The sequence below is a fragment of the Streptomyces sp. NPDC002499 genome (assembly GCF_053595415.1).
The window spans coordinates 628,177-829,216 of record NZ_JBSFXO010000002.1 but is presented as its reverse complement, the minus strand read 5'-3'; the positions used below and the strand labels follow the sequence as shown (position 1 = coordinate 829,216).

General features: G+C 71.2%; 176 protein-coding genes and 1 riboswitch (1 of these 177 cut by a window edge). Of the genes, 90 read left to right on the top strand and 86 right to left on the bottom strand.

What is annotated here, in order from left to right; genetic code table 11:
• On the bottom strand, window positions 1-226 hold a 226-nt coding region (locus ACWD5F_RS08155; protein WP_451252256.1), incomplete at its 3' end, for a hypothetical protein.
• Between ACWD5F_RS08155 and ACWD5F_RS08150 the strand changes: the two genes are divergently transcribed.
• Window positions 225-776: an RNA polymerase sigma factor gene (locus ACWD5F_RS08150; RefSeq protein WP_451252254.1), complete on the top strand. Its 552-nt coding sequence runs from the start codon at window positions 225-227 to the stop codon at window positions 774-776. The two genes, ACWD5F_RS08155 and ACWD5F_RS08150, sit on opposite strands and share 2 nt — an antisense overlap.
• Complete coding sequence (locus ACWD5F_RS08145; RefSeq protein ID WP_451252252.1) at window positions 769-1,746, top strand: CU044_5270 family protein; 978 nt, start codon at window positions 769-771, stop codon at window positions 1,744-1,746. The genes ACWD5F_RS08150 and ACWD5F_RS08145 overlap by 8 nt, the downstream gene beginning before the upstream one ends.
• Here ACWD5F_RS08145 and ACWD5F_RS08140 read toward each other — a convergent pair whose 3' ends face one another.
• Window positions 1,747-2,595 (bottom strand): bifunctional 5,10-methylenetetrahydrofolate dehydrogenase/5,10-methenyltetrahydrofolate cyclohydrolase, encoded by an 849-nt coding sequence (locus ACWD5F_RS08140; RefSeq protein WP_451252250.1) that lies wholly within the window; start codon window positions 2,593-2,595, stop codon window positions 1,747-1,749. It lies immediately after the preceding gene.
• Between the two features lie 22 nt (window positions 2,596-2,617).
• A riboswitch (ZMP/ZTP riboswitch) is annotated at window positions 2,618-2,701 on the bottom strand.
• A 204-nt stretch (window positions 2,702-2,905) separates the two neighbouring features.
• Entirely contained in the window at window positions 2,906-3,271 is a 366-nt protein-coding gene (locus ACWD5F_RS08135; protein ID WP_451252248.1) for a nuclear transport factor 2 family protein, read from the bottom strand.
• 172 nt (window positions 3,272-3,443) lie between these two features.
• On the opposite strand from ACWD5F_RS08135, the gene ACWD5F_RS08130 reads away from it, so the two are divergent.
• Both ACWD5F_RS08130 and ACWD5F_RS08125 read left to right on the top strand, forming a co-directional pair.
• Window positions 3,444-3,737, top strand: coding sequence for a hypothetical protein (locus tag ACWD5F_RS08130; protein ID WP_123996178.1), 294 nt, complete (start codon window positions 3,444-3,446; stop codon window positions 3,735-3,737).
• 135 nt (window positions 3,738-3,872) lie between these two features.
• The gene (locus ACWD5F_RS08125; RefSeq protein ID WP_451252245.1) at window positions 3,873-5,333 is read left to right on the top strand and encodes an aldehyde dehydrogenase family protein; all 1,461 of its coding nucleotides are present in this window, start codon (window positions 3,873-3,875) and stop codon (window positions 5,331-5,333) included.
• Window positions 5,334-5,350: 17 nt separating this feature from the next.
• On the opposite strand, the gene ACWD5F_RS08120 is transcribed toward ACWD5F_RS08125, so the two are convergent.
• Both ACWD5F_RS08120 and ACWD5F_RS08115 read right to left on the bottom strand, forming a co-directional pair.
• Complete coding sequence (locus ACWD5F_RS08120) at window positions 5,351-7,132, bottom strand: ABC transporter ATP-binding protein (RefSeq protein WP_451252243.1); 1,782 nt, start codon at window positions 7,130-7,132, stop codon at window positions 5,351-5,353.
• A 52-nt stretch (window positions 7,133-7,184) separates the two neighbouring features.
• Entirely contained in the window at window positions 7,185-8,531 is a 1,347-nt protein-coding gene (locus tag ACWD5F_RS08115; protein ID WP_451252242.1) for an FAD-binding protein, read from the bottom strand.
• Window positions 8,532-8,757: 226 nt separating this feature from the next.
• On the opposite strand from ACWD5F_RS08115, the gene ACWD5F_RS08110 reads away from it, so the two are divergent.
• The 4 genes from ACWD5F_RS08110 (at window position 8,758) to ACWD5F_RS08095 (ending at window position 11,914) form a co-directional block, all read left to right on the top strand.
• A complete protein-coding gene (locus tag ACWD5F_RS08110) occupies window positions 8,758-9,843 on the top strand; it encodes an S-(hydroxymethyl)mycothiol dehydrogenase (RefSeq protein WP_123996174.1) in 1,086 nt (361 codons plus the stop codon).
• The gene (locus ACWD5F_RS08105; RefSeq protein WP_451252240.1) at window positions 9,843-10,472 is read left to right on the top strand and encodes an MBL fold metallo-hydrolase; all 630 of its coding nucleotides are present in this window, start codon (window positions 9,843-9,845) and stop codon (window positions 10,470-10,472) included. The genes ACWD5F_RS08110 and ACWD5F_RS08105 overlap by 1 nt, the downstream gene beginning before the upstream one ends.
• A 27-nt stretch (window positions 10,473-10,499) precedes the next feature.
• The gene (locus ACWD5F_RS08100) at window positions 10,500-10,874 is read left to right on the top strand and encodes a DUF4180 domain-containing protein (protein WP_451252238.1); all 375 of its coding nucleotides are present in this window, start codon (window positions 10,500-10,502) and stop codon (window positions 10,872-10,874) included.
• Window positions 10,875-10,963: 89 nt separating this feature from the next.
• Window positions 10,964-11,914 (top strand): SDR family oxidoreductase, encoded by a 951-nt coding sequence (locus ACWD5F_RS08095; protein WP_451252236.1) that lies wholly within the window; start codon window positions 10,964-10,966, stop codon window positions 11,912-11,914.
• Window positions 11,915-11,916: 2 nt separating this feature from the next.
• Here ACWD5F_RS08095 and ACWD5F_RS08090 read toward each other — a convergent pair whose 3' ends face one another.
• A complete protein-coding gene (locus ACWD5F_RS08090) occupies window positions 11,917-12,453 on the bottom strand; it encodes a hypothetical protein (protein WP_451252234.1) in 537 nt (178 codons plus the stop codon).
• Window positions 12,454-12,502: 49 nt separating this feature from the next.
• Here ACWD5F_RS08090 and ACWD5F_RS08085 point away from each other — a divergent pair, with 49 nt between their 5' ends.
• Window positions 12,503-13,294: an SDR family NAD(P)-dependent oxidoreductase gene (locus ACWD5F_RS08085; protein ID WP_451252232.1), complete on the top strand. Its 792-nt coding sequence runs from the start codon at window positions 12,503-12,505 to the stop codon at window positions 13,292-13,294.
• A gap of 161 nt (window positions 13,295-13,455) precedes the next feature.
• The gene (locus tag ACWD5F_RS08080) at window positions 13,456-14,154 is read left to right on the top strand and encodes a L,D-transpeptidase family protein (protein WP_451252230.1); all 699 of its coding nucleotides are present in this window, start codon (window positions 13,456-13,458) and stop codon (window positions 14,152-14,154) included.
• Window positions 14,155-14,185: 31 nt separating this feature from the next.
• Here the strand turns inward: ACWD5F_RS08080 and ACWD5F_RS08075 are convergent, their stop codons facing one another.
• Window positions 14,186-15,388, bottom strand: a complete 1,203-nt coding sequence (locus ACWD5F_RS08075; protein WP_451252228.1) for a Gfo/Idh/MocA family protein — start codon at window positions 15,386-15,388, stop codon at window positions 14,186-14,188.
• A gap of 175 nt (window positions 15,389-15,563) precedes the next feature.
• On the opposite strand from ACWD5F_RS08075, the gene ACWD5F_RS08070 reads away from it, so the two are divergent.
• Window positions 15,564-16,745, top strand: a complete 1,182-nt coding sequence (locus ACWD5F_RS08070; protein ID WP_451252226.1) for an ROK family protein — start codon at window positions 15,564-15,566, stop codon at window positions 16,743-16,745.
• 99 nt (window positions 16,746-16,844) lie between these two features.
• A complete protein-coding gene (locus ACWD5F_RS08065; RefSeq protein ID WP_401715477.1) occupies window positions 16,845-17,030 on the top strand; it encodes a hypothetical protein in 186 nt (61 codons plus the stop codon).
• 123 nt (window positions 17,031-17,153) lie between these two features.
• On the opposite strand, the gene ACWD5F_RS08060 is transcribed toward ACWD5F_RS08065, so the two are convergent.
• The 3 genes from ACWD5F_RS08060 to ACWD5F_RS08050 form a co-directional block, all read right to left on the bottom strand.
• Window positions 17,154-18,530, bottom strand: a complete 1,377-nt coding sequence (locus tag ACWD5F_RS08060) for a S1 family peptidase (RefSeq protein ID WP_451252223.1) — start codon at window positions 18,528-18,530, stop codon at window positions 17,154-17,156.
• A 164-nt stretch (window positions 18,531-18,694) separates the two neighbouring features.
• The gene (locus ACWD5F_RS08055; protein ID WP_451252221.1) at window positions 18,695-19,525 is read right to left on the bottom strand and encodes an SAM-dependent methyltransferase; all 831 of its coding nucleotides are present in this window, start codon (window positions 19,523-19,525) and stop codon (window positions 18,695-18,697) included.
• A 53-nt stretch (window positions 19,526-19,578) separates the two neighbouring features.
• Window positions 19,579-20,640, bottom strand: a complete 1,062-nt coding sequence (locus ACWD5F_RS08050; RefSeq protein ID WP_451252219.1) for a DUF3800 domain-containing protein — start codon at window positions 20,638-20,640, stop codon at window positions 19,579-19,581.
• A 24-nt stretch (window positions 20,641-20,664) separates the two neighbouring features.
• On the opposite strand from ACWD5F_RS08050, the gene ACWD5F_RS08045 reads away from it, so the two are divergent.
• Genes ACWD5F_RS08045 through ACWD5F_RS08035 form a run of 3 tightly spaced genes read left to right on the top strand, consistent with a single transcriptional unit; the run spans window position 20,665 to window position 23,074 of the window.
• Complete coding sequence (locus ACWD5F_RS08045) at window positions 20,665-21,843, top strand: MalY/PatB family protein (RefSeq protein ID WP_451252217.1); 1,179 nt, start codon at window positions 20,665-20,667, stop codon at window positions 21,841-21,843.
• A gap of 51 nt (window positions 21,844-21,894) precedes the next feature.
• A complete protein-coding gene (locus ACWD5F_RS08040; protein ID WP_451252215.1) occupies window positions 21,895-22,653 on the top strand; it encodes a type 1 glutamine amidotransferase domain-containing protein in 759 nt (252 codons plus the stop codon).
• Window positions 22,654-22,663: 10 nt separating this feature from the next.
• Window positions 22,664-23,074 (top strand): PPOX class F420-dependent oxidoreductase, encoded by a 411-nt coding sequence (locus tag ACWD5F_RS08035; protein WP_451252214.1) that lies wholly within the window; start codon window positions 22,664-22,666, stop codon window positions 23,072-23,074.
• 79 nt (window positions 23,075-23,153) lie between these two features.
• On the opposite strand, the gene ACWD5F_RS08030 is transcribed toward ACWD5F_RS08035, so the two are convergent.
• From ACWD5F_RS08030 to ACWD5F_RS08020, 3 genes are all read right to left on the bottom strand, one after another.
• Window positions 23,154-25,931 carry an alpha/beta hydrolase family protein gene (locus ACWD5F_RS08030; RefSeq protein WP_451252212.1) on the bottom strand — a complete coding sequence of 926 codons (2,778 nt, stop codon included), beginning with the start codon at window positions 25,929-25,931 and terminating at the stop codon, window positions 23,154-23,156.
• Between the two features lie 146 nt (window positions 25,932-26,077).
• The gene (locus ACWD5F_RS08025; protein WP_401715568.1) at window positions 26,078-26,494 is read right to left on the bottom strand and encodes a Zn-ribbon domain-containing OB-fold protein; all 417 of its coding nucleotides are present in this window, start codon (window positions 26,492-26,494) and stop codon (window positions 26,078-26,080) included.
• A gap of 140 nt (window positions 26,495-26,634) precedes the next feature.
• Window positions 26,635-27,387 carry a TetR family transcriptional regulator gene (locus ACWD5F_RS08020; RefSeq protein WP_451252210.1) on the bottom strand — a complete coding sequence of 251 codons (753 nt, stop codon included), beginning with the start codon at window positions 27,385-27,387 and terminating at the stop codon, window positions 26,635-26,637.
• 115 nt (window positions 27,388-27,502) lie between these two features.
• Between ACWD5F_RS08020 and ACWD5F_RS08015 the strand changes: the two genes are divergently transcribed.
• Window positions 27,503-28,330 carry a hypothetical protein gene (locus tag ACWD5F_RS08015; RefSeq protein ID WP_451252208.1) on the top strand — a complete coding sequence of 276 codons (828 nt, stop codon included), beginning with the start codon at window positions 27,503-27,505 and terminating at the stop codon, window positions 28,328-28,330.
• Window positions 28,331-28,405: 75 nt separating this feature from the next.
• Window positions 28,406-29,146: a peptidoglycan-binding domain-containing protein gene (locus ACWD5F_RS08010; protein ID WP_451252206.1), complete on the top strand. Its 741-nt coding sequence runs from the start codon at window positions 28,406-28,408 to the stop codon at window positions 29,144-29,146.
• Between the two features lie 299 nt (window positions 29,147-29,445).
• Here the strand turns inward: ACWD5F_RS08010 and ACWD5F_RS08005 are convergent, their stop codons facing one another.
• From ACWD5F_RS08005 to ACWD5F_RS07985, 5 genes are all read right to left on the bottom strand, one after another.
• Entirely contained in the window at window positions 29,446-29,820 is a 375-nt protein-coding gene (locus tag ACWD5F_RS08005; protein ID WP_185145950.1) for a hypothetical protein, read from the bottom strand.
• A 453-nt stretch (window positions 29,821-30,273) separates the two neighbouring features.
• Entirely contained in the window at window positions 30,274-31,197 is a 924-nt protein-coding gene (locus tag ACWD5F_RS08000) for a MurR/RpiR family transcriptional regulator (protein ID WP_185145949.1), read from the bottom strand.
• A gap of 124 nt (window positions 31,198-31,321) precedes the next feature.
• Window positions 31,322-33,013, bottom strand: a complete 1,692-nt coding sequence (locus ACWD5F_RS07995; protein ID WP_451252204.1) for an ArnT family glycosyltransferase — start codon at window positions 33,011-33,013, stop codon at window positions 31,322-31,324.
• A 94-nt stretch (window positions 33,014-33,107) separates the two neighbouring features.
• Window positions 33,108-35,039: a phosphatase PAP2 family protein gene (locus ACWD5F_RS07990; RefSeq protein ID WP_451252202.1), complete on the bottom strand. Its 1,932-nt coding sequence runs from the start codon at window positions 35,037-35,039 to the stop codon at window positions 33,108-33,110.
• A 200-nt stretch (window positions 35,040-35,239) separates the two neighbouring features.
• On the bottom strand, window positions 35,240-36,163 hold the full coding sequence (locus tag ACWD5F_RS07985) for an N-acetylglucosamine kinase (RefSeq protein ID WP_451252200.1): 924 nt from the start codon (window positions 36,161-36,163) through the stop codon (window positions 35,240-35,242).
• A 295-nt stretch (window positions 36,164-36,458) separates the two neighbouring features.
• Between ACWD5F_RS07985 and ACWD5F_RS07980 the strand changes: the two genes are divergently transcribed.
• The 10 genes from ACWD5F_RS07980 (at window position 36,459) to ACWD5F_RS07935 (ending at window position 48,641) form a co-directional block, all read left to right on the top strand.
• Window positions 36,459-37,592 carry an ROK family transcriptional regulator gene (locus tag ACWD5F_RS07980; RefSeq protein ID WP_451252198.1) on the top strand — a complete coding sequence of 378 codons (1,134 nt, stop codon included), beginning with the start codon at window positions 36,459-36,461 and terminating at the stop codon, window positions 37,590-37,592.
• Between the two features lie 277 nt (window positions 37,593-37,869).
• A complete protein-coding gene (locus ACWD5F_RS07975; protein WP_451252196.1) occupies window positions 37,870-39,192 on the top strand; it encodes an ABC transporter substrate-binding protein in 1,323 nt (440 codons plus the stop codon).
• Between the two features lie 122 nt (window positions 39,193-39,314).
• Window positions 39,315-40,226, top strand: a complete 912-nt coding sequence (locus ACWD5F_RS07970; RefSeq protein ID WP_451252194.1) for a carbohydrate ABC transporter permease — start codon at window positions 39,315-39,317, stop codon at window positions 40,224-40,226.
• Window positions 40,223-41,125 (top strand): carbohydrate ABC transporter permease, encoded by a 903-nt coding sequence (locus ACWD5F_RS07965; RefSeq protein WP_451252192.1) that lies wholly within the window; start codon window positions 40,223-40,225, stop codon window positions 41,123-41,125. Before ACWD5F_RS07970 ends, ACWD5F_RS07965 begins: the two co-directional genes overlap by 4 nt.
• Before the next feature lie 2 nt (window positions 41,126-41,127).
• On the top strand, window positions 41,128-42,846 hold the full coding sequence (locus tag ACWD5F_RS07960; RefSeq protein WP_451252190.1) for a hypothetical protein: 1,719 nt from the start codon (window positions 41,128-41,130) through the stop codon (window positions 42,844-42,846).
• A 51-nt stretch (window positions 42,847-42,897) separates the two neighbouring features.
• Window positions 42,898-44,727, top strand: coding sequence for a hypothetical protein (locus ACWD5F_RS07955; RefSeq protein WP_451252188.1), 1,830 nt, complete (start codon window positions 42,898-42,900; stop codon window positions 44,725-44,727).
• 243 nt (window positions 44,728-44,970) lie between these two features.
• Complete coding sequence (locus ACWD5F_RS07950) at window positions 44,971-45,366, top strand: YybH family protein (protein WP_451252186.1); 396 nt, start codon at window positions 44,971-44,973, stop codon at window positions 45,364-45,366.
• Between the two features lie 88 nt (window positions 45,367-45,454).
• Entirely contained in the window at window positions 45,455-46,405 is a 951-nt protein-coding gene (locus ACWD5F_RS07945) for a lysylphosphatidylglycerol synthase domain-containing protein (protein ID WP_451252184.1), read from the top strand.
• A 79-nt stretch (window positions 46,406-46,484) separates the two neighbouring features.
• A complete protein-coding gene (gene prcB / locus ACWD5F_RS07940) occupies window positions 46,485-47,339 on the top strand; it encodes a proteasome subunit beta (protein ID WP_451252182.1) in 855 nt (284 codons plus the stop codon).
• Between the two features lie 141 nt (window positions 47,340-47,480).
• Window positions 47,481-48,641 carry a HoxN/HupN/NixA family nickel/cobalt transporter gene (locus tag ACWD5F_RS07935; protein WP_451252181.1) on the top strand — a complete coding sequence of 387 codons (1,161 nt, stop codon included), beginning with the start codon at window positions 47,481-47,483 and terminating at the stop codon, window positions 48,639-48,641.
• Window positions 48,642-48,683: 42 nt separating this feature from the next.
• Here the strand turns inward: ACWD5F_RS07935 and ACWD5F_RS07930 are convergent, their stop codons facing one another.
• The 3 genes from ACWD5F_RS07930 to sthA form a co-directional block, all read right to left on the bottom strand.
• Window positions 48,684-49,646, bottom strand: a complete 963-nt coding sequence (locus ACWD5F_RS07930; protein WP_451252179.1) for a hypothetical protein — start codon at window positions 49,644-49,646, stop codon at window positions 48,684-48,686.
• 10 nt (window positions 49,647-49,656) lie between these two features.
• The gene (locus ACWD5F_RS07925; protein WP_451252177.1) at window positions 49,657-51,129 is read right to left on the bottom strand and encodes an APC family permease; all 1,473 of its coding nucleotides are present in this window, start codon (window positions 51,127-51,129) and stop codon (window positions 49,657-49,659) included.
• A gap of 311 nt (window positions 51,130-51,440) precedes the next feature.
• Window positions 51,441-52,844, bottom strand: coding sequence for a Si-specific NAD(P)(+) transhydrogenase (gene sthA / locus ACWD5F_RS07920; RefSeq protein WP_451252175.1), 1,404 nt, complete (start codon window positions 52,842-52,844; stop codon window positions 51,441-51,443).
• A 165-nt stretch (window positions 52,845-53,009) separates the two neighbouring features.
• Between sthA and ACWD5F_RS07915 the strand changes: the two genes are divergently transcribed.
• Entirely contained in the window at window positions 53,010-54,173 is a 1,164-nt protein-coding gene (locus ACWD5F_RS07915; RefSeq protein WP_451252173.1) for a sulfite oxidase, read from the top strand.
• On the opposite strand, the gene ACWD5F_RS07910 is transcribed toward ACWD5F_RS07915, so the two are convergent.
• Window positions 54,162-54,368, bottom strand: a complete 207-nt coding sequence (locus ACWD5F_RS07910; protein WP_401715432.1) for a hypothetical protein — start codon at window positions 54,366-54,368, stop codon at window positions 54,162-54,164. The genes ACWD5F_RS07915 and ACWD5F_RS07910 overlap by 12 nt on opposite strands.
• Before the next feature lie 196 nt (window positions 54,369-54,564).
• On the opposite strand from ACWD5F_RS07910, the gene ACWD5F_RS07905 reads away from it, so the two are divergent.
• Window positions 54,565-56,829, top strand: coding sequence for an MMPL family transporter (locus ACWD5F_RS07905; protein WP_451252171.1), 2,265 nt, complete (start codon window positions 54,565-54,567; stop codon window positions 56,827-56,829).
• Here the strand turns inward: ACWD5F_RS07905 and ACWD5F_RS07900 are convergent.
• Entirely contained in the window at window positions 56,801-57,910 is a 1,110-nt protein-coding gene (locus tag ACWD5F_RS07900; protein ID WP_451252169.1) for a PP2C family protein-serine/threonine phosphatase, read from the bottom strand. The genes ACWD5F_RS07905 and ACWD5F_RS07900 overlap by 29 nt on opposite strands.
• A 318-nt stretch (window positions 57,911-58,228) precedes the next feature.
• Here ACWD5F_RS07900 and ACWD5F_RS07895 point away from each other — a divergent pair, with 318 nt between their 5' ends.
• Entirely contained in the window at window positions 58,229-59,122 is an 894-nt protein-coding gene (locus ACWD5F_RS07895; RefSeq protein ID WP_451252167.1) for a GNAT family N-acetyltransferase, read from the top strand.
• 73 nt (window positions 59,123-59,195) lie between these two features.
• Here ACWD5F_RS07895 and ACWD5F_RS07890 read toward each other — a convergent pair whose 3' ends face one another.
• Window positions 59,196-60,080, bottom strand: coding sequence for a Gfo/Idh/MocA family protein (locus ACWD5F_RS07890; RefSeq protein WP_451252165.1), 885 nt, complete (start codon window positions 60,078-60,080; stop codon window positions 59,196-59,198).
• Window positions 60,081-60,313: 233 nt separating this feature from the next.
• On the opposite strand from ACWD5F_RS07890, the gene ACWD5F_RS07885 reads away from it, so the two are divergent.
• Both ACWD5F_RS07885 and ACWD5F_RS07880 read left to right on the top strand, forming a co-directional pair.
• On the top strand, window positions 60,314-61,171 hold the full coding sequence (locus ACWD5F_RS07885) for an aldo/keto reductase (RefSeq protein WP_451252163.1): 858 nt from the start codon (window positions 60,314-60,316) through the stop codon (window positions 61,169-61,171).
• A 115-nt stretch (window positions 61,172-61,286) separates the two neighbouring features.
• Window positions 61,287-63,056 carry an ABC transporter ATP-binding protein gene (locus ACWD5F_RS07880; RefSeq protein ID WP_451252161.1) on the top strand — a complete coding sequence of 590 codons (1,770 nt, stop codon included), beginning with the start codon at window positions 61,287-61,289 and terminating at the stop codon, window positions 63,054-63,056.
• A gap of 23 nt (window positions 63,057-63,079) precedes the next feature.
• Here ACWD5F_RS07880 and ACWD5F_RS07875 read toward each other — a convergent pair whose 3' ends face one another.
• Window positions 63,080-63,415 carry a hypothetical protein gene (locus ACWD5F_RS07875; protein ID WP_451252159.1) on the bottom strand — a complete coding sequence of 112 codons (336 nt, stop codon included), beginning with the start codon at window positions 63,413-63,415 and terminating at the stop codon, window positions 63,080-63,082.
• A gap of 257 nt (window positions 63,416-63,672) precedes the next feature.
• Between ACWD5F_RS07875 and ACWD5F_RS07870 the strand changes: the two genes are divergently transcribed.
• On the top strand, window positions 63,673-64,128 hold the full coding sequence (locus ACWD5F_RS07870; protein ID WP_450353363.1) for a hypothetical protein: 456 nt from the start codon (window positions 63,673-63,675) through the stop codon (window positions 64,126-64,128).
• Between the two features lie 151 nt (window positions 64,129-64,279).
• Window positions 64,280-64,495, top strand: coding sequence for a hypothetical protein (locus ACWD5F_RS07865; RefSeq protein ID WP_123996128.1), 216 nt, complete (start codon window positions 64,280-64,282; stop codon window positions 64,493-64,495).
• Window positions 64,496-64,502: 7 nt separating this feature from the next.
• On the opposite strand, the gene tgmB is transcribed toward ACWD5F_RS07865, so the two are convergent.
• The 3 genes from tgmB to ACWD5F_RS07850 all read right to left on the bottom strand — a co-directional run bounded on the left by tgmB (window position 64,503) and on the right by ACWD5F_RS07850 (window position 66,117).
• A complete protein-coding gene (gene tgmB, locus ACWD5F_RS07860) occupies window positions 64,503-65,486 on the bottom strand; it encodes an ATP-grasp ribosomal peptide maturase (protein WP_451252156.1) in 984 nt (327 codons plus the stop codon).
• A 17-nt stretch (window positions 65,487-65,503) separates the two neighbouring features.
• A complete protein-coding gene (gene tgmA / locus ACWD5F_RS07855) occupies window positions 65,504-65,695 on the bottom strand; it encodes a putative ATP-grasp-modified RiPP (protein WP_123996126.1) in 192 nt (63 codons plus the stop codon).
• Between the two features lie 131 nt (window positions 65,696-65,826).
• Window positions 65,827-66,117 carry a DUF1232 domain-containing protein gene (locus ACWD5F_RS07850; RefSeq protein ID WP_451252154.1) on the bottom strand — a complete coding sequence of 97 codons (291 nt, stop codon included), beginning with the start codon at window positions 66,115-66,117 and terminating at the stop codon, window positions 65,827-65,829.
• 229 nt (window positions 66,118-66,346) lie between these two features.
• Between ACWD5F_RS07850 and ACWD5F_RS07845 the strand changes: the two genes are divergently transcribed.
• The gene (locus ACWD5F_RS07845) at window positions 66,347-67,381 is read left to right on the top strand and encodes a hypothetical protein (protein WP_451252152.1); all 1,035 of its coding nucleotides are present in this window, start codon (window positions 66,347-66,349) and stop codon (window positions 67,379-67,381) included.
• Between the two features lie 244 nt (window positions 67,382-67,625).
• Here the strand turns inward: ACWD5F_RS07845 and ACWD5F_RS07840 are convergent, their stop codons facing one another.
• Complete coding sequence (locus ACWD5F_RS07840; RefSeq protein WP_451252150.1) at window positions 67,626-68,804, bottom strand: hypothetical protein; 1,179 nt, start codon at window positions 68,802-68,804, stop codon at window positions 67,626-67,628.
• Window positions 68,805-69,142: 338 nt separating this feature from the next.
• Between ACWD5F_RS07840 and ACWD5F_RS07835 the strand changes: the two genes are divergently transcribed.
• On the top strand, window positions 69,143-69,511 hold the full coding sequence (locus ACWD5F_RS07835) for a PadR family transcriptional regulator (RefSeq protein ID WP_451252305.1): 369 nt from the start codon (window positions 69,143-69,145) through the stop codon (window positions 69,509-69,511).
• Window positions 69,508-70,512: a hypothetical protein gene (locus ACWD5F_RS07830; protein ID WP_451252148.1), complete on the top strand. Its 1,005-nt coding sequence runs from the start codon at window positions 69,508-69,510 to the stop codon at window positions 70,510-70,512. Before ACWD5F_RS07835 ends, ACWD5F_RS07830 begins: the two co-directional genes overlap by 4 nt.
• 103 nt (window positions 70,513-70,615) lie before the next feature.
• On the opposite strand, the gene ACWD5F_RS07825 is transcribed toward ACWD5F_RS07830, so the two are convergent.
• The gene (locus ACWD5F_RS07825; RefSeq protein WP_451252146.1) at window positions 70,616-71,980 is read right to left on the bottom strand and encodes an FAD-dependent oxidoreductase; all 1,365 of its coding nucleotides are present in this window, start codon (window positions 71,978-71,980) and stop codon (window positions 70,616-70,618) included.
• 259 nt (window positions 71,981-72,239) lie between these two features.
• Here ACWD5F_RS07825 and ACWD5F_RS07820 point away from each other — a divergent pair, with 259 nt between their 5' ends.
• Window positions 72,240-72,899: an RNA polymerase sigma factor gene (locus tag ACWD5F_RS07820; RefSeq protein WP_451252144.1), complete on the top strand. Its 660-nt coding sequence runs from the start codon at window positions 72,240-72,242 to the stop codon at window positions 72,897-72,899.
• The gene (locus tag ACWD5F_RS07815; protein ID WP_451252142.1) at window positions 72,892-73,821 is read left to right on the top strand and encodes a CU044_5270 family protein; all 930 of its coding nucleotides are present in this window, start codon (window positions 72,892-72,894) and stop codon (window positions 73,819-73,821) included. The genes ACWD5F_RS07820 and ACWD5F_RS07815 overlap by 8 nt, the downstream gene beginning before the upstream one ends.
• Window positions 73,822-73,887: 66 nt before the next feature.
• Here the strand turns inward: ACWD5F_RS07815 and ACWD5F_RS07810 are convergent, their stop codons facing one another.
• The 3 genes from ACWD5F_RS07810 to ACWD5F_RS07800 all read right to left on the bottom strand — a co-directional run bounded on the left by ACWD5F_RS07810 (window position 73,888) and on the right by ACWD5F_RS07800 (window position 80,271).
• Window positions 73,888-74,739 (bottom strand): chitosanase, encoded by an 852-nt coding sequence (locus ACWD5F_RS07810; RefSeq protein ID WP_401715399.1) that lies wholly within the window; start codon window positions 74,737-74,739, stop codon window positions 73,888-73,890.
• A 135-nt stretch (window positions 74,740-74,874) separates the two neighbouring features.
• Window positions 74,875-77,622, bottom strand: a complete 2,748-nt coding sequence (locus ACWD5F_RS07805) for a SpoIIE family protein phosphatase (protein WP_451252140.1) — start codon at window positions 77,620-77,622, stop codon at window positions 74,875-74,877.
• 120 nt (window positions 77,623-77,742) lie between these two features.
• Window positions 77,743-80,271: a SpoIIE family protein phosphatase gene (locus ACWD5F_RS07800; RefSeq protein WP_451252138.1), complete on the bottom strand. Its 2,529-nt coding sequence runs from the start codon at window positions 80,269-80,271 to the stop codon at window positions 77,743-77,745.
• 535 nt (window positions 80,272-80,806) lie between these two features.
• On the opposite strand from ACWD5F_RS07800, the gene ACWD5F_RS07795 reads away from it, so the two are divergent.
• The gene (locus ACWD5F_RS07795; protein ID WP_451252136.1) at window positions 80,807-82,234 is read left to right on the top strand and encodes an alkaline phosphatase family protein; all 1,428 of its coding nucleotides are present in this window, start codon (window positions 80,807-80,809) and stop codon (window positions 82,232-82,234) included.
• 149 nt (window positions 82,235-82,383) lie between these two features.
• A complete protein-coding gene (locus ACWD5F_RS07790) occupies window positions 82,384-83,022 on the top strand; it encodes a GNAT family N-acetyltransferase (protein ID WP_451252134.1) in 639 nt (212 codons plus the stop codon).
• Between the two features lie 28 nt (window positions 83,023-83,050).
• On the opposite strand, the gene ACWD5F_RS07785 is transcribed toward ACWD5F_RS07790, so the two are convergent.
• Window positions 83,051-84,775, bottom strand: coding sequence for a dolichyl-phosphate-mannose--protein mannosyltransferase (locus tag ACWD5F_RS07785; protein ID WP_451252132.1), 1,725 nt, complete (start codon window positions 84,773-84,775; stop codon window positions 83,051-83,053).
• A gap of 33 nt (window positions 84,776-84,808) precedes the next feature.
• Window positions 84,809-85,480, bottom strand: coding sequence for a lipoprotein (locus ACWD5F_RS07780; RefSeq protein WP_451252130.1), 672 nt, complete (start codon window positions 85,478-85,480; stop codon window positions 84,809-84,811).
• Between the two features lie 80 nt (window positions 85,481-85,560).
• Here ACWD5F_RS07780 and ACWD5F_RS07775 point away from each other — a divergent pair, with 80 nt between their 5' ends.
• Together ACWD5F_RS07775 and ACWD5F_RS07770 are read left to right on the top strand one after the other, a co-directional pair.
• Window positions 85,561-86,340 (top strand): maleylpyruvate isomerase family mycothiol-dependent enzyme, encoded by a 780-nt coding sequence (locus ACWD5F_RS07775; protein ID WP_451252128.1) that lies wholly within the window; start codon window positions 85,561-85,563, stop codon window positions 86,338-86,340.
• Between the two features lie 259 nt (window positions 86,341-86,599).
• Window positions 86,600-88,570 (top strand): DUF1996 domain-containing protein, encoded by a 1,971-nt coding sequence (locus ACWD5F_RS07770; protein WP_451252126.1) that lies wholly within the window; start codon window positions 86,600-86,602, stop codon window positions 88,568-88,570.
• Between the two features lie 61 nt (window positions 88,571-88,631).
• Here the strand turns inward: ACWD5F_RS07770 and ACWD5F_RS07765 are convergent, their stop codons facing one another.
• The 3 genes from ACWD5F_RS07765 to ACWD5F_RS07755 form a co-directional block, all read right to left on the bottom strand.
• A complete protein-coding gene (locus tag ACWD5F_RS07765; protein WP_451252125.1) occupies window positions 88,632-88,913 on the bottom strand; it encodes a hypothetical protein in 282 nt (93 codons plus the stop codon).
• Window positions 88,914-88,977: 64 nt separating this feature from the next.
• Window positions 88,978-90,555 carry a glycerol-3-phosphate dehydrogenase/oxidase gene (locus ACWD5F_RS07760; protein WP_451252123.1) on the bottom strand — a complete coding sequence of 526 codons (1,578 nt, stop codon included), beginning with the start codon at window positions 90,553-90,555 and terminating at the stop codon, window positions 88,978-88,980.
• The gene (locus tag ACWD5F_RS07755; RefSeq protein ID WP_451252121.1) at window positions 90,552-91,151 is read right to left on the bottom strand and encodes a TetR/AcrR family transcriptional regulator; all 600 of its coding nucleotides are present in this window, start codon (window positions 91,149-91,151) and stop codon (window positions 90,552-90,554) included. The genes ACWD5F_RS07760 and ACWD5F_RS07755 overlap by 4 nt, the downstream gene beginning before the upstream one ends.
• 107 nt (window positions 91,152-91,258) lie before the next feature.
• On the opposite strand from ACWD5F_RS07755, the gene ACWD5F_RS07750 reads away from it, so the two are divergent.
• Window positions 91,259-92,854 carry an FAD-binding oxidoreductase gene (locus ACWD5F_RS07750; RefSeq protein ID WP_451252120.1) on the top strand — a complete coding sequence of 532 codons (1,596 nt, stop codon included), beginning with the start codon at window positions 91,259-91,261 and terminating at the stop codon, window positions 92,852-92,854.
• Between the two features lie 56 nt (window positions 92,855-92,910).
• Window positions 92,911-93,792: a YegS/Rv2252/BmrU family lipid kinase gene (locus tag ACWD5F_RS07745; RefSeq protein WP_451252118.1), complete on the top strand. Its 882-nt coding sequence runs from the start codon at window positions 92,911-92,913 to the stop codon at window positions 93,790-93,792.
• Window positions 93,793-93,816: 24 nt separating this feature from the next.
• On the opposite strand, the gene mgrA is transcribed toward ACWD5F_RS07745, so the two are convergent.
• Window positions 93,817-94,860, bottom strand: a complete 1,044-nt coding sequence (gene mgrA, locus ACWD5F_RS07740) for an L-glyceraldehyde 3-phosphate reductase (protein WP_451252116.1) — start codon at window positions 94,858-94,860, stop codon at window positions 93,817-93,819.
• Window positions 94,861-95,002: 142 nt separating this feature from the next.
• Between mgrA and ACWD5F_RS07735 the strand changes: the two genes are divergently transcribed.
• The 3 genes from ACWD5F_RS07735 (at window position 95,003) to ACWD5F_RS07725 (ending at window position 98,415) form a co-directional block, all read left to right on the top strand.
• A complete protein-coding gene (locus tag ACWD5F_RS07735) occupies window positions 95,003-95,455 on the top strand; it encodes a flavodoxin family protein (RefSeq protein WP_451252114.1) in 453 nt (150 codons plus the stop codon).
• A 52-nt stretch (window positions 95,456-95,507) separates the two neighbouring features.
• Window positions 95,508-97,175: a serine/threonine-protein kinase gene (locus tag ACWD5F_RS07730; RefSeq protein ID WP_451252113.1), complete on the top strand. Its 1,668-nt coding sequence runs from the start codon at window positions 95,508-95,510 to the stop codon at window positions 97,173-97,175.
• Between the two features lie 100 nt (window positions 97,176-97,275).
• Window positions 97,276-98,415 carry a serine hydrolase domain-containing protein gene (locus ACWD5F_RS07725; protein WP_451252111.1) on the top strand — a complete coding sequence of 380 codons (1,140 nt, stop codon included), beginning with the start codon at window positions 97,276-97,278 and terminating at the stop codon, window positions 98,413-98,415.
• An 8-nt stretch (window positions 98,416-98,423) separates the two neighbouring features.
• Here ACWD5F_RS07725 and ACWD5F_RS07720 read toward each other — a convergent pair whose 3' ends face one another.
• The 8 genes from ACWD5F_RS07720 to ACWD5F_RS07685 are packed head-to-tail and all read right to left on the bottom strand — an operon-like array spanning window position 98,424 to window position 105,831.
• A complete protein-coding gene (locus tag ACWD5F_RS07720) occupies window positions 98,424-99,086 on the bottom strand; it encodes an L-ribulose-5-phosphate 4-epimerase (RefSeq protein WP_451252109.1) in 663 nt (220 codons plus the stop codon).
• Window positions 99,086-100,723 (bottom strand): ribulokinase, encoded by a 1,638-nt coding sequence (araB, locus tag ACWD5F_RS07715; protein WP_451252107.1) that lies wholly within the window; start codon window positions 100,721-100,723, stop codon window positions 99,086-99,088. Before araB ends, ACWD5F_RS07720 begins: the two co-directional genes overlap by 1 nt.
• Window positions 100,720-101,607, bottom strand: a complete 888-nt coding sequence (locus ACWD5F_RS07710) for a sugar phosphate isomerase/epimerase family protein (RefSeq protein ID WP_451252105.1) — start codon at window positions 101,605-101,607, stop codon at window positions 100,720-100,722. Before ACWD5F_RS07710 ends, araB begins: the two co-directional genes overlap by 4 nt.
• A 25-nt stretch (window positions 101,608-101,632) precedes the next feature.
• Window positions 101,633-102,445, bottom strand: coding sequence for a sugar phosphate isomerase/epimerase family protein (locus ACWD5F_RS07705; protein WP_451252103.1), 813 nt, complete (start codon window positions 102,443-102,445; stop codon window positions 101,633-101,635).
• Window positions 102,442-103,209 carry an alpha/beta fold hydrolase gene (locus ACWD5F_RS07700; protein WP_451252101.1) on the bottom strand — a complete coding sequence of 256 codons (768 nt, stop codon included), beginning with the start codon at window positions 103,207-103,209 and terminating at the stop codon, window positions 102,442-102,444. Before ACWD5F_RS07700 ends, ACWD5F_RS07705 begins: the two co-directional genes overlap by 4 nt.
• A 17-nt stretch (window positions 103,210-103,226) precedes the next feature.
• Window positions 103,227-103,922: a ThuA domain-containing protein gene (locus ACWD5F_RS07695; RefSeq protein ID WP_451252099.1), complete on the bottom strand. Its 696-nt coding sequence runs from the start codon at window positions 103,920-103,922 to the stop codon at window positions 103,227-103,229.
• Complete coding sequence (locus ACWD5F_RS07690) at window positions 103,919-104,923, bottom strand: zinc-dependent alcohol dehydrogenase (protein ID WP_451252097.1); 1,005 nt, start codon at window positions 104,921-104,923, stop codon at window positions 103,919-103,921. The genes ACWD5F_RS07695 and ACWD5F_RS07690 overlap by 4 nt, the downstream gene beginning before the upstream one ends.
• Window positions 104,920-105,831 (bottom strand): sugar phosphate isomerase/epimerase family protein, encoded by a 912-nt coding sequence (locus tag ACWD5F_RS07685; RefSeq protein ID WP_451252095.1) that lies wholly within the window; start codon window positions 105,829-105,831, stop codon window positions 104,920-104,922. The genes ACWD5F_RS07690 and ACWD5F_RS07685 overlap by 4 nt, the downstream gene beginning before the upstream one ends.
• A 156-nt stretch (window positions 105,832-105,987) precedes the next feature.
• Here ACWD5F_RS07685 and ACWD5F_RS07680 point away from each other — a divergent pair, with 156 nt between their 5' ends.
• A complete protein-coding gene (locus ACWD5F_RS07680; protein ID WP_451252093.1) occupies window positions 105,988-106,767 on the top strand; it encodes a helix-turn-helix domain-containing protein in 780 nt (259 codons plus the stop codon).
• A 16-nt stretch (window positions 106,768-106,783) separates the two neighbouring features.
• Here the strand turns inward: ACWD5F_RS07680 and ACWD5F_RS07675 are convergent, their stop codons facing one another.
• From ACWD5F_RS07675 to ACWD5F_RS07620, 12 genes are all read right to left on the bottom strand, one after another.
• Window positions 106,784-109,096 carry a glycoside hydrolase family 3 N-terminal domain-containing protein gene (locus ACWD5F_RS07675; protein ID WP_451252091.1) on the bottom strand — a complete coding sequence of 771 codons (2,313 nt, stop codon included), beginning with the start codon at window positions 109,094-109,096 and terminating at the stop codon, window positions 106,784-106,786.
• Window positions 109,093-110,310 (bottom strand): cellulase-like family protein, encoded by a 1,218-nt coding sequence (locus ACWD5F_RS07670; protein ID WP_451252089.1) that lies wholly within the window; start codon window positions 110,308-110,310, stop codon window positions 109,093-109,095. Before ACWD5F_RS07670 ends, ACWD5F_RS07675 begins: the two co-directional genes overlap by 4 nt.
• Window positions 110,307-111,119: a creatininase family protein gene (locus tag ACWD5F_RS07665; protein WP_451252087.1), complete on the bottom strand. Its 813-nt coding sequence runs from the start codon at window positions 111,117-111,119 to the stop codon at window positions 110,307-110,309. Before ACWD5F_RS07665 ends, ACWD5F_RS07670 begins: the two co-directional genes overlap by 4 nt.
• Before the next feature lie 3 nt (window positions 111,120-111,122).
• Window positions 111,123-112,112, bottom strand: coding sequence for an aldo/keto reductase (locus tag ACWD5F_RS07660; RefSeq protein ID WP_451252085.1), 990 nt, complete (start codon window positions 112,110-112,112; stop codon window positions 111,123-111,125).
• Between the two features lie 14 nt (window positions 112,113-112,126).
• Window positions 112,127-113,359: an NAD(P)/FAD-dependent oxidoreductase gene (locus tag ACWD5F_RS07655; RefSeq protein WP_451252083.1), complete on the bottom strand. Its 1,233-nt coding sequence runs from the start codon at window positions 113,357-113,359 to the stop codon at window positions 112,127-112,129.
• A gap of 24 nt (window positions 113,360-113,383) precedes the next feature.
• The gene (locus ACWD5F_RS07650) at window positions 113,384-113,698 is read right to left on the bottom strand and encodes a MocE family 2Fe-2S type ferredoxin (protein WP_451252081.1); all 315 of its coding nucleotides are present in this window, start codon (window positions 113,696-113,698) and stop codon (window positions 113,384-113,386) included.
• 12 nt (window positions 113,699-113,710) lie between these two features.
• A complete protein-coding gene (locus ACWD5F_RS07645; protein ID WP_451252079.1) occupies window positions 113,711-114,811 on the bottom strand; it encodes a fatty acid desaturase family protein in 1,101 nt (366 codons plus the stop codon).
• A gap of 51 nt (window positions 114,812-114,862) precedes the next feature.
• On the bottom strand, window positions 114,863-117,181 hold the full coding sequence (locus ACWD5F_RS07640; RefSeq protein ID WP_451252077.1) for a hypothetical protein: 2,319 nt from the start codon (window positions 117,179-117,181) through the stop codon (window positions 114,863-114,865).
• Window positions 117,182-117,313: 132 nt separating this feature from the next.
• Window positions 117,314-118,243: a carbohydrate ABC transporter permease gene (locus ACWD5F_RS07635; protein WP_401715335.1), complete on the bottom strand. Its 930-nt coding sequence runs from the start codon at window positions 118,241-118,243 to the stop codon at window positions 117,314-117,316.
• Entirely contained in the window at window positions 118,243-119,178 is a 936-nt protein-coding gene (locus ACWD5F_RS07630) for a carbohydrate ABC transporter permease (protein ID WP_401715333.1), read from the bottom strand. Before ACWD5F_RS07630 ends, ACWD5F_RS07635 begins: the two co-directional genes overlap by 1 nt.
• A 14-nt stretch (window positions 119,179-119,192) precedes the next feature.
• A complete protein-coding gene (locus ACWD5F_RS07625) occupies window positions 119,193-120,515 on the bottom strand; it encodes an ABC transporter substrate-binding protein (RefSeq protein WP_451252075.1) in 1,323 nt (440 codons plus the stop codon).
• An 88-nt stretch (window positions 120,516-120,603) separates the two neighbouring features.
• Window positions 120,604-121,620, bottom strand: a complete 1,017-nt coding sequence (locus ACWD5F_RS07620; protein ID WP_451252073.1) for a LacI family DNA-binding transcriptional regulator — start codon at window positions 121,618-121,620, stop codon at window positions 120,604-120,606.
• A 365-nt stretch (window positions 121,621-121,985) separates the two neighbouring features.
• On the opposite strand from ACWD5F_RS07620, the gene ACWD5F_RS07615 reads away from it, so the two are divergent.
• Together ACWD5F_RS07615 and ACWD5F_RS07610 are read left to right on the top strand one after the other, a co-directional pair.
• Window positions 121,986-122,816, top strand: a complete 831-nt coding sequence (locus ACWD5F_RS07615) for a serine/threonine protein kinase (protein WP_451252071.1) — start codon at window positions 121,986-121,988, stop codon at window positions 122,814-122,816.
• Window positions 122,813-124,384, top strand: coding sequence for a protein kinase domain-containing protein (locus tag ACWD5F_RS07610; protein ID WP_451252069.1), 1,572 nt, complete (start codon window positions 122,813-122,815; stop codon window positions 124,382-124,384). The genes ACWD5F_RS07615 and ACWD5F_RS07610 overlap by 4 nt, the downstream gene beginning before the upstream one ends.
• Before the next feature lie 19 nt (window positions 124,385-124,403).
• Here the strand turns inward: ACWD5F_RS07610 and ACWD5F_RS07605 are convergent, their stop codons facing one another.
• Window positions 124,404-125,597 carry a hypothetical protein gene (locus ACWD5F_RS07605; protein WP_451252067.1) on the bottom strand — a complete coding sequence of 398 codons (1,194 nt, stop codon included), beginning with the start codon at window positions 125,595-125,597 and terminating at the stop codon, window positions 124,404-124,406.
• Window positions 125,598-125,936: 339 nt separating this feature from the next.
• Between ACWD5F_RS07605 and pgm the strand changes: the two genes are divergently transcribed.
• From pgm to ACWD5F_RS07590, 3 genes are all read left to right on the top strand, one after another.
• Window positions 125,937-127,577 carry a phosphoglucomutase (alpha-D-glucose-1,6-bisphosphate-dependent) gene (pgm, locus tag ACWD5F_RS07600; protein ID WP_451252065.1) on the top strand — a complete coding sequence of 547 codons (1,641 nt, stop codon included), beginning with the start codon at window positions 125,937-125,939 and terminating at the stop codon, window positions 127,575-127,577.
• A gap of 148 nt (window positions 127,578-127,725) precedes the next feature.
• Window positions 127,726-128,556 carry a PP2C family protein-serine/threonine phosphatase gene (locus tag ACWD5F_RS07595; RefSeq protein WP_451252063.1) on the top strand — a complete coding sequence of 277 codons (831 nt, stop codon included), beginning with the start codon at window positions 127,726-127,728 and terminating at the stop codon, window positions 128,554-128,556.
• Between the two features lie 212 nt (window positions 128,557-128,768).
• Complete coding sequence (locus ACWD5F_RS07590) at window positions 128,769-129,824, top strand: MASE1 domain-containing protein (protein WP_451252061.1); 1,056 nt, start codon at window positions 128,769-128,771, stop codon at window positions 129,822-129,824.
• On the opposite strand, the gene ACWD5F_RS07585 is transcribed toward ACWD5F_RS07590, so the two are convergent.
• Both ACWD5F_RS07585 and ACWD5F_RS07580 read right to left on the bottom strand, forming a co-directional pair.
• The gene (locus tag ACWD5F_RS07585) at window positions 129,802-130,263 is read right to left on the bottom strand and encodes a hypothetical protein (RefSeq protein WP_451252059.1); all 462 of its coding nucleotides are present in this window, start codon (window positions 130,261-130,263) and stop codon (window positions 129,802-129,804) included. The genes ACWD5F_RS07590 and ACWD5F_RS07585 overlap by 23 nt on opposite strands.
• Before the next feature lie 93 nt (window positions 130,264-130,356).
• Window positions 130,357-130,905, bottom strand: coding sequence for a class II aldolase/adducin family protein (locus ACWD5F_RS07580; protein WP_451252057.1), 549 nt, complete (start codon window positions 130,903-130,905; stop codon window positions 130,357-130,359).
• Window positions 130,906-131,373: 468 nt separating this feature from the next.
• Between ACWD5F_RS07580 and ACWD5F_RS07575 the strand changes: the two genes are divergently transcribed.
• A complete protein-coding gene (locus ACWD5F_RS07575; protein ID WP_451252055.1) occupies window positions 131,374-133,641 on the top strand; it encodes a M4 family metallopeptidase in 2,268 nt (755 codons plus the stop codon).
• 6 nt (window positions 133,642-133,647) lie between these two features.
• Here the strand turns inward: ACWD5F_RS07575 and ACWD5F_RS07570 are convergent, their stop codons facing one another.
• Genes ACWD5F_RS07570 through ACWD5F_RS07550 form a run of 5 tightly spaced genes read right to left on the bottom strand, consistent with a single transcriptional unit; the run spans window position 133,648 to window position 139,120 of the window.
• A complete protein-coding gene (locus ACWD5F_RS07570; protein ID WP_451252053.1) occupies window positions 133,648-135,135 on the bottom strand; it encodes an HAD-IA family hydrolase in 1,488 nt (495 codons plus the stop codon).
• Window positions 135,136-135,177: 42 nt separating this feature from the next.
• Window positions 135,178-136,260, bottom strand: coding sequence for an ABC transporter ATP-binding protein (locus tag ACWD5F_RS07565; protein ID WP_451252051.1), 1,083 nt, complete (start codon window positions 136,258-136,260; stop codon window positions 135,178-135,180).
• Window positions 136,261-136,263: 3 nt separating this feature from the next.
• Window positions 136,264-137,082 (bottom strand): ABC transporter permease, encoded by an 819-nt coding sequence (locus ACWD5F_RS07560; protein WP_402343434.1) that lies wholly within the window; start codon window positions 137,080-137,082, stop codon window positions 136,264-136,266.
• The gene (locus ACWD5F_RS07555; protein ID WP_401715303.1) at window positions 137,067-137,966 is read right to left on the bottom strand and encodes an ABC transporter permease; all 900 of its coding nucleotides are present in this window, start codon (window positions 137,964-137,966) and stop codon (window positions 137,067-137,069) included. Before ACWD5F_RS07555 ends, ACWD5F_RS07560 begins: the two co-directional genes overlap by 16 nt.
• Window positions 137,963-139,120 carry an ABC transporter substrate-binding protein gene (locus ACWD5F_RS07550; protein WP_401715301.1) on the bottom strand — a complete coding sequence of 386 codons (1,158 nt, stop codon included), beginning with the start codon at window positions 139,118-139,120 and terminating at the stop codon, window positions 137,963-137,965. The genes ACWD5F_RS07555 and ACWD5F_RS07550 overlap by 4 nt, the downstream gene beginning before the upstream one ends.
• A gap of 212 nt (window positions 139,121-139,332) precedes the next feature.
• Here ACWD5F_RS07550 and ACWD5F_RS07545 point away from each other — a divergent pair, with 212 nt between their 5' ends.
• Both ACWD5F_RS07545 and ACWD5F_RS07540 read left to right on the top strand, forming a co-directional pair.
• On the top strand, window positions 139,333-140,073 hold the full coding sequence (locus ACWD5F_RS07545) for a GntR family transcriptional regulator (RefSeq protein ID WP_451252048.1): 741 nt from the start codon (window positions 139,333-139,335) through the stop codon (window positions 140,071-140,073).
• Window positions 140,074-140,348: 275 nt separating this feature from the next.
• Entirely contained in the window at window positions 140,349-141,257 is a 909-nt protein-coding gene (locus ACWD5F_RS07540) for a hypothetical protein (RefSeq protein WP_451252046.1), read from the top strand.
• A 36-nt stretch (window positions 141,258-141,293) separates the two neighbouring features.
• Here the strand turns inward: ACWD5F_RS07540 and ACWD5F_RS07535 are convergent, their stop codons facing one another.
• Window positions 141,294-142,064, bottom strand: coding sequence for an SDR family NAD(P)-dependent oxidoreductase (locus ACWD5F_RS07535; RefSeq protein ID WP_451252044.1), 771 nt, complete (start codon window positions 142,062-142,064; stop codon window positions 141,294-141,296).
• Between the two features lie 147 nt (window positions 142,065-142,211).
• Here ACWD5F_RS07535 and ACWD5F_RS07530 point away from each other — a divergent pair, with 147 nt between their 5' ends.
• The 8 genes from ACWD5F_RS07530 (at window position 142,212) to ACWD5F_RS07495 (ending at window position 151,364) form a co-directional block, all read left to right on the top strand.
• Window positions 142,212-142,529: a hypothetical protein gene (locus tag ACWD5F_RS07530; protein ID WP_451252043.1), complete on the top strand. Its 318-nt coding sequence runs from the start codon at window positions 142,212-142,214 to the stop codon at window positions 142,527-142,529.
• Between the two features lie 220 nt (window positions 142,530-142,749).
• Window positions 142,750-144,333: an ABC transporter substrate-binding protein gene (locus ACWD5F_RS07525; protein ID WP_451252041.1), complete on the top strand. Its 1,584-nt coding sequence runs from the start codon at window positions 142,750-142,752 to the stop codon at window positions 144,331-144,333.
• A gap of 2 nt (window positions 144,334-144,335) precedes the next feature.
• Entirely contained in the window at window positions 144,336-145,292 is a 957-nt protein-coding gene (locus ACWD5F_RS07520) for an ABC transporter permease (RefSeq protein WP_451252039.1), read from the top strand.
• Window positions 145,289-146,179, top strand: coding sequence for an ABC transporter permease (locus tag ACWD5F_RS07515; RefSeq protein WP_451252037.1), 891 nt, complete (start codon window positions 145,289-145,291; stop codon window positions 146,177-146,179). Before ACWD5F_RS07520 ends, ACWD5F_RS07515 begins: the two co-directional genes overlap by 4 nt.
• A gap of 107 nt (window positions 146,180-146,286) precedes the next feature.
• Window positions 146,287-148,017: a dipeptide ABC transporter ATP-binding protein gene (locus tag ACWD5F_RS07510; RefSeq protein WP_451252036.1), complete on the top strand. Its 1,731-nt coding sequence runs from the start codon at window positions 146,287-146,289 to the stop codon at window positions 148,015-148,017.
• Window positions 148,014-150,020 (top strand): CocE/NonD family hydrolase, encoded by a 2,007-nt coding sequence (locus ACWD5F_RS07505; protein ID WP_451252034.1) that lies wholly within the window; start codon window positions 148,014-148,016, stop codon window positions 150,018-150,020. The genes ACWD5F_RS07510 and ACWD5F_RS07505 overlap by 4 nt, the downstream gene beginning before the upstream one ends.
• Window positions 150,017-150,658, top strand: coding sequence for a TetR/AcrR family transcriptional regulator (locus ACWD5F_RS07500; RefSeq protein WP_451252032.1), 642 nt, complete (start codon window positions 150,017-150,019; stop codon window positions 150,656-150,658). The genes ACWD5F_RS07505 and ACWD5F_RS07500 overlap by 4 nt, the downstream gene beginning before the upstream one ends.
• A gap of 28 nt (window positions 150,659-150,686) precedes the next feature.
• Window positions 150,687-151,364 (top strand): NAD-dependent epimerase/dehydratase family protein, encoded by a 678-nt coding sequence (locus ACWD5F_RS07495; protein WP_451252030.1) that lies wholly within the window; start codon window positions 150,687-150,689, stop codon window positions 151,362-151,364.
• On the opposite strand, the gene ACWD5F_RS07490 is transcribed toward ACWD5F_RS07495, so the two are convergent.
• Window positions 151,336-153,660: an FUSC family protein gene (locus ACWD5F_RS07490; protein ID WP_451252028.1), complete on the bottom strand. Its 2,325-nt coding sequence runs from the start codon at window positions 153,658-153,660 to the stop codon at window positions 151,336-151,338. The genes ACWD5F_RS07495 and ACWD5F_RS07490 overlap by 29 nt on opposite strands.
• A 181-nt stretch (window positions 153,661-153,841) precedes the next feature.
• Here ACWD5F_RS07490 and ACWD5F_RS07485 point away from each other — a divergent pair, with 181 nt between their 5' ends.
• Entirely contained in the window at window positions 153,842-155,317 is a 1,476-nt protein-coding gene (locus tag ACWD5F_RS07485; protein ID WP_451252026.1) for an MFS transporter, read from the top strand.
• Window positions 155,318-155,363: 46 nt separating this feature from the next.
• On the opposite strand, the gene ACWD5F_RS07480 is transcribed toward ACWD5F_RS07485, so the two are convergent.
• The 3 genes from ACWD5F_RS07480 to ACWD5F_RS07470 form a co-directional block, all read right to left on the bottom strand.
• Window positions 155,364-156,194 (bottom strand): MHYT domain-containing protein, encoded by an 831-nt coding sequence (locus ACWD5F_RS07480; RefSeq protein ID WP_451252024.1) that lies wholly within the window; start codon window positions 156,192-156,194, stop codon window positions 155,364-155,366.
• 157 nt (window positions 156,195-156,351) lie between these two features.
• Window positions 156,352-158,499, bottom strand: a complete 2,148-nt coding sequence (locus tag ACWD5F_RS07475) for a serine/threonine-protein kinase (RefSeq protein WP_451252022.1) — start codon at window positions 158,497-158,499, stop codon at window positions 156,352-156,354.
• 122 nt (window positions 158,500-158,621) lie between these two features.
• Window positions 158,622-159,569 carry an expansin EXLX1 family cellulose-binding protein gene (locus ACWD5F_RS07470; protein WP_451252020.1) on the bottom strand — a complete coding sequence of 316 codons (948 nt, stop codon included), beginning with the start codon at window positions 159,567-159,569 and terminating at the stop codon, window positions 158,622-158,624.
• A 275-nt stretch (window positions 159,570-159,844) separates the two neighbouring features.
• Between ACWD5F_RS07470 and ACWD5F_RS07465 the strand changes: the two genes are divergently transcribed.
• The 7 genes from ACWD5F_RS07465 (at window position 159,845) to ACWD5F_RS07435 (ending at window position 168,811) form a co-directional block, all read left to right on the top strand.
• Window positions 159,845-160,192: a DUF1330 domain-containing protein gene (locus tag ACWD5F_RS07465; protein WP_451252018.1), complete on the top strand. Its 348-nt coding sequence runs from the start codon at window positions 159,845-159,847 to the stop codon at window positions 160,190-160,192.
• A 165-nt stretch (window positions 160,193-160,357) separates the two neighbouring features.
• Window positions 160,358-160,969, top strand: coding sequence for a hypothetical protein (locus tag ACWD5F_RS07460; protein ID WP_451252016.1), 612 nt, complete (start codon window positions 160,358-160,360; stop codon window positions 160,967-160,969).
• On the top strand, window positions 160,966-161,574 hold the full coding sequence (locus ACWD5F_RS07455) for a toxin (RefSeq protein ID WP_451252014.1): 609 nt from the start codon (window positions 160,966-160,968) through the stop codon (window positions 161,572-161,574). The genes ACWD5F_RS07460 and ACWD5F_RS07455 overlap by 4 nt, the downstream gene beginning before the upstream one ends.
• The gene (locus ACWD5F_RS07450) at window positions 161,574-162,764 is read left to right on the top strand and encodes an MAB_1171c family putative transporter (protein WP_451252012.1); all 1,191 of its coding nucleotides are present in this window, start codon (window positions 161,574-161,576) and stop codon (window positions 162,762-162,764) included. The genes ACWD5F_RS07455 and ACWD5F_RS07450 overlap by 1 nt, the downstream gene beginning before the upstream one ends.
• The gene (locus ACWD5F_RS07445) at window positions 162,757-164,157 is read left to right on the top strand and encodes an FAD-dependent monooxygenase (RefSeq protein WP_451252010.1); all 1,401 of its coding nucleotides are present in this window, start codon (window positions 162,757-162,759) and stop codon (window positions 164,155-164,157) included. Before ACWD5F_RS07450 ends, ACWD5F_RS07445 begins: the two co-directional genes overlap by 8 nt.
• A gap of 230 nt (window positions 164,158-164,387) precedes the next feature.
• Window positions 164,388-165,488 carry an NAD(P)/FAD-dependent oxidoreductase gene (locus ACWD5F_RS07440; protein WP_451252008.1) on the top strand — a complete coding sequence of 367 codons (1,101 nt, stop codon included), beginning with the start codon at window positions 164,388-164,390 and terminating at the stop codon, window positions 165,486-165,488.
• 149 nt (window positions 165,489-165,637) lie between these two features.
• A complete protein-coding gene (locus ACWD5F_RS07435; RefSeq protein WP_451252006.1) occupies window positions 165,638-168,811 on the top strand; it encodes an amidohydrolase family protein in 3,174 nt (1,057 codons plus the stop codon).
• 13 nt (window positions 168,812-168,824) lie between these two features.
• Here the strand turns inward: ACWD5F_RS07435 and ACWD5F_RS07430 are convergent, their stop codons facing one another.
• The 4 genes from ACWD5F_RS07430 to ACWD5F_RS07415 form a co-directional block, all read right to left on the bottom strand.
• On the bottom strand, window positions 168,825-170,186 hold the full coding sequence (locus ACWD5F_RS07430; protein WP_451252303.1) for a lamin tail domain-containing protein: 1,362 nt from the start codon (window positions 170,184-170,186) through the stop codon (window positions 168,825-168,827).
• Window positions 170,187-170,450: 264 nt separating this feature from the next.
• On the bottom strand, window positions 170,451-171,284 hold the full coding sequence (locus tag ACWD5F_RS07425) for an SAM-dependent methyltransferase (protein WP_451252004.1): 834 nt from the start codon (window positions 171,282-171,284) through the stop codon (window positions 170,451-170,453).
• Window positions 171,281-171,574: a DUF397 domain-containing protein gene (locus ACWD5F_RS07420; RefSeq protein ID WP_451252003.1), complete on the bottom strand. Its 294-nt coding sequence runs from the start codon at window positions 171,572-171,574 to the stop codon at window positions 171,281-171,283. Before ACWD5F_RS07420 ends, ACWD5F_RS07425 begins: the two co-directional genes overlap by 4 nt.
• Window positions 171,571-172,443 carry a helix-turn-helix domain-containing protein gene (locus tag ACWD5F_RS07415; protein ID WP_451252001.1) on the bottom strand — a complete coding sequence of 291 codons (873 nt, stop codon included), beginning with the start codon at window positions 172,441-172,443 and terminating at the stop codon, window positions 171,571-171,573. Before ACWD5F_RS07415 ends, ACWD5F_RS07420 begins: the two co-directional genes overlap by 4 nt.
• A 350-nt stretch (window positions 172,444-172,793) precedes the next feature.
• Here ACWD5F_RS07415 and ACWD5F_RS07410 point away from each other — a divergent pair, with 350 nt between their 5' ends.
• Window positions 172,794-173,213, top strand: coding sequence for an ATP-binding protein (locus ACWD5F_RS07410; RefSeq protein ID WP_451251999.1), 420 nt, complete (start codon window positions 172,794-172,796; stop codon window positions 173,211-173,213).
• Between the two features lie 27 nt (window positions 173,214-173,240).
• Here the strand turns inward: ACWD5F_RS07410 and ACWD5F_RS07405 are convergent, their stop codons facing one another.
• The gene (locus ACWD5F_RS07405) at window positions 173,241-174,551 is read right to left on the bottom strand and encodes a PP2C family protein-serine/threonine phosphatase (protein ID WP_451251997.1); all 1,311 of its coding nucleotides are present in this window, start codon (window positions 174,549-174,551) and stop codon (window positions 173,241-173,243) included.
• 150 nt (window positions 174,552-174,701) lie between these two features.
• Between ACWD5F_RS07405 and ACWD5F_RS07400 the strand changes: the two genes are divergently transcribed.
• The 4 genes from ACWD5F_RS07400 (at window position 174,702) to ACWD5F_RS07385 (ending at window position 178,566) form a co-directional block, all read left to right on the top strand.
• Window positions 174,702-175,520, top strand: coding sequence for an SAM-dependent methyltransferase (locus ACWD5F_RS07400; protein WP_451251995.1), 819 nt, complete (start codon window positions 174,702-174,704; stop codon window positions 175,518-175,520).
• Window positions 175,521-175,717: 197 nt separating this feature from the next.
• Complete coding sequence (locus ACWD5F_RS07395; RefSeq protein ID WP_451251993.1) at window positions 175,718-176,992, top strand: cation:proton antiporter; 1,275 nt, start codon at window positions 175,718-175,720, stop codon at window positions 176,990-176,992.
• A 78-nt stretch (window positions 176,993-177,070) separates the two neighbouring features.
• Window positions 177,071-177,364, top strand: coding sequence for a DUF3040 domain-containing protein (locus ACWD5F_RS07390; protein WP_401715245.1), 294 nt, complete (start codon window positions 177,071-177,073; stop codon window positions 177,362-177,364).
• Between the two features lie 146 nt (window positions 177,365-177,510).
• Entirely contained in the window at window positions 177,511-178,566 is a 1,056-nt protein-coding gene (locus ACWD5F_RS07385) for an NAD(+)/NADH kinase (RefSeq protein ID WP_451251991.1), read from the top strand.
• A 10-nt stretch (window positions 178,567-178,576) separates the two neighbouring features.
• On the opposite strand, the gene ACWD5F_RS07380 is transcribed toward ACWD5F_RS07385, so the two are convergent.
• From ACWD5F_RS07380 to ACWD5F_RS07370, 3 genes are all read right to left on the bottom strand, one after another.
• Window positions 178,577-179,977, bottom strand: coding sequence for an NtaA/DmoA family FMN-dependent monooxygenase (locus ACWD5F_RS07380; RefSeq protein ID WP_451251989.1), 1,401 nt, complete (start codon window positions 179,975-179,977; stop codon window positions 178,577-178,579).
• Window positions 179,974-181,086: an LLM class flavin-dependent oxidoreductase gene (locus ACWD5F_RS07375; RefSeq protein WP_451251987.1), complete on the bottom strand. Its 1,113-nt coding sequence runs from the start codon at window positions 181,084-181,086 to the stop codon at window positions 179,974-179,976. Before ACWD5F_RS07375 ends, ACWD5F_RS07380 begins: the two co-directional genes overlap by 4 nt.
• A gap of 77 nt (window positions 181,087-181,163) precedes the next feature.
• A complete protein-coding gene (locus ACWD5F_RS07370; RefSeq protein WP_451251985.1) occupies window positions 181,164-181,280 on the bottom strand; it encodes a putative leader peptide in 117 nt (38 codons plus the stop codon).
• A gap of 127 nt (window positions 181,281-181,407) precedes the next feature.
• Between ACWD5F_RS07370 and ACWD5F_RS07365 the strand changes: the two genes are divergently transcribed.
• From ACWD5F_RS07365 to ACWD5F_RS07330, 8 genes are all read left to right on the top strand, one after another.
• Window positions 181,408-182,364, top strand: a complete 957-nt coding sequence (locus ACWD5F_RS07365; RefSeq protein ID WP_451251983.1) for a GlxA family transcriptional regulator — start codon at window positions 181,408-181,410, stop codon at window positions 182,362-182,364.
• A gap of 133 nt (window positions 182,365-182,497) precedes the next feature.
• A complete protein-coding gene (gene gap / locus ACWD5F_RS07360) occupies window positions 182,498-183,496 on the top strand; it encodes a type I glyceraldehyde-3-phosphate dehydrogenase (RefSeq protein WP_451251981.1) in 999 nt (332 codons plus the stop codon).
• Between the two features lie 269 nt (window positions 183,497-183,765).
• Window positions 183,766-186,162 (top strand): ATP-binding cassette domain-containing protein, encoded by a 2,397-nt coding sequence (locus tag ACWD5F_RS07355; RefSeq protein ID WP_451251979.1) that lies wholly within the window; start codon window positions 183,766-183,768, stop codon window positions 186,160-186,162.
• Between the two features lie 58 nt (window positions 186,163-186,220).
• Window positions 186,221-186,889 carry a Type 1 glutamine amidotransferase-like domain-containing protein gene (locus ACWD5F_RS07350; RefSeq protein WP_451251977.1) on the top strand — a complete coding sequence of 223 codons (669 nt, stop codon included), beginning with the start codon at window positions 186,221-186,223 and terminating at the stop codon, window positions 186,887-186,889.
• 45 nt (window positions 186,890-186,934) lie between these two features.
• Window positions 186,935-187,552: an HD domain-containing protein gene (locus ACWD5F_RS07345; RefSeq protein WP_451251975.1), complete on the top strand. Its 618-nt coding sequence runs from the start codon at window positions 186,935-186,937 to the stop codon at window positions 187,550-187,552.
• Between the two features lie 58 nt (window positions 187,553-187,610).
• Complete coding sequence (locus tag ACWD5F_RS07340; RefSeq protein ID WP_401715231.1) at window positions 187,611-188,105, top strand: peptidylprolyl isomerase; 495 nt, start codon at window positions 187,611-187,613, stop codon at window positions 188,103-188,105.
• Between the two features lie 119 nt (window positions 188,106-188,224).
• Window positions 188,225-189,508 carry an MFS transporter gene (locus tag ACWD5F_RS07335; protein WP_451251973.1) on the top strand — a complete coding sequence of 428 codons (1,284 nt, stop codon included), beginning with the start codon at window positions 188,225-188,227 and terminating at the stop codon, window positions 189,506-189,508.
• A 123-nt stretch (window positions 189,509-189,631) separates the two neighbouring features.
• Window positions 189,632-191,845: an outer membrane protein assembly factor BamB family protein gene (locus ACWD5F_RS07330; RefSeq protein WP_451251971.1), complete on the top strand. Its 2,214-nt coding sequence runs from the start codon at window positions 189,632-189,634 to the stop codon at window positions 191,843-191,845.
• A gap of 288 nt (window positions 191,846-192,133) precedes the next feature.
• On the opposite strand, the gene ACWD5F_RS07325 is transcribed toward ACWD5F_RS07330, so the two are convergent.
• The 3 genes from ACWD5F_RS07325 to ACWD5F_RS07315 form a co-directional block, all read right to left on the bottom strand.
• A complete protein-coding gene (locus tag ACWD5F_RS07325) occupies window positions 192,134-193,132 on the bottom strand; it encodes an NAD(P)H-dependent flavin oxidoreductase (protein WP_451251969.1) in 999 nt (332 codons plus the stop codon).
• Window positions 193,133-193,251: 119 nt separating this feature from the next.
• Window positions 193,252-193,665, bottom strand: a complete 414-nt coding sequence (locus tag ACWD5F_RS07320; RefSeq protein WP_451251967.1) for an AMP-binding protein — start codon at window positions 193,663-193,665, stop codon at window positions 193,252-193,254.
• A 155-nt stretch (window positions 193,666-193,820) separates the two neighbouring features.
• Window positions 193,821-194,978: an acyl-CoA dehydrogenase family protein gene (locus ACWD5F_RS07315; protein ID WP_451251965.1), complete on the bottom strand. Its 1,158-nt coding sequence runs from the start codon at window positions 194,976-194,978 to the stop codon at window positions 193,821-193,823.
• A gap of 123 nt (window positions 194,979-195,101) precedes the next feature.
• Between ACWD5F_RS07315 and ACWD5F_RS07310 the strand changes: the two genes are divergently transcribed.
• The 3 genes from ACWD5F_RS07310 (at window position 195,102) to ACWD5F_RS07300 (ending at window position 198,093) form a co-directional block, all read left to right on the top strand.
• Window positions 195,102-195,950: an enoyl-CoA hydratase-related protein gene (locus ACWD5F_RS07310; RefSeq protein ID WP_451251963.1), complete on the top strand. Its 849-nt coding sequence runs from the start codon at window positions 195,102-195,104 to the stop codon at window positions 195,948-195,950.
• Window positions 195,947-197,140 carry a TetR/AcrR family transcriptional regulator gene (locus ACWD5F_RS07305; protein ID WP_451251961.1) on the top strand — a complete coding sequence of 398 codons (1,194 nt, stop codon included), beginning with the start codon at window positions 195,947-195,949 and terminating at the stop codon, window positions 197,138-197,140. Before ACWD5F_RS07310 ends, ACWD5F_RS07305 begins: the two co-directional genes overlap by 4 nt.
• A gap of 215 nt (window positions 197,141-197,355) precedes the next feature.
• Window positions 197,356-198,093: a dienelactone hydrolase family protein gene (locus ACWD5F_RS07300; protein WP_451251959.1), complete on the top strand. Its 738-nt coding sequence runs from the start codon at window positions 197,356-197,358 to the stop codon at window positions 198,091-198,093.
• 100 nt (window positions 198,094-198,193) lie between these two features.
• Here the strand turns inward: ACWD5F_RS07300 and ACWD5F_RS07295 are convergent, their stop codons facing one another.
• Window positions 198,194-198,589: a YybH family protein gene (locus ACWD5F_RS07295; protein WP_451251957.1), complete on the bottom strand. Its 396-nt coding sequence runs from the start codon at window positions 198,587-198,589 to the stop codon at window positions 198,194-198,196.
• Between the two features lie 146 nt (window positions 198,590-198,735).
• Here ACWD5F_RS07295 and ACWD5F_RS07290 point away from each other — a divergent pair, with 146 nt between their 5' ends.
• The gene (locus tag ACWD5F_RS07290) at window positions 198,736-199,308 is read left to right on the top strand and encodes a hypothetical protein (protein WP_451251955.1); all 573 of its coding nucleotides are present in this window, start codon (window positions 198,736-198,738) and stop codon (window positions 199,306-199,308) included.
• A gap of 14 nt (window positions 199,309-199,322) precedes the next feature.
• On the opposite strand, the gene ACWD5F_RS07285 is transcribed toward ACWD5F_RS07290, so the two are convergent.
• Both ACWD5F_RS07285 and ACWD5F_RS07280 read right to left on the bottom strand, forming a co-directional pair.
• Window positions 199,323-199,460, bottom strand: coding sequence for a hypothetical protein (locus ACWD5F_RS07285; protein ID WP_451251953.1), 138 nt, complete (start codon window positions 199,458-199,460; stop codon window positions 199,323-199,325).
• A gap of 68 nt (window positions 199,461-199,528) precedes the next feature.
• Window positions 199,529-201,040 carry the 3' portion of a carboxylesterase/lipase family protein gene (locus tag ACWD5F_RS07280; RefSeq protein ID WP_451252301.1) on the bottom strand. 60 nt of this gene lie beyond the right edge of the window, so 1,512 of the gene's 1,572 nt are visible here — the last part of the coding sequence; the start codon falls outside the window, past its right edge; it ends in the stop codon at window positions 199,529-199,531.

The following is a 201,040-nucleotide window of genomic DNA, read 5'->3' as shown; positions in this document are numbered from 1 at the left end:
GCGCCATCACGCCGCCGATCAGGAAGAACGCGAACGACGTGACGAGATACAGCGTTCCGATGGTCTTGTGGTCCGTGGTGGTCAGCCACTTGATGCTCTTGACATGGATGTTCTTCACGCCCCGCCTGTGTCCGCTGCCGCCCCACCGGTCACACTCGGGGAACGCGAGGTGAATCACGGAATCGGGGTGTGACGTTTCGGCGAGTGCCGGACACGTACGGGACATGAGCAACGACGAGTTCTTCGCCGCTGCCTATCGCGAGCACTACTGGGCGGTCAGCCGCTATGTCGCGCGGCGACTGGACGGGCGTACCAGCGAGGTGGAGGAAGTGGTGGCGGAGGTGTTCACGGTCGCCTGGCGGCGCCGGACCGACCTGCCGGGGTCCCCCCTGCCCTGGCTGTACGGGGTGGCACGGAACTGCCTGGCGAACGCGGTACGCGGCCACGGACGCCGGCGCCGGCTGGTCGCGCGACTGGGCAACGACGAGACCGCGCACGGCCGGCAGGTCGTGGCCGGCCCCGACACCGATGCTCCGGGCGCCTGGGTGCACGAGGCGCTGGCCCGGCTCTCCGAGGCCGACCAGGAGGTACTGCGCCTGACGGCGTGGGAGGAACTGGCCGTCGACGAGGTCGCCGTCGTTCTCGGCTGCGGCCGTCGGGCCGCGGCGATGCGGCTGCACCGGGCCCGGCGCCGGCTCAGAGCCGAGATCGACCGCGCCTGCCCCGACGCCATCCGTCCCGACGCCACCCTGACCAAGGAACACGGCCATGGCTGACGACCTCGACCTCGACCTTCTGCGCCGCGCCAACCCCATGCCGGTCGACGGCCCCCACTACGGTGACGGCCCCCTCGACCACCACGCCGAGCGCCGCCTCGACCGGCTGCTGCACGAACGCCCCGTGGCGCGTCGCCGCACCCGACTCCTGTGGAGCCTCGCGGCAGTCGCCGTCGTCGCCACGACCGCGCTGACCCTGCTGCTCAGCGGCCCGAGCACCGCCCCCGCGGTCGCCGCCCCGCGCCCGCTGGTCGTCCAGGCCGACTCCACCCCCGTACCTCTGCGTCAACTGGCCGAGCTGGCCGGGGCGATCGCGACCGACGCCTCGCCCCGGCTGCGCAAGGGCACGCACGCCCAGTCCTGGAGCCTGGGCATGAGCGACGACAAGCCCCCGATCACCCTCCCGCAGGAGCGCGTCGTGCGCTGGAAGGCGGACGGCAGCCACACGGAACTCGTGGTCGCCACCGACCCGCGCCACCCCGGCCGACCCGTCCTGAGCGACGCGAACGGCGAACCGCACCTCGTCGAGGACGGCCACGTCATCAACCGCCAGACCTACCCGCCCAGTTGGAGCGACGCCCCGCCCGAGTCGCCACCTCCGCACGACCCCGAGAAGCTGCGCGCCTACCTGACGGAGGCCACGTACACGCACGGCACCATGACCACCCCGCAACTCCTTGACGCGGTCGGCGTGTTGCTCGACAACTGGACGCTCGGCGCGGCCGAGTCCACGGCGCTCGCCGAACTGCTCGCCGACGCCGAGGGACTGCGCCCTGTCGGTCAGGTGACCGACCGTCTCGGCCGACGTGGACAGGCCTACGTGTACGACGGGTCCGGCTACCGCCGCATGCTGATCATGGACCCGTCCACCGGAGTCGTCCTCGGCCTGGAGGCCGTCTACACGAAGGCCGTGCCCGAGTACGGGGTGAAGGCGGGCGCGGTCGCGGACTACAGCGCGTGGATGCGCTGATCACGCCCCGAGCTGCCGGGCGGCCGCGTCCACGGTCTGTTCGAGGAGCGTGGCGATCGTCATCGGACCGACGCCGCCCGGCACCGGAGTGATGAGGCCCGCGCGCTCCGCGGCCGAGTCGAAGTCGACGTCACCGACGTTGCCCGGGTTGTACCCGGCGTCGATCACGACGGCGCCGGGCTTGATGTCCGCCCCGCGGATCAGCCGCGGCCGGCCCACGGCGGCGACCACGATGTCCGCCTCCCGGACCACGTCCGACAGGTCCTTCGTCCGGGAGTGGCAGTACGTCACCGTCGCGTCGCGGGCGAGCAGCAGCATGCCCACCGGCTTGCCGAGGATCGCGCTGCGGCCGACGACCACGGCACGCCTGCCGGACGGGTCGACCTCGTACTCGTCGAGCAGTCGCAGGATGCCGCCGGGTGTGCAGGACACGAAGCCCGGCAGGCCGAAGCTCATCGTCGCGAAGGAGGCGAAGGTGACGCCGTCGACGTCCTTCTCGGGCGCGATCGCCTCGAACGCGGCCCGCTCGTCGATGTGTTCGCCCATCGGGTGCTGCAACAGGATGCCGTGCACACCGGGGTCGTCCGACAGGCCGCGCAGGGTGGCGATCAGTTCCTCGGTGGTCGTGGTCGCGGGCAGGGCCACGTGGCGGGACTCGATGCCGGCCTTGCGGCAGCGGTTCTGCTTCATGCGGACGTAGGTGACGGAGGCGGGGTCCTCGCCGACCAGGACGGTCGCGAGACACGGTGCGGCGCCCGTGCGGTCGGTGAGGTCGGCGGCCTTCTTGGCGGCGTCCTCGACGATGCGCCGGGCGAGGGAGGTGCCCTCCATGAGCCGGGCCTGAGACATGATCCACTCCTGGGCTGGATGACGGGATCGCCCAGGCGCACGGCAGTTGCTCTGCGAGGCCGCTCCCCGGTGGTGCTCCACCTCAGCGCCAGTCACGGCCCGGTACGAGCCTAACGTCTGCGGGTGGCACGCAGTGCGGGAGGGAGCGGACGCGGCCGGGCAGCCCGCAGGACCGACCGGAGAACGACGGCGGACACGCGCCGGCCCGCCGCGGAGCCCGGGCGTCGCCGTCTGGTCCCGCCCAGCGCGGACCGTACGGAGAAGGTCCAGGTCAGCCGCGAGCTGATCTGGACCCGCGCGGTTCTCCCGCCTACTCGTCCCATGCCTCGATCATGGTCTGTTCGGAGATCCTGCCGTCGCGCAACGTGATCATCGACTCGGACAGGACCCGCATCCCGTCCGGGTACCGGCAGGACTCGCTGAAGGCCGCGCTGTCGCCCTGGACCACGCACCTCTCCAGCTTGTGCGTCATGTCGCGGCTGTAGACGTCGCTCAGCATCCGGCCGATGGCGTCCCGGCCGTGCAGGACCGTGGGGTTGCTGGGCTGACTGTTGCGGTTGACGACGCGCAGTTCCGCGTCGTCCGCGTAGAGAGACAGAAGCGTCTCCGGTGTGTGTCCTTCGATGCCCCGGCGCAGTGTGTCGCTGTCGAACGCCGGGCGTGCCGCCGTGCCCATGGTGACCTCCCTGAAGGGCCGCGGCCCGACGGGGAAACGGGCCGCGGAGGACCTCACCTTTGAGCCTCCTCCGCCCCGGCACGCTCGGCAAGCGCAACCGCGCGCTGGGCCTGACGGGTGAGGAGCGCGCACGGGCCGTGACCGTCGGGCGCCGAGCGGCGTTGCTGAAAGCATGATCTCAACACGACGTATCGTCGCCGCCGTCGGTCTCGCCGCCGGTATCACCGGTCTCGCCGCGCCGATGGCGGGCGCGGCCGAGGCGGCCGCTCCGGACGCCGGGAAAATCAACCCCATCGCCACGCTCGACTCGCTCACCGTGAGCGACATCCCGGAGCAGCACAAGTCGGCGATCCCGCGGCCGTCCGGCCAGCTGCAGCAGCTGAACAAGCTCAACGACCTCAACCAGCTGCACCAGGTCACCGACCTCGCCGCCCCCGTGACCGGGCTGCTCGAGGGCATGGAGTAGTCGGCCGAACGTCGTACGTCCCAGTCGAGGGCCGCCCGGACCACCGGGCGGCCCTTGACATTGCCCGAGTCGAATCGCAGTCTTTCGTCAGGAATGTGAATACAGTTTCACCTGGCGAACGCAAAGGTGCGTACGATGCCCATCACCCGTGACCTGTTCATCGGCGGCAAGGACGTGCCCGCCGCCTCCGGCCGGACCGCCGAGGATGTGAATCCGTACACCGGCGAGGTGTACGCGACCGTGGCCGCCGCCGGCCCGGAGGACGTACGGCGGGCCGTGGACGCCGCCGACGCCGCCTTCGAGGAGTGGGCGGCGCTGGCGCCCTTCGCCCGGCGGGCGATCTTCCTCAAGGCGGCCGACCTGCTGGACGCCCGTGGCGAGCAGGTCGCCGAGCTGATGGCCCACGAGGCGGGCGGCACCCGGCCCTGGGCGTACTTCAACGTGGCCCTGGCCGCGAACATCCTGCGCGAGGCCGCCGCCGCGATCACCGCACCGCGCGGCGAGGTGCTCAGCGCCCAGGAGCAGGGCGCGCTCGGGCTCGCCGTGCGGGAACCGCTCGGCGTGGTGGCCGCGTTCGCGCCGTGGAACGCCCCGGTGATCCTCGGCGTACGGGCCGTCGCGGCGCCCCTCGCGGCCGGCAACACGGTCGTCGTCAAGCCCAGCGAGGACGCGCCGCTCGCCTGCGGATTCCTCGTCGCCGACGTGCTGCGCGAGGCCGGGCTGCCCGACGGCGTGCTCAACGTGGTCACCAACGCCCCTGAGGACGCGGCCGAGATCGCCGAGGCGCTCATCGCCGACGAGCGCGTGCGGGCCGTCAACTTCACCGGCTCCACCAATGTCGGCCGCATCATCGGCGAGCACGCGGCCCGTCATCTCAAGCCCGCCGTACTGGAGTTGGGCGGCAAGAACGCCGTGCTCGTCCTCGCCGACGCGGACGTGGACTACGCGGTCGACGCCGTCACCTTCAGCGTGTTCATGAACGCGGGCCAGATCTGCATGTCCGGCGACCGGATCCTCGTGCACGAGTCGCTGGCCGAGGAGTTCACCGCCAAGTTCGCCGCCAAGGTGGCCTCGTTGCAGGCCGGTGACCCGTCGGACCCGCACACCGTGGTGGGCCCGTTGGTGAGCACGTCGGCGGCGCGGCGGGTGGCCGGCCTTGTCGGGGACGCCGTGGCCAAGGGCGCGAAGGTCGTCGTCGGCGGGGGCGAGCCCGCGGAGGCCGTGCACCCGGCGACCGTGCTGAGCGAGGTGCCCAAGGACGCCGAGCTGTACTACGCGGAAGCCTTCGGGCCGGTCTGCGTGCTCGACACCTTCGCCGACGACGCCACCGCGGTGGCCGCCGCCAACGACACCGACAACGGCCTGACCTGCGGCATCATCACCGAGAACGCCACCCACGGGCTGGCCGTCGCACGCCGGATCCGGACCGGCATCGTGCACATCAACGACCAGTCCGTGGCCGACGAACCGCAGGCCCCCTTCGGCGGTGCGAAGGCTTCCGGGTACGGACGCTTCGGCGGTCGCTGGGGCATCGAGGCGTTCTCCAACACCCGCTGGGTGACCATCGCCACCCAGCAGGCGCACTACCCCTTCTAGGGATCGACGCCCAGGAATCAGCCCGCCGTCGCCAGGAACTGCGTGGCCGCCAGCTCCGCGTACAGCGGGTCGGCGGCCACCAGTTCGCGGTGGGTGCCCACGGCCCGTACCCGGCCCGCGTCCATCACCACGATCCGGTCGGCCGTCGTCACCGTCGACAGCCGGTGCGCGACGACCAACACCGTGGTCGTACGGGCGACATCGGCGACCGTGTCGCGCAGCGCGGCCTCGTTCACCGCGTCCAGCTGCGAGGTGGCCTCGTCGAGCAGCAGGAGCCGGGGGCGGCGCAGCAGGGCGCGGGCGATGGCCACGCGCTGCCTCTCGCCGCCCGAGAGCTTGGTGCCCCGGTGGCCGACGAGAGTGTCAACTCCCTTGGGCAGCTTGGCGATCAGGCCGTCCAGGCGGGTCGTCTTGAGCACCTTGGTGAGCGCGTCGCCGTCCGCCTCCGGGTTGCCCAGCAGCAGGTTGTCCCGCAGCGAGCCGGACAGCACCGGCGCGTCCTGCTCGACGTACCCGATCGCGGACCGCAGCCTCGGCAACTCCCAGTCGTCCAGGGGGAGTCCGTCGAGGGTGATCGTGCCCGACTCGGGGTCGTAGAACCGCTCGATGAGGGAGAACACCGTCGTCTTGCCCGCGCCGGACGGGCCGACGAACGCGGTCATGCCCTGGGCCGGTACGGCGAACGTCACGCCGTGGTGGACGTAGGGCAGGTCGTCGGCGTACCGGAAGCGGACGTCCGTGAAGGCGAGCGCGGCCGGTTCGGCGTCGCTGGTCGGCAACGCGGCGGGCTCGGCCGCCGGTTCGGCGGGCAGGCTCAGCGCCTCCTGGATGCGGGCGAGGGCCGCGGCGCCCGTCTGGTACTGGGTGATCGCGCCGACTACCTGCTGGATCGGCTGCATCAGATAGAAGACGTACAGCAGGAACGCGACCAGCGTGCCGACGTCGATGGCCCCCGTCGCGACCCGTGCCCCGCCCACCGCGAGCACCGTGATGAAGGCGATCTGCATCGCCAGGCCCGCCGTGTTGCCCGCCGCCGCCGTCCACTTGGCGGCCCGCACGCTCTGCCGCCACGACTCCTCGGCGGCCTCGTGCAGGGTGCGCTCCTCGCGGTCCTCGGCGCCGGACGCCTTGATCGTGCGCAGCGCGCCGAGGATCCGCTCCAGCGAGGCACCCATCACCCCGACCGCGTCCTGCGCCTGCCGGCTGGCCCGGTTGATGCGCGGGACGATCACGCCAAGGACCGTTCCCGCGCAGACGACCACGGCCAGGGTGACCCCGAGCAGCACCGGATCGACCAGGCCCATCATCACGATGGTCGCCACCAGCGTCAGCCCGCCCGTGCCCAGCCCCACCAGCGAGTCGGTGGTGACCTCGCGCAACAGGGTGGTGTCGGAGGTGATCCGGGCCATCAGGTCGCCCGGCTCGCTCCGGTCGACGGCCGTGATCCGCAACCGCAGCAGATACGACGACAGGGCGCGCCGCGCGCCGAGCACCACCGACTCGGCGGTGCGCCGCAGCACGTACGAACCCAGCGCGCCCAGCGCCGCGTTGGCCACCACGAGCGCGGACATCGCCAGCAGGGCACCGGTGATGGTGCGGTCGTGCGAGAGGTCGTCGATCAACCCCTTGGCCACCAGCGGCAGGAGCAGTCCGGTGGCGCCGGTGAGCAGCGAGAGCAGGGCGCCCGCGAGCAGCGTCCACCGGTGCGGCCGGACATAGGCGAGGAGCAGCCGCCAGGCGGGCGGGTCGGGCCGGGTCTCTACGATGCTCACTGCGCTCCTTCGACGGGCGGTGAGCATTCAGGCTACGTCGGCGGACACCTCGGCTGTCGCCCCGCCCGGTGGTAAGCGGTCACGGCCACATGCCGTACCCCCTGGTCAGGATGCGGTTCGTGTCGTGCAGGGCCTTGGCGCGGACCAAGTCCTCCCAGGCCGGGCCGTAGTGGGCCCGCCAGTCCTCGGGGGTCATCGGCAGTGCGCTGACCGGGTACAGGACTCCGCCGACGGTCCTCGCCCGGTCGTAGAGGGTTCGGTTCGCGGTGATCAACTCGCCCACTATGTCCGGGCGTTCCGGCGGTGCCGTGCGCATCAGGGAGAGCTGGCAGAGGAGTTCGCCGGGCGGGCGGCGCAGCAGCGGGGCGTGCAGGGCGCTGCCTGTGAGGGGGCGCAGCTGAACGGTTCCGCCGTCGCGCAACCCCTCCTGCGCGGTGGCCGCGAGTACCGACGGTACGAAGGAGACGGCGGCCTCCTCGGGGAGCAGCAACGTCAGCCATGGGTGCGGGCGTTGCCATTCGCCGGTGGCGCGCAGCAGGCGTTCGTCGCGGTCGAGGCGGTACAGGTACTCCGCGTAGGAGAGGTCCTCGATCTCCGCCGTGTCGTGTTCGTGGTCCAGGTCGCCGACGAACAGGCCGTCGTCGAAGGCGAGTTCGTCGACGTGTGGGGCCACCGCCTCGATCACGTACCTCCAGCCGCCGTCGAGTGCGGGCCGGGCCTCGCCCACGACATGGCTGAAGCGGGCGTCCCGGGCCAGCCGCCGCTGGTCGGCGAAGAACGTGCCGGGGGCGGGGTGGTGGAGACGGTAGCGGCGCACCACGGTCGGCGCGGGCACCAGCCGCAGCGTGGCCCGGACGATCAGCGCGCACTGGCCGAGCCCGGCCAGGACGGCGTGGAACAGCTCCGGTTCGACCTCGGGCGAACACACCACGCACTCGCCGGTGCCGGTGACCACCTCCAACTCCCGCACCCAGTCGGCGACCAGACCGAAGCGGTGGCTGGAGCCGCCGAAGCCGCCGGTGCTCAGCACCCCGCCGACGCTGCTGCCCAGGTGGTCGGGCAGCACCGGCGGCGCGAGACCCTCGGCGAGGGCGGCCCGTACGACATCCCGCCACAGGGCGCCCGCGCCGGTGACCAGCGTCCGCTCGCCGGGCACGCAGCGCACCGCGTCGAGCGGCGTCATGTCGACCACGTAACCGTCGTCCGCCTGGCTCTCGCCGTACAGGGCCTGGCCGCCGCCGCGCGCGGACACCGCGAGGCCCCGCGGGCCGGCGAAGGCGACGAGCTCGCGGACGGCGCCGGCGGACCGGGCCGCGAGGACACCGCGGGGACGGGAGTCCATGATGTGGCCGAAGTCGGCGGAGACACGGAGCAGGTCCTCGTCCTCGGCGGGCGTCGCGGGAATGATTCCGGGCGTGCTGTTCATGCCGCGCTCCTGCGGGAGTGGCTGTTCGGCTCCCGAGGGGAGAGCCGTGCTGGAATTCCGCTTGTCAACCTACGCAGACCCGGTGCGAGCAGGGACGATTCATAGCGAATTCTTGCCGGGGTCATGAAAAGCCGGCCCAACGAGGCCGTTCCTTACCGTGCCGCTCCTGATCAGTTGCACGTAGGGTCGAAAGGACGGATGTCGGTCGACGAAAGGGGTCCCCACCATGGCGCAGGAAGTACGTGGTGTGATCGCACCGGGCAAGGACGAACCGGTACGGCTGGAGACGATCGTCGTGCCCGATCCCGGCCCGGGTGAAGCGGTCGTACAGATCCAGGCCTGCGGGGTCTGTCACACCGACCTGCACTACAAGCAGGGCGGGATCAACGACGACTTCCCGTTCCTGCTCGGCCACGAGGCCTCCGGCATCGTGGAGTCCGTCGGCGAAGGCGTCACCGACGTCGCGCCCGGCGACTTCGTGATCCTCAACTGGCGAGCGGTGTGCGGGAACTGCCGGGCCTGTCTGCGCGGCCGCCCCTGGTACTGCTTCAACACGCACAACGCGAAGCAGAAGATGACCCTCACCGACGGCACCGAGCTCTCCCCGGCCCTGGGCATCGGCGCCTTCGCCGACAAGACGCTCGTCGCGGCGGGCCAGTGCACCAAGGTCGACCCGTCCGTCGCCCCGCAGGTGGCCGGGCTGCTCGGCTGCGGCGTGATGGCCGGCATCGGCGCCGCGATCAACACCGGGAACGTCGGCCGGGGCGACACGGTCGCCGTCATCGGCTGCGGCGGCGTGGGCGACGCGGCGATCGCCGGGTCGAACCTGGCCGGGGCCGCGCGGATCATCGCCGTGGACATCGACGACCGCAAACTGGAGACCGCCCGGACCATGGGCGCCACCCACACGGTCAACTCCAAGGAGACGGACCCGATCGAGGCCATCCGCGAGCTGACCGGCGGCTTCGGGGCCGACGTCGTCATCGAGGCGGTCGGTCGCCCGGAGACGTACAAGCAGGCGTTCTACGCCCGTGACCTCGCCGGAACCGTGGTGCTGGTCGGCGTACCCACGCCGGAGATGAAGCTCGAACTGCCGCTGCTGGACGTCTTCGGACGCGGCGGCGCGCTGAAGTCCTCCTGGTACGGGGACTGTCTGCCCTCCCGCGACTTCCCGCTGCTCATCGATCTCCATCTCCAAGGCCGCCTGGATCTGGGCGCGTTCGTGACCGAGACCATCGAACTGACCGACGTGGAGAAGGCCTTCGAGCGGATGCACCAAGGCGACGTGCTGCGTTCGGTGGTGGTGCTGTGATGGCCGCGCGCATCGAACACCTCGTCACCTCAGGGCAGTTCACGCTCGACGGCGGCACCTGGGACGTCGACAACAACGTGTGGATCGTCGGCGACGACCACGAGGCGATCGTCATCGACGCCGCGCACGACGCCGACGCCATCCTCGAAGCCGTCGGCGACCGGCGGCTCGTGGCCATCGTGTGCACCCACGCCCACAACGACCACATCGACGCCGCGCCCGCCCTGGCCGACCGCACGGGTGCCCCTATCTGGCTGCACCCCGACGACCTGCCGCTGTGGAAGCAGACCCACCCCGACCGGGACCCCGACGCGCACCTCGCCGACGGCCAGGTCATCGAGACCGCCGGCGCCGGCCTGAGGGTGCTCCACACCCCCGGGCACGCACCGGGCGCGGTCTGCCTCTACGACCCCGCTCTCGCGACCGTCTTCACCGGCGACACCCTCTTCCAGGGCGGCCCCGGCGCGACCGGCCGCTCCTACTCCCACTTCCCGACGATCATCGACTCCATCCGTGACCGTCTGCTCACCCTGCCGCCCGACACCAAGGTCCTCACCGGCCACGGCGACGGCACCACCATCGGCGCCGAGGCCTCGCACCTGGAGGAGTGGATCGCGCGCGGGCACTGAACCGGTGGGCCATTACGATCACCTGACATGACCACCAACACGCTCGTCACCCTGCACGGAGTGCGCGTCCTGCGCATCGCAGCCGAAGGCCCGCCGCTCGACGGTGAGCAGGCCGCGCTCGACCTGATCGGCGACGCGATGGGGCAGGAAGCCGAACTCGTGGCGGTGCCCGTCGAGCGGGTCGCGGACGAGTTCTTCCGGCTGCGGTCCGGGGTGGCGGGCGCGGTCGTGCAGAAGTTCGTGAACTACCGCCAGCGCCTGGTGATCGTCGGAGACGTGTCCCGGCACGTCTCCGCGAGCACCGCCCTGCGCGACTTCGTGCACGAGACCAACCAGGGCGGACAGGTGTGGTTCCTGGCGGACGAGGACGCGCTCGACGCGAGGTTGCGGCCGGCCGGGTGAAGACCCGCCAATAGGCGACAGAAGATGTCCGGCTTTCCCGAGATCCTCGACGTAGAAGCACACACACGACGGGAAACGGGAGGTCGGACATGTCCGCGCCGCAGAAGGACAAGGCACCGCTGACGGACAAGGCGCCGCTGAAGGACAAGGTCGCGCTGGTCGCCGGGGCGACGCGAGGCGCCGGACGCGGGATCGCCGTGGAGCTCGGCGTGGCCGGTGCCACGGTCTACGTCACCGGCCGCAGCACCCGCGAGCGCCGCTCCGAGTACGACCGCCCCGAGACCATCGAGGACACCGCCGACCTCGTCACCGAAGCCGGCGGCCACGGCATCGCCGTACCCACCGACCATCTCGACCCGGCCCAGGTCCGCACCCTCGTGGACCGCATCGCGGACGAGCAGGGCCGGCTCGACGTCCTCGTCAACGACATCTGGGGCGCCGAGAACCTCTTCGCATGGGACGCCCCCGTCTGGGAGCACGACCTCGACAAGGGACTCAAGCTGCTCCGGCTCGCGGTCGAGACGCACGCGATCACCAGCCACCACGCCCTGCCCCTCCTCCTGCGCAACCCCGGCGGACTCGTCGTCGAGGTCACCGACGGCACCGCGGAGTACAACCGCGACACCTACCGCGTCTCCTTCTTCTACGACCTCGCCAAGACGTCCGTGCTGCGCATGGCCTTCGCCCTCGGCCACGAACTCGGCCCGCGCGGCGCCACCGCCGTCGCCCTCACCCCGGGCTGGCTGCGCTCGGAGATCATGCTCGGCCACTACGGCGTCGGGGAGGACAATTGGCGTGAAGCCCTCAAAACAACCCCGCACTTCGCGATCTCCGAGACCCCGCGTTACGTCGGTCGCGCCGTCACAGCCCTGGCCACCGACCCCGAGGTGGCCCGCCGCAACGGCCAGTCCTTCTCCAGTGGCGGTCTCGCCCAGGAGTACGGCTTCACCGACCTGGACGGCAGCCGCCCGGACGCCTGGCGCTACCTCGTCGAGGTGCAGGACACGGGCAAACCGGCGGACGTGACCGGCTACCGCTGAGGTCAGGCGGCCGGGAGCTGCGGCAGCGGCCAGCGCGCGGAGTGACCAGGCCCCAGGTCCAACTCCTCGCGCACGGCCGCGTAGTAGCCCTGCCGTCCGGCCCGCTGCCGCTCCAGCAGTGCCTGCCACGCCTCGGGATCCCGCGTGCCCTCGCGCAGGAACCGCTCCATCGCCAGCACCGTGGCGACCCACGCCCGGGCCTTCTCCACCACGTCCGGACTGCCCAGCAGGAGCAGCGTCTCCCCGGCCGGGTCCCGGGCGAGCCCGGCCTCGGCGATCAGCGGTGCCGCCTCCTCGGGCGACAGGGGATGCGGATGCGGGTCGTTGCCCAGGTGCGAGGCCACGCGGTAGGTGAGCGTGACCGTCTTCTTCAGCACGCGCGCGTAGTCGCTGTAGACGGCCAGTCGCCGCTCCTCCCAACGGGCCTCCCGCTCCCGGCGGTACCGCGCCTGATCACCCCGGACGACGGCCAGATACGAACCGAGCGCGCCGATCACCACACCTATGAGCGCGGGCAGTTGCTGCATGAACGCTGACATGGGCGCACGGTATCTGCCCAGTTGATCGTTTCGGGAGTAGGTTCGGCCCATGGCTGACACGAAGCGCTTCGAGGGGTACGGAGTCCTGGTCACCGGCGCGGCCCGAGGCATCGGCGCCGCCATCTCCCGGCGGCTCGCGGGGGAGGGGGCGCGGGTCCTGATGACCGACGTCGACGGGCCCGAGGCGGCGAAGACCGCGGACGTGCTGCGCGAACAGGGGCTCACCGTCGAGGCGTTGGAGTGCGACGTGGCCGACCGTACGTCCGTGGAGGCGGCCGTCGCGCATGCCGTCGAGGCCTTCGGCTCGCTGGACGTCCTGGTCAACTGCGCGGCCCACTGCACGCCCGACCCGCCGCTCCTGGAGGACGGAACGGACGAGGCGTGGGCCAGTGACATCGACATCACCCTGACCGGCACCTACCGCTGCTGCCGCGCCGCTCTCCCGCACCTGGCCGCCTCCGGGCGCGGTGCCGTCGTCTCCATCGGCTCGGTGAACGGCATGGTGGACTTCGGCAACCAGGGCTACAGCGCGGGCAAGGCGGGCCTGGCCTCCCTGACCCGCACCCTCGCCGGGCACGCGGCTCCGCGAGGGGTGCGCGTCAACCTCGTGGTGCCGGGGACGATCCGCACCTCGGCCTGGGAGGGACGGGAGGACGAGCTGGCGGAGATCCGCCCCCTCTACCCGCTGGGCCGGATCGGCGAGCCCGACGACATCGCCTCCGCCGTCGCCTTCCTGGCCTCCCGGGACGCGTCCTGGATCACCGGCACCTCACTCGTGGTCGACGGCGGCATCACAGCGGTGAGCCCTGGTTTCACGGAGAGGCTCCGACCCCGTCCGTGACATCGGACGATGGACGATTGTCACCGTTTCGTCGCAGCGTGCCCAGCCGTACAACGAACCGGACGGGGCACCGGTCTAGGTGGATGAGATCGCAGGAATGTACTCGGTCGCAGGACCGTGAGAAGTGGTCGCAGGACCGCAAGAAGGGGAATGGGCCCACCATGGGGGACATACGCAGACGGGGCGCCGTCGCACTGGGGATCACCGGACTCGTCGTACCGCTCGGACTCGCGCTCGGCACCGCGCCCGCGCAGGCGGCCACGAACTGCACCACGCAGGCCGGGCCCTATCAGAAGAAGGTGGAGAAGTTCCTCGGCCGGCCGGTCGACGGCAAGCAGTCCACCGCCGACTGCAAGGCCATCAAGGCCTTCCAGACCAAGCACGGCATCACGCCGAACATCGGTTACGCGGGCTCCGTCACCTGGGGCGTGATGAACCTGATGAACAAGCAGAAGGCGGTCGGGAACAACCCGAACCGGGACGGCAAGTGCCCCACCAACAAGGGCCGGATCGCCTGCGTCAACCTCACCCTCCAGCTCAGCTGGATCCAGGACGGCAACAGGCTCGTCTACGGCCCGGTCCCGGTCCGCACCGGACGCAACGGCTACGAGACCCGCACCGGTCTGAAGAAGATCTACTGGCGCGACATCGACCACGTCTCGAACATCTACGACGTGCCCATGCCCTACAGCCAGTTCTTCGACGGCGGCCAGGCCTTCCACTCGGTCAACCTCAGCATGTGGAACCCGCCGGGCTCGCACGGCTGCGTCAACATGACCAAGACCACCGCCAAGAAGTACTGGTCGCTGCTGAAGAAGGGCGACGACGTCTTCGTCTACGGCCGCAAGCCGGGCACCTGATCGCAACGGGCACCCGGCTCACGGGAGTTCGTCACGCCTCGGGCGCGTCTCCGAAGTCCGGGATGTCCAGCCTGGCCCCGCCCTGCCGCGCCGAGTCGTGCGCGATGATGCCCGGCAGGGTGTAGCGGGCGGCGACCCATGCGTTCACCGAGGGCAGGGTGCCGGTGTTGACCGCGGTCACGAAGTCGTCCGCCAGGAAGTGGTGGCTGCCCTCGTGGCCGTTGTGCAGGTGGTCGAACTCCCGCGGCAGCCGCGCCCGGTCGTGCACCGGTGCCGACCCTGAGGTGAAGGCGGCCCGAAGATCCGGCGCGATGTGCTGGAGTGACGGGTCGTCAGGAGACATGGTGGGCTTGGGCTCCAGCAGTTCGCTGATGTCCTGCACCCCCTTCTTGTCCTGCCAGAAGGCCACCGTCGCGAGCTGCTCCATGCTCGCGTCGGTCCCGAAGAACCGGAAACGCGACTCCCTGATCTGCGAGGGATAGCCCACCCGCCGGAACTCGTTCGTGCGGAACGAACCGCCGCCGGCCACCTCGAACAGCGCGGTGGCGTTGGAGAAGTCGTTGCCGAACTGGCTGACCTCCTTGTCGAACACCCCGTCCCCGCGCTCGTCGACGACCCCGATCGCCGACACGCTCACCGCGTGCGTCTGCCAGGCGCCGAGCACCCCGCCGACCGAGTGCGTCGGGTACAGCAGCGGGGGATAGCTGGCGGTCGCCTTCCAGTTCTCGCCGCCGCTGTACTGGTACGCCTCGTAGAACCCCAGGTCCATGTCGTGGACGTAGTCGCCCTCGGCGTAGAAGATCCGCCCGAAGGCGCCCTCGGCGATCTGGTTGCGCGCGTGCACGGTCGCCGGGTTGTACTGGCTGGTCTCGCCCATCATGTACGTCAGTCCGGTGGTGCGGACCGTGTCGATGATCGCGGCGATCTCGTCGGTGGTGATCGCCATGGGGACCGCGGAGTACACGTGCTTGCCGGCGTTCAGGCCCTGCAGCACCAGCGGGCCGTGCGTCCAGCGCTGCGTGAAGATCGCGACCGCGTCCACGGCCTCCGACTCCAGCATCGCCTCGTACGACGGGAAGGTGCCGGCCAGCTGCTGGGCGTCGACGAGCTGCTGGGCGCGCTCGGGCAGCAGGTCGGTGACGTAGACGTCTCTGACGCCGGGATGGGCATGGAACAGGGTGGCGAACTGGCCGGAGAACTGCCCGGCGCCGACGATGCCGATCGAGAACGTCATGTGAGGCGTGTCCTTCGCTGGTCGAGAATCCTCGCGCCACTTACTTTTGTTGCGAAAGAATCATCTCGTCAAGATGTCTGCGGGAATGGGCTGACATCTTTGCTTGCGCATCCCGCGGCCCTAGGGTGTGCCTGTTGCTTCTACGGTGAAACTAATCATGGGGAGAACGACGTCCATGACCACGCATGCCGCCAGTTGGCTCCCGCTGAGCACGGGTGAGCGTTCGGTGGCGATCGAGGTGCTCGTCCACGGGCCGCTGTCGCGCACCGAACTCGCCCGCAGGCTCTGTCTGTCCGCGGGCAGCCTCACCCGGCTGACCAAGCCGCTGATCGAGTCGGGCCTGCTGATCGAGGTCGCCGAGGCCGGCGCGGGCCTCGGCTCCGGTTCCGGTTCCGCGGAGGTGCGCCAGGGTCGCCCCTCGCAGCCGCTGGACGTGGTCGCCGAGTCCCGCTCCTTCATCGGCTTCAAGATCACCGCCGACATGGTCTACGGCGTCGTCACCACCCTCAGGAGCGACATCGTCGCCCGCCACGACCGCCCGCTGGAGTCCCGCGAGCCGGAGCGGGTCGCCGACCTGCTCGCGGAGATGACCAAGGAACTCACCCACGCGCACCAGGGCCTCGCCGGCATAGGGGTCGGGGTCGGCGGCCTGGTGGCGAACCGTACGGTGGTGCGCGAGTCGCCGTTCCTGCTGTGGCGGGACGTCCCGCTGGCCGAACTGGTGCGGGAGCGCACCGGGTTGCCCGTGGTCGTCGAGAACGACGTCGCCGCACTGGTCGAGGCCGAGACCTGGTTCGGCGCCGGCCGCGGCCTGGACCGCTTCGTCGTCCTGACCATCGGCGCCGGGATCGGCTACGGGCTGGTCCAGGGCGGCAGACGGGTGCCCAACGCCGAGGAGGACCGCGGCTTCGGCCGGCACTGGATCCTCGCTCCCGACGGACCGCTCACTCCCGACGGGGAGCGCGGCAGCGCCGTGTCGCTGCTGACCATCGGCAACATCCGCTACCAGATCAACGCGGCCACCGGCCGTGACCACAGTTACGAGGAGATCCTCGCGCTGGCCGCCGCCGGCACCCCCGGGCCGGCCCGCGTGATCGGCGAGGCGGCCCGCGCGCTGGGCATCCTGGTCGCCCACATCGCCAACTTCGCGATGCCGCAGAAGATCCTGCTGGCCGGCGAGGGCGTCGGCCTCATGGATGTGGCCGGGGACACGGTCGAGGAGACCGTCCGCACCCACCGGCACCCGCTGGCGCCCCGGGTCGCGCTGGAGACGAAGGTGTCCGACTTCCACGACTGGGCCCGCGGCGCCGCCGTGCTGGCCATCCAGGTCCTGGTGCTGGGACCTGCGCAGACGTGAATTCCGGACGGACGGTGGCTGATACACGTGATCAGTAACACGGTCCGAATTGCCGGTTTATCTGCCGGTTACTCACAACGCCTTCACCCGTCGGGCCGTATGCTTCACACCATGTCCACCACTGTTGAACCCGCCTCCGATCGCTCGGCAGACGAGGTCAACGAGGAGATCCGGGCCCTGTGGCACCGGTCGGGCGGGACACTGAGTGGCGAGCAGCGCAAGGAGTACCAGCGGCTCGTGCTGGAGTGGGCCGCCGCGGCCCCGCAGCCGGCGCACGCGGCCTGACCCGCACGCCGACCGGAGCCCCCCGAGCCTCGACCGACCTCGAGCCTCGACCTCGACGACCTTGCCAGGACCACGACCTACGCGGGCACCCGATCCGACCGGACGGGTGCCCTTTCCCTTGCGTCACCCCCACATCGCCCGGTACTGGCGCTGATACGCCTTGCGGTCCTGCTCGGCGCGGATGAAGCGGGTGGCCACCAGCGCGACCAGGCTGCCCGCGATCACCAGCAGGCCGGGACCGACATTCTTGGGGTCCGTGAGCTGCGACACGAACGTCTCGCCGGTGAGGCCCGACGAGGGAGCCGAGGAACCCGGAGAGGTCGAACCGGGGGCGATCGCGCTGTGCGTCGCCGAGGCCGCCGGTGTCGGTGCCTGCGAACCGTTCTGCCCGGCCGCCTGTTTCGACACGATCATCTGGACGTTGAGCGCGGTCATCGCCTTGGTCACCGGCTGGAAGAACGTCGTACCGCCCGAGGTGCAGTCGCCGCTGCCGCCCGAGGTGATGCCCAGCGCGATGCCCTCGGAGAACATCGGGCCGCCGCTGTCCCCGGGCTCGGCGCACACATTGGTCTCGATCAGACCGGTCACCGTGCCCTCGGGGTAGTTCACCGTCGCGTTCAGCCCCGTCACCTGCCCGTCGCGCAGACCGCTGGTGCTGCCGCTGCGGAACACCCGCTCGCCGACCGACGGATCGCCCACGCCGGTGATCCGCACGCCGTTGCCGTTGCCGATGGAGACGACGTCGGCCCCCGCGCCCGCCGTGCCGCTCGCGTACTGGACCAGTGAGAAGTCACTGCCGGGGAAGTTCTGCTGGACCGTCTTGCCCACCTGCTGGGTGCCCTGGTCGTCCGCGAACCAGAGCGAGCCGGTCGGTCCGCAGTGGCCTGCGGTGAGAATGAAGTCGCTCTGCCCGTTCGTCACGTTGAAGCCCGCCGAGCAGCGACCGCCGGTCGACAGGATCGGCTGCGCGCCGTTGAGCCGGGTGGTGAAGGCGCCCTGGGTACGCTCCGTCTTCACGAAGGTGCCGATGTTTCCCGCGACCTGGGTCATCTTCGACCAGTCGGAGGAGGACACGGTGGTGTCGCCCTGCACCACCACCTGGTTGTTGCGGTAGTCCATCACCCAGGCCGTGCCGGGCACCCGGGGTGCCGAACGCAGCGTCGAGGCGGCCGACTTGAGCTCGTTCATGCTGTGGCTGACCACCTTCGCCACGACCCCGGCCCGCTCCACCTCGGCGGCCGTCTTCTCGTCGGTCACGGCGACGACCGGTTTCCCGTCGGCGCCGATCCAGTTGCCCGCCGTACGCGAGGCACCGAGCCGGGCGGCGAGTCGGGCACCCTCGTTCGTGGCGGTGTCCTTGGAACTGAACGGGACGGCGGACGTGCCGGAGGGTTCGCTCGCCATGGCGGCCTGCGTCACCATCGCTCCTCCCAGGAGGAGTCCGCCGACTGCCGCCAGCCGTGTAACCCGCCGGACGATCCGTCGTCGTGCGTGCCTCATCAATGGCTCCCGAACCCCGAACGCGCGGCCTCAACACCGCGGGGCGCTCCGGTCGTTGAGTGCCCTCTCTCCTTAACGGGTGCGGAGGCGGAGGCGTTCAGAGCGCGCATGATCTTCTCGCCCGTCCCGCGGGCCGCCCGTGCATCGCACGCGCCCGCCCCGGCTCACGGCTTGCGGCCCACCCCGCCGTACATCGCCACCTCCTGCGGCACGGCCTCCGGAGGCCCCTCCGGGCGCCAGCGCGAGCACGACACCACCCCGGGCTCCAGCAGCTCGAGGCCGTCGAAGAAGCGGGCCACGTCCTGCGGGCTGCGCTGGGTGAGGGACGGGATGCCGCGCTCGTTCCAGAACCTGACCGCCTCGTCCATGTCCGGGATCGCCGGGCTGCTGATGGTGTGTGACAGGACGAGGTGGCTGCCGGCCGGGAGAGCGTCCAGGTAGCGGCGGACGACGGCGTACGGATCCTCCTCGTCGGGCAGGAAGATGACCACCCCCAGCAGCATGAGAGCCACCGGCCGGCTGAAGTCCAGTGTCCTGGCGGCCCGTTCCAGGACCGTGTCGACGTCACGCAGGTCCGCGTCGAGGTGGTCCGTGCGGCCCTCGGGTGAACTCGTGAGCAGGGCGCGGGCGTGGGCCATGACGAGCGGGTCGTTGTCGACGTAGACGATCCTGCTGTCCGGGGCGTGCCGTTGGGCGATCTCGTGGGTGTTGTCGGCCGTGGGCAGTCCGGTGCCTATGTCGAGGAACTGGCGGATGCCCGCCTCGGTGACGAGGTGACTGACGGCGCGTCCCAGGAACTGCCGGTCGGCGTGGGCGTAGTCGTGGATGGCCGGATGCAGTTCACGGATGCGGTCGCCGGCCACCCGGTCGACCTCGTAGTAGTCGCCGCCACCGAGCCAGTAGTTCCAGATCCGGGCCGCGTGCGGGCGCAGGGTGTCGATGCGTCCGCGCAGCGTCGCGGCGGGGTCGTCCGTGGCTGGGATGTGCTCCGTCACGGGGTCAGCTCCTGGAGGGCCTGGTGGGGGGAGCGGATATGTCAAGTGGCAATCTAGACTGCCGAGTTGATGTCTGCCGAGGGAACCGCGTGGGTTGTTTTCCCGGCAACTTCCGGCGCGGTCCCGCCCTCGGTGTTCCCCGTGCCGTCACCCGCCAGCAGCGCCCAACTGCGCTCGTCCCCCCACGCCGACGCCGGGTCGACGTACGGGCGCAGCAAGGCGGTCAGTTCCGGGTCCGACCGTCGGTTCAGCACGTCCGAGGCGATCTTGCGGGCGATCCCGGCGAGGTAGTCGGCGACCTGCACGCGCGCGTCCAGGCGCGAGTGCACCAGGTGCACCTCGCCGAGTCCGACTCCGGACCGCCGCGCCGTCTCCTGGATCCAGGCGATCCGTTCCGGCGTCAGCATGTTCTGCCGGTCGTGCGTCAGCTGCACCGTGCGACCATCCGCGCTCCAGTACGCGGCCGTGCCCACGATCGCCGGCAGCAGGGGATTGAGGACGGGGACCAGAACCGGTCCGGACAGGACCCGGGCCCGATAGGCGTCGGCGCGCGGGCGGGCCGCCGCGAGCCGCTCCAGGATCCCCGCGAGGTCCGTACCGGGATGCGCGCGCCGCAGCGCCTCCACCGTCCGGAAGAAGCCGTCGACGGGTTCGCCCGGTTCCCCGTCGTTCCTGATCCGCAGCAGTCGGTTGGCCGCCTGGAGGAAATCCCGCCACCGCTCCTCGCCGAGCACCCGCGGGCCTTCGCGGAACAGGGCGAGCCCCTCGGAACCGCCGCCGAGCAGCAGGTCGGCGACCCGGTCCACGACGAAGAAGGTCTTCTCGGTGAGATGCACCTTCGCGTCCCCGTGGATCGGCCCCGCCGGCGCGAGCAGCCACTCCAGCACCGCCCGGTGTTTCTCCCGCAGCAGGTGGTTGGCCTTGTACTCCTCGGCGGGCGAGCGGATGCGGTCCCGGATCTCCTGCACGTACGCGGCGGCGGAATCCATCGGCAAGCGCACACCGGCGTGCGCGAACACGTCCGTGTTCCCGCCGGTGAGATTCTCGCCGTCCGACCCCGACTCGTCGCAGGCGATCTCCACCACCCGCGGCTCGTACGCGTCGTTCCAGGTCACACCAGGGCCCCCTATCTTGAGCGCATGACCAGGATCGCGCACCACACCACAGGTGAGGCAAACCCTTTGTGCGCCCTCACCCTCGACCGCCTCCGATGTCGTACGAGCATGAAGTGGCGCACCTACCCGCCGGACGTACTGCCCCTGTGGGTGGCCGAGATGGACGTGCCGCTCGCCGCACCCGTGGTGCGCGCGGTCACCGACGCGCTCGCGCTCGGCGACACCGGATACCCGGCCGGCACCGCCTACGCCGAGGCGCTGGCCGAGTTCGCCGAGAAGCGGTGGGGGTGGGACGGGTGCGCGGTGGAGCGCACCGCGCTCGTGCCCGACGTGATGATGGGCATCGTCGAGATGCTGCGACTGGTCACCGGGAACGGGGACCCGGTGGTGGTCAATCCGCCCGTGTATCCGCCGTTCTTCCAGTTCATCGAGCACATGGACCGACGCGTGGTCGAGGCGCCGCTCGGCCCCGACCTGCGCATCGACCTCGAGGTGCTGGAGGAGGCCTTCCGACAGGCGGTCGCGGGCGGCGGGCGGGCCGCCTACCTGCTGTGCAGCCCGCAGAACCCGACCGGCACGGTGCGCACCGCCGACGAACTGGCCGCGGTCGCCGCCCTCGCCGAGCGGTACGGGGTGCGCGTGGTCGTCGACGAGATCCACGCACCGCTGATCGCCTCCGGCGTGGACTTCGTGCCGTACCTGAGCGTGCCCGGCGCCGAGCGCGGCCTGTCGCTCATGTCCGCGTCCAAGGGCTGGAACCTGGCAGGGCTGAAGGCCGCGCTCGCCGTGGCGGGTCCGGCGGCCGCGGCCGACCTCGCCCGGCTGCCCGAAGAGGTCGGCCACGGGCCCAGCCACGTCGGCGCCATCGCCCACACCGCGGCCCTGCGGGACGGCACCGCGTGGCTCGACGCGCTGCTCGCCGGGCTCGACGAGAACCGGCGGCTGCTGACCGACCTCCTCGCCGCACACCTTCCGTCCGTCGACTGCCGTCCAGGCGAGGCCACTTACCTCGCCTGGCTCGACTGCCGCGCACTCGGCCTCGGCGCCGACCCGGCCGACGTCTTCCTGGAGCGGGGGCGGGTGGCACTGAGCCCCGGGACCCGCTTCGGCACCGGCGGGGCGGGACACGTACGCCTGAATCTGGCGACCTCGCCGGAGGTGATCGAGGAGGGCGTACGGCGCATGGCGGCGGCCCTCGGCTGAGCGCTGCCGGGGGTGTCATGCCCACGTGACGCCGGCTGCCATGATGAGCTCATGCGTGTGCTGATGCCGCTTCCCGACCACGACTTCGACGTCACCGAGGTCGCCGTGCCCTGGCGGGTGCTCACCGACGCGGGGCACGAGCTCGTCTTCGCCACCGAACGCGCCGGGACCCGGCCCGCCGCCGACCCGCGCCTGCTGACCGGCGTGATCTTCGGGCAGCTCGGTGCGGCGGAGGAACCCAAGCGGTTCTACGAACAGCTCACCCAGGCACCGGAGTTCGGCGCCACCGTGGCCTGGGCCGACGAGGATGTGACGTCGTACGACGGGCTGTTGCTGCCCGGCGGGCACGCGCCCGGCATGCGGCAGTACCTCGGCTCGGCCGAACTGCGGCGCCAGGTCGCGCGGTTCTGGGCGCTGGGCCGGCCCGTCGGCGCGATCTGCCACGGCGTCCTGGTGCTGGCCCGTACCGAGGAACCGGCCACGGGACGCAGTGTTCTGACGGACCGTCGGACGACCTGTCTGCCCAAGTACATGGAACGCGGCGCCTACTTGAGCACCGCCTGGCGGCTGGGCCGCTACTACCGCACCTACCCGGCGTACGTCGAGGACGAGGTGCGGGGCGCGCTCGGCGACCCGGGCGCGCAGTTCGTACGCGGTCCCCGGGAGCTGACCCGGCGCGGCACGGCGAGCGACGACACGCACGCCTTCGTCGTCGAGGACGGCACCTATCTGTCGGCGCGCTGGCCCGGCGACGCCTACCTCTTCTCCCGCCGCTACCTCGCACTGCTGCGTTCCACCGCCGGTGCATAGACTGCGCGCCATGGACGACTCCACGCTGGACCGGCTCGCCTCGGGCAAGTACCTGCTGGTCACCAGCTACCGCAAGAACGGCACCACGGTCGCCACCCCGGTGTGGGTGGTGCGCGACGGGGACACCCTCGGCGTGTGGACGGTGGCCGACTCCTGGAAGGTCAAGCGGATCCGGGCCCGGGGCGACATCCTCGTCGGCCCCTGCGACGTACGCGGCAATCCGACCGGCGACTCCGTGCCGGCCACCGCCGAGATCACCGACGCGGCGACCGTCGCCCACTACCGCACCCTCATCACCCGCAAATACGGCCTCATGGGCCGGTTCACGCTCCTCGGCAGCAGGCTGCGGCGTGGCCTCGACGGCACCGTCGGCATCCGCGTGCGCCTGGTCGGACCGGAGCCCGGCACCGCCGCCGAATGACGAACCGCGCGGCACTCCGGTTCCCGGCTTCGGGATTCCGGGGGAGTGCCGCGCGGCTCGTGGTCGGCGGGAGGATCGGCTACGACGCGTCGAGCACCGTGCCGTTCAGGATCACGCCGCCCTCCTGCGGTTCACCGTTGTCGTTCAGCTGCTGGAACCGGACGGACTCGGTCGGCTCCGTCACCCGGTCGGTGATCGTGGGCAGGGTCACCTCCGCGCTCAGCTCACCCGTGGGCACGTAGCCGAACAGGGAGAGGTACTGAAGCGAGGACAGGGGACGCTCCGGATCGGGCTCCTCGCCCGTGTTCTCGGCGAGCCACTGCGGATCCACGTCCTTCGTCGACAGCTCCGGGCCGTCGGTGACCGGCAGGATGCCGAACGACACCCCGAGGTCCACGTCCGCCGGCTCGGACAGCGTCATCTTCCAGCGCAACGGCTGCCCCTCGGTCACCCGGTCCGCCACCGGCGTCACGGTGACCGACGGCATGGGATCGTCGTCCTCGACCAGGACTCCGCCCCGGTGGGCGCCGATGACCGCACCCCGTACGGCCTTCACGACCACGTCGTCCTGAGTGCCGTAGGAGAAGCGCGTGTTGCCCGCCACCTTCACCGACACGTCGATGTCGTTGCCGCCGGGGTGCACCGTCACCAGTTGTTCCTTCTCCCCGCCGGTGACCGGGTCGAGGACGTAGAGACGCACCTGGCCCGAGCCGCGCCCGGACACCTGCACCGGCACCTTGTAGGTCCGGACGCCCGAGTCGCCCTCCTTGACGGTCAGACGGCCGAGGTCGACGCGCGGCAGCGCGGGCGCCGTGACCGCGGGAGTGCCGGAGCGCCAGCCCCAGGCGTCCATCAGCCAGGCCTGCCCCGAGCGTGAACGCGGTGTCAGGTCAAGGGACTTGATGTGCTTGAGGTCGAGACCGGCACGGGTGGCGGCGGTCAGCGGGACGCGTACCTCGCGGGCCCAGTAGGAGCTGGTCCGTTCGGTGCCCGGCAGCCCGTCGACCTTGACGTCACCGAGGGTGGCGCGCTTGCCGTGAGTGTCGGTGAGGGAGACGCCGAGGCGCGTGCCGGTCGAGTTGGGCGGCACGATGACGCGCAGCGACAGGTCCTTGGCGCCGCCGAGCGAGACCGGCGCGCCGGGGCGCACCTTCACGGCCGAGCCGGCCGCGGACCACTTCAGCGCGACCGCGCGGCGGCCGACCTCATGCGTCGTGTCCCACTGGGCGAAGTGCGGCGAACTCCCGTTGGTGTCCGCGCCCAGGCACGCCTTGGCGGGAGACGGGTCCACGACCGCGCACAGCTTGCCGCCGGTCACCGACATCTTGCCGTCCGGCAGGAAACCGCCGGCCCGCTTGGCGCCGACCGCGTGCGTGAGCACCCGCGCCGGGTCGGCCGACGGGGCCCGCTTGCCCGAGCCGTCGAGCAGCGGCCGTACCCGGTCGTCACCGGCGACGAACAGCCGGGCCGCCGCCGCGATGTAGGTGCTGCCCGCCTTGTGCTGCTGGTCGGCGGTCAGCCGGGTCGCGGTGCCCGGCGAGCACACCGCGTCCCGCTGGTCCGGGTCCTCGAAGAAGTCGTCCCAGGCGGGCGCCTCCGCCTGCCCGGGCGTCCACTCCGAGTTGAAGAAGTTGTGGTCGGCGCCGACCACGTACACCGCGCTGTGCAGGGCGGCGCCGCGGCTGACGCCCCGGGTGCCGTCGACGTAGACCTCGCCCTGGAGGTCGGAGACGTCACCGTCGCAGCCCGGCAGAATGGTCGCCGAGGGCACGTCCGCGACCGGGTTCTGGCCGAAGATCGTGGGTCCGATGAGGACGGTGCCGCGGATGTGCCAGCGCACCCGGCCGTGGTAGCCGTCCTGCGCGGCCGGCGGCGGGTAGAGGCTGTCCATCGCCGCGCGGTTGACACCCTCGCCGCCGCGCGAGTGGCCCACGAGCAGCACGCGCGAGAGGTCGGCCTTGGGGCCATTGCGTACGACCGCGGGTGCCGAGGCCGGGTTCGCGGCCCAGTCGGCCCAGCGGGCCAGGTGCTGGCGCACCAGCGAGGAGCGGGCCTGGGCGCCGCCGTCCTCGGCCGCCCAGTCCTGGCCGTTGATGCCGTTCGCGGAGATCGACACCGTCACATAGCCCTGGGAGGCGAGGAGTTGCTGGTCGCGCAGGTAACCCCGGTAGCTCGGGATCGGCTTGGTGCCCTGCGGGCAGGGCCAGTCGCCCTCGATGTCCTCACCGGCGTAACAGGTGGGGTGACGGCCGTGCAGGAACAGAGCGAGTGGCCGCTTGCCGGTGGCGCCCTTCGGCGCGACCACCACAGCCTGCATCTCGACCGGTTCGGGGAAGCCGGGGAGTTTCACCGGGTCGAGGTCGTACTCGCCGGTGCTCGTGCGGTAGGAGCCCGGCTTGCCCGGGTCGACGGAGTTCGCCGGGAGCCGGGCGGGCGGCGTGGCCGCCGCGGACCGCTTGCCGCTCGAGGTGTCGACGCGTCCCGCCGCGTTCAACTCCCGTCCGCCGGACCTCACCTGAAGGTCCGTCAAATCGGCTTTCGGATCGGCCTGTTGGAGATCGAGACGGAACGTGCGCCCGTCCTTGCCGGGTGCGGGATGACCGAGCAGTCGGTCCCCCGCGTAGAAGTCGACGCGTGCGTCCCCCATCGGTACCGGCTTGGTGGAACGCCACACCAGTTGCCGGTCGCCGCCCCCGCCGGCGATCCGCCAGCCCGGCGGCAGTCCGCCGTCACTGTCGGCCGTCGTCGTGATCGGTCTGGCGTCGGACGGCTGAGCCGCCTGCGCCAAGCCTGGCGATCCCCCCGCCACCGCGAGCACCGTCGCGGCGGTCACCCATATTCGCCGGGCACGGATCAAGGTTGCCCTCCTCAAGTTCACAGCTCAGGCACCCCGTTGGTCAGCGGAGGCCTCTCGCGTACCGGAGGACGGGCGGGGGCGTCTGTGGGTTGCCTGTGATCGAGGAATTGGCCGACGGGCATGGGTGCGCTCGGCGAACGGGAGGATCAGGTCCAGGCGCGGTAGGGCTCGTCGACGAGCTGGAAGACCGGCTCGCCGCGCACCGGGTCCTTCGCCGTGGACAGTCGTACCCGGTCCCCGCTGTGGATGCCGATCGGCGGGCCCATGACCCGGCCGCGGACGACGAACCCCTCGGCCATCTCGACGAGCGACACATTGCGCGCGGCCGGGGTGTTGCGGTGCACGATCGTGGAGTGGCGGACCGTGCCGGTGCCTTCGCTGCGTTCCGTCCTGAGGTCGCTGCCCTGGCAGACCGGGCACAACAGCCGGTGGTACATGGCGGTCGCGCACCAGGTGCAGCGCTGGAAGAGAACGGCGTCGGAGGCCGGTGCCGCGGTGGGATCGAGTACGCCCGCCGAGGAGCCGGCTGCCTGACGAACGACGCTCGCTGAGTGGTGGTACACGCTGGTCAACCCCCTGCGCTCGGCCGGAATGCGACGTGCGCGGTTCGCGGTGCGACCGTGCACGGATTCAGCGTATGGCACTGAGTGTCAGCGGTAAAGGCACTCGGTTCCCTCAATAAATTCGGGTTCCCCCGATGAACTCAGGCGGGAGCCGGTCGGTCCCGGTCGAGCGCCGTCTCGATCTCGCGCACGACCCGCCACATCGGAGCCCCGCGCCGGGAGACGACGACCACCACGTCCTCCGGCTGCTCCCCGACGGGCCGGACGGGCGGAACACCGACGCCGAACGCGGACTGGACGTATCCCAGCGCGTGGTCCACCGTGGCGCTCGCGTCGCCCTGGCCGTCCGAACGCAGCCAGGAACGCAGGGCGTTGTTGTGCGCCGCCACCACGGCGGCCGCGATCACGTCGGCCTGCAGCGTCCCGTCGGGCCGGCCGGCGAAACGCTCGCGCAGGTACTCGGCGAGGGCCCGCTCGTAGCGCCACACCACGGACAGCTCGTAGGCCCGCAGCCCTGGCACCTTCTTGGTGAGGCGGTAGCGCTGCACGGAGAAGGTCGGGTTCTCGGCGTACATCTTCAGCACCAGCCGGGCCGCGTCGCACACCCGCCGCACCGGCTCGTCCTCGTCCGCGCTGTCGGCGAGATACGTCGTCATGTCCGCCAGGCAGCGCTCGTGGTCGGGGAAGACCACGTCCTCCTTGGAGGGGAAGTACCGGAAGAACGAGCGCCGTCCGACGCCCGCGAGCGCCACGATGTCGTCGACGGTCGTCTGCTCGTACCCACGCTCCAGGAACAGTTGGAAGGCCGCCGCGACCAGGGCGTCCCGCATGGGCGGTCGTACACCCGGCCGCGCCTTCTCACCGCGACCCGTCGCCGCACCGCTGGAGCTCATGGACGGGAACGTAACACCCTGGCGGCACGCATGGCACTCAGTGCGCCCCTTTCGGGGAACTGAGTGCTTCGACCCGCACCCGGGTCGCCGCGTACCCCTGGCTTAGCCTCCTTGCATGCCTTCCCACAGATCCCGCCTCCTGTACGTCAGCGACCTGGCGTACCCGGCGCGCGGGCGCCGCTACTGCGACGAGGACATATTCCTGACCTCGCGCCTGCGCGAGGACTTCGACGTCGCGCTCTGCCACCCGCGGGACGCCGCCGCGCTGATGGACGCCTTCGACGCCGTCGTCGTCCGCAACAGCGGTCCGGTCCTCGGCTACCAGGCGGAGTACGACGCCTTCCGTGCGAAGGCGACCGCGAGCGGGACGCGGGTCTACAACCAGCTCACGGGCCGCGCCGACATGGCGGGTAAGCAGTACCTGCTCGACCTGAGCGCCGCCGGCCACCCGGTCATCCCCACCGTCGACCGCGTGGCGGACCTGCACCGGCTGCCCGAGACGGCCGAGTACGTGGTCAAGCCCAAGTTCGGCGCCGACTCGGTCGGCCTGTCCATCGTGCCCGCCGACCGCCTGCCCGCCCTGGTGGACGGCAGCGTCCTGGTCCAGCCGCGCGTCGACTTCGCCTACGAGGTCTCCTTCTACTTCGTCGACCACGACTTCCAGTACGCCCTCCACGCCCCGCACACCGACCGGCGCTGGGACCTGGAACCCTACGAACCCACTGACGAGGACCTGGAGTTCGCCCGCGGCTTCATCGACTGGAACACCGTCGAGCACGGCATCCAGCGGGTCGACGCCTGCCGCGCGCCGGGCGGCGAGCTGCTGCTGGTCGAGTTGGAGGACCTCAACCCGTACCTGTCCCTGGACGTCCTCGACGAGGCACGCCGGGACGGCTTCGTGGCGGCCTTCAAGGAGTCCCTGCGCGGGTTCCTCGGTCGCTGAACTCCCGGGGCGGGCGGTGCGTATCACTCCCCGAGGGACGGCGGAGGTCCCTGTCAGGGACGGAAGGAGTGCGCTGTGCCGACACCGCCCGGATCCGGGTCACCGGACGACCGCCCACCGCTGGAACCGGTTCGCGTACTGCGCCCGCGCCGCACCGACGCGCTGGCGCAGTTGCTCAAGGACATTCGCCAGGACAAGGACTACCGCGATCGTGAGGCCGTGGCCGTACGGGACCCGTACGCGTGGACCGACGAGGAGACCGAGGAACTCCCGCCTGTCGCCGACGAGTTCACGACCGGAACAGCCGCGGGACCAGCTGCCGGGCCGGCCGCACGATCCGCCGCCGGACCGGCCGCCGTGCCCCCACGCCCGCCGCGTGCCGTCGGTCGCCTCGGCTTCGGCCCGGGACACCGTCGTGCCGCCGTGGTGATCGGGGTCGGCGCGGCGGCCGTCGTCGGCTTCGGCTGCGCCCTCCTGCTCCCCGGCCGCACCGACGCTGCCACCGCGTCACCACCGCCGACCGTGTCCGCCGACCCGACCCCGGCCGCCTCGGACCCGGGCACGGGCGATCCCGACGGCGCGGGCACCCTCCGCGAGGGTGACAGCGGCGCCGCGGTGACCGACCTCCAGGAGCGCCTGCGGCACATCCCGGACGTCTACAAGGACGGCTCCACCAGCGGCAGTTACGACACCACCCTCACCGAGGCGGTGGCCCGCTTCCAGCTCTGGTACGGCATCCGGGGCGACGAGACCGGCGTCTACGGGAACGACACCCGCCAGGCCCTCGAATCGCGCACGGCGCCCGGAACCGGCTGACCCGGCCGGGGTGTTGACCCGCACGGTCTCGAACGCCGGGCAACGGGTGGGGAAAGTGCAGGTGAGCGGGTGCCGTGTGCCCGGCACCATGGGACGGGGCCGGCGTGCGAGACGCCCGGCCCGTCCTGAGCCGAAGGCACCACCCATGAACGGCACGCGCATCCCGGGCCTGATCCTGCCCGCGGTCTTCCTGCTGGCCCTCGTCGTGGGCCTGTTCTGGTACTGGCGGCACCGGGGCGACGAGTGAACGACGGGCCGTGCTGCGGAGGTCGGTGCCCCGCAGGCCGACGCGCCCGACGTCAGCGCGCCGATTCCACCAGCGCCTGAGTGACCGTCCGCACGCTGCGCGCGATGTGCTGGAGCTGCAGCACCTCCGCCGCGTACAGCTTGATCGTGTGCTCGATGACCGACTCGGGCAGGCCCAGGGCAGGCAGGTCGGCGCGGGCGGTCTGCAGGGCGGTGCGCGCGACCCGGATCTCGTGCTGGACCTGGATCTGCGCGTGCCGGGCGAGCAGGACGGGATGGCGGATCAGCGCCGGATAGCTCGCGTACCGCGCAGGCACCAGCTCGCGCAGCCACTTGGTCGCCGAGCGCTCCCAGTCGTAGCTGCCGGGCGACTTGACCTGGCACGGCCAGTCCGGGCTGACACGGGTGGTCGTCATCTGCATGGTCATCGCTCCAGGATGTGCGGCGTCGTGGAGGGTGGTCCGACGGTGACGGGCGGCCCCGGTCTAGGGGATGACCGGGGCCGCCACGGGTCCTCGCACGGGCGAGGCCCTACCGAACACCCTGGGCGCCGACGCGGGTAGGAGACGGCGGCCCCGGGTGCTCGTACAGGAGCCCGCGAGGGCAGGCGGTGCCGGCGCGACGAGAGGAGCGGCGTGCGCATGGGGCGGACCGTCGGCTTTCTGCGGGCGGATGGGGCGGCGGGGACGGGGGCGCGGACGAGTTCCGGAGTGAGCCGGAGCGCGATCCGTGAGCAGTATTTATATATGCCGTCCGCTTTGCAAGGCGCATGAAAACATTCATGCGTGATATATGGCGGATGATCCGTCTGTGCTGCGAAATGAGTGAAGTGACCGACATGGTCCCGGAGCGCACCCCGGACGGTCACGGGACCCCGGCGGTCAGTCCCTGAGGAAGAACTGGTGCTGGTCGGAGATCTGCTCGTACTCCTCGAGGCGCGCCTGGGTGCGCTCGGGGTCGGCGTCGGTCATGGCCTGGAGCAGCGCGGCGGCCATCACGCCGGGCGCGGCATAGGAGTCGAAGACCAGGCGGGAGCCGGTCGCGGTGGCGAAGGTGACGTCGGCCTCGTCGGCCACCGGACCGAGCGCCAGGTCCGTGACGAGGGCGACCAGCAGCCCGGCGCTGCGCGCGACCCGGACCGCCGTGAGGGTCTCGTGGGCGTGCCGGGGCATCGAGAACGCCAGTACCCAGGTGCCGCCCGCCTCGCGCGACTGAAGCAGCGCGTCGTACGCGACGCTGCCGCCCCGCGTCACCAGCCGCACGTCCGGGTGGATACGGCGCGCGGCGTAGGCGAAGTACTCGGCGAGCGAGGCGGAAATACGCAGGCCGAGGATGGTCAGCGGGGTCGACTCCGACAGCTTGCGGCCCATCTCGATGAGCTGGTCGGGGTCGGCGAAGTCGCGCCGCAGGTTCTCCAGGTTCTCGATCTCGGCGTCGACCGCAGACTGCAGTTCGTTGCTGCCGTTCTCCTCGGTCGCCGCGGGCCCGCCGGCCAGTGTGCCCAGCGCGATCGACTGGAGCTTCTCGCGCAGCGCCGGATAGCCGCTGAAGCCCACGGCCGCGGCGAAGCGCGTCACGGAGGGCTGGCTCACCCCGACACGTTCGGCGAGATCGGTGATGGAGAGGAACGCGGCCTCGGTGATGTGCTCGATCAGGTACTGGGCGATGCGGCGCTGGCCCGGGGAGAGCCGGGGCCGGTCGAAGAGGGTCCTGAGCTGGGAGGCCGGGGCGGCCTCGACCTCCGGTGCGGTCTTGCCCGAGGTGATGGCGGATGCCTGTGCGCGTGCCTGCTGCGGCGATGGCACCGGTGCGCCTCCTTTGTCTCCCACAGTGCCTCAACATAGCTCACACGCTGTCACCACAGGGGTTTGTAAGAAGGCATATGCCGTACGGCGGACGGATGCTCAGGTCGCGCCGCCGGACGGGGTGTCACCGCCGGTAGATCGTGATCGAATGACCGACCTCGTCGACCGCACGGCTGCTGTCGATCAGTTCGGCCAGCCGCCCGCGCGCCTTGGCCACCGACGAGTCCGACACCACCAGCAGCCCGTGCACCTCGGATTCCGGCACCTCACGCGGGTCGGCCGCGTCGATGCCGTAGTAGGACGGCACCCCGCTGCCCTTGTAGACCAGCCACACCCGTTCACCCGCGTACCGCTCGCGCAGCCGGTCGGCGAGCCGTCCCAGGTCCTGGCCCCAGTCCACGTTGGAGTCGTGCAGCCGCAGATGCGTCTTCGCCGGCCCGCCGAACGCCTCGTTGGAGTACGGCAGATAGTAGGGATACGTCCGCACCGAACTGACCGCGACGAACGCCACCAGCACCCCCGTCACCAGCGGCGCCCACCGCCACCGCACGGCGAGCACACACCCCGCCGCCACGGCCAGGAACATCGGCACGAACACCGCGTACCGCGTCCCGAAGTCCCGCGACCCCGTCATGGCCGCGGCCAGCAGCACCGCGGCGGGCACGAGCACGTACGGCGCCGAGGCCCGCAGCCGCGGCACCGCGACCAGCACGACCGCCCCGGCGGCCCACAGCGCGAGCATGCCGAGCGGTGTCTTCACCAGTAGCGCGACCGGCAGGTAGTACCAGAGCGAGCCCGTGTACACGTGCCCGAACAGGAACCCCTGCCACGGGTAGGCCTCCATACCGAACTGGAGGCGCATCCCGTCCTTGTACGACCCGGGCAGCGGCAGCAGATCCACCACCAGCCCCTTCAGCCCGTGCACGGCCGGCACCGGGTCCATGGACGACGCGCGCAGCCGTGGGTCCACCACCAGATACGACGCCCATACGACGGCTACGGCGGCCCCGGCCACGACGGCCGCACCGGCGAGCGCCCGCAGCAACGCCCTGCGCCGGTCCGCCGAACCGCCGTGCCACACCGACCACGCGGCCAGTGCCAACAGCACCGGCACGACCGGCAGCACGCTCATCTTCGTGGCCAGGCCCGCTCCGAGCGCGATTCCGGCCAACGGCACGTACAGGCGCGGGCGTTGGCGTGCGCGCCACAGCAGCCACGCGGACGTCAGCACGAACCCGGCGGCCGGCACGTCGAGCGTGGCCAGCGAGCCGTGGGCGACGATGTCGGGGGAGAAGGCGTACAGGGCGAGGGCGGCCAACCCCGCGACGGCGCCCGCCAGTTCACGGGCGAAGGCGAACACGACGAGCCCGAACAGCAGCGTCAGTACCATCACCGGCAGCCGCGACCAGAACATCAGCTGCCAGGGGTCGTTGCCCGACTCGTACAGCAGATGCCGCCCGAACTGCCCTTGGTCGCCTGCGTAGTTCGTGTCGACGTGCGGGTCGGCGACCGCGACCCCGAGCGCGATCACCAGCTTGCCGAGCGGCGGGTGTTCGGGGTTGAAGCGGATGCGGTGCTCGTGGAGGTAGTCGGCGGCCGTGCCGACGTACACCGGCTCGTCGATGGTCGGCGTCTGCTGGACCGCGGTGGTTGCCATGGCGGCGGCCATCTGCCCGAGCAGCAGGAGCACGAGCAGCGGCACCACCCATCGCCTGGCCGGGTGCCGTGCGGGCGTCGCGGCCTTCGGTTCCGGCGGGGTGGCCGCGTCGTCGAGAGTCCCGGGTTCGAGCACCGAGTGCTGTTCCTGCGCCATCATCCGCCCCGCGGTGACACCGACCGCGAGGCGGCGGGAGTGATCCGGACCCTTCTCATGGGCCCTACCTTCGCATCAGCTCCCGCCACCGAGGGCGTTACCGCTTCAGGAGTCGTACCGACAGACCGTCCGTCGTGTAGACGGGTACGGCCCGCAGCCGGTCGGAGTTCAGCTCGACGCGGTCGAATTGTCCGCGCAGGGCCGACGCGGACAGGACGCGGACCGTGCTGCCCGCGCTCGGCGGCCGGTGCGCGTCGAGCCGCAGGGACAGCACGCTGCCCCGGCCGAGGACCGCGCGCCGGGTGACCTTCAGGACGGGCGAGTGGCCCGAGCGCAGCTCCAGGTCGAGCGTGGCCGACTCCTGCGTGTACAGGCCGTGCACCTGGACCGGCTCGCCCAGGCGCAGGGTGCCGCCCGTCACGCGTACGTCGCCGTGGCCCAGGGCGTGGGAGGAGGCGGTCGCCAGGACGCCGGCGGTCACCACGGTGCCGCCCGTGTACTTGTTGTGGCCCGTCAGCGTCAGCGTCCCGGTGCCGCGCTTGGTGAGGCCGCCGTCGCCGTCGATGTCGTTGCGCCAGCTGTCCGCCGCGCCGAAGCCCCCGGCCGCCGCGTCCAGCGTGACGGTGACGTCGCAGTCGAAGGCGCCGTACCCGTCCGCCGCAGCGAACAGGTTGAGCCGCCCCCACTGCTCGAAGCCGTCCAGCAGCACGTAACCCGAGGGCAGCGCCGTCGTGCGTAGCACCTCGCGCCGCTGGGCCGCGTCCAGGTACGGCAGCCGCGTCTCAAGCAGCACCTCCGCGCCCTTCGGCACGGTCAGGGGCGTGCTGCGGCCCTTGCGGGTCAGCACGTACGTGAACTTGGGCTCCACGACACGGGCGTTGGCCTCGCGGTCCGCGTACTTGTCGGTGTCAGTGCCGGCGGAGTGGGCGTAGGTGTAGAGGGTGTTGGCCGTGGTGCCCGTCTGCGCCTCGAAGTAGGCGACGGCCTGGGCGCGGGCCGCAGCCTTCAGAGCGGCGTTCGCCGGGTCGGCGAGGGTCGCGGCGGCGAGCGCGGTGGCCATGACGCGGCCGCCGATGACGTCGACCGTGTTGTGCATGCCGGCCACGATCCGGGTGTGGCTCAGCTCGAAGGCGCGGGTCACCAGCTCCTGGAAGCGCTCGGGCACGGCGTACGCGTAGGCCAGTCCCGCCAGGTGGAAGGCGTTGGTGTGACCGCTGGGGAAGCCGCCGTCGTCCGTCGGTGAGGGACTGCGCTGGCGCAGCAGCTGCGGGGCGACGACCACCTCGGAGTCGTACACCGGGAAGCCGAGCGCGTCCGTCGTGCCCGTGTCGACGACCTCGCTGTCCTCGTTCATGCGCCACGGACGCGGGTACTGGTAGGCGTACTTGCCCGGGTTGCCGGAGGCGTACGGGCCGCGCACGGTGTCGACCAGTTCGGCGACCTTGCCGAGCGCCGAGTCGTGCGAACCGGCGCCGAGCGCGGAACCCGCGGGGGCGCCGGCGGGCACCGCGTCGCTGATCGTGGTCGCCGGTGTGCCGTCGGGGGCGCTGGTGATCGAAGTGACCGCCAGGGCACCGGACTTGTAGAGGTCGGCGAGCGGGCCCAGGGCCGCGATCATCGCGTAACTCTGGTGCTGGCGGTCGTAGACGAAGGCTTCCTTCGCCTGGGCGTCCGTGCGCGCACGGGTGATCTTCGCGCAGTAGCGCATGTTGGCGCGCAGCACCTCGGGTCGCAGCGGCGTGCCGGTGTTCCAGGCTCCGCCGGTCTTCCACACCTTCGCGAAGCCGCCGAGGATCCGCACGACCGCGTTGGTCTCGGGCGTCAGGTTCGTGACGACGTTCGTCTTGTAGTCGTCGACGAACGGGAGGGGCGCGGTCGCGGCCTTGGCGTCTGCGGCGGCCAGCCAGGTGACGAGGGTCGGCGCGGCCAGCACTCCGGCCGAGACGCCCAGCGAGCTCTTGAGGAACCCCCGCCGGTCGACGGCGAGTTGACCGATGGCGGGGGAGCGGTGCCCGACTGGTGACGGCATGCGTGTGCCTCTCTTGAGTTCTTCGGCCCTGCGGCCGGGAGGGAGATCGTGCACGGAGACGTGGTGCGCGGGACGCGTGGGAACTGCGGTTCCGGGACGTCCCGTTGGTGCCTGAGCGAAGATCTACGGCCGGGCCCTGTCCCGTCAGGGGTGGCCCGGCGACCGCGGCATGGCGGCTGTGTGAACCCGGACCGACCGGTTCACAGGATCGAGCGCCCCAGCCGCACGGCGCCCTCGACCGGGGACACCCGCAACGGCTGCGGGCGTGCTCCGGGCACGGATTCCGCGAGCGCGGCGGTGAACGCCCCGTACAGCGAGGGCTGGGCGAGGACGGTGCTGCCCGCGACCACCACGTCGTCCACCGGGACCCCGCGCGCGGCGAGGCGAGCGACGAGCGCGGCCAGCGAGCGGCCGGCCTCGGCGATCACGGTGCGGGCGAGTGCGGAGCCCGCGTCGGCGGCGGCGAACACGAAGGGTGCGCGCCGGCCCCACTCGGCGGAGACGTCGGAAGCGCTCTCCAACGCGTCGCCCAGTGCCGGGACTTCGGCGACGCCGAAGGCCTCGACCAGGCCGAGGGCGAGTGCGTCAGGTGCCTCGCCCCGGTCGTGGGCCGCCCACACGGCGCGCGCGGCCTCCCGGACGAGACCGGCGGCGCCGCCCTCGTCACCGAGCACCGCGCCCCAGCCGCCGACCTGAACGGGGCTGCCGTCGGGCAGTCGGCCCACGGCCACGGACCCGGTGCCGGCCACCAGACCGACGCCCTTGTCCAAGCCCGCGGCGGGTACGAGCAGTTCGGCGTCGCCCACGACCAGCGCGGGCGCGTCGAAGTGGAGTTGCAGGGCGGTACGGATCTGCGCGCACTGGCGCGGGGTCTCGCAGGCGTGCCCGCCCAGAGCCAGGGCGGACGGACGCGCGCCGGTGGGCAGGGCGTCCGCGACCAGGGCGGCGAGCCACGCGGCGGCGGCGACCGGATCATGCGGCCGCCAGCCGCTGCTCGTCCGGACGTGATCGGCGACCTCGGCGTCCCCCGCGAAGGCGCGGAGGTGCGTCTTGGTGCCGCCCACGTCGATACCGACCACAAGAGGGTTCGAGGGGGGTGCGTCCTGCACGGACTCCTCTTTCATCGTTCCGCCGGCCCGTGGACGGTGGACGAACCGTGCCTGGCCGAAGAGGAATTGAGAAGTTGGGAAGCCCCGGGACGGGCCTCGTGCGGATCACGGCAGGCGAGTACCGTGTACTTCGTTAGGAAGTTAACTAACGAAGTACAGTGCGTCAAGAGTCATCGCGAACTCGATCACTGGACCGACCCTCCGGGCCGCTGCGTGGCGGGGACGCGTGACGCAAGGTCGTCTGAACGCCGCGTCCCGCGACACCCGGGGAGCGCGGCCCCTGACCCATGGGGGAACTGTGGAACACGTCGTGGCGGAGACCCCCCGCCTGACCGAGAGCGCGAGCGCGGTCTTCGCGGTGCTGGCGCAGGCCGGCAGCGCGACCCGGCCCCAGCTGGCAAGTCTGGCGGGGCTGTCCAAGCCGACGGTGTCCTCCGCCGTCGCCGAACTGGAGGCCGCCCGGCTCGCCACCCACTCCGGCACCGCCTCCGGCGGCACGGGCCGCTCCGCCGCCGTATACGGTCTCGGGCCCGCCTCCGGTGCCGTGCTCGCCGTCGATCTCGGCCCCGCCCGGACCCTGGTGCGCGGCTGCGCCCTGGACGGCACCCTGCTCGCCGAGGCGACCGCCACCCGGGAGAACGCCGTCGACGCCGTACGCGAGGCGCTGGCCGCGCTGCCCGCCGGCGCCCCGCTGCGCACCATCGTCGTCGCGGTCGGTGATGTCACCGCGCCGGACGGCGCCGGTGGCCGGATGCGGCCCGCGACCGCCAAGGCCGGTCCCGTCTTCGACGCGGTGTCGGTCGCGCTGCCGCCCGGAGTGCCGGTCCACCTGGAGAACAACGTCAACTGCGCGGCCCTCGCCGAGCTGCATGAAGGCGCCGCCCTGGGCCGGCGCACCTTCGGCTATCTGCGGATCGGCGTGGGTATCGGCCTCGGCATCGTCATCGGCGGCCAGGTGCTGCGCGGGGCCAACGGCGCGGCCGGTGAGCTCGCGCGGCTGCCCTACCCGTGGGACGACGACCGTGAGCCGCGTCAGGAGGCCCTGGAGGAGTACGTCGGGGCGCACTCCCTGCTGAGACGGGCCGCGGCCGCCTGGCGGGACGCCGAGGGCCCGGTCCCGGACAGCGCCGACCGGCTCTTCGCCCTCGCCTCCGCGGGCCGGGAGACGGCCCGCGTCCTCGTCGACCGGCACGCCGCCGACGTGGGCCGGCTCGCCGCCGCCGTGGCCGCCGTACTGGACCCGGGGCTGATCGTGCTGGGCGGCAGCACCGGCGCGTATCCGCAGCTCCTGCCCGGTGTGCGGGCCGAGCTGGCCCGGCTGAGCTGGCCCACCGAGGTGGTCAGCAGCACGGTCGGGGACCGCGGCACGGTGGTCGGCGCGGCCCGGCTCGCGGTGGCCAGAGGAGTCCAAACCGTGACCGAAGCCGCGTGGGTGAAGGATTGACGGCCTCGGACTCGGTCTGCCAATGTCCGGACAAGCGCTTTCTAAGTCGGTCGGGACGCCGACTTGGGGTGAGCCTCCCAGCCCGTACACGACGTACGGCAACCGCACGAGGGCGTGCCCGTGCGGTGACGGCCAGGACGGCCGGGGATCTCTACCCCGCGTGGATGATGCGGCCGGGCGAGGCCGCGCCCCCGGAATGCGACTTTTCCAGCAAAATGCACCCGTGCCGCTCCAGTCGGCGCCGTGCTCCGTCCCTTACGACGAAATGGGATCCAAGATGACCACTGTGGGTGTGCGGCGCTCCCGCCGACTCGGCCGCGGCGGCATGCGCCGCCTGGTTCCTCTCGCTGCCGTAGCCACGGCAGGAGCCCTGTTGCTCTCCGCCTGCGGGTCGGGCTCCGGCTCGGGCGGGACCTCCAAGTCGCTGACGTTCTGGATCTCCACGGTTCCGGGGCAGGACGCGGGCTGGAAGAAGCTCGTGGCGCAGTACAAGAAGGAGCAGGGCGTCAGCGTCAAGCTCGTCAACGTCCCCTACGACGGCTACACCACGAAGCTGCACAACGCCGCGCAGGCCAACTCCCTGCCGGACGTGGCGGCCGTGCCGGCGCTGGACCCGATCTGGTCGAGCAAGCTGATCGACCTCAAGTCCATCTCCGACAACAAGACCAACAAGATCAACCAGAACTTCATCGCCAAGGACTCGTCCGGGAAGGTGCTGGCCATTCCCTCGGACATCACCGCGTCCGGGCTGTTCATCAACAAGTCGCTGTTCGAGAAGGCCGGCGTCTCCGTCCCGGCCTCGCCCGAGAAGACCTGGACCTGGACCGAGTTCATCGCGGCCGCCAACAAGGTCCGCGAGAAGACCGGCGCCAAGTACTCCCTGACGTTCGACCAGTCGCCCTCCCGACTGCGCGCCATGGTCTACGAGATGGGCGGGAAGTACGTCCACGCGGACTCCTCCGGCAAGTTCTCGGTGGACGCCGCCACCAAGAAGGCCGTGAACACCTTCGTCGGCTGGAACGACGACAAGGTCATGCCGAAGTCGGTGTGGACCAGCGGCGCCGACCCGTCGGCCATGTTCCAGAGCGGTGACGTGGTCGCCTACTGGTCCGGCGTGTGGCAGGTGGCCGCCTTCGCGGAGAGCATCAAGAAGTTCGACTGGGCGAGCGTCCCGACCCCGGCCCAGCCGGTGCAGGCCAGTGACGTCAACAGCGGCGGCCTGATGGTGGGCTTCAACAACAACGGGGCCGCGGCCACCGCCGCCGAGAAGTTCATGTCCTGGGTCTACGAGCCGAAGAACTACACCGAGCTGGTCCAGGCCTCCGGGTTCCTCCCGGTCGAGAGCGGACTGAACCCGAAGTACCCCTTCACCTCCGACGCGGCACAGGCGGCGTTCAAGCTCTACAACGAGGAGATCCCGCTCTACGCCCCGATCTCGGGCTACTTCAACAGCGCGCAGACGAACTGGGTGCTGAAGGGCAAGAGCCTCACCGAGGACCCGACCAAGACGGAGCTCGGCAAGGCGATCAACGGCCAGCAGTCGGCCGACAAGGCCCTGCAGAACATCGTGGACGGCTACAACACGGCGGTCGGCGGCTGATCGTGGGCCGGCGCCGGGCGGCGGGGATCCAGCCACCGCCGCCCGGCCCCGGGCGCCCGCACGATGCCGGGCTCATCGCGTGAGCCCACCGCAATCCAATCCACCAGCACGGAGTCAGGAAGATGACAAAACGCGCCTCGGACGTGTCCGGGAGCCCGCCCAGGCGACGCAACACCTACACCGTCGCGCCGCTCGTCCTCATCGCGGCCAACGTCGTGCTCTTCGCACTGTTCTTCGTGTGGCCGGCGGTGATCGGGCTCGTCTACTCCTTCACCAACTACACAGGCGTGGGGGCGTTCCAGTTCATCGGACTGGACAACTACCAGAACCTGTTCGGGGACTCCACCTTCTACGACGCGCTGTTCCGGACGCTGCTGTACACCGTGCTCGTCGTCCCGCTGAACTTCGTGCTCTCGCTCCTCATCGCCAACCTGGTGGTGAGCAAGCAGGCCAAGGGCGCGTCGGTCGCCCGTGTCCTCTTCTTCATCCCGTGGCTCATCTCGCCGATCGTCGTGGGTGTCCTGTGGCGGTGGCTGTTCGGTGAGAACTTCGGACTGATCAACTACGTCATCGAGAAGTTCGGCGGGAACGCGATCGCGTGGCAGTCGAACGCGGACCTGTCGCTGGGCGTGGTCGTGATGGCCGGCGCCTGGTGGGGAACGGCCTTCTCGATGCTGCTGTTCATCGCGGCGATCAAGAACGTGCCCACCTCGTACTACGAGGCGGCCTCGCTCGACGGCGCCGGTCCCTGGCGCCAGTTCATCAGCATCACGCTGCCGAGCATCGCGCCCACCTCGTTCATCGTGATCCTGCTCAACACGATCAACGCGATGAAGGAATACCCGCTGTTCGTCTCCCTCAACAACGGCGGACCCGGCACGTCGAACAACCTGCTGGTCCAGTACATCTATCAGACCGGATTCAACCGGGGCCAGATCGGCTACGCGAGCGCCGCGTCCTTCGTGCTCATGCTCATCCTGATGGCCGTCGCGATCATCCAACTGATCGCCAATCGGCGGATGGAGAACCGATGACAACCACAGACACGCCGCGTCCGGTCGACGCCGGTCCCCGACGGGCCACCGCCAAGAAGCGGTCCCGCGGTGCGCGCAGTGGTGGGCTCCGGCAGGCGGTACCCGCGACGACACTGCTGTGGATCCTGGCGGCCCTCTACGGACTGCCGGTGCTGTGGTTCGTCCTCAGCTCCTTCAAGCCGGCCGGCGACCTGTTCTCCCTTCCGCTGACCGTGCTTCCGCACAACCCCACCCTGTCGGGATACAAGGCGGCCTGGGACAGCGCCAACTTCTCCCAGTACTTCATCAACACGGCCCTCGTGTGCGTGATCACGACGATTCTCACCGTGGGAGTCAGCTGCTGCACCGGGTACGCGCTGGCCAAGTACAACAACAAGTGGCTGAAGTTCTTCTTCATCTGCATCCTGGCCACCACGATGCTGCCGTCCGAGGTCATGCTCGCCCCGGAGTTCCTGGTCGTCCGCGACCTCGGCCTCTACAACTCGTTCGGCGGCATCATCCTCCCGGCCGTGCTCACCGCGACCGGCTGCTTCATGTTCCGCCAGTTCTTCCTGACGGTCCCCGACGAACTCGTCGAGGCCGCCCGCATCGACGGCGCACGCGAACTGTCGATCTTCCTGCGGATCATGGTGCCGATCTCCCGGCCCATCATGCTGACCCTCGCCATCCTGTCCTTCCAGTGGCGCTGGAACGACTACATCTGGCCGCTGCTGATGCTGAACGACCCCAACAAGTTCACCGTGCAGATCGGCATCCAGAGCCTCGTCGGGGCGCAGAACATCAACTGGTCGGTGCTGCTCGGCGGTTCGGTCATCTCCATGATCCCGCTGATCCTCGTCTTCCTGGTGTTCCAGCGGTACGTCATGAGCGCCGACATCAACGCCGGACTGAAGGACTGACCGTGCCCACCCCGTTCGACCACGAGTTCGTCCGCGCGGCGGCCGGCGCCGCAGACCGGTCGGCCGCCCCGCTGGCGGCCGGCCCCGACGAGGAGCCGGCCGGTGTCACCCACCGCGTTCTGGCGCGCCGGGTGAAGACCCTGATCGCGGCGTACCGTTCCCCGGACTCGGCCCTGCACGGCAGCGAGCAGGCCGTCGCCGCGACGATGACCCACCTCGACGCCCTCCGGGCCGCGCAGACCGCCACCGGTCTCTTCGCCGGCGGCGACAACGTCCAGTCGCCCCCGGACTCCGCGTTCACGGTCAACGACGTGTGCGACGCGCACGTCCTCGCCGAGGGCGCGGGTCCGGAGCTGCGCAAGGTCGCCGCCGCCCTCGCGGACATCGCCGGCGCGGCGGCCGAAAGCCTCCTGGCGGGCGGGGTGCACACGCCGAACCACCGATGGGAACTGAGCGCGGCGCTGGCCCGGCTGCACCGGTCCTTCCCGGACGACCGACTCCTCGACCGCGTCGAACAGTGGCTCGCCGAGGGCGTCGACATCGACGCGGAGGGCCTGTACTCGGAGCGGAGCGCCGTCTACGCCTCCCATGTGTCCAACCCGTCGCTGCTGCTCCTGGCCGACGTCCTCGACCGCGCCGACCTGCGGGACGCCGTCGAACGCAACCTCACCGCGACCCTGGACCTCATCAGGCCGGACGGCACGGTGGAGACCGTCCACTCGCGGCGGCAGGACCAGAGGCACCGGTACCCGCTGGCGGCCTACCTGGCGCACTACCGGCTGCTCGCGATCCGCACCGGCCGGGGCGACCTCGCCCGAGCGGCGCGGTGGGCGGCGGCCGACGGCATCGACGACCCCAACCTGCTCGCCGAGACCCTCCTCACCCCCGACCTGAGCCGCCCGCTGCCGGCACCGGAGCCCGAACCCCTGCCCCGCGACCGGTACTTCACCACGACCCGCCTCGCCTCACGCGTCTCCACCACCGCGCACAGCGTCCTGTACGGCGGCTCGGACGTGCCCGAACACCGGCGCATCCGCTCGGGCCTCGCCTGCAACCCCACCTTCCTGCGCCTATTCGCCGGCGAGGCCGTCCTCGACGCGGTCCGCCTCTCCCGGGGCTTCTTCGACCTCGGCCCGTTCCGCGCCGCCCGCATGCACCAACTGGCCGACAACCGGTACCGGCTCACCGAGACCCTCTCGGCCGCCTACTACCAACCGCTCCCGCCGGACTGGCGATGCGACGACGGCGCCTACCGGCTGGCGGACGAGGGACGTTTCTCGGCCGCGATGGCCTTCGCGGACCGGCCTCGGGACGAGGTCTCCCAGACGACCCGCATCGAGGTGGATCTGCGGGAGGACGGCGCAGACCTGCGGATCGACATCAGCGGACCGCGGGTGCCCTGGGCCCTCGAACTGACCTTCCGGCCAGGGGGAGTTGTGGAGGGCGCCGTACCGATCGACGACGGACGCTGGTGCCTGACGACCGGGCCGACGACCTACCGGGCCGGCGACGACGAGATCCGCGTCGAGGTCGACGTCGAGGCGGGCGAGCCCCTCGCCGGGCCGGAGCGCGGCGACGTACTACGGTACGACCCGGGCCAGGACTACACGGTGGTGGGCGGCACCGACGCGACGACCGGGAACCGCGTCTACATCGGTGGAAACGGCCCGCAGACACTGACCCTCGCACTGCGCGCCCGCCGCCCCGCACCCGCCTCCTGACCCCGACGACCCACGCCATGGCCACCTCAGGCATGAAGGGCTGACCCACCCGTGCACCTCCTCCACCAGCGCGGTCCGCTGCACGACCTCCCCGACACCCCGGAGGCCTACGACGCCGTCCTCGCCGACGTCGTCGAGCAGGCCCTGCGCCGCATCACGCCGAACGGCAACCTCGAACACCCCGACGCGGTCGACGACATCGGGGACACCTCGCTCGGGATCACGTCGCTGCTGGCCCTGGCCAACCAGCGCCTTGACGACTCACGTCTCCCAGAGGCAGCCCTGCGCAGCCTGTACTTCCACCTCCGTGAGCGGGTGTTCACGGAGGACAACCCCGGCTACCCGAACCTGAAGGTGCGCGACTCCGGTCTCCCGTACGCCCGTTACGTACTGGAGCCGGGAGCGCACCCGATCGGAGACTGGCCGAGCACGGTGTGGGCGCTGCTCCAGGTGGTCAATGTCGTTGAGTTGGGCGACAGATTCATCCACGACGAACTCCGATATGAACTGGGCCAGTTGGCGCTCGGGTACTGGCGTTGGCTGACCGAGGCCACCTTCTTCAATCCGCAGGAGGCAGGCAACCAGGCCATCGGCTGTGTGGTCGGTGGTCTGATGCTGGCCCGCCAACTGCACGGCGACGAGGGGAAGGAGGTCCGCGAGCGCGCGCTGAGCCTCTATCACGACGAGATCCGCGCCCACCGCGTCAGCGACCGGGGCGCACTGCTCCCGCCCGAGCACGGCGGCGCCTACGACAACAACTACGGCCCGATCTCCCTCTCCTTCCTCGCCCAGGCCCACATCGTCAGCGGCGAGGACGTCTTCGCGGAGGACGGCGAAGCCCTGGCCCGCTACATCGACGCACGCCTCACCAACGGCGGCTTCGACAACGGCGGTCCGCGCTACAGCGAGCAGCACTCCGCCTTCGAGTCGGTCCTCGGCCTGCGTTACTTCGGCAGCCGCATCGGCGCGGACATCGGCCGCTACCGGGGCGACAGCCGCTGGGCCCGGCACGCGGTCAAGCCGGACGGAGGAGTGGACGGCCACTTCGCGTGGATGCTGGTCTGGCAGATCCAGGACACCACGCCCTGGCACCGCACCCCGTCGACGGAGCCGGTCCGCCATCAACTCCGCGCCGGTACCGTGTCGGTGGCCTTCGACAGCAAGATGACTCCCTCGGTGGTCGAGGCCGGCGGCACGTACTACCTGCCCGCCGCCGTCAACCGGCAGCACGGCTTCGGGCCGGTCCTCGACGGCTTCCTGTTCTGCCGCCCGATGGGCGAGGTACGGGTCCGGGACCTGATCGCCGACGGGCTCACGGCCAAGCTGGTCACCAAGCCCGTCGTCGGCCGCGACCACGTCCTGCGGCACGTCCGCTCCCTGTACGTCACCGACGGCACGGCCCTGTGGACGACGGTCGCCGTGGAACGTCTGCCCGGCACCCCGTACCTGCTGGCAGGCCTGCCCTACGCCGCGGACGACGGCGACCGGGTGCGCAGGACCGCGGAGGCGAAGGTGACGTCGGCCGGTGAACTGCGCTTGACCCACCCGGAGTCGGAGGGCGCCGACCACTTCGACGCCCGCGCGGAACTGACCCAGGAGCTGGCGGCCTTCGCGCTGGCCGCCGATCCGCGCGGCTACGGGAACCCGGACGAGGGCTGGCGGCACCTCGTGTCCTCCACGGCCCTGGAGGCGGAACCGGCCCCCGGAGCACCGGAGGACCTGCATGTGTTCGCGGTGCGCTACGGCGCCGAAGGACCGTTCGCGCCCGCCTTCGAGGTCGGCGACAACGGCCTGACCGTCCGCACCGAGGCCTTCACCGCGGTGATCGGCGACCCGGCGGGCGACGCCGACGCCGAGCCGGAGCTGAGCCTGCGCGCCTGAGCCCCCTCGACCGCCTGCCCGCGCCGCGAGTTGATCTCCGGCGCGGGCAGCGCACTGTCCGGCACGACCGGGCCGGTCCTCCGGGAGCAGGGCACGGGCGCGGGCATGGGCACGGAGATCGTCGAAAGGCAGCGGCACAGCGCCGGGTGTGACACTCGAAGAGATCGAACTGCTCGAACACATCGGGGAGTGGCGAGCCTCTGCGAGGGGAGTCGCCCCTCGTAGAGGAAAGGAGCGCCCGCCATGCCCGACGACGAGGCGCGGATCCGTGCCCTGATCATCCGGTGGGCCGACGCGGTCCACCGCGGCGACCTGGCCGGCGTACTCGCCGATCACGCGGAGGACCTCGTCATGTACGACGTGCCACCGCCGTACGAAGGGGTGTACGGGCTCGCCGCCTACAGCGCGGCGTGGCCGCCGTTCTTCGACTGGCAGGCGCAGGGTGCCTGCTTCGAGATCGACACCCTCGACGTCATGGCGGACACCGACGTCGCCTACGCCCATGCCCTGCTGCGCTGCGGCACCCCCGACGAACTCGCGCACCACCCCACCATGCGGCTGCGGCTCACCCTGGGTCTGCGCAAGGACGACGGCCGCTGGGTGGTCGCCCACGAGCACCACTCGTTCCCGCACGACTGACCGGTCATCCGCCCGGCGGTACCCCATGAAGCCTCCATGCCGGATACGGGTTAATTTGTCCGTATCTTGTTGAGACGGGGAGGGGCGCATGGCCGACAGCACGCACGCCGCCCTCGTCGAACCCGCCCGCCGACGCCTGTACTGGCAGTCGGTTCTCGCTCTCGTCCTGCTGGTCTGCGCCGCCTGTGCGGCCCTGCCGCACTGGCCCGCGGTCGTCACCGGAGCGGGTCGGCTGGCCGTAGCCGACGAGGGCTGGCTGCTGGTCGGAGCCGCTGCCGCCGCGGCCACCTGGGCGTGCGCGGCGCTGGCCCAGCAGGGCGCGGTGCGGGAGCGGTTGCCAGGAGGCCGGCTGGTGGCCGCGCAGTTCGCCGCCACCGCCGCCAACCACCTGCTGCCCGCCGGACTCGGCGCCGGCGCGGTGAACCTGCGTTTCCTCATGCGCTGCGGCCTGCCCGCCGGGCGCTCCGCCACCGCCCTCGCCGTCAAGACGACCGCGGCCGGCGCCGTCCGCTGCGCCCTGATCGCCGCACTCGCCCTGGCCTGCCCAGGAGTCCTGCGGCTGCCGCCCGTCCCCGGCTGGCTCGTGGCCCTCGTACCCGCGCTGGCCGCGGCGGTGGTCGTCCTGGCCGGCTGCCCGCTGTGGCCGCGCTGCCGCAGAGCCCTCGCGGCGGTGGTCGCCGACATCCGGGCCGTACACGCGCGACCGCACCGGGCCGCCGCCCTGTGGGGTGGTTCGCTGGCGTTCGCCGCGCTGCACTCCGTCGTCCTGATCGCCGTCACCCGGGCCGTGGGACTGCCGCTGGCCCCGGCGCGTGTGGCCCTGCTCTACCTCGCCGCCAGCAGTGCGGCCGCGCTGCTGCCCACTCCGGGCGGGCTCGGCTCCCTCGACGCGGCGCTGGCCTTCGCGCTCACGGCCACCGGGGCGCCGGTCGCCGCGGCCGCCTCCGTCGTGCTCGGCTACCGGCTGCTGACCGTGTGGCTGCCGCTGCTGCCGGGACTGGTGGTGCTCGGGGTGCTCGTCCGCCGCAAGGCGCTGTGAGCGGCCCCGCGTTTTGCGCACGCCCGCTTCAGGTAGGACTCCGTTATCGACCGGTGACCCGGCGCGGAGGGGGAGTTGGATGACACGCAGTGAGTCCGAAGGCCGCTTAGGGGAGGAGTTCTTCGTCCCCGGGAGCTCGTCGTTCGCCGAGTTCCTGGCCGCGCACCGGCCCCGACTGCTGCCCATGAGCCCGCAGTTGCCGCCCGGCGTGCGGGCAGCGCCCGGCCGGTTCCCGCACGGCACCACGGTGTTGGCCCTCGCCTACCGCGACGGCGTGATGATCGCCGGCGACCGCAGGGCCACGATGGGCAACCTCATCGCGCAGCGCGACCTGGAGAAGGTGCACCCCGCCGACGACCACACGGCCGTCGCCTTCGCCGGCACCGTCGGACTCGCCCTCGACATGATCAAGCTCTACCAGGTCGAACTCACGCACTTCGAGAAGATCGAGGGCATCCCGATGACCCTCAACGCGAAGGCGACCCGGCTCGCCGCCATGATCCGGCAGAACCTCGGCCAGGCCATGCAGGGCCTCGCCGTCGTACCGCTCCTGGTCGGCTACGACCCCTCGGCCCCCGTCGGTGGACGGGGCCGCATCTTCAGCTTCGACGTCACCGGCGGCCCCTACGAGAAGTCCGATTTCCACGCCGAGGGGTCCGGCTCGCCGTACGCCAGGGGCGCGCTGAAGAAGCTCTTCCACCCGCGCATGTCCCGACGCGAGGCGGCCCTCGCCGCGCTCCAGGCGCTGTACGACGCCGCGGACGACGACTCGGCGACCGGCGGGCCCGACGTCAACCGCCGTATCTTCCCGCTGGTGTCGGTGATCACCGAGGACGGCTTCGAGCGGCTGCCCGAGACGGAGACGGAGGAGCTCAGCCGCGAGATGGTCGACCAGCGGAGCGACCGACCGGACGGACCGAACGCGACGGCCTGACCAGCGGCTGCCTCGCATTTTCCCCGCGCATGGGAAAGGCCTGCCTCGGCCTTTACTGCACATGAGTTGCAAGTACGGGAGCATGGCACAAGGCTGCCTCCGTGCGGCCGTTCGTGTTCCACCGACGGAAAGACCCTCCCGATGACGGCCGCCCCTGGTTCCGCTCCGCCCCTCCCCGCCCCGGCCGAGGCCAAGCGCTCGGCCTGGCACCGCGTCCGTGGCTCCATGACGCGGCAGGAGTGGATCAGGGTCGGCGGGATGGCCGCCTTCGTGCTGGCGCTGCACATCATCGGCTGGTTCACGCTGATCGCGATCGTCGCCCCCGAGCACTACAGCATCGGCACCAAGTCGTTCGGCATCGGCATCGGCGTGACCGCCTACACGCTCGGCATGCGGCACGCCTTCGACGCCGACCACATCGCCGCGATCGACAACACCACCCGCAAGCTGATGGGCGAGGGACAGCGGCCGCTGTCGGTCGGCTTCTGGTTCTCGCTCGGCCACTCCAGCGTCGTCTTCGCCCTGGCCTTCCTGCTCTCCCTGGGCGTGAAGGCCGTGGCCGGTCCGGTCCGCGACGACGACTCACAACTCCACGACGTCACCGGCCTGATCGGCACGACCGTCTCCGGCGTCTTCCTCTACGTCATCGCGATCATCAACCTCGTGATCCTGGCGGGCATCTGGAAGGTCTTCCGCCGGATGCGCTCGGGCCACTTCGACGAAGCCGCCCTCGAAGAGCAGCTGAACAACCGCGGGTTCATGAACCGACTGCTCGGCCGCGTGATGAAGTCGATCACCAAGCCGTGGCAGATGTACCCGCTGGGCCTGCTCTTCGGCCTCGGCTTCGACACCGCCACCGAGATCGCCCTGCTCGTGCTGGCCGGCTCGGGCGCCGCCTCCGGACTGCCCTGGTACGCGATCCTGTGCCTGCCGGTGCTGTTCGCGGCCGGCATGTCGCTGCTCGACACCATCGACGGCTCGTTCATGAACTTCGCCTACGACTGGGCCTTCTCCAAGCCGGTCCGCAAGGTCTACTACAACCTCACCATCACCGGCCTCTCGGTCGCCGTCGCCCTCGTCATCGGGACCGTCGAACTCCTCGGCCTGCTCGCCGAGAAGCTCGACCTGCACGGCTTCTTCTGGGACTGGGTGGCCGGCCTCGACCTGAACATCATCGGCTTCGTGATCGTCGGCCTGTTCTTCGCCACCTGGGTGCTCGCCCTGCTGGTGTGGAAGTTCGGCCGCATCGAGGAGAAGTGGTCCGCGGGCCTGGCCCCGCCCGCGGAACAGCCCGCCGACTAGGGGCGATCACGGGTCGAGCAGCGACACCCCGGCGACCAGGTCTCACGAGCGCAGCCGCAGGTCCTTGCGCCACTTGACGAGCTGGTGCTCCGGATCTCCCGTGTACGACCAGGGAGTTCGGGTCGCCCGCGGCCCCACCATGCGCAGCAGCGCGACAGCGATGTCCTCGATGCCCGCGTTGCAGGCGCCGTGCGCCAGGTAGTTGAGGTCGCGCAGCTCGCCGGGCTCGATGTCCTCGCCCGTCGGGCGGCCCATGATCCAGCGCTGCCAGGTACGGCGTACGTCGTTCACCGCCCCGTCGTTGTTCCAGTGCTGACCGAGGCTCACCGAGGCCCGGTTGCCCTGGGCGGTGTCGAGGGCGTAGCGGTACTCCTCCACCCGCGCGTACTGCACCAGCACCGGCAGCCCGCAGCCCGGCGGTGCCACGCCGGCCGCGTCGCGGGCGAAGTCGTACATGAGGCCGTGCGTGCCGTGCCAGCGGGCCGAGTAGTAGTGGAGTATCTGCAGGTGGCCCTCCACGTTGTACGGGTCGCGCTGGTGCAACTCGTCCCACCAGCGCGCCAGTTCCTGCCGACGGACCCCGGCCGAGTAGAGCCGGGACACGGAGATGAGGGAGATCCACGGCGTCGGATCGTCCAGGTACGCCTCGGCCGCCTGAAGGCACGCCGTCACCGCCGCGTCGACGCGTTCGTGGTCGATCGGCACGCCCCGTCCGGCGGTGATGGCCAGGTTGAACGCCCGCGCGGTCTCCGTCGCGGCCCGCAGCAACAGGGCGTCGGCGCTGTAGGGTTCGGCGGCCAGCCAGGACTCCGCCGTCGAACTGCCGGTGCACGCCTGCGCGAGCGTCCGCACCCGGTGGCCGCGGGCGAGCCAGTCCGGGCCGGTGGCACGCAGCAGGTCCCGCACACCCTGCCAGCGGCCGATGACGATGTCGTGGCGGGCGGAACTGAGGGCGGTGTCCCCGCAGTCGGGATCGAAGTCCGGGGCGAATCGGTTGCGTGCCATCGGGTTCTCCTCAGAAGTCCGTGGAGAGACCCTCGTGGACACGGGTGCCCAACGGGGCGGAGCCGATGGGCACGTACTCGGCCTCGATGGCGCGGGTGGCGTCGAGCCGTGCGGGCCGGTAGTAGTCGCTGCCCCGTCTCCAGTACCAGAGCATCGGGACCAGGCCGACGGCGAGCCCGCCGATGCCGATCGCGATCGCCGCGGTGTCCAGCTCGCCCAGCGACTCGAAGAAGATCCAGAACATGAACAGGGCGCCGAACAGCGGCCACACCCCGCCGAGCACGAAGTCGCCCGCCGACCGCAGCAGCGTCTTGCGGTAGGCGACGACCGCGGCGAGTCCGGCGAGTCCGTAGTACACGGCGATCTGCAGACCGATCGCCGAGATCGCGTCGGAGAGGATGTCGCCCATCGAGCCGAGGGAGTTGGCCGCGATGAACATCGCGAGTGCCACCCCGCCGACCACGGTGATGGCCACCCACGGGGTGTTCCAGCGGGGATGCACCCGGCCCAGGGCGGCCGGCATCGTCCGGTCGCGGCCCATCGCGAACAGCGAGCGCGTGACCTGGATGAGCGTCGTCTCCAGCGTGGCGATGGTGGACAGCATGACGGCCACGACGAGCAGCTTGCCGCCGATGCCGGGCCAGACCTCCTGGCCGAGCACGCCCAGCACGTTCGCCTCGTTGTCCTCGATCTGCTTCGAGGACAGGATGACGTTCACCGCGATGGTGAACACCTCGAACAGCAGGAAGACGACGCCCAGGCCGATCAGGCCCGCGAGTCCCGTCGTACGACGGCTGTTGCGGGTCTCCTCGCTGAGGTTGCTGGTGACGTCCCAGCCCCAGTAGTAGAAGGCGGCGACCAGCGCGCCCGAGGCGAAGCCGGCCATTCCGTCGAAGTGGCCGAAGCCGAACCAGGACCAGTCGAAGGCGTGGGCGTGGCCCGTGTGGAAGAGGGCGAGCACGGCGAACAGTGCCAGGACGGCGAGTTCGGCACCGGACATGGCCAACTGCGCGCGGACGGTGAGCCGGGCACCGCCGAGGACCACCAGCAGCATGGCGACGAACCAGACGGCCCCGACCACCGTGGCCAGCGCGGTGTCGTCGGCGAGACCCTCGTCGAACAGGGCGAGCGTCATCGAACCGGCGGGCAGCGAACCGGCCACCATGAAGATGGTCGCCGAGACGACCAGCGCCCAGCCGCTGATGAAGCCGAGAAAAGGGTGCAGGGTGCGTCCCACCCAGGAGTAACTGGCGCCCGCGTTCACGTCGATACGGCCGAGATAGCTGAACGCCAGGGCGATGCCCATCATCGGTAAGGCGCAGTACAGCAGCGCGGCCGGACTGGCCAGACCGACGGCGCCGACGAGGACCGCGGTGCTCGCGGCGACCGAGTAGGCCGGAGCGCTGCCCGCGATGGCCATCACCACGGTGTCGAACGTACCGAGGGCATTGGGCTGAAGCCCTCTGCCCCTGTTGTTGTTCATCGTTGCGCTGCTTTCCGTCTTGCACGACGCGAGGTCGACCGGCCCCGACGGCGTAGCGGAGGTGGGGGGTGAAACCGCCCCGGACCCGCGAGGGTTGGCCTCGGGGCAGGGGCGGTGAAGTGGGGTGGCGGGTACCGCTCGGCGGTTGCGTCGCAGGGGGGTCACACCGTGTGTGCGAGCGATGATAGCCCCACGCGTCGGGCGTTCAGGATCGACCGAGCGGTACCGGACAGCAGCACGGAAACGCAACGCGGGTAGATGTGGGGGATGTTGGCGCGGGGCGGGCCGAAGGGCGGCCCGCCCCGGGCGGGTCAGTCGCCGATGTGGTCGATCTGCCGGAGTTTGTTCGTCGCGTCGAGAGCCGCCACCTTGTAGGACTCCGCCAGCGTCGGGTAGTTGAAGACGGCGTCGACCAGGTAGTCGACCGTGCCGCCGCAGCCCATCACGGCCTGGCCGATGTGGATCAGCTCGGTGGCCCCGGTGCCGAAGCAGTGCACGCCGAGCAGCGTGCGGTCCACGGGGGAGACCAGCAGCTTCAGCATGCCGTGCGAGTCGCCGATGATCTGACCGCGGGCCAGCTCCCGGTAGCGGGAGATGCCGACCTCGAACGGCACGCACTCCTCGGTGAGTTGGTCCTCGGTGCGGCCCACGAAGCTGATCTCGGGGATGGTGTAGATGCCGATCGGCTGGAGGTTCTGCATCTGCCCGACCGGTTCCCCGCAGGCGTGGTAGGCCGCCGCCCGGCCCTGTTCCATCGACGTGGCGGCCAGCGCCGGGAAGCCGATGACGTCGCCGACGGCGTAGATGTGCGGCACCTCGGTGCGGTACTGCTCGTCGACGGTGATCCGGCCGCGCTTGTCCGCGGACAGGCCCGCCTTGACGAGGTCGAGGTCGTCGGTGAGACCCTGCCGGCCCGCCGAGTACATCACCGTGTCGGCCGGGATCTTCTTGCCGCTCTCCAGCACGGTCAACGTGCCCCGCGCGTGCCGCTCCACGGCCGCGACGGTCTCGCCGAACCGGAAGGTCACGGCGAGGTCCCGCAGGTGGTACTTGAGCGACTCGATGACCTCGACGTCGCACATGTCGAGCATCCCGGCGCGCTTCTCGACCACCGTCACCTTGCTGCCGAGCGCGGCGAACATCGAGGCGTACTCCATGCCGATCACCCCGGCGCCGACGATGACCATGGAGCGCGGGACGCGTTCCACGGACAGGACGTTGTCGGAGTCCATGATGGTCTGCCCGTCGAACTCGACGCTGTCCGGGCGGGCCGGCCGGGTGCCGGTGGCGATGATGATGTTGTCCGCGCTCAACAGCCGTTCCTGGCCGTTGACTTCGCTCAGGGCGACGGTGTGGGGATCGACGAAGTGGCCGGTGCCGGCGTACAGCGCCACGTGGTTGCGGGAGAGCTGGTTGCGGATGACCTCGACCTCGCGGCTGACCACGTGCTGGGTGCGCGTGGTGAGGTCGGCGATGGTGATGTCCTCCTTGAGCCGGTAGTTCTGCCCGTAGAGGTCGCGCTGGGTGAGACCGGTCAGGTACAGCACCGCCTCGCGCAGGGTCTTGGAGGGAATGGTGCCGGTGTGGATGGAGACCCCGCCGACCATGTCGGGGCGGTCGATGACGGCGACCCGGCGGCCTAGCTTGGCCGCGGCGATGGCGGCCTTCTGGCCACCCGGTCCTGATCCGATGACGAGCATGTCGAAGTCGCGCACCTACCCGAGTCTGTCAGCCCGAAGGCCCTCTTCGAAAGGGTGAACGGGCAGCGGCCCTGTCGTGAGCCCGTCCGAAGTCCCCGGGAGCGACGTCAAGTTCCGGCCGGTGACCGCTTCCGCGCCCACGACCGGCCCCGGCGGACGACAAGGGGTGATAATGCGGACATGGGCCATCGACTCGCCGACGCGAGTGCCCCCGCCCGGCTGGCCGCCCCCGACGAGGGCATCGGCCGGGACGAACTGGCGCTCGCCACCCGCAACCACGGTCTGCCGCTGGAGGCGCTGCGCTACGACGTCACCCCGCCGGGCCTGCACTACGTACTGACCCACTACGACATCCCCTACGTCGCCGAGGACCCGCCCTGGCGGCTGACCGTCGGGGGCCGCGTCCGCCGTCCGCTGGAGCTGGACCTGGCCGCTCTGCGCGCCTACCCCGCGGTCACCACGCGCGTGACGCTGGAGTGCGCGGGCAACGGCCGGGCCCTGCTGACACCCCGCCCGGTCAGCCAGCCCTGGCTCGTCGAGGCGGTCGGCACCGCCGAGTGGACGGGCGTACCGCTCAGGCTGCTGCTGGCCGAGGCCGGCGTGGAACCCGACGCCGTCGACGTCGTGTTCACCGGCGCGGACCACGGCGTGGAGCGCGGGGTCGAACAGGATTACCAGCGGTCCCTGCCGATCGACGTCGCCACCGGCACCGAGCCGGAGGTGCTGGTCGCCTACGCGATGAACGGCGGCCCGCTGCCCCCGCAGCACGGTCACCCGCTGCGGCTGGTCGTGCCCGGCTGGTACGGCATGGCTCATGTGAAGTGGCTGCGCGAGATCGCCGTCACCGACGTGCCGTTCACGGGATTCCAGCAGACGGTCGCCTACCGGCTGCGCCAGGAGGCCGGCGACGAGGGCGAGCCGGTCACCCGGATCGCGCCCCGCGCCCTGTTGGTCCCGCCGGGATTCCCGGACTTCATGTCGCGGGCCCGTGTGGTGCGTCCGGGCACGGTGGCGTTGGAGGGCCGCGCCTGGTCGGGGCGGGCACCGGTGACGGGTGTCGACGTCAGCACGGACGCCGGACACACCTGGCGGCGGGCCGAGTTGGCGCCCGCCGACGGGCGGCGCTGGGCATGGCGGCGCTGGCACTTCACCTGGGACGCGAGCCCCGGCGAGCATGTGCTGAGCGCGCGGGCGACCGACGCCGAAGGCCGCACCCAGCCGCTCGACCAGCCCTGGAACCGCGGCGGCTTCGCCGTCAACCTCGTTCAGCGCGTACCGGTGCTGTGCGTGGAGGACGACGGGCCGGACCCGGCAGGACGGACGACGGACGCCTCACGGCAGTAGCTTCTCCAGGGCCGCCGGGCCCTCCGCCGCCAGCTTCCGCCGGGCCCATTCGAGGGTCTGCGGGGTGACGTCCTTGCCGGCGGCGAGGACGAGGTCCTCGGGCGACACCTCGGTGCCGGTGCGGGTGTGGAGCAGGTCGTCCGGGGTGACGAGGTCCTCGGGCGGCTCGGAAGGGGCGGGCTGTGACGTCGGCATGATCGGTGCTCCTCGTGGATCCGGATCGCTGCGTCGGACTCCGTGTGGGTCATCGAGTCCGTCTCTCACCCTTCAACGCTCGCACACCCCGTGGTCCCGTGTGATCGGGAAGGCCGTCCGGCCCGGGATGCCGCCGCGACCGGGCGGGCGTCTAATGGGATGACGAACGGATCGGCCGGCAGAGAAGACCGAGGCCATGGCACCCACCGCAAGCACCGGGGCGGGACAGCGGAACGCCGTCAGGAGAGGGGTCCTACGACGGCTGGGCGAATGGTGCGCCCGTCACTTCGTGATCGTCATCGTGGCCTGGCTGGTCGCCCTGGTGGCGCTGCAGTTCGTCAACCGCGCCTTCGGCGGCGACTACTCCGACAACTTCTCCCTCTCCGGCGTGCAGTCCCAGGACGGCCTGGACGTCCTGAAGAAGCACGATCCCGCGGCCGGCGGCTACAGCAGCCAGATCGTCCTGCACGACGGCAAGCAGTCGCTGACCGGGCTGAGTTCCCAGCTGTCCACCACGGTCGGCGACCTGCAGAAACTCCCGCACGTGCTGTCCGTCCAGAACCCGCTCTCCGCCCAGTCCTCGAAGGTCGGACCCCTCTCCACCGACGGGAAGACCGCCTACGTCACCGTCCGCTTCGACGTACAGCCCTCCACCCTGGGCGACGACTACCTGCACGGAGTGGACGACGCCGTGCAGCCGCTGCGGGCGGCGGGCGCGCAGGTCGAGTACGGCGGACCGCTCGGCGAGCTGGCGCGTCCGGTCGCCGACGACCGGGTCAGCGAGCTGATCGGCTTCGCCGTCGCGATCGTCGTCCTGCTGGTCGGCTTCGGCAGTGTGCTCGCTGCCGGCATCCCGCTGCTGACCGCGCTGATCAGCGCCATCGGCGGGCTCGCGTGTCTCGGTCTGCTGGCCGCCGCGTTCACCTTCGCGACCGTCTCGCCGACCCTGGCCACGATGATCGGCCTCGGCGTCGGCATCGACTACGCCCTCTTCCTGATCACCCGGCACCGGCAGAACCTCATCGACGGCGCGGATCCGGTGCACTCGGCGGGGCACGCCACCGCCACCAGCGGACGTGCCGTGCTCGTCTCCGGCTGCACGGTGATCATCGCCCTCGCCGGACTGTCCGCGTCCGGAGTGAGCTTCATCGGAAAACTCGGCCTCGCCGCGGCCGTCACGGTCGTGTCGGCGGTCATCGGCGCGCTGACCCTGGTCCCGGCCCTGCTGGGGCTGATCGGCAAGCGCATCGACCGCTACCGGGTACGCCGTCCGGTCGCCGAGACCGACGCCGAGGCGGGTTCGCAGCCGCAGGGCACCTGGCACCGCTACGCGCAGCGCGTGGAGCGGCGGCCCTGGCAGTTCCTGGCCGCCGGCGTCGCCGCGGTCGTCGTCCTCGCCATTCCCGTGTTCTCGATCCAGCTCGGCCACATCGGCGACGGCGCCGACCCCACGTCCTTCACGGACCGGCGGGCGTACGACCTGATGACCGACGCGTTCGGGCCCGGCTCCAACGGCCCGCTCACCGTCGTCATCGACCAGACCTCCGTACCGTCCGCCGACCGCTCCGGCCTCTCCGCGCAGGCGCAGAAGACCCTGAACGGCGTGGCCGGCGCCGCCACCGTCACCCCGCTCACCGCCACCAAGGACGGGGACGTCCTGATCGGCACGGTCTACTCGAAGCAGTCCCCGCAGAGCGCCTCCACCACGGACCTGACGAACCGGCTGGTCGACACCACCCTGCCCGCCGCGGTCTCCGGCACGGACGCCAAGGGATACGTCACCGGCACGACGGCCGCCCAGGTCGACTTCCGCGACATCGTCGCGAGCCGACTGCCCCTGATCATCGGCGTGGTGGTCGCCCTCGCGTTCCTGATCATCCTCGCCGTCTTCCGCGGCCTGCTCGTCGCGTTCAAGGCGGCCGTCCTCAACGTGCTGTCCATCGCCGCCTCCTACGGCGTGGTCGTGGCCGTCTTCCAGTGGGGCTGGGGCGGCCCCGCGCTCGGCGTCGAGGGCAAGGTGCCCATCGAGAGCTACGTCCCGATGATGATGTTCGCGATCATCTTCGGCCTGAGCATGGACTACGAGATCTTCCTGCTCTCCCGCGTCCACGAGGCATGGCTGCGCACCGGCGACGCCAAGGCCTCCGTCGCGCACGCGCTGGAGATCACCGCACGGGTCATCACCTGCGCGGCACTGATCATGGTGAGCGTGTTCGCCGCGTTCATCGTCAGCGACAACATCGTCGTCAAGATGCTCGGCCTGGGCCTCGCCGTCAGCGTGCTCATCGACGCCACCGTCGTACGGCTGCTCATGGTCCCGGCCGTGATGACCCTGCTGGGCCGGCACGCGTGGTGGACACCCCGGTGGCTGGACCGGATGCTGCCGCACATCGACGCCGAGGGCGACCACGAGCAGAGCGCCGAGCCGCAGGTCAGCGAGCGTCCGGTTTCCCGGGCGTGAGCACCAGCATCGTCACGTCGTCGAGAACGGCCGGCGCGTACCGTACGAGATCCGCCCACACCCGGTCGGCCAGCGCGGCCGGGTCCTCGTCGGCGAGGGCGGCGAGGCGGGCGGCCAGGGGGTAGAAGGCGCCGGAGGTGTCCCGGGTCTCGCTGACGCCGTCGGAGGCCAGGAAGAGGCTGTCGCCGGGCTCCAGGCGGAGTGTGAGCGCGTCCGACGGGGCGCCGTCGGACAGACCGAGACCGAGCGGGGTCCACGGCGCGAGCTCGATCTCGGTGGCCCGCCGGCCCCGCAGCAGCACGGGTGCCGGATGCCCGCAGGACACGATGCGCACCTCGCACGCGTCGGGGGAGAACTCCAGCAGTACGGCGGTGGCGAACAGCTCGGAGTAGTGGGCCTCGGCCGAGTCCACCACGAGCCGCCGGTCGAGCCGGGCGGCGACCGACTCCAGGTCCGGCCGGTCCAGCGCCGCCTCCCGGAACGCCCCCAGCAGCGAGGCGACGGTGGAGATCGCCGACAGACCGTGCCCGCGCACGTCGCCCATGACCGCCCGTACGCCGTGCGGCCCTTCGCGTACGTCGAAGAAGTCGCCGCCCACCAGCGTGCCGCGCTCGGCCGCCCGGTACAGGCCCGTGCAGTGGACCGGGCCGACCCGCTCCGGCACCGGCGGCACGACGGCACGCTGCGCCGCCTCGGCGACCGTGCGTTCGAGGTCCAGCTGGGCGTCGCGGTGACTGCGCACGTACGACACGAAGACGCTCAGCGCGGCGACGAAACAGATGGTCAGCAGGTCGGTCTCGCCGGGGTGGTCGAAGTGGAAGGCCGGGATGTTGAGCACCACGACCACCACGACACCGAGCACCGCGGTCGCGAGCGGACCGTACGACAGGACGGCCAGCGGCGGGATCGCGCCGAGCAGGAAGCCGATGTCCAGGGCGTGGCCGCTCACCAGGGTGGCCGCGCACACGCCCGTGATCAGGGCGACCGGCAGCACCCGCACCCAGCGCGGCGGCGGGGCGCCGCGCAGCCAGGTCCGCCGGTCCTGGTCCCGGCGCGGAGACAGGACGGGCACTCTTCCCACACCACCACGCTCCTACGCCGGGACGTCTCGCGCATGCCGACCCGCGAAAAGAGAACCTGTGAATCGGAGGCCGGCGAGGAGAGAACCCGGGAAAGAGAGCCCGGGAAAGAGAACCCGGGAAAAGAGAGCCCGCGAAAAGGGGTGGACATGTCCACGACCGGTTGCCTAGCGTGTGATCGCCACGCCAGGAGGCCCGACGGAAGGAGGCGAGTGCCGTGCAGATGACACCTATCCAGCGCTCCCTCCCCGTAGCCCCGGCGTGCTTCGGCTGAGACCGACCCGGGAGCGCTCCACGCAGTACGCATCCCGGAGGAACCCATGACCGATCTGGTCATCCGCGCGCTCGACGAGCGCGACGCCCATCTCTTCGACACCCTGCCCGACCCGCTGGAAAACCGCGCGGCCCACCGCCGGACCACCCACCGCACCGACTGGAAGCGCGTCGCCCTGCGCGACGGCGTCGTCGTCGCGCGCGCCGCCTGGTGGGGCGGACCCGACGACGCCGAGCCCCTCAACGTCAACTGGTTCGACGTGGCCGAGGGCGAGGAGGAGGCCGGCACCGAGCTGTTGCGCACGGCGCCCTGGCACGTCGAACTCGAGCTGAACCTGCCCGGCACCTGGCGCGAGGACCCACGGCTGCGCGCCGCCGCCGAGGCCCGCTTCACCGCCGTACGAGCGGCCGGGTACGAACTCCTCGTCGAACGCTTCCTGTACCGCTGGACCCCTGCGGACGGTCTTCCCGAGCGCCCCGGACGGCTCGTCTTCCGCGCCGAACCGGACGACGCCGTGTTCTTCGACGCGCTGCGCCGCATCCACTCCGTCACCCTCGACGCGCACTCTCTCAAGGCCATCGAGGAGGGCGGCCTCGACCGGGCCGCCCAGGAAGAGCTCGACTTCTTCCACTGGTGCCCGTCGCCCCGCGAGTGGTGGCAGCTGGCGCACACCCCGGAGGGCGAGTTGGCGGGCATCCACATCCCGGCCCACAACCCGTCCGGCCCGACCGTCGGCTTCATCGGCGTGCTCCCGGACCAGCGCGGCCGCGGCTACGCCTACGACCTGCTGGCGGAGTGCACGCACTTCCTGGTCGAGCAGGGCGCGGAGTTCGTCACGGCGGCGACGGACCGGGGGAACTTCCCGATGGCCGCGAACTTCGCCAAGGCCGGTTTTCCGGTGGTGAGGGAGCGGATCAACTTTGAGGTAGCGCGAGGGTAGTTGGAGGAGACGGGGGCGGGGTCCTGCCCAACTGGGCCCGGCCCCGACCCCGTTGCCGGTCGGCGGTGAACCCTCAGCCCGCGTTCGCGTTCAGCAGGGTCTCCGCCTCGGTGAGGATCTCCGTGACCCGGAGGCCGAACTCGGCGTCGCACGGGTGCGGTTGGCCGTCGGCGGCGGACGCGATCAGGGCGTCGGCGGCGCGGACCAGTGCCTCGACCGGGCCGACGGAGCTGTCCGGGAAGCGGGTCACGCCCGCCTCGCCGCGGAGTTCGACGTCGGTCCCCGTGGCGGCGGGCGGTGCCGTCAGGCTCAGGGTGAGGGTGCTCGACGCGCCGCTCGCGTGGTCGAGGACCAGCTGGACGGTGTCCCCGGGCCCCGGCGCCGCGGCGGCCACGCGCCGGGTGTCGCCCAGGATCGGCAGCAGCACGGACAGGGCGTGCGGGCCGACGTCCCACAGGGCGCCCTTCTCCCGCCGCCACGGCGTCGCGAACGGACTGTCGCCGGTGAACACATCGCCGATCCACTGCGCCCGGGCCGTGAACCAGCCGCCGGTGCCCGCCTGTTCGGCGATCCACGCCGCCGTCTCGGGGACGAAGCGGCTCGTGAAGAAGACGACCGAGGCGACCCCGGATTCCCGGACGGCCTCGACCACGGCCCGGCCCTGGTCCACCGTCGTGGCCAGCGGCTTGTCCAGCAGCAGGTGCAGTCCGGCCCGCGCCGCGCGCGCCGCCAGCTCCGCCTGCACGGCCGGCGGCAGCGCCACGGCCACCGCGTCCACGTCGGCGAACAGCGCGTCGACGTCGTCGTAGGCGCGGGTGCCGTGAAGGTCGGCCAGTTCCTTGGCGGCCTCCGGCCGGCGGCCCCACACCCCGACGAAGTCCAGGTCGGGGTGTTCCTGGAGGGCGGGGGCGTGAGCCATCCCCGCCCACGGGCCGGTACCGAGCAGTCCGATGCGCATGCCGTCGCCTTTCCACTCCGCCGCACGTTACGACGTCTGTTCGAGAGCGAGCGTCGCACACCTCTCGGCCTGGCGCGCAACCTGCCTGCCGATCAAGAGCCGCGCGCCGTGGCGGCCTCGCGGCACGCGCCGTCGATTCAGTGGTGCGGCTGCTGAATGCGTTCTCTTTCCTCTATTGGACCGCCGGCCACCCGCGGGGTGACGCTGGAGGTCCATCGGAGGAAAGAGAACCCATGCAGACCCGCCGCATCGGTGATGTCGAAGTCAGTGCCATCGGACTGGGCGGAATGCCCATGTCGATCGAGGGCCGCCCGGACGAGGCGCGCTCCCTCGCCACCGTGCACGCCGCGCTCGACGCCGGCGTCACGCTGATCGACACCGCGGACGCCTACCACCGGGACGCCCACGAGGTCGGCCACAACGAGACCCTGATCGCCAAGGCCCTCGCCTCCCACGACCGGGGCGGTGACGTGCTGGTCGCCACCAAGGGCGGCCATCTGCGCCCCGGCGACGGCAGTTGGACCCTCAACGGCAGCCCCGAGTACATCAAGGAGGCCTGCGAGGCGTCCCTGCGGCGGCTCGGCGTGGAGGCCATCGGGCTCTACCAGTTCCACCGGCCCGACCCGAAGGTGCCGTACGCGGAATCCGTCGGCGCGGTACGGGACCTGCTGGACGAGGGCAAGATCCGGATGGCGGGCATCTCGAACGCGAACCCCGACCAGATCCGGCAGGCGAACGAGATCCTCGGCGGCCGACTGGTCTCCGTGCAGAACCAGTTCTCCCCTGCCTTCCGCTCCAGCGAGCCGGAGCTGGAGCTGTGCGACGAGCTCGGCCTCGCCTTCCTGCCCTGGAGCCCGCTCGGCGGTATCACCCGGGCCGGTGAACTGGGTTCCACGTTCGGGCCGTTCGCCCGGATCGCCGAGGACCGCGGAGTGAGCCCGCAGCGCGTCTGCCTGGCCTGGCTGCTCGCCAAGTCGCCGGTGGTCGTGCCCATTCCCGGCGCCAGCCGCCCCGAGACGATCCTGGACTCGCTGGCCGCGACGGACCTCGAACTGGGCGCCGACGAACTCGCGGAGCTGGACGGCGTCTGACGCGGAGTCGGCCGGCGTCCGACCCGGACTCTCCCGGCACAGACCGGTGTAATCCCCGCGAGGGTGGGGAGAAAGCGCTTGCTCACAACCCGGCCACTGGGGTAGGACACCACGCATGGCGCCGTCATCCGAGAAACCGCTCGACCACCGCTACCGGGACGAACACCCGATCCGCACACTCGGCTACCTGTTCCGCGCCGACCGCCGCCGCCTCGCCGCGGCGGTCGGCGTCTTCACGGTCAAGCACAGCCCCATCTGGCTGTTGCCGCTGATCAGCGCGTCCATCATCGACACCGTCGTCCAGCACGGGCCGATCGGCCACCTGTGGTGGAGCACGGGGATCATCCTCTTCATCCTGCTGATCAACTACCCGCTGCACGTGCTGTACGTGCGCCTGCTGTACGGCAGCGTGCGCCGCATGGGCACCAGCCTGCGGTCGGCGCTGTGCACGCGGATGCAGCACCTGTCCATCGGCTACCACTCGCGCGTCAGCGCCGGCGTCCTGCAGGCCAAGGTCGTGCGGGACGTCGAGACGGTCGAGCAGATGGTGCAGCAGACCGCGGAGACCGGACTCGGGGCGATCACCGTGCTCACCGGCGGACTGGTCATCATCGCCGTCCGCACACCGGAGTTCGTGCCCGTCTTCCTGGTCGTCGTGCCCGCCGCCGCGATCGTCGTGGCCCGGCTGCGGGCCCGGCTGCGCACCCACAACGAGCACTTCAGGCACGAGGTCGAGACCCTGTCGACGCAGGTGACGGAGATGACCCGGCTGATCCCGGTCACGCGCGCCCACGGTCTGGAGGGCAAGGCGCTGCGCCGCATGGACGGCACCCTGAGCCGCCTGCTGACCTCCGGCAACCGCCTCGACCTCGTCAACGGCCGGTTCGGCTCGCTGGCCTGGGTCGTCCTCAACGTGGTCGGCGTGCTGGTCCTGGCCGGCGCGGCCCTGGTCTCGTACTACGGCGCCTGGGGCGTCACCGCCGGCGACGTCGTCATGCTCAGCGCGTTCCTGACCACCCTCACCAACTCGACGACCACACTGGCCGCCCTCGCGCCGGTCATCACCAAGGGCCTGGAGTCGGTGCGTTCGGTCGGTGAGGTCCTCCAGGCGCCCGAACTGGAGGACAACGAGGGCAAGGACGAGGTCACTTCACTGCGCGGCGCGGTCGCCTTCGAGGGCGTCGGTCACGTCTATGAGACCGGTGACCGGCCCGCCGTACGGGACTTCACCCTGTCCGTGGTGCCGGGGGAGACCGTCGCCCTGGTAGGCGCCTCGGGCGCGGGCAAGTCCACGGTGCTCAACCTCGTCATCGGGTTCATCCGGCCGACCTCGGGCCGACTGCTGCTCGACGGCGCCGACATGAGCACCCTCGACCTGCGGACGTATCGGCGGTTCGTGTCGGTGGTGCCGCAGGAATCGATCCTCTTCGACGGCACGATCCGGGAGAACGTCGCCTACGGGATGGACGAGGCCGACGAGGAGAGCGTGCGGGCGGCGCTGCGGGACGCCAACGCGCTGGAGTTCGTCGACCGGCTGCCGCAGGGGCTCGACACGCTGGTCGGGGATCGCGGGGCCCGGCTGTCCGGCGGGCAGCGCCAGCGGCTCGCCATCGCCCGCGCCCTCATCCGGGACCCCAAGGTGCTGATCCTGGACGAGGCGACCTCGGCGCTGGACACACGCTCGGAGGCCCTCGTCCAGGAGGCGCTGGCCCGGCTGCTGCGCGGCCGCACCACCTTCGTGGTGGCGCACCGGCTGTCCACCGTGCGGGGCGCCGACCGGATCGTGGTGATGGGGGACGGCGAGATCCTGGAGGTCGGCACACACGAGGAACTCCTGCGCGACGGCGGGGCGTACACCGCCCTGCACGGCGGACAGGTCGCCTGACGAGGACGCCCCGGGCGGTGTCGTCAGGCGGCGCTGCTCCGGGGGAACAGGTGCGGACAGACCGCGTCGTGGTCGGTGCCCAGACTCGTCCACCAGCGCTCGCAGCAGGCGGCGTCCAGCTCCTCGCGGACGATCTCGTCGGCGGCCGAGCGGGCCGGGCGGCGCGGCCCGGCGCAGGCCGTGCGCAGGTCGTGGATCAGGGTCTCGCGTACGACGGCGATCACCTGGACCACGCTCGCGGCGGCGAACAGGAAGGCGATCCACAGGGGCCCGTAGCGGAGTTCGAGGACCACGGTCCAGGCGAGTCCGCCGCTGGTGGCGAGATACAGGGCGCAGAGGAGGCGGCCGGAGCGACTCATGAGCGTTCACCGTTCGTGCAGGATTGGTTGCGCCGTGTTCAACGCCTCAGGGCGGGCGAGGAATCGGGTGGGGAGGCGGATTTGCGTCAAATCCGGTTCGGAGTAGGGAACATGTGACGCGTGGTGCCGACGGAACCCCTGGTGGCGGTGTTGGCGAGAATCCGTTGGATCTTGTCATTTCAGCCTCTGTGGGAGCGCCCCGGCGATCCATAGCGTGAGCCGCGCGCGGCTGAATGTCCATGGAGTAAGGCGCCCCGATGACCAAGTTCCTGTTGTCCCTGCACGTCCTGGCGGCCATCGTCGCCATCGGCCCCGTCACCGTCGCGGCCAGCATGTTCCCGCCGGCCGTACGCCGGGCCGGTGCCGACGCGGCCGGGGTGGGCACCGTCCGGCTGCTGCACCGCATCTGCCGCGTCTACTCCGGCCTCGGCCTCGCCGTGCCGCTCTTCGGCTTCGCCACCGCCGCTGCCATGGGGGTGCTCGGCAGCGCCTGGCTCGTGGCGTCCATCACCCTGACCACCGTCGCCGCCGGCATCCTGATCGCCTTCGTCCTGCCCCGCCAGGACGAACTCCTCGGCCAACTCGACGCCGAGCAGCCGGTGGAGCGGTCGAACACCGCGCAACTCGCCATGTTCACCGGCGTCTTCAACCTCCTGTGGGCGACCGTCACCGTCCTGATGATCGTGCGGCCGGGCTCGACGACGGGGGCCTGACCGTTCGTCACGGCAGCGCGCCGGGGCCACTCACACCGCATGTGCGGACGTCAAGTCCCCCCGGGTAATTCACACCGCGCAGTGCTGCTCCGCATACACTCGGCGACCGGGCCCAATCCTGTGGGCCCCCACAGGAGAGGCGCGTTGCCGGGTGTTCCAGGAGTCCCCCATCTACGACCGACTCGTCGCCGAGCGCGGCGACGTCCCCGCTCAGACCCGTCGCGAGGCCGAGCGCGTGAGCCGGGAACTGGAGTACGTCATGCGACCGCTGCAGTCCTTCGGCGCCACACCGCCCGCCGAGCGACCCGCCTCCCCGGGCGCAGGCTGGCAGCGGACGGCCCTGCTGCCCGGCTCGCGGCCGAACTGACCCGTACTCAACACACCCGCGTGCTCGATCCGTTGACCCGCTGATGCGGCTCGGGCCCGGGACGGGACAGCCACTCCGCTATCGTCCGCGCGATCGGCTGGCCCGTCTCCACCTCCACGAACCCGAACTGGCCCGACTGGTTGCACTCCAGGAACCACCAGGTCCCGTCGGAGTCCTCGGCGAAGTCGAAGGCCCCGTAGGACAGTCCGGCCTCCCGCAGGTACGACAGGACGGACTCCGCGATCCGCGGCGGGACGTCGGTCGCCTGCCACGGCAGGTCGGACGAGGCGAACCGGACGTCCACCTCGTCGGGATCGGCGTCCGACGCCGTCGCCTTGCGGGCCGCCAGCAGCCGGTCGTCGACCGCGGTCAGCCGGATGTCGGCCCGCTTGGCGACCCGCCGTTGCAGCAGGGTGGGCCCGTACGCGACGGCCGCGAAGTCGGTGTCCGGCGCCACCCGGCTGGTCGGCACCGCCCGGGGCGGGTCCTGCGGATGCGCCCCGGAGACCGGCTTGACGACCAGGTCCGGGTAGCGGTCCGCGAACTCCCGCGCGGCTTGCGGGAATGTCGTGATCAGGGTGGCCGGCACCGGCAGCCCGCAGCGCTGCGCGAGCCGGAGCTGCCAGGGCTTGTGACGGGCCCGGCGGGCCGCGTCCGGGTGGTTCATCCAGCGCGCCTCCGAGCCGCGCAGCATGCCGTACAGGGCCTGTGCGGACTCCTCGGTGAGCCAACTGGACGGCTGGGCCGCCCTGGTGGCGGCGGTACCCGGCCTGCGTACCCAGATCGACCGCAGCCCGCTGATGCTCACGAGGCGGTCCGCGGCCTGGAGATGGCCACGGAACGCCCCGTGCACGTACTCGGCGGACAGCGAGACTCCGCCGGTGAGATCGGCGGGGTCGAGTCGGATCACGGGGACCCCTGAGGCGTTGAGGTGCACGACCACCATGTCGGCCGTCACATCCTCTTCAGAGGTCAGGATCAGCACGGTCATCGTCGGCGGTTCCGTGTTCAGTCGTCGAAGTGCGTCTTGGACCCCGCGGTGGAGGTGGTCGTCGCGAGTTCTCTCAGGAGTGCGAAGTCGCGGGCCGCGACCCGTCCGTCGAAGAGCACGTTCAACTGCAGGCCGGTGTCGTAGACATATGGAGCTGTGGCCTCCAAGTCCACCGCCGGACGTGCGTAGTTGAGCGCGAACGGTTGCATGGTCTCTCCCTCGTCGGTCTGCGCCGACCCAGCGGTCTCATCCCCACGGCACCGCTCGGTCCGCCGACTGCCTTGCCCTTCCAGTCACTTATACGAATCGAACGAGTGATTGGTTTCCTTACTCTGAGTAATCAGAGGGACGTTTCGTGACCATTCGGCCTGCCGGGAGAGGTGCGCAGGGTGCGCAGGGCGAGCAGAAGAACGCCGATGTCGTCCAAATACACGGGGTCGGGCAACAGGTCGGTCGGTAGGGCGAAATACAGGACCGCGCCCCAGAAAACCCAACGGGGACCTGTCGGCAGCCCGGCGCGCCGCAGGTCCCGTCGGGTCCGTACCAGTCGCACCAGCAGGGTCACGGCCATGGTGAGCACGAGCACCGCGAGCACCACGGCGACGACGATCACCACTGTGGTCGATTTCACTGGTCCTCCTCGTCGGCGGGCCGCTCGGCGCGCTCTTCTCCCAGATGCCCCCATCCGGCGTTCGTACGTACTTGACGGGGGATCGGATCCGCCGGGAGCGGGGCGCCGTCATACCGGTGGCTCACCCGAGTGGCACGGTGCGGCGGCGGGACCTAGTAATGGTCACCGTAACGACGTGTTCAGCGCGTCCGAGGCGCGAGTGGCGCCACACCCTCCCATGGAGCAGAGCATGAGCAGTGGCTCTTCATCACCCCAACCGAGCGAACACTCCATATCCGAGGCGCACAGCGACCCGGTCGGTGCCCTGGTGCACGCGGCCGTGGCCGATCGCCCGCTTGAGGAGGTCGTGCGCCTGATCACCCTGCTTGAGCAGTCGCCCCAGTACGCGCGGGCCACTGTCGACGCCCTGCGTGCGGTCGGCGTGGACCGGTCCGTGGAGGACGTCACCCGTCTGGTCGCCCTGCTGACCCAACCGCCCCGCGACGCCGACAGCGCCGACGAGGCGATCCGCGCCGCGGCCGAATCCCGTCCCGTGGAGGACGTGACCCGGCTGATGGCGCTGCTGCACCAGTCGCCGCTGGAACCGCACGTCGGACAGGAGGCGGCCCGCGCCGCCGCCACCGCGCGGCCCGTCGAGGAACTGGTGGAGCTGATCGGCCGGCTCAGCGAGGAGCGCGACGCGCAGCCCGCAGCGGTCCCGTACACCGTGCCGCCGGGGGCGCCTGACGGCCCGTACACGGTCCCCGAGAGCCTCATGGTGCCGCCGGCCCCCGACGCCCCGCCCGTGGTGGCGGACGGCCGCGCACCACGCCGTATCGCGCGCGGGTCGGCCCGCCGCACCACGCACCTGGCCTGGCCGGGGCTGGTCTCCGCTGCGGCGCTCCTCCTGTGCGCGCTGCTGTGGTTCCCGCTCCACCGCGACGGCGCGTCCCTGCGCGCCTACGGCTTCGCGCTGGGCGTGTCGGCGCTGTGCGCGGTCCTGGCCGTACTGCTGACCCTCCGTCCGGTGCTGGTCCTCCTGGCACTGGCGGTGGTGGTGCCGGCGGTCCTCGCCGGAGCCCAGCTGTACGGGGGCCGCTTCCATTCGGCCCGCCTGTCCCAGGCCCTGGACCTCACCCTCGCCCCGAACTGGGCAGCCGGCCTGGCCGCCGTCTGCGCGGCCCTGGTCGCCCTCACGGCCCTGGTCGTCCGCCTCGCCTGGCAACCGCCGCCGATCGAGATGGAGAGCCGGGTCATGGCCGCGGCGAGCCGTCCGGGGGACTGACGGTCCCTGTACCGGGCCGACCGGCCGCGCCGGCTCGCGTCGGAGCTCAAGGGCGAGCCGTGGGCTCTGACTTGGGACGGCCGGCGGTGACGGAGCGCCGGGCGAGCCCGGCATCCGGTCGTGGCCCACGGCCGACGGCCCCTTCCCGCGATGGACTGCGAGGAGGGGCCGTCGGGCGCCGTTCGCGTCAGGTCGCCACGACGGATCGGCAGCCCCCGGCTCGGGCCGGACCGGTCCGGCGGCCTCAACCCGCCGACGGGTCCGGCCCGTCGGCCTTCTCGTCCCCGTCCGCCGCCTCGCTCTCCTGGCCCGTGCCGTTCTCCGACACGGCCTTTGGGCGGCGGGACTTCGCCGTTGTCCTGAAGCGTTCCAGGCCACGGGTGAGTTGCTGGAACGGGGAGGCCGCGGCTTGTTCGGGCGGCCGGGGGACGGGCGTCGCGGGCGCCGCGCCGGACTCGCGGTACGCGGTCAGCGCCTCGTGGGCGCGGTCGGCGGCCTCGCGGTACAGGTCCCGGGACTCGGTCATCGCCTCCAGCGCCTCGCTGTACATCGCCACCAGCGCGCGCTCGCGGGCGAGTTCCTCCTCCAGCGTCATCAGGCGCCAGTCCTCCCGCAGCGCGGTGAGGTACCGATCGGCACCGTCCGGCAGCGGGGGCGGCAGCGCGGTGAAGCGGGCCAGGACGTCGACCAGCTCGATCGGCCGCGAGCCGTCCAGGAAGACGCTGCGTACGGCGAAGTCGGCCGCGTCCGCGCCGGGCAGCGGCCCGTGCAGCAGGACCGCCCCGCCGCGCGGGACCTCGACGCCGAACTGCCGCAACGCCCGGTTCACGACCCGCAGTTGCTCCGGCGCGGCACGGTGCTCGACCACGCGGTGCCGCAGGCTCGGCGGCAGCAGCCGGCTCAGCGGCTGCCGGCCGTGCTCGTCCGGCGTCATGGCCTCGTGGACGACGACGTTGAGCGCCCAGCCGCCGTCCACGCAGTCGCGCAGCAGCCGCCGTATCTCCTTGTCCTCCTCCGGCAGGCGATTGACCTCCCGCAGGCGCAGCCCTCTCGCGGGCTCGCGGTCCCACTCGGCGTCCGGCTCCTCGGGCCAGAACATCGTGGCGGGGGAGGGCCACTCCAGGTCCCAGGCGCGTTCCGCTTCGGCGAGCAGCACCCACTCCTGGCCCTGCTCGGTGGCAGGGGAGAGGCTCAGTCGGGCCCGTACCGTCACCTCCCCGGCGACCCTCCAGCGGGCCTCGAAGACGTGTTCCGCCTCCGTCCGGGCCTCGGGCGGCTCCAGATGGTCGTCGATGAGCCCGTCGTTCTTGCGGCGCAGCAGGGTCTGCCGGACGACGGGTTCCGCTTCGGGCCCGCTACGACGGCCGCGGGCGAGCCAGAGGGTGGTGGGAACGGTGGGCCGGTCTGTGGCGGAGCTGGACATGAGTCCTTGTCGGGGCGGGGGCAGGTGCACCCACCAGTATCGTCCGCGCCGCTCGCGCGGGATCATCCGGGGTCGCGCGCACGGGACCCGGACGCGCGCACTCGGGGTGCGTACGGCGCACTCCAGTTCGCGGCGGTTCACTCCTGCCCCTGCCGTGTCCCGGCCGCGACAATGTCCTCCGCGAACAGGGCCCGCCCACCATCCGCTTGGGGCGGGTCCTGTTTGTACTTCTCGGGGCTTCCGCGCCCCACTTCTCAGGGGACTCCGACACGCCATCGGCCTCGCGGCTCGATATATATCGGGAGCCGATATATCCTGGCAGCATGGCATCGAAGGGCATGACCACAGCCGCCTTCTTCGTCCTGACCGCGCTGGCCGACCAGCCCCGGCACGGCTACGGGATTCTGCGGGAGGTCGAGGAACTCTCCGACGGCGCGGTGCAACTGCGCGTCGGCACCCTGTACGGCGTACTCGACCGGCTCACCGCGGACGGACTGATCGTGCTGGACCGGGAGGAGGTGCACGACGGCCGGCTCCGGCGCTACTACCGCCTCACCGACGAGGGCGCGGGGGCCCTCGACGCGGAGGCGGAGCGGATGGCGGCCGGCGCCTCCGCCGCCAAGCAGCGGATCGCCGAGGGGCGCAAGGCCCCCGGAGCCGCCGCGAACCCCACGACCGGACCCGGACTGGCGGGAGGCCTCGCATGACGACGCTGCTCGAGACGCGCTACCGCGCCGTACTGCGCCTGCTCCCCGCCTACTACCGGCGGGCCCGGGAGGAGGAGATGGTCGAGACGTATCTGTGGGACCTCGACCGGGACACCCAGGACCAGAGCCGGCCCACCCTCGGCGAGACGGCGAGCATCGTCGCCCTCGCCGTGCGCAGCCGCCTCGCCGTCTCCGGAGTGCCCCGGCGGTACGCGCTGCTCGGCTCGACCGTCCGGCACTTCGCGCTCTTCGCCGTCCTGCTGCAGGCGACCGCCGCGCTCGTCGACCGGGTGCTGGGGCTGACCTGGGCGTCGACCCACGGTCCGGGCCAGTGGGACATGTTCGTGTCGGCGTTCACCGACCAAGGGCCGCTGATCGGCGTCGTCGAGGTCGCCACCTGGGCACTGCCCCTGCTCTGGACGGTCGGCTACTTCGCCCTGCTGCACGACCGCCGGCGCCTCGCCCGTGCGTCCGTGCTGCTGGCCGCGTTGCCCACGCTGTGGCCGCTCGTCGGCCCGCTGGTCACCGACGGCGTGGTGCTGACGGAACCGTGGTTCGCCGTCGTCACCGCCCTGTTCGGCTGGCTGTCGGCGCTCGCGCTCTGCGCGGCCTACCACCGTGACGCCCCCGCCGCCGCGCTGCCGGTCGGCACTCCCGGCCTCGTCTTCGCGGGGTTCGCCGTGGTGACGGGCGCGTCCATCGTCCTGCTGCCCGGTGCCCCGGACACGGCCTGGGCGCCGGCCACCTGTTTCCTCGTCGGCGCCGCCGGCTGGCTGGTGCTGCGCAGCCGTGGCGCGGACCGAGGTCCTGCCGGGGGAGCGGTCGCTCTCGCCGCGCTCGGCCTGCTGCTCCTGGTCGTCCGGGTCGCGGCCCTGTACCCGTGGCTCGGCGTCCCACTGCCCGCGGTGTACCTGGGCGGCGCCCTGGGTCAGGTCGCCGCACTCACTCTGCTGGTCGCGGTACTCACAGCCGTGGCGCGGCGAGACCTCGTCAGGCGCTGAACGCCTGACGAGAACCGACGAACAGCCGCGGTGGGCCAGGGAGTTCACTCACCTCGGAGTTCAACTCCCCGACGGAGCCCCCCGGTCCACCGCGCGGCAGCGCCTACGCCCCGCTCGCCTTGAGCATGTCCTCGCGCTCGACCAGCTTCACGCGCTCGCGGCCCTGCGGCTCGCCCAGCGCCTTCTCCGCCGCGTCCAGGCGGTACCAGCCGTCCCACGTGGTGTAGCGGACGTTCCGCTCGGCGAGGAACGCGTCCACGGCCTCGGGAGCGGGCGTGGCCGGCTCGTGCAGCCGACCGCCGGCGAAGTCGGCCAGGAGGTTGGACACCGTCTCGTTGGCGTCGCCCTTGGTGTGGCCGATCAGACCCACCGGGCCACGCCGGATCCAGCCGGTGACGTACGTCGACTGGAGGTGCTCGCCGCTCTCCTGGATGACCCGGCCGCCCTCGTCCGGCACCGTGCCGGAGTCGATGTCCCAGGGCAGCTTGGGGAGCTTGTCGGACAGGTAGCCGACCGCGCGGTAGATCGCGGTGGTGTCCCAGTCCTTGAACTCGCCGGTGCCCTTGACGTTCCCGGTGCCGTCCAGGGCCGTGCGCTCGGTGCGCAGGCCGACGACTCTGCCGTCCTCGCCGAGGATCTCGGTGGGCGACTCGAAGAAGTGCAGGAACAGCTTGTGCGGGCGGTCGCCGACGTCGCGGATCGCCCAGTTCTCCAGGGTCTTGGCGACCATGTCGGCCTGCTTGTTGCCGCGCCGGGTCTCGATCGAGCCCTCGTCGTAGTCGATGTCCTCGGGGTCGACGATGACCTCGATATTGGGGGAGTGGTCCAGCTCCCGCAGCTCCATCGGGGAGAACTTCGCCTGCGCCGGGCCACGGCGGCCGAAGACGTGGACCTCCAGCGCCTTGTTCGCCTGGAGGCCCTCGTGGACGTTCGGCGGGATCTCGGTCGGCAGCAGCTCGTCCGCCGTCTTGGCCAGGATGCGGGCCACGTCGAGCGCCACGTTGCCGACGCCGAGGACGGCGACCTTCTCGGCCTCCAGCGGCCAGGTGCGCGGCACGTCCGGGTGGCCGTCGTACCAGGAGACGAAGTCGGCGGCGCCGTAGGAACCGTCCAGCTCGACACCCGGTATCGACAGCTCGCGGTCGGCCGTCGCGCCCGTGGAGAAGATCACGGCGTCGTAGAACGCGCGCAGGTCGTCCAGGCAGATGTCGGTCGGGTAGTCGACATTGCCGAAGAGCCGGATCTGCGGCTTGTCGAGCACCTGGTGCAGGGCCGTGATGATGCCCTTGATGCGGGGGTGGTCGGGGGCGACGCCATAGCGGATCAGGCCGAACGGGGCGGGCATCCGCTCGAAGAGGTCGATGGACACGCCGGGCTCGGCTGCCACCTCGGACTTGAGCAGGGCGTCGGCGGCGTAGATCCCGGCGGGGCCGGCTCCGACGATGGCTACCCGCAGGGGGCGCGGCATGATCAGGTTCCCTTCGAGTGGAGATAGATCGACTCGACGGAAGCCTAAACTAAGGCAAGCCTAAGTCAGTACGCGGGTCCGATCTATGGGCTCATAAGTCAAAGTTATGAGCCAGGATCGGGAACTCGAACGCGGGTATCGGCCAACAGCAGTCGACCGTGCCCGCGACCTCGAGGAATCCGATGAACCTGAAGGGCGAGCAGTGACCGCCTTGCCGAGCGCGGGAGCCCCACCCGCCCTCGGCCCGCACGACGACTCTGTGTCCGAAGTCTCCGCTGCCTCCACCGGCACGTCCGCCGATGCCTCCTCCGACGCGGCGGTCGTCGAGCGGTCCTGGGACGACCCCGACGCGTTCTCGGAGCTGTTCAACCGCTACGCCGACGACATCCACCGGTACGCGGCCAGACGGCTGGGCACCGAGGCCGCCGACGACCTGATGGCCGAGACCTTCGTGATCGCCTTCCAGCAGCGACGCCGCTACGACCTCTCGCGCCCACAGGCACGCCCCTGGCTGTACGGCATCGTCACCAACCTCGTCGGCCAGCACCGGCGCGCCGAGGCCCGCCGCCTCAAGGCCCTCTCCCGGGTCGCCGCCGCCTCCCCGGCGGAGGGCGAGCCGCTCGCCGACCGCGTGGCCGCCAGGGTGAGCGCCGAAGGATCCCGCGCCGAACTCGCGGGCGCCCTCGCGCAGTTGCCCGCCCGCCATCGGGACGTGCTGCTGCTGATCGCCTGGGGCGATCTCGACTACGCGGAGGCCGCCGAGGCCCTGGGCGTGCCGGTCGGAACCGTGCGCTCACGGCTGCACCGGGCCCGGACCAAGTTGCGCGGAGCGCTGGGCGGGACGGACCCCACAGCCCTTCACGACGAGACGGAAACGACCGAGGCGACCAAGGAGAACGGGGAGAGCGATCGTGGATGACCTCACCGCAGTGCGTGAACTGCACGCCGACGTACCCGCGTTGACCGACGAGGCCCGTTCGGCCGCCCGAGTCCGTCTCCAGCACGCCATCGTCCAGGAGGGCCGCCCGGGCGCGTTGTCCCGCCGGCTGATGCTCAGAGTCGCCGTCGCCGGGACGGCGGCTGCCGCCGTCGCGGGAGGCGTCGTCGTGGCCACCCGGCGCCACGAGGGCACGAACGCCCCGCGCATGACCACCCTCAGTGCCGCGCAACTGCTGCACCGGGCCGCGGACAAGTCCCGGGCCGACGGCAACAGGATGCCGATTCCGCGCAACGACCAGTACGTGTACACCAAGACCTACATCACCAGGACCTACCTCAAGGGTGGCCGCAACAAGACCTGGACGGACGAGAGTTGGACCTCCGTGGACGGCTCCGGGCCCTCCAGGCGCGAGGAGTACGGCAAGGTCCACCACGATCCGCCGCTGGGCGAGCACGAGGTGATGTGGCCGCCGACCGTGTACGCCAAGTTGGCGAAGTGGCCGACGGACCCGGACACGCTCCTCAAGTGGCTCCGGATGGGCCGCGGTACGAAGGCTGACATGCAGGCGTTCGTGAACGCCTGTCAGTTCTTCGTGGTGCCGCGGGTCATGCCGCCCGGTCTTGAGGCCGCCACGTTCGAGGCCGTCGCGAAGATCCCCGGCATCCGGATCGACCGTCAGGCGGTGGACGCCCTGGGCCGCAGGGGCGTCGCCGTCTCGTACCCGGAGATCGATTTCGCCTTCATCTTCGACCCGGAGACCTACGCCTACCTGGGCATGAGCCTCAAGGGGGGCGTCGGGAAGTTGGTCGACGGGAAGCTCGAGTTCTCCTTCACCTATCGCGAGATGCGCGGTCTGGAGGAGAAGGGCGTAGTCGATCGGATCGGCCAACTCCCCCAGTGAGGCGGGGGCGTTGGGCGCCCGGGACGCCGTACCGCGCGGGGGGCGGTACGGCGACCCGGAGCACGGTCAGCTGATGTGGAAGCTGTCCCCGTAGACCTTCCAGTCCAGGGGCGTGTTCAGGCACAGGTTGTTGTTGCGCAGGAAGACCCGCTGCTCGGTGTCGACCCGGGTGGTGTCGCTGTGCGCCTCCTCCTGCTGCATGGCCCACACCCGCGCGTCCAGGAAGGCGTTGAGGTACGTGACCTCGTTGCCGCCCTGGGCCGGCGGCTTGGCCTTGGTGAGGGCGCGCTTGCGTATGTTGCGGAAGCTGGTGGAGTCGGAGCCGTCGCCGTGCATGACGATGGCGTCGTAGTACGCGAACTGCCCGAGCGTGCCGAGCCCGTCCGTCTTGCCCTGCTGGACGGCCGGGTTGAAGTACACCCGGTCGCGCTCGTCGTTCTGGGCCTGCTGGAAGACGCTGTCGGCCGCCGCCGTGCGCCAGTCCTTGGTGAAGTTCGGGTCCAGACCGGAGTGCGAGTCGGTGCCGTCGACCGAGCGCAGCGCCGGGAGGTACTTGGCGAGCACGTTGCCCGGCTTGCGGGCGGCGTACAGCTCGACGAGGTCGAGCATGTCGCCGGTGCCCGAGCAGAAGCCGATGATGCCGGCCGTGTAGCCGCGGCCGTCGCCGATGTCCTCGATGTACTTGTACTGCGCCTTCCAGTCGAGCGAGGAGTTCTCGGCGCTGGAGACGAGCTTCATGGCGATCTCCTTCTTCGCCGAGTTGTCGAGCGGTGTACAGGCGGCCGCCGAGGACGCGGAGGCGGACGCGTGCGCGGGCTTGAGCAGCGGCGCCGCGACGAGCGACGCGCCGAGCACGGCGAGGAGGGTGCGGCGCGAGGTGTGCGTGGAACGGGTCGCGTCGTCCGGGGTGTTCCTCACGAAGGCTCCAAAGGGGAGTGGGGGGTGGGGAGTTGGTCGTGCGTCACACTGATAGGAAGGTTTCCTATCAGAAGAAACAGGCGTGTGACACCCACCGCGTGAAAACTTCGTAGGGAAGAACGAAAAGCGGTTCGGTCAGGGGAGCGGCTGTTCGGTCCAGATGATCTTGCCCGCCGGGGTGTAGCGGGTGCCCCAGCGCTCGGAGAGCTGGGCCACCAGGAACAGGCCGCGCCCGCCCTCGTCCGTCATCGCCGCGTACCGCAGATGGGGCGAGGTGTTGCTGCTGTCCCAGACCTCGCAGACCAGGGTGCGGTCGAACAGCATCCGCACCCGGATGGGCTCTCCGCCGTAGCGGATCGCGTTGGTGACCAGCTCGCTCAGGATGAGCTCGGTGGTGAACACCAGCTCGTCCAGGCCCCATTCGGCCAGCCGGCGGGTGACGCGGGCGCGCACCTCGCCGACCGCGGCCGGGTCGGACGGCACCTCCCACTCGGCGATCCGGTCGGCGGGCAGCGCGCGGGTGCGGGCGACCAACAGGGCGATGTCGTCGCCGGGCTTGGACGGCAGCCGTGCGTCGAGCACCGCCCGGCAGGTGTCCTCGGGGGAGGGACCGGCCTGTTCCAGTGCCTCGCGCAGCTGATCGAGACCCTCGTCGATGTCGTGCTCGCGGTCCTCGACGAGCCCGTCCGTGTAGAGCACGAGGCGGCTGCCCTCCGGCAGTTGGAGATCCGCCGTCTCGAACGGCATCCCGCCCAGGCCCAGCGGCGGACCGGCGGGCACCTCGGGGAACTCGACGCTGCCGTCGGGCCGGATCAGCGCGGGCGGCGGATGTCCGGCGCGGGCGACCGTGCAGCTCCGGGACACCGGGTCGTAGATCGCGTACAGACAGGTCGCGCCGATCACCGGTGCGCTGCCGTCCTCGGGTGTCTCGTCCTGGTCGATGCGGCCGACCATCTCGTCGAGCAGGGACAGGAGTTCGTCGGGCGGCAGGTCGAGCGCGGAGAAGTTGTGGACCGCCGTACGCAGCCGGCCCATGGTGGCCGCGGCGTGCAGCCCGTGTCCGACGACATCGCCCACCACGAGGGCGACCCGGGCGCCCGACAGGGGCAGTACGTCGAACCAGTCGCCGCCGACGCCCGCCTGGGCCGGCAGATAGCGGGTGGCGACGTCCAGGGCCGTCTGCTCGGGCAGTGTGCGCGGGAGCAGGCTGCGCTGGAGGGTGACGGCCATGCTGTGCTCGCGGGTGTAGCGGCGGGCGTTGTCGATGGAGACGGCCGCACGGGTCACCAGCTCCTCGGCGAGGGCCAGTTCGTCCGCGTCGAAGGGCTCGGGCTTCCGCGAGCGCCAGAAGCTCACCACGCCGAGCACCATCGCCCCGGCCCGCAGCGGTACGGTGATCAGCGAGTGGATGCCGTACTCCACCACCTGGGCGGCCCGCTCCAGATCCTGCTCGTGCCAGCCCGCCGCCCGCGCCAGGTCCGGCTCCAGCACGGCCTGCCCTGAACGCAGGCTGCGCGACTGCGGCGAGGTGGTGACGTACCGGATCTGCTGCTGGAGGGGGTACAGCGGCGCGTCCTTGCTGATCCCGCTGAGCGCCGTCCGGCGTACCGGGGTCACCGCCTCCGGCTGGCCGCCGCTGAGGACGGCGTCGAAGAGGTCGACCGTCGCGAAGTCCGCGAACCGGGGGACGGCCAGCTCCGCCAACTCCTGGGCGGTACGGGTGACATCGAGGCTCGTCCCGATGCCCACCCCGGCGTCGTACAGCATGTTGAGGCGCTCGCGTGCCGTCTCCGCGCGGCCGGACAGGGCGCGCAGCTCCGTGGAGTCGCGGAGCGTGGCGACCCAGCCGGGCGGGCCGCCCTTGACGTCCGTGGTCCGCTGGTTCACGGCGAGCAGGCGGTCCTTGACCAGGTGCACCTCGTCCGTGGCCAGCCGGCCGGAGGCCAGCAGGTCGGCGGTGTCGGGCGGCAGACCGAGGTCGAGGGCGGGCCTGCCGTCGGCGTCCGCGGGCAGGTCGAGCAGTCGGTGCGCCTCGTCGTTGGCGAGCAGCAGCAGGCCCTCGCCGCTGAAGATGATCACGCCCTCCCGTACGGAGTGCAGGACCGCGTCGTGATGCTCGTACATCCGGGTCATCTCGTGCGGACCCAGGCCGTGCGTCTGGCGCAGCAGCCGTCTGCTCACCAGGGCGGTGCCGCCCGTGGACAGGATGAGTGCCGCCGCGGCGGCGAGCAGGACGAGGGGGAGTTGGCGGTCGGCGGCGCCGCCCACGTTCTCGGTGGTGATGCCGGCCGACACCAGGCCGACGACCTTGCCGCCGGGCGCCTCGATCGGGACCACCGCCTGCACGAGGCGACCGATCGTCCCGTCGACCTCCTCGGTCACGGTCCGCCCGGCCAGCGCGGGCGCCAGCGTCCCGACGAACTTCTTGCCGATGCGGTCCGGCTTCGGGTGCGTGTAGCGGATGCCGTCGGTGTTCATGACGACGATGAAGTCCACGCCGGTCGCCTTGCGGGCCGCCTCCGCGCGCGGCTGAAGGATCGCCGTGGGGTCGGAACTGCTGAGCGCCTCGCGGGTGCCGGGCGCGTTGGCGAAGGACTCGGCGACGGCCACCGAGCGGTTGCGGGCCTCCTGGGTGCTGTCGTGCCGTCCCTGCAGCACCAGCGCCACCACGGCGGCGACCAGCAGCAGAAGCACGATCGCGATCTGGAGGAGGAACACCTGTCCGGCGACGCTGCGCCCGTTCAGCGCCGACCGCAGTCCCGAGAACCGCTCGCGACCGGCCCGGTCCGCGGACGCCGTCCGCCGGGCAGGCGTGTGCCGGGTACGCGTGGGGTCAGCCCGGTGGGTCGACCGGGCCTGGGAACGACCCAGAAGTCGGACCATGTGCCCATGTCTACACTGCCGGGCCGCGCGAGGCGAGAGGCGTCACAGAGGGTGACAGGGCGCGTCCGGGTTCCTGTGTGCCCGCTGTGCGCCGTGGGGTCGGCGGGGCCGGCGCGACCGTCAACGCCGGTCGCCGCGCCGGGTCGCGAGCAGCAGGGCGATGTCGTCGGGGCGGTCGGCGGTGTGCCGGGCGGCCGCGGTGAGGCGTTCGGCGACGCCTGCCAGTGAGCGGGCGCCGGCGCGGGCGGCCGAGGTGCCGGCCTTGGCCAGGGCCACCCGCAGGGCCGTGATGCCGTCGTCGATGTCGACGCCGGGCCGCTCGACGAGCCCGTCGGTGTACAGCGCGAGGATGGCGCCGGGCTCGACCTCCAGCTCCGCCACCGGGTAGTGGGCCTGCGGATCGACCCCGAGCACGACCCCGCCGGGCAGGTCCACCACCTCGGTGTGACCGTCGGGGCGGCGCAGCAGCGGCGGCGGATGCCCCGCGCGGGCCGCCAGCGCACGACCCGAGGCCGGGTCGAGCCGGATGTAGCAGCAGCTCGCGAACTGCCCGGGATCGAGGTCGATGAGCAGGTGGTTCGTGCCGCTCAGCACCTCGTCCGGCGGTCGGTCGCCGAGCGCGAACGCCCGTACCGCGGTGCGCAGTTGACCCATCGTGGCCGCCGCCTGCACGCCGTGCCCCTGCACGTCGCCGATGACCAGGGCGAGCCCGTCCCCGGCCTCCACGACGTCGTACCAGTCCCCGCCGACCTCCATGCCCTGGGTGCCGGGCAGATAGCGTCCGCTGGTCTCCACGTCCGGGTGGACCGACAGCTTGCGCGGCAGCAGAGCCTGCTGAAGACCGCGCGCGAGGGCCGCCTCGCTCTCGTAGCGCTGGGCCTTCTCCATGGCGTGGGCGATCAGTCCGGCCAGCGCGGTCAGGACCGTGCGTTCCTCGGTGCTGAAGCTGCGCGGGCGGTCGAAGCCGAGGATGCAGGAGCCGACCGGGCGCCCGGAGGCGATCAGAGGCAGGAAGGCGCGGGCTCCCTCGGCCGCGTCCAGCGCGATCCCGGGATAGGCGGCCGTCAGCTGCTGCATCGAGTCGAAGAAGAGCGGCCGGCCGCTGGTCAGCGTCTCGACACCGGGCAGCCGGGCATCGAGCCCGACCCCCTCGAAGGGAGCGAGGAACCCCTTGGGGAAGCCGGTCTCCCAGGACAGGTAAAGGTGCCGGTCCTGAAGGAGGTAGAGGGCGAGCCGGCCACCGCCGAACGCGGGCAGCAGCTCCCGCATGACCACGGCCGACACCTGCCGCGCCGTGACCGCCTCGGTGAGCGCGATGGCCAGGACGATGGGCCGGTACAGCGGGGCCAGTGACGGCATGCCCGACCGGGACGCGTCAGCCGGTACGTCCGCGTCGGCCGCGGTGGTCGCCACCCGGTTCGCCGGACGGAACGTGCAGGTCAGCATGGATGCGCCGGCATGCACGGAGACGTCGAGCCAGGCGCCTTCGTACGAGGCCGTGGTGCCGTCCGCGTCCTCGCCGCCCCTGTCGTCGGCCGGGCGCTCGACGTGGAAGCGGACCGGGTCCGGGGAGAGCAGGGCGCTGCGCAGATGGTCCTCGCAGGCGGGCTGGTTCAGCCAGGGCACCGCCTCCCACAGCGGCCGGCCCAGCAGTTCGCCCTGCGACCGGTGCAGCAGGTGTCCGGCGCGCGGATTGGCGTAGTGGACCAGACCGAGCCGGTCCAGGCCGAGCACGCCCTCGGGCAGCAGGTCGGCTGCTGCGTCGGCGGCCGGCCCGGGCCCGGGTTCGACGACCAGACCTCGGACGGGACGGGGGTCCGAGGGGGTGCCGGGGGCGGCGGAGTACGGGTTCCACAGCTCGACCAGCCGGAGCGGGCCGGCCTTGGGCTGGGTGTAGAGGGGCAGGGCAGGAGGCTTGCCGGCGGCCGTGTCCAGCAGCGCGGCCATGATCCGCTCGGCGTCGGACCCGGCCACCGCGTCCGCGAGCGCCGCCGCCGAGGCCGAGATCTCGTCCTTCGGGCCGCCCAGCAGCCCCGGCAGCCGCTCGTCCACGGTCACGACGTCCGCCACCGGGTCCCAGGCGAAGGCCCCGGCCCGCCCCGCCGGCCGGTTCGCGCCCGGCGGCCGGATACAGACCGGCTCACCGTCCCAGGCGACCGCCGGGCCGCCCTCGTCGTCGAGGCCCCGCAGCTCCTCGCCCAGTTCCTCGGCCAGGCCCACCATGCGGTCGCGGTGGCGCAGCAGCTCGGTGGCGTCGGCGGCGGAGGGGCGCAGCACGGTCAGGACGCCGAAGGTGGTCGCGCCCGCCGTGATGGGCACGTACAGCGAGCCGAACTGGAAGGGCAGGCTGGCCGCGAACTGGGGGTAGCGGCGCATCGTCTCCGTGGCGTTCGGGAGGACCACCTGGACGCCCAGCCGATAGGCGTCCGCCACGGGGAAGGCCCGGTCCACGTGCATCCGCCACCAGGCGCGGAACAGCGGCCCCGGCAGCCCCGAGAGCACGGCCAGGCGCAGCAGGCCGGGCGTGCCGGAACGCAGATAGACGCCGCCCGAGTGCCCGCCGGCCGCGCCGATCGCCTCCGTCGAGGCGTCGATCAGCAGCGCGGCCAGCTGCCCGGGCGTCCTTATGTCCTCCGCGCTCCCAGTCATCAGCCCTGCCTCGTCCGTGCCCGCCGAGCGGGCGACACAGCAAGAATGCGCCACGACGGGGGCGCGGCGCACCTGGGCGGTACGGATTCGATGCTCGCGGCGCAAGTGACGCACGGTTTTGGCGGGGTGCGCGGAGTGTCCGGGCGACCGCGCCGAGTGTCCGGGCGGCACGCGCAGCCGCCCTCGACGTGAGTCCGACTCCGGCCGAGGCGACCCGAAAACCGAGGACCTCCGCGACCGCGGCCGAAAAGCGATGCCCTCCGCGAGCCGCCGACTGCCTTGCCTCCGAAGGGACTTGGCGGAGCCGTCGATCCATGCAGCCGCCATTCTTTTCCCAACGGGCGGCAACGGCCGTGCAACCGGGCGATATCCCAGGTCATGGCTTGGCCAACCCCTTCCCGCACGTTGTCCACAAGTTCACCACCCACCCCTGATGCCCCCCGCCGAGCCGGGCGGAGAGTGATCGGCGGTCCGCTCCACGGGCGGACCGAAGCCCTCACTCCGCAGAGCCGATCCCGCTCAAGAAGGGGCAATCATGGCCGAGTTGACACGCCGTAGACTCCTGGGTTCCGCCGCGGGCGCGCTGGGCGGCGCCGCTGCGCTCTCCCTCCTCCCGCCGAGCGTCCAGAAAGCCGTCGCGGCCGAGCCGCCCAGACACGGCTCGCTGCGCGACATCGAGCACGTCGTCATGCTGATGCAGGAGAACCGGTCCTTCGACCACTACTTCGGCACCCTGTCCGGCGTCCGCGGCTTCGCCGACCCGCACGCCCTCAAGCTCGACAACGGGCGCAACGTCTTCTACCAGCCGGACACCGTGAACCCGAAGGGCTACCTGCTGCCCTTCCACCTGGACACCCACACGTCCAGCGCCCAGGCCATCCCGTCCACCAGCCACGCCTGGTCGGTCCAGCACCAGGCCTGGAACAACGGCAAGATGGACCAGTGGCTGCCGGCCCACCGCAAGGCCGACGGCGTCAACGGCCCCTACGTCATGGGCTATTACACGCGCGAGGACATCCCGTTCCAGTTCGCGCTCGCCGAGACCTTCACCATCTGCGACAACTACTTCTGCTCGGTGTTCGGGCCGACCTGGCCCAACCGCCTGATGTGGATGACCGGTTCGATCGACCCGGGCGGCATGCAGGGCGGCCCGATCATCAGCAACGTGGCGCCGACGCCGTACCGCTGGACCACCTACGCGGAACGCCTCCAGAACGCCGGCATCAGCTGGAAGGTGTACCAGGAGGAGGACGACTACGGGACCAACATGCTGGAGCAGTTCGCCTCGTTCAAGAACGCCCAGCCCGGCTCCGACCTGTACGAGCGGGGCGTACGCCCGCAGCCGCACGGCACCTTCGAGGACGACGCCCGCAACGACCGGCTGCCGACGGTGTCGTGGATCTGCCCCACGAGCTACCAGTCGGAGCACCCCGACTACCTCCCGGCCGCCGGCGCCGACTACGTGGCGTCGAAGATCGAGGCGATCGCGTCCAACCCCAAGGTGTGGCGCAAGACCGCCTTCATCCTCAACTACGACGAGAACGACGGCCTGTTCGACCACGTGGCCCCGCCGACCCCGCCCGCGGGCACCAAGGACGAGTTCATCCAGGGGCTGCCGATCGGTGGTGGCTTCCGCGTGCCCGCCATCATCATCTCGCCCTGGACCGTGGGTGGTTGGGTCGCCTCGGAGGCCTTCGACCACACCTCGGCGCTGCAGTTCCTGGAGCGGTTCACCGGCGTCGAGGAGCCGAACGTCAGCGACTGGCGGCGGGAGACCTTCGGCGACTTCACCACCGCCTTCCGTTTCCGCGACGCCCGCCCGCGTTCGCCCCGGCTCCCGCACGACACGGCGGAGCAGCTGGAGAAGGCGCAGGAGGAGGTGGCCACGCTGCCCAAGCCGACGCTGCCCGGCGCGGACCAGAGGTTCCCGCACCAGGAGCGGGGCCGCCGCCCGCACGTCTGACGGACGACTGGACGGACTGGACGTTCGGTTGATCGGACGACCGGAGGCCCGGGCGCACTTGCCCGGGCCTCCGCCGTCGCCCCTGCCGCGCCTCTCGTCGTAGCTCCCGGAGTCTTGTGGGAGCGCTCCCAAGTCGGCACGATACTGCGATGACCCCGACTTCGGACAGCCGCCCCGCCATCCGCCTCTACCGGCCCGAGGACCGCGAGGCCCTCGACGACATCTGCGTGCGCACCGCGCACCTCGGCCAGGACTGCCGGCCCTTCTACGAGGACCCCGACATCTTCCCGGCCATCTTCGCCGCGCCGTACCCCCATCTGGATCCCGACCTGTCCTTCGTCCTGGACGACGGCGCGGGGAACGCGGTCGGCTACATCGTCGGTACGGCCGACACTCACCGGTTCGTCGCTGAATTCCGCGCCAAATGGCTGCCGTTGGTCGCCGACCGCTATCCGCGGCACCCCGGCCCGCCGGCCACCCCCGACGCGGCGATGGTCGCGCTGCTGCACGACCCCGAGCGGATGATCGTCCCCGAAGTCGCCGCCTATCCCGCCCACTTGCACATCGACCTGCTTCCCGACTGGCAGGGTCAGGGGCATGGCCGGGCGCTGATGCGTACCTTGCTGCGCGCCCTGGCGGACCGGGGTGTCCCGGCCATCCACCTCTGCATGGTCACCGCCAACACCCCGGCCAGGGCCTTCTACGACCGCCTCGGCTTCCACGAGATCGCGGTGCCGGATCCCGGTCCTGTCACCTATCTCGGGCGTACGACAGGGGAGTTGGGGTGAGCGTCGGGGCGGCTTCGCCGGCCGGGCGTCAGATCCAGGTGTCCAGCCACATCCGGGCCTGCCAGTCCGGGTACGGGATCGTCATGCCGGTGTAGATCGGGAAGAAGTAGATGAAGTTCCAGACGATCAGCAGCACCAGCACGCCCGCGCCGACCGCGCCCACGGTCCGCCGCCGCTGGTCCGCACCGGGCGGCCCCAGCATGGCGCCCACCATCATCGCGACGGCCAGGCACAGGAACGGCACGAACACGACGGCGTAGAAGGAGAAGATCGTACGGTCCTGGTAGTTGAACCACGGCAGGTAGCCGCCGGCCACCCCGCACAGCACGGCTCCCGCGCGCCAGTCGCGGCGCAGGGCCCAGCGGAAGAGCAGATAGAGGATCGCGCAGCACCCCGCCCACCACAGCAGCGGAGTGCCCAGGGCGAGGATCTCCTGTGAGCAGCCGGCGGTGGCGTGGCAGCCGTCCTGGGCCTTGGGGGACTCGTAGTAGAAGGACACGGGCCGGCCCTGGACCAGCCAGCTCCACGGGTTCGACTTGTAGCGGTGCCAGGCGTGCAGGTCGATGTTGAACTGGTAGACGGCGTGCTCGTAGTGCCACAGGCTGCGAAGCGGTGCCGGGATCCACGACCACAGGCCGCCGCGGCCGTCCGCCCAGTGCCGGTCGTAGCCCTTGTCGGACAGGAACCAGCCGGTCCAGGTCGCCAGATACGTCAGTACGGCGACCGGCACGAGGGACAGCGTCGACCAGCCGAGGTCCTTGCGCAGGACCGCGCGGTAGGGGTGGTGCGCGCCCGCGACGCGGCGGGAGGCGACGTCCCAGAGCACGGTCAGGGCGACGAAGAAGACCAGGAAGTACAGGCCGTTCCACTTGCTCGCGGCGGCGAGGCCGAGGAAGAAGGCGGCCGCCAGTCGCCACGGACGCAGGCCCGTGCCCGCGTGCGCGCCGGTGTGCGCGTCCGGGCGGGCGAAGCCGTCCGGACCCACCGGGAGGGCGGCGGCGAGCCGGGCCCGGGCCTTGTCGCGGTCGACGAGGAGACAGCCGAAGGCCGCCAGCGCGAAGAACATGACGACCAGGTCCAGCAGGGCGGTGCGGCTCATCACCAGGTGCAGGCCGTCCACCGTCATCAGCGCGCCGGCCAGACAGCCCAGGGCCGTCGAGCGGAACAGACGGCGGCCTATTCGGCACAGCATGAGCACCGACAGCGTGCCCAGGAGGGCCGTCATGAACCGCCAGCCGGACGGCTCCAGGCCGAACAGCCACTCCCCGAGGCCGATCACCCACTTCCCCATCGGCGGGTGCGCGACGAAGCTGCCCGCGTCGGAGAGCGGGATGACCTGCGGGTGCGCCAGGATCTGCGGGTCGGCGATCTTGCGGTCGGGCCAGGTGCCCTCGTAGCCGAGCCGGAGCATCGACCACGAGTCCTTGGCGTAGTACGTCTCGTCGAAGATGAGGTCGTGCGGCGAACCCAACCGCCAGAACCGGAGGATCCCGGCGACGACGGCGACGAGGACCGGGCCCACCCAGCCGACGGACCGGGCCGCGAGACCGGCGAGCCGCTGGCTCAGTCCGACCGACTCCCAGCGGCGGGTGCCCGGCTCAGGGAAGGGCGGGACCAGCCGCTCGCGGGTGTCGACGGGGTGGGGGAGCGGTGCGTACCCGAACCGGCGCAGCCGCCGCTCCCAGGCACTCGACTCGCCCTCCGTCGGAGCCTGTTGGACTGCCTGTTCCCGCGTCGGGGTGTCACTCGTCACCGGATCATCGTAGGGAAGGGGCCGCGGCCGGGCTCAGGCGGTGCGCAGGGTCTGCTTCGCCAGCTCGAACGCCGGGAGCATGTCCTCGTGCTCCTCGGTGTCCAGGCCGCCCAGGTGCAGGACGACCGGTCCGCTCGCGGTCGTGACGGCGAGCGCGCGTTCCTTCTTCGTCTCCTCCAGGAGCTTGCTCGTGAACAGGTACTCCACCTCGACGCCGTCGAGGCCGCCGCTCTTGAACGTCGTGTACGTCGGCTTGCTCGTGTTGTCCTCGGCCGCCACGAAGGCCTCCAGCACGGTACGCGCGTCGTCCTTGCCGGGCTTTCCGGTCCAGACGCGCAGGAAGCCGATGTGGCCCGCCGGCTTGGCGTCCACCTCGCAGGCGCCGGTGACCGGGCCCTGATGCAGCAGCGCGTCGGCGAGCTCCTCGGCGAGGTCGCTCCCGTCCCCGGCCGTCTCGGCGTCGATGGCCTTCGCCTTCCAGTCCGCCGCGATGTCGAAGGTGACCGGGAGTTCACAGGCCGAGCCCGGCTTGCCGATCGTGCCGCCGCTCTCGGCGACCTTCCCGCTCTTCCCGCCCGCAGCCGCCGTCGCCGACGCGCTCGCGCTCGGCCCGTCGTCGGACCCCTCCGCGCACCCCGTCAACACCGCGGTCAGCAACGCCACATGGGCCAGCCCGCGTCGTGTGTTCCCCGCCCCCACCAGCATGTTCGCCCTCTCCTCGTCGATTCGGCCGGGACACAGTATCCGAGGTGCGGCGACGGGCCCGGATGACCCATGATGTCCGGGTGAGTTCGCTGACGTTCGACCGCTATTGCCATGAGATCGGCTACCAGACCGATCTGCTCGCCGGGCATGTGAAAGGCGCGGACGGGACCGCTCCGATCGCCTCCTGCCCCGGCTGGGACCTCGACAGACTGCTGCGCCACGTGGGCGGCGACCACCGCTGGGCGGAGGAGGTGGTCCGCACGCGAGCCGACGGGCCGATCCCCGACGAGGGGGTCAACGACCCTGCCGCGTATGCCGACATCGACGGCGCCGCCCTCGGCCCCTGGCTCTCCGACGGCGCCGCGGCGCTCGCGGCGAGCCTGCGTGCCGCGGGGCCGCGGGTCCAGGTGTGGACACCCGCCGAGGACCGGTTCACGACGGCGTTCTGGGCCCGGCGCATGGCCCACGAGACCGTCGTGCACCGGGCCGACGCGGCGCTGGCGACCGGGGCGGAGTTCCGCCTCGACGACGACCTCGCGGCCGACGGGATCGAGGAGTGGCTGGAGTTCTCGACCGTCTCCGAGGCGTACGAGTCACGGCCGGACACCCCTGAACTGCTCGGCGCAGGCCGCTCGCTGCGCTTCCACGCCATCGGCGCGGGCCAGTGGTTCGTCGACCTCGAGGGCGACCGGCCCACCTGGCGCATCGGGTACGGCGAGGCAGCCGTGAGCCTGCGCGGCTCCGTGACCGACCTGCTCCTGTTCCTCTACCGACGTCCCGCGCCCAGTGTGGAAGTACGGGGCGAAACGGACCTGTTGGACCTGTGGTTGACCAGAACTGGTTTCTGGCTCGAGGTTTAGCCGTCGGATCCTCGTGATCACGCGTCTGAACAGGGTCGCTTTCGATTCTCCTGTGGTCTGTGAGTCACTGGGCTCGAACGCTTCCTAAGAGATTCCGATGAATTTCCGATGCGGTTGAACGCGCCTGTCGTCTCATGCGTATGGGACCGGGGGAAGCCATGCCCGACCGGACCCGAGGCGCAGGAGAACTTCCGTGGGACGCAACACGCGCAGACGACCAACAGGCGCGCGCCGCGCAACCTTTGCAGCAGTGGCGCTGATGTTGGGAGGAGGAGGCCTCGTCGCGGCCAACGTGTACGCGTCGGCCACCGAGAGCGGCGGGGACTCGTCGCAGCACACGGACAGCGCCCCGGGTGGCGTCACGGTGGACTGCCCCGATGTGGGTGATCAGTTGACCGATGTGCCCGAGGAGGCGCAGCCCAAGGTCGACGAGGACCTCGCCGCGATGGACGGCCAGATAGCCGAGGCCTACCAGCGGATGCAGGACGGAGGCTCCGACGACGTCCTCGCCTCTCTCAAGGAGAAGCGGTCCGCGACGATCGAGGACATCTCCAACACGATCGATCAGGCGGGGGAGCGGCCGCAGGGCCTGGACGACCTCGCCGAGTGCACCTGGCGCAAGACCGACGACCAGAGCGGCCAGGACCAGGCCCAGGACCAAGGTCAGGACCAGGGCCAGGATCAGGGTCAGGACCAAGGCCAGGATCAGGGTGACGGCCAGGACCAGGGCGGCCAGCCGGCCGGCAACGGCCCGGTCGCCGAGGACTACGCGGACATCAACTCCGTCCAGCCCAACTCGCCCGCGCCGGACCTGAACTCGTTCGTCTCCAAGGGCACCTTCACCACCAGCTGCGGGGTCAACGAGAACGGCCTGCGCAACTCGGACAACGTGATCGTGGCCCCGGGTGTCTCCAACGGCGCCCACCACTTCCACGACTACGTCGGCAACCAGTCCAACACCGCCTTCGCGAGCGACGACGACCTCGCCAACGCCGACACCACCTGCGAGAACCCGGGTGACAAGTCGACGTACTACTGGCCGGTCATCCGCCTGCAGAACGGCACGCAGGAGAAGGACGCGGGCGCGCCCGGCGGCGGCACCGAGGGCAACTCGGGCCAGATCGTCACGCCCAAGCAGGTCACGCTGACGTTCATCGGCAACCAGCGCAGCGAGGTCACGGCGATGCCCCGCCTGCTGCGCATCATCACCGGCGACGCGAAGGCGTTCGTCAACGGCACGGCCAACGCCAACGCCTCCTGGAGCTGCACCGGCTTCGAGGACCGGCAGCTGAAGGACAAGTACCCGCTCTGCCCCCAGGGCAGTGACGTGGTCCGCACCTTCCGCTTCCAGAGCTGCTGGGACGGCCGCAACATCGACAGCGCCAACCACCGCACCCACGTGGCGTTCGAGGACTCCTCCGGCAACTGCCCGGCCGGCTTCAAGGCCATCCCGCAGCTGGTGCAGCGGATCGTCTACGACGTCGACGCGCCGAGCCTCCAGGACGGCGGGAAGACCACTCCGCTGTTCGCGCTGGACTCCTTCCCCGAGAACCTCCACAAGCCGGTCACCGACCACGGCGACTTCATCAACGTCTTCTCCGACAAGCTGATGGGCGAGGCCGTCGACTGCATCAACGGCGGCCGCCAGTGCGGTGCCGGCACCGGTGAGGACCCGGGCGGGGACAACGGCGGCGACGACGGTGGCGACAACGGCGGGAACCCGCCGGCGACCGAGCAGCCGAGCCAGCAGCCCTCGGAGCAGCCGTCCGAGGAGCCCACGCAGAAGCCCACCGAGAAGCCGACCGACCAGCCCACCGAGGAGCCGACGACGGCCCAGCCGACGGAGAACCCGGGCGAGAACCCGTCGGAGTCGCCGCGCGAGACCCGCGGCAGCGGCAACGGGAACAACGGCGACGACAACGGCAACGGCTCCGACGACCAGAACAACGACGAGCCCACCGTCTCCAGCACCGAGGAGCCGCAGGTCCTCGCGTCCGCGTCGAAGAGCGCCGAGGCTCCCGCGGTGGGCCAGGACAGCTCCACCCCGCCCGCCCAGAACGTGGGCGGCAACGACCCGGTGGCGGAAGGCGGCAGCCAGTCGCAGGCGGTCGGAGGCGGTGACCTCGCCGAGACGGGCACGAACCTGTGGCCCGCCGCGGGCGGCACGGTCCTCCTGATCGGCGGTCTGGTCCTGCTCACCCGCACCAGGCGCCGCTACCCGAGCGCGTAGCCACACACGAAGGCGCCCGGACCGCACGAACGACGTGCGGTCCGGGCGCCTTCGTACGCCGTCATTCCTCCGGTTTCGGATGCCGCGTCGCCGACTTGACGTCCGCCTCGACGTCGTTGCGCGCCAGCCCCTCGTCCTTCGCGTACTGCGTGACGGCGGCTTGGACCTCGCGCGCCAGATCGCGCCAGGCCCGCCAGGCCGTCTCGTACGTGTCCGTCTGCTGCCCGCTCCAGCCCTCCGGCTGGGTCGGCGGCCCGTAGGAGTCCCGCAGCTCCTCGACCCGGACGTGCGCCTGATCGGCGGCGCGTTGCTTCTCCACCAGCTCGTCGAAGGTATGTGTCACGGAATCAGACGATAAGGAACTGTACGTCCTTTCGCGCGACGGACACGGCTGTCCGGACCGGCGCTCAGCCGCTCCGGGTCACGACCTCGCCCAGCAGTTCGCGCACGACGTCCAGGGCCGCGACCCGGTCGGCGGGCACCAGACCGATGCGGGTACGGCGGTCGAGCAGATCGGCCTCGTCCAGGACCCCTTCGTGGCGTACGGCCCACACGACCTCTGCGGCGGTGACGGGATGGTCCGGCAGCACACGCTCACCGAGCCGGGGGTCGCGCTCGGCGAGCGCCTGGACCGCCAAGGCCTCGGTGCCGTACCGCCGGACCAGTCGTCGGGGTGCCGGGAGCGCGTCCAGCGTGCGCGGTGAGGCGGCGCCGACCAGGGGGAGCGAGGCGGTGGGGGAGGGACCCGCCGCGAGGCCGCGGGTGCGGACGGCGGCGTCCACGGCGTCCTGCGCCATGCGCCGGTAGGTGGTGAGCTTGCCGCCGACCACGGTGACGACACCCTCCGGTGAGGTGAGCACCGCGTGCCGGCGGGAGATGTCGGAGGTCCTGGCCGTCGTACCGGAGTGGGCGTCGGGCGTGGTGTCCAGCAGGGGGCGCAGTCCGGCGAACGCGCCCACCACGTCGGCGCGGTGGACCGGGGTGTCGAGGACCGAGCCGAGGACGTCGAGCAGGAAGCCGATGTCCGTCTCGGGGACCTCGGGCACGTCCGGGATGTCGCTGTCGACGGGTTCGTCGGTGAGGCCGACGTAGACCCGGCCGTCGCCCTGGGGCAGGACGAGGACGAAGCGGTTGGTCTCGCCGGGGACGGGGATGTGCAGCCCGGCCGGGAGCGGGCCGAGATGCTCGGCGCGCAGGACGAGGTGGGTGCCGCGGGAGGGGCGGATGCGGATGCCGTCCACCAGGCCGCCGGCCCACACGCCGGCGGCGTTGACGACCGCGCGGGCCCTGATCTCGCCCTCCTCGCCGGTGAGTTCGTCGCGTACGCGGGCGCCGGAGCCGGTGGGCTCCAGGGCCCGGACGCGGGTGAGGATCCGGGCGCCGTGCGCGGCGGCGGTCCGGGCGAGGGCGGTGACCAGACGGGCGTCGTCGGTGAGTCGGCCGTCCCAGGACAGCAGGCCGCCGCGGACGGTGTCGGCGCGGAGGGCGGGGGCCAGGTGGCGGGTCTCCAGGGCGGAGAGGCGGCGCGGGGCGGGCAGGGTGGCGCGGGAGGTGCGGGCGGCCAGGCGCAGGGTGTCGCCGGCGCGGAAGCCGGCCCAGGCCAGGGCGGCCTGGCCGCGCGAGACCAGGGGCGTCAGCGGCAGCACGAACGGCTGGGCGCGGACCAGGTGGGGCGCGGTGCGTTCCATCAGCACCCCACGCTCGACCGCGCTCTCGTGGGCGACGTCGAGCTGGCCCGAGGCGAGGTAGCGCAGCCCGCCGTGGATGAGCTTGCTGCTCCAGCGGGAGGTGCCGAAGGCCAGGTCGTGCGCGTCGATCGCGGCGACCGTCAGGCCACGGGCCGCCGCGTCCAGGGCGACCCCGGCGCCGGTCGCGCCGAGGCCCACGACGAGGACGTCGACGACGGGACCGCCCACGGTGTCGGCGAGGTCGCGCGAGCGCCGGGCGGCGGACAGGGACGAACCGGCGGCGGGGCCGTGGGTCATGGCGTGAGGGTCCTCTCCAGGATGTCCCGCAGCTCCGTGAGGAAGGCGGCGGAGGACAGGTCGGCGTCGTCCTCGTCGGTCATGGTCCGCAGGGACAAGGTGAAGGACTGCACGATCAACAGCAGCGACCGGGCCTGCCGTTCAAGGTGTGCGGTACGGACCGAACCGTCGGCGTGCCCTTCCTTGAGGCCGTCGGCGAGCAGTTCCAGCAGGGCGTTCTGACTGGCTCCGCGGCGGTCCAGGACGTACGGCAGGAGCAGTTCGGGATCGACGTCGACGATCTTGCGGAAGAGCGGGTGGGCGCGGAACGTCTCAACTCCGGCGACGAGTCCTTCCACGAGCCGCCCGCGCGCGTCCGTGTCCGGACGGTGTTCGGGGATGGCCTCGGTGGCCACCCCGACCCACTCGCGGGTCATCAAGTCGCCGACCAGGGAGCGCACATCGGGCCAGCGCCTGTACAGCGTCATCCGGGAGACGCCCGCGCGGCGGGCCACGTCCGTGAGCGTGGTGCGGCGGACCCCGACGGCCAGGACGCAGTCGCGGACCGCGTCGAGCACCACGTCGCCGTCCGACTGGTTGTGACGAATAGGCGTCATGTGTCACAGTGTAACGCCTCGGGACCCCGTGGGGTCGCGGAGGAACGGAAGTCGGGGAACGGAACCGGAGCGCGAGCGCTCGACATCGACCGGTGAGGACGACAGCGATGGACATGCTGTGGAGCGGCTGGGGCGACCCGGACCGGGCAACTCCGTTGCCCGACACGGTGATCGGGCTGCTGCGCGATCTGCTCGGCGTGAAACCGGGCGACACGGCACCGGTCGACCTGGCCGACATCGCCGTCCCCGAGCCGGAGTTGGAGCCCGCCGCCCTCAACGCCCTGAACGCCGCGGTCGGCGGTCAGGAGCACGTCCGCACGGACGCGGAGACCCGCATCCGGCACACGCGCGGCAAGTCCACGCCCGACCTGCTGCGGATCCGGGAGGGCGAGGTCGACGACATCCCGGCCGCCGTACTGCTCCCGGCGGACCACGACGAGGTGCTCGCCGTGCTGCGGGCGTGTGCCCGACTCGGCCTCGCGATTGTGCCGTTCGGCGGCGGTACGTCCGTCGTCGGCGGCCTCGCCCCCGGCCGCCGGGGCGCCTTCGTCGCCCTCGACCTGCGCCGGATGGACCGACTGGTCACCGTCGACCCGTTCTCCCGCACCGCCACCCTGCAAGCAGGCCTGCGCGCACCACGAGCCGAGGCGCTGCTCGCCGAACACGGCTTCACCCTCGGCCACTTCCCGCAGTCCTACGAGTGGGCGACCATCGGCGGCTTCGCCGCCACCCGCTCCAGCGGCCAGGCCTCCGCCGGCTACGGCCGCTTCGACGAGATGGTCCTGGGCCTCACCCTCGCCACCCCCGAGGGCACCGTCGACACCGGCCGCGCCCCGCGCTCGGCCGCCGGACCCGACCTGCGTCAACTGTTCCTCGGCTCGGAGGGCGCGTTCGGCGTCATCACCTCCGTCACGGTCCGGGTCCGCCCGGTCCCGCAGGTCCGCGTCTACGAGGGCTGGCGCTTCGCCTCCTTCGAGGAGGGCGGCACGGCCCTGCGCCGGCTCGCCCAGGACGGGCCGCGCCCCACGGTGCTGCGCCTGTCCGACGAGACCGAGACGCTGATCGGCCTCGCCCAGCCCGAGGCGATCGGCTCCGCCGAGGCACCCCCGGCCGGCGGCTGCGTGGCGATCGCGGGCTACGAGGGGACGGCCGAGGACACCACCTTGCGCAGGGAGCATGCCGCGGCCGTCCTGCGCGAGAGCGGCGGCACGCCCCTCGGCACCGAACCCGGCGAGCGCTGGGCGCACGGTCGCTACTCGGCCCCGTACCTCCGCGACTCGCTCCTCGACGCGGGCGCCTTCGCCGAGACGCTGGAGACGGCGGCCTTCTGGTCCCGCATCCCCGGCCTGTACGCGGCCGTCCGCGACGCCCTCACCGCCACACTCACCGAGGCGGGCACCCCGCCCCTGGTCATGTGCCACATCTCGCACGTCTACGAGAACGGCGCCTCGCTGTACTTCACCGTGGTCTCGGCGCGGGGCGAGGACCCCGTGTCGGTCTGGACCCTGGCCAAGCACGCGGCCAACGAGGCGATCCTCGCCGCGGGCGGCACCATCACCCACCACCACGGCGTGGGCACCGACCACCGCGACTGGTACGTGCGGGAGGCGGGCGCGTTGGCCGTCGAGGCGCTGGGCGCCGTGAAACGGTGCGTGGACCCGGCCGGGGTGCTCAATCCCGGCGTCCTGCTGCCCCTCGACTGAGCTGACCCACACACCCACCGCCGAACCGACACCCCGTCCGCCCCGGAGGCGCACCGATGCGACAGTTCACCGCCGTCGTCAACCCCACCGCGGGCGGCTCCGCCTCGGCCGCCGCGCTGCTCGGCGTGGCCCGGCTGCTCCGCGAGGCGGGGGCCGAGCTGGAGACCGAGTACAGCCGCAGCCTGGACCACGCCAAGGAACTCGCCAGGGAGGCCGGCGGTCGGGGCCGGGTGGTGCTCGCCGTCGGCGGGGACGGCATCGCCGGCGGCATCGGGGGAGCGCTCAGCGGAACGGACGCCGTGCTCGGCCTCGTCCCTGCGGGCCGCGGCAACGACTTCGCCAGAGCACTCGAACTCCCCACGGAGGCAAGCGAGTTGGCGCAGGTACTGCTCCACGGCGAGCCGCGCCCGGTGGACACCGTCGAGGTCGAGTCGGCCGTCCACGACCGCACCGTCGTGCTCGGCAGCGTGTACGCAGGAGTGGACGCGCTCGCCAACCGCCATGCGAACCACGCCAGACTGCTGCGCGGTGCCGCCTCCTACTACGCCGGCGGACTGCGCGCCGTCACCACCTGGCGCCCGGCCCACTACCGCGTGACCGTCGACGGCGAGGAACACCCGCACACCGGCTACACCGTGGTCGCCGCCAACTCCGGCTACTACGGCTCCGGACGCCACATCGCCCCCGACGCGCGCGTGGACGACGGTCTCCTGGACATCGTCATGATCCGCGAGGCACCCCGGCGGCTGTTCTTCGCCCTGATGAACGAACTCAAGACGGGCGCCCACGTCCGACGGCCCGAGGTGACGATCCTGCGCGGCCGGGAGATCCGCATCGAGGCCGACCGCGAGGTGCCCTACGGCGCGGACGGGGAGGTCGAGGCCGTCCTCCCCGTCACCGTCAGGGTCCTGCCGGGAGCACTGCGCGTGCTGTCCTGACCGAACCCGTGCCGGGCGCGGTGGTCAGCCGAGGCTGCCGGTCCGGGCGTCGCGCCACAGGTCGACGCCGCCGTCGGTGGCGTACTTGTCGATCTCGGCCAGCTCGTCGGCGCTGAAGTCGAGATTCTCCAGCGCGGCGACGTTCTGCTCCACCTGCTCGGGGCGCGAGGCGCCGATCACCAGCGAGGTGACCCGCTCGTCGCGCAGCGCCCAGGCCAGCGCCATCTGGGCCAGGGACTGGCCGCGCCGGGCCGCGATGTCGTTGAGCGCGCGCAGCCGGTGCAGGTTGTCCTCCGACAGCCAGGACGTGTCGAACGACGTGCCCGCCGCGGCGCGCGAGTCTTCGGGAACGCCGTCCAGGTAGCGGCCGGTCAGCAGGCCCTGGGCGAGCGCGGTGAAGCCGATGACCCCGAACCCCTCCTCCCGGGCGACGTCCAGCAGACCGTCCGTCTCGATCCAGCGGTTGAGCATGTTGTACGAGGGCTGGTGGATCAGGAGCGGAGTGCCGAGGTCCTTGAGGATCGCGGCGGCCTCGCGGGTGCGCTCGGCGTCGTAGGAGGAGATGCCGACATAGAGGGCCTTGCCCTGGCGCACCGCCGTGTCCAGCGCGCCCATCGTCTCCTCCAGCGGAGTCGTGGCGTCGAGGCGGTGCGAGTAGAAGATGTCGACGTAGTCCAGGCCCATCCGCTGGAGCGACTGGTCCAGCGAGGCGAGGACGTACTTGCGGGAGCCGCCGCCCTGGCCGTAGGGGCCGGGCCACATGTCCCAGCCGGCCTTGGTGGAGATCACCAGCTCGTCCCGGTACGGCGCGAGGTCCTGCTTCATCAGGCGGCCGAAGTTGATCTCTGCGGAGCCGTAGGGCGGGCCGTAGTTGTTCGCGAGGTCGTGGTGGGTGATCCCGAAGTCGAACGCGCGCAGGGCGATCTCGCGCTGCCGCTCGAAGGGGCGGTCGTCCCCGAAGTTGTGCCAGTAACCGAGGGAGAGCAGCGGAAGGTCGAGGCCGGAGCGGCCCGTCCGCCGGTAGCGCATGGTGCCGTCGTAGCGCTCGGGATTCGCGAGGTGGTTCATGACGTTCACTCTGCTCGCGCACGATTCTGAAGTCCAACAACTCCCTTTCATCGCATTCAGCGGTGTCGTTTCTTAATGAGATACGGCCTCTGGGAGATGCCGCTTCTTCAGGGGAGGCGCCCCCTGACCTAGGGTGCGGAACGTGCCCACCTTGCTGATCGTCCATCACACACCCTCGCCCACCTGCCAGGCCCTGCTGGAGGCCGTCGTCTCCGGGGCGACCGCGCCCGAGATCGAGGGCGTCGACGTCGTACGCCGGCCGGCCCTGTCGGCCACCGCCTCCGACGTCCTGGCGGCCGACGCGTACCTGCTGGGCACGCCCGCGAACATCGGCTACATGTCCGGCGCCCTCAAGCACTTCTTCGACCAGATCTACTACCCGTGCCTGGACGCCACGCAGGGCCGCCCCTTCGGCTATTACGTGCACGGCGGGAGCGACGTCACGGGGGCGGTGCGCGCGATCGACGCGATCACGACCGGGCTCGGCTGGCGGCGCGCGGCCCAGCCCGTGACCGTGACCGGGACGCCGGAGAAGTCCGATGTCGAGGCGTGCTGGGAGCTGGGCGCCACCCTCGCGGCCGGGCTGACGAGCTGAGAGGGAAGGGTGCCCTCCGCTGCCCGACACGTCGTCCTTTATGCTCCTCGCCATGAACGAGGGGGACAGCGGCAGACGGGTCGTCGACGGGCGTTTCGAGCTGGAGTCACGGCTCGGTGGCGGCGGAATGGGCACGGTGTGGCGCGCCCGCGACCTGCTCCTGCACCGGAGCGTGGCCGTCAAGGAGGTCCGGCCCGCAGACCCGGATCTCGCCGAGTACGACCCGCCCTCGGCGCGGATGCTCCGGGAACGGGTGCTGCGCGAGGCGCGGGCCCTGGCCCGGGTCCAGCATCCGAACGTCGTGACGATCCACCACATCGTCGACGGCGGCGAGGGCACCTACCCGTGGCTCGTCATGGAACTGGTCGAGGGCGGCTCCCTCGCCGACCGCCTGGCCCGCGGCCCGATGGCCCCGGCCGACGCCGCCCGCCTCGGCCGCGGTGTCCTCGAAGCCCTGAACGCCGCACACGCGACGGGCGTCCAACACCGTGACGTGAAGCCCGCCAACGTCCTCCTGCGCACCGACGGCCGGCCCGTCCTCACCGACTTCGGCATCGCCGCGATCCGGGAGTCCACCGCGCTCACGGCCACCGGTTCGATCATCGGCACCCCCGACTACATGGCCCCGGAACGCGTCACCGGCGAGGCGGGCGGCCCCGCGGCCGACCTCTGGTCGCTGGCGATGATGCTGTACGTCGCCGTCGAGGGCCACCACCCGCTGCGCCGCGGCACGACGCTGGCCACGCTGGCCGCGGTCCTCCACGAGGACGTGCCGCCGCCGAAGCGGGCCGGGTCCCTGACGTCCGTACTGACCGCGGTGTTGGTACGTGATCCCGCTGCGCGGCCCGACGCGGCGACCGTCGACCGGATGCTGGCCGCTGCCGCGGAGGCCGTCCCGGAGCCGGTCACCTCGTACCCCCTGGCGCCTCCGCAGGACGCGATACCCGACCCGACTCCCCAGGACGCGATACCCGCCCCGCCTCCGCCGCCTGCCCAAACGGTTGTGCCGGGCCGCTCCGCAGGTAACCGACGCGCCGTGATCGCCTCCGCCGTGGCGGGTGTCGTGCTGGTCGGCGGGCTGACCTGGGTGACGCAGTTCGGGGGCGACCGCGATGACGGGTCGGGCTCCCTGGGGGCGGGGCCGACGGGGAAGACCGGCTCGGCGTCCACGCCTGGGTCCCTCGGTTCCGGCTCCGTGTCCGACCCTGCCTCTCCCTCTTCCGACAAGGGGACGCCGGTCCCGAAGGCCTCGTCGAAGCTGTCCAAGGGCATGCTCACGCCCAGCGGCATTCGTACCGCGCTCAAGGCCATCGAGAAGAAGTCGGGACGGGACACTTTCGGTGACCTCTCCGTCTATCAGGACTACGTGTCGGTGAAGGCGATGGTCCCCGGTAGCCGGACCAAGTACGACATCTACGAGTACCGCCCGCCCTCGGGAGTCCGGACGGGCATCAGCAACGGCAGCCTGATGGGCGAAAGCGAGCCCGTGAGCGTGGACAACTACAACTGGGACGCGCTGCCCAGCCTCCTTGCCTTCGCGGAGAAGAAGTTGAACGTCGACAATCCGGAATCCGCCTATCTGCTCCTGAGCACACCGAGTGCCACCTTCAACACCCCCGCCTACATCAACATCTACCTCAGCGGTGACTACAGCGTGAGCGGACATCTGCAGGCCGACACCCAGGGCAGGGCCGTGAAGGTGTATCCCGCCGAAGACTGACCGGTACCGGCATTCCGCCGTATGCAGCAGCACAAGAGGCCTCCCCGTCGGTCGAGGGAAAGGCTGGGCCTGCCCCGCCACCCCGTCCCCGGGAGAACCCATGCCCCTCCGGATGCTCGCCTGTGCCGTCGTCGCCTGCGTGACCGCACTCGGCCCCGCCACCACCGCTACCGCCGCGACACACGGCGACGACCTCCAGCGTCAGGCCGACCGGTTCGTCGAGTCCCCGGGCGGACCGCCCGGCCTCATCGCCGTTCTCCAGAAGGACGGGGAGACCCGCGTCGTGCGGGCGGGTGTCGCCGACCTCGCCACGGACCGCAAGCCCCAGCCCGACGACCACATGCGCATCGCCAGCACCGCGAAGGCGTTCAGCGCGGCCGTCGCCCTCAGCCTCGTCGACCGGCATGCCCTGCACCTCGACGACACCCTGGGGCGACGGCTTCCGCAACTGCCCAAGGCCTGGCACCGGGTCACCCTGCGACAACTGCTGAACCACACCAGCGGCCTGCCGGACTTCTCGCGCAGCGAGGCGTTCCTGAAGATCGTCACCGCCGACCCGCGCCACCACTTCGACTCCCGCCGGCTGCTCGACTTCGTGGCCGATCAGCCGCTGGGGTTCAAGCCGGGAAGCCGGTACGTGTACTCCAACTCCGACAACATCGCCGTGGCCCTGATGGCGGAGGCCGTGACCGGGACACCGTACGAGAAGCTGCTGCGGACGCTGGTCTACCGGCCGTTGGGACTGCGGGACACCAGCCTGCCGCAGGGGTACCGGATGCCCGAGCCCTACCTGCACGGCTATGACGTGGCGCCGCCCTCGCCGGTGGAGGACGTCAGCGAGGTCCTCAGCGCGTCCGGCGTGTGGGCGTCCGGCGGGATCATCTCCACGCCGGCCGACATGACCCGCTTCATCCGCGGTTACGCCGGAGGGGCACTTTACGAGCGGTCAAGTGTGCTGGGGCAGCAGCGGAGTTGGATCGCCGGCGCGTCCGAGCCCGCCGGTCCCGGTGCCAACATGGCCGGTCTGGGCATCTTCCGCTACGCCACCCGGTGCGGTGTCGTGCTGGGGCACACCGGCAACTTCCCCGGCTACACCCAGCTGATCGCGGCCACGCCGGACGGGCGCCGGTCCCTCACCTTCTCCGTCACCTCGCAGATCAACCAGGCCCAGGCGCCTGAGCAGTTGAAGCGGCTGCGGGCCATCGAGGAGAACTTCGTCTGCGCCCTGAAGAACGCGTAGGAGGGTACTCAGGCGTCCCCTTGGCCGTAGTGGTTCCGGTAGCGGTCGTGCAGGGCGTCCACCGTCTGTGCCGTGAGGGTCGCGGACTCCCCGAGCTGCCGGGACAGATGCACGGTGCGTGCCACGTCCTCGCACATGACGGCGGCCTTCACGGCGGCACGCGGGCTGTCGCCGATGGCGAAGACCCCGTGATTGCGCATGAGGACGGCGGGGGACCGGTGCCCGCGCAGGGTCTCCACGACGCCGCGGCCGATGGCGTCGTCGCCGATCGGCGCCAGCGGGCCGACCGGGATCTCGCCGCCGAACTCGTCCGCCATGGCGGTGAGTACGCACGGGACGGGCTCACCGCGGGCCGCCCACGCGGTCGCGTAGGTGGAGTGGGTGTGCACGACTCCGCGCACCTCGGGCAGTGCGCGGTAGACGTAGCCGTGCGAGGCGGCGTCGCTGGACGGGCGGAGCGTGCCCGTCACGGCGACGCCGTTCAGGTCGCACAACACCAGATCCTCCGGCCGCAGTTCGTCGTACGGGACGCCGCTCGGCTTGATGAGCATCAGGTCCGGCGCGACCCGGGCCGACACGTTGCCGGACGTCCAGGCGACCAGTCCGTTGTCGACGAGGGTCCGGTGCAGGGCGTGCAGTTCCGCGCGCGCCTCGGCTATGGCATCGGGCATCAGGGACTCCTCGTCTTCAGCGCGTGCAGTCGGTGCAGGACGTCGTTGCCCCCGCGACCGAAGTGGTCGTGCAAGCGCACGTACTCCTCGTACAGCTGCTGGTAGACCCGCTGATGCTCCGGGATCGGCAGGTAGGCGGCATGGTGACGGCGGCCCATGGCGGCGGACGCGGTGCGCACCTCGGGATGGATACCGGCGGCCACCGCCGCGTGGACGGCCGCACCGAGCGCGGGCGCCTGCGCGGAGTCGACCACGCTGATCGACAGCCCGGTCACGTCCGCGTAGATCTGCATCAGCAGCGGGTTCCTGACCAGGCCTCCGGCGGCGACGAACTCCGTGACGGGCAGGCCCGCGGCCCCGAAGGCGTCCAGGATCACGCGGGTGCCGAACGCGGTCGACTCCAGCAGCGCCCGGTAGACGTCCACCGCCGTGGTCGACAGCGTCATGCCGAGCAGCACTCCGGACAGTTCGTGGTCGACCAGCACCGACCGGTTGCCGCCCATCCAGTCCAGGGCCAACAGCCCGTGCTCGCCCACCCGTTGCCGCGCGGCGAGCTCACTGAGCACGTCGTGCACATCACGGCCCGGTTCGCGGTAGCGCTCGGGTACGGCGTTGTCGACCCACCAGGCGAAGATGTCGCCGACCCCGCTCTGCCCGGCCTCGTAGCCGAAGGACCCGGCGACGATGCCGCCGTCCACCACCCCGCAGGCACCGGGGACCTCGCGCAGCACGTCGGAGTTCATCATGTGGCAGGTGGACGTGCCCATGATGGCCAGCAGTTGACCGTTCCCGTAGGTCTGGGCGGCGGCCGCGGTGACGTGCGCGTCCACGTTGCCCGCAGCGACGGGCGTGCCCTCGGGCAGCCCGGTCCACGAGGCGGCCCGCGCGCTCAGTCCGCCCGCGCTGCTGCCGAGCGCGGTGAGCGGATGGTCGACGCGGGTGCGGTACACGTCGGCGAACCGCGGGTCCAGGGCAGCGAGATAGCCCTCGTCCGGGTAACTCCCGTCCTGGTAAAGGCCCTTGTAACCGGCGGTGCACGGGTTCCGGCTCTCCCGCCCGGTCAGCTGCCACACGATCCAGTCCGCCGCCTCGATCCACCGTTCGGTGGCCGCCCACACCTCGGGGTCCTCGTCGAGGATCTGGAGCGCTTTCGCGAGCTGCCACTCGGCGGAGATCCTGCCGCCGTACCTGGACAGCCACGGCTGCTTCGACGTGTGCGCGAGTGCGGTGATCCGTTCGGCCTGTGCCTGGGCCGCGTGGTGCTTCCACAACTTCGGCCAGGCGTGCGGGCGTTCGGCGAATCCGTCCAGGACGCACAGAGGCGTTCCGTCGGCGAGCACGGGCAGCGGGGTGCTGGCGGTGAAGTCGGTGCCCACCCCGGCCACGCTCGCCGGGTCGATCCCGGCCCGCGCGACCGCCTCGGGCACCGCCTCGCGCAGGACCGACAGCCAGTCCCGCGGATCCTGCAACGCCCACAGGGGCGGCAGTTCGGCGCCCGACCCGGGCAGCGCGCGGTCGATCACGCCATTCCCGTACGGATGCTCCACACAGGCCAGTTCGGCGCCGTCGGCGGCACTCACCACGAGTACCCGCGCGGACAGGGTGCCGAAGTCGATCCCCAGGACATGCGCGGTCATGACCGGCCCTCCCGCCACTCACGCAGGAACCGCAGGCCGTCCACGGCGAGCGCGTCCTGGGACTCCGCCAGCGGGCGCCAGATGGAGGCGGCGGTGGCGATCGACGCGTTGTCCGCGGTGAACGACTCGATGCCGACCATGCCCCGATAGGAGATCTCGCCGAGGCAGTCCCGGATCAGTGGCCAGTCCTGCAGATCGTGGCCCGGCGCGCCCCGGTCGTTCCCGCAGACCTGTAGGTGCAGCAGCCGGTCGCCGGCCACGCGGAAGGCCGCGCGCAGGTCCCGCTCCTCGATGTTCATGTGGTAAGTGTCCAGGTTGAGACCCACATTGCCGGGCAGATCCTCGATCAGTTCCCGCACTTGTGCCGCCGTGTTGAGCAGACTCGTCTCGTAGCGGTTGAGCGGTTCCACGGCCAGCGCGATGCCCTGCCGCCCCGCGTACTCGGCGCATTCGGCGAGGCTCGCGCGCAGCTCCCGCAGGGTCGCCGCGCGCTCCTGCGGGGACATCCGCCACGTGCGGCCCACCGACGTGTACATCGGGCCGATGACCATCGCCGCGCCGACTCCCGCCGCAGCGTCCACCGCGGCGCGGACATAGCGCTTGGTCGCGTCGATCGTGGCCGGGTCGGCCGCCGCCAGTTCACGCCCGGGCCCGAACACCGCGCCCACCACACAGTGCAGCCCGAGCTCCGACAACAGCGCCGAGGTCCGGGCGGGGTCCCAGTCACCGACGTTCTCCAGCGGCAGCTCCACGGCGTCGAACCCCCAGCCGGCGATCTTGGGCAGGGTGCCCTTGAGTAGCTCGTCCGTCAGCGGTGAGTGCCACACGAACGTGTTCACCGCGATGGGCAGGTCGACCATGGGCGCCTTTCGCACGTCGCTCATGCGCATCCTTCGAACAGGGAGGAGGTCACCTGATCACCGATTCCAGTACGTCCCGCACATACGCCCCGTTGCGGGCCACGGCCCGGTCGGGGTCCGCCTCGGCCTCGGGCGACTCGTCCTCCAGCACGATCCAGCCCGCGAAGTCCGTGTCCGCCAGGAACCTCGCGACCGCCGGGATGTCGATGATCCCCTCGCCGGTCCGGGCCCAGGACCCGTCCGCGTGCATGTCCTTGACGTGGACGTGGTCGACACGGTCCCGGTACCGGCGCACGACCTCCAGCGGATCCATACCGCCCTTGGCGAGGTGCCCAAGGTCGGGCGTGAACCCGATCCGCTCCGGCAGCTGAGCCAGCAGATACGCGTAGTCGGCGTCGGTGCGGAACACGGACCCGGCGGGGGAGTTGGGGTGGAACGTGCAGTGCACGCCCGCGGCTTCGGCCCGCGCGGAAACCGCGTCCACGCAGGACAGCAAGTTGTCCTGACGGGCGCGCAGTTGAGCCCGGTCCGCTCCCGGGAACTGACACAGGTTGATGACCGCGCCGTCGATTCCGGCGACCGTCTCGATCACCTTGTCCGCCTCGGCGGCTTCCTCCGCCGTCTCGCGGGGTCCGCTCCACTCCTCGACCAGACAGAGCGCTGCCAACTGCACGCCGTGGTCGGCCAGTTGCGACCGCAGGTCGGACGCGGTCCAGTCCTCGCCGAGCATCACCACCTCGGGTTCGAACCCGGCGAACCCGGCTTTCGCGCTCACCGAGATCATGTGGTCCAGTCGGCCCCGGTAGGCGTCGACGGTCATCTGCCAGCTGTAGGTCTGGCAGGCGAAGCGGATGTCGGTCACAGCGGCCGTTCCTCTCCCAGAAGCCATTCCTCGACGATCGTGTTGAAGCGGTCCAGCTGTTCCCAGTGGTGGGTGTGGCCGGCGCCGGAGAAGATCTCCAGGGTCGCGCCGGGGACGGCTTCGGCGAGCTCGCGGGTCAGCCGGGGCGGGACGAACAGGTCGGCGTCCCCCGCGGTCACCAGGGTCGGCACCCGGATGCCGCCGAGCCGGTCCAGCGCGTCGTGGCTCACGCAGGCGGCGGCCTGGGCACCGAACGCGGAGCAGGACATCCGGCCGGGCGCGGTCCGCTCGGCCAGCAACTCGTCCTCGTGCGCCGCGAACCATCCCGGCGTCCAGATCAGCCACTGCAACAACGCGGTCGCGGCCTCCGGGCGGTCCCAGATCAGCGGGAGCGTCCGGAAGATCTCCGCGGTGTGCGGATCGCAGCGGGCCCAACTGGCCACCAGCACCAGCCGCGACACCAACTCCGGGTGGCGCAGCGCCAGTTCTTGGGCGATCGCCCCGCCCATCGATATCCCGACGACCCGTACCGGCCCCAGGCCCAGCCCCTTGATGAGGTCCGCGTAATCGTCGGCCATCGCGGCCGTGGTGTACGGGCCGGGCGGGGCCGGTGACTTGCCAGCGCCCCGGTTGTCGGCGGCCAGGCACCGGAAACTCCGTGACCAGGCCGCGGTGTGCGGCTCCCACGCGGTGCCGGGCGCGCCCAACCCCATGATCAGGACCAGGGGTTCACCCACGCCGTGTTCGGTGTACGCCAGTTCCACTTGTGGGCTCCTCCCTCTCAACCCAGGCACCAGCGCGTGGCGTTGACGAGCAGCCGTCGGAACGCCTCCAGCGCGAAGTCGTCCGGGTGGCCGAGGCTGGTGTAGAAGACCCGGCCCCGCGGGCGCTCCCGTACCCACGCGACGGCGCCGGCGGTGGGCGCGTCCTCCGGAGCGATCGGTTCGCCGTGGAGCAGGGGCCGGCAGTCCGGCTGGGTGCGCACGCGGTACAGCCAGGACCGGGAGGTGAACCGGTCCGGGAGGCCGGCGAGGACGGGATGTTCGCCGGGTACGCGGGTGACCGTGGTGCGCGAGGAGTGGCCGTGATGACTCACCCAGGGCGAGCCGAGCACGTCCCGGCCGAAGCCCTCGTTCCAGGGTGCCCACGGTGAGTCGTCAGAGTAGTGGAAGGCGTGCGTGGAGGTGCGCAGGCCCAGTACGTTCCCGCCGCGCCGTACGTAGTCCGTCAGTTGGGCCATCTGCTCGTCGGGCAGGACGCGGAAGCGGGTGTAGATCACCAGCAGGTCGGCGTCGGCCAGTACACCGAGGTCGCCGAACGTGGAGGCGGGGAACTCCGGATAGTCGTCGAGCACGTCCGGGACGAGGAAGTGGAGCTTCGCGTCGGGCAGTTCGGCCCGCACGTCGTCGGCGTAGGTCTTCATGGTGCGGTGGGACTCGTACTCGCCCTCACCGGCGAGGATGACGATCGTGCTCATCGCAGGCCCTCCGGTCCGTGCGGGAGCAGGAACACCTTGCCGCACTCCCCGGTGTCCTGGAGATCCATCGCGGCGGACACCTCGTCGAGCGGGAACCGCGCGGTGACCACGGTGTCCAGCACCTCGGCCGCGGCGCGCACGGTCGTCCACATCCGATCGGCGTACCGCTGGTGGTTCCAGTGCCAGCAGCCGAAGACGTCGGCGCCGATCGGTACGAGCGGTGGCAGTACGACCTCGCCGCCCCAGGCCACGACGGACAGGCGGCCACGGGGGCGCAGCGCGCGGGCCGCGAGGCTCGCGGCTCCCGGGGCGCCGCTGGTCTCGACGGCGGCGTCCACCTCGGCCAACTCGCCCGGGTCGAGGGCACGCGGGTCGAGGACCTCGACGGCGCCGAGGTCCGCCGCCAGCTTCTTTCGGTACTCCTGGGTCTCCAGCGCCAGCACCCGCGCCCCGCGCACCCTCGCGTGGACGATCGCGCCCAGCCCCACCGGGCCGCAGCCGGAGACGAGCACGGTGTCCGAGGCGCCGGTGTTCATCCTGGTGTGCGCGGTGAACCCGGGACCCAGTCCACACACGGTGAGCGCGGCTCGGTGCAGTGGGATGTCGTCCGGTACCGGGAGCAGCAGCCAGTCCGGCTTCAAAACGTACTCGGCGTAGGTGGCGGTGCCGTAGCCGTTCCCGCTCTCGGCGAGTACGTCCCGTCCGCTCCGGCAGTGGATGTGTTCGCCCGCCGTGCACAGCGAGCAGGTGCCGCATCCGTTCTGCGGCATGACCACCACCCGGTCGCCCGCCCGCACCCGGGTGGAGGTGCCGGCGTCCTCGACGATCCCGGCGGCCTCGTGCCCCAGCGCATCGCCGAGGTTTCCGGCCCGACGGTCCTTGAACTCGGTGCACATGGGCGCGATCAGGATCTTGACGACCACGAGGTCGCGGTGCGCGTGCGGGCGTTCCCGCTCGACGAGTTCGACCCGGCCCGGTGCGGTGATCGCCGCCGCCTTCATCGGGTCGCTCCGCTCACGCGGGCCCGGTCGGCGAGCGCGCGGACGAAGGGCACGGCGGTGGCGGCGTCGCGTTCGGTGGTCGGGCAGAAGCAGATGTCGACCGTCCACCAGTCGAGTTCGAGCGCGGACCGGCCGAGGGCGCCGACGACCTCGTCGAGGTCGATCTTGCCCTCGCCGAACGGGAGATGCTCGCTCGTCTCCCCGTTGTGCAGCGAACCGTCTCCGTCGATGACGTGCAGGTGACCGACGTACGGAGCGAGCATGCGCGCGTACTCGGCGACCCCGCCGGGCAGCACCTCCGGGTCGTCGCCGTGCCGGGCGCCGGCGACCGCACCCGCGTAGGCGTGCGAGGTGTCGAACAGGACGGTGAAGTTCGGGTGGGCCACGGCGTGGATCAGTTCCCGGACCTCACTGGGCCGGTTCAGCCAGAAGCCCGGCTCGAACTCCCACACCATCCGCACCCCGGCGTCCGCGCAGCGGTCGGCGGCCCGGCGCCAGGTGTCGGCCAGGTGCCCGAGACGCTCCCGGTCCATTGGGCCGGGCGGGGAGACCGAGTCCACCCGCAGCGCCGGGACGCCCAGCCGCTCGCAGAAGGCCAGGACGGACTCGATGCGTGCGAGGTAGTCGGCGGCGGGTACGTCCGCGGGCGGGGTGGAATTGAAGTCGGGCGCGTAGGCGGAGACACCCAGTCCCTGCTCGGCGAGCCGGTCCCGCAGGCGTGCGCAGTCGGCCGCGGTGAAGTCCTCGTCGTGCGGATGCGGACGGAAACCGTTGATCTCCACGCCGTCGTAGCCGACCGCGGCGGCATAGCCGCACAGCCGGTCGAAACTCCAGGGATCGGCGGCGAACGGGCCGAAGGCGAACGCCCAACTGCCCAGCGCGATCCGGGGTATTGACTCGTCCGACACAGCTGTCTCCTCTATGGACCCGACTGTTGGAATACCTTCAAGCTAGTCCTGTGACCTGCGAGATCACTTGGAGGAAAATGCGCCACTCTTGGAAAATCCTGCTCCCATCTCTCGACCGCACCACCGCTTTCCGGTGACCATGGGGCAGAGGTGACCATGACCAGTGACGAGAATGCGCAGCCGGAACTCACGGCGCAGTTGGGCGACGCCCTGCTCCAGGCGTTCGACCGGATCGACGACGTCCGGGTCTTCGTCAAGGACGGCGAGCGCCGGTTCGTGGCGTGCAGCGAGCCGTTCGCCCGACTGCTCGGATACCGCCACCCGTGGCAACTCTTCGGCCTGCGGGACGAGGACCTCTCGCCCGAGTACCTGGTCGAGCACTACCGCGGCCACGACGAGCAGGTGCTGTCCACCGGGGAGGCCCTGATCGATCTCGTCGAGCTGGTGCGCAACCCCAATGGTTCCTACGACTGGTACCTGACCACCAAGACCCCGATCCGCCCGCAGGGCGGGACGCCGATCGGGATCGTGGGGGTCACCCGGGCGCTGACCAAACGGGACGCCGTCTCGCGCCGGCTGCTCACCCTGACGCCCGCGGTGGAACTGATCTCGCGCGAGTACACCCGGGCCCTCTCCGTCGAGGAGCTGGCCGCGAGCGTCTCCCTCTCGCCCAGTCACTTCAGCCGCACCTTCAAGGCGCATTTCGGCGCCACCCCGCACCAGTACCTACGGCGGGTGCGGCTGATGGCCGTGTGCGATCTGCTGGCCGCATCGGACCTCCCTCTGTCGGTGATCGCAGACAGGACCGGGTTCTACGACCAGAGCCACCTCAGCAACGAGTTCAAGAAGGAACGGGGCGTCACCCCCGCCGAGTACCGGGCGACCCACGGGAACACCGCACAGGCACAGCGCTCCCGGATCGCCTTCCTCCCCTGAACACCCGGGGCCCGGGTTACGCCTCCTCGTCCAGCACCTGCACGGACGTGAGCAGTGCGCGCTCCTCGGTCAGCACGCGAACGGGGCCCTGCAACTCGACCGTTGTCCCGGTCCCGGGCGCCTCGGCGGAGGGCGCGACCGAGAACTCGAACTCCCCGGGTTCCACGATCCACGCCAACTCCCGCCCGACGAAGCCGAGTCGGTCCGCCGGCACGGTGAACTCGACGACTCGCGCCTCGCCGGGCGCCAGGTCGACGCGCGCCCAGCCCAGCAACTGGCGCATCGGCCGGGTGACCGAGGCGACCACATCGCGCACGTAGAGCTGCACCACGTCGGCGCCCTCACGCTCACCGTCGTTACGGACCCGGCACCGCACCCACAATGTGCCCGCGGTGTCCCACTGGTCGGCCGTGACGCGCACCTCGTCGCGGGTGAAGGTGGTGTACGACAGGCCGTGCCCGAACGCGAACAACGGACTGGGGTCCACGTTCGACACCGGACTGGGACCGCCGAGCCGCGGATGCCGGTACGAGTAGGGCTGGCCGGCGTTGTCCCGGGGAATGCTGACCGGCAGCCGCCCGCTCGGGTTGACGCGTCCGGTCAGCACGCCCGCGATGGCCGGCGCGCCCTCCTCACCCGGGAAGAACGCCTGGACGACCGCTGCTGCCCGGTCCGCGAACTCACCCATCGGATAGGGCCGGCCGGTGACCAGCACCACCACGACCGGGGTACCGGTACCGAGCAACGCGTCGAGCAACACCCTTTGCCGACCCGGCAGTTCCAGCGTCGCGGCGTCGCTTCCCTCGCCGACCGTGCCGCGTCCGAACAGCCCCGCGCGGTCGCCGACGACGGCGACACACACGTCCGCGTTCTCGGCCGCTACCACCGCGGCGGCGATCGTGTCGGCGGCCTCCGCCTCGGTCTCCTCGTCGGCACGGACAGCGCAGCCGGGCGCGTGAACTACCTCGGTCCCGTCGGGCAGTTGCTCGCGCAGCGCCGCCAGTACGGTGGGCAGCTCGATGCCGATCGGCGTGCCCGGCGGGGTCTGGATGTGGTTGGTGAAGCTGTAGTTGCCGAGCATGGCCTCCGGAGCGTCGGCGTTGGGGCCGACCACCGCCACCCTGCCGACCGGACGCAGCGGCAGGATCCCCTGGGGATTGCTCAGCAGGATCACCGACTCCTCGGCGAGCCGTCGGGCCACCGCACGCGAGGCCGGCGGGTCCAGATCGACCGCCCGGGCGTCCTCCACCGCCTCGGCGAACACGCCGAGTTCGAGCTTGTGCCGTAGGACCCGCCGCACCGACTTGTCCACGAGTTCCATGGGGAAGGTGCCCTTGCGGACGAGTTCGGCGAGCGGGTCCAGATAGGCGCGGCCCGCCGGCAACTCGACGTCGATCCCCGCGGACAGCGCGAGCACCGCAGCCTCACCGGCGTCGGCGGCCACGTCGTGCAGGGTGTGCAGGAACGTGATCCCGAAGTAGTCGGCGACCACCACGCCGTCGAATCCCCAGCGCGTGCGCAGCAGTTCGGTGAGCAGCTGCGGGTCGGCGGCGACCGGGATGCCGTCGATCTCGGCGTAGGAGTGCATCACCGCGGACGGGCGGGCATTCTTGACCACCATTTCGAAGGGCAGCGCGAACACCTCGGCGATCTCGCGCGGCCCCGCGTGCACCGGCGCCAGATTGCGTCCGCCGCGCGAGTTCGAGTAGCCGAGGAAGTGCTTGAGGGTCGCGCCGGCTCCGGTGGACTGGAGGCCGTCGACGTAGGCGGTACCCAGGACGCCGATCAGGTACGGGTCCTCGGAGATGCACTCCTCCACCCGGCCCCAGCGCGGGTCGCGCACGACGTCGAGCACCGGCGCCAGGCCCAGATGGATGTTCAGTTGCCGCATGGTCGAGCCGATCTGCCCGCCCATCTCGCGCACCAGCTCCGCGTCCCAACTGGCGCCCCACGCAAGCGGGGAGGGGTAGGTGGCGGCGCCGTACAACTGGAGCCCGGTCAGGCACTCCTCGTGCACCAGGGCCGGGATCCCGAACCGGCTGTGCCGTACGACATCGCGTTGCAGGGCGCGGGCGTACTCCAGACGTTCTGTCACGGCACCCGCGCGACTGCCGAGCGGCCGGGTGAACTGGCCCACGCCGTGTTCGAGCGGCGACGCGGCCTCGGCCGGGTCCGTGAGCAACTCGTCCTGCATCGGCGCCACGGTCTCTCCGGGCGGGCCGCTGCCCTCCGGCCACAGCGAGGTCAGTTGCGCGAGCTTCTCCGGCAGGGTCATCGCGGCCAGGACGGCGTCGATGTCACATCCCGGGGCCCACTGAGGTGTGGTCACAGTGTCTCCTCTGACGGGCGGCCTACGGCCGTGAAGGTTTCCGGTGTCGAGTGCGCGCCCGGGGACGCGCCGCCCCGGATGCGGGCGGTCTGCGCGCGGTGCCAACCGGCGTCCGCCCACATCCCGATGTGGTGCGGCTGCGAGAAGTTGCTCGTGCAGATCCCCTGCCAGCCGCGGTCCAGCGCCAGGCCGACCGCCGCCTCGGCGACGTCCTTGACGTAGTCCCACCCGTCCCAACCGGGCACGAGATCGGGCGACCAGCCGACCGAGGCCCAGCCCTCGGTCGTCCACAGGGGCAATCCGCGCTCGGTCGCCCAGTCCCGCCATACGTCGAGCAGGTCCGCGAGCTCGGCCAGGAACGTGTCCCGCTCGGCCGCGTAGTGCTGCTGGACCAGATGCTGGTGTTCGGCGAGACCGCGGACGTCGTTCTCGAAGTCGCCGGTCCATTTCGTCGTGGCGACGAACCGCGGGCATCCCGCGGCGAGCCACAGATGGGGCTCGGCGAAGTCGAAGGCGTCCGTCGAGAGCCGCATCAGGTCCGTGCTCAACGGCGGTGTGACGCCTCGGAGGTAGTACGAGAACGTCAAGGGAATTCCGGGGAACTCCCTTTTCACCGCGGTCAGCGACTCCTGATAGCTGTCGATGCGCCGAATCTCTTCGTCGGTGAACAGCTCGGTGAGCGCGAAGACCGAATGGATCTCACCGAACACGTGCCTGCCGATGCCAGGGGCCCAGGCCGGCCACTCGTTGCACAGATCGACAAAGGCCACGGCGTCGAGCAGACCGGCTTCCTGGATCGCCCCGAGCGTCTCCGACCAGACGCGGGCGAGATCGGCCGGAGTGACCACCTGCGCCGCACGTCCGGTCGAGTCGGGAGTGAACCAGCTGGAGAGCCCCGCCTGGATTCCCCGATCGCGCAGCCCGGCCAGGAACTCGAGCAATGCCGTACGCGGCCGCACGGTGACCGTCGCATGGTTTCCCCACATGAATCCCGCGGGCTGTGGCAGAGCGGTGATCTCGTCGGTCCGCCGCCCGGAACTGTCGGCGGCGATCCAGTGCGGAAAGGCGTCGATGCGTACGACGTCGTAGCCGCGCTCGGCGAGTTCGTCGAGGACCCGCTCGACATCCGCGTACTCCGCCTCGTCACCGGAGCGGCGCAGCAGCCAGGAGTAGTCCCACATCGTGACGGCCCGGGCCGCCCGGGGCGTGGTCATTGATCCTCCCGCAGGGTGCACCACTCGTCGGTGCGGGCGGCCACCCGCTGCCAGATCTGCTCGGCTTCGTCGAGGGGCATGAAGGGGATGTCCTCGCTGCCGGGCAAGGGGGCGCAGTTCTCGACGATGGCTTTGAGTGCGGCGAGGCTGCTCTCGATGATCGCGCGGCCCTCGCTCGCGGTGGCGAGATGGGCGTCCTCACCCTGGGCGAAGCGGCCCCAGGGGCTGCTGTAGCGGTCGTCGAGGCGGTCCAACTCGACCAGTTCGGGGCGTAGATACATCAGTTGGGAGATCTCGTAGCGTCCCGCGTGGTCTCCTTCGAACTCTCCGGCCACGAGTTCGGGATCGCTGACGGCGACGACCGGGACCGGACGGGCGCGCCGGAACTCCTCGGCGACGAGCCGTAGATCGGCCTGGTTGGCGTTGTGCCCGGTGACGACGACGATGGCGCGGAAACCCGCGTTGACGAAGGCCCGCAGTTGAAAGACCAGGAGCCGTAGAACGACATCGGGGGGCAGGCTTCCCAACCGCGGATTGATGTCGCCCACGACTTCCTTCAACCAGGGCCGGTGATAACCGGTTTCATGGATGTGGTACGTCTGGGTCGGTGCGACGATTCCGCCGAACCGGCGGGCGGATTCCTCACAGAGGTACACCGCTTTGTGGGTGTCGAGGCCGAAGGCCGCGATGTGCCCGTGCGGCTCGCACAGCCCCATCGGAAGGTAGGCCAGGGGCAGTTGTGTCTGCCGTTGCTCGAACTCCCTCGGCAGCAGCTCTTCCCAGCGGACTGTTTCGGTGTGAGAGGGCATGGTTCACTGCTCCGCGAATATCTTGGTCTCGTTGAAGTTCTTGATGAACCGGTGCTTGAAGCGCAGTCGGTCGAAGACCTCGGCGGGCAGCGGCGGTTCGTCGAGCGCCGCGATGTTCTCCTCGCAGAATTCCTTGACATGCATCGAGGAGATCGCGGTGGTGACGCCGGGGGACTGGACGACGAACTTCAGCGCCAGCGCGGCGAGTGATCCGGCGTGGGCCGGTACGTACTGCCGTAGTGCGTCGACCTTTTCGAGATAGACCGTGCGGGGCACGATCTCGTCGAAATACCGGCTCCGATAGTCGTCCTCCGCGAAGACCGTGTCTTCCGTGAGGGTGCCGGTCAGTCCGCCTTCGTCCAGGACGCAGCGGGCGATCACCGCGACGTCGTGCTTCCGGCAGGCAGGCAGGAGGTTGTCCAGGGCGAGCGGGTCGAAGATGTTGATGATGGTCTGGACGGAGTCGATCAGACCGCTCTCCACCAACGGCAGCGCCATGTCCGAGCGGTGGTCGGGGATCGAGATGCCGACATGCCGCACCAGCCCCTCGTCCTTCAACTGCTGGAGTTCATCCATCCAGTACCCGGTGACGCCCCAGGTCGGCCACCAGATGTGCAGCTGCACGAGGTCGATCCGGTCCACGGCGAGTTCCTGGAGCGAACGCAGGGCACTGGCCCGGACATGCCCCGGCGGGTAGGTGACTTCGGGCGCCACGGGTGTGCCCCAGCCGCGTGGGCCCGCGAGTGACTCGATCTTCGTCGCGACGAAGGGGCGCTGCCCGGACCACTGCCGCAGCGCCTTGCCGACGATGCGCTCGGAATGGCCGTAGGCGCGCGCTGTGTCTATGAAGGACACCCCGCGGTCCAACGCGTACAGAAGGCTGTCGATCCAGTCGGATTCCTCCTGGTCGCCGAACCAGCCGGCGAATCCCATGGTGCCGAAACCGAGCTGGCTGATCGGTTCGCCGGAGCGCGGAAATGGGGTACTGCGCACGGGATTTCCTCTCCTTAGCCAGGCAACTGCTTCAGCAGTGCCTTGAGGGCGGCGGTCGGATCCGCCAGGGTTTCCGGGGACGGGGTCGCCCGGCGGGCGATGAGCAGTTCGGCGAGCCGGATGTCCTGGGCCACCGCGTTTCCGGTGCCCACCGCGCTCGCCGACAGGAGCCGTCCGTCCGGCCCGAGGCCGAAGCGGATCTCGACGCCGTCGGGGCGGTGTCGTACGACCTCCGCCGTGGCGGCGTCGGGCAACCCGGTGATCTGAAGTGTGAGTTCGTACTGGTCGGACCAGAACCACGGCACGGTCGTGAACGGCTTGTCGGCGCCGAGCATGTTCCGTGCCGCCGCGCCGCCCTGGTCCTGGGCGTTGCGCCAGGACTCCAGGCGGATGCGGCGACCGTCGTAGAGCGGATGCGGCCATGAACAGCAGTCCCCGGCCGCGAAGATGTCGGGGTCGGACGTCGTCAGCAGGGTGTCGACCCGCACACCGTTGTCGACGGCGAGGCCGGCCTTCCGCGCCAGGGAGGTCTCCGGGACGGCACCGATGCCCACCACGACCGTGTCGCACACCAGCGTCTCGCCCGTAGTCAGTTCGAGCAGCAACTCCTCGTCCCGGCGGTCCAGTTGAACGACGCCGGTTCCGCAGCGCACGTCGACGCCGGCCCGTTCGTGGCGCGCGGTGACCGTGTCGACGATGTGCGCGGTCGCGCCTCGGCTCATCAGCCGTGGTGCCGACTCGATCACCGTGACGGCGCAACCGTGCGCGGTCGCGGCCGCCGCCAGCTCCAGACCGATGAATCCGCCGCCGATCACACCGATGCGGGCGCCGGGCCGCAATCGGTCCCGCAGTGCGAGCGCGTCGCCGTGGCTGCGGAGGCAGTGCACGCCGTCGACGGCGCCACCGGGCAGCGGCAGGCGACGGGGGTTCGCTCCGGTGGCCACCAACAACCTTTGGTACGCGATGCGTTGACCGGTCGCGAGCACCACCTCGTGGTGGTCGCGACCGATGTCGGTCGCGGCGACCCCGGCGATGAAATCGATGCCCGCGGACCTCAGCGTCTCGGTGTCGCAGATCGTCGTCGGAGCCGACGCCGGCGGCCCGGTCAGCACGGACTTCGACAACGGCGGGCGCTCATAAGGTGGTACGGCCTCGGAGCCGATCAGCGTGACCGGTCCGTTCCAGCCCGTCTCGCGGAGTGCGAACGCGGCCCGTGCGCCGCACTCGCCGCCCCCGACGACCACCATCCCCGGCACGGCACTCACGGCTGCCTAACCGATCCCGATGTGGACGGTGCCGTCCTCGACCTTGACCGGGAAGGTCCGCAGATCGACGAGCACCGGTGCTCCGGCGGCCTTGCCCGTGGTGTAGTCGAACCGGCCGTTGTGCTTGGGGCATTCGATGGTGTGGTCCATCACCAGGCCGTCGCACAGCAGCATCCGCTCGTGCGTGCAGTGGCCCGCGGTGGCGAAGAACTCGTTCCGCGGTGAGCGGTAGATGGCGTAGTCCACGCCGTCGTACCGGAAGGGGATCACGTCCTCCGGGTCGATGTCGTCCACGGCGCACGCGGCGATCCACTCAGGCATCGTGACGTCTCCTCAGGGCTGGGAGCCGGGCTGGAGCGCGAGGGCGCGTCCGTCGGACTTCGGGTGGTAAGGAGCGGCGCCGGGCGGCAGTTCGCGCCGGATGTAGTACGTGGGGTCCTTCAGCTGACGCAGCACCGCGGGGACGATCTCCCGGTAGGCCGCCCACAGCGACGGGTAGGCGGGGGCGAGATCGCCCTTGATCTCCTCGTGCAGCTCGGGCAGCCGGTGGTAGGGGACCATCGGGAACATGTGGTGCTCGACGTGGTAGTTCATGTTCCAGTAGAGGAACCGGTTGATCCTGTTCATGTGCACCGTGCGGGTGTTGAGCCGGTGGTCGAGCACGTTCTCGCCCATCCCCGCGTGCTGGGTGAGGCCGTAGACGTTGAGCATGAACGCGCCGTACACGCGCGGTCCGCCGATGAGCATCGCCGGCAGGATCGAGCCGGTCAGCACACACGCGGCGATCATGGCCGCGTAGATGACGAGCCAGATCCGTGCCGTGCGGTGGATCTTCGCGCGCTCGGACTCCGGGATGAACGTGGCTTCCTCGGCCGTGACCCGCCCGGCCGCGTGCACGACCATCACGCGCAACGACAGCGGTACGTCGACCAGTCCGAAGAAGTTGGCGAGGATCCTGGCCAGTCGGGCGGGCCGCATCACCACGATCTCCGGATCGCGCCCGAGTATCAGCGTGTCGGTGTGGTGCCGGGCGTGGCTCCACCGCCACACCGTGGGGTCCCGCATCAGCATGAAGGAGGCCAACTGGTAGATGGAGTCGGCCAGTCGGCGGTTCTTGAACGCGGTGCCGTGGCCGCACTCGTGCCACCGTGAGTCCGACGAGGAGCCGTACAGCACCCCGTACACGAGAAAGAAGGGGACGGCGAGCCAGCCGCCCCAGAAGACGACGCCGAGCGTGGCGGACACCGCCATCACACCCAGCCAGATGACCGTGTCGCGGATCGCCGGCCCGTCCGAGCGGCGCATCAGCTCCTTCATCCGCTTGCGCGGCATGTCACTGCGGAACCAGTCGGTGCCGCCGGCCAGCCCGGCCACCACCGCGCGCTCGGCCTCGGGGCCGACCAGGCTGTAGCGTTCGAGGCGTTCCCTACCCATTGGATTCATCCCTTCGTTGCTCGTCCGGCGCGAGGGCCGTGGGTGCGGGGGTCAGCTCCACTGCCCCTCGGGGCGCAGGGCGTCGGGGCCCATGATCGGCGGCCTCAAGGTGCCGTCCGGGAGGATGCGCAGCGTCCACAGGCCGCCCACGGCCGCGTCGCTGAGCCAGCGCGTGATGCCGTCCAGCGCACCGCGATAGCGGGTCCACAGTTCGTTGTTGAGGTTGACCAGGGTGCCCAGGTCGCCTCGGTCCTCGACGCGGTCGGCGAGCTTCTGGATCAGTTCGAGCACGGGGGCGGCGCGCAGGGCTTCGTAGGCCCGTTTGAGCGCCTGTGTCTCGGACGCGGTGGGCCGGTCGCCGCAGGTGGCGTCGCGGTAGGCGAGGGCGGCCTGGCCGACACGCTCCAGGCAGTCGATGAAGAGCTGGTAGAACTCGACCCGGTGTTCCCAGAAGCCGGGCCGGTCGCCGTCCCGCAGGACGACCGCCTTGGTCCGCGCGGTCCGCAGCGCCTCGCGCACCTCGCCGAGGCGTTCCCGGATCCGGGGTATCTCGGCCAGTTTCGCCTCCACGTCCGCGACGATCTGCGGCGGTATGGCGCCGTGCGCGCCGATGAACTCGAGTGCCTGGTTGATCAGCGGGGGATACCAGTCCTGCGCGAAGACCTGCCAGCCGAGGTCGTGGCACAGCCACTGCTCGTACCGTTCGAACAGCCGCATCGCCTCCGTCGCCTCGACGGCGGCTTCCTCGCCCCACTCGACGCCGAAGACGTCCCGGTAGTACGCGTCCGGGGTCAGGTCGGGCTGCCACATCGCCAGGGCGGTGTAGCGGGCGTTGTCGTCGACGGTCCGGGTGCGCCAGTGCTGCCAGATGACGCCGTCGATGCCGTAGGCCCGCACCTTGTCCATGATCGGCGGGTAGGCGCTGACCTTGGGCTGGGGCAGCCACATCCGGAAGTCGATCTCCCACCAGTTGATCAGCCAGCGCTCCCGGTCCACTCCCCGGTAGTGGTCGAGCAGGGGCGGCGCCTCCCAGGGGTCGACCTCCGTCATCGAGGACAGCACGACCTCCTCCGGCAGATAGGGGGCGGCGTCGCGGAAGAGGTGCTCGATGTACCAGCCGGCCAGGGCGACCTGCTTGCCCGGAGCCAGTTCGCGCAGGAAGTCGTGTCCGAGCAGCACCCACTGGAGGAAGGTCTGCGCGGTCTCGGTGATGTCCTCCACGTCGTAGACCTGGGCGCTGACCTTCCCGAGCAGGTCGTCGATCGTGTAGCGGGGCAGCGGGTGCTCCGCGCGGAAGCGTGTGCACGGCTCGCAGGTGCAGCCGGCCGTCCACCGCGAAGGACCGTTCTCGGACTGCCAGAGCGTGTACGTGTCCACGTCGGGGAAGGCGCTGACCAGGCCGGTCAGCCAACCGGCCAGCAGTTCACGGGCGTCCGCGGAGCTGGGGCAGATGCCGAAGCCGTCCGCGCCGTACCGGGAGGCGGGATCGACCAGCGCACGGAACTCCAACGGCGGATCCGTCACCTCGATCCCGATGGTCGTGCGCATGCCCCGCTCCTTGGCGTGGGTGAACGCGGCCCGGATGTCGGCCTCGGCCAGGCGGAAGCGGTCCTCGGGGGTGGTCGCGTCGATCGCCGAGCGCGCCCCGAAGGTGTCGTCGGCGAGATAGTCGGCGAAGTGCTCCCGGCCGGCCACGAAGTCCGAGACCCGGCCGGGGCGCTTGTGCCAGCGGGTGGTGCGCGAGGTGTCCCAGAACGCCTCGCTTCGCCGTTGCCCCTTGAACGTGAACTGCCCGATCGGCTCGAAGGTGTAGAAGTGCATCGAGAAGAGGTTCATCCGCAGCCGCGCGGCGCTGTCGATCACCTGGAGGTAGTCCGCCTCGTCCCAGGTCGACGGTCCGGTGAGGAAGTCGGTGTACGGCATGAAGCCGCGCAGCCGGACGGCGGGCGCCCGGTCGACGGCGCACGGTGTTACGGCCACCGGACCGCGGCGGGGGAGGGATTCGCCGCTGAGGTAGAAGCGGACCCCGAGGTGCTCCAGCAGTTCGTAGCTGCCGTGGAGGACCCCGGCGTCGTCGGCGCCGACCACCGCGACCACATTGCCTTCGCCCCGCAGGGCGTAGGAGTCGGCTCCGGCCGGTGCTGCCTGGGCACCGAGGTCGGCGAGGGCGGCCCGGACATGGGGTTGATCCGGTGTACCGACCACGATGGACAACACGGCATCGCCGTCCGGCCCGGCTGCGATCGTGTCGGCCTCGGATATCTCCACCTGGGCCGTCCACAACCGGCCGGCGAAGGCGCGCAGTTCCTCGCACGCCCGGCGGGTGAGCGGGCCGGCTTCCGGTGAACGGACAATGGTGACCTGCTGCATGAGGTCTCTCCTTGGTGATCCCAGCGGGATCCGGTGACGGCGTCGGGAACAGTCCGGCTCGCCGGCGTGCGCAGGCACGGGGCATGGCTCACCGGGGGGAATGCCCGAGGGGTACGGCGCACCAGGCGCCGGTCAGCCCTTGACCGCGCCCTCCATGATTCCGGCGACCAACTGCTTGCCCGCGGCCACGAAGAGCAGCAGCAGGGGCAGCGTGGCCAGCACGGAGGCGGTCATGACGGTCGAGTAGTCGATGGTGTACTGGGTGCGCAGCTGCTGGATCGCCACCTGGGAGGTGAACATGTCCGGGGTGTTGAGGACGACCAGGGGCCACAGGAAGTCGTTCCAGGTGGTCATCGCCGCGAAGAGCCCGAACACCGCGGCGGATCCCCGGATGTTGGGTACGACGATCGAGCGGTAGATCCGGAACGTCGAGCAGCCGTCGGCCTTCGCCGCGTCGATGAGCTCGTCCGGAATGGTCCCGATGACGACCTGCCGCATCCAGAACACACCGAACGCCGAGACCGCCCCGGGCACGATCAGCGCCCAGTAGGTGTCGATCCAGTCCAGCTTGGACATGATCATGTACATGGGCACCAGGCCCAGTTGGCTGGGCAGCGCCATGGTCGCGACCACCATCAGGAACAGCACGCGACGACCGCGGAACCGGAGTTTGGCGAAGGCGAATCCCGCGAGACTGCAGAAGAACATCTGGAGCACCGCCACCGCTCCGGAGACGATGGCGCTGTTGGCGAGCGACCGTCCGAAGGGGACCATCGAATCGACCACGTCGAGGTTGTGGCCGAAGTTCCCGCCGGGGGTGAGGACCGGAGGGAACCGGGACACCGCCGAGCTGTCGTTGGAGCCGACCACGAACATCCAGTACAGCGGGATGAGCGCGAGCAGCACCGCGATGGTCAGGACGACGTAGGTGAACCATGACGTGCGGCCGCGCCTGCTGCGCCGGGCGGCGTCCAGTGACTGACGCCGTGACCTGCCGGCGGCCCGCGACACCGGTCGGCCGACGTTGGCGACCTGCGGCTTTTCCTTGCTCGTCACAGGCATCAGGAGCTCCTGATCAGGCGGGCGATGGCGTAGTTGACCAGGGCGAGGACCAGGATGATGAACAGCAGGGCGATCGCGATGGCCGAGGCGTAGCCGAACTTGAAGGAGTTGAAGGCCTGCCCGTACAGGAGCAGCGTGACGGTCAGTCCCTGGCCGTTGTTGCCCCCGGTCGGGGAGGTGAACAGCAGGGGCTCGGTGAAGATCTGGAGCCCGCCGACCGTGGAGGTGACCACGGTGAACAGGATGGTCGGGCGGATCATGGGCAGGGTGACCTGGGTGAACGTGGTCCAGCGGCCCGCACCGTCGATCTCCGCGCAGTCGTACAGGGCGGACGGGACCGCCTGCATCGCCGCGAGGTAGATCAGGGTGTTGTAGCCGGTCCAGCGCCAGATGACCATGATGGCGATGACGGTCTGCGCGGTCAGCGCGTCCGCTCCCCAGTCGACGGTCGGCAGGTGCAGCGACCGCAGGATCCAGGTGACCGGGCCGTAGTCGCGGCCGAAGATGGACGCGAAGACCAGGGTGACGGTGACCAACGGGGTCACGTTGGGCACGAGCAGCGCCATGCGCCAGAACGTCTTCGCCCGCAGGCTGCTGTTGTTCAGCATCGAGGCGAGGGCGAGGGCGATCCCCATGCCCGGAATGGTCGACAGGACGAAGATCCCGATGGTGTTGCGCAACGCCTTCCAGAACCGGGGATCGTTGAGCATGTCCCCGTAGTTCTGCAGCCCGACGTAGGGATGGTCCCCGCCCAGCAACTGCCAGTTGTGCAGGGAGACCCAGCCGGTGAAGAGCAGCGGGCCGAGTCCGAAAGCCAGGAACAGCAGAAAGAACGGCGCGATGTAGACGTAGGGCGTGAACCGTTCCCACGCGCTGGACACCCGACCGCTTCGGCCCCCGGTGACGGGTTCTTTCCAGGCCAGTGAAGTGGTCATGTCGTTCCCGGCCCCTACCCCTGAAGCTCGCGCTTGACGTCGGACATGACCTGGGACCAGGACTTCGCGCCGGACTGACTGCCCTGGTCGACCCGGCCGAGACCGTTCTCGAACTGGTTCTCCACGATGCGGTCCTGGGCGCCGACAGGGTGCGCCTTCATGCCCTGCACACTGGCGATGTAGATCTTGCCGACCGGAGCGTTGCTGAAGAAGGGGCTGGTGAACTGGGTGACGGCCGGGTCGGTGTACAGCGCGGGCACCGTCGGGAAGGTGTTGTTCTCCTTGAACAGCGCCAGTTGCTGGGCCGGCGCCTCCAGCCACTTGATGAAGTCGTACGCCTGCTGCGCGTGCGGCGCGTGCTTGGGGATGGCGAGGAAGGAGCCGCCGTCGTTGCCGACCTTGCCCGGCAGCACCGCGATGTTCCACTTGCCCTTCGTCGCGGGTGCCTGCTGTTCGACCTGGGTGAGCATCCAGGCCGGCACGATCAGGGTGGAGATGGTCCCGTTGGCGACCGCGGTGTCCCACTGCGGGGTGTAGGTCGCGACGTTGGCGGAGAGCCCGGCGTCGATGGCCGCGACCCCGTCCTGCCAGGACTTCCTGATCTGCGGATTGGTGTCGTAGACGGGCTTCCCGGCGGCGTCCACGTACTTGAGGTCGCCCTGGTTCGACTCGGCGCGGAAGACCGCCTTGCCGCTGTCGATGAACTTCTTTCCGCTCGCCGCGACGTATTTCTTGCCGGTGGCGATGTAGTCGTCCCACGTCGGCCACAGGGCGCCGACGGCGGCGGGATCGGTGGGCAGTCCGGCCTTCGCGAACAGATCGGTGCGGTACGCGATCGCCATCCCGCCGACGTCGGTCGGAATGCCCACGATCGAGCCGTCGGAGGCGACTCCGCCGTCCCAACGCCAGGACAGGTACTGGGACTTCAGCGACTCGGCGCCGAGCTTGCGCAGATCGGTGAAGACCGAGGCGTGGGCGACGAACTCGCCCATGTAGTCGATCGCGATCTGCGCGATGTCCGGGCCCCGGCCGGAGGCCAGGGCGGTCAGGAGCGTCTGGTGCGAGGCGTCGTAGTCACTGATCTTCGTCTGGATCTTTACGTTGGGATGTGCCTGTTCGTACTGCTTGACGAGCGTCTTGGAGAGATCGGCGAAGCCCCACATGTTCAGCGTCACGCGGGAGGACGACGACGAACTCCCCGAGTCGGAGGAGCACGCGGCGAGCGCGGTTCCCCCGAGTGCCGTGATCGCCAGGGACATGGCCCGGCGCCTGCTGATGCCGTGGTGAACAGCGGATGGAACCGGCTCGGGATCTCTGACGAGCTTGGAGACCTTCATCTAGCTGCACCTCCAAAGAAGGGGTACCGCATGGTGACCCACGGCGCAGCGGCAGAGCAATAGTTTCTAGAAAGTTTCTTCGTTGTGTTCAGTGATGACCTTGGGCCGGGGCCGCGGTGCTCTCCCGGACGACCAGCTCCGTCGCCAGTTCGACCCCCGGACCGGCGGACTGGCCCGCCATGAGCCTGCTGAGCAGCTGCACCGCCTGCCTGGCCAGGTCCTCGATGGGCTCCCGGATCGTGGTCAGCGGGGGAGAGGCCCAGCTCGCGACGGGTGCGTCGTTGAATCCGACCACGCTCACGTCGTCGGGGACGCGCAGGCCCTTGTGGCGGGCGGCCTCGTACACCGCGAGTGCCTGTTCGTCGGAGGCCGCGAAGATCGCGGTCGGCGGGACGGGCAGGGCCAGCAGTTCGTCCGCCGCCTCCCGGCCCGGCTGGTAGCCGAACTCGGTGTGCGCGACGTACTCCGGCGGTATGTCCAGACCCGCGGCGGCCGCCGCCGCGCGGAAGCCGTCGGCGCGGGCCCGGCTGCACAGCAGGCGCAGGGGGCCGCCGATGGTCGCGATCCGCCGGTGGCCCAGCGCGATGAGGTGTTCGGTCGCGGCGTGCGCACCCCGCCAGTGGGTGAGCCCGACGGTCGGGACCTCGGCCTTCTGGTTGCCCTCGGGGTCGATGGCCACGAACGGCACCATCAGCTCGCGCAGCCGGTCGCGCTGCTCGGCGGTGGCCTCCACCACGCCGAACACCACGCCGTCGGGGTTGCGGGAGGCGACGTGGTCCAGCCACTCGTCCTCCTTGCCCGGGCGCAGCCGGGACAGCACGAGCGCCAGCCCCTCGGCGTACACGGCGGCCTCCATGGCCTGCACCAGGCTCGCCGACCAGGGGCTGTCGAGTTCGCCGAGGACCAGCTCGATCACCCCGGTGAGCCGGCCGCCCGACCGGCGCGGTGCGTAGCCGTGCTCGCGCAGCAGCTCGGTCACCCGCTCCCGGGTGACCGACGAAACGCCCTGTCGCCCGTTCAGCACCTTGGACACCGTCGGCGCCGACACTCCCGCCGCCTGCGCGATGTCCGCGATGGTGGTCCGCGGTGACTCCGTTGCAGCCATCCCAGCTCCCTCCAAGCGCCCCGGCAGCACCCGACCGCCAGGTCCGCGACGACACCACCCGTTGACCGGGCAGGTGCCTGGTTCTATCGTGACAGAAAATTTCGCGAAATTATAAAGTGCACGGTGGTGGCCTACGGCGAATGGCCAGATCGGCGCGGGTACCGTCGGGCGACACCGTGCGGTGGCGGCGTACGATTCCGCGATCCTGCCCGATGAGGCCCGGGCCCGTGGCGGTTTCGACGCGTTGAGACCGGCCCGTGTGTTCCCGCCGTCCGGCGGAAGGTGTGGCGAGAACGCGATCATCGCGGCGTGGGGCCGAGACGATCGAACGTAGAATCCCCCCGACCTCTCGGGGGAGATCACCAATGGAAACAATCATCGTCCAGTTGCCGGAGCCGCCGCGGTCGGACCTGTTGCGGCCGGAACCGGAAGTCGGGCGCGGCACCGCGCTGTTGCATCTGGGACCCGGAGACGCGGCCGACTTCGGGCGGGGCCTGCCGAAAGGCGGGGGCGTGCCGGAGGGCGCGGGCGTGCGCATCCTTCTCGCCGACCCCGGAGTCTCGCGCCGGGCCGGGCGGTTGGAGGCGGCCGAGGACTACTGGCGGCTGTCGAACTACAGCCGCAGCGCCTCCTACGTCGTGGAGAACCTGGAGGGCGCCGGCGAGTACATCACCGTCGCTCCGGGCCGCCTCGGGGCGCCGGTGCCGTTCGAGTTCTCGCGGGTGGTGCTGCCCGCCCTGTCCGGCAGCGTCACCTTCAAGGTGTTCGCCCCGCAACACGCCTACCTCGACGAGCGATCCGCGCCCGGGGCCGGCGAACAGACCGTGCTGCCCTTCGCGTTGGACGTGACGGCGAAGTACTTCCTCGTCCTGGTCGCGCTCTGCGAACCACGCCTGCGCGACGGCTCGGACGCCACCCTGCCCGGCGTCGGCGAGATCGTGGAACGCCTGCGCCCGCTGGAGTCCTGCCGGGGCCTGACGCGCTCGGCGGTCAATTACCACGTCGACTACCTCGCCCTCGCCAAACTCCGCCTCGACCTGGGCGAGGAGACCGGCCCCGACGACGGCCGCACCGGCGCCAAACGCGCCCGACTCGCCTCCGTCGCCCTGCGCTTCGGGCTCGTACGCGAGGAGCACCTGGGGCTGCTGCCGCCGCGCGGGGCGCTCCGGACCACCGAGCAGGGAGTACGGGCATGACCGCGCCCGAAGACGTCCGCGAGCCGTTCGAGGTGCGGCCGCTGCCCGTCGGATTCCGCATCGCCGACTGGGAGTTGGGCGCGGTCATCGGCTCCGGCGGCTGGGGCACCGTGCACGAGGCGCACCCCGTCGGCGACGGCGACGGCGCGCTCGTCGCGGTGAAGCTCCTGCCGACCGGTGCCCTCGCCCCCGGACAGCGCGCCGCGCTGGGCGAACTCGTCGCCAGCGAGGTCCGGTTCAGTACCGAGGCGGACCACCCCAACCTGGTCCGTACGCGCGCCGTCCACACCGTCGAGGCGCCCGGCCTGGACGCGTGGGACGGGGCGATCGCCCTGGTCATGGATCGCGCCGAGACCGGCCTTCAGGACGTGCTCGACGCTGCCGACACCGGCCGCCCGGTCGAGCACGCGGACCGGGTACTGCGCGGAGTCGCGGCGGGCCTCGCCCATATGCACGCGTCGCGTCGGGTGCACGGCGACCTCAAGCCCGCCAACGTGCTGCTCGGCCCGGCCGGCGCGGTATGGCTGGCCGACTTCGGGCTCACCGCCGAACTCGACGGCACCCACGCGCACTTGCCGCCGCTGGGCACCCTCGACCATCTGCCGCCGGAATGGTGGTCGCAGCGCACCGGCGTCGAGGGCGCGGTCGTCCGTCCGACCGCCGACATCTGGGCCTTCGGTGTCCTCGCCCACCAGGTCCTCACCGGCGGACTCCACCCGTTTCCCGGTGCCACCGCCCGCGCCCGGTCCCTCGCCGCCCAGACCTACGCCCGCGGCACCGCACCGCTGCGCCTCGACGCGGGTCTGCCGGAGGACTGGCGGCGCCTGATCGCCGACTGCCTCGCCCCCGACCACGCCTCCCGCGCCCGGCACACCGCGGACACCCTCGCGACCAGGATCGAGCGGCTGACGGACAGCGCGGGCTCGCGCCGAAGACGCCGACTGGTGCCAACTGCCGTCGCCGGAATCGTAGTTCTGGCCGCCGTGGCCGCCGGCGGGACGGCGCTCCTCCGGGACGACGACAGCGCCGGGAACAAGGGCCGCGGTACCCCGGCCGTGGTGACCGACGTGCGCACCACACCCACCGTCGGAGCGATCCCCGCCGACTCCGACGTCCCCGACGCGCTGCGCCCGGTCATCGAGAGCGCCGCCCGCCGCTGCACCGACGCGGAGATCACCCCCGTACTGCTGGCCGCCATGATCAAGGCGGAGAGCGGCTTCGACACGAAGGCGTCCCGGCCGGCCACCGAGGAGTACGGCGTCGCCATGTGGACTCCCGCGGTCTTCCGGGCCTGGGCCGTGGACGGCGACAAGGACGGCGACAAGGACTACATGTCACCGCCCGACGCGATCTCGACCATGAGCCTGTACGTCTGCTGGCTCGACCAGCGCTTCAAGCAGGAGGGCATGCCCGCCAAGGACCTGCCCGCGCTGATCGCGGCCGGCTACCGCACGAGCGACCGCAGCGTCATCGAGGAGGGTGGAGTCCCCGAAGCCGTGCGGCCGCACGTGAACAAGGTGCTGCGTTACCTCGCGGAGTATGAAGGCAAGGCGGAGCCGAGCGACTAGGTCGGGCGGAGCGGGACGGCTAGGGGACCTGCGCGCCCTGAGTGCCGGTGCACAGCGGCACGTTGGGCAGCTGGTTGTCCGGTGAGCTCATGTAGATGTTGGAGACGTAGCCGCCGTACTGGGGCAGGTAGGCCCACCAGTCGTTGGTGTAGGGCGGCACGGTCACCTCTTGGCCCTTGACCTGGCAGCCCACCAACACCTCGACACCGGCCGGGAGTTGGGTGAGCGGCGCGTCGGCGGTGGACGGACCGGGGCGGACGTTCACATGCTCGCTCCAGGTGCCGAACCACGTGCCGGCCGGCCGCGTCGCGCCCGGTACGTTCAGCGAGCGCGTCAGCCGCCCGATGTCCGTGTAGGCCTTGCCGTACGACGTCCCCACCGGGTGCAGGGTGAAGACGGCGACGATCGCACGGTCGCCGGCGCCCACGGTGCCGGTGGTGTGCAGGGCCGGACGGGACAGGTCCACGCCGGCCGCGGCGGCGTTCACGTTCGCCTTGGTGACGGTGCTCGTCCTCGCACCGGACGCGGCGGCCGCCGTCGGCGCACCGCACGTGCCGTCCTCGTACTCGCCCGACCACCCCTGCTTCACGGCCCAGGGCTTCTGGAACGCGCCGGGGATGCCGAAGTGCTGGTCGAAGTGGTCCCGCGCGCAGCGGGTGGACTGGCGCAGGTTGCCCATCACGAAGTCCCGTACCTGGGCGGGTGCCTTGTCCAGGATGTAGCGGTAGATCGTGACGGTGTCCCGGGCCGAGAGCGCGGTGTAGCCCCAGAAGCCCTCGTAGCCGGCCGGCGGCGGCTGGGTGTCGGTGAGGCCGAGGCGGCTCACCATGCGGGTGATGATCGCGGAGCCGCCGTCCTCCGTCCAGTAGTGATTGGCCGCGTCGTCGTAGCTGCTGCGGAGCATCGGCTCCAGCAGGGCGCGGTCGGCCGCCGGGATCGAGTAGTCCGGGCCGCGGTTCCAGAGGAAGTCCAGCGCCAGCAGCAGTTTGACGACGGACGCCGACCTGAACTGCGTGGAGGAGTTGAGCTGTTCGGTGAACGTGCCGGTGCTGCGGTCGAAGACGGCGACCCCGGCCGTGACTCCGGAGGGCACGGTGACGGACGGGGCCTCGGCGGGCCGCGCCGAGGCCGGCGCCGCCGTGCAGAGGGCGAGCAGCAGTGCGGTCAGTGCCGCCGCCGAGGCGAGGATGGATCGGTGTCGGAGCAGACGCATGAAGGCCGTCTCTTCCTTTGGTCGGAGCGTCGGAAGGGCTGTGGTGGAAGGGAGTCGGCGCGCACCGACGGCCCGGCCCCGGGCGAGGAGTGCGCCGCGCGCTCGTTCCGGTGCACCGCACACGCTAGGGACGGAAGGCCGTCGGCGGTCCCTGACATGTGTCAGGGCCGGGGTTCGCCTCACCCCTGGCCCCGGCGCCGGTATCGCGACACGATCCGTCCGTGCGGAGCCCGTGCCCGTCGGGCTCTCGCCGGGGCGGGCCACTCGCGGTCCGCCGCCGTGACGGGGGAGGATGGGCGGGCAGACGATATTGGTCAACCGATGTGGAGGAGCGGGCACATGCCTCACGAGCGAGCGGGCCGGCAGGCCGGACCCGAGGATCTCGTCGACGTCGCCCGGCTGGTCACCGCGTACTACGCGCTGCACCCGGACCCGTCCGACCCGGGCCAGCGAGTGGCGTTCGGTACCTCAGGGCACCGCGGCTCGTCACTGGCGACCGCGTTCAACGACGACCACATCGCCGCGACCAGCCAGGCGATCTGCGAGTACCGCGCCCAACAGGGCACCGACGGCCCCCTCTTCCTGGGCGCCGACACCCACGCGCTCTCGGAGCCCGCCCGGGTCACAGCTCTCGAGGTGTTCGCGGCGAACGACGTGACCGTCCTCATCGACGAGTCGGACGGCTACACACCCACACCCGCCGTCTCGCACGCCATCCTCACCTTCAACCGCGGCCGCACCTCCGGTCTCGCCGACGGCGTCGTGGTCACCCCCTCGCACAACCCGCCCGCCGACGGCGGCTTCAAGTACAACCCGCCCAGCGGCGGACCGGCCGGGTCCGACGCGACGTCCTGGATCCAGGACCGGGCCAACGACATCATCACCGCCGGCCTCAAGGACGTACGCCGCATCCCCTACCAGCGCGCCCTCGCCGCCCCCGGCACCGGCCGCTACGACTTCATGGGCACCTACGTCGCCGATCTGCCGGGCGTCCTGGACCTGGACGCGGTCCGCGCCGCCGGTGTGCGCATCGGCGCGGACCCGCTGGGCGGGGCGTCGGTCGCCTACTGGGGCCGGATCGCCGAGCAGCACCGGCTCGACCTCACCGTGGTCAACCCGCTGACGGATCCCACCTGGCGGTTCATGACGCTCGACTGGGACGGCAAGATCCGTATGGACTGCTCGTCGCCGTACGCGATGGCGTCCCTGATCGCCCAGCGCGACCGCTTCCAGATCGCCACCGGCAACGACGCCGACGCGGACCGGCACGGCATCGTCACGCCGGACGCGGGGCTCATGAACCCCAACCACTATCTGGCCGCCGCGATCGCCTACCTCTACGCCCACCGCGAGCAGTGGCCCGCCGGCACCGGCATCGGCAAGACGCTGGTGTCGTCCACGATGATCGACCGGGTCGCCGCCGACCTGGGGCGCCGGCTGGTCGAGGTGCCGGTCGGGTTCAAGTGGTTCGTGGACGGACTGGTCGACGGATCGATCGGGTTCGGCGGCGAGGAGTCGGCCGGCGCGTCCTTCCTGCGCCGGGACGGCTCGGTGTGGACCACGGACAAGGACGGCATCATCCTGGCGCTGCTCGCCTCCGAGATCCTCGCGGTCACCGGGAAGACGCCGTCGGAGCACTACGCGGCGCTGACCGCCCGCTTCGGCGAACCCGCCTACGCGCGCATCGACGCCCCCGCGAACCGCGAGGAGAAGGCGCTGCTCGCCAAGCTGTCCCCGGCGCAGGTCACCGCGGACACGCTGGCCGGGGAGGCGGTCACCGGGGTGCTCACCGAGGCGCCGGGCAACGGTGCGGCCATCGGCGGCATCAAGGTGACCACGGAGAACGCCTGGTTCGCGGCCCGGCCCTCCGGGACCGAGGACGTCTACAAGATCTACGCCGAGTCCTTCCGCGGCCCCGACCATCTGCGCCAGGTCCAGGAGGAGGCCCGGGCGGTGGTCGACACGGCGCTGGCCGGCTGAGGCGGCCCCGACCGCGACGAGAGCGGTATCGGCAGCGGCGGTGACGGTGGGGACCGGGCGGGTGTGAGAAGGGTCTCCCTTTGTCCACCTTTGGGTGAAATTCATATGTTCTACCCTGAGGAGGCCCCCGTCACCGCCGGAGTGATCAATGCCCCGCAAGGGTCCAACGGACGACGGCGACGAGCTGCTGGCCAGACTCGGATCGCTGACCGCCCAGGCGCGCGAGCTCGCACAGCTCCAGCGCTCCCGGGTCGAGCTGGCTGTTGCCCTCCAGCGGGGCATGCTGCCCAGGGACCTGCCCGAGGCCCCCGGCCTCCAGCTCGCCGTCCGCTACGCGCCCGCCTACCAGGGCCTGAACGTGGGCGGCGACTGGTACGACGCCTTCACCATGCCCGACGGCCGCATAGGGCTGTCCATCGGTGACGTCCAGGGCCACAACATCGAGGCGGCGGCCTTCATGGGTCAGGTCCGGGTCGGCCTGCGCGCGCTCGCCTCGGTCACCAGCGAGCCCGGTGAGCTCCTCGCCCGCACGAACGACCTGATCCTCTCCCTCGGCACCGACCTCTTCGCCACCTGCACCTTCATGCGGCTGGACCCCGCCACCGGCGTGCTGGAGAGCGCGCGGGCCGGCCACATCCCGCACATCTGGGCCACCGCGGACGGCCGATCCGGCGTCAGCGACGACGAAGGCGGCCCGCCGCTCGGCGTGGAGGAGGGCACGGAGTACCCGGTGATGCGGCACCGCCTCACCACCGGCGGCGTCTTCGTCCTCGTCACCGACGGGGTCGTCGAGGGCCCCTCCCTCAGCCTCGACGAGGGCCTCGACAAGGTCGTCCGCCTCGCCGGCGTGGCAGCCGTCGCGGGCCTGGAGGCCGGAGCGCTGGCCGCGGCCGTGATCAAGATGGCGAGGTCGGTGGGCCACGAGGACGACGCGGCGGTCCTGGTGGTGGGCCACGACGGGGCCGTGGGGCGGTTGTAGGAGCCGGTGGGTCGGTGGCAGCAGTGGGCTGAACACGCGGGTCGTTCGTCACGTCGAGTCACCGCGGCGGCTCCGGCGGCCCTGACACTCGGACACCCCGGGCACCTCAGACACCCCGGACACCTCAGACACCCTGGTCCCCTTCGCCCCAGCCGCCCCAGCCCGGCGCAGCCGACCCGTTCGCCTCGCCGTCCCGGCCCGCTCGGTGTCTGATGGCAGCTGTGGTGGGTACCCGTGATCTGCGCCCGGCGGCCGGCCTGGTTCTGCAGACCCTGGCCGTCGCCGCCTGCTATTTCGCGGCCGGGCGGCTGGGCCTGTTGCGGCAGCTCGTCGTCGAGGACGCCATCGTCACCCCCATCTGGCCCCCCACCGGCGTGGCCGTCGCCTGTCTGCTCCTGTACGGCATGCGCTCCTGGCCCGGCATCGCCCTCGGCGCGCTGCTCGTGGTCATGTCGATCACCTCCCTCCAGCCCCAGGTGATCGGCACCCTGCTGGGCAACACGCTGGCCCCCGTCTGCGCCTACTACCTGCTGCGCAAGGTCGGCTTCCGCACCAGCCTGGCCCGGCTGCGCGACGGCCTCACCCTGGTGTTCCTGGGCGCCCTCGCCTCGATGCTGGTCAGCGCGACCGCGGGCGCCACCATGCTGGTCATCACCGGCAAGCTCGACACCCGCAGCTTCTGGCTCGTCTGGCTGGCCTGGTGGGTGGGCGACGCGATGGGCGTGCTGATCGTCACCCCGCTCCTGCTGCTGATCCTTCAGGCGTCCCGCCGGACCCTGAACCTGAGCCGGTGGAAGGAGGCCGTGGGCCTGGCCCTCATCGCCGGCTGTCTGATACCCGTGGCCACGCACAGCTCCATGAGCCTGCTCTTCCTGGTCTACCCGCTGCTGATCTGGGCCGCGCTGCGCTTCCAGCTCGCCGGCAGTTCACTGTGCGCCCTGTTCGCCTCCGTCTCGGCCACCGTCGCCGCGACGGACCGGACCGGACCGTTCGAGCATCTGACCAGCGTCGAGGTCATGATCAAGCTCCAGGCCTTCAACGGCTCGATGGCCCTGACCGCCCTGCTCCTGTCCGCGATGATCACCGAGCAGCTCAACACGAGACGGTCGGTGGAACGGGCCTGCCAGGAACTCGTCGAGGTCCTCGCCCACCTCACGGCGGGGGAGCCGCCCCCGGTGCCGCCACCCGTCGACACGGACCGGGCCGAGCCCGGTGAACGGTCGGTCGCGAAGAAGAACCGTCCGGTCAGTCCCACAGGGGATACGTGACCGTCGGGCCGTAGATGTCGGGCCTGCTGTCCGGATAGGAGAGGGTGATCCGGGTGTAGTGCCGCGTCCCCGGGTGCTTCTTCCACGGCTTCGGATCGGAGAGCCGGACGACCACCGGGTACGAGCGGAAGGTCCCGGCGGCGCAGTAGGGCTTGCAGTCGTTGAGCAGGTTGACGCCCTCGGCCGTCGCCGTCCGCGTGCCCCACTGCGACCACTTCAGGGAGGTCAGCCGGCTGTTGCCGTCACCGCACGCGAGAGTGAAGTCGGCGGGGCGCACGTCCGTGTGCCAGAGGCAGTCGACGAGCACGGGGACCGCCTGAGGCTGCACGACCGGTGCGGCCGGTGACGACGGCCCGGCGGAGGACGGGGCCCCCGCGGCGGCGGCGAGCGCCGCTGCCAGACAGAGCGTGACCGCCGTACGCATCGCGATTGCACGCATGTCCGCTCCCCGCTGCCGTCTCCGGACCGGCCCGTCCGTGCCGTCCGAGGTGTTCGAGCTGTCCGTGCCCACTGTGCTGTGCCTGTACCGACGCTACGACCGACAGCCGGTGCGCACCACTCGGACGGAGTAATGACGGCCGACGGCGGCGCGGGGTTCCGTCTGTCCCACCTCGTCGGGGCGCACGGTGAGCGGCGCGCCGGGCTGCCGCGCCGCGAGGGCATTGGCCGGCGCGTGATCGGTCACCAGTTCGGTCCGTTCCCATCGAGGTATGTGATCCGGCCAGGCGCTCGCGTGCGGCATCAGCGGGTCCGCGGGCTGCTCGGCTGGCGCGGCGCGTGCGGTCCGGTGGGGCGAGCGGACGTGCACGAGGGAGCGGAGGCCGGGACGCGCTCGGTGCGTCGCCGTGTGCGGGCACAGGTTCAGCGGCAGCCCGGGCGCGAACTCGTCGTTCAGGGAGAGCTCGTGCATCTCCTCGGGCCGGCACCTGTCCTTGCGGCGGCCCGCGCCGGGGCGGACCAGACAGTGCTCCGGGTCGTCCGTGACCACGCTGACGTGGCCGAACATGCCGATCGGGCCGTGGCGCGCGAGGATCCGCGGGGTCGGGGCCAGTTCGTCGCGCGGTGCCTGACGGTCGGTCATGTCCGTACTCCTTCGTCGAGTCGGCGCGTGGGTGGGCCGCGCCGTTTTCCGGCGGGGAGCGCAGGTGAGGGGCGGGTCGCGGGAGGACGTCGGAGCGAGCCGGCAAGGGATGCGGGCGGGGGCGCGGCGAGGTGCGTGCCCGGCCGAACTCCCGGCGGACAACCGTCAATTCAAGCCGATGTCTTGTCACCTCCATGACAACTCTGTGCGTGGGATGTCACTCTGCTGTCCGCAGGTTCACCTGTGCTTCACACCCCCCACATTTCCCACACCCCCCATCTCCACCCCCCACCCCACCCCCCACCTCTTCCCATCCCCCCACCCCTTCTCGCGCGCGGCCGAGCCCCGGCGTCATCCGGGCGTCGCTCGTGCCGTGCGTGCGCACCCGCGCGCCGCCGGACGGCCATACCCGGCCGACCGCTCGCCCCGGCCTTGACCCGAGGCCGACCGCTGCAGAGGGAGAACGCCTTGTCCAGGCAACACCGCTTCTCGCACCGCTCCAGATACACCATCGCGCTGGCGCTCACGGCCGCGAGCACGATGCTGGCCACCGGCGTCCAGGTCGGTACCGCCGGCGCGGCCCCCGCCGACCCCGGCGCCGCGAAGATCCACGCCACCCCCCGCGCGGGAGCGGCTCCGGCCGCCCTCAGCCCCGCGCAGCACACGGCGCTGCTCAAGCAGGCCACCGCGGCGGTCGGTGACACGGCCAAGAGCCTCGCCCTGGGCAGCCGGGAGAAGCTCGTCGTCAAGGACGTCATCCGCGACACCGACGGCACCACCCACACCCGCTACGAGCGGACGTACGCCGGTCTCCCCGTCCTCGGCGGCGACCTCGTCGTGCACACCAAGGCCGGGCGTACGACCGCGACGAAGGCGACCAACGCCAAGCTCGACCTGGCGTCCGTCACCCCGAAGGTCACCGAGGCCACGGCCAAGACCAAGGCGCTCGCCGCCGCCGAGAAGGCCAAGGCCGACGCGCCCAAGATCAACAACTCCCGCCTGGTCGTCTGGGCCGCGGACGGCAAGCCCGCCCTGGCCTGGGAGTCGGTGGTCGGTGGCTTCCAGGACGACGGCACCCCCAGCGAGTTGCACGTCGTCACGGACGCGAAGACGGGCAAGGAACTCTTCCGCTACCAGGGTGTCGAGACCGGCACCGGCACCGGGCAGTTCAACGGAGAGGTCCCGCTGGGCACCACGCTCTCCGGCTCGACGTACCAGCTGGTCGACGGCGACCGCGCGGGGCACCGCACCTACGACCTCAACCAGGGCACTTCGGGTACCGGGACCCTCTTTACGGATGACAACGATGTCTGGGGTGACGGCACTCCGGCCAACCGTCAGACGGCCGGTGTGGACGTGGCCTTCGGTGCCGCGGCGACCTGGGACTTCTACAAGGACGTTTTCGGTCGCAACGGCATCCGCAACGACGGCGTCGCCGCCTACAGCCGGGCCCACTACGGCAACAACTACGTCAACGCCTTCTGGCAGGACGCCTGCTTCTGCATGACCTACGGCGACGGCTCGGGCAACACGCACCCGCTGACCTCGCTCGACGTCGCCGCGCACGAGATGAGCCACGGCGTCACCAGCGCCACGGCGGGTCTCACCTACTCCGGCGAGTCCGGCGGCCTGAACGAGGCGACCTCCGACATCTTCGCCGCCGCGGTGGAGTTCCACTCCGACCTGCCCGCCGACGTGCCGGACTACCTGGTCGGCGAGAAGATCAACATCAACGGCAACGGCACCCCGCTGCGCTACATGGACAAGCCCTCCAAGGACGGCGCGTCCCGCGACAACTGGGACTCCTCGCTCGGCGGCATCGACGTCCACTACTCCTCGGGCCCGGCCAACCACTTCTTCTACCTCCTGTCGGAGGGCAGTGGCGCCAAGACCGTCAACGGGGTCGCTTACGACAGCCCCACCTCCGACGGCCTGCCGGTCACCGGCATAGGCATCGAGAACGCCCAGCAGATCTGGTACCGGGCGCTCACCACGTACATGACGTCCTCCACCAACTACGCCGCCGCGCGGACCGCGACCCTCCAGGCCGCGACCGACCTGTTCGGCGCCTACAGCCCCACCTACCTGGCCGTGGCCGACGCGTGGGCCGCGATCAACGTGGGCAACCGGATCGCGGCGGGCGTGAACATCAACCCGCTGGCCAACCAGACGACCGGCGTCGGTGAGCAGGTCAACCTCCAGGTCGACGCCTACACCACCAACACCGGCTCCGCGCTGACCTATTCGGCGACCGGCCTGCCGGACGGTCTGTCGATCAGCGACACCGGTCTCATCACCGGCTCGCCGACCACCGCCGGCACCAGCAGCGTCACGGTGACGGTGACGGACGAGACCGGGTCCACCGCGACCAGGTCCCTGTCCTGGCGGGTGGCGAACCTGTTCTCCAACAACACCCGGGTCGACATCCCCGACGCGGGAGCCGCGGTCGAGTCCGCCGTCACGGTCCCCGACCGCGAGGGCAACGCCTCGGCGACCACCGAGGTCTACGTCAAGATCGTCCACACCTACCGCGGTGACCTGACGGTCGACCTGGTGGCCCCCGACGGCACGGTCTACTCGCTGCTCAACCGCAGTGGCGGCTCGGCCGACAACGTCGACCAGACCTTCACGGTGAACGCCTCGTCCGAGCCCGTCGCCGGCACCTGGAAGCTGCGCGTCCAGGACCGTGCGTCGATCGACGTGGGCTACATCGAGAAGTGGTACCTGGCTCCCTGACCGGCCTCACCCGGCGCTGGGCCCCTCCGGCAGGCCCAGCGTGAAGGTGGTGAGGACCGCCGCGTGGTCCGACGGCCAGTCGTTTCCGGCCACGTCGGGCCACGCGTGCGGGACGCCGGTGACGACCGTGCGCGAGTCGACGACTTCGAGGCCACGGCCGTCGTACAGGACGTAGTCGATCCGGTCCTGCGGCTCGGCGAGGGCGGGGTCGTCCTCGTTCACCGGGTGGATCGGTGACCAGGTGTGGCCGGGGGCGCGGACCGGATCGGGGTGCGCCTCGCGGTAGGAGTCGCGCAGCCCCGCGGCCTCGGCCGCCCTCGTCACCGGCCACGCCACGTCCGAACGGTCCAGGTGCGAGGGGCAGTTGAAGTCACCGGTCAGGACCACCGGCACGTCCGGCCGCGCCGCCTCCTCGATCTGCCGCAGCGCCTCCCGCATCTGCGCGAGCCGCACGTCCTCGTGGTCGATCAGCTCGTCCGCCGAAAGCCCGTCGAAGGCGGCTTCGTAGGGGCCGTACGGCGTGTAGTGCAGATGAGCCGTCCATACGTCCACCTCGCGCGCGGGTCCGACGCGGACGCGGGCGCCGGCCGCTCCGTAGAAGCCGACGCCGGGGTCGCCGAGGCCGGCCGTGATCGGGTGGCGGCTGATGATGCCGAGGTTCTCGCCGGCCTCGTGGTGGTACCAGCCGAGTGCCTCGGCCAGTTCCCGGGCCGCCGTGCCGGCCGTCTCCTGGAGGCCCACGACATCGGCCTCGGTGTCCAGGATGACCTTGAGCTGCTTGGCGCGGTGGTCGTCGATCCGCGCACCGCCGAGCCAGAGGTTCCAGCTCAGCACCCGCAGCCGGGGCGCGACCAGGTCCCGCAGCCGGTTCGGGGTGACCTCCTCGAGGCTGGCCACGACCGTGCGGCCGGGCGCCGGGTCGATGGGGGCCAGCGACGGCACGGCGAGGACCGCGCAGCCGGCGGCCTCGGCGGAGCTGACGCCGGTCGGGGTGTCCTCGACGGCGACACAGCGGGCCGGGTCCACGCCGAGGGCGCGGCAGGCGGCGAGGTAGGGGTCGGGGGCGGGCTTGGTGTGCGGGGTGTCCTCGGCGGTGACGGAGACCGCGAAGCGGCTCGCGCCGAGGGCGTCCAGGACGGTGTCGGCGACCGCGCGGGGGGACGCGGTGACGAGCGCCGTGGGGACGCCGTCGCGGGCCAGGGCGTCGAGCAGGTCCAGCGCGCCGGGGCGCGGCACGATGCCGGTGCGGACGCGGGCCGCGAACTCCCGGTGCAGGGCGGCCGCGAGATCCGCCGCCGACGCACCCGTGGTCGTGGCGAGCCAGTCGGCGGTGTGCTCGACCGGACGGCCGAGCACCTCCGGCTGGTCCGCGTCCGTCAGGGTCCTGCCCGCGACCTGCTCCACCGCCTCCCACCACAGTCGCTCGGTGTCGACGAGCGTTCCGTCCATGTCGAACAGGACGGCCTGGAGCGGGAGTTGGGTGTGGGGGGTCACGTTTCTCTCTTTCACTGCGGGTTCACCGCGGGCCACCTGGCCCTACGGCTGGATACGTTCTGCCACGAGTACCGGCCGCTCCGGGAGCGACACCGTCACGGCGGCGCCGGCGCCCAGCGCGGTGGCCTCGTGCGTGGGCAGGTCGGCCTTGACCTCGGTGCCGTCGGCGAGCCGGACACCGACGCGAACGACCGCGCCGAGGAAGGCGGTGCCGATCACGCGTGCGGTCCCGGACTCCTCGGCGCGCACGTCGATCGCCTCGGGCCGGACGAGCACGTCCACGTCGGGTCCGGCCGGGGCCTCGCCGTCGACGGGCAGCCGCTGCCCGCCGAGCACCTCGACGACCCCGTCCGTGAGCCGTCCGGGAAGCCGGCTCATCGTGCCGACGAACTCGGCGACGAAGGCGGTGGCGGGCCGGCCGTACAACTCGGCCGGTGCGGCGCACTGTTCGAGCTTTCCGGCCCGCATCACGGCGACCCGGTCGGCGATGGACAGCGCCTCTTCCTGATCGTGCGTCACGAAGAGGGTGGTGATGCCGAGTTCCTGCTGGAGTCGGCGGATCTCCTCGCGCAGGGACAGCCGGACCTTGGCGTCGAGCGCCGACAGCGGCTCGTCCAGGAGCAGCACGCGCGGACGCAGGGCGAGCGCACGGGCCAGCGCGACGCGCTGCTGCTGGCCGCCGGAGAGCTGGTGCGGGAAGCGCTCGCCCTTGTCGCCGAGCCCGACGAGGTCGAGCAACTCGGCCGCACGCGACCGCCGTTCGGCCGTACGCACCTTGCGCATACGCAGTCCGAAGGCGACGTTGTCGAGCGCGTTGAGATGCGGGAAGAGGCTGTACGACTGGAAGACCATCCCGGCGTCGCGGCGGTGCGCGGGCACGTCGGTGACGTCCTTGCCGTCCACCAGCACCGCGCCGGAGGTGGGGTGTTCGAACCCGGCGAGCATGCGCAGGGCGGTGGTCTTGCCGCAGCCGGAGGGGCCCAGCAGGGCCAGGAACTCACCGGGACGCACCGTCAGGTCGAGTCCGTCGAGGGCGATCGTCGGGCCGAACTCCCGGCGCAGGCCCTGGAATTCGACGGTGGCTGCGTTCTCCGTCGTGGTCTTCTCAAGCGTGGTGGCGGTCATGGTTCATCCCCGGGACGAAGCGGTTTTGTCACGTCCGCCGACACCGGCGAGCGCGAGGAGGAGTGCCCAGGTGACGACCAGACTGAGCACGGAGACGGCGACGGAGAGCTGGGCGTTGGACCCGCCGACGCTGTAGATCCACACGGCGAAGGGCTGGAAGCCGAGGAGCTGGGCCACGGTGAACTCACCGAGCACCAGCGCCAGCGTCAGGAAGGACGCGTTGAGCAACGCCCCGCGCAGATTGGGCAGTACGGCCCGCACCAGCGCCTGCGGCCAGCCCGCGCCGCAGCTGCGGGCGGCCTCGACGAGGGTCTTCACGTCGATGGCCCGCAGCCCCGAGTCCAGCGCCCGGTACACGAACGGCAGCGCCATCACGACGTAGGCGAGGACCAGGATGAAGGGGAAGTCCGGGTTCTGGATCGCCACGAAGGTCTGGAACAACGGGGTTCTGGACAGGTGGTCGGGCCCCCACTTGAGGACCGTGGCGATACCGGCGACGAACGCGATCGGCGGCACCACCAGCGGCAGCGAGCAGATCACCTCGACGACGGGCCGCAGCCGGGGCGCGCCGAGCCGCAGCGCGACCATGGCCGGGACCATCAGGAGCAGCACCACGGCGATGGTGGCCGCGGCGAGTTCCAGCGAGAGCACCAGGCTGGTGGTGAAGCCGTCGGCGGAGACGATCTCCGTGTAGGCGTCGAAGGTGACGCCCTGCCCGGGCACGTCCACGGTGAAGATCACGGACGCGGCGAGCGGCACCAGGAAGTACAGGGCGGCGAGGGCGAGGACGACCCACCGCCAGAGGTTCAGGCGTCCAGCCATCGCGCGCTCCGTCGTTGCAGGGGCAGATACACGGCCATGACCAGGCCCGCGACCAGGACCATGTCCAGGCTGAGGGCGAGGGCCACGTTCTCCTGGCCGACCAGCACGTTGCCGGAGATGGCGTCGGCGATCTGGAGCGTGACCAGCGGGACCGAACTGCCCACCATGGCCGCGGCGGTGGCGTACGCGGCGAACGCGCTGCCGAAGAGGAGGACGAACCCGCCGAGCAGCGAGGGCAGCAGCACCGGCAGGGCCACGTGCCGCCAGTACTGGACACCGGTGGCGCCGTTGTTCTGGGCGGCCTCGCGCCACTGGGTGCGCAGACCCTCCAGGGCCGGGGTGATGGTGAGGACCATCAGCGGGATGAGGAAGTACAGGTAGACCAGGACCAGGCCCGAGAAGCTGTAGAGGTCCCAGCCCTTGTCCTTGAGGCCCAGGTGGGTGGTCAGCACACCGGCGTTGCCGAGCGTGGCGACGAACGCGAAGGCCAGCGGCACGCCACCGAAGTTGGCGAGAACGCCGGAGGCGGTGAGCACGGCCTCGCGCAGCGCGCGGAAGCGGGAGGTGACGACGACCTGCGCGAGCGGAAGACCGAGCAGAGTGCCGAGGGCGGCCGAGAGGGCGGACAGCTTGACGCTGCCGATCAGCGCGGTGAGGTAGGCGCCCTTGAGGGAGTCGGTCAGGTTGACGGTGCTGTACGAAGTGGCGCCCGTCGTCTGGTTCTTGACGGTGAAGGCGCCGTTCAGCATCGCGATGGCGGGCACCCCGAAGGCGACCGCGACGAACACGAGCAGCGGGACCACGGCGATCCAGCCGGGAACGCGGCGCCGCCGCTTCGAAGAAGCGGCGGCAACCACGTCGGCCCGCGTGAGCGTGGCCGTCATCCGGAGACGGCCTTCGCCCAGCCCTGCGCGATGACCGTCTTGGCCTTCGCCTGCTGGGCCTCGGTCGGGAAGCTCGGCGTCCCGGAGACCTGCGGGAGCTTGGCCGCGGCGGTCTTGTCGAGCGTGCCGGCCGCCTCCATGGAGGTCATCAGCGCCGGACGCGCGTACCCCTTGAGCCACAGGTTCTGGCCCTCGGCGCTGTACAGGTACTCCTGCCACAGACGGGCGGCCGCCGGGTGCGGGGCGTCCTTGTTGATGGCCTGCGAGTAGTACTGCGCGAACTGGCCGTCGCTCGGGATCGAGACCTTCCAGTCGACACCCTTGGACTTGAACTCGTCGGCGTAACCGGCGTTGAGGTAGTCCCAGTCGATGGAGATGGGCGTCTCGCCCTTCTCGACGGTGGCCGGGGTCGACTCGACGGGCGTGTAGTTGCCGTTCTTCTTCAGCTCGCCGAAGAAGTCCAGGCCGGGCTGGATGTCGTCGAAGGAGCCCTTGTTGGCGAGCGCCGCCGCGTACACGCCACCGAAGGCCGAACCCGACTTGGTCGGGTTGCCGTTGAGGGCGACCTGGCCCTTGTACTGCGGCTTCAGCAGGTCCGCGAAGGTGGTCGGACAGGTCTTGACCCGCTTGGCGTCGCAGCCGATGGAGATGTAGCCGCCGTAGTCGTTGAACCACTGCCCCTTCGGGTCCTTCTGGCCCTCGGGGATGTCGTCGAAGGAGGCGACCTTGTACGGCGCGAGCAGCCCCTGCTGGGCGGCGCTGAGCGCGAAGGAGGAGCCCAGGTCGAGGACGTCGGGAGCGCGGTCCTGGCCCTTGCGGGAGGTCACGGCGTTGATCTCGTCCTGGCTCGACCCGTCCGGGTTCTCGTCCGTGATCTTGATGCCGTACTTCTTCGTGAAGCCGTCGATGAGGGCACCGTAGTTGGCCCAGTCGCGGGGGAGGGCGATGGCGTGCAGGGTGCCCTCCTTCTTGGCCGCCTTCACCAGGGCGTCCATGCCGCCGAAGTCGGCGGCGGAGGTGGCGGTGGCGGCGTTCTTGCCGTCGGTGGTGGACGACGAGTTGTCGGGGGCGGCGCCGCAGGCGCTGAGGGCCAGCGCGGCGACGACGGCGAGGGAACCACCCAGGACGGCGTTTCTCGACGGGGACACGGTCACGGTCTCTCCAGGGGTGCGCACGAGGGTCAGAGCAGAGCGGAGAACTTGTCTGAACAAGTTGGCCTCAGTACGCCCGGCGATGGTGTCTTGTTCGTAAACATTGGCGAAACCGTGACCCCTTCTTCTCTGCACACTCCTTGCTGACACGGATCACCAGGGGAACTCGACTACGCTGCTCACGCTGTGCACAGTGGCCAACTCGGAGGGGAAGCATGACGGCGCGACACGAGGAGATCGCCGACGAGCTGCGCAGGGCCATCGACCGCGAGGAGTACACAGTCGGGAGCCGGCTGCCCGCGGAGACGGACCTCGCGGCGCAGTACGGCGTCTCGCGCGGCACGGTCCGCCAGGCCGTCGCGGCCCTCACCGCCGAGGGGCTGATCGGCTCCCGTCAGGGCGCCCGCCGGATGGTCCTCGCCAGCCGCCGCAGCCAGAGCTTCGCGGAACTGCGCAGCTTCGCCGAGTGGGCGCGCGCGATGGAGCGCGAGGCGACCGGGCACGTGGTCGAGCAGGAGTACCGACCGGCCACGGCCGAGGACGCCGTGCGCCTTCAACTCGCCGAGAAGACCCCGGTGTTGCACGTCCTGCGGGTCCGCGGCCTGGACGGTGAGCCGGTCCTGCTGGAGCGGACGGTCTACGCCGACTGGATCTCCCCCGCGGTCGAGGTGATCGAGCCGGAGTGCCCGTCGGTGACCCAACGCCTGTACGACGACACGGGGTTGGTCTTCGCGTACGGCGAGCACGTCATCGACGCGGTGGCGGCGGGCGCGCAGGACGCGGAGCTGCTGGGCATCCGCCGGACCAGTCCCTTGCTCCGGGTCCGCCGGGTGACGACGACCCGGGAGGGGCGGCCCGTCGAGTGGTCGGACGACCGCTACCGCTCGGACGCCGTGAGCTTCAGCGTGCACAACTCGATAGGCAACAACGCGTTGGCGCGCAAGACGGCGGAGTGAGGCGGAAGGCGCCCCGGAGCGAGCCGGAAAGCGACGTCGCTCAGGTCACGATTCGGCCATGGTTCGGTATGGAGGGTGACCTTCAGTTCGTGGGCAACTGGTGAAGGATTGACGGGAGTTGTGGAAGGTGACAAGAATGCGGCTCACACCTTCGCTGTGACTGAACTGAGCGAAGTGACGCGAGTGGCTCGGTCACGCATGCCGTTGTCGCTGCCGACCGCGTACCCACCGCGTTTGTGCCACCTCCCACACCTTCTTTTCCACAGAGGCTCATCTTGTCGCGTTCGCAAGAACCACGAACCCTTGCCGTCCTCGCCGCAACCGTCTTCGCCGCCGCCCTCGTGCCCGTGCTCGGCGCGGGTACGGCCAGCGCCACGACGGCCGAGTGCAACGCCGCCACGGTCCAGTACCGCATCGTCGGTGCCGATGGAAACGTTGTCGGCGCCGACTGGACCTCGGAGGGCGGCTTCCTCCAGTGGACCACCGTCCCCGGCACCGTCCAGGTCAGGCTCGCCCCGGGCCAGACCGTGGCCGACGGCTGCACCTACCCGGTCTCGCTGGCCGAATACACCACCGAGGGCCCGAACTGGTACACCTCGGGCCACCAGACGATGGTCGACAAGGCCACCGTCTACCTCACCAAGGACGACCTCGCCGGCGCCGACGACAAGGGCCGGACCTGGCAGAAGCTGTCCGTCAAGTCCCCCGACTGCTACGGCCAGATCGACCTGTACGGCGACGACATCGCCTACGACGGCAAGACGGGCACGGGCCACGGTCCGCTGCCGTACCAGCCGGGCAACGTCAACACGCCGTACCACCTCATAGCGGCCTGGAACGGCGGCGACAAGGAGTGCACCCCGGGCACGCCCGAGTCGCCGACGCCGTCCGAGACGCCGCCCACCTCCCCGGCGACGCCGTCGACCCCGCCGGCCGGCAGCACCCCGCCCGTGGACACGCCGCCCACCACCCCGGCGCCGTCCACCACGCCCCCCACCACCCCGGACGTCCCGCCCATGACGACGCCGCCGAACACGCCGGAGCCCAAGTCGAGCCCGAGCGGTCCGCCGCTGGCCGAGACCGGCTCCAGCGCGCCGGTCGGCGCGATCGCCGGCGGAGCCGCGCTGGTCGTCGCCCTCGGCGCCGGCGCGCTGTACGCGGGCCGTCGCACGCGTCGCTCCTGACGCCGAACGAGTAGGTCCTGGCCGCCCGGCCGTCGGCTATCCGGCGGCCAGGCGGCGCAGTAGCCGGGAGGAGACCGGCGTGGGCAGGGCCCGCAGCGTACGCACCAGCGTCGTCGTGGCCCACGGGAAGTACGCCTGCGCCGGTTCTCTCTCCAGCGCGCGGACGACGAGTCGCGCCGCGCGTTCCTGGCTGATCTCGAAGGGCTTGGGCAGACCGTCCCCGCTGATCCGGCCGGTCGCCACGAAACCCGGGTGGATGCTGGTGAACCGGATTCCCCTGGGCGCCAGTTCGACGCGCGCGGCGTCGATGAGCGTACGGGCGGCCGCCTTCGCCGCCGAGTACGGCCCCTGCCGGGGCAGGCCCATCAGCCCGGCCAGCGAGTTGGTGTGCGCGATGAGCCCGCCGGCCGGCTGGGTGCCCAACTGCTCGATCAGCGGGACCAGATAGTTGACGACCACGTCGTAGTTCAGCGCCATGATCCGTGTGACGTCCTCGACGCCGACCTGGTCCATCCGCAGGTCCGGTCCCTGGCCCGCGTTGAGCAGCGCGATGTCGATCGACCCGTACTCCGCGACCGCCGCCGTGACCACCCCGGCCGCCGCCCGCGGATCCAGGGCGTCGGCGGGGAGGTCGAGACAGTCGCTCCCGGCGGTCCGGACCTCCGCGGCCACGGACGCCAGCTCGGGCGCGCGCCGCGCCGTGACGACCAGCCGGTTGCCGCCGGACGCCAGCAGCCGGGCCACCTCGGCCCCGATCCCCGACGAGGCGCCGACGATCAGAATCGTGCTGTCGGTGATGCGCGCCATGGGTTTCCCTCGCTGGTCCGGCCCGGGGGTGGGGGTGCGAAGGGGACTCTCGCAGGCGGGACGCGCTCCCGTCGACCCGGCGCGACAGGGGTGGGTCGGCGGCGCGAAGCTGGGTAGACGGTGGTTCACCCCGACGGAAGGATCACCATGACGACCTACGTGGTCACTGTGCCCGGCACCTTCACCGACGGGATCGAGGCCGGGGCGAGGGCGGAGCTGACCCGGGCCCTGCGTCCGGCCGACCCGCACGCCACCCAGCTGGGGAGCGCCGAGGACCTCGACGTCCTCGCGGTCAACGACGACAACACCTTCACCCTGCACATGAAGGTCGAGGCGGACAGCCGCGCCGACGCCGAACAGGACGCCCGCGACCTCGCGGACTCCGCCCTGCGCGAGGCCGGTCTGGACGAGAACTCCGCGCCGCTGGGACCTGTGATCATCACGGGCATCGACTCCGACATCTGAGTCGGCCCCGACCGGACCGGCCCCCTGTCGCGCGCACCGCCCACCTCGCGTGTCGTCCACGCGCCACTCACCCCGCGCGCACCCCACCTCCCGTTACCGATGGGTTTCGGGAGGTTAATTTCCATGCCCGAAGGGTTGGCGGGAAAGCGTCGTCTCGTTATCGTTCACGCACTTCACTCAATCGTTCCGCTGAACGAATAGCGAGAGAGACGGTCGGTCCATGTCCGACATCCACCCCCCGCGCCGGCGGTCGGTGCTCGCCGCGGGCGCGGCCTCCGTGGCCTCGCTCGGCGCGTCCTGGCTGCTGTCCGGCTGTACGGGGGCCGCCGCCACGCCGGTGCTGCCGGCCGCCGCGCGGCAGGGCGCCCCCGACAGCGGCGGCACCCTGCGCATCGCCCGGCCGCCCGCCTCCGACGCCGAGACCCTCGACCCGGCGAGCTCCCTGTCCGCGTACGAGTACCTGGGCGCCCTCTACAACCGGCTCGTCCGGATCGGTGCCGACGGCGAACTCGCCCCCGATCTCGCCGAGTCGTGGGAGAGCGACGGCAAGGCCCGCACCTGGACCTTCCGGCTGCGCAAGGGCGTCGCCTTCCACGACGGCCGCGCCTTCACCTCCGCCGACGCCGCCTACACGCTCCGCCACATCCTCGACAAGGCGACCGCGTCCCCGCAGGCCGCCGTCCTCGCCCCGCTCATCGACCCCGCGAAGCTGGGCACGCCCGACGCCCACACCCTGGTCGTCCCGCTGAAGACCCCGAACGCCGAGTTCCCGAGCCTGCTCACGCACTACAACTGCTACGTCGTCCCCGACGGCAGCGCCAAGTCCATCGGCCGCACCGGCATCGGCACCGGCCCCTTCAAGCTGGAGTCGTTCGCACCGGCGGGCCCCGGCCGCGTCACGGCGTACCGGGACCACTGGGCCGGCCGCCCGGTGCTCGACGCGATCGACTTCTATTCGGTCGCCGACATGTCCGCCCGCTCGAATGCCCTGCTGGCAGGCCAGGTCGACCTCCTTTCCCAGACCAACCTCGACTTCGCCACCGCGCGCGTGGTCGCCGCCTCGGACCGGGCCACCATCGCGCGCGTGAAGGACGCCCAGTGGTACGTCCTGCCGATGCTCACCACCGACAAGCCCTTCACCGACGTACGCGTCCGGCAGGCGATGAAGCTCGCCTACGACCCCGAGCACGTCGTGAAGGTCGCCCTCCAGGGCGCGGGCACCGCCGGCTGGGACAACCCCGTACCGCCGAGCGACCCGGCCCACATCGCCGCGCACCCGGAGCACGACCCGGAGAAGGCGAAGTTCCTGCTGAAGCAGGCAGGGCACGAAGGCCTCGCCGTCGACCTCTACACCTCCGCCTACGACCCGCTGTTCACGCCGATGGCGCTGGCCTACCAGGACTCCGCCAAGCGCGCCGGGATCCGCGTCCGCGTCAAGACGGCCTCCGCGGACTCGTACTACACGCAGATCTGGATGAAGAAGCCGCTGATGGCCACCTACTGGTTCACCGGCCGGCCCGTCGACCAGCTGCTCACCCAGATCTTCCGCAGCGGCTCCTCGTACAACGAGACGGCCTGGTCGGACAAGGAGTTCGACTCCGTCCTGGACCGGGCCAGGGCCGAGACCGACGACGCGAAACGGCGCGAACTCTACGGCGAGGCGCAGACGTTGGTGATCGAGAAGGGCGGGGCGATGACCCCGATGTTCGCCGACCGGCTCGTCGGCATCTCCCGCAAGGTGCGCGGATACGCCGAGCACGGCTTCGAGTTCGACTACCTCGGCATCGGCCTGAAGGGGGCCTGACCATGCTCTCCTTCACGCTGCGCCGACTGGCCTCCGCCGTCGGCACGTTGTTCCTCTCCTCGGTCCTCGTCTTCCTCGCCGTCCAGGCCCTGCCCGGCGATGTCGCCACCCAGATCCTCGGCAAGGACGCCACCCCGGACGCCGTCGCCGCCCTGCGCGACCAGCTCGGCCTCGACCGGCCCGCCTGGGAGCGGTACTTCGACTGGATCAAGGGCGCCCTGCACGGCGACTTCGGCACCTCGCTCGTCTCCGGGAAGGGCGTCGGCGGCGAAGTCGCCATGTACCTCGGCAACTCGGCGCTCATCGCCCTGGTCACCGTCCTGTTCGCGGTGACCGGCTCCCTGGTCCTCGGCATCCTCGCGGGCCTGTACCGCGACCGCTGGCCCGACCACGTCATCTCCACCGTCAGCCTGATCGGCATGAGCGTCCCCGAGTTCGTGGTGGCGACCGTGCTGGTGCTGTGCTTCTCGGTCGCCCTGCCGTGGTTCCCGGCGGTCGTCCTCTACGGCCCCGACGCGAGCGTCGGTCAACTCCTGCCCGCCGTATGGCTTCCCGCCCTCGCGCTGGCCGTCGTCATGGCCGCCTACATCGTGCGCATGGCCCGCACCTCGGTGATCGACGTGATGGCCGGCGAGTACGTCACCACGGCCCGCCTCAAGGGCCTGTCCACCTGGCGGGTCGTCACCCGGCACGCCCTGCCCAGCGCCCTGCTCCCCACTCTGCACGTCATCGCCCTCAACGTCGCCTGGCTGGTCGGCGGGGTCGCCGTCGTCGAGAACGTCTTCAACTACCCGGGCATCGGCAAGCTGATGCTCTCCTCCGTGCAGAACCGCGACCTGCCCGTCATCCAGGCCGTCGCCCTCGTCAGCGCCGTCGTCTACGTCTGCTGCAACCTCGCTGCCGACCTCGGCGCCATGGCCCTCAACCCCAGGCTCCGCACCCGCGGGAGGACCCGATGACCACCCTCGACACCACACCGGTCGCTGTCGCGCCGGGTCCACGTGCCGCCGCCCGCGCCTGGCGCACCCTGCGCTCCTCCCGCACGGCCACGGTCGGACTCGCGATCGTCGCCGTCCACGTCCTGATCGCCCTCCTCGCCCCGCTCCTGACCTCCTACGACCCCATCGCCAACGACGCCTCGCACGCCCTGCTCGGCCCCGGCGCCGACCACTGGGCGGGCACCGACCAGTACGGCCGCGACGTCCTCGCGCGCGTGCTGTACGGCGGCCGCTACGCACTCGGCGTCTCCGTCACCGCCACCCTCCTGACCGTCGCCCTCGGCACGGTCGTCGGCTGCGCGGCGGCCCTGCGCGGCGGCTGGTTCGACGACGTCCTCGGCCGGATCCTGGACGCCGTCCTGTCCATCCCGTCGATCCTCGCCCTGCTCGTCGTCGTCACCGCCCTCGGCACGGGACCCGCGGTCATCGTCCTGGCCGTGGCGGTCGTCTACGTCCCCCAGGTCGCCCGTGTCGTGCGCGGCGCCGCCCTCGCGGTGGTCCCCATGGACTACGTCACCGCGGCCCGCGCCCGCGGCGAGAGCACCTGGTCGATCCTGCGCCGGGAGGTCCTGCCGAACATCACGGACGTCGTCTGCGTGGAGTTCGCGATGCGCGCGTCCTGGGTCGTGCTGCTGATCTCCTCGCTGTCCTTCCTCGGCTTCGGCGCCGACCCGCCCACCCCCGACTGGGGGCTGATGGTCGCCGAGAACCGCACCGCCATCACCGTCGTCCCGATGGCGAGCCTCGCGCCGATCATCGCCCTGGCCACGCTGGTGGTCGGGCTCAACCTCGCGGCCGACGGCCTGTCCAAGGCGTGGGGCGTCGACCGGATCAGGGAGGGACTGTGACGACCTCGACTCCGGGGGAGCCCGGGACGACTTCGACTCAGGGAGGGCATGTGCCGACCTCGACTCCCGGAGGGCACACGGCGGCCCCGATCCCGGGAGGGTCCCCGATGAACCCCATCGTCTCCGTGAACTCCCTTTCCGTGGCCTACCGTTCGGGCGGCCGGGACGTGCCGGTCGTGCACGAGGTGTCGCTGGACGTGGCCAAGGGGCGCACGCTCGCGCTCGTCGGCGAGTCGGGCAGCGGCAAGTCCACCGTCGCCGCCACGCTCCTCGGACATCTGCGCCACGGCTCCCGCGTCACCGGCGGATCGGTCCGCGTCGACGGGCAGGACGTCTTCGCCCTGTCCGCACGGGAGTTGCGGCGGCTGCGCGGCGGGACCGTCGCCATGGTCGGCCAGAACGCCGGGCAGGCGCTGACGCCCACCATGCGGATCGGCCGCCAGATCGAGGAGGCGGGCGGCACCGTACCCGTCGTCGACCTCCTCGAACAGGTCCGGCTGCCCCGCCCCGCCGAACTCGCCCGCCGCTACCCGCACGAACTCTCCGGCGGCCAGCAGCAGCGCGTCGCCATCGCCATGGCGATCGCCGCCCGCCCCAAGGTGCTCGTCCTCGACGAACCGACCACCGGACTGGACGTCGTCACCCAGCGCGGCGTCCTCGACCTGATCGCCGCCCTGCGCGATGAACTCGGCCTGGCCGCCGTCCTGGTGAGTCACGACCTCGGTGTCGTCGCCCACATGGCCGACGAGGTGTGCGTACTGAAGTCGGGCCGCGTCGTGGAGGCCGCGCCCACCCGGCAGCTGTTCGCCCAGCCCCAGGACGCTTACACGAAGCGGCTGTTGGCGAGCGTGCCGCGTCTGGACGACACGGGACTCGCCGTCGTGACCGAGGCGGGGGAGCGGGAGGTGCGACCGAAGGCACTCGTGTCCGAGGACTCGCCGGTCGCCGTGTCCGCGCACGACGTCACCATCGACTACGGCAGCTCACGAGCCGTGGACGGTGTCTCCTTCGACGTCCGGCGCGGCGAAGTCGTCGCCCTGGTGGGTGAGTCGGGCAGCGGCAAGTCCACGCTGGCCTGGACCCTGGCGGGCCTGCGCACCCCGTCCGGCGGCACGCTGACCCACGAGACCGGCGACCTGGCCCGCCCCGCGCACCGCCGCCCGCTCGCCCTGCGCCGCCGCATCCAGCTCGTCTTCCAGAACGCCGACACCTCCCTCAACCCCCGCCGCTCCGTGGGTGACGCGGTCCGCCACCCCCTGCGTTTCTTCGGCACCGCGGCCGGCCGCACCGAGGCGACCGAGCAGGCCCGCCGGCTCATCGCCGACGTGCGCCTGGACCCGGCTCTCGCCGAGCGCCTGCCCGCCCAGCTCTCCGGCGGCCAGCGTCAACGCATCGGCATCGCGCGGGCGTTGGCGGGTGAGCCCGACGTCCTGATCGCCGACGAGATCACCACCGCCCTGGACGTCTCCGTGCAGGCCGACGTCCTGCGCCTGCTCGACGACCTGCGCCGCGAGCGCGACCTGGCCTGTCTCTTCATCAGCCACGACCTCGCCGTCGTGCGCGGCATCGCCGACCGCGTCGTCGTCCTGCGCCACGGCGTGGTCGTCGAGGAGGGCCCGACGGAGGCCGTCTTCGCCGCACCCGGCCACCCCTACACACGCCAGCTCATGGCGGCGGCCCTCGAACCCGACCCTGACGCACAGCCCTTCGTCGACGATTCCCTCGACTGGGCCGACGCGGCGGACGGGCACGACATCTGGACCGACCAGGGCGACGGCGGCCACCGGGTCCGACGCTGGCGCCTCCTCGACACCCCCGTCGCGGAAGGAGTTTCGTGAAGTACCGCGAACAGTTCGAGCACCAGGTCGTCCGCGAGGACATATGGATCCCCACCCGGGACGGCCGCACGCGACTGCACGCGCGCGTGTGGCGGCCCGCCGACGCCGAGTCCGACCCGGTGCCTGCGCTGCTCGAATACCTCCCGTACCGCAAGAGCGACTGGACCGCCCCGCGCGACGCCCAACGCCACCCCTGGTACGCGGGCAACGGCTACGCCTCCGTGCGCGTCGACATCCGCGGCCACGGCGACAGCGAGGGCACACCCGGCGACGAGTACGACGGACAGGAACTCGCCGACGGCGTCGACGTCGTCAACTGGCTTGCCCGGCAGCCCTGGTGCACCGGCAAGGTCGGCATGTTCGGCATCTCCTGGGGCGGCTTCAACTCCCTCCAGATCGCCGCCCTCGCCCCCGAACCCCTGAAGGCGATCGTCACCGTCTGCTCCACCGACGACCGCTACGACAACGACGTCCACTACACCGGCGGCGCTGTCCTCGGCATCGACATGCTCGCCTGGGCCGGCACCATGCTCGCCTTCGCCGCCCGTCCACCGGACCCGGCGAACGTGGGTGCCGACCGCTGGGTGCCGATGTGGCGCGAACGCCTCGACGCCCTCGAACCCTTCCTGCACACCTGGCTGGAACACCAGCAGCGCGATGCCTACTGGCGGCACGGCAGCGTCTGCGAGGACTACACCGCGATCGACGCGGCCGTCCTCGCGGTCGGCGGCTGGAACGACCCGTACCGCGACACGGTGCTCCGCCTCGTCGAACACCTCCCGGCGGACCGCGTACGGGGGTTGATCGGCCCGTGGTCGCACCAGTACCCCGACCGGGGCCTGCCGCCGGGACCCGCGATCGGCTTCCTCCAGGAGACCCTGCGCTGGTGGGACCAGCACCTCAAGGGCATCGACACCGGGGCCATGGAGGAGCCGCTGCTGCGGGCGTGGATCACCGATTCCGTCCCGCCTGCCACCTCGTACGACGTGCTGCCCGGCCGCTGGGTGGGGGAGACCGCCTGGCCTTCGCCACAAGTCGCGTGGGACGCACGGCCGTTGGGCGCGGGTACGGCCCCCGTGATCGTCCGCTCGCCGCAGCACACCGGCCTCGACGCCGGCCGCTTCTTCCCCTTCGGCAACGACAGCGATCTGCCGCCCGATCAGCGCGAGGAGGACGGCCGCTCGGTCTGCTTCGACTCCGAGCCCCTCACCGAGCGCGTCGAGATCCTCGGCCGACCGCGCGTCCGGCTGCGCCTCGACAGCGTCACCCCGCGTGCCCATGTGATCGCCCGGCTGTGCGACGTGGCCCCCGACGGCTCGTCCACGCTCGTCACCCGCGGTGTGCTCAACCTGCTGAGCAGGCGGGGTCGGGACAAGGCGGTGGAGTGGAGCCCGGGAACATACGAGGACGTCGAGATCGAACTCACCGGGATCGGCTACGCCTTCCCGCCCGGTCACCGCGTCCGCGTCGCCGTCTCGGACACCTACTGGCCGTGGGTGTGGCCGCACGGCGAACGCGGGGAGCTGAGCGTCGTACCGGCGGAGAGCGCCGTACTCCTGCCCGTGCGCGAGCCCGGCGAGGAGCCGCCGATCCGCTTCGAGGAGCCCGAACAGGCCCCGCCGCTGCCGGTGACCTACGACCCGCCGACCGCACCGCGCCCGGAACGACTGGTCACGCACGACGTGGCCGCGGGGGAGTGGACGCTCGAGGTCGACCCCAACTACGGCGGCTCGCGGACGTATCCCGACGGGCTGCGCTACGAGGAGAGTGCGCGGGAGACGTACCGGATTCGGAGCGACGACCCGCTGTCGGCGAAGGCCGTCTCGGAGTGGCGGATCCGGCTGCGGCGCGGGGAGGGCTACGACGCTGAGATCATGGCGTCCACGGAGCTGCGCGCCACGGCCGCGGACTTCGTCATGGACAGTCGCATCGAGGCACGGGCGAACGGAGAGACAGTGGTCAAGCGCGCATGGCACCGCACCGTCGGGAGGACGTCCGGATGACGGCCGCCAGGACCCCGCGCCGTGCCGTCGCCGCCGCCGACCGCACCCGCCAGCCCACCGAGGTCCGCCGGCGCCTCATCGTCGAGGCGGCCGTCCCGCTGATCGCCGAACGCGGTTACGCCGCCGTGGGCGTGCGGGACGTGGCCGCCGCGGCCGGGGTGTCCGTCGGCACGGTGACGTACCACTTCGGCAGTGTCCAGGAGATCCTCTCCGAGGCGATGGTGCTGCACATCGAGCGGTACTACGCCGAGCTGAGCGAGACCGCGGAGCGTGCGGACACGGGTGCCGAGGCGCTGCGGCTGCTGGTCGACGCGCTGTTCACGGAGGACACCGACCGGCACTGGCGGATGTGGTTCGACTACTGGAACGCGGGCGACCAGGCCACGGACGAGACCTTCACGCGCGGTCAGGCCAGGCGGTACGAGGCCTGGCACGAGCAGATCCGGGCGCTCGCCCAACGGGGCGTGGACGACGGGGAGTTCACCGGCGACGACCTCGACGGTTTCACCGTACGCTTCGCCGCCCTCGCCGACGGGCTGGCTCTCCAACGCCTGCGCCAGGCACCTCCGTTGAGCACGCAGGACGCCCGTCGCCACCTCAACCGGTTCATCGACACCGAACTCGCCCGCACGCCCTGACCCCCAACTTCCCCTCACGGAGCCGCTCGTGAACGTCGTCATCTTCGGTGCGTCCGGCATGGTCGGCCACGGAGTGCTGCACGCCTGCCTGGAGGACGCGGCGGTCGCCCGTGTCGTCGTGGTGGTCCGTGCCCCGCTCGGCGTCAGCCATCCCAAGCTGCACGAGATCGTCCATGACGACTTCACCGACCTGACCGCCCTCGCCGAGCAACTGACCGGCCTGGACGCCTGCTTCTACTGCCTCGGTGTCTCCAGCGCCGGTCGCAACGAGGCCGACTACACGCGCATCACGTACGACTACACGCTGGCCGCGGCCAGCGTCCTCGTCGAACGCAGCCCCGGGCTCACCTTCGCCTACGTCTCCGGCGAGGGCACCGACAGCACCGAGAAGGGCCGCACGATGTGGGCCCGCGTGAAGGGGCGCACGGAGAACGCCCTGCTGGCACTGCCGATGAACGCCTACATGTTCCGGCCCGGCTACATCCGGCCGCTCAAGGGGGCGGTCTCCAAGACGTCCGCCTACCGCGTGATCTACGGCCTGACCTCCTGGCTCTACCCCGTCCTGCACCGCCTCGCGCCCGGTCACACCACGACCACGGAGGCGCTGGGCCGCGCCATGATCACGGTGGCGGCCCGCCCGGGCGCGGAGGAGCGGCACGTCCTCGACAGTCGGGACATCAACCGCCTGGGCGCGAAGCCGAGTTGATACCCCGTTCCCCTGTGTCCGGCTTCGCCGCCGCGGCCAGCGAGGGCTGGAGGCGGCGGGCCGCGTCGAGATGGTCGGCGGTCCAGATGATGCGGACGGCCGTGTCCGTGGCCCGGCCGTTCTCGTCCCGCAGGTCGTGCCGCAGCGAGGCGACCAGGCGGGCCTCGGCGGCAGGGTCGGGCGGCATCGGGGTCGGCACCGGCGCGCCCTCGTCCAGGCCGGAGGCCAGGGTGCGGTACCAGCCGGACACCCCGTCGGCGGTGCCGAGGAGGACGAGGCGGGCGTCGGCCCGGTCCGAACCGGCGGGCTGCTCGTCGGATCGCTGCCACAGGCCCAGTACGGCATCGGCTGCCAGGCGCAGTCCGACGACTCCCGTGACCAGCGTGGTCATGTCCGCCAGGGGTACCGGCTTGGCGCCGCGCTCGGCGAGGTAGCTGCGGAACGCGTCGTCCAGCCGGCGTGCCGCGGCGGCCGCCTGCCGGTTCTCCTCGTCGGGCGCGGCGACCGGCGGGAGACCGGCGGCGCAGCGGCCGACCGCGTAGCGCACCGCGCCCGCCAGATAGCGCGCGCTGTCCGTGTACGCCGCCGCCAATGCCCGGTCCACGGCGGCCGTGGCGCCGCGCGGCCAGAAGAACAGGCCCACCAGCACGCTCACCCCGCAGCCCAGGGCGATGTCCTCGATCCGGAACAGCACGATGTGCCAGTCGGGATGCCGGCCGATGTTGAACAGGATGACGAGGGTGACGGTGAAGGCCGCCTGCCCCGCGGCGAAGGAGATCGCCGCCGGCGCGATGCCCGCCACGAGCACGGCGACCGGAAGCAGGAACCACAGCACGGTGTCGTGGTCGCCGATCAGTTGCAGCAGCCCGGCCCCGAGGACCGACCCGGCGAGGGTGCCGCCCAGCGCGCGGACGGCGTTCTGCCCGGTGTTGAGGGCGTTGGAGCGCAGCACCGACAGAGTCCCAAGGAGCACCCAGAACGAGTGCTGGGCGCTGATCAGGTCGGCGAGGGCGACCGCGATACCGAGGCCGAGCGCGCCCCGGAGGCTGTTGTGCAGCCAGACCGACTCGCGCTGGAGATGCGCGCCGGCCCGCTCCCGAGCCGAGGCCAGCGGTCCGGTGACGGAGTCGGGCTCGTGGCCGAGGAGCCGCTCGGGCCAGCTCCGGTGCTCGGCCGCCGCGGCCAGATCCACGTTGGCCGCGATCTGGAGGGTGGCGAACCCCAGTTCCTGGGCGCGGAAGGACAGGTCCAGGGCGCCGATGAAGGCACGGATCTCCGACTCCGTACCGGGGCGCGGCCGGTGCACGGGCAGCCTGGTGGTGGCGCCGTGCTCCATGCCGTCGATGAGGGCGCGCAGCTCGGCCGAGGCGGCGCGGAGTGCGTCGGGTGCGGTGCGCGGGGTGTCGAGGAGATCGGCTGCGCGTTCCAGGACGGTGGCGGCGGCCCGTCGTACGGCATGGGCGTCACGGTCGCAGTCGGGCGCGGCGCGGTCGGTGTCGTCGGGTGGTGGTGTGCTGTCGGCGACGATGGCGCTGAGCCAGGTCAGCTCGTCGACCAGCCGGACGACGGCGCGCGAGCCCGTGGACAGTCCGGTCGGCCGGTAGGGCGTGGCGTCGAAGGCGGTGCGCAGGTCGGCCGCAGCGGCGGCGGCGTCGTCCGCGGTGACACGGCACTGCTTGGGGCTCGGTGCATCGGGCTCCCCGGCCAGCCGGGAGGCGTCGGCGCGCAGCTGGGCCGCGGCGGCGCGGCAGACGCGGGCGGCGGGTGCGCCGAGCGGGTCCGCGGTGGGCCGGGGCCACAGCAGGGAGATCGCGAGCATGGCCGCCACCGCCGCGAGCCCGGCGCCGGCGAGCCGGTCGGGCAGCTCGGAGAGCGGCGCGGGCGAGGCCACCGGCAGCACGAAGGCCAGCAGCAGTGCCGTCGACGCACCCGCGAGGACCGAGCTGACCACGCCCGAGAACAGCACCAGGAAGCCGACCACGACGGTGACGACGACCGCGAGCCAGGTCTGCCGGGCCACCAGCGTGCCCACGCAGATCAGCGCCGCCCAGGCCACGGCCAGACCCACGTGCGCCCGCAGCCGCTGCGACATCGGCCCGGTGAACTCCACCAGCAGCAGCATCGAGAAGGAGCCGAACGCGGCGAAGGTGGCGATCGTCGGCGAGTCCAGCACCTGGCTGCACAGCGCGAACAGGCCGGGCATCACCAGCGCCGTGCGCCCGGCCCGACGGGTCGCCACCAGCCCCGGATCGTGGTCCCGCAACCAGGTCGGGACACGGCGGCCAGATACGTGCATACGCCCGCACACCTCCTGTCGGCGGATCACCCGCGTATCGAGTATGTGCGCACCGGTGAATTCGTGGGACCCGGGAGCCCCGACCGTCTCTTCGTCCGCCGCCCTGTCAATGAATCCGTTTCCCGCCCCACCGGGCCATGCTTGCCGGACGGACAGGTGACGGACCGACGCAGGAGGAGCAGTGCCGACGCAGCCGGACGACACCCCCGACCCCAGGCGATGGAAAGCGCTGTGGGTCACCCTGGTGGCCGGGTTCATGAGCCTTCTGGACGTGACGATCGTCGCGGTCGCGCTGCCGTCCATGCAGCGCGACCTGCACACCACGGCACCGGCCATCCAATGGGTGGTGTCCGGCTACGCCCTCGCCTTCGCCCTGGTCCTGGTGACCGCCGGGCGGATCGGTGACGCGATCGGCAGACGCCGTATCTTCCTGCTGGCGCTCGCCGCCTTCGTCCTGTGCAGCGCCGCCGCGGGCGCCGCACCGAACATCACGCTCCTGGTCGTGGCCCGGATCGCCCAGGGGGCCGCCGCGGGCTGCCTCGCCCCGCAGAACTCCGCCCTCATCCAGCAGCTGTTCCGCGGCGCCGAACGCGGGCGCGCCTTCGGCCTGTTCGGCGCGACCGTGGGCATCTCCAGCGCCGTGGGACCGGTCGTCGGCGGCCTCATCCTCAGCCTGGCCGACGGCCCCGACGGCTGGCGCTGGATCTTCTACGTCAATGTGCCGGTCGGCGTGCTCGCCCTGGTGCTCGGCATGCGCCTGATCCCCGTCACCGCCCCCGGCCGTCGCGAACGCCTCGACCTGGGCGGCGTCGCGCTCCTCGGCTGCGGAGTCCTGGCGCTGATGCTGCCGCTGGTGCTGGCCGAGTCGGGTGGCGTACGGCGGCTGTGGTGGTTGTTCGTCGTGGGTGTGGTGTGCCTGGTGGGGTTCGTCCGGTGGGAGCGACGTGTCGTCGCCCGGGAGGGTCAACCGCTGCTGGATCTGCGCCTGGTGACCGAGACGCGCGGCTACGCCGTCGGCGCCACGATCGCCACCCTGTACTTCGTGGGCTTCAGCGGTGTGTGGCTGGTGTTCGCCCTGTTCTTCCAGGACGGCCTCGGCTACTCACCGCTCCGCTCCGGGCTCACGGTCACGCCGTTCGCCATCGGTTCGGCCGCGGCCGCCGCGCTCGCGGGCCGGTCGGTGGACCGGTTCGGCAGACTGCTGACCGTCTGCGGCCTGGCCGGTGTCGCGCTCGGCCTCGGTGGGACCGCGCTGATCCTGTGGCTCGCCCCCGCCGACAGCGCGGGCTGGCTCGCCGCCCCCGCGCTCTTCATCGGCGGCCTGGGCAGCGGCTGCGTCATCTCCCCCAACGTCACCATGACCCTGCGGGACGTCCCGGTCCGGATGGCCGGAGCGGCCGGCGGAGCCCTCCAGACCGGCCAGCGCCTGGGCGGATCCATCGGCACGGCCGCGCTGCCCGGTCTCTTCTACGTCGTCCTCGGCACCGGCCGGCGCGACTACCCCGCCGCGGTGGCGATCGCCGTCGGCCTGGGTGTCCTGCCGGTGCTGTGCGCGCTGGCCCTGGCGATCGACGACTGGCGCCGCGACCGCCGAGCCGCCAAGCGCCCCTGCCCGCCCGAGGTCTCGCACAGCCACCTGCACGCCGGCCAGGGCTGACCGGGTCGACGGCACGGCGGTCGCCGGGCCGGGGCGGGTCGTTCGGTCACCGGGAGGCGTACGGACCCGACTGCGGGCCCTGCTGCTGCGGCGCGAACAGGTCGTCCCCCTCGGACTGCGTCCACCCCACCCGGTCCGGATCCACTTCCGCGACCATCATGTCCGGGTCGAACATCACGATCACCGCGGCGACGAGCAGCACGGCGAGCGGCCCCGCCAGCATCAGCAGCAGGAACGCCATCAGGCTGGTGGACGACTGCCCGGCGCCGCCGGTGCCGTCGAGCGTCACGGAGACCGCGGCCATGCCGGTGTAGTGCATGCCGGTGACGGCGACTCCCATGACCAGGCTGGCGCCGAGGCTGGCCCACAGCTTCTGGATGGAGACCGCCGCCCACAGTGCCGCCGTCGCGGCCACGACGGCGATCACCACGGACAGCGCCACGGTCTTCGTGTCGTAGTGGATGGTGCCGTTGGTATGGACGGCTGCCATGCCGAGGTAGTGCATGACGGCCACGCCGAGTCCGGTGATGATTCCGGCCACACCCAGATTCAGCGGTGAACCGCCCCGGTAGCCGACGAGGAAGACACCGACGGCGACGACCGCGATCGCGACGATCAGACTGAGCAGGGTCAGACCGGTGTCGTAGTTGACCAGCGAGCCGTCGATGCTGAAACCGATCATGGCGATGAAGTGCATGGTCCAGATGCCGCAGCCGATGGACACCGAGCCCAGCGCGAGCCAGCCGGCTCTTCTACGGGTACGCCGCAACGAGCGTGTGGTGCATCGGAGTCCCAGGGCCGCACCGAGACAGGCCATGAGATAGGCCGCGACCAGAGTCACGGCACCGTAGTGGAAGTTGGAGATGGTTGCGTTCACCAAAGGTCCCCCCTTTGAGGTGGCACGAGTCAATCCTGACTCAAACACAACTCCTTCACTTTTTCGCCACAAACAAGTGTCTGTTGGCTGAATCGATACTTCTTGACGCCGATTCAGCAGACGCTCGACGTCGGTTCAGGAGACGCCCGGCGTCGGTTCAGGTGACGTCGGCGACCGAGAAGACCCCCGGCCCGGTCACCCCGTACAGCACCCCGTCCACCAGGAACGGCGGTGTCCCGCTGGGGGAGAGCTCCTCGAAGGAGCGGCCCGAGGTGTCGAAGGACGGGTCGGTGCGGCCGATCTCCTTGCCGGTGCGCGGGTCGAGGGCGAGGACGCTGGTGTCCGGCATGGTCACGTACAACCGGCCGTCCTGGACGGCCGGTTCGCTGAAGACGCGCAGCTCGCGCGAGCTGGTCCACAGTGGCTTGCCGTGCGTCAGGTCGAGGGCGAGCAGCGTTTCGTTGCCGTAGTCGAAGATGTACATCGTGTCGCCGGCCACGAGCGGCGGCGCCTCCGGCTCGACGCTCCAGGGGAAGTCGATCCGCCGGCTCCTGCCGCTGTCGAGGTCCTGGATGAAGAAGGCCGCGGAGACGCCCGTGTCGTTCTCCCAGCGCGCGTAGTACGCCTTCGCGTCATGGACGGTCGCCAGCCACAGGTCGCCCTTGGGCGCGTCCACGCTGCCCAGCGCCCGGCCCGTGCGCGCGTCGAGCCGGGCGATGCCGCCGGAGCCGCCGCGCAGGTCGGCGTAGAGCGTGCCCTTGGGGCCCTCGTAGAAGGGGCTGGCCGAGGACGACTTGAACGTGCGCCGCCACAACTCCTCGCCCGTGCGCGGCTCGTACGCCGCATAGCGCGCGCTCTCGGCGGGCCCGAGCGGGTCCAGGCGCACCAGGAGCACCTCGCCCAGGGGCTTGTACTGGCCGAGGGGTCCGTCCAGATGCCACAGCCGCTTCCCGGTCCTGCCGTCGAAGGCGTCCATGCCCTCGGTGCGGTCCGCGCTGTTGGCGAACACCACGCCGTCGCGGACTTCCGGCGAGTTGATCGAGAAGCTGCTGACCTGCTTCTTGCTCATCGGCTCGGACCAGTCCGTGCGGCCCGTCGCGGGGTTCAGCCGCATCAACGCGATCTGCTCCGAGGAGCAGAAGACGCCGAGGGCGCTCGGTGTGCAGGACGGCTTCATCGCCATGGGGGAGTCCTTGTCGGGCTCCAGGGCGTTGTGCCACGGCTTCCAGCCCGCCGGAGTCGAGGAGGACGAGGACGAGTTCGTCGCCGTGGCCCTGCTGTCGGGCTCGTCGCTCGCCCCGGCCGGCATGAGGGTGACCACCGCCGTGCCCACGACGCCGACAAGCGCCGCGCCGGCGAGGGCGGTCCACAGCCTCCTGCGGCGCCCCTTGCCGGCGTCCCGCGCGGGCCGGAGCCTCGCCGTGTCGGTCGCGTCGGTCAGCGGAAGCGGGGCCGGCACGTCGCCGGGCTCCTCGACGGGCTGTTCCTCCGGCACCTCGGCGAGCGCCTCCAGCACCTCGCCCGAAGTGGGCCGCCCCTCCGGTTCCTTCGTCAGGCACAGGGACACCAACGCGCGCAGCGGGCCGGGCAGTTCGCCCAGTTCGGGATCGCTGTGCACGGTGTTGTACGCGGCGAGATAGGCGTTGTCCGCCTCGAAGGGACTGCGCCCCGTGGCCGCGTAGACCAGCACCGCGCCCAGCGAGAAGACGTCCACGGCCGGTCCGACCTCGCGCGGCCGGCTGAACTGCTCCGGTGCCATGAACGGGGGTGAGCCCATCACGATGCCGGTCTGCGTACGGACGTCGCTGGTGGCCGCGCGCGAGATGCCGAAGTCGATGACACGGACCGCCCCGTCGTCGCCCTCGCCCTCCAGCAGCAGCACGTTGCTGGGCTTCAGGTCCCGGTGCACGACCCCCGCGCGGTGGATCTCCCGCAGCGCCTCGGCGAGTTCGGTGCCCAGGCGACGCAGCGAGGGCCAGTCCAACGGGCCCGACTCGTCGACCCGTTCGGAGAGGGTGCGGCCCGGGACGAACGCGGTGGCCATCCACGGCCGTTCGGCGTCCGGGTCGGCGTCCACGACCGGGGCGGTGAACGCGCCGCTGACCCGTCGTGCCGCCACCACCTCCTGCCGGAACCTGGCCCGGAACTCGGGGTCGTCCGCGTACTTGGTGTGCACGACCTTGACGGCCACGGCCCGTCCCGACGTCGAGCGGCCCAGGTACACCACGCCCATGCCGCCGGTCCCGATCCGCGCTTCGAGCCGGTATCCGCCGACCGACCGAGGATCGTCCTCGCGCAGGGTCACCGTGTCTCCTTCACCGGGTCTGGCCTGGACGGATCCGTTCGGAGCACTGTCTCTGTGGCATGGACAGCACACTCTACCGATCCGTTCGAGGGCCCGTTCCGGCGTGGATCAGGCAGACCGGGTCAGTGCCGGGCGAACTGGACCCCGGTCGCCTGGACGACATCGGGCCGCACCGCGACGGCGCCGACGGTCAGCCGCTCGCCGTAGATGTCGGTGATCCGCAGGGCGCCGCCGCAGCCGCTGCCGCTCTCGGAGAGGAAGTAGTTGTAGTCGGTACGGGCCAGCTCACGCCAGGTGCCACCGGCCTGAACCTCCAGACGGGCCACGGGGTTTCGGTGGCCGATGGGCTGGACGGCGCACCAGTACCGGCTGGAGCCGGTCTTGTACCGGACGGAGAGCTGGTCGCTCGTGGCGGGGCTGGACAGGCTCCAGGTGATCGATATCCGGCCTTTGGAGAGGGCGGCGAGCTTGCCGAACGCCTGCCGGCTGAGGTCGATCTGGCCCGGCGCGCACTCGGGGCACTCGTTGTTGATCAGTACGGTCACGGAGGCACCCCCCGACCGCACCCGCACGTACGCCCCGCAGGCCTTGGCGGTCTCGTAGTCGGTGTGGTTCATCGCGGCGGTCATGGTGTCGCTGCTCGGGCCGTACGAGCAGGCGCCGTCCCCGTTGCCGATGTCGTAGCTGGTGGCGAGGCCCTGGTAGGTGACCCCGGGCCGGATCCGCCCCGCTGCGGGCGCCGCGGCCGGCGCCGCCTGCGCGGTGCGGGTGGCCGACGGCTTCCGCGGGGCCTTGGCGCTCGCGGACGGGGACGACTCGGGGGAGGAGGCGGCCGTCGTGCTCGGGGAGGAGGCGGACGAGGACGGCTTCGGCTCGGCAGACGCCGTCGGCGAGGTCGTCGTCCTGGTGCTCGCGGCCGGAGCCGCCGCGACCTGTCCTGAGCCCGGCGCCCCCTCGCTGCGGAAGGCCATGACCAGGGACACGACCAGCGCGACGGCCGCCACGGCGACGGCGGAGACGAGAACCGCGCGCCGGCTGCCGCCGGGACGGCGGTGCGAGGAAGGTGTCACGACTGCATCCTTACGTGGAACGGGAGACCGGCGGGCCCGAACGGACCACCCCTGACAGGAGATTCCGACCACAGGTCGCCGCCGGGTCGGGAAAGGTTGCCGTGAAGGCGAGGGAATATCGGCGGGGCTCTGGGCGGGGACTTCGGTGGGAGCACCGGCGGGCCTTCGGCGGGCCCTTCGAAGCCGGGGCCCGCCTTACCTCCGAGGTAATCGATCGCACGGCCCGGCCATGTCACGATCGGCGTCGTACCCAACCGGCCGACCTGGAGGACGACATGACCGCCTACGCCATAGCCCACCTGCAGGAGGCCGCCCCGAACCTGGAGATCGCCGAGTACATCGAACGCATCCCCGCCACCTTCGAGCCCTACGGCGGCCGCTTCCTCGTGCACGCGGCCAAGCACGAGGTGGTGGAGGGCGGTTGGCCCGGGCACGTCGTCGTGATCGCCTTCCCCGGGATGACCGAGGCGCGGGCCTGGTGGGACTCGCCGGAGTACCAGGAGATCGCGCCCCTGCGGGCACGTCACATCGAGAGCGACATCGTGCTGGTCCCGGGGGTTCCGGAGGGCTACGACCCGGCCGGGACCGCCAAGGCGATGCGGGAGGCGCTGTCCGGCGAGTAGTCCCGAAGGGGACGTCGGACACTCGTCGAGGAGGGCGGATCGATGCGGATCTTGGCCGAACGCAACGATCGTTTACGTCCGGTAAACGATCGTTGAACGACCGCAGGGAACCGCGTAGGGTGCCCACTGCGTCACGGTCCGCAGCTTCGACATCCAGGAGTCTCGGTGGAGTCACCCGCTCAACTCCCCGAGACGCTTTGCCGTCTTGAGGACGCGATCGCGCAACAGGGCCTGGAGCGGGGTGACTTCGTCGATCCGGTGAGCCTGGCGGCGCGGACCGCGCTGTCCGAGGCCACGGTACGCGTGCTGCTCACCGGCGGCTGTCCGCCGCCGGACTCGGTCAACGACCGCGTGCGGGCCCGGGTCAGCAGGCTCGCGCAGGTGCATCTCGCGCGCACCGGCCGCCGTATGTCGGACCTGGTCATGGACATCTCGCGGGAACTCGGAGTCTCCGAGTACTGGGCCCGTCAGGTCTGTGACGGCAAGAAGGTGCCGAGCGTCCAACTGCTGCACGGCCTGGTCCGGTTCTTCGACATCGAGGACGGCGAGTCGTTCTTCACCGACGCCGCCGACGAAGCCCTCGACCGGGTGCTGCGACGCACTCTCCGCACGATGCGGAACCCGCAACCGGACCCGGTGCAGGCGCTGTTGGACCGGTACGGCGTCACCGGGGCGGATCTCCGGGCGCACGGCTCCCTCACCCGTGACCAGCTGGAGCGGGTGCTGGAAGGCGTCCTGCGTTCGGTACTGCCCGCCGAGGGGGACACCCGCCGATGAACACCAGGGCGATGAAGAGCTTAGTGACGGCCCTGGGCCAGGAGGCGCAGAAGTCGGTCGAGCGGCCGGCCCCGCCCAGGGTGGTCATGGAGGAGTTCTGCCGGGCCATGGGGGTCCGGGTGGGCCACCCCGTGCAGCTCGTCTTCCGCGCTTTCCCGCCCGACATTCCTATATCGGGGCTGCGTCTGGACTGCGGCGACCGTTCGGTGGTCGTCGTCGAGGAGGGCATGGTGCCCGAGGCACAACTGGTCATCCTCGGACACGAGTTGTGGCACGAGGAGCAGGGCGACTGCGGGCACGACAACGCCGGACTCCCGGCCGCCGCCCGTTCCCTGACGCCCGATCAGGACCCCGGCGCCCTGGAACGGGCCGCGCGGCAGATCCTCGACTCCGAAGAGGTCCCGCTGGAGGCCATCCTGACGGTGTCGGCCCGCGCCGGCTCCGCCGACGACCACGAGGTGGACGCCGAGACCTTCGGCCTGCTCTTCGCCTGCGAGGTCCGTACGTGGATGACGGGACGGTACGCGCAGGGCCCCGTCAGCCCCGCCACCGTCGAGGGGCGCATCAACCTCTCCCTCCTCAACCGAGGCGGCCGCCTCCTCTGATGAGCGCCCACTTCCACATCCCCTACGTCGTCCCCACCGCACTGCTCGCCACCGCCCTGGCCTTCAAGTTCCCCACGTTCGTGCGGGCCTGGCGCGATCCCGACGTCCGCGCCACGGTGTTGCTGCTGACCTGGGCGACGGCCGTGCTCGTCGTCATCACGCCCGTCAATATCGAACGGCTCAACGAGTACACGGGCGTGCCCAACATCGCCTCGCCCTGGGCCTATTCGTTCCTGACCGCGTTCTGCGCCACGGGCCTGACCATGATCATGCGGTGGCGGGAGGAACCGTCCGAGCGGCGCCGGCGCCGGATGCGCCGCGTCTACTGGATCTACGCCGGAGTCGTCGTCGCGCTCTGGGGCACGTTCCTGCTGGCGCACGTCCCCGAACCGCGCATCTACGACCTGGACACCTACTACGCGAGCACCCCGTGGATGCGCGAGCACATCCTGCTCTACCTGTTCGCCCACATGGTCTCGTCCCTCGTCGCCACCTCCATGCTCTGGAAGTGGTTCCCGGCGATCGGCAACCGCTGGCTGCGCACGGGAGTCGTCTTCCTCCAACTCGGCAACGCCTCCGGGCTCGTCTTCGACCTGGTGAAACTCACGGCCCTCGGCGCCCGTTGGTCCGGCGGCGACCTCGACTTCCTCAGCACCCAGGTGGCGCCGCCCTTCGCGCTCCTGGAAGCGATCCTCGTCGCCCTCGGTTTCATCGTCCCGCAGGCCGGCCCGCTCCTGCGGCAACGGGTACGCGACCAGCTCGACCACCGGCGCCTGCGCCCCTTGCTGCGCACGGTCCGCATCGTCCAACCCGCCGCGGCCAAGGCCCGGTTCGGCTTCTGGGCCCCCGTGGAACTGCGCCTGCTGCAACGCCGACAACGCATCCACGACGCCCTGCGCCTGCTCGCGCCCTACTTCGATCCCCACCTGCACCGCCGGGCCTACGAGGCGGCGACGCTCGTACACGGACCGGCGCGGGCCCGCGGGATCGCCGGGGCCGTCGCCGTCGAGGGCGCGGTCGACGCCTACCGCGGCGGGACCGTCCACCCGGGCGGCGACCGACCGCCCCAGATCGGCGCGGACGTGGGCGACCACCTCGACGCCGTCGCACAGGCACTGCGCCACCGCCGTACCGTTTCCGGTATCCGTCAACGGGTGACCAGTACAGAAAGCGTGAACGAGAATGCCTGACAGATCCTCGCCCCGTCGGCCCACCGCTCTGGTCGTCGGGGCCAGCGCCACCGGCCTGTTCGCGGCGGCGGCGCTCACCGAGTTCGCCGATGTGACGCTCGTCGAACGCGACCGGCTGCCCGAGGTGGCCGCGCCCCGGCGGGGCGTGCCCCAGGCGCGGCACGCGCACCTCGTGTGGAGCGGTGGTGTGCTCGCCTTCGGCGAACTGCTGCCCGGCGTCGTCGAGGACGTCGTGGCCGGCGGCGGACGGCTCGTCCACATCATGGCCGACATGGTGTCCCGGGCCCCCAACGAGGTCTGGTTCAGGCGCTTTCTGGACACCCGGCACCGCGTCCTGGCCTGCTCCCGCGACCTGCTCGACCACGCCCTGCGCGAGCGCGTGCTCGGCGACAGCCGCATCACGCTCCGCCAGGACACCACCGTCCTCGGCCTGGCCGGCGACGCGGGCCGTGTCACCGGCGTCCTCGCGCGCACCGGCGACGAGGACGTCACGCTCACCGCCGACCTGGTCGTCGACGCCTCGGGGCGGGGCTCCCGCGCGTCCCACTGGCTGGAATCCCTCGGCCTGCCCAAGGTCCACGAACGCGAGGTCGACGCCGGTGTCGCCTACGCCACCCGTCTCTTCCGCGCCCCGGGCACGGCGGCGGACATCGACTTCCCGCTCGTCAACGTGCAGGCCAACCCCGCCAAGAGCCCCGGCCAGGGCGGCATCCTCATCCCCATCGAAGGCGGCCGCTGGATCGTCACCGTCACCGGCAGCCGCGGCGGCGAGCCCACCGGCGACCCGGACGCCTTCGTCGGCTTCGCCCTCGGCCTCGGCGACCCCGTCATCGGCGAGCTGATCAAGGAAGCCGAGCCGATCGGCGACGTCGCCACCACCCGCAGCACCGCCAACCACCGCCGCTACTACGAGAAGTTGAAGCGCTGGCCCGACGGATTCACCGTCCTCGGCGACGCCGTCGCCTCCTACAACCCCGTCTACGGCCACGGCCTGAGCGTCGCCGCCCAGAGCGCCCTCGCCGTCCGAGACGTCCTGCGCACCAAGGACATCAGCGCCCCCGGCACCGCCCGCCGCCTCCAGCGCGCCGCCACCCGCCCGGTCTCCGGCGCCTGGGACCTGGCCGTTGGGCAGGACGCCTTCTACCCGGGCGCCTCCGAGACCCCGCCCACGGCCGTGGAGAAGTACCTCGCCCGCTTCGTCGACCGGGCCGTGGAGACGGGCGCCGCCAACCCCCGTGCGCTGGGCGCCCTGTTGGACGTGATGAGTCTGGAGAAGCCCGCGACCCGGCTCTTCTCGGCGGACATGCTGCTGCCCATGCTGTTCGGCCCCAGGAAGCCCCATCTCCCGGGCCCGCCGCTGCGCGAGGCGGAACGCAAGACGGCCATCCCCTAGCCGAACGAAGGCCTGCTGTCCCACAGTTGAACGAAGGCAGGCCGTCGGACAGTCGAACACGAGGCTGCCGGCGCATAGCGGAACGAAACCCCCCGATTCACAAGACACGCACAACTCCCGTGCCGCGCTTTAGAGTTCAAGCGCTACGCTCACCGTCATCGAGTGGCCAACGGCGGCCCCTCCGCCACGGGCACTCGTCTCCCCCCACCTCCAGGCGCAGGAGACTCGGTGTGCATCACGGCGACGTAGTAGTGATAGGCGGCGGCTATGCGGGCGTCCGGCTGGCCAGACGGCTGGACGGCACCGCACGGGTCACGCTGGTGGACCGCAAGGAGATGTTCTTCCACCGCATAGCCTCCCTGCGGGCAGGCGTGCGCCCCGAGTGGACGGCGACTCCCTTCATCCCCTACGACCGGCTGCTGCGCAACGGCCGGCTGGCCGTCGGCAAGGCGGTCCGCGTGGACACCGCCGAGCGGCAGGTGGTGCTCGGCACGGGGGAGCGGCTCCCGTACGACGTGGTCGTGATCGCCACCGGCGCCGACTACCCGGAACCGGCCCGCTTCACCGGCTCCACCGCCGAGGAGGCGAGCAAGGCCTTCGCGGAGCACCAGCGGAGCATCTCCCTCGCCGACCACATCCTCGTCGTGGGCGGCGGACCCTCCGGCGTGGAACTCAGCTCCGAGATCCGACTGGCCCGGCCGGACGCCCGGGTCACGCTCGCCCACTCCGGTCCCGCGCTGCTCCACTCCACCATCGGCGCCCGGGCGGGAAAAAAGGCCCGCGCCTGGCTGGAGGACCACGACGTGGAGGTGCGGCTCGACGCCTTCATGTCGCCCGGCAACGAGTTCGGCACCTACCGCGACGCGTACGGCAACGTCATGACCGCGGACCTGTCCTTCTGGGCCACGGGCACCACCCCCAACACGCTCTGGCTGCGGCTGGCCGGGCACGGCGACTGGCTCAACCCAGCCGGACACGTGCGGGTCGACCGGACGCTGCGGGTCGCGGGCCATCCGGACGTGTTCGCCGTCGGCGACGTGAACGACGCCACCGAACTGAAGATCACGCCGGCCGCGCTCGCCCAGGCCGACCTCGCCGCCTGGAACATCCGCGGCTACCTGAACAACCCCGGCAAGCACCGCAAGGGCCTGCGCCTGTACCGGCCGATCCACCGCACCCCGTTCATCGTGCCGTTCGGCCCGGCCGACGGAGTGACCGTGCTGCCCGTGCCGGGCGGCGAGACCGCGATCCTGGGCGGCCGCACCACCACCCTCGCCAAGGCGAAGACCCTCATGACCCCTTATATGAGGCGCCAGTTGGGATACTCCTAGCCCGGGTGCTCCGGGTGCTCCGGGTGCTCCGGGTGCTCCGGGTGCTCCGGACGCCCCGCCGATCCGGGTGCCCGCCCAACCGGGTGAAGTGACTGTGATGGCCGTGAACAGCGTTGATGCAGGGACGGCCGGTACGCCAGGGTGGTGCCATGGACCGCGACTGGAGCACCTCCTTCCGTCCGACCCGCCGCCAACTCCTCGCCGCCGCAGGCGCCGTGCCCCTCGTGGGCGCGACCGCGGTGGCGGCACGACCTGCCACCGGCATCCCGTCCCTCTCCTTCACCGGAGCCACCAACGGCTCGGCCACCCTCGCACCCTCCGGCGACCGCCTGATCGCCGAAGTGCAGGGCGTCCTGTGGTCGTTGCCCCGCGCGGGGGGTACGGCCCACCCGCTGACCCCCGCCGACCTGGAACCCAACCGCCCCACCCACGCCCCGGACGGCGAGCTCATCGCCTTCTGCGCCTACCGGGGCGGCGGATTCCACCTCTGGACCGTCCGCCCCGACGGTTCCGACCTGCGCCGACGCACCGACGGCCCCTGGGACGACCGCGGCCCGGCCTGGTCACCCGACGGCACCCGCCTCGCCTTCGCCTCCGAACGCGGCGGCGACCCCGTCGACGGCAGCCCGTACCGCATCCACGTCCTCGACCTGCGCACCGGCGCGATCACCCGGGTCACCGGAGTGCCCGGCCAGCAGGGCCCGCTCCAGGACGGTCCGTGGGAGGACTTCGACCCCACCTGGTCACCGGACGGCACCCGCATCCTCTTCGTCCGCGCCAAGGTCGTCACCACCGCGCTGGGCGCTGCCCTGGAAGCCCGTACGGTCGCCGCCGTCCCCGCCGACGGCACCGGCCCGGTCGTCGTGCACCGCACGGAGACCGTGGCCGCGCAGGTCATGACTCCCGCCCTCGCCCCCGACGGCCGCCTCGCCCACCTGCGCACCACGGCCGCCCCGAACGCCTCCTGCACCCTGGTCGTCGACGGCAGTCCCGTCCCGGTCACCGGCGACATCGCGCCGGTACCCCCACGCTGGACGCCGACCGGAGAACTGCTCCTAACCGTCGACGGCACCTTCACCTTCGTACGCCCGGACAGCCCCGCACATCCCGAGACCGTCCCCTTGAAGGGCGAACTCCCCGTGCGGCGACCGAAGTACAGGACGAAGGCGTACGACCTGGGAGAGGCCCGCACCCGTCCCGTACGCGCCCTGCACCTGCCCGCGCTGTCACCCGACGGCCGCCAGATCGCATTCGCTGCCCTCAACTCGTTGTGGCTGGGACGGAGTTCGGGCGGACTCCCGCCCCGACGCCTGCACGCAGCGTCCTCGACCCGCTATCTGCTCGGGCCCACTTGGGCGCGCGACGGGAAGTCGCTCGTCTACGTCGACGACCGTGACGGACTCCTCGGTGTGTACCGGCACGATCTCGCCACCGGAGCGGAGACCGCGCTCGCGACCGGCGGCCGGACGTTCCCGGCGCTGTCGCCCGACGGGCAGCGGCTGGCCTGTCTCGACCTGACCGGCCGGCTGATCGTCCGCGACCTGGCGTCCGGTGAGGAGCGCGTCCTGGTCACGGCGCTCGGCGGGGGCGGGCAGCCCGGCCGGCCCAGCTGGTCTCCCGACGGGCGGTATCTCGCCCTCTGCGACCGCAACCGCCTCAACTCCCGCTTCCGGGAGGGCTACAACGTCATCCGGGTCGTCGACACCACGACCGGCACCGATCGCCTCCACACGGTCGCGCCCCACACGTCGATCGCCGACCGGTACGACTCCGGGCCAGTGTGGTCCCCGGACGGCCGCTGGATGGCGGTGATCGTCGAGTCGGCGCTCTGCCTGCTGCCCGTCGCTCCCGACGGCACCCCGAACGGTGAGCTGCGCACCCTTGTCACGGAACCGGCCGACCACCCCTCCTGGTCCGGCGACTCCGCCGCCCTCCTCTACCTCTCCGGCGGCCGACTGCGGCTGCTCGCCGTCGCCGGCGGTACCGCCCGCACGGTCCGTATCCCGCTCGACACCACCCGACCCGCCCCCGCCGACGTCGTCGTGCACGCCGGACGCCTGTGGGACGGCACCGGCGAAGGGACCCGCGACGACGTCGACATCCTCGTGCGCGGCGGACGCATCACGGCGGTGGAGCCGCACAAGGCGGGACGACCGGCCGCCCTGCGCAGGGTCGACGCCTCCACCGGAACCGTCGTCCCGGGACTGTGGGACACCCACACCCACCCCTGGCAGAGCACCTACGGCGGACGCCAGACCGTCGGCCAGCTCACCTACGGCATCACCACCGCCGTCTCCCTCGGCGGCTTCGCGTACGAACAGGCCCGCATCCGCGAGGCGGTGCTCGGCGGACAGCTCGCCGGGCCACGCCTGCTGACCACCGGCGAACTCCTCGACGGGGCCCGGGTCGCGTACAGCATGGGCCGCGCCCACCGCACCCGGGAGGGGCTGCACCGGTCCCTGGAACGGGGTGAGGCGCTGGACTGGGACTTCGTCAAGACCTATGTACGGGCGCCGGGTTGGGTGATGGAGGAGGCCGCACGCTTCGCCCACGAACGCCTCGGCGTGCGGGCCGGCAGCCATCTGCTCTCGCCCGGCGTCCAGCTCGGCCAGGATGTGACGACCCATCTGCAGGCCACACAGCGCGCCGAGTTCGGGCATGCGGTCACCGCGACCGGCCGTGCCGGTCAGGACGTCGTGGAGATCTACAGCGCACGCGGTGTCGGCTTCTCGCTCATCGCGACGCCGTTCACCGCCGCGCCTCTCCTCGGCGAGGAGCCCGCGCTCGCCGACGACCCGCGCGTGACCGTGGTGATGCCACCGTGGGACACCGCGGCCGTGACCCAGGCGGCCGGCATCCCGCCCACGGCGGCCCAACTCGCCACCCTCCGCACCGAGACCGACATCTACCGGCGGGTCCTGGCCGCCGGCGGACTCGTCGCCCTCGGCACGGACCAGCCGCTCGTCCCCGTCGGCCTTTCTCTTCACCTGGGCCTGCGCGCCCTGCACCGCGGGGGCCTGTCCCCGGCCCAGGCCCTGCGCACGGCGACCGTCCTGCCCGCCCGCCTCTTCGGCCTCGACCGCGACCTGGGCACGGTCGAGGAGGGCAGGCTCGCCGACCTGACCGTCGTCGACGGCGACCCGTTCACGGACTTCGCCGACCTCGTGCGCACGGTCTCCGTCCTGCGCGGCGGAGTGCCGTACACCACCGAGGAGTTGGTCGCCGCCTTCGAGCCGTCCGCCCGGCGCACCGCGGCCGCCGCGGACGACTGGCTCACGGTGGGCCGGCTGATGCGCAGGGACGGCTGCTGCGACGGTCACTGAGGCCGACGCGGCCTCAGCAGGAGATCGTGCCCCTGCGCAGGGCGTGCCCGCTGGTGTTGCTGTCGTCGGACCAGTAGACGGGCTTGGTGCCGCCGGAGCACGCGTCGGCACCGGCCACGGCGAAGCCCTCGTTGTTGAGGTCGGCCATGCCCGAGGGGCGGTTGTAGATCGCCGTGGTGGCGAAGGCACCGGAGGAGTTGATCTTCAGCGTCCGGTGCTGGCCGTCGCAGGTGTCGTCGCACACGGCCCACAGCCGGGACGCCTGCGGTTCCCACTGCACCTCCATCACGCCCGCCATCCCGCTGCTGATGGTCGCGACGCGGGTGAAGGTGCCTGAGTCCTGGAGGACGTACCCGTAGATCGTGCCGGTGCCCTCGACCCCGACGAAGAACACCCCGGCGGTGTGGGCGCCGTAGCGAGCGGGGTCGTAGGCCGAGCCGGTCGAGGAGTCCTTGAAGCCGGCGGCGGTGAGGGTGGTGTCGGGGATCCAAGTGATGCCCTCAAGACCCAGGTTGGAGCCGACCGACGGCAGGTCGGAGGTCAGGTTCCACTCCTTCGTCGCCGTCAGCGTGGTGCTCGTCGAGCCGACGTCGTAGCGCAGGACGGACAGCCGACTGGTGCCGGACGAGTCCGCGTTGCGCTCGCTCGCGACGTACGCGCCGCCCGTGGCGCCGGCGCCGGTCAGCGTGACGCCCTCACTGTCCGGCGTACCCGAACCGCTCGGGAAACGGAGGGACTTGCCTGAGGTCCAGCCGCCGGTGGTGTCCGCCTTCCAGGCGGTCGAGCCGTTCGGCACCAGACGCCAGAGCTTGCCGCTGTTCTGCGCCGCCCACAGCACGTTCCCCTCCGGGTAGAGGCCGCTCAGATCCGAGCCGAACGCGTTGGAGGCGTCGGCGGTCGCGATCGAGCTGCCGCCGGGCCAGGCCGTCGGTGAAATGCCGCCGCTGCCGCAGGCGTTGGGGCCGCCGAGGGTCAGGGCGGCGGAGCCGAAGGCACCCGTACCGTCGGGGCAGCGCGACCACGACGGGTCGGAGTGCTCGGACCAGGTGAAGCTGTCGACCAGCGTGCTGCCGTCCGGGAGGTAGAGGCGGGCCTGGTCGGCGGAGCCGAGACCGAACGCGCCATGGACGTCGAAGGCACGGAAGGCACCGGGGGCGAGCGAAGTCCCGGACGCTATCGCGTACTTCGAGCTCTTGTTGTCGTCCTTGAGGATCCAGCCCGAGAGGTCGACCGTGGCGGTGCCCTTGTTGTACAGCTCCACCGAGTCGTTGACGTCCCCGGTGGTCACCACCTCGTTGATCCGGATGTCGTCTGTCGCCGCCGCGTGGGCCGGGGACGCCGTGAGGGCGCCGACGGCCAGCGTCGGGGCGACGATCCCGGCGATCCCGACGAGGAGGAAGCGGAAGGTGCGGTGCCGGCGGCGAACGCGCGATTCGATCACGAAGATCCGTCCTGAGATCGTTTGACAGGCCGCCAGGACCCTTCCTGTCTGGCCCGAACGGATGCCTTCGCGCGAGTGAGTGCCGTATGAACGATGGACGAACCAGTACGCCGAACCCAGTGCGCGGAATCGTGGGGCGTGCGTGTCACGCCCCACGATTCCGCGCGAGTCCCTCGAGCGCCTTGAGCCAGGCGCCGGTCAGGGCTTGATGCCCACGCCGGTCCACAGGCTGACCACCGCGTCGGTCAGCGGCTCCGCGCTGTCGTCGGTGGCCGTGGCCGCCGCCGCGTCCGGGCGCCAGCGGTGGCCGACCGAGACGCCGGGCTCCAGGAGGTCGAGGCCCTCGAAGAAGCGGGCCACGGCGCTCTGCGAGCGGAACTGCACGGGCGTACCGGCATTGGTGTAGATGTCGGTGACCTTCTGCCAGGTGTCCGGGTCGAAGTCGGGCGTGCAGTGGCTGAGCGCCAGCGCGCTGCCGGAGGGCAGGAAGTCCAGCAGTCGGCTCACGATCCCGTACGGGTCCTGCGCGTCGGTGACGAAGTGCATCAGCGCGTTGAGGGAGAGCGCGATCGGCTGGTCGCGGTCCAGGACCTCGGACAGCGCCGGTGAGTCGAGGAGCGAGCCCGGGTCGTTCACGTCCGCCTCTATGTACGTGGTGCGGCCCTGGGGTGTGCTGCGCATCAGCCGCTCGGCGTACTTGAGCACCAACGGGTCGTTGTCGGCGTACACCACCCGGGCGTCGGGCACGACGGACTGCGCGACCTGGTGCAGGTTCGGCTCGGTGGGGATGCCGGTGCCGATGTCCAGCCACTGGCGGATGCCGTGCTCCCGCGCGAGGACCCGGGTGGCCCGGTGCATGAAGGCGCGGTTCTCGCGGGCGCAGACGAAGATGCCGGGGTAGACCCCGGCGACCGACTCGGCCGCCGTCTTGTCGATCTCGAAGTGGTCCTTGCCGCCCAGGTAGTAGTCGTACATCCGGGCGGAGTGCGGCCTGCTGGTGTCGATGTCCCGCGCTGCGTGGGGGGTGGTCATGCTGTCCCTTTCAACTGGTGTGCGCTGACGTGCCGGCCGGCGCGACCGACCGTCAGGTGATCGGCGAGGCCCTTCTTGACCCCTTCGACGAACGCGCTGATCTCCTGCGGCGTGTAGATCAGGGCGGGTCCTGCCGGATCCGTCGACTGCCGCATCGCGACCCGGCCGTCGGCGAGTCGCTTGGTCTCCACGCACTGGCCCCCGTTGGGGCCGCTCCACGGGCATTCCCAGCCCTGCTCGCCGAGGTCGGAAGCGGGCATCCCGTTGTAGACGCTGGTGGTGGTGGTCATGAGTACTCCTTGCGCATACGGGTCAGGAGCGCCCTGCTGTCCGCGGACGAGGTGAGCAGCGACATCCGGTTGTGCGCCTCCAGATGGGCGGAGACGTCGGAACGCTGGTCCAGGTACATGGAGGCGGACAGGATCTCGCTGTAGACGACGTCCGGCAGCTCGGGCTCCTCGAACCGGAAGTAGGTGAAGGGGGCGCACGCGCCGACGTGGGCGCCCGCGGTGAACGGGACGATGTCGAGGCTCACGTGCTCCAGCTCCGAGATCTCCAGGAGCTTGTCGATCTGCTCCCGCATCACCTCGGGGCCGCTCACCACGCGGTGCAGCACGGCCTCCTCCATCACGACCCACAGCGTGGGCGCGTCCGCTCGGGTCAGCAGACTCTGGCGCCGTAACCGCAGGTCGACCCGTCTGCGCAGGTCCTCTTCGCTCTCGTTCGGGAAGCCGCCGCGCAGCACGCCACGGGCGTACCCCCACGTCTGCAGCAGGCCCGTGACGTAGTGCGGCTCGTAGGTGCGCAGGGTCTTGGCGCCGCTCTCCAGACTCACGTACGCGGAGAACCAGGTGGGCAGGACGTCACGGTAGGCGTGCCACCAGCCCGGCTCGTTGGCCTGCTCGGCGAGGGCGACGAACTCGTCGATCTCCTGCCGGTCGGCCCCGTACGTCTCCAGCAACTTCTCGACGTACAGCGGCTTGAGGGCGACCTCCGCCTTCTCCAGCCGGCGGATCGTCAGCGTCTTCACCCGCAGCGCCGTCGCCGCGTCCTCCAGCGAGGCGCCCGCGCTCTGCCGCCGCTCCTGCAGCCGTCGGCCGAGGATCATGCGGAGAACGGTGGGCGCACTGGCGCCACTGCCCGAGCGAGCCTCGTTCACGCCCTACCTCCTGAAGGACAGTCACCAGCAGCGGTCTGACAACGACTTGATGATGCCACCATACGGATAACCTCCCGGTGAAATTATCAGGGAGTCGGTTGCAGCATGAAGTCAACTACGAGCATGATTGGTTGAGTGAGCGATCAACCCGAGCGCGCCCACGCGTCAGTCAACATGCCGCCTACTCCGTGGAGTTGGCGTGGCAAGGCGTTCGGATCGTCCGGCCGTGCCTCGAACACCCCGACCGGGGGCGGTCGTTCTCAGTCGTACGCCTCCCCGCTCACCCCGCTGCGCCCGTCCTCCCACGGAAGGCGAACACCGTGTCCCCCCACACGACTTCCCTCTCCTCCTTGTTAGACACCCCCGGCCCCGACCGGTCCCACTGGTTCGAACTGCCCGCCAGACGGGAGAGCGTCAGAGCCGCCCGGCACGGCGTGAGTTCCTGTCTGCGCTCGTGGCGGGTGCCGGCCGAACTGTGCGCCGACGCCGTCCTGCTGGTGTCCGAGCTGGTCACCAACGCCGTCGTGCACACCCTCAGTTCGCGGGTCCTGTGCGGCGTCGCGCTCATCGGCGAGGAACGGCTGCGGGTCGAGGTCCACGACTACGACGGCGCCGCGCTCACCCCGGCCCGGGGCCGGCCGACCGTCGACTGCGAGACAGGCCGCGGGCTGCTGATCGTGCAGGAGGTCGCCGACGCCTGGGGGGCCGAGCGCTCGACCCGCACGAAGGGCAACGCGGTGTGGGCGACGCTGGGCGGCGCCTGCCTCTGACGGCCGGGAGGGGTGGCGGGCGCGGTGCTACGAGGGTGTCAGCTCGGCGAGCAGCACCGTCCGGTCGTCCGCGCCCGGCGCGGCGGCGGCATCGTCCAGCAACTCCTGGCACAGCGACCGCAGATCGTCGTCACCGGGCTTCCGCGCGACCGCGGAGTCGAGGGCGTGGGCGAGGCGGGCGATGCCCTCCTCGATGTCGCACTGGCGGGACTCGACCAGCCCGTCGCTGTAGAGGACCAGCAGGGTCGGTTTCGTCACGGTCAGCACGGTGGTCTCGTAGCGCCCCGCGCCGAGACCCAGGGGCAGACCCGCGTTGGCGAGCACGACCGGGGTGGCCGGTCCGTCCGCGGCCCTGACCAGTGGGGGAGGGTGGCCGGCGCCCACCAGCGTGCAGGTGTTCTTCCGGGGATCCCACTCGGCGTACATGCAGGTGGCGAAGGAGGCGCCGGGGATGGCGGCGGCGAGCGCGTCGAGACGGTTCATCAGATCGGCGGGGCACAGGTCGAGCCCCGCGAGGGTACGGACCGCCGTGCTCAACTGGATCATGGCGACGGCCGATTCGGGACCGTGCCCCATGGCGTCCCCGACGATCAGGCCCACGCGGCCGTCCGGCCGGGGCAGCGCGTCGAACCAGTCGCCGCCGATGATGTTGCCGTCGCCCGCCGGGAGATAGCCGTGGGCGATGCGGCAGCCCGGGAAGTCATGGTCCGTCGTGGGCAGCAGGCTGTTGCGGATGGCCAGCGCGGTGCGCCGCTCCCGCTCGTAGCGCCGCGCGTTGTCCAGCGCGACACAGGCCCGGGCGGCCAGCCGCTCCACGGCGACGGCGTCGGCGCGCTCGAACGGCGGCTTGTCCGGACCGCGGGTGCAGGCGATGAACCCGACCGCGACATCCCGCAGATGCAGCGGCACGACCAGGAACGACTCGCTCTCCAGAAGACTGCGGATGCCCTCGTCGTCGGGCCCGGTCGCGCTCAGCCGCTCGCTGGTGTGCGGGTCCACCGCGTCGAGCAGTTGCGACCGCTTGTCCGCCAGCGCGCGGGCGTACGGCGTCTCCCGCGGAAAGACGAGCACCTGGTCGACGGGCAGCAGCGGCTCCCAGTCCTCGGCCGCCTCCGCCCCCACCCGCAGCGCGAGCCGGCGCGCCTCGACCTGCGGCGGATCGGAGCCCGCGTAGGCGTTCTCCTCCAGGAGCCACCGCTCCAGCAGGTACACGGACGCCGCGTCGCAGAACGCCGGTGTCAGCGCGTGCACGACATGACTTCCCGTCATGTGCAGATCCAGCTCGGAGCCGATGACATCGGCCGCGGGGGAGAAGAACAGACGACGGCGCTGTGGCATGGGGGAGAGCGCACCGTCCGGTAGGTGGCGGGCTTCGTCGCGCAGGGTCTTGCCTTTCCGGGTGGGGCCGGGATCGGCCGCGTGCCAGGCGCAGGCGCCTCGCCGCAACGGGGAGAACTATATGGTGGGACGTCAAGTACACCGAGACGCATGGGAGTTGTGGTGCAGCAGGGTCTCCCGGAGGACGCAACGCCCAACAAGGCGAGTGTTGCCCGCATGTACGACGCCATGCTGGGCGGCGAGCACAACTTCGCCATAGACCGGGAGGCGGTAGCGGCGTTCACCGCCATCGACCCCCAGGTCCGCACCCTGGCCCGGGCCAACCGCGCCTTCCTCGGCCGCGCCGTCCGCTTCCTCATCGCCTCCGGGGTACGGCAGTTCATCGACCTCGGCTCCGGCATCCCCACCCAGGGCAACGTCCACGAGGTGGCCCAGGCCGCCGACCCGGACAGCCGGGTGGTCTACGTCGACAACGACCCCGTGGCCGTCGCGCACAGCGCCGCCCTGCTGGCCGACAACCCGGGCGCGGACATCCTCGACGCCGACATCCGCCGGCCCGCCGACATCCTGGCCGCCCCGCAGGTACGGAAGTTGATCGACCTCGACCAGCCCGTCGCCGTACTGATGATCACGATCCTGCACTTCGTCACGCCGGAGGAGAATCCGGCGGGCCTCGTCGCCGCCTTCCGGGACGCGCTGCCCGAACAGGGCTGGCTGGCGCTCACCCACGCCACCAACGAGGACCGCCCCGACACGGCGGCCGCTGTCGGACAGCTGTACAAGGCCAAGGCCACCTCCCCGGTGACCGCCCGCTCCCGCGACGAGATCCAGCACCTCTTCGACGGCTTCGACCTCGTCCAACCGGGCCTGGTCCACGTACCGTTGTGGCGCCCGGACCCCGAGGACGAGATCCCGGAGAACCCCTCGGAGTACTGGGTGTACGCGGGCGTCGGCCGCAAGCGGGGCTAGCACATTTGGGGGTCGTCACGGATGGTGACCGGCCCCCTGCGCGTGTGATCGTCGGAGTGGCTCCTGCACCTCCGACGAAAGAGAACTCCTCATCCATCACCGTGAGTCGAAGACACCCCGTGCCCGCGACATCCGGATACCCCCTACCCGCGAGATCCCTACTTCCTGTAACCGGGTCCTCCGACAGGAGGTGACCCGTGGGACACGCTGACACCCTGCTGGCCATGGGCGGCGCGTTCCTCGCGGCCGCGTTGCTCGCGCGGCTCGGCGGCCGGATCGGGCTGCCGACGATTCCCCTGTTCATGCTCGCCGGGATCCTGCTCGGCCCGCACACCCCGGGCCTGGTCCTGGTCGAGGACGCGCACGACTTCGAGATGCTCTCCGCGCTCGGACTGGTGCTGCTGCTGTTCTACCTGGGCCTGGAATTCCACCTCGACGACCTGCGGAGTGGCGGCCGCCGGCTGCTGTCCGCCGGTGGCATCTATCTGCTGCTGAACGTGGGCGCCGGCCTCGGATTCGGCTTCGCGCTCGGCTGGGGCGTACGCGAGGCGCTCGTGCTCGCCGGTGTCCTGGGGATCTCCTCCTCCGCGATCGTCACCAAGATTCTCATCGACCTCGGGCGCATCGGCCGCCCCGAGACCCGGCTGATCCTCGGTGTGATCGTGGTGGAGGACATCTTCCTCGCGCTGTACCTCGCCGCGCTCCAGCCGGTCATCGGCGGTGCGGAGGGCGTCGGCGAGATGGTGCTGCAGAGCGGGAAGGCCTTCGGGTTCCTGCTGGTGCTGGCCGCCGCCGCGCGCTACGGCACCCGCCTCGTCGGCCGCCTCATCGCGACCAAGGACAGCGAACTGCTCGTCATCAGCTTCCTCGGCGCCGCGGTCCTGGTCGCCGGCGTCTCCGAGGTCCTCGGCGTCGCCGACGCGATCGGCGCGTTCATGGTCGGCCTGATCCTGGCCGGCACGCCCTCCGCGCCCCGCATCCGTGAACTGGTGCACCCCCTCCGGGACGCCTTCGCGGCCATCTTCTTCTTCGCCTTCGGGCTGGCCATCGACCCGGGCGACCTGGCGTCCGTCGCCGGTCCTGTCGCCGCCGCGGCCGCCCTGACCGTCGCCGTGAACATCGTCGCAGGCCTGCTCGTCGCCCGTCTGTACGGCTACGGCCTCGACACCGCCGCGGACATCGCCACCACCCTGGTGGCGCGAGGCGAATTCGCGCTGATCCTGGCGGCGATGGCGGCGAGCGCGGGACTCGACGGGCGACTCGCCCCGTTCATCGCCGGATACGTCCTCGTCCTGGCCGTTCTCGGTCCTGTGCTGGCGGGCCGGGCGGAGCTGTTCGCGCGGGCACTGCGGGCTGCGCGTGACGCGTTGCCGCGCGGGGGTGACAGCGCCGGGACGGGAGGGGCGTCTGCGGAACCGGAGGACGCCGAGGACGAGGTCCCGGCCATCCGGGGAGTCGAGAGTCGAGCCTGATGGTGAGTGAGGTCGGCAGGAGGAAATGCTGAGGGAAGGCCCTGTCCAGGGCCGCGCCGGTTCTGGGAAGGAGCAGCCGTGCATCGGAACGACGCCGAACGACTGGCCGATCTTGAAGCGCGACTCGAACAGGACGATCCCCGTTTCACCCACGCCCTGCGTGCCGGGCGCCCGGCACGGCCACGGGAGTACCGGCGCACCGGCCTCTGGTACGGCCTGGCCCTCGGCGCGGTCGTGCTGATCGTCGGGATCGTGATCTCCGACGGACTCCTCATCGCCACCGGCCTGGTCCTCATGGGGATCGCCGCCCAACTGCTGGACCCGAAGGAGGCACCCCTGAGGCGTGGCGGGAGTCGGTCGGCGGGACGGTAGGCCGTCATGGGGCCGGCGCCCGTGCTCGGCGGGAGTCCCGGTCACCGGGTCGACTCGAGCGGAGCGATCCCGTGGCGGACCCCGGCCCGAACTGTGACCATGGCTGGCGTACGGCCCCTTGATCCGTCGACAGCCCGGGAGACGACATGCCGATCGGCCGCGTGGGACTCGTCGTGCACGGAGGCCGGCCCGAGGCGGTGACCGGGGCGCAGACCGTGCGGGAGTGGTGCGCCGGGCACGGCATCGGCTGTGCCGACATCGACGTGTGGCAGGGACAGGAGCGGCGGCGCAGCGGTCGTGAGGAGATGCGGGCCGCCGGGATGCCCGACCTCATCGTGACCCTCGGCGGGGACGGCACCTTCCTGCGCGGGGCGCGGATCGCGGCCAAGAAGGACATCCAGGTCCTGGGCGTCGACCTCGGCAAGGTCGGCTTCCTCACCGAGACCGCCGTCGGCGACGTCGAGGAGGCGCTGGAGGCCGTGCACGCGGGCAGATCCACCTGCGAGGAGCGCATGACCCTCACCATGCGGGCGTCCAAGCCGCTGGAGATGCCCTCCGACATGGAGGAGATCCTCTGCTACGGGCGCGGACCCGCGCTTCCGCCCCCGCCGCAGGCCGACCCGGCGGAGGACGGCTGGGGCGTCGCCCTGGACGTCACCGCGCTGAACGACATCGTGGTGGAGAAGCTGGCCCGGGACCGCCAGGTGAGCCTCGGCGTGTACATCTCCGGCCGGCTGCTGGCGTCGTACTCCGCGGACGGCGCGATCGTCGCGACCCCGACCGGCTCCACCGCCTACAGCTTCGCCGCCGGCGGCCCGGTGCTCTCACCCCGGATGCGGGCCGTGGTGTTCACGCCGGTCGCCCCGCACATGACCTTCGACCGCACGGTGATCGCGAACGCGGACGAGCCGATCGCGCTGCGCGTCCTGCCCCACTCGGGCCGGGCCGCCGTCAGCGTCGACGGACAGCCGCGCGGCGTCCTCGAACCGGGCGACTGGATCGGCGTGATCGCCGCGCCGCGGCCCCTGCGCCTGGTCCGGCTGGCGCCCGCCGACTTCTACGGGCGGCTGCGGGAACGCATGCGCCTCACCGACGCTCCCGCGACCGCCGCAGACGGCGAGTCGGATCCGCTGTTCCGACCCGCCAACCCCGTGCCGGACGACCTCAGCCACCTGTACCTGCCGCCGCCCCAGACCACCTGATCCGGAGCGGTCAGCCGGCCTCCCGCCGTTCGGCGGCGGACGACCGGTGCGTGAGCGGTTCGCGCAGGCCCAGGTGCGAGCGGAGCGTCGTACCCGTGTACTCCGTGCGGTAGACACCGCGTTCCTGGAGTTCGGGGACGAGCAGGTCGACGATGTCGTCGAGGCCGTCCGGGATCAGGTACGGCGTGACGTTGAAGCCGTCGACCGCGCCGTGCCGCACGAAGTGGGCGAACTTGTCGGCGAGACCGGACGGCGTGCCGACGTGGCCGCGCTGCGGGCCGAGGGCGATGACCGTCTCCCGCAGCGACCAGCCGTTGGCCTCGGCCTTCGCACGCCATTCGGCGACCACGGCACGCGGGTCCGCGACGCGGCGGGCGCCGAAGGAGCCGTCATTCTCGGCGACGACCGGGTCCTCCTTCGGCAGCGGCCCGTCGGCGTCGCGGCCGGCCAGGTCGATGCCCCACAGCAGCGTGGCGACCCCCAACGCCGTTGCGGGGGTGACCTGTTGCAGCCGCAGCCAGCGCTTCTTCTCCTGCGCCTCCTCCTCGGTGGCGCCGATGATGATCTCGGTGCCGGGCAGGATCCGCAGGTCGTCGTCGGGCCGTCCGACCGCCCGCAGCCGGCGCCGCAGATCCTCGGCGAAGGCGAGCGCGTCGTCGAAGTCGTTGCCGTGCGCGGAGAAGATGACGTCGGCGTTGCGGGCGGCGAAGTCGCGGCCCTCGCCGGAGTCCCCGGCCTGGAAGATGACGGGGTGGCCCTGGGCGCTGCGCGGCAGGGTCGGCGTGAGGTCGACGTCGAACTGCGGTCCCTGGTGGCGCACTTGGCGTACGGAGTCGGGTGCCGACCAGGCCGGGGCATCCGCGGAGTCGGCGATGCCGTCCTCCCAGCCGTCCCACAGCGCGCGGGCCACGGTGAGGAACTCGGCGGCGCGCCGGTAGCGGTCGGCGTGGTCGAGGTAGCCGCCGCGGCGGAAGTTGGCGCCGGTCCAGGCGTTGTCCGTCGTCACCACGTTCCAGCCGGCGCGCCCCTCGGAGAGCAGGTCGAGCCCGGACAGGCGGCGGGCGAGGTCGGCGGGCTCGTTGAAGGTGGAGTTGGAGGTGGAGACCAGGCCGATCCGGCGGGTGACGGCGGCCAGCGCGGCGAGCTGGGTGATGGCGTCCGGCCGGCCGGCCACGTCGAGGTCGTGGATCTTGCCGTCGACCTCGCGCAGCCGCAGCCCCTCGCCGAGGAAGAACGCGTCGAACAGGCCCCGTTCGGCGGTCTGCGCCACCTTGCGGAAGGAGGCGGGGTCGATCTGGGAGCCGCTCTCGGGCGCGGACCACACGGTCCAGTGGTTGACGCCCTGGAAGAAGACCCCGAAGTGGAGCTGTGCGTCGGGCCGGGGGACGTCGAGGGGATCGGTGCGGGTCATCGGGCGTCCTCCCGAGCGACCGCGACCGCGGCTGCGGCGGCGAAGCGGTTGGCGGGGCGCTCCAGACCCAGGGTCGAGCGCAGGGACGTACCGGGCAGCGGGCGGGCGACGAGCCGACGCGCGGAGAGGGCGGGCAGGACGAGACGGGAGAGGACGCCCAGATCCTCGTCCAGGACCAGCGGGTGCAGTCGTACGCCGTCGACGTGGCCGCTCAACTCGGCCAGCAGCGCGACCAGTTGCTCCGCCGAGCCGACGTGCCGCAGGCGGCCGCGGTCGGTCCAGGGCGCGTACCGCTCCAGGTCGGCGACCCGCTCGGCACCCGTCGCGTCCGGCGTGTCCAGCGCGACCTCCAACTCGGCGAAGACGAGCGGGGTTTCGGCAGCGACCGCGGCCTCCCCGACCGACGCGAGGTCACGGCCCGCGACGAGAGCGACGTCGAGCAGCCCGGCGGGGACCCGGTCCGGGCTGCCCAGGACGACGAGTTGTCCCTGGGGCGGGCGCGGCACGATCGCCGGGCCCTTGACCGCGTACGTGTCACCGGTGAAGTCGATGTAGTGGAGCCGGTCGCGGTCGAGATAGCGACTGGTGGCCACGGACCTGATGACCGCGTCGTCCTCCCACGAGTCCCACAGGTCGCGCACCACGTCCACCCCGTCGCGGGACTCCCGCGCCCGCGCGTCGGCGTCCGTGATCACGGGGCGGCCCCAGGCGCGGGCCGCCTCCGGGTGCTCCTCCTCGGTCACCACCCACCCGGCACGCCCGGCCGATATGTGGTCGAGCGACGCCAACTGGCTGGAGACATGGAAGGGTTCGGCGTACGTGAGCGGGACGACGGGCGCGATCCCGATCGTGCTCGTGGAGGCGGCGACGAAGGCCGCCCGCTCCACCGAGCCGATCCGGCCCACCGGATCCGCCGCCGTCCCGGGCGGCAGCACACCGTCGTCCAGGGTGATCAGCGTGAACCCCGCGTTCTCGGCGACGGCGGCCACCTCGGCCGTGCGCCGCGGGGTGAGCAACCGGTCGGGGGCGTGGGCGGCGCGGCGCCAGGCCGCGGGATGGGCGCCGTCGCCGTCGAGCTCGACGGCGAGGTGCAGGGCGGGGCCGGACATGGGTGATCCTTCCGAGAACACGGGAACACGCGGCGACAGGGCCGCGAGGAGACGGCCGGCGGAGCGCGCCGGCGGGGTCAGACGTGTACGGAAGGACAGACCGCGGAGGCGGTGCGGCAGTAGTCGACATGCCGCCGGGTGGTCAGCAACGTCTCGATGCGGGCACCACGCGCTGTCGCGCCAGGTACGTGCATCGGAGCCTCCACCCGTAAGGAACTTGCAGGTTCAACGTACGTCGTCCGCCCGTGCGAGTGTCAAGGGCGTCCCGCGCGGCTCGCACCCGCCGGGCCCGGTGCGTCGTCCCTGCGTAACCTGGTCGCCGTGTCCGTCTCTCACCTGCGCCGTGTCGCCGTGCTCGTACTGGAGGGCGCCAAGCCCCTCGACGTCGGGATCCCCGCGCAGGTGTTCTCGACCCGGGGGAGCATGCCGTACGAGGTACGGCTGTGCGGGGCCGCGCCCGGCCTTGTGACCGGCGGCGACGGACTGTCGTACCACGTCGCCCATGGACTGGACGCGCTGGAGTGGGCCGGCATCGTCTTCATCCCCGGCTACCGCTTCCCGGACCGCGAGGACCCGCCCCCGCCCGTCGTCGAGGCGCTGATCGCCGCCCACGACCGGGGCGCGCGGCTCGCCGCCATCTCGACGGGCGCCTTCGCGCTCGCCGCCACCGGCCTGCTCGACGGCAAGCGCGCCACCACCCACTGGCACTACACCCGGGCGCTCGCCGCGAAGCACCCGGAGATCCGGGTGGACGAGAACGTCCTGTTCGTCGACGAGGGCACCGTCCTGACCTCGGCAGGCGCCGCCTCCGGCATCGACCTGTGCTTGCACATCCTGCGCGGCGACCTCGGTGTGGCCGCCTCCAACCACGCGGCCCGGCGCCTGGTCGCGGCGCCCTACCGCAGCGGCGGCCAGGCGCAGTACGTGCCACGCAGCGTGCCCGAGCCGCTGGGCGAGCGGTTCGCCGCCACCCGCGAATGGGCCCTGCACCGGCTCGACGACCCCCTCACCCTGGAGACGCTGGCCGGGCACGCGGGCGTCTCCGAGCGCACGTTCTCCCGGCGGTTCGCCGAGGACACCGGCTACACGCCGATGCAGTGGGTCATGCGCGCCCGCATCGACCGGGCCCGCGAACTTTTGGAGCGTTCGCAGCGGAGCGTGGAGCAGATCGCCGCGGACGTCGGCCTCGGCACCGGCGCGAATCTGCGACTGCACTTCCAGCGCATCCTCGGGACCACGCCGAGCGAGTACCGGCGCACCTTCGCCCGGGGCGAATAGCGCTCGGCGGGGTTCTGGGCGTGGGGGAGACCGGGCTTGGCGGGATCCTTGCGAACCATGGCGATCGCGCCGCTGTCGGCCGTGCGCCGCGCGCGCGAACCTGGGGGTGAATTGAGCTGAAGGGACCTGCCTCATGACACGTATCGCCATCAATGGATTCGGCCGCATCGGACGCAATGTGCTGCGCGCGCTGCTCGAACGTGACAGCAAGCTGGAGATCGTCGCCGTCAACGACCTCACGGAGCCCGCGGCCCTCGCCCGGCTGCTCGCCTTCGACTCCACGTCCGGCCGCCTCGGCCGCCCGGTGACCGTCGACGGGGACACCCTCGTGGTCGACGGCCGCCGGATCAAGGTGCTCGCCGAGCGCGAGCCGGCGCAGCTGCCCTGGGCCGACCTCGGCGTGGACGTCGTACTGGAGGCGACCGGCCGCTTCACCTCCGCGAAGGCGGCCCGCGCCCACCTCGACGCGGGTGCGCGGAAGGTGCTCGTCAGCGCGCCGTCGGACGGCGCCGACGTCACCCTCGCGTTCGGCGTGAACAACGATGCCTACGACCCCGCCCTGCACACGATCGTCTCCAACGCCTCCTGCACGACCAACGCCCTCGCCCCGCTGGCCGCGGTGCTGGACGAGCTGGCCGGCATCGAGCACGGCTTCATGACGACCGTGCACGCCTACACGCAGGAGCAGAACCTCCAGGACGGCCCGCACCGCGACCCGCGCCGGGCCCGCGCGGCCGGCGTGAACATCGTGCCGACCACGACGGGCGCGGCCAAGGCGATCGGCCACGTGCTGCCGAACCTGGACGGCAAGCTGTCGGGCGACTCGATCCGCGTGCCGGTCCCGGTGGGCTCGATCGTCGAGCTCAACACGACCGTCGCCCGCGACGTGACGCGCGAGGACGTGCTGGCCGCGTACCGCACCGCCGCCGAGGGCCCGCTCGCCGGGGTCCTGGAGTACTCCGAGGACGCGCTCGTCTCCTCCGACATCACGGGCAACCCGGCCTCGTCGATCTTCGACTCCGCCCTCACCCGCGTCGAAGGCCGCCACATCAAGGTGGTCGCCTGGTACGACAACGAGTGGGGCTTCTCCAACCGCGTGATCGACACGCTGGAACTCCTCGCCGCCGGCTGACGGTTGACCTCTTCCGCTCGCGGCGACGAAGGCCGCACGTACTCCGACGGACGGCCCCGGTGGCCGTCCGTCGGCCGTTGACGCCCGTTCCACCCGCTCACCGGACCGGTCAGGATCCGAGAAGCGCCGGTCACGGGGGTGCGGCTAGCGTGGCTCACGCTCGTAAACCGGGTGGACGGCGGCCGATCAGCGGTTACCGTGACGGCGACCGCGCCGGGCGGCCGCCCAGGCAGGCCCCGCCTCGCAGGCCGCCCAACGGAGGAGACAGCATGAGCAGGGTCACGGGGACGGACACGCAGTCGCCTGAAACACACACCGCCGACAGCCACGAACTGATCCGTGTGCTCGGCGCCCGCGAGAACAACCTCAAGGACGTCAGCATCGAGATCCCGAAGCGCCGTCTGACGGTGTTCACCGGCATCTCCGGCTCGGGCAAGAGCTCCCTGGTGTTCGACACGATCGCCGCCGAGTCGCAGCGGCTGATCAACGAGACCTACAGCGCCTTCGTGCAGGGCTTCATGCCGACCCTGGCGCGGCCCGAGGTCGACGTCCTCGAAGGCCTGACCACCGCGATCATCGTCGACCAGCAGCGCATGGGTTCCGACCCGCGCTCCACGGTCGGCACCGCCACCGACGCCAACGCGATGCTGCGCATCCTCTTCAGCCGGCTCGGCGAGCCGCACATCGGCCCGCCCAGCGCGTACTCCTTCAACACCGCCTCGGTCCGGGCCAGCGGCGGGATCACCGTCGAACGCGGCGCCGAGAAGACCAAGACCGTGAAGGCGACCTTCAACCGCACCGGCGGCATGTGCACCCGCTGCGAGGGCCGCGGCTCCGTCTCCGACATCGACCTCACCCAGCTCTACGACGACTCCAAGTCCCTCGCGGAGGGCGCGTTCACCATCCCCGGCTGGAAGTCGGACAGCCAGTGGACCGTGCAGGTCTACGCCCAGTCCGGCTTCGTCGACCCGGACAAGCCGATCCGCCAGTACACCAAGAAGGAGCTGCAGGCCTTCCTCTACGGCGAGCCGGTCAAGGTCAAGGTCAACGGCGTCAACCTCACCTACGAGGGCCTGATCCCCAAGATCCAGAAGTCGTTCCTGTCCAAGGACAAGGAAGCGATGCAGCCGCACATCCGGGCATTCGTGGAGCGGGCGGTCACCTTCACCACCTGCCCCGAGTGCGACGGCACCCGGCTCAGTGAGGGCGCCCGGAACTCGAAGTACGCGGGCATCAGCATCGCCGACGCCTGCGCGATGGAGATCCGCGACCTCGCCGAATGGGTCCGCGGCATCGACGAGCCGTCCGTGGCGCCGCTGCTCACCGCACTCCGGCAGACCCTCGACTCGTTCGTCGAGATCGGCCTCGGCTACCTCGCGCTCGACCGGCCCTCGGGCACCCTCTCGGGCGGCGAGGCACAGCGCGTCAAGATGATCCGCCACCTCGGCTCCTCGCTCACCGACGTGACGTACGTCTTCGACGAGCCCACCATCGGCCTGCACCCGCACGACATCCAGCGCATGAACGACCTGCTGCTGCGCCTGCGGGACAAGGGCAACACGGTCCTCGTCGTGGAGCACAAGCCGGAGACGATCGCGATCGCCGACCACGTCGTCGACCTCGGCCCCGGCGCCGGCGCGGCGGGCGGCACCGTCTGCTTCGAGGGCACCGTCGAGGGCCTGCGGACCGGCGGCACCATCACCGGGCGCCACTTCGACGACCGCTCCTCCCTCAAGGAGGAGACGCGCAAGCCCACCGGCGCCCTGGAGGTCCGCGGCGCGAGCACCCACAACCTCCAGGACGTCGACGTCGACATCCCGCTCGGCGTGCTGACCGTCCTCACCGGCGTCGCGGGATCCGGCAAGAGCTCGCTCGTGCACGGGTCGATCCCGGCCGGCGAGAACGTCGTGTCGGTCGACCAGACGCCGATCCGCGGCTCCCGGCGCAGCAACCCGGCGACGTACACCGGACTGCTCGAGCCGATCCGCAAGGCGTTCGCGAAGGCCAACGGCGTGAAGCCGGCCCTGTTCAGCGCCAACTCCGAAGGCGCCTGCCCCACTTGTAACGGCGCGGGCGTCATCTACACCGACCTCGCGATGATGGCCGGCGTCGCCTCCACCTGCGAGGACTGCGGCGGCAAGCGGTTCGACGCGTCGGTCCTTGAGTACCGCTTCGGCGGCCGGGACATCAGCGAGGTCCTTGCGATGTCGGTGACCGAGGCCGAGGAGTTCTTCGGCACCGGCGAGGCGCGCACCCCGGCCGCGCACACCATCCTCGGCCGCCTCGCCGACGTCGGCCTCGGCTACCTCACCCTCGGCCAGCCGCTCACCACCCTCTCCGGCGGCGAGCGCCAGCGGCTGAAGCTGGCCACGCACATGGCCGACAAGGGCGGGATCTACGTCCTCGACGAGCCGACCACCGGCCTGCACCTGGCCGACGTCGAGCAACTCCTGGGCCTGCTCGACCGGCTGGTCGACTCCGGCAAGTCCGTCATCGTCGTCGAACACCACCAGGCCGTCATGGCGCACGCCGACTGGATCATCGACCTCGGCCCCGGTGCCGGCCACGACGGCGGCCGGATCGTCTTCGAGGGCACCCCTGCTGACCTGGTCGCGGCCCGCTCCACCCTCACCGCCGAACACCTGGCGGCCTACGTCGACGCCTGACCCCGCCGTCCCGCAGGCCTGTCTTGATCGCCTGATCCGCGCGTGATTGGCTCGCCCGATGAATCTTCTGTTGACGTCGGGCGGGCTGCGCAACGAGACCCTGCGGGACGCGCTGCGGGACCTGCTGGGCAAGCCGTTCGAGTCGGCGAACATCGTCTACATTCCGACCGCGTCCGTCGCCGAATCCGGCGACCACGGCTGGCTGCTCGCGGACATGACGCGCGTACAGGCCCTGGGCTGGCGGGAGTTCGACATCCTGGAGCTGAACGGCCTGCCGCAGCGCATGGTTCTCGACCGGCTGCTGCACGCCGACGTCATCTACGCCGGCGGCGGCAACCACTACCACCTCGCCCGCAGCATCACCCTCAACGGACTGACCGACGGCTTCCTGGAAGCGCTGGAGAGCCGGGTCTACGTCGGGTTGAGCGCCGGATCGATGATCTTCAGCCGGAATCTCACCGAGCACTCCGCCGACGTCATCGGGGACAGCGCCGACCTGCATGCGCTCGGCACGGAGACCGTGGAGCCGCCCTTCGGCCGCTTCGACTGGTACCTGAAGCCGCACCTGGACTCGGCGGACTTCCCCGAGCGGGACGATGCCTGGGCCGACCGGATCGTCGAGCGGGCCGACTTCCCGATCTACTTCATCGACGACGACACGGCGCTTCGGGTCAGGGACGATGAGGTGGACGTCGTGTCCGAGGGCCGGTGGCGTTTTCATCCGTGAGCCGGGACGGCACGGCGGGGCGTGGACATTCATGAGAGGCGGGCGATGGTGATCGAGGTCGCGGGGGTGCGGGCCCCTTCCGGGCAGGCGGCGGAGGCGGCGCTCGGGGTGTGCGCCGAGTACGCGGACGAGGCGCTGTACCACCACTCCCTCCGCTCCTACTTCTTCGGAGCAGCCTGGGCGCAGGAACGCGGCCTCGACTTCGACCGCGAGCTGCTGTTCGTCTCGGCGATGCTGCACGACCTGGCGCTCACCGCGCCCTTCGACAGCCACACGCTCCCCTTCGAGGACGCGGGCGGTCATCTGGCGCGGGTCTTCACGGCGGGGCTGGGCTGGCCGGTCGAGCGGCGGGACCGGGCGGCCGAGCTGATCGTGCTGCACATGTGGGACGACGTGGATCCGGAGCAGGACCTGGAGAGCCGTCTGCTCCAGGTGGGGACGAGCGCCGATGTCTCGGGGACGGGACTGGAGGCGTTCGAGCCGCGGTTCCGCGAGGCGCTCGTCACGGCCTACCCCCGCCTGGGGTTCGCCGCGTCCTTCGTCCGGCTCTTCCGGGACCAGGCCGGGCGGAAGCCAGGGTGCGCGGCGGCCGGGCTGGTCGCCGGCGACTGGGCGGAGCGGACCCTGGCCAACCCGTTGGAGGAGCCGGTGGCGGGGGAGTAGTGGCTGGTGGGCGTGGGCGGCGCTGCCGGTGTGACCGGGGGATGAAAGGATGGGCCGCATGAGTAACGTCTACTTCGACATCACCATCAACGGCGAGGCCGCGGGCCGCATCGTGTTCCGGCTCTTCGACGACGTAGTCCCGAAGACCGCCCAGAACTTCCGCGAGCTCGCCACCGGCCAGCACGGCTACGGCTACGCGGGCTCGCCCTTCCACCGGGTCATCCCCGACTTCATGCTGCAGGGCGGCGACTTCACCAACGGCAACGGCACCGGCGGCAAGAGCATCTGGGGCGGCGAGTTCGCCGACGAGAACTTCAAGCTCCGCCACGACCGCCCGTTCCTGCTCTCCATGGCGAACGCGGGCCCCGGCACCAACGGCTCGCAGTTCTTCGTCACCACCGTCGTCACGCCCTGGCTCGACGGCAAGCACGTCGTCTTCGGCGAGGTCGTCGAGGGCTCGGACCTGGTGCAGAAGATCGAGTCCCTCGGCTCCCGCTCGGGCTCGACGAAGGGCAAGATCGTGGTTGCCGCGTCCGGCGTCGTCGGCGAGTAACACCGGATCACCTTGTCGTCACCGGCCCGCGGCGGCCGGTGACGACACCATCCCGTTCGTCCAATCGCCGTCGCTCTTTGTCCATGGACCGGCCCCTCACCACGGGTGAGGGTGACTCCATGACCGAATTCGGGCTCAGGGACACGGAGTTGCCGCCGCGCGGGCACCAAGTGCGTCAACGGACGCCGACCGGTCTGGTCGCGCTGGCACTCGGCGGGTTCGGGATCGGTCTGACCGAGTTCCTGATCGCCGGGCTGCTGCCGCAGGTGGCGTCGAGTTTCTCGGTGTCCGAGGCGGCGGCCGGCCGGCTGATCTCCGGATATGCGCTGAGCGTGGCCGTCGGCGCGATCGCGCTGACCGCGGCGACGGCACGGCTGCCCCGCAAGGGCGTACTGGTCGGCCTGGTGGCGCTGTTCGTCCTCGGCAACCTCCTCTCCGCCGTCGCGCCGAGCTACCGGGTGATGCTGCTCGGACGGATCGTCGCGGCGCTGTGCCACGGTTCGTTCTTCGGCATCGGCTCGCTGGTCGCACGCAGCCTGGTCGCCCCCGAGCGCAAGTCCCGTGCCGTGGCGGTCATGTTCGCCGGACTGACGGTCGCGAACGTACTGGGCGTGCCCTTCGGCGCGCTGGTCGGCGAGCGCTGGGGCTGGCGGGCCGCCTTCTGGGCGGTCACCGGAATCGGCGTACTCGCGCTGGCGGGCATCGCGACGCTCGTCCCTCAAGGCGCGGGAGAGACGCGACAGTTGCCGCTGACGAAGAGCCGACAGTTGCCACTGACGAAGAGCCCCTCCGCCTCCGTACCACCCGTCGCCCTGCGGGACCAGTTCCGCGCCTTCCGCTCCTGGCAGGTCTGGCTGACCCTGACGGCCACCGCACTCGGCTACGGCGGGATGTTCGGCGCGTTCAGCTATATCGCCTACACGTTCACCGAGGTCGGCGGCTTCTCACCGTCGGACGTGGCCTGGTTGCTGATGGTGTACGGCGTCGGCCTGGTCGTCGGCAACGTCATCGGCGGACGAGCGGCGGACCACGACCGCGACCGCGCCCTGATCCTGGCCCTGCTCGGTCTGACGGTCACGTTGGTCCTGTTCGGTCTGCTGGCCGCCAGCGCCACGGCATCCGTGATTCTGGTGTTCCTGATGGGGTTGTTCGGTTTCGCCGCCGTCCCCGGGATGATCACGCGCGTCACCGACCACGCGCACGGCGCGGCCCTGGCCGCCAGCGCCAACGTCTCGGCGTCCAACGTCGGCAACGCCCTCGGTGCCTGGCTCGGCGGCCTGGCCATCACGGCGGGCCTCGGCTACCGGGCGCCGCTGTACGTCGGCGCCGGGATCGTGTCGATCTCCGTCGTCGTCATGGGCCTGGCCGCGGGCCTGGAGAGGTCTCCGGCAGCGGACTCTTGATCCGCTGTGCCGGCGCTGTCGGGCGAACGATAGTGCGAAAAAAGGGTGCGTCGGGGATGATGTGGGATCTTCGGGGGCGGCTGCACGGGGCGTCGGGTGACGGCAAGTCAGGGGGGCTTTGCGGTGGAGGCGTTCGAGGCTCTGGAGGCGGGGGATCCGGAGCAGGTGGGGCGGTACCGCATCGTGGCGCGGCTGGGCGCGGGCGGTATGGGGCGGGTGTACCTGGGACGTTCGCCGGGTGGGCGTGCGGTGGCGGTCAAGGTGGTGCGTGCGGAACTGGCCGAGGACGGTGACTTCCGACGCCGGTTCGCCCGGGAGGTGGCCGCCGCCCGTCGGGTGAACGGGGTGTTCACCGCGGGTGTGGTCGACGCCGATCCGGACGGGGCGCCTGCGTGGCTGGCGACGGCGTACGTGCCGGGGGTTCCGCTGGGCGACGCGGTGGCGGCGCACGGACCGTGGCCCGAGGGTCCGGTGCTGGCGCTCGGGGCGGGGCTGGCCGAGGCGCTGGAGGCGATCCACGCGGCGGACGTGGTGCACAGGGACCTCAAGCCGTCGAACATCCTGCTCGCGACGGACGGTCCGCGGGTGATCGACTTCGGGATCTCGGTGGCCGGCGAGGCCAGCGCGCTGACCCGGACCGGCATGGTGGTGGGCACGCCGGGGTTCATGTCCCCCGAGCAGCTGACCGGCAAGCCGGTCGGACCGGCCAGCGATGTCTTCTCGCTGGGCGCGGTGCTTGCCTTCACCGCCACCGGGGCCGGGCCGTTCGGGTCAGGCTCGGCGCACGCCCTGAGTTTCCGCGTCGTGTACGAGGAGCCAGACCTGCGTCAAGTCCCGCCCGCCCTAAGGGCGTTGGTGGCCCGATGCCTGTCCAAGGAACCCGACCGGCGGCCCACCGTGGCCGCGCTGCTGCACGAGTTGGCCGAGGCCGCGGGCGGTGAGCAGCCCGCCGCCCACATCCCCACCCAGCCCGGCTGGCTCCCTGAACCGGTCGCCGCGACCGTGCACGCGCGCACCGTCACCGCGCCCCGGCGCCAGGCCCCACCACCCGCACTGCCCGAGGCGTCCGAGGCGTCCGAGACGTCCGAGCCTCCGTCTCCGGACCCGGTGGCGGCGGAAGGCGGTACCGGCCCGTCACCACGCCCGGCGCCGACACCGCCGAGGGAAGAGGACGGCTTCGTCCTGCCGCCGCCCGCAGACCGGCCGCCGCCCCGGGTGCCCGGGAACGCCGCGGGACGGCCGCCCGGGATCACCCGCAGACGGGCCCTGTTCGGTGTCGGAGCCACCGCCGTGGTGGGACTCGGCTACGCCGGCTGGAAGATCGGTGGCGGCGGTTCCTCCACCGAAGAACCCGACTCGGACCCCACCCTCACCGCCCCGTCCGGTGAGCGACGTTGGAAGTTCCACGTCGGCTCAGGCGTGTACGCATCGGCGGCCGTCACCGCCGGGACAGTGTGCGTCAACGTCTACGGCGACCTGCACGCGGTGGACACCGCCACCGGAAAGCGCCGGTGGACGGCGCACACCGGCAGTGGCGCCCAGTTGTCGCCGACGGCGGCCGGGGGAGTGGTCTACATCGGCGGGACGGACGGAGGCCTGTACGCGGTGGACGCAGTCACGGGTAAACGCCGATGGACGTTCCCCACGAGCAACCCCGTGTTCACGGTGGCGGCCGTGGCCGCGGGGGCGGTCTACTTCGGCAGCGTGCAGGGCGACCTGTACGCGGTGGACGCCGCCACGGGCAAGCGCAGGTGGACGTTCCCGGCCGGCCTCCCCAACTACTCGTCGCCGGCGGTGGCCGGGGGAGTGGTCTACGCCGTCGGCGACGACGGCGCTCTGTACGCGGTGGACGCGGTCACCGGCAAGCAGCGCTGGAAGTTCCGCGTCGGCAAGGAGGGGTTCTCGTCGCCGGCCGTCGGCGACGGGACGGTCTACGCCGGGAGCCCGGACGGAAACCTCTACGCCGTGAACACCGCCACCGGCAGGCAACGCTGGACGTTCCCTACCGGCGGCAAGGTGTACTCACGGTCGGCGGTGGCCGACGGGGCGGTGTACCTCGGCAGCGAGGACGGCGCTCTGTACGCGGTGGAAGCCGTCACCGGCGACCGACGGTGGAAGTTCCCCGTCCGAGGCGGTGGGGTCACGTCGCCGACGGTGGCCGACGGGGTGGTCCACGTCGGCAGCGCCGACGGCGACGTGTACGCGGTGAACACCGCCACCGGCAAGCAACGGTGGACGTTCCCCACCGGCGGCAGCGTGTCCTCGTCGCCGACGGTGGCCGACGGGGTGGTCTACGTCGCCAACAGCGCAGGCGATCTGTACGCGGTGACGGAGTAACGGAGTAGCGGTACCTGCCCCCCGATTCCGGCGGTCCGCTGTCCGGAACCTCGGGCTTGGTCCTCGCGCGGGTCGGGCACACGCTCGCGCTGTGTGACGCGAGGACGGAGGGTGCAGGGTGAAGGACGAGCTGCGCGCGGTGGTGGTCGGCGACAGCGTCCAGGTCGTGCATGTGTGGACGCCGAACGCGCTCCATGTCCCGCAGGCGGAGGCGGCGTTGTGGGCGGGAGACGCCTGACGGCTCAGGCGAGTCCGGGTCCTGGTAGGCGGGACCTCCATCGAGGGTGTTCAGGCCCCGTGCGTGGTCGCGCCGTGCGTGCGTGTCTTGGTGTGCAGGGCGAACCGCGCGTCGTCGTACTGCTTCTTGAGCGTTGCGACGAGGTCCGCGACGGTCGTGCTCTGTTTGATGGCGCCAATGCCTTGGCCCGAACCCCAGACGTCCTTCCATGCCTTCGGCTTCGCGGTGTCGCTCGTGCCGAAGTCCATCGCGGTCGGATCCGACTCCGAGAGGTTGTCCGGGTCGAGTCCGGCGGCGGAGATGCTGCCACGCAGGTAGTTGCCGTGGATGCCGGTGAACAGGCTGCTGTAGACGATGTCCTTCGCGGCGCCGTCGACGATCATCTGCTTGTACGCGGTCGAGTTGTTCGCCTCGGTGGTGGCGAGGAACGCGGAACCTACGTACGCGAGGTCCGCGCCTGCGGCCAGCGCGGCCAGGATGGAGCGACCGTGGGCGATGGCGCCCGACATCAACAGCGGACCGTCGAACCACTCCCGGATTTCCTGCACAAGGGCGAACGGTGACTGCGTGCCCGCGTGGCCGCCAGCCCCTGCGGCCACGCCGATCACACCGTCGGCACCCTTTTCGATGGCCTTGTGCGCGAACTCGTTGTTGATGACGTCGTGGAGCACGACGCCTCCGTAGGAGTGCACCGCGTCGTTGATCTCCGGCCGCGCACCGAGTGACGTGATGACGATCGGCACCTGGTGCTTCACGATCACGTCCATGTCGTGCTCAAGGCGGTCGTTGGAGCGGTGCACGATCTGGTTCACCGCGAACGGGGCGACGACGGCCTGCGGGTGCGCGGCCGCGTACGACGCGTTCTCCTCCGTGATGCGATCGAGCCAGTCCGACAGGAGTGAGGCGGGCCGAGCGTTGAGGGCCGGAAACGAGCCGATGACCCCGGCCTGACACTGGGCGATGACCAACTCCGGGCCGGAGGCGATGAACAACGGCGAGCCCACCACGGGAAGCGTGAGGGGCTGCGAGAGAACGGGGGGCAACGGCATGACGAGTCCTTCAGCGGGTTGGTGGTCAGCCCTGTGACGGGCGTAGCTCTCTGTGTCGGCCTTCGGGTTCCGGGCGCAGGTACGGAGTGGCAATGCTGACGTCCCAGGTCCTGTCCGGATCAGGCGGTGCCGGTGCGGGCGGCGGTGGCGTCCACCGCGCGGGCGGAAGGGCCCAGCACGGGCAGGAAGCACTCCTCCGTGATCACCAGACGGGCCTGCGAGTCGGTGAGCAGGTGGGCGACCTGCTGGGGCGAGGAGGTGTTGTAGAGCGAGAACGGGATCGCCCCCAGATGCAGGACGGCGGTGTCGGCGAGGTGGAACTCGGGCCGGTTGCGCAGCATGAGCGCGACTGTGTCCCCGCGGCGCACCCCCACAGCCGTTAGCCCCTGGGCCAGGACCCGGACCCGGTCGGCGTACTCCGACCACAGCAGCGACCTCGTACCGCCGACGGTACGCAGGGCCACCAGGCCGGCCTGACGCGCGGCGGTCTGCTGGAACGCCTCACACAACGTCCGGGGCAAGGTCGATGTCACCGGGCAGCTCCTTCACTGTCGGGGAGGGCTTGCTCGTGGGGGCGCCGAGCGAGGGAGCCGCTTTGCTTGCCGCGCCCGCGTGGGGTGCGGAACGCCTCGTACACAAGTGCTTCCGTGGTCATGCGCGCACATTCCTCTCTCGGTCCAGGGGCCGTTCACAGTGAGCGGGCGACAAGTTCCTTCATGACTTCGTTGGCTCCGCCGTAGATGCGCTGGATGCGGCCGTCGGTGAACATTCGGGAGATCGGGTACTCGGCCATGTAGCCGTAGCCGCCGTGCAGTTGGAGGCAGCGGTCCACGACCTCGGTCTGCCGGTCGGTGATCCAGTACTTGGCCATCGAGGCGGTGGCGGCGTCCAGCTCTCCGTCCAGGTGGCGCTGGACGCAGTCGTCGAGGAAGACCCGGGCCACGTGCGCGGTCGTGGCGCAGTCCGCCAACTCGAAGCGTGTGTTCTGAAGTTCGAACAGCGGTCGCCCGAAGGCGTGCCGTTCCTTGGTGTAGGCGACCGTGGTGTCCACGGCGGCCTCCAGCCAGGCCAGTCCGAGCGCGGCGACCAGCAGCCGCTCCTGAGGCAGTTGCTCCATCAGCTGCACGAAGCCGAGGCCCTCGCGGGAGCCGAGCAGATTCGCCGCCGGGACGCGCAGCTCGTCGAAGAACAGCTCCACGGTGTCGGTGCTGTGCTGGCCGATCTTCTTCAGCACCCGGCCGAGCTGGAATCCGGGCGTGTCCTCGTCCACCTCGGCGACCAGGAGCGAGAGTCCGCGGGCGCCCTGGGCCGGGTCGGTCTTGGCCGCGATGATCACGAGGCCGGCGTTGTGGCCGTTGGTGATGAACGTCTTCGCGCCGCTGATCAGGTAGTCGTCACCCGCGCGGACCGCCCGGGTCTGGATGCCCTGGAGGTCGGATCCGGTACCCGGTTCGGTCATGGCGATCGCGCCCAGCAGTTCGCCGTCGGCCATCCGGGGCAGCCAGCGGCGCTTGTGTTCCGCGGTGCCGTACGCGTTGACGTAGTGGGCCACGATGCCGGAGTGGACGATCATGGGCATGCCCGAGGCACCGGCCTTGATCTGCTCCTCGACCAGTACGACCTCATGGGCGATCGTCCCGCCGCCACCCCCGTACTCCTCCGGGATCGACGCGCACAGCAGGCCCAGCTCGCCCGCCCGGCGCCACAGCTCCTTCGCGGGGAACCCCTGCCGGGCGAACTCTTCCTCGCGCGGCGCCGCCTCCTTCGTGAAGAAGGTGCGGGCCAGGTCACGCACGGCGTCCAGTTCGTCGGTCAGCCATGGGGATCGGTATGCCGTCGTGGTCATGCGACACCCTCGCAGTCTTCATAGCGTCCTAATGGCCATTAACTTCATGCATCTGAACCCTTGCTGTCAAGGCCGGAAGTGGATGACAATCAACCTAGGGATGATTAACAAGAGAGGCTAGAGATGCCCGCCTACCAGCAGATTCGCTACGACCTGACCGATCGGGTGGCGACCATCACGCTCGACCGCCCCGCGGCGCGCAACGGCTACACCCTTCGCATGGCGCAGGAGCTGCTGGACGCCTTCGCTCACGCCGATGCCGACGAGGAGGTCCGGGTCGTGGTCCTCACCGGCTCCGGACGCGACTTCTGCGTCGGCGCCGATCTCTCCGGAGGCGGCTTCGAGGTGGACGGGGTAGGGGAGGAGGACCTGCCGTCTCTGGAACTGGAGCCCGCCGGCAGCGTCACTGCCCGTATGTTCACGATGAACAAGCCTGTCATCGCCGCGCTCAACGGCGCCTCGGTGGGCGCGGGCGCGACGGTGCCGCTGGGTGCCGACTTCCGGCTGGCGGCCCACGACAGCAGGTTCGGCTTCCCCTTCACCCGGCGCGGCATCGTCCCCGAGGGCGGATCCAGCTGGTTCCTGCCCCGCCTGGTGGGTCTGTCCACCGCCCTCGACTGGACGCTCACCGGGCGGGTGTTCGGCGCGGAGGAGGCGCTGCGCTCGGGACTGTTGCACGGCGTCCACGAGCCCGATGCGCTCATCGACGCGGCCTACGCACTCGCGCACGAGATCGCCGATCGCACCGCCCCGGTGGCCGTCGCGATCACCCGGCAGATGATCTATCGTCTGTCGTCGCTCGACTCACCCGACCGAGCCCACCAACTGGAGACCCGACTGGTGCGCCTCCTCACCCTCAGCCCGGACGCCGTCGAAGGTGTCACCTCGTTCCTGGAGCGGCGGCCGCCGAAGTTCCCCGGCCGGATCGACGACGGCCTCCCGGACTTCCTGCCCTGGGCCGGTGATCAGTGACGTCGCCCTCCGGCGCCCCGCCCCGGCCCGGGAAGCCGACGCGACGCGACCAGCTCGCGGCGATCGCCGCCGGACTCTTCGCACGCGACGGCTACCACAACGTTTCCGTCCAGGACATCGCGGCAGCCGCCGGGCTCAGCGGACCGGCGCTCTACCGCCACTTCCGCGGAAAGCAGGCCGTGCTCGCTCACATCCTGCTCGCCGGCCTCGACGACGCCGGTCGCGTGCTCGATGAGTACACCGAGGCCGGCACGGGTCGGGAACTCCCTGAGGTTTACGCGGGGTTGGCGGCTCTCGTCGTCTCCCGGCCCGAGTTCGGCATGCTCTGGCGGCGCGAGCGTCGACACCTCACGCCCGAGGACGCCAATGAGGTGAGAAAGCGCGCGATACGGATCGGTGCTCCACTGATCCGCGCGTTGCAGAGCCGGCGGCCCGAGCTGGATTCCTCCGACGCGTCTCTGCTCACCTGGGGGGCGTTCAGCGTTCTGGGGAGCATCTCCGACCACCGCGTCCGGCTGCCACGCACGGCATTCGAGGAAGTCCTCACGGCGATCGCCCTGAACACCCTGGCGACCGACCTGACCGCCGCCTCCGCACCGCCGCTCTCCCCGACGACCGCCCCGTCCCTGCTGGACGCCCGGCGTGAACAGCTCCTCGCCGTGTCGGCCCGGCTCTTCCGGGAACGTGGTTTCCACGCGGTGACCATGGAGCACATCGGCGCCGCGGCGGGCATGGCCGGGCCCAGCATCTACACCCACTTCGGGGGCAAGATCGACCTGCTCCAGACCGCCGCGAGCCGGATCCAGGAACGCCTGCGGCAGAACGTCACAGCCGCGCAGGCGGCCGGTCTGCCCGCGCGCGACACGCTCGACCTGCTGGTCATCTCCTACGTCGACACGGTGCTGGACTACCGGGACCTGGTCGCCGCCTACTTCGCCGAAGGCCACAACCTGCCCGAGCGCGATCGCACGGAACTGCGCCGCTTCCAACGTGCCTTCGCCGCGTACTGGGCGGAGGTGACGGGAGCGGCAGCGCCAAGTCCGGACCCGGACCCGAAGGAGGTACGTATCCGCGTCCATGCCGCGTTCGCCGTCGTCAACGACCTTGCGCAGACGGGCCAGTTCACCGCTCGCCCGGCCTTGGCAGCGGAGCTTCGCGCCCTCATGCACACGGTCCTGACCGAGAGATAGCGCCGGTCTCCAGTGCCACGGACACCGAGTTCGGTATGCACTGCACGGTCGCCGTTCCTCACGGACGCCCTGCGGCTGCGGCCGTAGAGGCCCTAGTGCGATGCGCCCGACGGTTCTAGTGAGCTTCCGCTGTATTTCAAGGGGATGCCCACGCTGCTCTGCCAGCGGCAGAACAGCGACCGGACCGGGCTCGACGATCACTACAGTCCGGTCACATGACGACGATTACGACGCGTACGGTCGAGTACCCGGCCGACGGTCTGACGATGATCGGGCACCTCGCGCTCCCGGCCGGCGTCGACCGCCGGCCCGCGGTGCTGCTCGGACCAGAGGGCACGGGGCTCAGCGACGTCGAGCGCCGCCGGGCCGATGCTCTCGCCGAACTGGGATACGTAGCGCTGGCCTTCGACCTTCACGGCGGGCGCTATTTCAGCGACCCCGAGGAGATGCTGGCCCGTTGCCTGCCACTGCTTGCTGATCCCGACCGGATGCGGAGCATCGGCCATGCGGCACTCGACGTGTTGCGCACCGAACCGCGGACCGACCCCGACCGGATCGCCGCCATCGGCTACGGCACCGGGGGCGCCGTCGCGCTGGAACTCGGGCGCGACGGCGTCGACTTGCGTGCGATCGGCACAGTCAACGCACTGATGACGGGGCGACCGGACGAGGCGGCGCGCATTCGGTGCCCGGTGTGGGCCGGAGTCGGGTCGGAAGACCCGATCATGCCGCCCGCGCAACGGAACGCCTTCACCGCTGAGATGCAGGCCGCGGGCGTCGACTGGCGCCTCACGATCTACGGCGGCGCCTTGCACGCCTTCCACCACCCACCGGTCGACCACCCCACGGTCCCCGGCGTCGGCCACCACCCGCAGCACGCACAGCGCGCCTGGCGCGACGTCGTCGACCTGCTCGCCGAGTGCCTGCCCGTGGGGGAGGAGTTGGGGGCCTGACCTGGGCGAACATGCTGGCCCCAGGTCTGGCCGGCGTCCTGCACTGACCCGGCCGAATCGATGGCGCCGAGCGGGAGGGAACGAGCGGAGAGCAGAGGGATCAGGAGCTCAGATGCTCATGCAGCATCCTCCAGCCGCCCTCCCGCCGGACGATCGCATTGGTGCCCCGACCCTGGCCAGAGCGTGGTTCACCGTCGACGACTCCGGTCCAGCCAAACCGGTAACGGCACACCGCGATGTCGGAGGTGAGCACCGGCCACTCCAGCTCCCGGATCTCGTACACCTCGTCGAGGATCGTCGCGAACGTCTTCTCGATCGCGGACCGGATTTCCCCGATGCCCTGATACGAGCCGTCCGAGAACCAATACGTGGCGTCCTCAGCGATGAACGGCACGACCCGCTCGATGTCATGACTGTTGTTGGCCCGCTCGTACTCGCTCATGAACAACACGAGTTCGGATGCCAGGGATACCTGCTTCGTCACGACGGTCAGCATGCCAACAGTCACACGCGACCCTCTCGGTGATCCAGGCCCACCCGGTGGCCCGGCCTCGATCGAGAGTTGGTGGATCATCTCGCTGACACCGCCTCAACCGCCGTGGCAGGGTGCGGTGATCGGGTAGAGCAGAGAGAGGGGCTTCCATGGAGGCACGGATGTGGGACGCACTGGTCAGCGTGGCGAAGAGCGCGTACACCGCCGGGCTGGGCGAGGGCACCGTCCCGCGCCCGCTCATCATGCCGTTGGTGCGCGGCGAGTTGGTCGGGATGATCTGGGCCCGACCCCTCAAGGGCGGCCGGGACGCACTGACCGGGATCGCGGAACTCGCGAACATCGCCGCAGCAGCCGGCGCGGACGAAGTGGTCCTGGCCTGGGAGACCCACGATGTCGCCATCGCCTGTGAACTTCCCGTCGTCGCCCCGGCGCCGTGCCTGAACATGGTGCTCGCCGATCGCGACGGGCACGTCCTGCACCAGTTCCCCTACAGCGAGGAGCTCCTGTCCCTCAGTCCCGAGGGCCGGCCGTCGGTCGCCCCGGACTGGAGTCCGGCCCCCGCGCCGCAGCCGGACGCCGAGCTGGTGCCGCCGATCCAGGCGGCGGTGAACTTCTCCTTCATCCCGCTCGAGCTGGATCACCCTTCCCCGTTCGGCGTCACCGTCGTGCTGATGGAGGAAGACGGCTACCGGGTGCGCCTGACCGAAGCGTTCGCCTTCTGAACCGCCGCGGCAGATCATGCCGGCGCCCAGGGTGTGTAGCCGAGGTACACGTGTCCCAGGCGCGCCAGGCGGATCACCCGGTCGACGACCACCGAGGTGAACAAGCGCCTCGCGGAGGTCTCGCCGAACCGGTCGATGTACGCGACCACCACCTCGTGGTCCTTCGCAGCGCGAGTGCGCCACCAAACACCATCGCCAGGACGGAACACGGAACACAATCTCAGAGCGCATCCCAGAACCCGCAGTGATGGCGGACCCCCACCGTGCCGTTGGGAACGACGTGGTCAGGCGCCAGCGACAGCACCGTCTGCCGGGGCCAGTGCGGTGACGTCGGGCCGTTCGGGTCGCCCGTGCGGGCGAAGCGGGTCCAGTAGTCGATCATCGTGTCGGCCAGCCGGTGCTGTGCGGCGGTGAGGTCGCGGGGACGGCCGCCCAGGTCGAAGAGGTAGGGCAGTTCGCTCGCGTGCGGTGCGCCGAGTGGGAACGGTGGTGTGCCCGAGGTGAGCGGCGGGGCGTGCTCGTCGGCGAACTCGTAGCGCCAGGTGGGTACTTGGGTGGAGAGCAGGGCATCGGTGCGTGCCGTCGGGCAGGCGAAGTTGGCGTCGCCGATGACCGCCCCGAACACCGGACCCCCGTCGGTGCGGTGCACCGGATACTCGCGGACGATCGCCTTCGCCTGCCCCGGGGAGGGGAAGAAGGCGGACACGACGTCGGGCCAGGTGGCGGGGGTGACGGGGTTGCCGGCCTGGATGATCCCGGCCGCCCAGCCGTTGCCCTCGTCGTGGTTGTTGCCGATGAGCACGGGGACGTGGTGGAAGCGGCCGGCGGCGATCGCCGTCGCGGGGTCGCTGGGCAGCAACTGGGTCTCGTAGGCAGGTTGTTGGTCCGTGTCCTGGGCCGCGAGTAGGCGCGGGACTGCCACTCGCCGCAGGCAGGTCATCACTTCGCGGGCGGAGCCGCAGCCGACCTTCGCCGCGAGGTCCGTGCCCGTGGCGCGCGCCGTCGACAGGGGGACCGAGGACGGCGCGAACGGGCGGTCGGGGCTGCCGGTGCACGGGCCGCTCTCGATGATCGCCTGGTCGAAGAGTCCCGCGGCGGCCGGTGAAGCGAGCTGGGCGCAGACGCTGTAGCCGCCCGCCGATTCACCGGCCAGCGTCACGTTGTGCGCGTCGCCGCCGAAGACGCCGATCTCGGCACGGACCCAGCGCAGCGCCGCCTGCTGATCCGCGAGGCCGAAGGTGCCCGAGCCGGGCAGCCCGCCCTGCGAAAGGAAACCCAGGGCGCCGAGGCGGTAGTTGACGGTGACGACCACGACGTCGCCGCGAGTCGCCATGCGGTGGGCGTCGTAGGAGCTGCCCGCTCCGGTGGTGAAGCCGCCGCCGTGCAGCCATACGATCACCGGCCGGGGGTGTGCCGGGTCCGCGCCGTCGGGCGTGGTGACGTTCAGGTGGAGACAGTCCTCGTCGGTGCTGCCGCCCGGCACCTCGCCGGCCGGCTGCGGGCAGGCGCTCGCGGGCTCGGTCGCGTTCCGTACCCCGGACCAGGGGATCGCATGGTGGGGCGGCGCCCAGCGCAGCCTGTCGACCGGGGGAGCCGCGTAGGGGATGCCTTGGAAGGTGCGGTAGCCGTCGTGGGCGGCACCCCGCACCACGCCGTCGTGCGTGCTGACCGTCGTGCCGGCAGGCAAGGCAGACAAGGCAGACAAGGTCGGCTGGGCCGGTGGCGCCGCCGA

Bases quoted from the DNA above. Each gene is read 5' to 3' on its own strand.
- ACWD5F_RS08065 (WP_401715477.1), top strand. From the start codon at position 16,845: ATGCTTCACACCATGTCCACCACTGTTGAACCCGCCTCCGATCGCTCG.
- ACWD5F_RS07355 (WP_451251979.1), top strand. From the start codon at position 183,766: ATGAGCAGGGTCACGGGGACGGACACGCAGTCGCCTGAAACACACACC.
- ACWD5F_RS07840 (WP_451252150.1), bottom strand. From the start codon at position 68,804: ATGTCCAGCTCCGCCACAGACCGGCCCACCGTTCCCACCACCCTCTGG.
- ACWD5F_RS07445 (WP_451252010.1), top strand. From the start codon at position 162,757: ATGCCTGACAGATCCTCGCCCCGTCGGCCCACCGCTCTGGTCGTCGGG.
- ACWD5F_RS07310 (WP_451251963.1), top strand. From the start codon at position 195,102: ATGCCCGCCTACCAGCAGATTCGCTACGACCTGACCGATCGGGTGGCG.
- ACWD5F_RS07970 (WP_451252194.1), top strand. From the start codon at position 39,315: ATGACAAAACGCGCCTCGGACGTGTCCGGGAGCCCGCCCAGGCGACGC.
- ACWD5F_RS07770 (WP_451252126.1), top strand. From the start codon at position 86,600: ATGTTGGGAGGAGGAGGCCTCGTCGCGGCCAACGTGTACGCGTCGGCC.
- ACWD5F_RS07915 (WP_451252173.1), top strand. From the start codon at position 53,010: ATGGGCCATCGACTCGCCGACGCGAGTGCCCCCGCCCGGCTGGCCGCC.
- ACWD5F_RS07995 (WP_451252204.1), bottom strand. From the start codon at position 33,013: ATGATGGCGCAGGAACAGCACTCGGTGCTCGAACCCGGGACTCTCGAC.
- ACWD5F_RS07875 (WP_451252159.1), bottom strand. From the start codon at position 63,415: ATGAGTCGCTCCGGCCGCCTCCTCTGCGCCCTGTATCTCGCCACCAGC.
- ACWD5F_RS07720 (WP_451252109.1), bottom strand. From the start codon at position 99,086: ATGCCCGATGCCATAGCCGAGGCGCGCGCGGAACTGCACGCCCTGCAC.
- ACWD5F_RS07535 (WP_451252044.1), bottom strand. From the start codon at position 142,064: ATGGCGCGCATCACCGACAGCACGATTCTGATCGTCGGCGCCTCGTCG.
- ACWD5F_RS07545 (WP_451252048.1), top strand. From the start codon at position 139,333: ATGACGGCGCGACACGAGGAGATCGCCGACGAGCTGCGCAGGGCCATC.
- ACWD5F_RS07605 (WP_451252067.1), bottom strand. From the start codon at position 125,597: ATGCGTCTGCTCCGACACCGATCCATCCTCGCCTCGGCGGCGGCACTG.
- ACWD5F_RS07975 (WP_451252196.1), top strand. From the start codon at position 37,870: ATGACCACTGTGGGTGTGCGGCGCTCCCGCCGACTCGGCCGCGGCGGC.
- ACWD5F_RS07555 (WP_401715303.1), bottom strand. From the start codon at position 137,966: ATGACGGCCACGCTCACGCGGGCCGACGTGGTTGCCGCCGCTTCTTCG.
- ACWD5F_RS07655 (WP_451252083.1), bottom strand. From the start codon at position 113,359: ATGGTGGTCGTCGGGGGCGGCGAGTGCGGCGCACGGGCCGCGTTCGCA.
- ACWD5F_RS08130 (WP_123996178.1), top strand. From the start codon at position 3,444: ATGATCTCAACACGACGTATCGTCGCCGCCGTCGGTCTCGCCGCCGGT.
- ACWD5F_RS07910 (WP_401715432.1), bottom strand. From the start codon at position 54,368: ATGCCGACGTCACAGCCCGCCCCTTCCGAGCCGCCCGAGGACCTCGTC.
- ACWD5F_RS07950 (WP_451252186.1), top strand. From the start codon at position 44,971: ATGCCCGACGACGAGGCGCGGATCCGTGCCCTGATCATCCGGTGGGCC.
- ACWD5F_RS07595 (WP_451252063.1), top strand. From the start codon at position 127,726: ATGCCCCGCAAGGGTCCAACGGACGACGGCGACGAGCTGCTGGCCAGA.
- ACWD5F_RS07590 (WP_451252061.1), top strand. From the start codon at position 128,769: ATGGCAGCTGTGGTGGGTACCCGTGATCTGCGCCCGGCGGCCGGCCTG.
- ACWD5F_RS07825 (WP_451252146.1), bottom strand. From the start codon at position 71,980: ATGCCGCGCCCCCTGCGGGTAGCCATCGTCGGAGCCGGCCCCGCCGGG.
- ACWD5F_RS08090 (WP_451252234.1), bottom strand. From the start codon at position 12,453: ATGTCAGCGTTCATGCAGCAACTGCCCGCGCTCATAGGTGTGGTGATC.
- ACWD5F_RS07880 (WP_451252161.1), top strand. From the start codon at position 61,287: ATGGCGCCGTCATCCGAGAAACCGCTCGACCACCGCTACCGGGACGAA.
- ACWD5F_RS07750 (WP_451252120.1), top strand. From the start codon at position 91,259: ATGGACATGCTGTGGAGCGGCTGGGGCGACCCGGACCGGGCAACTCCG.
- ACWD5F_RS07435 (WP_451252006.1), top strand. From the start codon at position 165,638: ATGGACCGCGACTGGAGCACCTCCTTCCGTCCGACCCGCCGCCAACTC.
- ACWD5F_RS07465 (WP_451252018.1), top strand. From the start codon at position 159,845: ATGACCGCCTACGCCATAGCCCACCTGCAGGAGGCCGCCCCGAACCTG.
- ACWD5F_RS08135 (WP_451252248.1), bottom strand. From the start codon at position 3,271: ATGGGCACGGCGGCACGCCCGGCGTTCGACAGCGACACACTGCGCCGG.
- ACWD5F_RS08045 (WP_451252217.1), top strand. From the start codon at position 20,665: ATGACCAGGATCGCGCACCACACCACAGGTGAGGCAAACCCTTTGTGC.
- ACWD5F_RS07835 (WP_451252305.1), top strand. From the start codon at position 69,143: ATGACCACAGCCGCCTTCTTCGTCCTGACCGCGCTGGCCGACCAGCCC.
- ACWD5F_RS07530 (WP_451252043.1), top strand. From the start codon at position 142,212: ATGACGACCTACGTGGTCACTGTGCCCGGCACCTTCACCGACGGGATC.
- ACWD5F_RS07730 (WP_451252113.1), top strand. From the start codon at position 95,508: ATGAACGAGGGGGACAGCGGCAGACGGGTCGTCGACGGGCGTTTCGAG.
- ACWD5F_RS07725 (WP_451252111.1), top strand. From the start codon at position 97,276: ATGCCCCTCCGGATGCTCGCCTGTGCCGTCGTCGCCTGCGTGACCGCA.
- ACWD5F_RS07525 (WP_451252041.1), top strand. From the start codon at position 142,750: ATGTCCGACATCCACCCCCCGCGCCGGCGGTCGGTGCTCGCCGCGGGC.
- ACWD5F_RS08020 (WP_451252210.1), bottom strand. From the start codon at position 27,387: ATGAGCTCCAGCGGTGCGGCGACGGGTCGCGGTGAGAAGGCGCGGCCG.
- prcB (WP_451252182.1), top strand. From the start codon at position 46,485: ATGACACGCAGTGAGTCCGAAGGCCGCTTAGGGGAGGAGTTCTTCGTC.
- ACWD5F_RS07925 (WP_451252177.1), bottom strand. From the start codon at position 51,129: ATGAACAACAACAGGGGCAGAGGGCTTCAGCCCAATGCCCTCGGTACG.
- ACWD5F_RS07790 (WP_451252134.1), top strand. From the start codon at position 82,384: ATGACCCCGACTTCGGACAGCCGCCCCGCCATCCGCCTCTACCGGCCC.
- ACWD5F_RS07510 (WP_451252036.1), top strand. From the start codon at position 146,287: ATGAACCCCATCGTCTCCGTGAACTCCCTTTCCGTGGCCTACCGTTCG.
- ACWD5F_RS07690 (WP_451252097.1), bottom strand. From the start codon at position 104,923: ATGAAGGCGGCGGCGATCACCGCACCGGGCCGGGTCGAACTCGTCGAG.
- ACWD5F_RS07640 (WP_451252077.1), bottom strand. From the start codon at position 117,181: ATGCAGCAGGTCACCATTGTCCGTTCACCGGAAGCCGGCCCGCTCACC.
- ACWD5F_RS08110 (WP_123996174.1), top strand. From the start codon at position 8,758: ATGGCGCAGGAAGTACGTGGTGTGATCGCACCGGGCAAGGACGAACCG.
- ACWD5F_RS07830 (WP_451252148.1), top strand. From the start codon at position 69,508: ATGACGACGCTGCTCGAGACGCGCTACCGCGCCGTACTGCGCCTGCTC.
- ACWD5F_RS08120 (WP_451252243.1), bottom strand. From the start codon at position 7,132: ATGCTCACCGCCCGTCGAAGGAGCGCAGTGAGCATCGTAGAGACCCGG.
- ACWD5F_RS07695 (WP_451252099.1), bottom strand. From the start codon at position 103,922: ATGAGCACGATCGTCATCCTCGCCGGTGAGGGCGAGTACGAGTCCCAC.
- ACWD5F_RS08040 (WP_451252215.1), top strand. From the start codon at position 21,895: ATGCGTGTGCTGATGCCGCTTCCCGACCACGACTTCGACGTCACCGAG.
- ACWD5F_RS07450 (WP_451252012.1), top strand. From the start codon at position 161,574: ATGAGCGCCCACTTCCACATCCCCTACGTCGTCCCCACCGCACTGCTC.
- tgmB (WP_451252156.1), bottom strand. From the start codon at position 65,486: ATGACCGTGCTGATCCTGACCTCTGAAGAGGATGTGACGGCCGACATG.
- ACWD5F_RS07335 (WP_451251973.1), top strand. From the start codon at position 188,225: ATGACCGAATTCGGGCTCAGGGACACGGAGTTGCCGCCGCGCGGGCAC.
- tgmA (WP_123996126.1), bottom strand. From the start codon at position 65,695: ATGCAACCGTTCGCGCTCAACTACGCACGTCCGGCGGTGGACTTGGAG.
- ACWD5F_RS07615 (WP_451252071.1), top strand. From the start codon at position 121,986: ATGGAAACAATCATCGTCCAGTTGCCGGAGCCGCCGCGGTCGGACCTG.
- ACWD5F_RS08145 (WP_451252252.1), top strand. From the start codon at position 769: ATGGCTGACGACCTCGACCTCGACCTTCTGCGCCGCGCCAACCCCATG.
- ACWD5F_RS07650 (WP_451252081.1), bottom strand. From the start codon at position 113,698: ATGCCTGAGTGGATCGCCGCGTGCGCCGTGGACGACATCGACCCGGAG.
- ACWD5F_RS07635 (WP_401715335.1), bottom strand. From the start codon at position 118,243: ATGCCTGTGACGAGCAAGGAAAAGCCGCAGGTCGCCAACGTCGGCCGA.
- mgrA (WP_451252116.1), bottom strand. From the start codon at position 94,860: ATGAACCACCTCGCGAATCCCGAGCGCTACGACGGCACCATGCGCTAC.
- ACWD5F_RS07745 (WP_451252118.1), top strand. From the start codon at position 92,911: ATGCGACAGTTCACCGCCGTCGTCAACCCCACCGCGGGCGGCTCCGCC.
- ACWD5F_RS08060 (WP_451252223.1), bottom strand. From the start codon at position 18,530: ATGAGGCACGCACGACGACGGATCGTCCGGCGGGTTACACGGCTGGCG.
- ACWD5F_RS07760 (WP_451252123.1), bottom strand. From the start codon at position 90,555: ATGACCCACGGCCCCGCCGCCGGTTCGTCCCTGTCCGCCGCCCGGCGC.
- ACWD5F_RS07315 (WP_451251965.1), bottom strand. From the start codon at position 194,978: ATGACCACGACGGCATACCGATCCCCATGGCTGACCGACGAACTGGAC.
- ACWD5F_RS07610 (WP_451252069.1), top strand. From the start codon at position 122,813: ATGACCGCGCCCGAAGACGTCCGCGAGCCGTTCGAGGTGCGGCCGCTG.
- ACWD5F_RS07870 (WP_450353363.1), top strand. From the start codon at position 63,673: ATGACCAAGTTCCTGTTGTCCCTGCACGTCCTGGCGGCCATCGTCGCC.
- ACWD5F_RS07990 (WP_451252202.1), bottom strand. From the start codon at position 35,039: ATGCCGTCACCAGTCGGGCACCGCTCCCCCGCCATCGGTCAACTCGCC.
- ACWD5F_RS07930 (WP_451252179.1), bottom strand. From the start codon at position 49,646: ATGGCACGCAACCGATTCGCCCCGGACTTCGATCCCGACTGCGGGGAC.
- ACWD5F_RS07580 (WP_451252057.1), bottom strand. From the start codon at position 130,905: ATGACCGACCGTCAGGCACCGCGCGACGAACTGGCCCCGACCCCGCGG.
- ACWD5F_RS08125 (WP_451252245.1), top strand. From the start codon at position 3,873: ATGCCCATCACCCGTGACCTGTTCATCGGCGGCAAGGACGTGCCCGCC.
- ACWD5F_RS07965 (WP_451252192.1), top strand. From the start codon at position 40,223: ATGACAACCACAGACACGCCGCGTCCGGTCGACGCCGGTCCCCGACGG.
- ACWD5F_RS07755 (WP_451252121.1), bottom strand. From the start codon at position 91,151: ATGACGCCTATTCGTCACAACCAGTCGGACGGCGACGTGGTGCTCGAC.
- ACWD5F_RS07380 (WP_451251989.1), bottom strand. From the start codon at position 179,977: ATGACCCGCACCGATCCCCTCGACGTCCCCCGGCCCGACGCACAGCTC.
- ACWD5F_RS07935 (WP_451252181.1), top strand. From the start codon at position 47,481: ATGACGGCCGCCCCTGGTTCCGCTCCGCCCCTCCCCGCCCCGGCCGAG.
- ACWD5F_RS07945 (WP_451252184.1), top strand. From the start codon at position 45,455: ATGGCCGACAGCACGCACGCCGCCCTCGTCGAACCCGCCCGCCGACGC.
- pgm (WP_451252065.1), top strand. From the start codon at position 125,937: ATGCCTCACGAGCGAGCGGGCCGGCAGGCCGGACCCGAGGATCTCGTC.
- ACWD5F_RS07455 (WP_451252014.1), top strand. From the start codon at position 160,966: ATGAACACCAGGGCGATGAAGAGCTTAGTGACGGCCCTGGGCCAGGAG.
- ACWD5F_RS07890 (WP_451252165.1), bottom strand. From the start codon at position 60,080: ATGCGCATCGGACTGCTCGGTACCGGCCCGTGGGCGGGGATGGCTCAC.
- ACWD5F_RS07895 (WP_451252167.1), top strand. From the start codon at position 58,229: ATGACCGATCTGGTCATCCGCGCGCTCGACGAGCGCGACGCCCATCTC.
- ACWD5F_RS08115 (WP_451252242.1), bottom strand. From the start codon at position 8,531: ATGAACAGCACGCCCGGAATCATTCCCGCGACGCCCGCCGAGGACGAG.
- ACWD5F_RS07345 (WP_451251975.1), top strand. From the start codon at position 186,935: ATGGTGATCGAGGTCGCGGGGGTGCGGGCCCCTTCCGGGCAGGCGGCG.
- ACWD5F_RS08100 (WP_451252238.1), top strand. From the start codon at position 10,500: ATGACCACCAACACGCTCGTCACCCTGCACGGAGTGCGCGTCCTGCGC.
- ACWD5F_RS07340 (WP_401715231.1), top strand. From the start codon at position 187,611: ATGAGTAACGTCTACTTCGACATCACCATCAACGGCGAGGCCGCGGGC.
- ACWD5F_RS07665 (WP_451252087.1), bottom strand. From the start codon at position 111,119: ATGCCCTCTCACACCGAAACAGTCCGCTGGGAAGAGCTGCTGCCGAGG.
- ACWD5F_RS07795 (WP_451252136.1), top strand. From the start codon at position 80,807: ATGGCCGAGTTGACACGCCGTAGACTCCTGGGTTCCGCCGCGGGCGCG.
- ACWD5F_RS07325 (WP_451251969.1), bottom strand. From the start codon at position 193,132: ATGCCGTTGCCCCCCGTTCTCTCGCAGCCCCTCACGCTTCCCGTGGTG.
- araB (WP_451252107.1), bottom strand. From the start codon at position 100,723: ATGACCGCGCATGTCCTGGGGATCGACTTCGGCACCCTGTCCGCGCGG.
- ACWD5F_RS07680 (WP_451252093.1), top strand. From the start codon at position 105,988: ATGACCAGTGACGAGAATGCGCAGCCGGAACTCACGGCGCAGTTGGGC.
- ACWD5F_RS07370 (WP_451251985.1), bottom strand. From the start codon at position 181,280: ATGCACGTACCTGGCGCGACAGCGCGTGGTGCCCGCATCGAGACGTTG.
- ACWD5F_RS07805 (WP_451252140.1), bottom strand. From the start codon at position 77,622: ATGGTCCGACTTCTGGGTCGTTCCCAGGCCCGGTCGACCCACCGGGCT.
- ACWD5F_RS07845 (WP_451252152.1), top strand. From the start codon at position 66,347: ATGAGCAGTGGCTCTTCATCACCCCAACCGAGCGAACACTCCATATCC.
- ACWD5F_RS08070 (WP_451252226.1), top strand. From the start codon at position 15,564: ATGACCACGCATGCCGCCAGTTGGCTCCCGCTGAGCACGGGTGAGCGT.
- ACWD5F_RS07985 (WP_451252200.1), bottom strand. From the start codon at position 36,163: ATGAAAGAGGAGTCCGTGCAGGACGCACCCCCCTCGAACCCTCTTGTG.
- ACWD5F_RS07405 (WP_451251997.1), bottom strand. From the start codon at position 174,551: ATGCCACAGCGCCGTCGTCTGTTCTTCTCCCCCGCGGCCGATGTCATC.
- ACWD5F_RS07905 (WP_451252171.1), top strand. From the start codon at position 54,565: ATGGCACCCACCGCAAGCACCGGGGCGGGACAGCGGAACGCCGTCAGG.
- ACWD5F_RS07670 (WP_451252089.1), bottom strand. From the start codon at position 110,310: ATGACCACGCCCCGGGCGGCCCGGGCCGTCACGATGTGGGACTACTCC.
- ACWD5F_RS07800 (WP_451252138.1), bottom strand. From the start codon at position 80,271: ATGACTGGGAGCGCGGAGGACATAAGGACGCCCGGGCAGCTGGCCGCG.
- ACWD5F_RS07620 (WP_451252073.1), bottom strand. From the start codon at position 121,620: ATGGCTGCAACGGAGTCACCGCGGACCACCATCGCGGACATCGCGCAG.
- ACWD5F_RS07780 (WP_451252130.1), bottom strand. From the start codon at position 85,480: ATGCTGGTGGGGGCGGGGAACACACGACGCGGGCTGGCCCATGTGGCG.
- ACWD5F_RS07425 (WP_451252004.1), bottom strand. From the start codon at position 171,284: ATGACCACCCCCCACGCAGCGCGGGACATCGACACCAGCAGGCCGCAC.
- ACWD5F_RS07520 (WP_451252039.1), top strand. From the start codon at position 144,336: ATGCTCTCCTTCACGCTGCGCCGACTGGCCTCCGCCGTCGGCACGTTG.
- ACWD5F_RS07625 (WP_451252075.1), bottom strand. From the start codon at position 120,515: ATGAAGGTCTCCAAGCTCGTCAGAGATCCCGAGCCGGTTCCATCCGCT.
- ACWD5F_RS07710 (WP_451252105.1), bottom strand. From the start codon at position 101,607: ATGAGCGACGTGCGAAAGGCGCCCATGGTCGACCTGCCCATCGCGGTG.
- ACWD5F_RS07300 (WP_451251959.1), top strand. From the start codon at position 197,356: ATGACGACGATTACGACGCGTACGGTCGAGTACCCGGCCGACGGTCTG.
- ACWD5F_RS07375 (WP_451251987.1), bottom strand. From the start codon at position 181,086: ATGTCCGGCCCCGCCCTGCACCTCGCCGTCGAGCTCGACGGCGACGGC.
- ACWD5F_RS07350 (WP_451251977.1), top strand. From the start codon at position 186,221: ATGAATCTTCTGTTGACGTCGGGCGGGCTGCGCAACGAGACCCTGCGG.
- ACWD5F_RS08075 (WP_451252228.1), bottom strand. From the start codon at position 15,388: ATGACGTTCTCGATCGGCATCGTCGGCGCCGGGCAGTTCTCCGGCCAG.
- ACWD5F_RS07560 (WP_402343434.1), bottom strand. From the start codon at position 137,082: ATGGCTGGACGCCTGAACCTCTGGCGGTGGGTCGTCCTCGCCCTCGCC.
- ACWD5F_RS08005 (WP_185145950.1), bottom strand. From the start codon at position 29,820: ATGACCATGCAGATGACGACCACCCGTGTCAGCCCGGACTGGCCGTGC.
- ACWD5F_RS07400 (WP_451251995.1), top strand. From the start codon at position 174,702: ATGGGAGTTGTGGTGCAGCAGGGTCTCCCGGAGGACGCAACGCCCAAC.
- ACWD5F_RS08095 (WP_451252236.1), top strand. From the start codon at position 10,964: ATGTCCGCGCCGCAGAAGGACAAGGCACCGCTGACGGACAAGGCGCCG.
- ACWD5F_RS07645 (WP_451252079.1), bottom strand. From the start codon at position 114,811: ATGGGTAGGGAACGCCTCGAACGCTACAGCCTGGTCGGCCCCGAGGCC.
- ACWD5F_RS07295 (WP_451251957.1), bottom strand. From the start codon at position 198,589: ATGCTGACCGTCGTGACGAAGCAGGTATCCCTGGCATCCGAACTCGTG.
- ACWD5F_RS07585 (WP_451252059.1), bottom strand. From the start codon at position 130,263: ATGCGTGCAATCGCGATGCGTACGGCGGTCACGCTCTGTCTGGCAGCG.
- ACWD5F_RS08015 (WP_451252208.1), top strand. From the start codon at position 27,503: ATGCCTTCCCACAGATCCCGCCTCCTGTACGTCAGCGACCTGGCGTAC.
- ACWD5F_RS07290 (WP_451251955.1), top strand. From the start codon at position 198,736: ATGGAGGCACGGATGTGGGACGCACTGGTCAGCGTGGCGAAGAGCGCG.
- ACWD5F_RS07385 (WP_451251991.1), top strand. From the start codon at position 177,511: ATGCCGATCGGCCGCGTGGGACTCGTCGTGCACGGAGGCCGGCCCGAG.
- ACWD5F_RS08080 (WP_451252230.1), top strand. From the start codon at position 13,456: ATGGGGGACATACGCAGACGGGGCGCCGTCGCACTGGGGATCACCGGA.
- ACWD5F_RS07885 (WP_451252163.1), top strand. From the start codon at position 60,314: ATGCAGACCCGCCGCATCGGTGATGTCGAAGTCAGTGCCATCGGACTG.
- ACWD5F_RS07500 (WP_451252032.1), top strand. From the start codon at position 150,017: ATGACGGCCGCCAGGACCCCGCGCCGTGCCGTCGCCGCCGCCGACCGC.
- ACWD5F_RS08085 (WP_451252232.1), top strand. From the start codon at position 12,503: ATGGCTGACACGAAGCGCTTCGAGGGGTACGGAGTCCTGGTCACCGGC.
- ACWD5F_RS08105 (WP_451252240.1), top strand. From the start codon at position 9,843: ATGGCCGCGCGCATCGAACACCTCGTCACCTCAGGGCAGTTCACGCTC.
- ACWD5F_RS07420 (WP_451252003.1), bottom strand. From the start codon at position 171,574: ATGACCACCACCACCAGCGTCTACAACGGGATGCCCGCTTCCGACCTC.
- ACWD5F_RS07630 (WP_401715333.1), bottom strand. From the start codon at position 119,178: ATGACCACTTCACTGGCCTGGAAAGAACCCGTCACCGGGGGCCGAAGC.
- ACWD5F_RS08140 (WP_451252250.1), bottom strand. From the start codon at position 2,595: ATGTCTCAGGCCCGGCTCATGGAGGGCACCTCCCTCGCCCGGCGCATC.
- ACWD5F_RS07490 (WP_451252028.1), bottom strand. From the start codon at position 153,660: ATGCACGTATCTGGCCGCCGTGTCCCGACCTGGTTGCGGGACCACGAT.
- ACWD5F_RS08035 (WP_451252214.1), top strand. From the start codon at position 22,664: ATGGACGACTCCACGCTGGACCGGCTCGCCTCGGGCAAGTACCTGCTG.
- ACWD5F_RS07565 (WP_451252051.1), bottom strand. From the start codon at position 136,260: ATGACCGCCACCACGCTTGAGAAGACCACGACGGAGAACGCAGCCACC.
- gap (WP_451251981.1), top strand. From the start codon at position 182,498: ATGACACGTATCGCCATCAATGGATTCGGCCGCATCGGACGCAATGTG.
- ACWD5F_RS08150 (WP_451252254.1), top strand. From the start codon at position 225: ATGAGCAACGACGAGTTCTTCGCCGCTGCCTATCGCGAGCACTACTGG.
- ACWD5F_RS07515 (WP_451252037.1), top strand. From the start codon at position 145,289: ATGACCACCCTCGACACCACACCGGTCGCTGTCGCGCCGGGTCCACGT.